This window comes from Mangrovimonas futianensis, assembly GCF_021245805.1.
In the GTDB taxonomy this organism is placed as follows: Bacteria; Bacteroidota; Bacteroidia; order Flavobacteriales; family Flavobacteriaceae; genus Mangrovimonas; species Mangrovimonas futianensis.
This window is the reverse complement of sequence record NZ_JAJJNF010000008.1, coordinates 1-220,304: the sequence shown is the minus strand read 5'-3', so window position 1 is coordinate 220,304 and position 220,304 is coordinate 1. Positions and strand designations below refer to the sequence as shown.

Here is a 220,304-nt window from a genome sequence, read left to right as displayed (position 1 = left end):
CCACCAAAACTCCAACTGTAACCTACATAACCGGAAGGACCGTCCAAGGTGATGTCCTCGCCCTCACAGTCTGACGCATCACCAACAGATGGCTCTGGGTTGTCGTAGACCGTAACCGTTGCAGTATCACTTCCAGAACAACCATTATTATCAGTCACCGTTAATGTATAAACACCAGCATCTGCCGAAGTCGCTCCAGTTATCGTTAAATCTTCGGAAGTTCCTACCTCTGATCCACCAAAACTCCAACTGTAACCTACATAACCGGAAGGACCGTCCAAGGTGATGTCCTCGCCCTCACAGTCTGACGCATCACCAACAGATGGCTCTGGGTTGTCGTTCACTGTAATATTGAATTCCGTAGTTCCGACGCATATATTACCGTCACCTTTGTCAGATTCACTACGCACATATATAATATCATCAGCAGATAAATAACTTGCTGGTGTACCAATAGCGCTTTCGTCATTTTGTGCATCCGCCAATGATAAATGGTAACTTAGAGTTCCACCACCGTTATCAGTAATGGCTGATGTAAGGTCGAAGGTCGCTTTGCCTTCTTCCTCCTCACAAAGTTCTAAGTTGTTTGCTTCGGGGAATGGATTTATATATATAGTAAGATCGAACTCTGTTGTGCCATAGCAAACATTACCGTTACCATTGTCAACCTCGCTACGAACATAGATTGTTTTATTTTGAAAAACAGAAAAGAATACAGTAGGATTGCCTATCGGGAGTGCACCGCTATCTGCTGTTGCTTGAGTGTTGTGGAAACTAATTGTTCCCCCACCGTCGTTTGTAATGGCTGTACTAAGGTCGAAGGTTGCCTGTATAACGCCCTGATCGCATAAGGCTAGATCGACGGCTGTTGGTACTGGGTTGTCGTAAATTATAATATTAGCTGAACAGGAAGTTATTGTTCCTCCACTTCCATTTACCAAGGAGTTAGTCAAGGTATAGGTTCCTGCTGCTAAACCTGCTATAGTTGAAGCAAATCCATCAAACGCTGTATTGATACCTTCGCCTGTTAAAGTCCAAGATAATGCATTTCCACAATCATTATTTGTAAAACCATTCAACCAAGTTTCAATAGCACCATTATCACTATCATCTCCACTTCCTTCACAAAAAGTTAAATCTGTTTGAGGACATTCTACTTCAGGTACACAGAAATCAATACTATCACAATCCTTAGTTTTAAAATTAATGTCTCCACCATTTTCAACACTTGATTGGTTATAAAATAAAGCTATGTAATAAACATTGACTACTCCAGCTTGCACAACAGCATCTTCATTTATCCATGTTTTCCATTGGTTTTGATTACTACAGGCACCTTCAACATAATCTAAAGAAGCAATAAGGCTATTACAGTCTCCAACCGGATTCGTAACATCTTGAGGGGCTGATGAACCCGCATAAAATACGGTCCATGCCTCCATTTGTCCTACACCTTGTAATTTGACGGAGTTAATAAACTCAGGAGTGGCAAACTTTATCCACTGCACATAATCATATGGCTGACCATCATCTGGATCAATATAACAACTTGATTCATTAGCTGGAATTTGATTTGAGAACAATGATAAATACCCAGAATTAGGAAAATTTGCAATTGGAGTTGTGGTTGTAACTCCACAACCATCTGTATCGGCAGCTTGTGTACAAGCTATAATTCCATTAGTAGTAGAACTACTGTTGGAGCAGTAAAGTTTAGCCTCACATGGGCTCGGTCCATTTCCAGCAGGATCTGCTTGACATTGAGGCTCCGAACACTGAGCATACAACTGATTACCTGAAAATAAAAAAGCTCCAAAAAATAAGAAACAATAAAAAACTCTTTGAATGAGAGTCTTTTTAAATAATAGCCACGAAGGCCGGGTAGAATTTTTCATGATTACTTTTGTTGATTAATAGCACATTGTTTATAACAAAAGTCATAATGAAAATGAATAGTTTGGGACTAATAAGTAATTGTCCTAACAAAAGTCATAATGAAAACAGGTAGTTTGGGATTAATATATTAGGTCTTAGGAAACCAGTTTTATAGCTATTAATCTTTATCGAGATAACTAAAAAAATTCAGAATATCTGTCTTATCTTAGGGATTGTAAGAGTTTAAAAAAGTAAAATTTCCATATTCTACCAATTATAAACTCCTAACATTTATTAACAAAGGATTACGAATTTAACATTTTTTTTTAAAAATCAAAACAAAAAAGCCAAAATACCTATTAAAGTATTTTGGCTTTTATAATTTTTATCAATTCTCAGTGATTATTTCACTTCTTCAAAGTCTATCTTTCGACTTCGCTCAAGACAGGCTACTTGACTTCTTCAAAGTCTACGTCTTCTACATCACTACCTTGGTTGCTCTCCCCTCCTTGGTTTCCTTCCGGTTGGGCATCTGCAGTTCCATTGGCTTGAGCATCTTGTTGCGCTTTGTACATTTCTTCACTGGCTACTTTCCAAGCTTCATTGATTTTCTCTAAAGCTGGATCTATTTGAGCCAAGTCTTTAGATTCATATGCAGTTTTCAATTCAGCTAAAGCATCTTCAATTGGTTGTTTTTTATCAGCAGATAATTTATCACCAAATTCTTTAAGTTGCTTTTCTGTTTGGAAAATCATAGCATCGGCACTGTTCAATTTTTCAGCAGTTTCCTTAGCCTTAGCATCTGCATCTGCATTTGCTTCTGCTTCTTGCTTCATTCTTTGGATTTCATCTTCGGTTAATCCTGAAGACGCTTCAATACGAATATCTTGAGACTTACCAGATGCTTTATCTGTAGCAGAGACATGAATAATACCGTTGGCATCAATATCAAAGGTCACTTCAATTTGAGGCATTCCTCTTGGTGCTGGTGGAATACCATCCAAATGGAAACGTCCGATGGTCTTATTGTCTGCCGCCATAGGTCTTTCACCTTGCAACACGTGAATTTCTACTGATGGCTGATTATCTGCAGCCGTTGAGAAAACTTGTGATTTCTTAGTAGGAATGGTTGTGTTTGACTCTATCAATCTGGTCATCACATTACCCATAGTTTCAATACCTAATGATAATGGAGTAACATCTAATAATAGTACATCCTTAACATCTCCAGTTAAGACACCTCCTTGAATTCCTGCTCCCACAGCAACTACCTCATCTGGGTTAACCCCTTTACTTGGTTTTTTTCCGAAGAAGTTTTCAACTGCTTCTTGAACAGCAGGGATACGTGTAGAACCACCTACTAAGATGATTTCATCAATATCATTTTTGCTTAAACCAGCAGCTTTCATTGCTTTCTCACATGGTGTGATGGTTCTCTTCACCAAATCATCAATCAATTGCTCAAACTTAGCACGAGTTAAAGTTCTTACCAAGTGTTTAGGTCCACTAGCCGTCGCTGTGATATAAGGCAAGTTGATTTCAGTTTGAGATGAAGAAGACAATTCAATCTTAGCCTTTTCAGCAGCTTCTTTAAGACGTTGTAAAGCCATAGCGTCTTTACGTAAGTCCATATCCTCTTCAGATTTAAACTCATCTGCTAGCCAGTTGATAATTTTCTCATCAACGTCATCACCTCCCAAGTGGGTATCACCATCAGTTGCTAATACTTCAAATACACCGTCTCCTAATTCTAGGATAGACACGTCATGAGTACCACCACCAAAGTCAAATACTACAATTTTTTGATCAGATCCTTTTTTATCTAAACCATATGCTAAAGCAGCTGCAGTAGGTTCATTGATAATTCTTCTAACTTTTAATCCTGCAATCTCACCAGCTTCTTTTGTAGCTTGACGTTGTGAGTCATTAAAGTAAGCTGGAACAGTAATAACTGCTTCACTTACATCTTGTCCTAAATAATCTTCAGCCGTTTTCTTCATTTTTTGAAGAATCATAGCTGACAACTCTTGAGGTGTATACAAACGACCATCAATATCTACTCTAGGTGTATCGTTGTCACCTTTTACTACTTTATATGGTACGCGTTCTGCCTCTCTTTGAGATTCAGAATATTTGTTACCCATAAAACGCTTAATGGAGTAAACCGTTTTATGTGGATTGGTTACTGCCTGACGTTTTGCTGGATCACCAACTTTAATCTCGCCTCCTTCAACAAAAGCGATTACAGATGGTGTGGTACGCTTACCTTCTGCGTTAGGGATTACCACTGGTTCATTACCTTCCATTACTGAAACGCATGAGTTGGTGGTTCCTAAGTCGATTCCAATAATTTTACTCATAATTCCTTTTTATACGTTTATAAATTGTGTTGAATAATCTTTTTTAATTCGTGTTGGATAAGTCAATGATTATGCCATGACAAAAAATATGACACGATGTCATATCTTAAAAAAATAGCTCCTAGTCAAGACTATCAAAACAATTTGTAACTTTAAACAAACTTTAAATACCTTTATCATGAAAAAATTAACATCACTACTTTTATTATGTGTAGCCGCCTTCCTCATGTCTTGTGAAGGGGATCCCGGTCCTGTCGGACCACAAGGACCTCCTGGACCAGAAGGTGGACTTTTTGTTGCCAGTGCTTTTGAAATAGCTATTGACTTTACTGCAAATAATGGATATGAATATATCGAACCCTACGGTTTTGATGTATATCCTTCTGACGTAACGTTGGTTTATATCCTTTGGGAAGTGACACAGGGCTTTGAAGTTTGGAGGCTAACCCCTCAAACTACTGAATTTGAAGATGGGACCACCTTAACTTACAACTATGATTTTACAGATGTAGATGTAAGGTTTTTTCTCGATGGCACAACCGACTTTAGCACCTTAAGTTCGGCATGGACACAAAATCAAATTTTTAGAGTGGTCGTGGTTCCAGCTGATAATGTGGATGCTTTGGATGTAAACAATTTGGACGAAGTCTTAAATGTTGCCAAAATAGATAAAATCATCAAAAAATAACATTCAAATACCCTTAAAAACCCTTTTATCTTACCAACCAAAATGTATCTTTGCAGCCCAATGATAACGTTTTCGTAAATGGAATGCATTTCGGTATTTGATATGCTTAAAATAGGTGTGGGACCTTCAAGTTCCCACACTTTAGGCCCTTGGAGAGCTGCAGAAAGATGGATCAAGGAGCTCAAGGAAAAAAACAGATTTTCAAAAGTTGAAAAAATATCCGTAGATCTATATGGCTCCCTCTCTCTCACGGGCAAGGGACATGCTACTGATTATGCCGTCATGTTAGGCCTAAGTGGTGCGGACCCAGAACGGATTCCCACTGAACTTATTCAAGGTATTGTTGATCAAATAAAAAAAACCAATACCCTAAAATTCAATAACGAAATTGATATTGCCTTTAACTGCAATACGGATATTGTATTCAATAAAAAGTTTCTACCCTTCCATGCTAACGGCCTTACCTTTAGTGCAAAAATAAACGGACGTAATTACAAATCTACCTACTACTCAATTGGTGGTGGTTTTGTAGTGCAGGAAGAACGAAAAACGGCCAAAGCCAATAAAATCATTTTTTATTGTACTTATCCATACCCCGTTGAAAAAGGAACCGATCTCCTAAGGTTTTGTAAGGAATTAAACCTCCCTATATCGCAAGTGGTTCTTGAAAACGAAAAGTCTATCAAAAAGGAGGAGTGTATCAACTCTGAACTAGAACGCATTTGGAATACCATGCTAGAATGCATGTATATTGGTTGCCATACCGAAGGGGAACTTCCCGGTGGTCTCCAAGTAAGGCGTAGAGCCTTTGACATGCATGAAAAGTTGAAAGGTGATTTGCCATATAATTCACCGCAAGAATGGTTGCAGGTTATCCGAAAAACAGAGGTCAAGTTTAGACAAATCCTTAAGTGGGTTAGTTGTTTCGCTCTAGCTGTTAATGAGGTTAATGCCTCATTAGGACGTGTAGTTACGGCCCCAACCAACGGAAGTGCCGGAGTAATCCCAGCAGTTTTGATGTACTACCTAGTGATTGAAAATCATGATGCGGACTTTGAACAAATTAAAAAATTCTTGTTGGTTGCCGGAGAAATTGGGAGCATCTTTAAAAAAGGAGCTACCATATCAGCCGCTATGGGTGGATGTCAGGCAGAAATAGGTGTTTCCTCTGCCATGGCAGCAGGTGCATTATGCGAATTGTTGGGTGGAACCCCTGATCAAGTATTGATGGCTGCAGAAATTGCCATGGAACATCATCTAGGACTAACTTGTGACCCTATTGGTGGCTTGGTACAAGTACCTTGTATAGAACGAAATTCTATGGGTGCCATTAAAGCAATTAATGCTGCTGAACTCGCATTGGAAAGTGACCCTACTAAAGCCAAAGTGCCTTTAGACAAAGTTGTTAATACCATGTGGGAGACTGCCAAAGACATGAATACTAAATACAAAGAAACAAGTGAAGGTGGATTGGCAGTAGGTGTCCATTTGACGGATTGCTAAACATAATGTAATAAGATTCCTTGTTTTCTTATCCAAAAAATTTTCTCTTTCGAGCCACGAACAAAATTGAGAAACAAATCAATCCAATTACCAAGTAGCCTGAGGCTATCCCAAGCTGAATTGAAGGTTGAAGGATAGCCACAAGTGCATAACTTATAGCCGATGTAATAATAAAAGTCACTCCCCCTACTAAACCACTGGCAATACCTGCAGCATTTGGAAAACGACTTAAGGAATAAGTAAAATAATTATTAAACAGAAAACCCGCTGCCAAATGTACCAAAAAAGCAAATGCCACCAAGGTAGCTAAATTGGACAACCAATAAGAACTCACCAACATCCCAACAATCACAAACAACTGCATACTATTGGCAAAACTTAACTTTGGCATAAATGGTTTCTCTATTAAAAATCTACCCGCAAAACCACCACACATCCAAGCCAATCCCATTACCAGTGAGGCATAACCCGTAACTATCGGCGAATAGCCTAATGAGTGCTCAATAATAAAAGGACCTGTAAGACTGTAAAAAATCACAATCCCATAACTTAAACCACACATCAGGATTGCTGTAGAAAAATCTGGTGTCCTAAGCATGCTTTTAAATTCAGATACCAGGAAGTTGGGTTTAAATGGTCTAAACTCTTTAAGCGTTTCCCCAGAAAAAAACACTTCTAGGACAAAAAGCACTACACAAAAAATGGCCAAGGCTGTAAAGTTAGCTTGCCAACCAAAATGTTCTTGTAAATATCCGCCTAAAAATGGGGCGATAATAGGTCCCAAAGACCATACAATTGTCATGATACTTAAATAATGTCTGCGTTCTTTGCCCTCATAAACATCAACAAAAAATGCTCTTTTAGCTACCACTACGGCTCCTGATAAAATTCCATGACAGACTCTCATAGCATATATCACATAGATATTTTCTGTTTTGGCGGTAATATAAAATGTGATGGCAAACAACAATAAAGACCAAGTAGAGAGGCGATATCTTCCAAAAGCATCAATTAAGGCCCCAGCAAAAAACTGCGTCACACCATAACTTACTAAAAAAATACTAATAGTTAATTGAATGCTGGATTCAGGTAGATTTAAAGACTCCGCCATACTAGGCATGGAAGGAATATAAATATCAGTAGCTAGACCAGAAATGGGCACTATAGCAAAGGCCAAAATAGTAGCAATCAACTGGTGACCTGCTTTTAGGGATTTATTCAGCATTGGTTTTAGGAAAAATAAGCGGTAAAATTAAAGCATCTTTCCTTAATGTAGTAGTTATTAACAATTAATTAATCCCGTCAATCAATACAATGTCATGAATAGAATAAAAAAGGATATCCTCATTCAAACAAAATATTCCCAAATTTTTTAATCCCTACACCCTTGCTTCCTTCTTGTATCTATTAAATAAATGATTTTCCAATCACCGTCCTCCTGAAATAGTTGAAACGAATTAACTCCACAATGACTAAACTGTCCGTTGAACCAAAATTCATAAGGTGTCCAGGCATGAGCCATGTTGCCATCTACTTGAATTTTATAATCCAGCAATCGTTCATCCCATTTTTGGTCAGCAGGACGATTACCTATGGCTAGGGTTAATTCCTTAAGCTCTTCTGTTAAAAGTTTGTCCTTACCTTGGCGATCTTTGACAGCCGTCTGTAGAACTATTTTATCGCTCAAAACAGACTTCATCAAAATGGTGTCCCCTTTATGGAAACCTTCAAAAAATGTGTCAATTGTTTTTTTTACCTCTATCTCAGGATTACTAGTTTGCCCAACTGCAACTGAAACAACTAAAAATGCTATGTAACGTAAAAATCGAATCATATAAAAAAGTATTGAGAAAACTAAAATAGTAGAATGTGACTTTCATTCTTATGAAATATAGAAAAGTTTAACACAGAACCCATGCTATTTTATTAATTTTACAACCCTTAAAATACATATCTATGTCTGTCGCAAAAAAAGAATACAAGCGCGTTACCGTTAAATCTATTCAAGAGATGAAAGAACGTGGAGAAAAAATCTCCATGTTAACGGCCTATGATTACACCATGGCCAAAATAGTGGATTCTGCAGGAACAGACGTAATCTTGGTGGGTGACTCTGCTAGTAATGTCATGGCCGGTCACGAGACCACCTTACCTATTACCCTCGACCAAATGATCTATCATGCCTCATCAGTCATACGTGGTGTTGACAGAGCCTTGGTCGTTGTTGACCTCCCTTTTGGGTCCTATCAAAGTGATCCTAAGGAAGCTTTGAGATCGGCTATTAGAATTATGAAAGAAAGCGGCGGACATGCAGTAAAACTGGAAGGTGGTAAAGAAATAAAGGAATCCATAAAACGTATTTTAAACGCTGGAATTCCTGTCATGGGCCATTTGGGTTTAACACCTCAATCCATTTATAAATTTGGAACCTATACCGTAAGGGCTAAAGAAGAGGAAGAAGCTCACCAATTAATTACAAACGCTAAAGCACTTGAAAAAATGGGATGCTTTGCGATTGTTCTTGAAAAAATCCCAGCCAAATTAGCCAAACAAGTAGCTGAAGAGTTAACTATTCCCGTTATAGGTATTGGAGCTGGCAATGGTGTTGACGGACAAGTATTGGTGGTACATGATATGTTAGGAATGACCCATGAATTCAATCCAAGATTTTTAAGAAGATACCTTCACTTATATGATGAAATGACCTCTGCCATCACACAATATGTAGATGATGTTAAAGCTCTGGATTTTCCAAATGAAAATGAGATGTACTAGATTAGACAAGTTAGATTTATAGAAAAACAGATCATTAGATAGCTTAGAGATTTAGACATGCACAGATTTAAGGAACTGGAAATTTGGAAAAGAAGTAGAATCTTTTGTTCAAATGTTTATGATTTAACTTCCAAATTTCCACAATCTGAAACCTTTGGCTTGACAAATCAATTACGAAGAGCATCGGTATCTTTGCCTTCAAATATAGCTGAAGGTTCATCTAGAACTTCCAATAAAGAGTTTTCTAGATTTTTGGAAATAACCCTAGGGTCTGCCTATGAAATAGAAACCCAACTTTTAATTGCGTTTGATTTAAATTTCATCGAAGAAACTGAAATGGATGATTTACTAAAGGAACTTCAGGAAATCATCAAAATGGTTTCAAAATTCAAAACCGCTCTAAAACAAGCATAGATATCTAAAAGGTCTAATAATTCAACATGTCTAACAAATCTAACAGATCTAACAAAGACAACCTTCAAATACTTTTTGAAGACAACCATATCATTGTTGTCAACAAACGGGCAGGTGATATCGTGCAAGGGGATAAAACTGGTGACAAGCCCTTAAGTGAGGTAGTAAAAAGCTACATCAAGGAAACATACAACAAACCTGGAAATGTCTATCTGGGTGTCGTACATCGCTTAGATCGTCCAACTACAGGCATAGTGCTTTTTTCAAAAACCAGTAAGGCCCTACCCAGATTAAACAAACTGTTTGCCGAAAAGGAGGCCAAGAAAACTTATTGGGCCTTGGTGAAACAAGCACCACAAAAAAGTTCTGACAGATTAGTTCATTGGTTAAAAAAGAATCCGAAGAATAATAAATCAACAGCTTTTACAAAAGAAATTCAAGACGGCAAGAAAGCCATTTTGAATTATAGAACTTTAAAGACTCTTGATCACTACACGCTTTTAGAAGTTGATTTGAAAACGGGACGCCACCATCAAATTCGGTCACAATTGGCAAGCATTGGTTGCCCTATCAAGGGAGATTTGAAATATGGTTTTGACAGAAGCAATCCGGATGCGAGCATTCACCTTCATGCCCGAAAACTTGAATTTGAGCACCCTGTTAAAAAAGATTGGGTAGTTATTGAAGCTCCCCTTCCTAATGATCCACTTTGGCAGGCTTGCCAGGGCAATTAACCGAATAAATCAAATTTAATTGACTGCCTTGACCGGGTTGAGATTTTAAATCAAATTTGGCTTGAATCAATTCTGCCCTACTTTTCATATTCAAAAGTCCAGAACCCTTCTCGATAGTAGACATATCAAACCCTTTACCATTATCACGTGCCTGAATAACCAAATTATCATGTGAATAATCAAGATGAACATGAAGTTCCTTGGCTTCAGAGTACTTGACTGAATTGGAGAAAAACTCCTGTAATATCCTGAATAAAATGACCTCATGCTTTTTGTCTTCAAGCGGTTTAACCTCTCCAGTCACATCAAATTCAACCAAATCAAACTTCATTTTCCTCAATCTTTTTACTTCATTTCTAATAGACTTCTCTAATCCCATATTCAACAAAGCTTCATTGTTCAAGGACTTTGATAACGCCCTTACCTCTTCCAAACTCTGCTTTATGATCTCTGAAGTTGCCTTAACGGTTGGTTTGATTTTTTCGTCAACCTTGGCGTTGAGCATATTCATTTGCATGTTGGCGTAAGCTAAAAGCTGTCCAACATTATCATGCAGTTCCCAACCAATATTTTTAAGAGTTTGTTCTTGAATTTCGGTTTGGGCTTGCTGCATTTCCTTATCAAAAGCTTGCTGCTGTTTAATTTTATCAATCAACAATTGATTTTTACGCCTTTGGAACACTATGAAGAATAGAATAAAGAGGCTTGTCAATAAAACCACTACTCCAATCATATAACCAATTAAATAGCGTTGGGCAGGTGTAGTCACTGGTCTTTGTTCGGCTTGCAGTAAATTAGTGCAAAACCAAAAGTAGAATACATAAAAAAATTTGCTGATAAATAGATTTGCCATTTTAAAATAATAAAGTTCCAATCGGCGGTTGTGAAATACGCATTATAAAAATTAAGGGGTGAAATAATTAACCACCAAATTAAAACAACGGTACTAATATAGAAATTAATTGATTTATGAAAATATAAGATACTCTCAGATTTCAACATTTCTACGAAATACATTATTGCACATAAGATAATAATAAATGAAGCCAAAAGAACCATTGGGGTGTACAAAGGCCTCGTGAATAAGTGCTTGATGTTGAAAACATAGTAAATTAAGAAAAAGTCAACTAAAATTAATGTCAAACTCCAAATGATCCTCTTAAATCGTTCTGTTTTCAAAATCTTCCTGAAATAAAACGAATAAAATAAAGCACTCCCCAACTTCCAAAAAATATTAAATAACCAATAATTAGTTTCAATTAAAGTTCCATGTAATTTCTCCCTAACCTGACTCAAAAAGGCATATTTAACTAAATATGAAGGATAACTACCTATCAATTCTAAAGCGGCCACGGCTATTAAAAAATAGATAAAATACTTAACATCACTATCTTTAAACTTTTTAAAATTAAAGATGGCAATTAAAGCAGCTATAATCTCAACTGATCTTGTTAGAAATGCATAATTTTCTTTGAAGAATTCTTCCAAAATTTTTAAAGGTAAAGCTCTGTAATTATCAATTATCCTTAATTCGTGGTTTACAAAAAATCAAGGCAAATGTAAACGACAGGTACACCATCACGTTTATTATTAAATAGATTGGCAATTGTAAGGTAATACAATCTGTATCATCAGTATGAAAGTACTCATTAAAGAAATTTACCTGGGTACTAATTAACCACCAAATTAAAATGACGGAAATAATATATAAATTTAAAGATCCACAAAGTAAAGAACCCTACAAAAATGACCCGACCAGAAGACATAAATTCCAAAATCACATGAGAAAATTGAGTAAACTGCCAACTATTATCTCTAATAAAGCTATGTCTATCAAAAAAGAAAACGACCATTTGGTGTTATCCTTTTTTATATTCTTTTAAGTTAAAATACCAGTGAATGCAGCTAAATTTCCACACCACTGGTAAAAAAAAACTGTAATACCCCTCCAAGAATTCCTTCAACCTGTTATGCATTGGGAGAAATATTTTCTTTGAGTTGACTTTGCGGCTTACATCTAATCAAAGCAATAATAAAGGTTAAATACAATAAAACATTACAAAACAATATCAAAAACTTTCTAAAATCCACAAAAGCCCGATCTGTTGTATTGTAATATATTTGATAAAAAGTAATTGGTGTTCTAATAAGAAAAAACACAAAAAATGCAGCCGCCACATAAAAATGAAAGGATTTATAAAAAGCCATGATTTTTTCACTCATTAAAATTTCCGAAAAGTAAAGCAAAACGCATAACATGATTTGAATCATACCTCCAACTACAATTACTATATCAGTATCATTACTGTAATAAACTTGATAATTGAATAGTAAGCTTAAAACACTTATCAAAAAAAATAGAATTCCTCCATATTTAATAATACTCTTAAACCTATTGTTCTCCAACACCTTAAAAAAGTAAAAGGTTAAAAAAAGTGCACTTCCAATGTGCCAAAAAACAGTATACCAAAGTAAATTCTCTTCAAAGATGGTGTCATTGGTTAATGGAGGTATCCATTGCAGCCAAGAAATTTCCTCCGAATATCTAGGATAATAACCTAAAAGTTCAATAAATACGATATAAATTAAAAAATAAATAAAATATTTAACTAAGGAATTTTTAAACTTTGGATAAGATAGAACCGCCGTTAAACCGGCCATAACAATTATACCTTCATTAAAGAAATAAAAGTTATTTAGAAAAAATTTACCCATTCTTCGTTTTATTGTGGATAATTTGCATTTGGTGGATCACCAGGATCACCTCCATTGAGTCCGTCAGCTCCCGGAATATCACTATTACTGCCATTTGAACTTTCTGTTGGTACCATAAAAACGGTTGATAATCCACGATCTGATTCTGCCCCTAGATAAACCCTTACTCCATTCATACTACCATGTGCACTTTTAGCGTCATCTATAAACCCTTGTAAATCATCTAAATCGAACCATACCGATCTATTATCTGGAGTTGTTGTAATTTGATTTGAAATTAGCGTATGCCTAGAATCATAAGCCGAATCAAGCGCCCTCGCTTGAGTTGGAGAAATCTTTCCGTTGTACATAATAAATTGATTTTATAAAATTAATTAATAGTTTACTTGTTTGGTTTATCCCAACCAACCATCCCTATCCAAGCTTCGGTATTGAATGGCTTCTGAAATATGTGATCCTTGAATATCATCTGCGCCTTCCAGATCTGCAATTGTTCGGGCGACCTTTAAAATCCTGTCATAGGCTCGTGCCGACAGATTGAGTCGCTCCATGGCTGTTTTAAGTAGTTTCTTAGAGGAGTCATCTAATATACAATATTTTCTAATTTGTTTGGTCCCCATTTGGGCATTATAATGAATATGATCAAAAGCCTCAAAGCGGCTCGTCTGAATTTCCCTAGCCTCAGTAACCCGTTTTCTGATATCTACCGAAGATTCTCCCTTTCTGTCATCAGATAATTTATCAAAAGGCACTGGAGTCACTTCTATATGGATATCGATTCGGTCTAACAACGGCCCTGATATTTTACTCAAATACCTTTGCATTTCAGCAGGAGATGACGTTACCGGAGCATCAGGATCATTAAAATAACCTCCCGGACTGGGATTCATACTCGCTACCAACATAAATGAAGATGGATAAGTCACTGTAAATTTAGCTCTTGAAATAGTAACCTCCCTATCCTCCAACGGCTGCCTCATAACTTCCAAAACGGTACGTTTAAACTCTGGTAATTCATCCAAAAACAGAACACCATTATGTGCCAAGGAAATCTCACCCGGTTGGGGATAAGTCCCTCCTCCTACCAAAGCTACGTCTGAAATCGTGTGATGCGGACTTCTAAAGGGCCTTTGAGCCATTAACCCTGTATGTTCCTTGACCCGTCCAACAACTGAATGAATTTTTGTAGTTTCCAAAGCTTCATGCAGGGTCATAGGTGGTAAAATACTAGGCAAACGTTTAGCCAACATGGTTTTACCCGCCCCAGGTGGACCAATTAAAATAATATTATGTCCTCCAGCAGCAGCTATTTCCATACAACGCTTGATACTTTCTTGTCCTTTGACATCGGCAAAATCATGTTCCGGAAAGTCTAAGTTTTTGTAAAATTCTTCTCTAGTGTTAATAATAGTTTGCTCAAGAGACTCCCCTTTATCAAAGTGATTTATGACCTGCTTAATATTTTCAACACCATAAACATTTAAATTATTGACTATAGCAGCTTCCTTGGCATTTTGAATAGGAAGAATAAAATTTTTAAACCCTTCTTCCCTTGCCTTTACAGCTATAGGCAAAGCTCCTTTTATGGGTTGCAAGGAACCATCTAAGGACAATTCCCCCATAATTAAATATTCCTCGAGATTTTCAGTTTCAATTTGATTGGATGCCGCTAGAATTCCAATGGCCAAAGTAACATCATAGGCACTCCCCTCCTTTCTTAAGTCGGCCGGGGACATATTAACAATTATTTTCTTTCCTGGAATTTTATACCCATTGTTTTGTAGTGCCGCTGCGATTCTAAAATTGCTTTCCTTAATCGCATTATCTGGTAAACCAACCAAGTGATAGCCAATGCCACTATCAACGTTCACCTCAACGGTTATCGTAGTAGCTTCGACACCAAAAACTGCACTTCCAAAAACTTTTTTAAGCATCCTTTCAAGTTGGTTTGTTTAAATGTAAGAAAAATATGCTGATTATAAATTCAATTAATTTCACTAATATTACCTCAAATCAATTTTACACCAAATGAATACCACCAAACGATTAGGTTTTATCTTAGGTCCTATATTGTTTACTGTCACTAAATTATATTTTCACCCAACCGGATTAAATGACGAAGCCAATGGTGTTTTAGCTACAACGTTATGGATTGCCGTTTGGTGGATAACCGAAGCTATACCTATAGCAGCCACAGCATTGCTTCCCATCATTTTATTTCCGCTTAATGGAAGTTTAGACATTGGAACCACGACAGCTTCTTATGGTCATAAATATGTATTCCTTTACATGGGAGGCTTTATCATTGCTATTGCTATTGAAAAATGGAATCTGCACAAACGAATTGCCTTAAATATTATAAACATCATTGGGTCCAACATCCGAAAGATTATTTTGGGTTTTATGGTGGCCACCGCTTTTTTATCCATGTGGATTTCAAATACGGCAACTTCTGTAATGATGTTACCCATTGGAATGGCCATCATCCATCAGTTAAAAGATAATCCCCAAACATTAAAAAATGAAAATGATCTTTTTGGCAAAGCTCTGATGCTAGCTATAGCTTATAGTGCATCCATCGGTGGTTTAGCAACTTTAATTGGTACGCCACCCAACCTTGTTTTGGCGGGTATTGTAAAAAGTACCTATGACTACGAAATCACTTTTTTACAATGGTTTTTGTTTGGCTTCCCCATATCTGTTCTACTCATATTTATTTGTTGGAAATATCTCACCAAAGTAGCTTTCCGCTTTGAACAAAAAGAATTTCCTGGCGGAAAACAAGAAATTAAAAGGCTTTTGAGTGAATTAGGAACCGTATCACTTGAGGAAAAATGGGTAACATTTGTATTTGGCGCTACCGCTTTCTGTTGGATTACCCGCTCTTTTTTATTGCAAAATTGGTTCCCCAATCTAGATGACACCATCATTGCTATTTTCTTTGCAATTATCCTATTTATCCTGCCCACAAGTAAACCGGGCTATCGGTTAATGACATGGGAAGATACCAAAAAACTACCCTGGGGCATCATCATTCTATTTGGTGGTGGGATGGCTCTAGCCAAAGGTTTTGAAAGTAGTGGATTAGCATTATGGATTGGAAACCAAATGACGTCTTTAGTGGGTGTCACAACCATCATTTTAATCCTATTACTCATAGCTGCCGTGAATTTCTTAACGGAAATCACATCCAATTTAGCTACCACTGCCATGTTACTACCTGTTTTGGCTCCCATGGCTCTCACTGTAGATATACATCCTTTTGTTCTCATGGTAGCTGCGGCCGTGGCAGCCTCATGTGCTTTTATGCTACCTGTGGCAACACCTCCAAACGCAGTGGTATTTGGTTCTGGGTATTTAAGAATTCCGGATATGGTAAACAAAGGATTGATTATGAATCTTCTTTCCATAATCATTCTGACTCTTTTTGTTTATTTTTTACTTCCTGTTCTGTGGGATATTGATATTGTTGGTTTCCCAGATAACTTCAAAAAATAATCAATCGGAATACACCGAAGTAAACTGAAAGGCATTACCATCAAAAAGTCCTTTATCACTGAGTTTTAAGGATGGTATGACTAATAACCCCATAAAGGATAAGGTCATAAAAGGAGCTGAAAGTTGGCTACCCAATTCCTTAGCTTTTTTATCTAATTGTTGGTAGGTTTTCCCAACTGCTTCTGCATCTTGATCGCTCATGATTCCGGCCACTGGCAAAGGCATTACCCAACTATCCTCTTCCAAAACAACACAAATACCACCTTTGTTTTCAATGACCGTATTGACAGCTCGACATAAAGAAGTATCATCGGCTCCTACCGCTATGATATTATGAGAATCATGACCTACGGAACTAGCTATCGCTCCTTTTTTTAATCCGAAGTTTTTAATAAATCCCAAGGCTGGATTGTCATTTTGATAGCGATTAACAACGGCCATTTTCAAGACATCATTTGAAATATCGGAAATAACGTTATCATACTTAACTAAGGGTTCCTTGATAAGCTCTCGCGTTACCAATTCGCCATCCAAAGCCTCAATGACCCTTATTTTATCAGAATTATGAGGAACAATAAAATCGGACACCAACTTTTTACTTGCTTTAAACTGGTTTGGTTTATCAAAATTAACTGGGCTAATAAAAGATTGGCCATTTTCACTCACCAACTGTCCGTTGATAAAAGTTTGCAAAACTTTAAATTCCTTGAGATCTTCTACGACTATAAAATCTGCCGAATCACCCAACTCCAATAATCCAACATCCAAATCATAATGGTTTACAGGATTCACACAAGCCATTTGAAGCACTTTAAACACATTCACTCCTTTCTTTACAGCTCTAGCACAAAGTTGATTGATATGCCCTAACAACAAATCGTCAGGGTGCTTGTCATCACTACAGAACATCATGTTCTCAAAATGGTTTCCAACCAATCCTATCAAAGCCTCAAAATTCTTGGCTGCGCTTCCTTCTCTAATCAAAATCTTCATACCTTTTTGAAGTTTCTCCAAAGCCTCCTCTTGAGTAAAACACTCATGATCTGTTGAAATTCCTTCTGAAATATATTTTGAAACTTGGTCGCCTCTTAACCCCGGTGCATGACCATCTACTGGTTTATTATAAACCTTGGCCCAATGAATTTTTTTAAGTACTTCCTCATCATCAAAAATCACCCCCGGGTAGTTCATCATTTCGGCCAAATATTTGATATCAGGATTTGAAAGCAATTCCTTTATGCCTTGGGAATCAATGTTGGCTCCCGAAGATTCAAAAGTAGTAGCAGGGACACAAGACGGAGCACCAAAATTGAATTTGAAAGGTGTCTGTTTTCCGTTTTCAATCATAAAATGAACACCTTCCATTCCTAAAACATTGGCAATTTCATGAGGATCTGAAACAGTGGAAACCGTACCGTGGTTTACTGCAACTCTAGCGAATTCACTCGGAACCAACATAGAACTTTCAATATGGATATGGGCATCCACAAACCCAGGAAGAATATAGGTCTCAATATCATGATCCTTTTCTTCTACAGCTTCTATTTTTCCTTGCTCAACGGTAATTTCACCTTTAAAGATTTTTCGGTTTAAGATATCTACAATATTTCCTCGTACAGTCATCCCATGATTTTTAGTAAAGCTAACATTTTTCCATAAAAAAAAGCGACCCAGTCTAAGGATCGCTTTTTGTTTATGACTATTCGTTCTATTTATCTCCTTTAAAGGCTTTGACACCATCCACTAACCAATTATAATACTCCAAAGGATCTGGCGTGTATCCTACTGGCAAACTGATGTCATTACCTTCGGTATCCTGTAACACATATAATGGTTGGGCATTGGTGTTATATTTTGTTTGTTGATATTCCAACCATTTTTGCCCAAAAGTTCTAATGGTGTTTCCTGAAAATTCTGACTCGTATTGCTCATCTTTTGGCAACTTGGTTCTATCATCTACATAAAGCGAAATTAGAACCACTTCGTTATTTAAAACGCCGAAAACACGATCTTCTACCCAAACCTGTTCTTCCATTTTTCTACAGTTTACGCAAGTAATTCCAGTAAAATCAAGCATTACAGGCTTATTAACCGATTTGGCATAAGCCAATCCCGTTTCATAGTCATGAAATGCAATTAAATCTTGAGGTCCTAGATGAGCACCTTCTGGCAATTCTTTCATAGCTGATTTTGAATCCAGTTGAGTCGTTTGCTTCTTAGTGTAACCTACACCATATGGCGATTCACTATTGGTAGTTAATGGTGGTGGGAATCCACTAATTAATTTCAAAGGAGCTCCCCACAATCCAGGAACCATGTAAAGCGTAAATGCCAATGCTATGATTGCTAAACTTAATCTACCCACAGAAATATGCTCCATTGGTGAGTCATGTGGCAATTTGATTTTTCCTAATAAATACAATCCCAAACAACCAAAAATAGCAATCCAAATAGCCAAGAAAACCTCTCTTTCCAAGAAATGCCATTCCAACACCAAATCTATCATAGAAAGGAACTTAAAGGCAAAAGCCAGTTCTAAAAAGCCTAAAACTACTTTAACGGTATTAAGCCAGCCTCCTGATTTTGGCAACGAATTTAACCAACTTGGGAAAAAAGCAAAAAGAGCAAATGGTAAAGCTACAGCAGATGAAAATCCTAACATACTCATTACTGGGGCAATTCCACCTTTTGTCGCGGCATCCAATAATGCTGTTCCGGCAATAGGAAATGTACATGAAAATGAAACAACCGCTAATGCCAAGGCCATAAAGAAAATTCCCATAATACCTCCTCTGCTTGCTCCTTGATCTACCTTGTTTACCCAGGAGTTTGGTAACATAATTTCAAACGCTCCCAAGAATGAAAAAGCGAATAAAACCAAAACTATAAACATTATAGAATTGAACAGCACTCCTGTAGAGAACTCATACATGGCATTACTACCGAATAATGCCGAAACGGCAGTTCCCAAAAGGGTGTATATGACAATAATAAAAAATCCATACAACAAGGCGTTTCTAATTCCTTGACCTCTTGTTTTACTTTGCTTTGTAAAAAAGCTAACGGTCATTGGGATCATTGGGAACACACAAGGTGTTAACAATACCAAGAATCCGAGAAAAAATGAAGTAAAAAATATTGATAGCAGGCCATCGCTTTCTTCTGAACTGTCTGTTTCTGCTTGCTTGACAACCAAACCTTCTTCTTGTGGCTCTTCAAAAGTCACCTCAGATTCAGAGACTTTTTTAGCTTTGGTTAAATCAAAGGTCATATTATAAAACTTGTAAATACACCTAGCATCATCACAAGCTTGATAGGAAATTTCAGAATTGATGGTTTCCAAATCCTTATTAGTCAATTCTATTTTTTGTGTAAATGTGGCTTGGGAATCAAAAAAAGTCATATCCATTTCAAATACTTTATCATATTTGGTAATGGACTTACTTTCTGAGGCTTTTCCAACCAATTTAAAATTGTTTGCCATTTGGATGGAGTCATATACAAACTCTGTTGGTAATGCTCCTCCCTCTGGTAAATTTTGAGAATAGAGATGCCAGTGATCATCTATATCCGCTTGGTAAACCAATTCGTATTCTGTTTCTGAAATTTTATGGACTTCACCACTCCATTTGACGGGGTCCAAAACTTGTGAATTAACTTGTAGGGCTGTTATAAAAAATAAACAAGCAGTTATGAATGACTTCATTAGCAAAGCTTTATTTTAAGTATTTGTTTTGTTGTTTTAGTTACTTTAAACCTATTGTCTGCTCTTAAATTGATGACCCAAACCACATCAGGTCCTGAACAGAGTAAATAGATATTTTCCTTAGTTCGCAAAGATAGCTTTTCATCTTTTAAAAGCTTGCTTATTTTCTTTTTTCCTTGCATACCAAAAGGGTAAAAATAGTCGCCTTTTTTCCATGGTCTTACTGTCAAAGGAAAATTTAACAAATCTTTATCAACATAGATAGTATCTTTGGTTGCATCACTTATTTCACCTACTAGACCCATAGAAATTATACCTAGATCTGTTATGATTTCAGTACCAAGTTGGGATGCTTCTATACCCATGGTTTTTCCTTCACTTTTGGAAATTTCTGATAGTATTAAGCGCTCCCTATCCCTTAGCAAAACATAATCTTTTGAAAAAATTTGTTTTCCTGTTTGGGCATCCAAAAGCGCCACCATATCATTCCAATTTGAAAAGCCATATTCCTTGAAAACTTGATATAAATAGGCCTTAGGGTTTGATAAGGATTTTAACTTCTCTATGTTGAATTGAATATGATTTGGTGAAATTTCATCTGCCACATGTTCCAAAATATCATCAATCTGGTCCTCAATAATTAACTGGCTTTCCTTTAAATGTTCTTGGGTCTTATTGAAATTCTGAAGGAACTCCGGATTAATTTCCTTAAGTAAAGGAACCACATGATGTCTTAATTGATTGCGCACATATTTATCTGAAGCATTGCTACTGTCTTCTCTCCAAGCAATATGTTCTTCTTGGGCATAAGTCTCTAAATCTGCTCTAGAAAAATTCAAAAGCGGTCTTACCACCTTGCCATTCACACTTGGTATTCCAGTTAATCCATCAAGTCCCGTTCCACGAGAAAGATTAATCAAAAAAGTTTCTAGATTGTCATCAGCATGATGAGCAGTCAGGATATAATCAAAATTGAAAGTATTAGCTAATTCCTCAAACCAATGATATCGAAGCTCTCTAGCAGCCAATTGGGTGGATAGTTTTTGTTCTGAGGCATATTCTGACGTATTAAAACTTTCCAGAAACACCTCCACATCCAAAGTTTCAGCCAATTCCAGCACAAAAGTTTCATCTGCGTCACTTTCGGCACCACGTAAATTGAAATTACAATGCGCCAAACTAATGTTTAATCCTAATTTATAGCTTAGGTGAGTTAAAACCACACTATCTAATCCACCTGAAATGGCGATTAATAGTTTAGCATCCTTTAAGAAAGGAAAATTATCATTGATATGTTCTTGAAACTTTGGGAACAAACTCGCTAACATTTTTCAAATATACAGCATGAAAAGTAAGAATTATGTAATATCGGTTACATTTAACCTTCCAGAACCTCCCTCATGGCCTTGGCTTTTACCAAACATTCCTCATACTCTTTGTGGGGATCACTTTTAGCCGTGATGGCACCTCCCACAGAATAGGATACATATTGGCGACTTTCATTATACAGAATACTGCGAATGACCACATTAAAATCAAAATCTCCATTCGGTTTAAAATAACCTACAGCACCCGAGTAAAGACCTCTTTTCGTTTCTTCATATGTTTCAATAATTTTCATAGCCGAAACTTTAGGAGCCCCTGTCATACTCCCCATGGGGAATGCTGATTGAATCAAATCTACAGAGTTGAGGCTTTCTGGGACTTCAGAAGTAATGGTAGAAATCATTTGATGCACCTGTGGAAATGTATAAACCTCACACAATTCCTCTACTTTCACACTCCCTTTTATAGCTGTTTTGGATAAGTCATTACGAACTAAATCCACAATCATAATGTTCTCACTCCGCTCTTTTTCATCTTTCTTCAATCCTTTTTTCAAAGCTTGATCTTCTTCTGAATCCTTTGACCTTTTGGCTGTACCTTTAATAGGTTGCGAAGTTAATTTACTCCCAGATCTTTTCAGGTAACGCTCTGGTGATGCTGACATCAGGTATTTATCTGAAATTTTTAAAAAGCTAGCAAATGGCGGCTTTGAAATGGCATCCAACTTAAAATATGTTTCTAACGGATTTATTAGGGTCTGTTCGGCATAAAACTCCTGACAGAAATTCATTTCATAAATATCGCCTCTATGAATGTGGTCTAAAATATGAGAAAGCTTATCAAAGTATTCATCCTTATGGATTCTCAACTTGATTCTTACAGGTTCGTCAACTGTATGGTTTGACAAAGTTTCAGAAGTTTGACTGATAGCCCTAAAATCACTTTCAACCTCACCTGCAAACACTTCAGCGTAAAGAAATTCAACTTGCTCTCCTTTGATTAAAATAATTTTCTTTGGTTGAAAAAAATACAAATCGGGAAACTCCAATTGGTCTAAATTATCAGATTTTAGATCCTCAATATCATTTTTTAAATCATAAGTCAAATAACCAAACATCCAATCCTGAATGTTTTCTTGATAAGCCTTTAATTTTTCAAAAGCATTCATACTGTCCGTCTTTAAAAAAGACATGGCATCGACTGCTAGGAGAGCATCATAGCTTGAATATTTCTCAATATAATTGTTTGAATCCAACCATGAAATTTCATTAAACCTCAAACTCCAGTTTAAAAGCTTTTTTTTGAAGCTTTCTAGCTCCTCTAATTGATATGTAACGTGACTTCTCAAGCAACCAATTTATGGTAACAAATTTCAAAATAAATAGGAGAGTCTACAAGTTTAAATTCTAAAAAGAAAAATCCCTTTCCAAAACTTGAAAAGGGATACAATAATCGCTTGTATATCAAAACCTTCCTAACAATAACTTTTTTAACCTAAGTTTTAGCTTTGATTCAATTGATTATTTTTCTTCCAATTATTTAATGACTAAAACGACATTTTAGATTGATTCGTATCTTAATTATCCGTGATACCTTAATTTTACAGTGTAATACCTTTTTACTAATGAAAAAGGTCATTTTGCAAATTACATAAGAAAAACATTTAAACACTGTAAATCAGTCATATTTCGATAAAATGAAGGTTTTAAAAAATAGTTTTATTCAAATTCAGGTCAATCCAGTTGGTGCTGAACTTAGTAGTATAAAAGGTCAAAAATCCCATACAGAATTGATGTGGAGTGGTGATTCCAATATTTGGAATGGGATCTCACCCATTCTTTTTCCCATTGTTGGGGGTTTAAAGAATGACTCCTTCACTCATGACGGTAAAAGCTACCAATTACCTCGTCATGGTTTTGCGAGAAGAAATGACCAATTTACTCTGGTGGAAGAATCAAATTCGAAACTGACATTTTCATTGACCAGTAACGAGGACACTAGAAAAAAATACCCTTTCGAATTTGATTTTTTCATCACATATGAACTAAAGGACAATGAAATAACCATTACCTATAAAACCGTCAATAAAGGGGATAGCAACATGTTTTTTTCCATTGGGGCCCATCCAGCATTTAAGTGTCCCGTTTTTGAAGGTGAAACCTATCAAGATTACGTCTTAGAATTTAACCATGAGGAATCTTCAAAGCGCCAATTGCTTAACTATGATGGTTTGTACAATTTGGAAACCGAACACGTCTTCACAACCCCTAATTCGATTGAGCTAACAAAAGACCTATTCAACAAAGACGCTCTGGTTTTTACAGATTTAAAATCGGATGTGATCACTCTAAAGAGCAAAATTAATGGTGACATTTTGAGTGTTAAATTTAGTGGATGGCCTTACATGGGAATTTGGGCCAAACCCAATGCGCCTTTTGTTTGTATTGAGCCATGGTTAGGGTTGGCAGACCACATTAACACCAATCAAAAGCTATCAGAAAAGCTAGGAATAATTACTTTAAAAGAAAAAGATAGTCATACGGCTTCGTATTCTATTATTATCAACAATAAATTTTAACCTAAAATCGTTTAAATGATACGTTTAGGCTAATGGATTAAATTTTTTAAAAATTCCTTATTATATTAGAAAGGTCATCTCTTGATTCTACTTTAAATGAACAGTTCTATTTTTCAAATATTACCTACATTGGAGCCTTTTGATTATTCCCAACATTTTGAGGGACAATTTAAAGACAAGGAATGGGTATTGATAAATGGGATTAATGACAAGAAAGTAACCTATATATTCAAGCCTAATAACGTATTGAAAATTGTTGATAGCGGAACTACTATCAAAACAACCTGGAGTTTTATTAATTCCAATTTTCTTTCCATTCAAAGTGAAGATGGCATTCAGCTCGTTAAGATTTATTATAAAGGGCAAGATATGATGGTCATGAACCAGAGAGGCTCTGATGACTATGTTATGTTTGTGAACCAAACAAACTATGATGAAGATTTGGAGACTGAAGAAGATTTAAGACGCTTTTTACACAAAAAATATGTGCAAAGGGCTTCTGAACTTATTAAAAAACATCAGTTTTACTACATTCAAAATTCCGAAGAATTTGGACCTTTTACCGTTGAAGAATTAAACATCAAAGTTCAAAAGGATGAGTTGAGTCACCACTGCTTTGTAAGGGATATCAATGAAGACGATTATAGTAGTAGATTACGGATTAGGGATTTACTGAGAGAAATATAAAAAAAGCGATCCTTTGGGATCGCTTTTTTTATTCTACATGACCTGCCTTCTGTAAACTTCTTAAAATTAAGATGCCTATTCTTGAGACTATAAAGACAAAACTTCCGAAAATAGCCGTCAAAAAAGACACTTTGAGTCCGCCAGCAATCATGGCAGAATTCAATTCTTGATTGAATCCTTCTATGGCGTCAAAAGCTTGAACCATCCCTATAATAGAACCCAAGAATCCTAATACCAGACCAAGTAAACTCACATCGCTCACAAGCCTCAAATATTTTTTAACTTTTAAGGGTTCGGTTTTGAGAGCTAAACCTCCTTTTATGATAAAAAAAGCTGCCAATAAAAGACATATTAAGATTAAAGACATAAAAAATGGACCTCCCTCCATAAAACGATCCACAAAAGGACCTGATAAAATAAGTAACATAGCTACACAGATTTTAATATTCATGTTTGTTTGATTTTGTTTAGCAAACTTAAAAGGTAAATCCCTTCAAAAAATAGAATTGCGACCGATGACCAATTTAAAGACGGTTTTAACCGAAATGTCAAATCCCTTCCTAATCTGGTTATTTGTCTACAAAAAAACTTTTGCCAATAAATTTACCTTAATATTGTTAATGAAATAGTGCATTAATGAATTTCCCCTTATTAAAACTCTTAGGTCGTTTCTTTATACACGGCATATTTTGGTGTGGTGTGCTTCTGTTTTACACCTACTTTTTTGGAGTGGGAACGGATGATTTTACTTATGTTCTTTCATTTTCGCTATTCTTAATGCCTATCACTATTGCCGCCACTTACGTAAGTATTTACAAGCTTATCCCGGACTTTTTGATAACTAAAAAATATGGCTTATTTGGTTTATACAGTATTTATACCTTAATCATTTCAGGCTATCTTATTGTACTCTCTGTTATGTTTGGCCTCACTTATTTGTCCAATTTCAACTATGAAAACATGGCCCCAATTAGCAAAAGTCTGCTTTTTGTGATGGTCGCCGTTTATTTGGTAGTGGTCGTAGTAAGTGCTTTCAAACTTCTGAAGTTAAATTTCAGACAGGTGCAACTTAACAGCAACCTTCAGCAAAAAATACTAGAAACCCAATTACAGATTAAAGAGCAGGAGTTGCACTATCTCAAAATGCAAATTCACCCTCATTTTTTATTTAATACGCTAAATACTATTTATGGCTTCGCTTTAAAACAATCTGATGCGACACCAGAAATGATTATCAAACTTTCAAATATCTTGGATTATATCTTATACCAGATCCAGAAACCTAGTGTTCCTATTAACGAAGAGCTATTGCATATACAAGATTATATAGATTTGGAGAAAATTCGATTTCACGATAGTTTATCGGTAAGCTTTGAAAAACAAATCCAAAATGAACATTTGAATATCCCCCCCATGCTCCTACTCCCCTTTGTTGAAAATAGTTTTAAGCATGGTAGCATTATTAATGGAATTTTAAGCATCAAAATAAACATAACAATCCAAGATAAAACCCTTAATTTTTATATCGAAAATAGCTCATTAAATAACAACCAGTCTAAATCTGGTATTGGCTTGGAGAACATTAAAAAACGTTTAAATTTATTATATCCCGATCAATTCGATTTGAATATCAAAAATGAAAACAACACCTTCACAGTCCATTTGGAAATCCATAATCTATAAAGATGGTAAAACCTCATAACATATCCTGCCTAATTGTAGATGATGAATCCATGGCCCGAGAAATCATTAGGAATCATTTATCTAAAATCGACAATATAACCGTAGTTGCCGAATGCAAAAATGCCATGGAGGCGTTCAATTACCTGAATAGCCAGCATATTGATTTGATTTTTCTTGACATTCAGATGCCAGAGATAAGTGGCATTTCCTTTGCCAAATCCATCAATCCAGAAACTAAAATCATTTTTACTACTGCTTTTAGAGATTATGCGGTAGAAGGTTTTGAATTAAAAGCCGTGGATTATCTCTTAAAGCCTATAACCTTTGAGCGTATACTAAAAGCAATCAACACTTATTTTGAGGTTTATTCTTCAATCCCTACCTCAAATAAAAAAGAACCTGAAACCAATCAATTTATGTTTGTACGATCTGATCGTAGAATGCTTAAAATTGATTTTGACGCCATTTATTTCATTGAAAGCTTTAGTGATTATCTTAAAATCCATTTAGAAAATGAGGTGGTGGTAACACGTGAGAACATTAGTACTATGGAAGGCAAATTACCTCAAAAGCAATTTATCAGGATTCACAGATCCTTTATTGTGGCTTTAAATAAAATGGATTCATATACCAATGATTATGTCATTATTCAAAACAAATCTTTAACCATAAGTCGGAGTTATAAAAAGGATGTTTTGGAGGTTTTAGTGCAATATTGATGCGTATTTATTATTGTACCGTAAGCAGTTTTTTTAATTCATCAGGTTGGCTTGGTCTTGGTGCATTTTTAGTAATAACATTACCAAGTTCATCGATTAATAAATATTGAGGAATACTATAACCTCCTTCATACATAGAATAATTATTAGCAAAATGAGATTTAAAAGACTTGTTTGCAAGAAAATGATAACCGTTTAAATCGTAAAACTTTATCATTTCAATCCATTTTTCTTTTTTATCCGCTTCATCAATTGAAATAAACAATTTTTGATAATTGTTTTCTTTTAGAATTTTTTCAATTTTCCTGTTAGATTTAAATTCTTGCTTACAAGGGCCGCACCATGTAGCCCATAAATCAATATAAATCTTTTGACCTTTAAACTTTGACAATAATTCGTCCAGGTTATTAATATTTTCGTTTTCAATAATTGATGCCATGGTTGGCAAATCTCTTTGAATCTTTTCGTGATAATATTTTATTTCATCTATTTCGGGCTCTAGATAACTTGTGTATTTACTATGTGGGTATGAGGTTTTAAAATTCTCAAAGAACTTTATTAGATACTCTTCATAGTTCTTTTGTTTTGTAGAAAAGATAAGATAGTAGGCTAATAATTTTTCTCTAAACTCACCATTTAAATTATTTACAATCAAACTTTCTTTATATCTCTTTATACCTCCATTCACACTTAAATTAATAAGGCTGTCCCTTGTAATCAAACCTTCTTTTTTTGTTCATATTGATTTTTTTCAATAATTACGAATTCAGCATATTCCTTCCAATTAGATGGTAGATTTTTCGTAGAAACAGGGTGCGTTTCAATAGTCTCATTTAACAATTTTTCTAAGCCAGCATTGATTAGATCTCCACTATATGATTTTGACAAAACAATATTGACTATTTTTTCAGCATAACGGTAATCAATTTCGTTTTTAAATAAATTATAAAACGCTTTATCAATAAGGTTTTGGGTTAATAAGGCATCAATTTGACTAATTTCATTTTTTTTATCAAAGTCTATTTTTTGTTTCACCGAAACAGCGGTAGAATCATTTTCATATTTAAATATATCATCTAAATTGTTATTATATGCCCCATGTAAAGTGTTTAATAAATCGTTACCTTTCGCATTATCCCCCTTAAAAACAATTGCTGAATCCAATGCTTTAATTTCATAAGAATGATTAGGCTCAATAATCATTTTCACCCTTTTATCACCTATAACCAATCTTATAACTTCTGGATTGTTTATATCAAGACTACATTTAAAACTACCCTTTTCAATAGTCCTTATAGTATCCCTTTTATTATCCCAAAGAATCATACCTTCTATGGGTCTTATGACCTCAATAAATTCCAAGTTGTTGTCTTCTGAAAATACCACTAATTCTGAAACATTAGTCTTTTCATTGGAGCAGGAACATATTAAAATTGACAAAAAACAAAGGGTAAGAAATCTATTCATTTCAATTGGGTTTTAATTTAAAGTAATTTAAATCTAACCCAATAAAATAAAAAAAGCACCCGTTTGGGTGCTTTTTTTCAAGATTCTGAATCAAGTTCAGAATGACAGTTAATTTTATTTAAACATGTAAAGCTCTATCGTCAGTAGCTGCTAAAGCTGCTTCTTTTATCGCTTCTGTAAATGTTGGGTGTGCATGACTCATTCTTGAAACATCTTCCGCAGAAGCTCTGTATTCCATAGCGACTACCGCTTCAGCAATCATATCAGCTGCACGCGCACCAATCATGTGTACCCCAAGGATTTCATCTGTAGATTTATCCGCAAGTATTTTTACAAAACCATCCAAATCCATACTGGCTCTAGATCTACCCAAAGCTCTCATGGGAAATTGTCCCACTTTAAAGGCAATGCCTTTATCTTTTAATTGCTCCTCAGTTTGACCTACAGCAGCCACTTCTGGCCAAGTATAAACCACACCTGGAATTAAATTATAATCGATATGTGGCTTTTGTCCAGCTATAGTTTCAGCTACAAAAACACCTTCTTCTTCGGCCTTATGGGCCAACATAGCGCCTTTAACCACATCACCAATCGCATAAATATTAGATGCACTTGTTTGAAGGTGATCATTCACTTCTATTTGACCTCTATCAGTGATTTTTACTCCAGCGGCTTCAGCATTCAAACCATCAGTAAAAGGACGTCTACCAACAGACACTAAGCAATAGTCTCCTCTTAATTCAACTTCTTCACCTTTTTTATTATCTGCCTTCACAACCACTTCATCTCCTACTCTTTCAACAGATTTGACTTTGTGAGATGTATTGATGGTGAATTTTTGTTTCTTCAACACTTTATTAAGCTCCTTAGATAACCCGCTATCCATAGTTGGGATAATGCGATCCATGTACTCTACGACAGTTACTTCAGCTCCCAAACGCTTGTAAACTTGACCTAATTCCAAACCAATAACACCACCACCAATTACAATAAGATGTTTTGGAACCTCTTTAAGCTTCAATGCTTCAGTTGATGTTATAACACGCTCTTTGTCAATGCTTATGAATGGTAAACTTGAAGGTTTACTTCCTGTAGCGATAATCGTGTTTTTAGCTTCAATTTCTTCTTCCTTCTCTCCTGAAATAACGATATGGGTTGCATCTTTAAAGCTTCCAATACCTTGATAAACATCTATATTATTCTTCTTCATCAAGAAATCAATACCGCCCGTAGTTTGATCTACCACCGATTGTTTTCTAGCAACCATTTTTTCAAGATTGACTTTGATTTCGCCTGGAATATCAATTCCGTGGTCTTCAAAATGCTTGACAGCATCTTCATAGTGATGGGACGAATCTAAAAGCGCTTTACTCGGGATACATCCTACATTTAAGCAGGTACCACCAAGTGTGGAATATTTTTCTATGATAGCAGTTTTCATTCCTAGTTGGGCACATCGTATTGCGGCCACATAACCACCAGGTCCAGAACCTATTACAGCTACATCGTATGAATTCATAAGAAAGGTTTTGATTAATTTGAAATAAAACGGTAACAAAAATACAATTTTGAATTCCAAATACCGAAATATGCTTTGCTAATTTTTTATACTTATTAGGTGGGAAATCCTAACATACCTCCCATGCCAACCATAAATAGCCAACTGCCATACAAGGCATGCTCAATCGAGACCAATAAAGTGGATTTGGTTCTTTGGTAAGTCAGCGCAAAAATGACTCCACCAATAAAAGTAAGGACATGAACCATGGTATTTCTAAAGAACAAATGAGCCAAAGAAAACAGAATGGCATTCATAAAAATCAGGAGGGCTTCACTTTTGAAAAAATCAGAATACCTTTTAAAGAAAAACGTTCGATATAAAAGCTCTTGAGGATATACCGAAAAAAGGATATAAACCAAAGTAAACAAAAACCAGTATAGTGGTTTTTCCATCATAAAAGTAAATAAACGCTCTCTATCCGTCAGAAACACAAAAATGATTGTAAATACGGCAAGGACAAAAAACTTAACAAGAGTACGCTTTATAAAAACACTCCAATGAATTTCCTTTTGAATAAAAAAAGTTACTCCTTCAAGTTTGATCATCACCCACAACACATATAAAAAACCTAAAACACCCAAACTCACTTTTATTGCAACCGGATAATCCATGGCAAAGCTTACTGGAAAAATCACAAACAGAATAAAAAACTCGATGAGCCTAAAGGTTTTTTCTTTCATAATCTAAATATTTACAGCCGTAGTATGCTTCACTTCATTGATAACAAACATACTATGCGTACTTCCAATATGATGAATCGAGGTCAACTTGTTCACAATAAATTCCCTAAATTCGGCCATATCTGCCACAACTACTTTTAACAGATAATCATAATCCCCACTCACATGAAAACACGCTACCACCTCTTTAAGCGTAGTCACATTTTTTTCAAAATCAACTACAAAATCGTGTGAATGCTGAGTAAGTTTGATGTGGCAAAAGGCAACAAAAGATTTATTAATTTTTTCTTTATTAACCAAGGCCACATACTTTTCGATGACCTCATTTTTTTCTAACTTTTTAATGCGTTCATAAACTGCCGTAACCGACAGGTTTAATTTCAAGGACAATTGTTTGTTTGTTAATTTACAATCTTCCTGAAGCAATTTCAATAATTCCCTATCAATTTTGTCAAATTCCATGTTTTGAAAATTTTTCTAATAAATCATTTGGTAGCTATGTACTTTAAATAAAATATCTGCAATACGCATTAAATTTAGTGTTATTTTCTAAATAATACCATATATATTGATTTTTAGTCTTTATTTTATGAATTTTGACTAATTAAAAACTATACACAATGGCATTTAAACCTGCAAACAACATACAAGATTTACAATATTTTGGAGAATTTGGCGGTGTAAACCCGTCTATCTCAGACTCCTCAACCTATACCTTTCTATCGGCCAAAACCATGTTTGATACCTTTGAAGGTAATGCTGATGGATGCTACCTATATTCCAGACACTCGTCACCTTCCAACCTATATTTAGGCGAAGCTTTATCTGCTATGGAGGGAACAGAAACTGCCAATGTTACGGCATCTGGTATGGGAGCTATTACCCCTGTAATCCTACAACTTTGTGGAGCTGGAGATCACGTTGTTTCCAGTAGAACTATTTACGGTGGAACTTATGCATTCTTGAAAAACTTCACACCAAAATTACAAATAGAGACCACTTTTGTAGACATCACTAAATTGGATGTGGTTGAAGCTGCCATCAAACCCAACACAAAAATCCTTTACTGCGAAAGCGTGAGCAACCCTTTACTTGAAGTTGCTGATATTAAAGGTCTTTCTGAATTGGCTAAAAAGCACGGATTAAAATTGGTTGTCGATAATACCTTCTCCCCACTTAGTATTTCACCTGCCAAGTTAGGAGCAGATATTGTTGTTCACAGTTTAACCAAATTCATTAATGGCGCTTCTGATACTGTGGGTGGTGTCGTTTGCGGGACCCAAGAGTTTATTGATAACTTAAGAAACGTTAATGATGGGGCATGCATGCTATTAGGTTCTACTATGGACAGCCTTAGAGCCGCTTCCATTTTAAAGAACCTAAGAACCCTTCATATCAGAATGCAACAACACAGCAAAAATGCTTTGTATCTGGCTCAAAAGTTTGAAGCAGATGGTCTAAAAACCGTTTATCCCGGGTTAAAGTCGCACCCGTCACATGAATTATTTAAATCCATGATGAACGAAACTTATGGTTTTGGAGGCATGATGACTGTCGACGTGGGATCCTTGGAAAAAGCAAATGAATTAATGGAATTAATGCAAACCAAAAATTTAGGGTATTTAGCCGTTAGTTTAGGATTCTACAAAACTCTATTCTCTGCCCCTGGGACATCAACTTCTTCTGAAATTCCAGAAGAAGAGCAAAAAGATATGGGATTGAGCGATGGTTTGATACGATTTTCAATAGGATTGGATGCCGATATCGAAAGAACTTATACGTTAATGAAGTCTTGCATGACCGATCTAAACATTTTATAAAACCAAACTAACTACAGCCAACTTAGAACACCCGATTTAAAATCGGGTGTTTTTTTTTGAATTTGCATAGCTTTTTTGAAAATCGTAACATTACAACTGAAAAATTCTAACATAACTAAATGGAAAGCCAAAACATCAAACCTAGACATCCAGAAGACGAACATATAGTTGAAAATAAGGAACTCAATATATGGGAAGCCTTAATTCCAGTATTTGCCTTGGTGGCCATGTTGTTTTACAATGTCTTTTTTGTTTTTGGTGATGATGCCCTTAGCGGAAGCAATCAGTTTATTCTTTTATTAGGAGCAGCAGTTGCCGCCATAGTAGGTTTTTTCAATAAAGTATCCTATGAGCAAATGCTCGAAGAAGTTGCCGAAAACATAAAATCGACATCAGGTGCTATACTCATTTTGTTAATGGTAGGAGCTTTAGCTGGAACCTGGCTTATTAGCGGCATTATTCCTTCCATGATTTATTATGGACTGCAAATATTAAATCCAACCATATTTTTGGCTGCCAGTGTTATTATTTGTGCCATTATATCCATAGCCACGGGAAGTAGTTGGACCACTTCTGCGACAGTTGGTATAGCCTTAATTGGTATTGGAAATACATTGGGTATCTCTGCAGGGATGACCGCTGGAGCCGTTTTATCTGGCGCTTATTTTGGAGATAAAATGTCTCCCTTAAGTGATACTACCAATTTAGCTCCTGCTATGGCCGGAGCAGGGTTGTTTGAGCACATAAAATATATGGCCCTGACCACGGTTCCAACAATTACCATCACTCTAATTGTTTTTATCATTATTGGTTTGAATTTGGACACTCACGGTACCGCCAATGTAACAGATAAACTGACTGCAATTGATGGGGCATTCAATATTTCTCCTTGGTTGTTTGTTGTCCCAGTTTTAGTCATATTTATGATTATCAAAAAAACACCCCCTCTAATCGCTCTACTGGTAGGAACTTTATTAGGTGGTATTACCGCTTTAATTGCACAACCTCAAATTGTAACCCATTTAGCGGGAGCAGAAAGCCTTACTTTTGAATCAGCATACAAAGGTGTTATGAATGCCATTACCGTTGGAGGATCTGTAGAAACTTCAAGTGCCGAATTAAATGATCTATTCAGCTCTAGCGGTATGGAAGGCATGCTGGGAACCATTTGGTTAATTATTTGTGCCATGGTTTTTGGAGGCGTCATGGATGCTATTGGAGCTTTAGCTAGAATCAGTAAAGCATTACTCAGCTTGGCTTCATCAACTTTCGGGTTGTTTGCCAGTACTGTGGCAAGCTGTTTAGCTTTGAATGCGACGGCTTCAGATCAATACTTAGCATTGGTCGTTCCTGGTAAAATGTTTAAAAAAGCCTATGATGACAAAGGTCTGGCCCCTGAAAACTTGAGTAGAACTTTGGAAGACTCTGGAACGGTAACCTCTGTCTTAGTTCCATGGAATACTTGCGGCGCCTACCAAAGTAGTGTACTAGGTGTAGATGTAGCTCATTATGCCTACTATGCCATTTTTAACTGGCTAAGCCCTATAATGACCTTGATATTTGCTGGTTTCCAAATTAAAATTAAACAAGCCACAGGCAAACTATAATAAATAATCAAGACTTTCACATATTAATTACAAATCACATAGTTATTAATGATGAAAATTAAACTATTAGCAATTTAAACACCTCTTTATTATTGCGATATCTGAAACCTATTTTGTAATAAGAATATATAATAAATTGTTATAGTGATTTCCCTCAATGATTGAGTATTTTTGCACTAGAAATTAATTGTAAAATCTTAAACATTATACATATGTCATTTGTAGGAAAAAAATTCCCAAATTTAAACGTTGACGCCATGAATGAAATGGGCGATACTTTCAAAGTCAATGTTCTTGAAGAAGCTATCAACAACAACAAAAAAGTAGTTTTGTTTTGGTATCCAAAGGACTTTACATTTGTTTGTCCAACAGAATTACACGCATTCCAAGCAGCTATAGGAGAATTTGAAAAGAGAAACACTATTGTAATTGGTGCTTCTTGTGACACTCCTGAAGTTCACTTTGCATGGTTAAACACTGCTAAAGATAATGGTGGTATCGAAGGTGTTACTTACCCAATCTTAGCAGATTCTAACAGAAACCTTGCTTCTACTTTAGGTATTTTGGATATCACTAACGAAACTTACAACGAAGAAACTGGAGTTGTAACAGTTGAAGGTGACAATGTAACTTATAGAGCTACTTACATCATTGATGAAGAAGGAGTTGTTCAACACGAGAGCATCAACAACATGCCACTAGGTAGAAATGTTGGTGAATACTTAAGATTAGTAGATGCTTTAACTCACGTTCAAGAAAAAGGTGAGGTTTGTCCAGCAAACTGGGAAGAAGGTAAAGATGCTATGAACGCCAACAGAGATGGTGTTGCTTCTTATTTAGCTTCACACTAATTAAACTTCATTTAATTTTAATAAATTGTTCCCCAAGTTCCTATATAAGGAACTTGGGGAGTTAAATCCCCTTAAATTATGGTACAGGAATTAGATCAAGATAATTTACAGGAAATCATTTCACAAAATGACACTGTAGTTGTACAGTATTCTGCCACTTGGTGTGGAAACTGTAGAATTATGAAGCCTAAGTTTAAAAAATTGGCTACAGAAAATGAAACCATGGCATTTGTAATTGCAGATGCAGAAAAATTTCCTGAGTCAAGAAAATTGGCTACTGTAGATAATTTACCTACGTTTGCTACGTTCAAAAATGGTACGTTTGTAGAACAAACGCAAACAAATAAATTTGAAGTATTGAAAGAATTGGTTGATCAAGTGAAATAATTATGAAATTACCTGTTATTAAACATTTAACCCAATTCATTGAAGAAAACGACGAAGATTACGTTGTTGAAACCATTGAAACACTTGAAGCTTTAACCGAGGTCCCATCACTAAAGGACGAGGAGCTTGATGTTATTGGAGAATTAATTTCCAATATGTATGGAGCAGTAGAGGTTAACAAAATGATCAAGAGTGGAACGCCTAAAAAAGAAGCTTTAAATGCGTTTATGAAACGTGTTATGGGTTCCATAGACAATTGATATATCCCTAGTTACTAATTAATAGTAATGCTTGAAGGCTCCTTGGATTATTCTTTGGAGCCTTTTTTATGAAATATTACACCAAAGCATTTACCCTTCCTTTTATTTATTGCTACTTTTAACTTCCTAAAACTATTTCATTAGGTATCGAAACCTTCAGAAGTACATTTTTATAAGAATGGATAAAAAGGAATCTCTTTTAATAAATAGATTAAAAAGTATTAAGTACGCTTTTAAGGGCGCTTGGATTCTGGTAACAACAGAATCCAGTATCCAAATTCAAGTGTTTATTGGCATTATCATGACCATCTTAGGTTTTGTATTTGACTTATCTGCAACAGAATGGATGATACAAACATTAACCATAGGCATCATCATTTCCATAGAAGGAATAAATACCGCCATAGAAGAAATCGCCAATTTTGTACATCCACAAATTCACCCTAAAATTGGACTCATAAAAGATTTAGCAGCAGGGGCTGTTTTTATTTTTGCTATTACAGCTATAATTGTTGGTTGTTTTATATATTTCCCTAAGATTTTTTAAATTTCTTAACTTTAGGAATAACCCGAGTAATTTGTATTTTTGCCCATATAAGCACCCATGAATGGCTAAGAAGAAAACCAAGTCTAAAACAACCACGAAACCAAAATTTAAAGCGCCTAGTTTCAAGTTATCTAGTCAGCAAAAATTGGTGTTTGGTAGCTTTTTAATCATTTTGGGCATTTTGCTTTTTGTTGCTTTTATATCCTATTTCTTTACCGGGAATGCTGATCAAAGTACGCTATCTGAATTTGCTTCTAGAGAGGTAAAAACAAAAAACTGGGCCAGTAAAACAGGGGCTTGGTTAAGTGAGTTTTTCATCAGAAAAGGATTTGGGGTTTCATCATTTATTTTCGCTGGTCTTATTTTTCTCTCCGGGGTTTATGTCGTTTTGGACTCCAATAAAGCCAAACTGAAAAAATATTGGTTCTGGGGCACCTATTTAGTGATATGGTTCTCTATTGCTCTCGGTTTTTTTACCAGTCATATAGATATTTTGGGTGGAACTATAGGATATGAAGTGAATACCTTTATACAGGACTATTTAGGAAAAGTTGGCACAATCCTCCTATTGGTTTTTGGCTTTATTATTTATTTAGCCATTAGGTTTAGGGTTACTGCCGAAACCATTGGAAACCTATTTACTTCTGCAAAAAAAGAAATAAAAGACGAATTCCCAGTTTCTGAAAATAATACAGACACCCCGATTATTGATAATGATTTAACTGCTGAAGCTGAAGATATTAAATCTGCTTTTGACTTATCTGTAGAAACAAGCAGGGAAGAAAAACAAACGGAAGACATTCCGGAGCCAGTTCTTAAGCAAGTTGAGCCCATCAAAGAAGAACCACAGTCTCATGAAAATGAAGTGACTATTGAAGTTGAGGAACATGAAGAGGAAGAAGCCGAGACGGACAATTTGGCAAATAAATTAGTTGAAGATTTTGGGCAATTTGACCCTACCCTTGAATTAAGCAAATATCAATTCCCTTCTCTGGATCTATTGAAGAAATATGAATCTGAAGGAATTACCATCAATCAAGAGGAATTAGAGGAAAACAAGAATCGTATCGTTGAGACTCTAAACAATTACAAAATTGGCATTTCAAGTATTAAGGCTACAATTGGACCAACTGTAACGCTTTATGAAATTGTTCCCGAAGCGGGAGTGCGAATTTCCAAAATCAAAAACTTGGAAGATGACATTGCCTTGTCTCTTTCAGCCTTAGGAATTCGAATTATTGCCCCAATACCTGGAAAAGGAACTATAGGTATTGAGGTTCCCAATAAAAACTCAACCATCGTTTCTATGCGATCGGTTATTGCATCCCAAAAATTCCAAAAATCGGAAATGCAACTTCCTATTGCTCTTGGGAAAACAATTAGCAACGAAACCTTCGTTGTGGATTTAGCAAAAATGCCACACATGTTAATGGCTGGTGCGACAGGTCAAGGAAAATCGGTAGGTTTAAATGCTGTTTTGACCTCTCTATTGTATAAAAAACATCCCGCAGAGGTCAAATTTGTTTTGGTTGACCCTAAAAAGGTAGAATTAACGCTTTTTAATAAAATTGAACGTCATTATCTAGCGAAACTACCTGACTCTGAAGATGCCATCATAACAGACAACACCAAGGTAATCAACACATTGAATTCCCTTTGTATTGAAATGGATAACCGTTATGAGTTACTAAAAAATGCCCTTTGTAGAAATATTGCTGAATACAACGCCAAATTTAAAGCCAGAAAACTAAACCCGAATGATGGTCATAGGTTCTTACCCTACATTGTTTTAGTGGTTGACGAATTTGCAGATTTAATTATGACAGCTGGCAAGGAGGTAGAAACCCCTATAGCCCGTTTGGCACAGTTAGCTAGAGCCATTGGTATTCACTTAATTATCGCTACTCAAAGACCTTCTGTAAATGTGATTACAGGTATCATTAAAGCCAATTTCCCTGCCAGAATAGCATTCAGGGTGACTTCAAAAATAGATTCCAGAACCATTTTAGATGGCTCGGGAGCAGACCAACTTATTGGTCGTGGAGATATGTTATATACCCAGGGTAATGATATGATTAGACTGCAATGTGCCTTTGTGGATACTCCGGAAGTGGAGCAAATCACAGAATTTATTGGGTCACAAAAAGCCTACCCTGATGCCTACCTTCTGCCAGAATATGTAGGGGAAGAAAGTGGCACAAGTATTGATATAGATTTGGGCGACCGCGACGACCTATTCCGTGAGGCTGCAGAAATCATTGTAACCGCCCAACAAGGATCAGCCTCCTTGTTACAACGTAAACTGAAATTGGGGTACAATCGCGCTGGTAGAATCATCGATCAGCTAGAAGCTGCAGGTATCGTTGGTGGATTTGAAGGAAGTAAAGCGAGACAAGTTTTAGTTCCTGATTTAATTGCTTTAGAGCAGTTTTTAAACGAAGAAAATAGTTAAAGAGAAACAATACAACATGAAACATTTAACCCTCATTTTAGCCCTTTTAATTGGTACTCTTGGATTTGCACAAGACAGTAAAGCCAAAGCGCTTCTTGATGAAGTATCCAAAAAGGCTAAAAGCTATGAGAACATCAGTTTGGATTTTAAATATGCCCTGGAAAACCTTTCAGAAAACATCAACCAAGAAACGCGAGGTGATGTAGTTTTACAAGGAAACAAATACCGATTAAACATCTTAGGAGCCACTAGAATTTATGATGGTAAGACTTTATACAGCATCAGCCCTGATGATGAAGAAGTTACCATTTCAAAGCAAGATGCCAATGACGAAAACAGCATCACTCCAAATAAAATGTTGACCTTTTATGAGGATGGCTATACCTATAAAATGGATATCGATCAAACCGTAAAGGGAAGAAAGATTCAATATGTAAAATTGACTCCAATTGATTCTAAATCTGAAATAAAATATGTGTTATTGGGAATTGATGCCCAAACCAAACACATTTACAATTTGATGGAAATTGGAAAGAATGGAACAAAAACCACCCTTACCGTTAATTCTTTCAAAACAAATCAACCCATTTCAAAAAGCTTATTTACTTTTGACGAGAGTAAATACAAAGATTACTACATCAACAGATTGGATTAGTTGACCCTTTGAAAATTCTTGACAGGTACATATTAACCACCTATTTAAAAACTTTTATCAGTGTGTTCGTTATACTCATGCTGATTTTTGTTCTACAAACCATTTGGCTATATATCAAGGAGCTGGCTGGTAAAGATTTGGATATTGTGGTTGTTGGAAAATTCTTAATTTATTTCTCACCACGATTGGTAACATTGGTATTACCATTAACCATTCTTTTGTCTTCAATCATGGTATTTGGAAGCTTTGCAGAGAATTATGAGTTTGCCGCCATGAAATCTACGGGTATATCCTTACAAAGAGCCATGGCTGGATTAAGTGCCTTTATTGTTCTTTTGGCTTTTTTAACCTTCATTTTTGCAAATACAGTCATTCCGTGGGGAGAGTATAATTCCTTAAACCTAAGGAAAAACATCGCCAAACTCAAACCGGCAATGGTTATTGCTGAAGGGCAATTTAACGATGTCATAGACTACAATATTAAGGTGGATAAAAAATCTGGCGATCGTGGTCAATTTTTAGATGGTGTCCTTATTCATAAAAAAAACAACAAAAATAGTAGAGGTAATCATACTACCATAGTGGCTAAAAATGGTGAATTAGTTGGAAGTGAAGAATCCAATGTTTTGAAATTAATTCTTCATGAAGGGTATTTTTATGATGATTCCCCGCCTAAAGATTACAAAGATCGCCAAAAAAGGCCCATGACTAAGAGTTCGTTTGAAACTTATACCATCAACATTGACCTTTCCGGCTTCAACAATCAGGATATGGATGAAAAAGAAGTATCCAATAAATACAGCATGTTGAGCATGAAGGATCTTAGTTATACCATTGATTCCTTAAAAACAGATATTGCTAAAGTTTATAGCGAATTTTCTGAGAACTTATATTCTCGAACCAATATACCTGTTATGAATTCGGGAATTAAGGCCAAAAAGGACACCATTTACACGGGAGACATATTGGATTTATTTGATACCCGTAAAAAAGTCCAATTGATAGATTTAGCTACAAATTCCATCAAAAGTACTAAGCAAATAGTCAAAGTAAAAAAGGAGGGCTTTAAGCAGAAAAAAATATGGATGTACAAACACGTCTTAGCTTACCATGATAAGGTCGCTTTGGGATTTGCTTGTGTTATTCTATTTTTTGTCGGGGCGCCGTTAGGAGCTCTAATTAGAAAAGGAGGATTGGGTTTACCTATGGTAGTTGCCATTCTATTATTTTTAACCTACCATTTTATAGGGATTTTTGCTAAGGAAAGTTCTGAAGGGGGGGCCATGAATCCTGCTTTGGCTCCTTGGGTGTCAACATTGATCATGTTTCCTTTAAGTATCTATCTTACCAGAAGAGCCACACAAGATAGAGGATTGTTTGAATTTGACCACCTAATTGAACCCATTAAAAAACTGCTTAAAATTAAGCCAAAAGAAGAAAAGGCAAGAAAGGAACTTCCTAATGAAGTGGCTGAAATCATGGCAAATAGAGAGCTTGCTCCAGAAAAAATAGATTCAAAAAATGTCATTCAGGTAACTAAATTACAAGAGGATTTTACTGTTTTTTCCAAGTTCAGTTTTATTTTTTATATCGCGGCTGCCATTTTGATTCCACTCTTCTTTATTCTGAAAAACAATAAATTTCCTGAGCTTGCTTTAGTAAGCTTGCAACTAGGGATAATCGCCTTGTTTATATGTCTTGTATACTATGTCGTATCGACCATAGTCAGTTTTAAGCTTTATAAACATGTGCCCAAATCTAGCTTTTCAAAAAATCCTATCAGTTTAATTTTAGGATACCTATTTTATCCTTTAAGTCACTTTCTTAGAAAGAATAAAATAAATCAAGACATTTCAGTTAGTTTAAAATAAGCCATATCTTTGCATCATGACAGAAGAATTGACCCTAGAACGTCCTATGATACAGTTAAATACCATCCAAGAAGCCATTGAAGATATTAGAAATGGCAAGGTAATTATTGTTGTTGATGATGCCGACCGAGAGAATGAAGGTGATTTTTTGGCAGCTGCTGAAATGGTAACCCCAGAAATGATCAATTTCATGGCTACTCATGGACGTGGATTAATCTGCGCCCCATTGACTGAAAAACGTTGTAAGGAACTGGAACTTCATATGATGGTCAATAATAATACCGACCCTATGGAAACGGCCTTTACCGTATCGGTAGATTTAAGAGGTAAAGGAGTAACCACCGGTATTTCTGCAAGTGATAGAGCTAAAACCGTAAAAGCTCTTATCGATCATGACACGAGACCATTTGAATTGGCCAGACCTGGACACATATTCCCATTGGTAGCTAAAGAAGGTGGTGTTTTAAGACGAACTGGCCATACCGAAGCCGCTATTGATTTTGCAAGATTGGCAGGTTTGAAACCTGGTGGTGTTATTGTTGAAATCATGAACGAAGATGGGACTATGGCTCGCTTACCACAATTGATGGAAGTGGCCAAAAAGTTTGATCTTAAAATTGTTTCTATTGAAGATTTGGTGGCTTATAGAATGCAACATGACTCTTTGATTGAAAAGAAAGAAGATTTTGATATTGTAACACGTTTTGGCTCTTTTAGGTTGCGAGCATATCAACAAACAACCAATAGCCAAGTACATATAGCACTTACTAAAGGAAGTTGGAAAGCTGATGAACCAGTCCTTACAAGAGTTAATTCAACTTTAGTAAACAATGACATTTTGGGAACCTTAACTAACAATGCTGATAAAAAATTGGACGACATGTTCAAGTTAGTCAGCGAAGTCGGAAAAGGTGCCATTATCTTTATAAATCAACAGAACCAATCTACTAATTTACTTAATAGGCTCTCTGAGTTAAAAGTTGCTCAAAATGCTAAGGACGTTATCAAGGCTCCTGGAATTAAAATGGATAATAAAGACTTTGGTATAGGTGCTCAAATTCTTCATGATCTAAACATCCACAAACTTCGTTTGGTCTCCAACAGTGAGCAGACCAAACGAGTGGGAATGATAGGATACGGTTTAGAAATTGTTGATTTTGTTAATTACTAATTATCAAATACCACAAACTCTTTTAAGAGCCCTTTTTGCTTTGATTTCGGCACCTCTGAAATAAAGGCATATTTACCCGGCTTTAAATCAACATAGAAGTAACCCTTACTCCCTGCTGGCATATCGTTGACACCTCCTAAGAAAGTACATCCTTCAGGAACTGGCGTGATTAATCCCTTGGGATCGGACCAATCCATCCACGCTTCAAGGGCTTCTATACTTGCTCCTTTATCTAGTCGAACAAGATTGATATCATGCCAAATGTAATTTTCATGAGGTTTTTGATCCTTTACAAAAACAGAAAAAATTTGTTTTCCCTTTTTTATTGGAGTTGGAAAGCTAATCCCTTCCTCACCAGAAAGGGTTATTTCTACGGTTGGTTCTGGTGGCGAATTACCACTATCTTCATCTGTGACTATAATCCCCTTTGCCATTCCCATTAATGTGTGAAATTTACCATTGGGCATTTTCACATAACACTCCATAATGTAATATCCTGGGTCCAATTTTACGGTTGTTATGGCTGTATGTTTTGGCGCTATGAGTCCAGTTCCACCAGAAAAAACAATGTCACCATACCATGCGGGCAGCTTACCAAAAGCGGCAAATCCTTCTTCTGGTTTCCCTTCATTAATTAAATCCATCCCTTCCCCAAAAACTGGTGCAATCTCTGTAATGGCATTTTCCTCAGTTTTTCCCTCCGGGTATTTATCCAAAAGGAAAAAATGGGTTTCGTTGGACTGATTTTGATATTTAAACGTATTCCATCCCGAGGGAATGGTATCAGCACAGATAAACTCCATACTTTTAGTGATGACATTTATTACGTTTTCTGGTTCTGGCACCGTTTCCTCTACGACCAAAACTTCAGTTTCTGTAACTGGGTTCTTTTTTTCGTTTTTACAATTAAAAAGAAATAAGATTCCCACCAAGGAAATCACGATTTTTGAATAGTTAGTTTTCAAACAAGTCATATGTAATTGGTTTTAAGATATTTAAGTTAATAAATTTTTATCAAAGCAAATCAATTAGGATTCATTTATTAATGAGTGCGCTATGAAATATAATGTCTTCTCAAGAAGATTCTTTCCAATTTTTGTCCATCCGTTTCAATACACTTTAAAAACTTTATACATGTTTCTCTCTACTGCCTTGGGAATCTCAGAAATCAGCACATAATTTCCCTTTTCCAATTTGGCCTTGAAATAACCTGTTTCACCGGCTTCTAAATCTTCAACACCTCCAAGGAAAGTTAGCCCTTTTGGAACAGGAGTTTTAAAAGCTTTGATATTAGAAGCATCAATCCAAGTACCCAGCGAATCCAGCAGTTTCATATCATCTAATTTTACGAGATTAATATCGTGCCCCAATAGCGTTTCATATAGTTTTTGATCCTCAAACCTTACTGCCATTTGGTACTCTCCCGCTTTTATGGAATCCATAAAAGTGATTCCTTTTTTACTTGAAAGGTGAATATCAAAATCTGATTGAGGTTCTTTATTTTCATTTGCTGTCTCAGATACTACAATTTCCTTTAACATTCCATAAAATGCATGTGGCATCCCGTTTGGCATTCTAACATAGCACTCCATCACATAGGTGCCTGGTTTCAAATAAACTGTAGTTTCGGCTGAACTTCTTGGTGCTATTAAACCAACGCCCCCACCCAATTTGACATCCTGCCACCAAGATGGAATTTTTTCAAATTCCTTCATTGCCTCCTCTATTTTGTTTTCGTTTAAATAGGTGAAAGCAGCCTTAAATGGAGGCACCAATTCATTTTTATAATTTTCAATGGTTATTCCCTCGGGCATTTTCTCGAAAATAAAGAAATGCGTTTCTCCAGATTTGTTATTGTATTTAAAAGTGGTCCACCCAGACTGGAGTTGCGTTGGAATCTCAAAGTCCATAATATTGGTAGTCACCTCAACGATATTTCTTTTGTTTTCAATTGAAACAACACTTGCAAGTTTCTGTTTGCTCTCCTTACTTTCATTTTTGCAACTTATCAAACTCACGAAAAGAATCGCAACATATAGATTGACGTATTTAAAATTTAAAACTGAACTCATGATATTTTTTAAGGCTTAAATGGTTATTTAATAGATTTTTCTCACAGTTGGATTATTACCAGTGGTAAACGAGGTGCTGTTGTTTTCAAGAAGCCACAAATGACCTTTATTATCAAAAGTTATGGCACTAGGGTATTCTAAACCTGAAGCTACTACCCTATCCAAATTACCATCTAAATCATATGCCTTTATAGATCCTCCAACAGTTAAATTGGGAATGTATAAGGATAACCAACTGGTTTGGTCAAACTCAACCACATAAAGAAGATTGTCTGGACCTATCTCGATGTCGATTATAGAGGTTAGACCACTAATTATAGCCTCACAATCTTCTGAATCTTCAGAACATACTACATGGTTGGCTCCTGGTTGTATTTTCCAAATTCTGGAACGACCAATGGGTAAACCATCTGTATCGGCTAGCGCGCCCGTTAATTCCCCAACAAATACAGAACCATCATTTGCTACAGCTACTGAAGTTGGCACTGGTTGCACATAGCAAGGAATGTCGCCCTCTGCTCCCGTCTGCCAACGAATTAAATAGTCACCATTTTCATCCAATGGAGGGGTCAAAATGGCTTTCCAATCAATTTCACCTGTTGATTTGGCCGATAAAACTGTATTTCCTGCGGCATCGGCGATAAGAAACTCATTTCCCGAAACAGCCGCCACCTTATAGGGATTATTTTGAGGACCCGCACTGTACCCGTCTATGGCTTCACATAATTGATCCTTCCATTGTGTTCCATAATTGGCATCTGGATCGTTCTCGTATTCAAACGCAGCAAGATCTGCCACCATGGTTCCACCAGAAGGTGTCACCTTATATAGTTCTCCATTTTGGGCCAGGTCTGACCCCCCTGTTGAAACATAGATATTCCCGCTTCCAATAGAAGCTATTCCCTGTATATCTGTGGCAGCATCAAGAGTAGTCATCGTTTGTACACTCCCATTTTTTATTAAGTCGACACGTTTGGACGCCCCATTATTGACTCCAACAAGAATGCCTCCATCCGGCGTGCTTGCAATATCAAACACAGATCCCTCAAATTCATATACCATTTGGTCATTAGTTTGCTTAAAGCTTTTGTTAGACATATTGTTATCATCTGACTGAATAAACTCTGAGGGTTCTTCACAACTTACTGCTAGCATGAGTAAAATTATGAGCATACCAATTAATGAATGACCTTTTTTGTTTCGTGTGAAAAATTGTGTTTTCATAAGTTATAGATTTTGATTAATAGCTTTTAATAGTATATATATTTAACCTCCTAATTTCCTTTGCAAATAGTCAAGAGATTTTAATTACAGAGGTAGTACATCTCTAAACTTGCATTCAGGATTTCGTAATTTTTATTGATTTAATAGCTTTTTTATTTTGCATGATATTAATAGTGTATTCACCAGTTTTTAAATGGTCGATATGAATAAAGATGTTCTTATCATCTTTTATTAATTTGTCTTTTTTAAACATGCTATTAAATAATTTCTCAGTAGGGAATTTTGAGAATATGGGTTGTCTACTTGTGTAAAGCTAGAATGATAAAAAAAGAAGAGGTATCACTCCTGTAACAAAGTATACCACTTATGTAACAAGCACTAAAAACTCTTTATTTGTCGATGTTTTGAAGGTATTCTTTTGGTGTAGAATGGTATACCTCCTTAAAGCATTTAATAAAATAGGAAGGTGTATTAAAACCTGTTTTATAGGCTATTTCTGAAACAGTATCATCTGATTTTTCTAATAATGATACAGCCATTTTTAAACGTTCGTTGCGAATAAATTCTGATGTAGAAAGCCCAAAAAGGGCCTTTAATTTTCTATGTAATTGCATACGGCTCATGCGCATTTCTTGACTCAAGGTTTCCACTGTAAAATCAGATTGGGTCAAATTTTCTTTAATCACCTCTTTAAGATTCGTAAAAAATTGCTCCTCTGTATTGGACACTTCCATTTCATAAAAATTCAACACATTGTTCTTTCCATAATATTCATGAAGCTTCTTGCGTGTCTCTAGAAGTTTTTCAACTCTTATTTTGAGCTTTTCACTATTGAATGGTTTAGTTAAATAGGCATCAGCGCCTGTTCGTAAGCCTTCTATTTCGTTATGATCCCCTGATTTGGCCGTCAGTAGAACGATAGGTATGTGACTGGTCTTAATGTCTTCCTTCAGGGTATTGCAAAGTTTGATGCCATCTATTTTTGGCATCATGACATCGCTTATAACGATATCAGGTACATGCTTTATCGCCTTATCTATCCCTTCTTCCCCATTGGAAGCCTCTATTATTTTATATTGATCCTTCAAAATGGATTTAACAAAAGTCCTTATATCGTCATCGTCTTCAACTATGAGTAATAAGGGTTTGACTGTTTTACCGTTCAATGAAGCCTTGGAATCCTTTCTAATTTCTGAGTTTTCATCAAGATCTGGAATGTTTAATGTAGGTTGTATTTCTGAATGATTATAATAACTTTTCTCAATTGGAAGACTAACCACAAACTGAATATCATCGTCATTCATGGAATGAGCGACGATAGTTCCATGTGACAAAACCGTAAGCTCTTTAACTAAGGACAAACCTATACCCACTCCCTCACTATGTGTATTGTTTTGATAATACCGCTGAAAAAGCTTGGGTAGTTCTTCATCCTTTAAACTATTGCCATTGTTGACAACTGTTACAGTTAAAAATCCATCATTTAAAGTAGCATCAAATTTAATATAACCTCCATCGGGTGTGTATTTTACAGCATTACCCAATAAATTAGATACTATTTTTTCAATAACATCCCTATCAAACCATGCTTCATTCACATCGTCTATTTGATACGTAAATTCCAGTTCTTTATCTTTCGCTTTAAACTCAAACCCAGTGACTATTTGCTTTAATAAAACAGATAAATTTCCTTGTACAACATTCAATTTTAAATTACCCGTTTCTAACTTTGATAAATCTAGTAATTGATTAACCAAATTCAGTAAGCGCTTAGAGCTTCTCTTAATTAGATTTAATTCTTGTTTATCAGTTTCTGAAATATTGGGTTTACACAATTGGTTATCTACTGGTCCTGATATGAGTGTTAATGGGGTACGAAACTCATGAGAAATGTTATTGTATAACTTGGTTTTATATTCATCTAGTTTTTTTAATCTATCTGTCTCTCGGGTTTCCAACTCCAATTTCATTTTCATCTGCCACCTCCAATTTAAATACTTGTAAACGGCATAAATGATAAGTAACCCCAGCAAAACATAAATAAATTTTGCCAAACTACTAAGATACCATGGGTTTAATATCGTAAAGGAATAAGTAGCAGGTATTGTGTTCCACAAACCATCATAATTACTGGAAATCACTTCAAACCTATAGTCATTTGGTGGCAAATTGACGTATCGGGCCAAATTATTATTGCCAGACTCCATCCATTCCTCATCATGATTAATCAATCGGTATTTAAAATTATTCCCTTTAGGTTTAGAAAAGTTTAAACTCTCAAATCTAATTGAAATGGTATTACTATCACTGGAAAAAGTATGGTTCTTTGAAAAATCAATTTCATTGTTAACAACTGTTATATCAGATATTATGGTTTTTGGAACGTTTGGGTTTTTGGTAATATTTTCTGGTTTAAACCAATTGACTCCTGCCAAACCTCCAAAATACATGACTCCTTGTTTGTCTTTATAATAAGCATTCGTATTGAATTCCAACGATTGTAAGCCATCATTAGTATTAAAGTTTTCAATTAAAAAATCATTACTTCCCTGATATCTAAACTTTACCATGCCCCTATTGGTACTCATCCAAAGATTATTGGACTCATCAAATAAAACACCATAAATACAATTATCTGGAAAACCTTGATCAACCGAAAACACCTCCTTCTCTCTAGATTGAATATTATACCTAATTAGGCCATTTCCATTGGTACCAACCCACAAAATATTTTCATTAGTTGGGTCAAAAGCAATGCTTTTTATTTTTTTTGATTCTTTAAGGATTTGTTCCGCTTCTCCAGACTTTATATCGACTTTAAAAACTCCATCTGTATAGGTTGAAATCCATAGGGTTTTGTTGGAATCTTCAATAATACACGACACAGAATTAATTGAATTTAAAGTGGAGTCATCATTTGTATAATGGTATTTTTCAATGATACCATACTTCCTATCAAATTTAATCAAGCCATAATCACATGCCAGCCACATTTGTCCGTTTGAATCCCTAAAAATCTTGTTGATGTAATTAATATCCAAAGGCGTCTTTGAGGATGCATTGAAAACTTCATAACCTCCTTGATCATTAATAATGGTTAGACCTCCTTTTTTTCCCAATACAGTTCCATGTCCCACCCATAAATCACCATTTTCATAATACATGGCGTTTATGGCTGATGTGAGCAATGGTGAGTTTCTATCTGTTAGGGTTTTGAATTCATCTCTAACTTTGTTGTAAATTGTTAAACCATTAGTGGTACCAAAAAACACATTCTGCTCATTATCTGTTGCAATAGAAAGTACAACCTCAACATTCACGTCCTCTGGCACTTGACTAGCTGTTAACACATTAAACTTAGAAAGGTATTCATCATAATATGCCAAACCCGAAACATTGGTTCCTAACCAAATAACACCATTGGAATCTTCATATAAAGTAAAAATCTCATTATCACTTAAAGCATATAAATTGCCTTTTTGAAACTTAAGTTTTTCAATTGTATTGGTACGAAGATCAAGGAGTAAAATACCTTGCTTAAGAGTACATATCCATAATCTTTGATATTTGTCTTCGTGAAGTGAAAGAATATAAAGATTTTCTGGAAGTTTGGGATTGATTGTATTTGCAGATTGAAAATCAAAATCAGATTTTGATTTGTAATACAGACCATCTCCCAAAGTTCCCAACCATACGACACCATCTTGAGATTTTTCTAATACATGATTTCTAGATGAGTTCTTATTATGGATAATCTCATATGTATTTGATTTTAAACTGTACCTATAAATATCATTGAACGTCGTCAAATATAAATGTTCCCCTTCTTCCAGAAAATGATGTACAAATAGATCCTTTTGGGGAGGGTTAAATAGGACCGTTGTATCCTTATTCTTAGCACCAATAGTTATTACCTGACCATTATACATGCTGAAATACATATTGGAATAAGAATCTTGAAAAATATTGACAACGGAATCATTAGGAAAAACTCTAAAAAAGGAATCTGTTTCCTTTTGATATTTCTCTAATTTACAGCCAGAAGATATAATCCATAAATTGTCCTGCCTGTCAACAAAAGTCCTTCCTAAAACCTTTCCTCTGCCCTTGGCCGTTGCATCAAACTGTTTATTGTAATGCTTAAAATTGTTGCCATCATACCTATCCAGTCCACTGCGAGTAGCAATCCAAAGATACCCCGTACTATCTTGTGCCATACTAATCACACTATTTTGTGACAAGCCATCTTCATTATTTAAATATCTGAATGTAACTTGCCTGAGATTGGTCAAATCAGGTTTTATTTCCTGAGCTTGTAATACACACAAACCAGAAAACACCCAACATATATAAACCGATATAAAGATGTAACTTCTAATAATTCAGCATTTTAGTAAAAATACTAAACTAATTAGAATCAGGAAATTATCTTAGGCAAGAAGCTCAGAAATAACCATAACCATTTTTTCTGCTCTATTTTTCACCTCTTCCTCTGTCCATGACAATTTGATCAAGCAAGAAATATTGCGTCCGATAAAGTGATCAGATTGGTCAAATTTGGCATCATGCAGATACTTCAGACCTTCCCGTACCTCTTGAGGAATCGGATAAAGTGTCTTCAATTCTTTAAGGTGTGCCCATTTCCTTATGTAATGCCAATTATTATCATAATAATGAAAACAGCCATCAACCCCATGGTCTTTAAATCCTTCCATGGTTTTTCTAGCTGCATCCAATGTGGGCATAAAGAAATTCAAAAAGGCATAGCTCTCTTCTCCCCCTTCAGGAACCGCTCTAAACTCAATCCCTTTCACTTGGCTTATAGCTTCACGAATAATCGTATAGTGTTTTTTCTGAGTCTCAATAAAACTGGGAAGTCTTTTCATTTGAGCTAGACCAACAGCAGCATTCAATTCGGAAATACGGAAATTATAACCCAAAAATGGATGTCCTTCGGCTCCTCTGTCCATTCCTATATGATCATGACCGTGGTCACTAAAATGGTCTGCGTTTTGGTAAAACTCCGAATTATTGGTAACCACAGCTCCGCCTTCACCACAGGTTACGGTTTTGACAAAATCAAAAGAAAAGCAACCTACATCACCAATAGTTCCCAGAGCTTTTCCCTGATAGGTGGCACCAATAGCCTGACATGCATCTTCTATGAGTTTTAAATGGTATTTAGCACATAACGCTTTTAAAGCCGATAAATCTGCCATACTTCCACACATATGAACCGGCATAATAGCCTTGGTTTTTGGGGAAATGGCTTTCTCAACCGCTAACGGATCAAGCGTTAGAGTATTGTCGATATCTACCAATTTAGGAATAGCTCCAAGCATCATGACAGCCTCAAAACTGGCTACAAATGTAAATGTGGGCATAATGACCTCATCACCTGCCCCTATACCCGCAACAGCCAATGCCATTGAAACAGCCGCGGTTCCGCTAGATACCACTTGAGCGTGCTTGACTTGCAATTGATTTTGAATTTCCTGCTCTAATTCTCTGGCCTTCCAACGCCCTTGACGCATTCCATCAAATCCGTAACGCATTAATACTCCAGTCTCTAAAACTTCGTGAACTTCCTTTCGTTCTATATCTCCAAACAATTCAAATCCAGGCATGGTTAATTTTTAAAAATAAGATTTCAAAACTACAATTTATAAGGCACAAAAAAGAGTGTAAAAAAGATTAATGCCGATGCTTTATCAACTGGTCTTTTTACCAAATAACTACAGAATCTTCAAGATTCTTTCTAACTTTTTTAAAGGAGGCAAACATATCATCATCTGCGCGGAAACCAATGGGCATAACCAATACCGATCTTAACCCTTTGGGAGTTAAACCTAATAATTCATCATACTTATGTGCTTCAAACCCCTCCATAGGGCAGGCATCAATACCTTCCATAGCACAAACGGTCATTAAATTTCCCATGGCTAGATATGCTTGATTAGTGGCCCAAACCTCTATTTGATTTTGGGACTTGTTTTCAAAATCGTCAATTAGGAAATTCTTAAAAGGTTTTAAAACCGTTTTTGGAGTATTTCGGATGTTATGAACCCTATCAAAATATTCAGTTACAAACTCTTTATCTATCGATGTCTGTATACAAAACACTAACACATGTGATGCTTGCTCCACTTGTTTTTGTCCCATAGTAGCAGCAACCAATTGTTTTTGTTTCTCTTTATTTTGAACAACCACTAATTTAATAGGTTGCAAACCATAAGAAGTCGCAGTCAAATTGAATGCTTGTAACAATGTGGATAGTTGTTCTTCCGTCAAAAACTTTTCACTATTAAAGGCCTTTGTGGCATAACGCCATTGTAATTGTTCTATTATTCCCAACTTCATTTAATTTAGGTTGCAAAGATAGCGATTTGAAAGCGGGAGCATTAAGGTTCTAAATAAATCTCATTTGATTTTCTATACTCTGAAGGGCGCTTACCCATAATTTTACTAAAAGTCGTGCTAAACGTTGGTAAACTATTGTATCCAACCATGTGAGCTATCTCTGAAATAGTATAATCTGGATTCATTAAATATTCTAAGGATTTAAAAACCCGCAGTTGCGTGTAGTACCTAATAAAGGACATACCCAAATCCTTTTTAAACAAACGATAAAGAGATTTATCTGTCATCCTAAATGAAGATGCCAATTCCGGCAAAAAGTGCTCTTTATTAATGTAATTTGTTAGGTATTCAATGATATTAATCAATCTCCCATCACTAGGTTGTGGCAATTCCAAAGGCAAAGATTGTGGAACCGTTTGGGCTAAAAGCACTTTCAGGGCATTAACTATGGCATATTGTTGCTCTTGGGATTTGATAATATCTCCCTTCCATTTTTTTGTAAACAGTAATAACTCCATTACCAAGTTATTGGCAGGATAGATTCCTTCCCTTTTATAAAAGGAACCTGTATTTGTTCCTATGGGAAAGTATAGGTTTCTCATTATTACCTCAGTAGAACTTGGATAAATAGAATGTTTAACACCAGCCGGAATCCACATGTAATGTCTTGCCGGCAAAAAGTAAGTACAACTATCAGTTTTTACATAGACAACGCCTCCTTCGGTATAAATAAATTGGCCTTTCTCATGTGTATGGGGCTCTATATAAGTTTCCCCCATCAAATTATGGTAACAATAAACACTCTGCGCGTTTTTATCTACTTCAGTTAAATAATACTTACTGGACATGCTAATAGTTCCTTCGATTGACTTCTTGCACTAAATTAATAAATTATTGTCCTTTTTAAATAAATAGACACTAAATATCTTATATAAATTGCCAACCTATTTTATCAAATACACAATTAAATCAAAGAAGATTGATTAAATAACCAATTTTTAATTTAAAAAATTACAAAACACACAAACATGACTAATAACAGAATAAAGTTCCCTTCTTATATGGAAAAAATACAATCTCCAGAACAAGCAGCAAATATTATCAAGCATAGGGATGTCTTGGGAGTTAGTGGTTTTACCAAAGCGGGTGATAGTAAATCGGTATTACCCAAAGTAGCTGAAAGAGCACGCCATGAAAACTTAAAAGTGACTGTGCTAAGCGGCGCTTCTTTAGGTTATGATACAGATGCCGACCTAGCCAAACATGGTGCCCTTTATAAAAGAATGCCCTTTCAAGCAGACCCCACCCTTAGAAACAGTATCAATAACCATGAAGTGCTTTATGTAGACCAACACTTAGGGCAAACAGCAGATATGCTACAAAGTTTGGACAACTTCAATATTGATGTCGCCATAATTGAAGCAGCTTCCATCACAGAAGAGGGCTATATAATTCCTACAACCTCTGTTGGAAACTCTCCCATTTTTGCAGAAAAGGCCTCAAAAATAATTATTGAAATCAACACAACCTTCCCTGTAAATATGGGGGGTATTCACGATATTAAATTGTTGGGCAAACAGCCTAACAGGGAAATTATACCAGTTACCCAATCAGATACTAGAATTGGTGATCCATTCATTCAAGTGGACCCAAGAAAAGTAGCTGCCATTGTTTTTACTGAAGTCCCAGACTGTCCTGCAGTGATTTCTGCACCAGATGAAAAAACGACAGCCATTTCCAACCACATTCTTCAATTTTTGGAACAAGAAGTAGATGCTGGTAGACTCTCGGAGACCTTACTTCCATTGCAGGCTGGAATTGGTAAAACGGCAAATGCCATTTTATCTGGTTTCGCACATAGTAGGTTTAAAAACTTAACCATGTATTCTGAGGTACTCCAAGACAGTACCTTTGAACTTATAGATTCTGGCAAATTACTTTTTGCCTCTGCATCTTCCATTACAGTTACAGAAAGTTGTTCAAAAAGAATTTTTGAACATTTTGATACCTACAAAGACAAATTACTTCTAAGACCGCAAAACATTAGTAATTCGGCTGAAGTTATTAGACGACTAGGTGTTATAGGAATCAACACGGCCATTGAATTTGATATTTATGGCAATGTTAATTCTACCCACATTACTGGTACCCACATGATGAATGGTATTGGTGGTTCTGGAGACTTCGCTCGAAACGGTTATCTAAGTATTTTTGCATGCCCATCTATTTCAAAAGAAGGACGCATTTCACATATTGTTCCTATGGTATCCCACACTGATCATACCGAGCATGATGTGGATATACTAGTGACCGAGCAAGGGTTAGCAGACATAAGAGGTTTAGCGCCTGTAGAAAGAGCTAAAGTAATCATTGAAAACTGTGTGCATCCCAGTTACAAAGGCCAGCTACTAGAATACTTTGAAGAAGCATACCAACAGGGTGGGCACACACCTCACATCCTTGATAAAGCCCTGAGTTGGCATAGTCAATTTAAAGCTCATGGTACCATGAAAACCTCAGAAATGGTTGCTCATTGAAAATCATAAAGAAACCAAAGCCTTGTGAATCATGTTTTTAAATTCTTAAACTTTAAAACAAGAACTTTTTTATTAAAAAATTATTTCCTTTTCAATAATAGTTGTTATATTTGCAACCGCTTAGGAGAAATGGCAGAGTGGTCGAATGCGGCAGTCTTGAAAACTGTTGAGGGTCACACCTCCGGGGGTTCGAATCCCTCTTTCTCCGCAAAAACCCTTGAAAGTTACTTAACTTCAAGGGTTTTCTTTTTTATTGTCTACAGCATTTAACTCTTTTTGTTTTTAATTTCGATGAATTAGAATTTGTCTCTTCCTATTCAATTAAAAAATCATTTCCATCTCTTTTTCTGCTAATTCTCCATTACTAATTCTATATTTAGTAACTTAGTAACTAACCAACTGCCGCAAATAGAAGAATAAAGGAAATCAACTAGCCTCACCTTGGTATCAAAAAACCAATAGATTTTCTATTCTAGCCCCAATTCCTTAACACCTCCCTTATCCTCTTTTAACCCGCTTGATAAAAATAATATTTTATGAAAACTGTACTCATCACAGGAACAAGCAAAGGTATCGGACTTGAAACCGCCTTAAAATTTGGGCGTGCCGGTTACCAAGTAATTGCTACAATGCGCCGCCCCGAAGCCGCTATAGAACTAAAACAGACCATTAAAAAAGAATCTTTAGACATTACAATTTGTGAGATGGATGTTGATTCTAATACTTCTGTTAAACAATGTATGGACAACATCAATCAAGACGGTGTTTTTATAGATGTGCTGGTCAACAATGCTGGAATTGAACGTCATGGTTCCATTGAAGAAATGTCTATAGATGATTTCCAAGCCATTATGAACACCAACTATTTAGGAGTCCTACGATGTACTAAGGCCTTGTTGCCACAAATGCGAAAAAACAAATCAGGTTGTATCATCAATATTGCCTCTGTTTCAGGGCACATTGCAAATAGTCCCTTGGGTGGGTATGCCGCAAGTAAACATGCACTTGAAGCCATTAGTGAAGCTTTGGCGCAGGAAGTAAAACCATTCAATGTTAAGGTAGTCATCGTGGAACCTGGGATTATCAAAACCCAAATGGCTATGGATATATCCACCGACCAAGAATCCATTTATCCGCATTCAAAACGACTTGCTGGTCTTTTTAAAGCTTCCTTAGAAACCCCTACACCACCCTCACTGGTAGCTGATAAGATATTTGAAGTTGCTGAGAGTAACGATTGGAAATTAAGACATCCCGTTGGTCCCGATGCCGAACCCTTTATTGCCTGGAGAAAAACAAAATCTGATGAAGAATGGGTGGATTGGAATGCCACAAACGACGACGAATGGTACCAAGCCGTTGAGCAGGAATTTGGGCTGAATGCTAGATAGACAATGGCATGAAACAAAAGCATGCTGAGTTCTTGTTAATATTGTTGTACTACCTTCATAGGATTCTAACACTACCCACCAAAGGCAAGGGCCAGAGCCATAAACAGGACCATCACTTTTAATCAAATTATGGCTATGATTAGTTATGGCCATAATTCCTTGATACCACAAATGTTTTAAAAGGCTTCCCCTTACCATTTCACTTCAATACCTCATACCTATTTTTAAAAAGGAATGGTTCTTGATACCTGTATTCTCATTATTTAAACCAAAACATTTACTATGAACAAATTTCTTTTCCTAATCTTCTGTTTAACCTTAGTGCATTATAATTCCTACAGTCAATCCCAACAAAACGACATCAAACTCACCGTTTCTGCTTTACCCCTATTTGGGTCTTCAGATGGTTTTGAATCAGGCATCAATGGAATGGTGCTTAAACCTTCTGTCGGGTATTTTATTTCAGATAAAACTTCTATTGACATCAATTTTTCCTACGCCACCTTAAACGATTTAACAATCGCTAGTGTTGATTCCTATTATAACTCCTTTGCTTTTATTCCAACTTTAAGAAACAACTTCATCAACAAAGAAAAATGGCGATTGTTTGCTGAATTAGGTTTTGGTTTGGGAACCATTAAATATGATGCAGATCAAAGTTCGTCACGTACCAATAAGCATCAAGATCTAAGTGGTGGTATTTCTATTTTAAATATAGGGATAGGAACAAACTACTTCCTGAATGATAAATTTGGATTCGAGTTTATCATACCCTACATAAGCACTAGAAACATCACATCAGAGAATACTAATAACCTTTATTCAGGCATTGGACCCACTATCGGATTTACCTATGTTTTGAACTAAGCTCAGTCAAACAAGTAATCATTTAAAACTTGATTAGAGGCAAACTTTTAGACCACATTAAAACAGCTCGAAAAGCTAATTTTACAGCGTTTTTCACTAAATTTAAGTTTTAAACCCTTACGTAATGAAAAACATAGTTGTTGCCATCGATTTTAAAGACAATGAACAGCTTGTGTTAGACAAGGCCTATAGCTTTTCTAAAGCTTTTAATTCAAAATTATGGCTTGTTCATATTGCAGCTCCAGATCCAGATTTTGTTGGATATGAAGTGGGCCCAGATTACATACGGGAAACCCGAGCCGAGGAACTAAGGGATGAACACAAGAAAATTCAAGAATATGCTGGGGAACTTGTAAATAAGGGAATCGAAGCGGAAGCCTTGTTGATTCAAGGTGAAACCGTTAAAACATTGCTTGAAAAAGCTGAAGATTTGAATTCCGAACTAATTATAGTAGGTCATCACGATCACAATATTTTCTACCAAGCATTCATAGGTAGTGTGTCTTCTGAAGTTTTAAATGAGTCCAAAATACCTATTTTGGTTATTCCTTATAAATAAAAAAATCGGCTGTTTATCAAACAGCCCATTTTGTTTATCTGAACTATTATAGTTTCATTAAGAGTTTACAACTTCTTTTAATACCTCAACCACGTAATCAACATCCTCTTTGGTATTGTATTTACTAAATGAAAAACGCAGTGAAGGTTTTAATAAATCCTCATCACTTAGAATGTGTTCCAAAACATGTGATCCCTTACTGCTACCACTTTGGCAAGCACTTCCTTTAGAACAAGCAATACCTTTTAAATCCATTTGAAACTGTAAGGTTACTGCCTTTTCAGGTGTCATGGGCAAACATACATTAATCAACGTATAAGTGCTCTTAACAGAATCACCACAATTGCCATTAAATTTAACCTCAGGAATTTCCGATTTAATCTCTTCCTTGAAATAATCCTTAATAGATTGTACATAAGCTCTTTCTTCCTCTAGATGGTCATAAGCCAGTTTAAAAGCAGTCTCCAATCCTTTGATATTATGAACTCCTTCAGTACCAGCTCTAAAACCACGTTCTTGAGATCCGCCAAAAATAAGCGGTTTCAAACCACTATTTTTACGAATAAACGCAAACCCTATACCTTTAGGACCATGGAATTTGTGGGCTGCAGCCGTCATAAAATCAATAGGCACATCTTGTACATCCCATTCAAAATGCCCTACAGACTGTACCGTATCACTATGAAACAAAGTATTGTTTTCTTTACAAAGCTCTGCCACTTTTTTGATATCCAAAATATTTCCAACCTCATTATTTACATGCATCAAACTCACAAGTTTTTTTGAATCATCTGCTTGTAATAAACGCTCTAAATCTTCCAAATCCGGACTACCGCAAGCTTGTAATTTAACCATCTTACCTTGAATTCCATATTCCTTTTCCAATTCCTCCACAGTATGAAGAACAGCATGGTGTTCAATGGGTGATGTAATAATTGTTTTTACACCAGCATCTCTAACAGCACATCGCAAAATCATATTATCAGCTTCTGTTCCTCCTGATGTGAAAATAATTTCTTGAGGTAACGCATTCAAATACTTGGCTATGGTTTTTCTTGCTGATTCGACAATTGTTTTTGACGACCTACCAAAAGCATGAGTTGAAGATGGATTTCCGTAATTTTTCTGCAGCACCTCCATCATATCATGGATCACTTCCTCCCTCACTTGTGTTGTTGCAGCACTATCAAAATATACAGATTTCATAAGTTTTTTGACATTTGTTTCTAAGGTTTGCAAAATTACCGCAAATAAAATTATTAACAAGGATGGCCTACGTATATTTGGTAAAACTTTTATTTTTGCTAACTAAACTTATGTTATGCAAAAATTTCTTGCTCTTTTTTCCTTGGCCTTCTTGGTGTTTGCTTGTGATGACGGTGATGTTTTAACCATAAATATTGATTTTGATGATGAGTTCTATGCTTGTGGGCAAACCGTATTTTATAAAACCAAGGAAGACCCTACCGAGTCCCTCTCGCTTTATGTAGATGATGCAGACGTTTTAAATGACATTTTTCAATTAGAATTTGTTGATGAAAATGAACTATTGGTTCAATTGGTTAATGAAAGTTTGACCGGATCTGGAACTTTTAATTACCGAACCTACAATCGTGATAATATCAATAATATATTTTGTAATGATGTGCCCCCAGCAGATCTGCAAATCAATCAAGATTATGTAAGTTCAAGTTCCTATATCTTAACGATAGCCTTGTTGCAAGATGACAACGATGGTGTTCCAGCAGAACTGGAAGATATAAATGGCAATGGAGATTTATATGATGATGACACGGATGGTGACGGTATTCCTAATTTTTTGGATGCTGATGATGATGGAGACAACATTTTGACCATTGTGGAATTAGATGATAATGATTTGGTGGATGCCAATGGAGATGGGGATAATGACGATGACGTTGATGGCGATCCATTGACCAATCCAGTGGATACCGACGGAGATGGTATTCCCAATTATTTAGATAACGACGACGATGGCGATTTTGTTTTAACCATTGATGAAGAAAACATCACACAGGATAACAATCCTTCCAACGATTTTACAAATCCTAATGTGGCCGATTATTTAAACTCGGATGTAGCTACTACTGTTCCCGCAACTGCTTACAGACCCCATAACATGTCTTTGAATTTTTCCATTCACCTGGAGGTCAACAACGTTACTTTTGAGTTTTTAGAACAGGATACTTTTGATTTTGGGGAATTGCAGAGTTCCAGTGATGTTCCTACATCCTATACTAGAACTGTAACCCCTCCTTTTCAATAGGTAGTTGGTATATTTTGATAGATGTAAACCTCGGTAGCCCCCAATCCATATTTTTGGTAGTTGGCGTCATAAAACTTAACATTATCGTACCTTCCAAAGAGGTATTCCAATTCTAATTTTAATACCCCTTCTCCAACTCCGTGTATAAAAACAACTTTGGGTATTCTATTTCGTATGGCAAATTCCAAGCGTTGTCTAGCCACGTCCAATTGCAAACTCAACATGTCATGATTAGACATCATGCCAGACTTATCTGTTATTTGATGAATATGCAAGTCCACCTCCATAGGTGGTTGAAATTTTTCCTTCCCTTTTCTGACTTGTTTAGGCTTACGCTTTCCTTCCTCCTTTTCATTCAAATCAAACTCTGGACTATCCATAAAATTGAGGTCTTCCGAAATTAAAACCAAATCAGAGACAGGAAAAACCATTTCAAAACCGTCTTCCGTTTTGATTGTAGCTTGACCACCTTTGATTGAGGTTACCACCCCAGTGAGGTCTTCGTCCATTAATGATACTATGCTGCCTCTTTTTATTGCCACGACTATTGATCCGTTGAATTGTTATCGTCTTCTCGATCCCTTTTACTTTGAATTCCTGTTGATATTCGGTACAACCCAACCATCAATAAAGCAATTCCTATGATCAAAACCACTTGATTTTGTTCCTCACCTGCTTTGGCGTAAATAGCTACACAAGCTCCCAAAAGGATTATAATATAGTTGACGTATTTTGGCATAACTTTCTTTAAAAGGAGTCCTATTATTTTATTAAATATACTTGGCAAAAATAATCCAACTCTTTTTAGCTGAAAAATATTTTTGAATCCATTGTTTAATTAAGTACTTTTCAAGTTGTTAAAAAACGGAACAAAGAATATAATCATGTCTTCTCTTGATAATTACATGCTGCCATGTCTAAATAAAACACTTTTGGGATTTGAATGTCCAGGATGTGGTATACAGCGCTCTGCCATAATGATTACCAAGGGAGATTTTAGTGGTGCCTTTTATATGTATCCTGCTATTTTTACACTCATTCTTTTGGTTCTCTTTTTTATATTTAACAAATACTACAAATTTAAAAATGATCATAAGGTCATGGGTGGCCTTGTCATTCTAAATGTGGTAATCATTATTACTAATTATATCATCAAATTAAGCCATTAAAACAATCTCTTTATGGAACAAGAAAAACTCAATCCAACTTTAGTTTATGTATTAGCCCTTTTGGCACTTCCCTGCTGCTGTATTTGGGGATCAGGATTTATTTTATCTGGAGCAGCCTTTTTTATTGCCAACAATAAGTTGAATAAAGTCAAGGCCAATCCTGAAGCCTTTGAACCAAGCAGTGTTAAAGCAATGCAAACGGCCAAAATAGTGGCTCTAGTTATATTAATCATCAATGTTTTAACTCTTATCTGGAGTATTTATAAAATAGCTACTGGTGGCGGAATAGAAGGCATGATGGAAGAATATCAAAGAGCCATGGAAGAATTCCAGAGCCAACAACAAAACCAATAAAAATTGGATTACATCTTATAAAAGCGACCTTCGGGTCGCTTTTTTTATGATAAATAATATCTTTGGTACAATATATGTTTAGCTTTACGTTACTATTCAAAACTACTGTATGCAGCGACTTTTAATTTTAGCCCTAATCCTATTTCATGTATCCCTTTTTTCCCAAAATACAGCCATTGGTACTTCAGAAAAATTGGTTTTTACGGCTTCTTACAATATGTCTGGGATTTTAACCGATTTGGCAGAGGTGAAAATGGAAACGAGTCCTGTCAAGACGTCAAAAACTACCTTACTTCGATTAAAATGTACTGCAACAACCTATTCCAAATGGGATAGTTTCTTTAAAATTCGCGATTTATATGAAAGCTATGTGAGTCCAAGATCATTAACGCCCTATCTATATAAACGAGATATTGATGAAGGCGGCTATTACAAATTTATGCAATACACCTTCAGCCATAAGACGCATACTGTAAAAAGTCTTAAAAAGAAAAGAAATGGTAAAGGAGAGATTTGGGAGGAAAAGAAAAATGTGTCTATAGGATCATCAACCAGAGATATCGTTTCAACCATTTATAACATTCGTAATATTGATTTTTCGCAATTTCAAAAAGGAACTTCCAAAACCTTCAAAGTCATTTTCGATAATAAAGAACATGTGGTTAACATTAAAAACTTGGGACAAGAACAATTGAGTACTGCTTTAGGAAGTAAAATGTGTCATAAATTATCTATTTCAATGAACAATGATGTTTTGAAAGGATCTAATGATAATTTGCTTTGGCTTACAGCAGATGCCAATAAAATTCCTGTATTTGCTAAATTTAAAATTGCTGTGGGTAACGGAGAATTAAAAATAAAATCCGCTTCAGGACTAAAAAATTAATTATGAAAAAAGCACTAACTATCTTAGCTATTATTAGCTCTATATTAGCGGTTATTTTATCTGTTTTACCGCTTTCAAATTTGGCATTTATACCCGCGATTGGGTCGCTTATTTTTGGATTAGCAGCTTTTTATTTTGCCAATAAAAACAACCAGCCCAAACATACTGTTCAATTAGCCTTTTTACTGACTATAATTGCTTTATCCATTGCTACTTACAAATCTATTTTCACAGAAACCGAGGTTGGAAATACAGAGGCGCTTGAGAAAAAGGAAGAAGAATCGGTTGAAGATTCCATGGAGATTTTAGAAGGCCTAGACACAGAAGAAATCGATGGTATTGAAGTCGAAGAATTAGACGGTATCGAAACAGATGAATTGGAAGATGTTGATACTAATGAACTCGATGACCTTGACATTGAAGATGAGGATTTATAATCATCATTTATAAAACATGAATAAATAAAAAAGAGAATCTTTCCGGGTTCCCTTTTTTTTTGCTTTATTTGAACTAATAAGCTATTATTCAATACCTATGAAAGCCTTTTTAATTGCTTCCATACTCACCCTTATTGGCTCTTGCGCCACTCAAAAATACTCTGACAAAATAGACATTTTAAAAAATGGTATTCATATTAAGGACAGTACGGCTATTTTAGAATTTTCACAAACAATAACTGCTCCCGAATTAAAAGTTCATTTAGAATTTTTAGCTAATAAAGAACTTTATGGCAGAGAGACGGGAGAAACAGGCCAAAAACAAGCATCAGAATTTTTAAAAAGCTATTACCAATCCTTGAATATTGCTTCACCAATGGAGGATTCCATCTATTTTCAAAGGATACCCAAGGATTATTTTCCTGAAAAATATAATGCTTCGGAAAACGTATTGGCCTTTATAAAAGGCACCGAAAAACCAGAAGAAGTCGTCATCGTTTCGGCTCACTACGACCACTTGGGCCTACAAGATGGAAAAATCTTTTATGGAGCAGATGACAACAGCTCGGGAACTTCTGCTATTTTAGAAATTGCAGAAGCTTTTCAACTAGCCAAGGAAAAAAATCAAGGACCCAAACGCAGTGTGTTATTTTTACATGTCACCGCAGAGGAAATAGGACTACAAGGATCTAAATATTATACCGAGCATCCTGCTTTTCCTTTAGATCAAACCATAGCTGATCTAAACATTGATATGATAGGACGCGTGGACCCCAGCCATGAAGATGATCCTAATTATTTATACTTAATTGGCTCCGATAGATTGAGCCGTGAACTACACTATATTTCAGAAAAAATAAATAATACCTTTTTCCATTTCAGTTTGGATTATAAGTATAATGATGAAAGTGATCCAAATCGTTATTATTACCGCTCAGACCACTACAATTTTGCCAAGAACAACATCCCTGTAATCTTCTATTTTAATGGAGAACACGAGGATTACCACCAACCTACTGACACACCTGATAAAATTAATTATGAATTGCTTGAAAAAAGAGCTCGTTTCATTTTTGCCACTACATGGCAATTGGCTAATATGGAAAATAGGCTGCTTATGAATGAGGACTTTTAATTTATCAAAAAGCTTGTTAATTTTTTAAAAAATACCTGTAAGCACTACCTGTATTGCTTACATTTGTTTTCTACACATTAAAATTCATTTCATGAGAAAACTAATACTCTCTATTTTAGTAGCACAGCTCTTTTGGGCTTGTGGTTCACAAAAAACAAATACCAGTAGCTCAGAACCTTCGGTACCGTTAGCAGATGAAACTACTTATGCTGCCACTATTACATCTCAAGAACTAAAGGATCATTTATACACCTATGCTTCAGATGAATTTGAAGGAAGGGAAACTGGTGCTCCAGGACAAAAGATGGCAGTTAATTACATTCGTGAGGAATACAAAAAACTGGGAATTAAGGGTGGAATGCCTGATGGCACCTATTTCCAAGAAGTTCCCTTGGAAGTTTTGGACACCCCAGAGGTCAACCTAACCATTAACGGTCAAGAGTTCAAAATTACAGATAACTTTATTTCTCTTTCAAGTGCCATGGACGGTTCTTTGAATGCCAATGAGGTGGTTTTTGCAGGATACGGAATTGAGGATTCCAATTACTCAGATTATTCACAATTAGACGTTAAAGACAAGGTTGTTTTAATCAAATCTGGAGAGCCTAAAACGGAAAACGGAACCTACATCATTTCAGGAGATTCAACGCCTTCAAAATGGTCAAATTTTAGACAGGAGTTTGCGTCTAAAAGAGATCTTGCCAAAGAAAAAGGGGCTAAATGTGTTTTCTATTACAACCCTCAGCTTTATGAAATGGCAAAAGGTCGCTTTGGGAGCAATCGCCGAAAAAGCATGAGCTTAAAGGGGAAATCTGGAGATATGTTTTATTTCATGGTCAATTCTGATTTGGCTCAGGCTATCCTTCCAGAAATTGATCAAGATGAAACTGCTAAAGTTATTCCAGCGAAATTATCTTTAGATTATAAAAATGTTTCAGAGGAATTTAGTTCTGAAAACGTATTGGCTTACATTCCTGGTTCTGAAAAACCAAACGAATTTATTGTCATATCTGCCCACTTGGACCATGAGGGGATTAAGGACGGAAAAGTTTACAATGGTGCAGATGATGATGGTTCTGGTACCGTGGCCGTTTTAGAAATTGCTGAAGCATTTCAAACTGCTGTAAAAAATGGACAAGGCCCTAAGCGATCCATTCTATTTTTAAATGTTACCGGTGAAGAAAAAGGACTTTTAGGCTCCCGTTATTATACAGATTTTGATCCTGTTTATCCATTGGCAAATACCGTTGCTAACCTGAACATCGATATGATTGGTCGTGTAGATCCCAAACACGATGAGACGGATGGTAATTATGTCTATTTAATTGGTAGTGATAAATTGAGTACAGAATTACATAACATTTCAGAAGAAGTGAACAAAAAATATTTAAATATTGCTTTTGACTACACTTTCAATGATGATAATGATCCGAATAGATTTTATTACAGAAGTGACCATTATAACTTTGCAAAAAACAACATTCCAGTCATTTTCTATTTTAACGGAACTCATGAGGATTACCACCAGCCTTCTGACACTCCAGATAAAATCAGATATGACTTATTGGAAAAAAGAACACGTTTAGTATTCTATACCGCTTGGGAAATAGCCAATAGACCAAATAGGATTGTTGTCGACAAAGCAGAATAGCAATCTTACATCACCAAACAAAAGAAGCCTTTCAGAAAACTGAAAGGCTTTTATTTTGGGTGGAAGATCGGTTGTAGACGCTACAGTCTGCATCAAGACATCAACTCTGTTGATTGTCTTGGCTCGAACCTTGGTACTTTGTAATAAAACTTTCTAATCGCAGTCTATTTAGATTTTTTAGCTTTCTTTCCAACAACATTGCTTCAGATCTGGTTGGTTTCTTAATGACCAGTATCAATTTCCAAGGAACACCCTTAGAGGTGAACTTTTCATAGCCCTGATTATGACGCCACAAACGCTCTTCCATATTTGAAGTATAACCTTAATAATAACTATCTAACTTTTCAGAATATAATATATAAACACTATACATGGTAGAAACTTGTATAAACAAAAGAAGCCTTTCAGAAAACTGAAAGGCTTTTATTTTGGGTGGAAGATCGGTCTCGAACCGACGACCTCCTGAACCACAATCAGGCGCTCTAACCAACTGAGCTACAACCACCATTTTAATTGGATTGCAAATGTATATTATTTCCTTTTTTCTGCAAAGACTTTTTTTAAAAAAATTTACTTTAAATCAAACAAACTATCTACCGCTGGATATCTTTCTACCGTAAAGCCTTCGCCGTATTCCACACCAATCAATCTACCTAAATCCCTCGCTCTGTATATGATACTATCTGTGAAGTTCTTGCTTGAGATAGGAGTTTCTGGTTCCTCACTATTTGGATCATAAAACTGAGTTTTATAGGCCAACACCGACTCCATTTTTTGATTGACAAATCCACTTACATCTACTACAATATCTGGCTCCAAATTTTTCCATTGAACGTAGTGATACACCTGCTTAGGCCTCCAGGGTTCTTGCCATTCTTCTGAGTCCTCTATTTTGGTATCTATTTTTCTTAAACCACTTAAAAAACACGCATCACTTACTAACTTACTTCCTTTACCATGATCAATATGTCTATCATCAACAGCATTGCATAAAACCACCTCCGGTTGAAACTTGCGTATCATTTTAATAAGCTCTAATTGATGCCATTTATCATTTACAAAAAATCCATCGGCAAACTCCATGTTGATTCGTAAGGGCACTCCTAAAACATTAGCAGCATCTTGGGCTTCAGAATCTCTGGTTTCGGCAGTTCCCCTAGTTCCCAATTCGCCCCTAGTCAAATCAATAATTCCTACTTTTTTCCCTTTGGAAATTTCTTTTGCAATAGTGGCACCGCACCCCAATTCTACATCATCGGGATGTGCTCCAATAGCAAGGATATCTAATTTCATCTGTTTTTTTTACTTAGAAGCTTCTATAGCTTGTTCTATGTCATTTATTAAATCCGTTTTGGACTCAATGCCTACAGAAAAACGAATTAAACGATCGGTAATGCCAATGGCATCTCTTTCTTCTTGTGAGATAAAAGAATGGGACGTTTCAGCAGGCAACAACATGGTGCTTTCAACACCTGCTAAACTTAAAGATGGTTTAATAATTTTAAGAGCATCAAAAAACCTAGCAACGTCTAAGCCATCTTTTAATTCAAAAGAAATCATGGCTCCATACCCCTTCATTTGACTTTTAGCCAACTCATGTTCTGGATGGCTTTTTAAGCCAGGGTAATAAACTTTCTCGATATTTTCATGAGTGTATAAAAACTTAGCCAATTTTTTGGCATTTCTAGTTTGGGCCTTTACCCTGAGACCTAAAGTTTTCATGCTCCTTTCAAGCATCCACACGGTAAAGTCACTCAGGCATCCACCAAAATTCATCGCTACTCTATGAATGTCTTTCATAATTGTTTCTGTGGAAACAACTGCCCCTGCCATAATATCACTATGACCACCTAAATATTTCGTAGCCGAATGAATTACAATGTCTATACCCAATTTTATGGGATTCTGCAGTACTGGACTAGCAAATGTGTTGTCTATGGAAGTTAAAATCCCCTTCTTTTTCCCCAATTCACCAATACCGCGTACATCCGTGATTGTCAATAAGGGATTGGAAGGTGTTTCAATATGGATTAATTTGGTATTAGGCCGGATGGCTTTTTCAAAATCTTCCACTTGATATCCATCGGTAAAAGTAAATTCAACACCATATCTGGATAAGTCATTTTTAATAAAATTTGCAGTTCCTCCATACAATGTATTTTGTACCACCAAATGATCACCAGACTTCAAAAATGTTAGAAATACAGCACTAATGGCTGCCATACCAGAACCAAAAATGAGTCCAGATTCAGCAAACTCCAAAGCTGCTATTTTCTTGGCCAGATGCTCCTGATTTGGAGTATTGAATGCTCTTGGATACCTTTTTATCTCCTCATTAGACTTATAGGAGGTAGCCATATATAAGGGAGATACTGCTCCTTTAAATTGTTCATCAGGCACTTCACCCGTATGTACGCATGTGGTATTGAATCCAAGATTATTCTCTGACATAGTATTTTATTGGTTTAGGTATTCCAAAACGTTGTGCTCAATTCGATTTGAAATATCACTGAGATCAGCTTTGACAAAGGATTCTCCAGTAATATTTTCATAAAGCTCAATGTAACGCTCGCTTACCGTTTCAATATACTCATCACTCATTTCGGGTACCACTTGTCCTTCCAAACCTTGAAATCCGTTAGAAATTAACCATTGGCGAACAAACTCCTTGGAAAGTTGTTTTTGAGACTCGCCGTTATCCTGTCTTTCTTGGTACCCATCGGCATAAAAATAACGCGAAGAATCTGGGGTGTGAATTTCGTCTATCAACACAATCTTACCCTCTTTGGTTTTTCCAAATTCATACTTGGTATCCACCAATATTAAACCTCTAGATGCCGCTATTTCAGAACCTCTTTGAAACAATTTTCTGGTATAGTCTTCCAAAACCACATAATCAGCTTCAGAAACAATACCTCTTTTTAAAATGTCCTCGCGAGAAATGTCCTCGTCATGGTCTCCTTTTTCTGCCTTGGTTGCAGGCGTAATAATCGGTTCTGGAAACTTGTCATTTTCCTTCATGCCTTCTGGCATAGGTACTCCACAAAGCAATCGCTTGCCTGCTTTATACTCCCTAGCAGCATGACCTGACAAATAACCTCTAATGACCATTTCAACCTTAAATGGTTCACATAAATCTCCAACGGCTACATTGGGATCTGGAGTTGCCACCAACCAATTGGGCACCAAATCTTCGGTAGCCTTCATCATTTTGGTCGCTATTTGATTTAAAATTTGACCTTTATACGGAATGCCCTTTGGCATCACCACATCAAAGGCGCTTAATCTATCTGTAGCAATCATGACTAATTGCTCATCATTAATGTTATAAACTTCCCTTACTTTTCCTTTGTAAACACTTTTCTGTCCAGGAAAGTTAAAATTGGTATCAGTAATTGTCTGACTCATTATTCTCTATTCTCAATATTTTTATAAGCGTCAATAATTTTCTTGACTAGTTTATGACGAATCACGTCCTTGTCATCCAAAAAGACCATACCCACACCTTCCACATTCTTAAGAATCAACAAGGCTTCTTTAAGTCCGGAAATGGTTCTTCTTGGTAAATCGATTTGTCCGGGATCTCCCGTAAGAAGAAACTTGGCGTTTTTACCCATACGGGTTAAAAACATTTTCATTTGATTGTGGGTGGTATTTTGACCTTCATCCAAAATCACAAAGGCATGATCCAATGTTCGTCCACGCATAAAAGCCAATGGTGCAATTTGAATGGTTCCATTCTCTATGTACATTTGAAGCTTTTCAGCTGGTATCATATCCCTAAGAGCATCATACAATGGTTGCATGTATGGATCTAACTTTTCCTTTAAATCTCCTGGTAAGAACCCTAAATTTTCACCTGCCTCTACAGCTGGACGGGTCAAAATGATTCTCTTTACTTGTTTGGCCTTTAAGGCTTGAACTGCCAATGCCACCCCAGTATAGGTCTTACCTGTACCGGCAGGACCAATAGCAAAAACCATATCATTCTTTTGAATGCTTTCAACCAAACGACGTTGATTTACCGTTTGAGCCCTTATAATTCTACCATTTACACCATGAACGATAACTTCACCACTTTGGGCACTCGTTTCATAATCATCCTTACTTTGACTTGTCAAGACACGTTCAATAACATTTTCATCCAGTTTGTTATACTTCACATAGTGCTCCATGAGCATGGTGAATCGTCTGTCAAATTCTTCCAAAAGATCTTCATCCCCATAGGCCTTAATTTTATTGCCTCTAGCGACGATTTTAAGTTTTGGATAGTATTTTTTAAGGAGTTCAATGTGAGCGTTCTGTGCTCCAAAAAATTCTTTTGGAGACATCTCTTCAAGTTCAATAATGATTTCGTTCAAAAGCTAAGAGATTAAATTAAATTTTTTCAGTCAAGATTTATTAGATTTGTCTCTAACAAAACTACACAATTTTAACGTGTATCAAGTTAAAAAAATATCAACAATCTTCTATGGCAATTATCACATTAACGACTGATTTTGGTGAGAAAGATCACTTTGCTGGTGCGATAAAAGGAGCTATTTACAGTGAATTGACAGATGTTAGAATTGTTGATATCTCACACTCGGTTTCTCCATTTAATATTCCCGAGGCGGCTTATATTATTCAAAATGCTTTTAGCAGTTTTCCTAAAGGAACCATTCATATCATTGGTATAGACTCTGAATTACACCCAGAAAACAAGCACATAGCATTAAAACTGGATGGTCATTATTTTATTTGTGCCAATAATGGGATTATGAGTATGATTTGTTCTGAAATTGCCCCAGAAAAAATTGTAGAAATCAACATCCATGATAAAATCACAACAAGTTTTCCTGTTTTGGATGTCTTTGTAAAAGTAGCCTGTCATATTGCACGTGGCGGCACTTTAGAAGTTATTGGAAAGGTCATTGACCATATCAAGCCCATTAAAAACATTCATCCCTATGTGAATGACGAGCAGACCCAAATTATTGGTAGTGTCATTTATGTGGATAATTATGGAAATGTCATAACAAACATTAAACGTAAATTCTTTGAAAACACTCAAAAAGGACGTGATTTTGAGGTTTTTGTGAGGTCCAATAAATTCAAAAAGATTTTCAACAATTATAGCGATATTGTCAATTTTAACATTCCTCCAGAAAAAAGAAATGATGAAGGAAAGGGAATGGCCGTTTTTAATTCCTCTGGTTTTTTGGAAATTGCTGTTTATAAAAGTAATTCGGCTACCTTTGGAAGTGCGTCTTCACTCATGGGATTGAACCTGATGGATACGGTAACGGTTAACTTTAGTAAAACTTAAGTATGTTTGTAAGAATAGTAAAAATGAGTTTTGACCCTTCAAAAACTGATGAGTTCCTAGCTAATTTTGAAAATGTAAAAGATAAGATTAGAGCTTTTGAAGGCTGTGAATTTTTAGAGTTATATAGAGATAAGAACCAACCCAATATCTTTTTTACATACAGTTATTGGGCTACGGATGACTGTCTTGAAACCTATCGAAACTCAGAATTATTCAAAAATGTTTGGGCCCAAACCAAACCGCTTTTTAATGATAAACCTCAAGCTTGGAGTGTGGATAAATTACACTCCTTAAATTAATTCAACATACCAATTATGTTTGCCCTTTTTAGAAAAGAAATCAATTCGTTTTTTGCATCTCCAATAGGTTACTTAGTCATTGCCGTTTTTTTATTACTCAATGGCCTGTTTCTTTGGTTGTTCAAAGGGGAGTTTAATGTTTTGGATAATGGTTTTGCCGACTTATCCTCGTTCTTTTTATTAGCTCCATGGATTCTTTTATTTTTGGTTCCTGCCGTGACCATGAGGTGTTTCTCTGATGAAAAGAAGCAAGGAACCCTAGAGTTGTTACTCACAAAACCCATTTCACATTTACAAATCGTTCTTGGAAAATATTTGGGATCATTTGTACTTATCATTTTGGCACTTATCCCCACACTGCTCTACATTTATACTGTTTATGAATTGGGTCTTCCAACGGGCAACTTAGATATGGGAAGTACCCTTGGCTCATACTTTGGATTGTTGTTTTTGGTAGCTGCCTATACAGCTATAGGAGTATTTTCTTCTACCCTTTCTGAAAATCAAATCGTGTCTTTTATCATTGCGGTATTTCTATGTTTTTTCTTTTACATAGGGTTTGAAGGGGTTGCAGAATTTAGCTCCAGTACGTTGATTGAAAAATTTGGTATGAGCTACCATTTTAAGAGTATGGGACGTGGTGTTTTAGATACCCGGGATATTGTCTATTTTCTATTTATTTCTCTTTTATTTATAGCCCTAACAACTCTAAAAATTAATAACCGTCGTATCGGTAAAAATGATTCTAAAGTTTTTATCGTTTTAGGATTGGGATTGGTCGTACTGGTTTTTACACAATCGGTTTACAAACGCTTTGACCTAACTGCTGATCAAAGATACACTTTGAATCCGGCGACGGTAAAAATGATTGAAGAAGTTAATTCACCAGTTGTCATCGACGTTTTTCTGGAAGGAGAAAGTTTTCCTTCTGAATTTAGAAGGTTACAGGATGAAACGAAGCAACTACTAGAAGAATTTGAATCTAAAAATGGGTTAATTACTTTTAATTTTATCAACCCCATCGAAGACGAAAAAAATCGTCAAAATAACATCCAACAATTGAATGCTCGGGGTATGACCCCAATGCAACTGTCAGTTGAAGAACAAGGCAAAAGCAGTTATGAAGTTGTTTTTCCGTGGGCGCTTGCTAGTTATAATGAAGAAACGGTGATTATCCCATTGATTAAGAATAAAATGGGCGCTACCCAACAAGACTTAGTCACCAATTCTGTACAACATTTAGAGTATGGCTTTGCAGATGGTCTTAACAAGCTGATTCATCCAAAAAGTAAAAAAATTGCTATCCTAAAAGGGAATGGACAATTAGGTGATGGTTATATTTTTGACTTTGTTAAAACCATTAAAGACTATTACTACATCGCCCCGTTTACTTTAGATAGCGTGAGCCGGAATCCGGAGAAAACTCTGCGTGATCTCAAAAATTATGATCTTATTATTTCGGCTAAACCCATTGAGCCTTTTACAGAGGAAGAGAAGTTTGTATTGGATCAATACACCATGAATGGGGGTAAAAGTCTTTGGATGTTTGATGCTGTGAATATGGAAATGGATAGCCTCTTCCAAACAGGAAAAGGATATGCAATTCAAAGGGACTTAAACATGACCGATTTCTTTTTTAAATATGGTGTGAGGGTGAATCCAGATTTGGTTAATGACCTCTACTCTGCTCCTATTTTATTGGCAACAGGTGAAGGCAGTGAAGCTCGTTTTCAACCTTTCCCTTGGTTCTATTCTCCTTTGGTTGATCCAGAAAACCATCATCCTATTGTGAAGAACATTAATCGGGTGAAATTTGATTTTGCGAGTCCTATAGACACTCTTAAGAACGACATTCACAAGACCATTCTTTTAAAAAGTTCTATATTATCCAAATTGGATGGTGTTCCTAGGGAAATTGATTTAAGTATGACCACCGAAGAACCGGACCCTAAAATGTACACCAAACCGAATCTAAATTTGGCTGTACTTTTAGAGGGTTCATTCACTTCCGTATACAACAATAGAATCAAGCCATTTGATTTAAAACATAGTCAAGACAAAGGTGTATCTTCAAAAATGATCATTGTTGGAGATGGTGATATCATTAAAAATGATTTGGGTAAAAATGGCCCTTTGGAATTAGGCTTTGATAGAAGCTCTGGCCAACTTTATGGCAACAAAGAATTCCTTTTGAATTGCGTGAATTATCTTCTAGATGACAGCGGACTTATAAACATTCGATCCAAAGATATCAAAATGGCCTTTTTGGACATGAATAAGGTAAGTGAAGAAAAAACAAAGTGGCAACTTATAAACATTGTGTGTCCGCTCGTTCTGTTAGGCATCTTTGGTATGGTGTTTAATTACCTTAGAAAGAAAAAGTACGCAGCCTAAATGTTAATAAGTTTGTTTCCGATATTAGGAGCAATCAAATATATTTGTAGATAGTAATTAAACGAACTTTAAGGATTCTGAATACATGAAATTTATAGTATCAAGCACCTATTTACTTAAGCAACTGCAAGTACTTGGTGGTGTTATCAATAATTCCAACACCTTACCTATTTTAGATAATTTTCTTTTTGAATTGAATGAAACAGAATTGACTATTTCTGCCAGTGATTTGGAGACCACCATGTCAGCCAAATTGGAAGTAGAAAGTGATAGTTCTGGTAGTATTGCAGTTGGAGCCAGAATGTTATTGGATACTTTAAAAACATTTCCAGAGCAGCCTTTGACCTTTGTTGTTGAAGATAACAATACGGTAGAAATCAGTTCCAATCATGGAAAATATACTTTGGCTTATGCCGATGGGAACGAGTTCCCGAATGCGGTTACCTTAGAGGATTCTCAATCCACATTAGTTTCTGCCGATATATTGGCTACTGCTATCAGTAAAACTATTTTTGCCGCTGGTAATGACGATTTGAGACCAGTAATGAGTGGTGTTTTCTTTCAATTTTCAACAGAAGGATTAACTTTTGTAGCAACTGATGCTCATAAACTGGTTAAATACTCTAGAGAAGATGTACAGGCGGGTCAAACGACCGAGTTCATTATGCCCAAGAAACCTTTAAACCTTTTGAAGGGAATACTGGCCACTAGTGATGAAAACGTCAATATTGAATATAACGATTCCAATGCTAAGTTTTCTTTTGACAATGTGGAATTGGTTTGTCGTTTGATTGATGGAAAATATCCTAATTATGAAGCGGTCATCCCTAAAGAAAACCCAAACAAATTAGTAATTGATAGAACTCAATTTTTAAACTCGGTTCGTCGTGTGAGTATCTTCTCAAACAAAACAACCCATCAAATTCGTTTAAAAATTGCTGGTGCCGAATTAAATATTTCTGCAGAAGATATCGATTACAGCAATAAAGCCGAAGAGCGCTTGACCTGTGATTACCAAGGAGACGACATGCAAATTGGTTTCAACTCTCGATTCCTTACTGAAATGTTGAATAACCTAAGCTCAGACGATGTACAGTTAGAAATGAGTTTGCCAAATCGCGCTGGAATTTTAACTCCAGTAGATGGACTTGATGAAGGGGAATATGTAACCATGTTGGTAATGCCAGTAATGTTGAATAGCTAGAAAACATTTGTTTTTTAATATAAAAAGCCCACTTAAATTAAGTGGGCTTTTCTTTTCCAAATAAATTTATATTTCCTAATTCTTAAGAAACTTTTTGGTCATAATACCTTCAGTGGTTTTAATTTGAATGAGATATAACCCTGTAAATAATTGAGATACATTAACTCCATTGCTAATATCACTATCCTGTTTTATTAACTGACCACTAAGATTATATATAGTAACACTTTCAATTCGTTCTGTAGAAGTAATAAACAGTGTGTTGTTTACTGGATTTGGGTATAGTTTCACTTCATTTGTATTTATAATATTATCCTCTAAACTTAATGTAGAATTGTATTCATAAGCTCCTAAATCAATCGTACCGTTGAAAATTCTATCATTCCCTGATAAATCTAGATTACCAAATAAAACTGCATCATAAAATGTGTTATCTCCTTGATCTACTAAGTAATTTGAAGCTGATGTTGGTTTGTAATCGCTATCTAGATTCAAATTGTCATTTACAGGATCTAAAGTCGTCACATTGGTGACATTAAATGTTCCATAAGTTCCTGCATTATTAGGTACAGTTGCAATGGAATTTGTTATAACAACATCAAAATTAGTTTCTGTCCCATTGGAAACATCTCTTGTTGCAGCTGTTCCATTAATCGTGTTTTGCCAAAAAATAGAATTATTTATATTAAGGTTTAAACTTGCATTTCCTGATGCCATAATTACATTACCATAAGTCGAATTATTGGTGTTGTTAAGAAACGTACTGTTGGTGATAACCACATCTAAAGTATTACCATTATTCCAGTCTGATCGCAAAACATCCAATGCTGCAATATTAGTATCGTTATTTGCAACCAAAACATTAGCCCATCTTGTAAAAATGTAACCATTAGTACTATCTGACTGCAAGTAAATTAAACCAAAATTAACCGAAGTATTATTAACGAACTTATTGTTTTCTAAAAATAAACCACCACTTAGTTTTCGCATTTTTAATAAATATCCGTTTGAATAATTATATCTGAATACCGAGTTCTTAATTTTTAAGTTGGTGATATCTGCACTATTAGGAATATAAATCACACCATTTTCATTGACACCTCCCGCAGCCGATACATCGTAAATATTCTCAAAAATAATTCCATCAAAAGTCACGTCATTAGCAGTGATTCTAAATAGTCTTTCGGCATTGTCTGTTTTGTTTGATGCAAAATCACCTTCTATATCATCACCATTTATATCGCCTGTAAAAATAGTTGCATTAGTAGTGTGTATTAAAGTCACCTCTCTATCTGCTAAAGTGGTTTCATTTCCTGCAAAACCTCCAATTATATTAATTTCATTGGTAGCTACAGAGATTGGGGTATTAACATCTGTGAGTGTATATTCTCCCTTGGCTACCCATATATCGTCATTAAGACTTGTTGCTGAAAGTGCATCTGAAATATTCGTGTAAGCATCACTCCATGAACTACCATCATTCGCTCCTGTTGCATTTGCATCAACGTAGTATACTGAAGGAATACAATTAACACTATAGCTTGCTTGACTATCTTTGGTCCATCCTACCACATACTGACCACTATTTCCTGGTGGCGTAAATCCGTTGTCAACCTGAATACATGTCAAATTTGGATTTGAATACGCTTTCATGTAGTTGAAATTGCTGTTGTTTCCGTTAGAAATTAACAATGTTTCTAATGAACTATTATTGTAGCAGAAAATTTCTGTGATACTTGTATTTAAACGAATATCTAAACTTGTTAAATTGTTTCCCCCTGCATGTAAGCGGTTTAATGATAAATTGTTACTAACATCAATTGTTTCTAAATTGTTATTTGGAACATCTAAACGTGTTAAATTGGTAAATGCTTCAATTCCGGTTAAGTCTGCAATACCAATACCATTCATAATTAACTCAGTGGTAGCTTGTGCCTCAGCCATTGTAATTTCAGAATCATTATTCACATTGATACTGCTATCATTTACTAAGAAACTTTTAAAATTGGTATCTGGAATATTTACAATTTGATTTAATGCTGCACAATCTTCACTGTAAAATGCAGAACTTCCTTTAGTCCAACCTGCGTTATAAAGACCCGCATCTGAAGGGGGTGTAAAACCAGCATCTATCTGAATACAAGATAAACTATTGCCATAGGCTTTCATCCAAACAAAATTGCCGTTATTTCCGTTAGCTAAATTTAATTCATACAAAACACCATTATTATGACATTGAATGTCTGTAATAAGTGTATTGGCACTAATATCTAGAGTTTCAATTTGATTACTACCACAGTGTAAACGTGTTAATGCAAGGTTATTGCTTACATCTAAAGACGTCAAATTATTACTGTAACAATCTAAACGCGTAATATTTAAAAAGGCTTCTATTCCCGTTAGATCTGAAATTGATAACCCGTTAATTAATAATTCACCTGTAAAAGCTTGTGCTTCAGCGACAGAAATTTCGCTATCGCCATTGGTGTTAATTGAAGTATCTGCTATGAGATATGCTTTAAAATTTGCATCTGGAATGTTTACATTTTGAGCGAAAATTGTAGACACACCCAAACATAAGTAGGTTGTAAATAAGAGTAAAGTTTTTTTCATTGTTGATTGCTTTTTATTGATTTCATGCAACAAAGCAACCAACTTAAACTTGATAAGTACTAAGCTTTTTTCTGAATAGTTCTAATTTCTTTCTGAACTAAAACTACATGAAAGTTTCCTTGACAACTTCTAAAAACTGATCGCGTTTTGACTTAGAAATTGGAATACGTTTTTGATTACTCATCAATAGATAGTCACCGTCATCTTTTACTAATTCTTCAACATATTTTAAGTTGATAAAATAGGAACGATGACACTTAAAAAACATAGCGTTTTTAGATAATTGCTCTACAAAATGTTTTAACGGCTTACAAATGGTTTTTTGTTTTCCTTCCACCAATTGCACATTGGTGTACATACCATCTGCTTCAAAATAAACAATGTCATTATGTGAAGTAAAAAGGATGCCTTTAGGAATTTCTAAAGCAATTTTATCCATTGATAGCTGCCTTAAAGAGTTACGCAACTTATTTAATTGACCGCTTAAATTATTAGCCTCTATGGCTTCTTTCGCTTTTGCAACAGCTTCTTTAAGCTCTGTAATATCTACTGGTTTGAGTAAATAATCTACTGCCGAAAGTTTAAAAGCTTCTATAGCGTATTGATTATATGCCGTAACAAAAATGATTTTAAAATCTATCTGATTAGGGAAATATTCTAATATATCTAAACCTGATTGGTTTGGCATTTCAATGTCTAAAAATACGATATCTGGATGCTCTGTTTTAATTAAATCCACACCCGATTTTAAATCTGACGCTTCATAGATCTCTTCTATACTTGGACAATGTTCTGTTATTAAGTTAGACAATAAATGTCTTGCGCGCTTTTCGTCGTCAATAATTATAGCCTTCATAATTTATTGTATTGGCATGGTGATTACCACTTTTGTACCAGTTGGTTGTTGAGTAGAATTATATAAATCTATAATTTCTATATTAATATTTCGTTTTAATTTGTTTTTGTAAAGCCTTACACGTTCTTCATTTGCTTTGGTAGCAAAGGGCTTGTGTGGTTTATCACTTCGTTTTAAGGCTTCAGATTGCTGTCTTCCAATTCCGTTATCTTCTACAGTAATTACAAGCGTGTTTTCATTGGTTGCTTTAGCTTCAACCCTTAATAATCGTTCACCAGATTTGTGTAGAAGTCCATGTTTCAATGCGTTTTCCACATAAGGTTGAATAAATAACGACGGAACTTTTATGTGATTAGTATTTAAATTTTCATCTACATTTAAACTATACTTTAGCTCGTCTTCAAATCTAACTTTCTCTAATTCTAAATACAGTTTTAAGGCATTTAGTTCTTCTTCTAAAGTAATTTCGTTTTGTTGACTATAATCCAAATACATTCTGATCAATCTGCTGAACTTTACTAAATATGAACTTGCCAACTCCTTTTCATTGGAAATAATATAATCTTGAATGGAATTTAAAGCGTTGAAAATAAAATGCGGATTCATTTGAGATCGCAGATTTTCTAATCTCAAATTGGTTATTTTTTTGTCGATTAATATTTTATCTATTTCGGTAATTCGTTGTGCTTCTTTTTGTCTAAGTCGCCATCTAAAATATAACCAAATCAACCCTACTACAACCAATAAAACAAGTGCATAAAACCAGTATGTTTCCCAAAAAGGTTTGTTGATAATAAAGGTGATTGGACTTGCAAACTGTATGTTTTTACTACCAATATTTTGACCTTGTAGCTCAAAAGTATATTTACCGCTAGACAGACTATTAAATACTACAAAATGTGTGTTAATAGGAACATCTCGCCATGTGGTATCAATAGGTTTTATGCGGTATTTGTAACCAACGTGCTTATTAGATTGAAAGCCATTAGAGTTAAAATCAAACCTTAAATTATTAAAATTATATGGTAAATTATAATTGGTTTTGACTACGGTATCTTTATCATTAATTTTTACAGATTCCATCCACACTTTAGAGGTATTAAAGTCTTTAAAAAGTGTTTCATCCTTCGGCATTAAATAAAATGAATTGGGGAAAGTTGCGACCAAATAATCTTCAAGAATGATGAATTTATCAACCGATAATGTTAAGCCATCTTGCGTATTTAAACTCTTAATTTGATAGGTTTTAGGTTGAAATCTATAAAAACCTTCATCTGTTGAAATCCATAGAAATTCACCATCAGATTTTAGTGTATTTATCTGAACTTGTTTTGGTAAAATATTTTGTTTTGAAATCAATTGATTGTCCTTAAAACACAACAAACCATTGTGTTGTGTAGCAAGCCAAACTTCATTATTAATTTTTGCAATTGAATTAACTAAAACGCTTTCATTTTCTAATTTAATTTCCTTAGAATTAAAATTATTAACATCAAATTCATAAAGACCATCAATGAAAGAAACAAGTAGTTTATCCTTTAAAACTTCAGAGGTTTTCACCCGACTTTCTCTTATAATTCGTGTGGAATCTGTAGTATAAGACTTATTGTAAATTACAGCTTCTTTATAACTGCCGTAAAAGAGGTTTTCTTCATTGATTTTAGAAAATGTTTTAGCTACAGAGTATTTGTTTTTTTGGTCTTTTAAAGTGAATGTATTTAAGTCTACACTATAAGATTCAGAGGCATTAATACTAACAATCACTTGGTTTTGTGATGCATCAAAAAACAAATTACCAATAATCTTAGAGCCTGGTAATTTTAGGGTTTTAAACACTTCTTTATCATCATAAAAAAGCAATTTACCACTATTGGTCCCTAGTAAAAATTGATTATTATTTAATGCACAAGCCGCCGTAATTTTGTCTTTTTTATGGGCTAAGTTTAGACATCTTATATTTAAGTTAGAAGAGACAAAAACACCATTATCTAAGGTAGTAAACCAATAGTTTTTATTGAAATCTACTAATACATCAGTTACAGATTCGTTACTAAATAATTGTTCTTTAAAAATTAATTGATGGTCCTTAAGTTTAAATATAAAAACACCTGAAGTTGTTAAAAACCAATAGTCCTTATCTAATGATATAACATTATAAATGGTTACACCTTCAAGGTTTTTTGGTGTTTTAAGTTTTGTGACTTTCTCAGATTGGGTTGAATAAAAATAGAATTGATTTTTACCTTGTTCTTTATAATTTAAAAGAGCTGATCCTTCAAAGGCATAAACCTTGGGCGACTGCATTCTGTACTTAGAAGTCAGTTCTATTAGTAGTTTTAGTTTATCATCCTTAATTTGATACCAGTTTTGTTTTTCATTTGAGGGTCTTCTATCAGAGTTCATTTTTATAACATACGACAAATCCTCACAGGAGCTCTCACTAACAGTCATGCCGTCAAAAAGCGTGACTACTTTTTTATCTTTTAAATTGATATCATAAATTCCATCTACTGTAAACAATCGAATAGACGTATCCATAATTTCAAAAGGTGATAATTGTCCTTTTACCAGCTCATTTGCATCATAGAAAAGGTTTAGAGAGTCATTTTCAACATAAAATATTTGACCATAGAGGTTGATACACCAAAGCCTCCCTTGGATATCTAATTTTAATTGAAATAATGAATTTACCTTTTGATTGGGGTTTGTAAATTTTTGATAAGCTTTCCCATTATATCTATACAACCCTTTATCTGCTGCGAGCCAGATATAATTATCGTCATCCTCTAAAATATCATAAAACTCTACATCTGGAAGCGCAGAGATGTTTGACATTTTTTGGATTAATGGATCTTGTGCTGAAACACTTAAAACCCAAAGAAAACATAGTATAATATTATATCTTAAACGAAACATTTTAGATGGGCAAACTTAATACTATGTTTCAAAAAAACATTTTGTTTTCTTCTGTAATCCCTTTTTTTCTTTCTGAAAATTGAAAAAGCCCACACTCAGGTGGGCTTTCTTATGAAGTAGTAATTTTAATTTAAAAATTTAATCGTTAATGGATAATTAATTACCTCATTATTGTTGGCCCTAATTGCATTTATAATAGGAAAAGCAATGGAAATCAAGCCTATGATAATAAGCCCTAAAACCCCCAGTCCCAACAATAAAATTAACGGTATACATATAAGCGAATAAATGATAATACTCAATTGAAAATTGATTATTTCCTTGCCCTGTTTATCCATGGCAAATACCTTATCCTTTTGTGTTCCCCATAAAATTAAGGGTACTAGGAGTCCACCAAAGCCTGTCAGGCATGTCAGTAACTGACTTAGATGGGTAACGACTAATAATTGTTTATCTTCTCTCATGATGTTTTTTTTGATTGATTCAATTATAGGTCGTCAAGCTCCTTCAAATGTTACATTTTTAATGTCAAAAATCAAATTATAGACTTTATTTACTCTTATAAACAAGATTGTTGTTCAGAATTCAAAATACTCTCATAAATCTCAGGAGTTAAATAACTTGGAACATAATCTTCCCCTAAATTGGTAATACCAAATACAAAACTTCTCAAATGGTTTTCTGAGCCGCATTGAAGGCTTTCAAAAACGGCAACAATATCTGGGCGTTCCATTTCATCTAAATAATTCTGCAGATCCACAATATCCAAATCCTCAATACCTGCTCCAACATTTAATGCTGAAAGAACATTTTGAGAACCTTGTTCAATCAAGGTATTGTAAAGAAATTGTAGCTCTTGATTATTAAAAGAGCCTACAGGTAAAATCTCATAGGATACATCATATTTATCCAAAAGTGATTTAACAGCATCCATATGTGTTTGTTCACTTTGCTTGATATTCAAAAATTGATTAGTACCCCACAAATTACCCAGGTAGATATAAACATCTCGTGCCAGCTTCTCTTCTTCCAACATAAAAAGAAGTGCTTCCTCTTCAGAATCGGTTAGATTCGCATTGATCAATTGGGGTGTTGCAGTTTCATTGTCGTCATCACTACAAGATGAAAAACCAAACCCCACAGTAAACATAATTGCAACCATTACAATCCATGTTTTTCCAAACAAAGTTTTCATAGTACTTAATATTTATCATAAGGTCGCAAAAAGAAACCAAGGACACAGTATCCCAAGTTACACATGCCGAATTATTCAAGCAATTCATGCTGCTTTAACAAACCGTTGTAACGGGGGTCCTTCTTGATAGAGTCAAAATAATACAAAGAGTGATGATCAAAGAAATTACTTTTGTTTCTTGCCGAGTCCAAATAATAAAAAACACTGTCCTTCACATCCATTCCTGCAAAAACTACTGCTATACGGTGATTGGTCATGCGACCAAACGGAAGCTGTCTAATACTATCTATTACTCGATAAGCTCCTGCTGTGTCCCCAATCTTACCATAACTATAACCTAAGAAACGTAGGTAATTTTGGTCTTTTGCAACCAATTCCCGAAGTGGTTTAATAGCTTTTTTATAATCAGGTTTAGACATATATAATCTCATATACAATCGGTTTATTATAAACGGATCGCTCTCATCATATGTTTCAGAAATATGTTCGATCATTTTTTCAGCCTCCTCAAACAAACCATTGGTCACCAGAGCATTAAAATAGCTTGAAGCCGTTGCAAATGACAGAGGGTCTAAACTATAGGCAATTTTGGTTTGTTCCAATTGTCTTTCAAATTGTTCGGTATAGTAAAAATAAGTGGCATACTGATGTCTAGCTGTAATGTCGTTGGGGGAAAGAAAAATAGCTTTTTCAAATGCCTTTTCTGCTTCTGGATAGTTCTTTTCATGATTAAATAGTAAACCTTTAACCGTATAAATCCGTGCAATTCTATCATTTATTTTTTCTGCCTTCTCCAAAAATTCCTTGGCCTTTTTAGAAGTTTCCTCCGGATCGGCATTGGCATAATAAGACATCAGGAACGTAGAATTGGCTATCTCTGCAAAGGCCTCAGCATAATTGGGATCAAGTGTCAAGGCTTGGTTGTAGTAATCAATACTTTTTTCAATGCTCTCTTTTGTCCGCTTATCTGCCTCCTGCTTTCCTTTTAAGAACAACTGGTAAGCTTCAATGTTTTTGGTAGGAATGATTTTCATTTCAGCCTGTTGTTCGTCGGTGAGACTTAACTGTAATGCTTCGACTATTTCTTCGGAAAGCTGGGATTGAATCAAGAAAATATCTGTCAAAGTTTTGTCATAATCTTCGGCCCAAATAAATTCATCATTCTTGGCATCAATTAATTGGGCTGTTACTCTTATTTGATTTCCTTGCATTCTTATGCTTCCTTCCAAAATAAAAGTCACCCCCAATTCCTCAGCTATTTCGGGAATTGTTTTTTTAGAATCCTTGTACTTCATAACCGAAGTCTTGGAAATTACATGTAGATCATGCAACCTTGAAAGGTTGGTCAGGATATCCTCCGTGATACCATCCCGAAACAAATCTGAGTTTTCCTCCAAACTTAAATTACTGAATGGCAATACGGCTATTGATAACTTATTGGAAGGTTCCTTGGTGGCAAAAAAATAGGCTGCAAATGCCAAAACCAATAAAACCAACAAAACAGAAAGTACCTTTATTTTTCTAGAACTTTTTGAATGGGATATATCTCCTTTGGCTAGTTTCATTTTACTTCGAACCTCCTCAACCGTTGGCACTTTAATAAATTCATTGGAAATAGCAAAAATCGGTGTGGTCCCATCCACATTTTTGAGTTCAAAAGCATCTAAAAAAACCGTTTGTATATGACGGTGGTTTCTAACTTGGTCATGAACCTTATCTGATATTAAAATACTCCCAGGAATGGCCCCCGATTCAATTCTTGAAGCCACATTAACCGCATCGCCTATAATATCATCATTTGATAAAACAATATCCCCAACATGGATTCCAATCCTCACAGGGATGTCCAAATCCAAATAAACTTTTTGAAGTTCAATGGCACAATCAATAGCCTCAACGGTGCTTTTGAAAATACTCAGGGTTCCATCCCCAAAATATTGCACAACGGTTCCATGATATGCCTCCGTGGTACTTTCAAATGCTTTTCTATGTTTTATTCGGAGTTCAATGCCTTCTTCTTCATCTCTATTCATCAAAGAGGTATACCCTTCAATATCGGTAAACATAATAGCCGCCAATTGTCTACTTGAAGACATGAAATTTAGAGTTAAGTTAGTTCTTACTAAGGTAATGAAAATACTTAATGAATTGAATTCCTATTTATTATATAAATGCAGTTGAAAATTATTAATATCTTTAATTATCTATTAGTACAGCAAATGGCTACCAAAATACCTTCAATTTCATTTCTTTCCTCGGTTTCTTTTTTTTCAAAAGTCTCAGAGAATTCTTTAAAGCATTTGGATAGCGTTCTTATCGAAAAGGAGTTCTCTCGAAGGGATATCATTTTCAAAAAGGGAGAGCCCGGAGATGTCATGTATATAATAAGGAAAGGAGAAATTAAAATCCATGATGAGCATCATATATTTCATATAGCACTACCAGGGGATTGTTTGGGTGAATATGCACTGATTGATCAAAAAGAAAGATCGGCCACAGCAACATGCACAGAAGATTCCATCTTGTTATTACTTAAACAAGAGGATTTTTTACACTTGATTCAAACAGATTTGGGATTTTCTAAAGGTGTTTTATCTGTTATGATTGAAAGACATCGGCACTTGGACCAAATGCAAATGGAATTGGCCAAATCCAAACATGATCTAGAGATTTCCAATGCCAAGTTTCAAGGACTTATCAATGGAGCCATGGATGCCATAATCATGATTTCAGAGGATTTCAAAATTCAAATGACCAATCCGTCTGCAAACATCATGATTGAAAATATGGATGCTATTCACAGAAATTTGTTATTCTTTCTAGATGAACCGAGTGCTCAATTTTTAGAAGATGAAATTAACGATGCCAATAATGAGAAAAATAGATTTAAGAAATTTCTCCCCCAACCCATCACTGTTATTGGCTCTAACGAAACTGTGTCAATACATGAGGTGACCTTGAGCAAGATTGAAGATGAAAAGGGACTTTTATACCTCATTATTTTTAGAAATATAGAAGATAAAATTAAGACGGAACATACTATAAAACTTTTAACCAAGAAGACGGAATATCTAGAAGCCGAGTTACAGGAAAAGTCAAACAATCATGGTATTACCGCGAAACATGAAACCATGCTCCAAGTTTTAAGGCAGATAGACCAAGTGGCTACAACAGATGCTACGGTTTTAATTACCGGGGAAACAGGGACTGGAAAAGAGTTGGTAGCCAAAGCCATTCACCAAGCAAGTTTCAGATTTGACAAACCTTTCATTAGGATAAATTGTGGAGCCATACCTTCTAATCTCATAGAAAGTGAACTGTTCGGACATGTTAAAGGGGCCTTTACAGGCGCTTCGACAGACAGAAAGGGTCGGTTTGAACTTGCTCATACTGGCACTTTATTCTTGGACGAAATTGGCGAACTACCACTTGATTTACAGCCCAAACTACTAAGGGTTATTCAAGAAGGTGAATTTGAGCCTTTGGGAAGTTCTAAAACGAATAAAGTGGATGTGCGGATTCTTGCTGCAACCCATAGGGATTTGAGGAAACGGGCTGAGAAAGGCACTTTTAGAGAAGATCTTTTCTATCGTTTAAATGTATTTCCCATTCACATACCCCCTCTTAAAGAAAGAGGCAATGATGTTTGTGACATAGCCAATGACATGGTCGCAAATTTTTGCAAAAAACTAAACAAGCCATTAATACAATTTTCAGAATCCGATATTAATCTTCTTATCTCTTATCAATGGCCGGGAAATGTTCGAGAATTACAAAACTTAATGGAACGAGCCGTTATAATCTCTCAAGAAGGACAAGTTAATCTAAGCTCTATTATTCCTTCAATAGGCCCAAATGAAATCAAATCTGAGGCAATCCCAGACAATCCCATTTGGACAGCTTCTCAATTAACCGACTTTGAAAAGGAGAATATTGTCAAAGCTCTCGAAAAAACCAATTGGAGAATTTCTGGAAAGAATGGTGCAGCAGCACTTCTTCAATTACCACCTACCACCCTCTCCTCAAAAATCAAGGCCTTAAAGATTACAAAACCCTGATTTTAACGATTTTTCGTAATCAACAGTAACGAAATTTCGTTAATTCACGAGATTTCGTAAGTCTTCCTGAATACATAATCTCGTTTACTTAACTGACTTACAAGTATTTATGTTTTTTGGCACGCCAAATGCATTAATGTGGTTGTCAATGTTTAACAATTAAAATTTAAAAAAATGATTACTACAGAAAACATTAAAAACGGAGTCAACGTGGATCAATTAGTTGAAACAGTAGGAGCTGTTCAAATGAATCCAGAATTAGCAAAATTCAAATTTAGAGCTAAAAACAATTGGATTGATGGTGGGCACTGTGTGTCTAGTATCAAGAGCTTTTATGGTGTTGGTGCAGAAGACCAATCTAGAAAAGAAACCTTTACGATGGAATGTAGCCACCCAGAAGTCCTTTTAGGACATAATGAAGCGGCCACACCACCAGAAGTTGTACTTCACGCTTTAGGATCTTGTTTAACTGGAGCTATGGTTTACCACGCAGCGGCCAACGGAATTGAAATAGAAGCTGCTGAGGCATCTTTGGAAGGAGATTTAGATTTGCAAGGTTTCTTAGGATTGGATCCTCAAATGAGAAAAGGATTCAATGGAATTACCTTTAAACTTAAAGTAAAATCTGATGCTACTCCAGAACAGTTGGAAGAATTGGCAAAATTCTCACCTGTTTATGACATGATTACCAATCCAACACCAGTTTCAATCGAAATTGTAAAGTAAACTGTTTTTAAGCCCATTCTGTTTTTGAATGGGCTTAAAATTTTTGAATCATGAAACCTTCTCATTACATCGTATCAACAGGAAATAAGGAAGTTGCTAAGGTAGCTTATAAGACCAATGAAATATTCCCTATTTATCCCATTACACCAGCTTCTGAAATCTCAGAGTCAGTTGAAGAATGGGCTTCTTTGGGTCACAAAAATATGTTTGGTCAAATACCCGAAGTCATTGAAATGCAAAGTGAAAGTGGTGTTGCAGGAACCCTTCACGGCGCCCTTCAAACCGGATCTTTGGCCACTACCTTTACAGCATCACAGGGTTTACTTTTAATGATGCCAAACATGTATAAAATGGCAGGTGAACTTCTTCCCCATGTCATTCATTGTCCCACACGTAGTATAGCAACCCATGCTTTATCTGTTTTTGGAGATCATAGTGATGTGATGGCCATTAGACAAACTGGGTATGCCATGTTGTGTGCTAACTCGGTACAGGAAGTTCATGATTTTTCTTTCATAGCGCAGGTGGCCACTCACAAAACCCAAATTCCTTTTATCCATTTTTATGATGGTTTTAGGACGTCCCATGAAATCAACACTTTGGAGCCTATTTCAGATGAAGTGATAAGTCAGCTTTACCAACCAAACGAATTGACTAACAATCTTTTTGAGCGTAGATTAACACCTTTCAACCCTAAAATAAAAGGTACATCCCAAGGACCAGACACCTTTTTTCAAGGTAGAGAAGCCATAAACCCAGTTTATGAATCCTGTGCTTCACAAGTTCAAAATATTATGGATGAATTTGCAAAATACACCAATCGATCCTATAAAATCTTTGAATACTGCGGACATCCTGAAGCAGAACATATCATTGTTTGTATGGGTTCTGGGGCCGAAACAATAGAAGAAACCATAAATCATTTAAATCTTAGAGACGAAAAATTGGGATTGATAAAAGTTAGATTATATCGTCCCTTCTATAAAAAAGCCTTTTTGAATGCCTTACCTAAATCGGTTAAAAATATAGCCGTTTTAGATCGAACCAAAGAACCAGGTGCTACCAAGGAACCCCTTTTCTTAGATGTATCACAAACTTTATTGGATGCATTTCAAACTCAAAACATACAACATCTTCCTAGAATTATGGGGGGACGTTACGGTTTGTCTTCAAAAGAATTCACTCCCAATATGGTACACATCATTTTTGAAAACCTCAAATCAGAAACTCCAAAAACTGATTTCACGGTGGGAATCAATGATGATTTAACTCACAAAAGTCTCAAAATATCAGAGAGTTTCCACTTAAATTATAATTACAATGTTGAGATACAACTGGTAAAAAAACCTAACGAAACTAATTCATTTAATCTTGAACATTTCTGTCAAAAACTTCAGTCAAATTCAGAAAAGTTTGTTCAAGGATATACTGAAATAAGCTATAAAAAATCTGACTATTTGGAAATCTCACATTTAAGAATTTCGGAACACCCAATAAAGGCTCCTTATCTGATACAGCAACCAAAATATTTCTATTTGGATTCCTTAGATATCCTCAATCATCAATCATTTTTATCCAAATTGAAAGCAAACACCATCCTTTTCATAAATCAACTTGAAACTGAGGTATGCTTAAACCAAACATGTCTTGATACCTTAAAAAACAAAAGGATTACACTTTATCATATTCCTCAAAAGCACTTACTAGAATTGATACTTGAAATCATGGAAAACCACAATCATATCAAAATACTGGAAACTTCTGATTATTTGAAACCAATCAAGTTAGAAGATTTGCAATTAAACCATCAACCGACTGACACTGGTTCGCAATTACATGAGTTTATTCAATCTATTTTAAATGGAGAAGGAAATGAATTGCCGGTGAGCCAATTCCCAAATGACGGTACATACAATACCAATACTTCAGAGCTGAATCAACGTTTTTTCAGAGCAGAAATTCCAGAGTGGGATTCGAATGCTTGTACGCAATGCGGTTTATGTAGTTTGGCTTGTCCGCAATCTGCCATTAGATTGAAATCTCTTGGTACTTCAGACATCGAAAATATGCCTTCCAGTCTGACCTACAAGCCATTTAATGATAAGGATTGGCAAAGTGATACATACTTTTCCGTAGCTATCAATCCTGACCAATGTACAAGCTGTAATCACTGTGTTGATTTTTGCGAAACCAAAGCTTTAAAAATGGTCAAAAATACACCCGATAAAAAAGAGCTTTGGGATTCCCTTTTAAAAGTTCCAGAAATGGATCGTACATCAATAAACCCACACAAATTAGAACAACAACAATTTTTAGAACCTTTATATAAATATCCCTACGGACCGGAAGGTTGTGGTCAAGCACCTTACCTAAAAGTACTTTCACAACTTTTTGGAGATCGCATGCTTGTGGCCAATGCCACAGGAGCCAGTTCTATTATAGGTGGTGCGCTTCCTACTACCCCTTGGTCAACCAATGATGAAGGTCATGGTCCTGCTTGGTCCAATTCTTTGTTTGAAGATAATGCCGAATTGGGCTTAGGCTTTGCCCTTTCTAATAAATTTCAAAATTCCAAAGTGAAAAGGGAGCTTATTTCATTTTCAAATCACATTCCAAATCATCTCATTGAACAAGTCTTGAACAACTCTCAAAAAACAACTTTAGACTTCCAAAAAATGAATATGGATATAAGCCAAATCAAGGAAATTCTGGTGAAAATGAATTCAGATAAAGCTTTAAAACTAAGTTCAAAATTAGAGCAACTAATTAAAAAAAGTGTTTGGTGTATTGGAGGTGATGGATGGGCATACGATATTGGTTTTAGTGGTATTGATCATGTCTTGGCGTCGCAAGAAAACATCAACATATTAGTTTTGGATAATGAGGTTTATGACAACACTGGAGGGCAAGCCTCTAAGGCTACCCCATTTGGCGCCTCAGCAAAATTTCAACATCAAGCGAAACCCAGAATAAAGAAAGACTTGGGACAAATAGCCATGACTTATAAACATGCCTATGTAGGATCCATAGCCTTAATGGCAAATCCTGAGCAAGCACTAAAGACCTTAATTGAAGCGGAACAATACGAGGGTCCATCAATTATATTGACTTATTGCCCTTCTGCTTCTCACGGTATCGACATGAAACACCCTAAAAAACATATACAAGCCGTAGTGAATTCAGGACATTGGCCTTTATATCGCTACAATCCTGAATTAATATCTGCAGGTGTAAATCCGTTTCAATTAGATACAGAAACACCCACACTTAAAATTCAAGAGTTTATACCAATGGAAAAGAGATTCCAAAAACTAATGGATTCCAGTCAATCTGAAACCTTATTTGAAAACATGCAAAAACAATATGACAAAAAGTATCGTGAATTGAAAAAGCTAGAATCTATTTTTTAAGCGTGGAAGGACAAACCTCATCGGTAACAGGAATACCTGCCTCCTTCATGGCATCAAAACCACCAGCAATTTCAACCAAATTGTGAATGCCTCGGCTTTTTAAAATGGAGGCTGCAATAACCGATCGGTATCCTCCTGCGCAATGCATGTAAAAGGTTTCTTCCTGTGGAAATTCCGCCAGATGATCGTTTAAATAATCAAGTGGAGTCAGAAAAGCTTGTTTTAAATGTGAAGACAGATACTCTCCTTCTTTACGAACATCAAAAACTGGAATATCACCTGTTGAAAGTCTATCCTTAAACTCTTCAGCAGAAATAGAAATGATGGAATCGATTTGTTTTCCAGATTTCTTCCAGGAATCAAAACCACCTTCCAAGTAACCAATTGTTTGATCAAAACCAACACGTGATAATCGTGTAATCGCCTCTTCTACCCTTCCTTCTGGAGCGATCAAAAGAATGGACTGCTGCACATCTGCAATCAAAGCTCCAACCCAAGGTGCAAAACCACCATCAATTCCTATAAATATAGATTGTGGGATATGCCCCTTAACAAATTCATCTTGATGGCGAACGTCAAGAACTATTGCTCCTGTTTCATTAGCAGCTAATTCAAATTCTTCGGGGGAAAGCCCTCTTGTTCCTCTTTCTATGATATCTTCAATATCTTCATAACCTTCCTTGTTCAATTTAACATTTAAAGGAAAGTATTGAGGCGGAGGAGTCAACCCATCTGTCACCTCCTTTATGAATTCCTCTTTAGTCATATCTGCGCGAAGAGCATAATTCATTTTCTTCTGATTACCTAAAGTATCAACCGTGATTTTCATCATATTCTTACCACAAGCTGAACCTGCTCCATGAGCTGGATATACGGTAACCTCATCATGTAAAGGCATGATTTTTTCCCTAAGGCTGTCAAAAAGTAAACCTGCCAAATCCTCCTGAGTCATATTGGCGGCTTTTTGCGCTAAATCTGGTCTACCAACATCTCCTAAAAACAAGGTGTCCCCACTAAAAATAGCATAATCCTCACCATTTTCATCCTTTAGTAAATAGGTGGTACTTTCCATAGTATGTCCTGGTGTATGCATCACCGTGATGGAAACTTTTCCCAATTGAAACGTCTGACCATCTTCGGCTATTATTGCTTCAAAGGATGGATTTGCTAAAGGTCCATAAACGATAGGAGCTCCTGTTCTTTTTGACAAAGTAAGATGTCCACTTACAAAATCAGCATGAAAATGGGTTTCAAAAATATACTTGATGGTTGCATTCGCCTCATCAGCGCGATCCAAATAATTTTGAATCTCTCTTAGTGGATCTATTATAGCCACCTCTCCTTCACTTTCAATATAATAGGCTCCTTGGGACAAACATCCTGTATAAATTTGCTCAATTTTCATTCGATGGGTTTTATTCAGATTGGCCTCAAAAATAATAATGTTTTTAAAACTATTTGGATGGAATTTAATTTTATCAATTTCCACCTACTTCAAAGCCATTCAAACACATGATTTTCAAGAACCTATATTTCCTTTAACATGTCGTTAAGCAAAATTTTTAAAAATTATCGCTATATTTATAGCATGATAGCTCAAGACAAAACAGAAAACGAAATTTTTTTAAAAGAATCAGTAACGTATCTAGAGAAATTAGGTTACAACAACATTAAGGCCGATGTGGAAGGCTATGAAACCCCAAAATCTTACCTTAAAAAGGGATCAGATGTTGTCATTACACCAGACATTGTAGCAGAAAAAGCGGGAAGAAAGCACTATTTTGAGATTAGCTTAAAATCAGAAAAGCCTAAATTACTTAAATCTAAATGGCGCTTCTTGGATGTTTTAACCCGCATGAAAGACCACAGATTCAGGATTATTACCCGCAGAGGTCACTACAAATTTACTCAAGACATGTTAGCCGATTTAAATTTAGAGAAAGACCCTATTAAACTTTAAATCGCAATTACTTTTTTAATAATTTATTTTGTTCTTGCATCAAATCGGTCAATTTGGTGAGGAGTTCTATATCCTTTGGTGTCGCTACCGTTTTATCCTTAACATCATGCGATTTTTCCCTAAGACGGTTCAAAAATTTGACAACAAGAAAGATGGTAAATCCTATAACTAAAAAATCTAAGATAGCTTCACCAAAAGCGCCATAACCTATTGCCACTTCCTCAGAAAGAACTTCACCCGTTTGACTAAGAATAGCTTCTTTTAGAATGATCTTTTTGTTTTGAAAATTTACGCCATCTGTTAATAAACTTAGTGGCGGCAGCATAATCTGTTTGACAATAACATCCACCACTTTATTGAACGAAGCTCCAATAATGACCCCAATGGCCATATCCATCATGTTTCCTTTTATCGCAAATTCCTTAAACTCTTTTAATAGCTTCATACCTTATTCATTTTCTGTGCAAAGTAATCTTAAAAGCTAAAATTTCAATCTTCCATTTGAAATTTTTAAACATTTGTATTTATATTAGTCCATACTAATTGAACTATGAAATTTCATCCTTTTAAAATCCTACTTTTTTCTGTTATTGTATTGCTAGCTCTTTACGGCTTGACACACTTCAGTCATCGTATAACCTATGATAATGGAATATATGAGGAAGGCTTTTTCATTAATGGTGTCGGATTAAAGTACCCCACTTCTGAAACATTTTTTTCAAAAAAGGGTATTGAGGAAGAAAAAGAAAAATCGATTGATGAGCTAATTCAAAATATCGAAGACGTCATACCAGATACCATTGAAGAAGACGATATTTCATCAGATCAAAAGCTGGATTCAACCCAAATACCAAAACCAAAGGTTGTTAAAATCCTTAATTTAAAGAAGATTGACACCAGTAAAATAATCAGGATTGATTATCCTAAGAACAAAATGGCATTCATCTCAGAAATGGATGCTTTTTTAAATGGCGAAAACTGTCGCATCATTCATTATGGTGATTCCCAGCTTGAAGGTGATAGGATTTCTGCCTATTTGAGGCATCGAATCCAAAAAATTTATGGTGGTACTGGACCTGGTTTTATTCCAATCGTTCAAGCTTATGAGAATATCAGCAATGATGTTTCCCATTCTAACAATTGGTTAAGGTATGCGTATTTTGACCCAACCACCAAACGTTTTGATCATAAGAAATATGGTGTCTTTAATTCCATTTCCAGATTTACTGAAGGTCTCTACGGCGTTACAGATAGTTTGGATTTAGACAGTATTCCTTTCAGTAAAGCCAGCATCCAAATATTCCCTCCTACCAAGTCTTACGCCAGTAACATGCAATACACCAAGATAGGTCTACATTATGGAAATTCTTTAACACCTACCAGTATTAAGGTGTATCAAGACAACAACCTAATCACCCAAGATTCCCTTATAAATGATGGTAAATACCATAATTTTCAACTTTTGTTTCAAGGTACGCCGCAAAACTTGCGTTATGAGTTTGAAGGTAAAATAAGCCCCGATTTTTATGGACTTACATTAGACGGACAACAAGGAGTTGCATTAGATAACGTTGCCATGAGAGGTGGCTCAGGTTTGGTTTTCGCTACTTTGGATGCCACCAATTTTAAAGCGATGTCTCAAAATTTAGACCCTAAATTATTTATATTTCAATATGGAGGTAATTCCATTCCTTACATCAAAGATTCACTGGAAGTAAGAGATTATGCCCGCTACATTAAAAACCATATTAAATGGGTAAGTCGTCGATGTCCAGAATCCAAAATTCTTTTTATAGGGCCTTCAGACATGAGTACGTCTATAAATGGTCATATGCAAACCTATCCGCTTTTGCCTTATTTAAATAATGTTCTAAGGGAAGAGATGAATAAAAATGGTATCGCCTTTTGGAGCATGTACGATGCCATGGGTGGGGAAAACTCAATGCCTTACTGGGTAGAACAAAAATTGGCTGCTACCGATTATACCCATTTTGCTCCTTCTGGAACCAAAATTATTTCTGAGCATTTGTTTTTGGCTCTTTACCTAGACCTAAATCAAGTAGAATGACCTCCAAATTGCCCCTATTTATCCTTCTTTTTTATACTGCCTGTTTTTCACAGAGCTATGTGCTTGATAGTATTCCGGAAGACGTAAGAAGGCTTATTGACTTTGAAGCCAATAAACTGGAGAATGTGGAAAATGCCCCCACTTTTCAAAAGTTTTTTAAGAAGCTGGACAACATCTACGAAGGCAAACAAGAAAAGCTTCATATTTTTCACATAGGTGGGTCCCACATACAAGCGGACTTTTATTCGAATAAATTAAGAACCTATTTCCATAACATGAATGATTCATCTATGGGACAAAGAGGTTTTGTATTTCCTTATCATTTAGCTCATACTAATAATCCTTTGAGTTATAGGATTTCAGCTAATAGGGATTTATGGACAGGTTATCGCTGTTCTGTGACCAAGGACAGCATTACTTGGGGCATGTCTGGAATAACCGCGGCCTTTAGAGAGAGTATGGATACTATCTATATTAAAGCCAACCATAAAAATGAAACCAAAAAACCCTACCAATTTGATGCTTTAAAGATTTTTTACAACACTTGGAAGGATGACTATAGATTGCGTTTTTTAGATTCTACTTTAGTATTAAAGTATACTATTGACCAAAAGCATTTTTATAAAAAATACTATTTTAATCGCAAAGTAGATTCCATAGCTGTTGAGATTCAAGTCAAGGACTCGACACAATTAGATCCCGAATTTTTATTGATGGGATTGGAATTGGAAAATCCACACTTAAAAGGAATTGAATATACTACCTTAGGTGTTAATGGAGCTAGTTTCCCATGGTTGAATAGAAGTATTTATTTGGAGCGTCAACTTTCCATGTATCACCCCGATTTATTCATTATTTCGATTGGCACCAATGATGCTTACAAAAAAGTTGAAGATTTTGATCCTGAGAAATTCAGATTTTACTATAAATCATTCATACAAATGATTCAACGAATTAATCCCGATTGTGCTATTTTATTGACCGTACCGAATGATGACTATTACCGCAGAAGGTATCCTAATAAAAATACTGCCATACAACAAGAAATTATAGGAGAACTAGCTCAAGAATATAATATGGCCGTTTGGGATTTGTACAAAATAATGGGAGGCCTCGGGTCATCCCATAAATGGTATAAAAAACACCTAATGATTAGAGATAGAATCCACTTCACACAACTGGGATACAGCATTAAAGGGGATTTGTTAATGGAGGCCCTAGTTAAAGCATGGGCACAAAGTACCCGAAGAGACGAAAACCAACTACTTAACCACTTCAAACATTTGAATGAATAGACTTTACGACATTTTCACCTTTTCAGAAGAGTTCCCTCTTATATTTACCCAAGCCAATTTCTGGATCTTTTTTGTGGTGGTTTATTTTTTCTTTGCCATCATCTATAAGAAGGTTCCACTAAGAAATGTTTATCTCTTTTTGGCTTCTTTATTCTTTTACTACAAAACAAGCGGGTTATTTGTTGGAATATTGATATTCAGTACGCTTTTAGACTTTTTTATTGGCCGGACCATATATCGCAGCTCCAATAAAAATAAGCGTTTAGCACTTGTCACAACTAGTGTCTCCATTAATTTATTAGTCCTCTGTTATTTTAAATATGCCTATTTCTTTACAGATTCCTTTAATTCTCTCTTTCACACCCAGTATGAAGTCTTTAATTGGTTGGGTCAATGGGGAAATGAGGTAATGAATCGACCATATTTTACGATTGACAAAATCATCTTACCAGTAGGAATTTCATTTTATACGTTCCAAACCATAAGTTACAGTGTAGATATCTATAGAAATAAAGTCAAACCTCTTAAGTCTATATTAGATTTTGGCTTTTATGTGAGTTTCTTTCCTCAGTTAGTTGCTGGTCCTATAGTGAGAGCCGAAAGTTTTGTGCCACAAATTTCAAAACCTACTGAAATTACCAAATCAGATTTTGACGCAGGAACCTACCTGATTATTAAAGGTTTAATAAAGAAAATGTTATTTGCTGATTTTATTGCAATGCATTTTCTAGATCCCGTTTTTGACGCCCCTCAAATGTACAGTGGGTTTACCAACATCATGGCTATGATTGGTTATTCACTTCAAATTTACGGGGACTTTTCGGGCTATACAGATATAGCAATTGGTTTGGCGATGCTACTAGGTTTCAAACTTCCCGTAAACTTCAACTCGCCTTATAAAGCTAACAGTGCAGGAGATTTTTGGAAACGTTGGCACATATCCCTTTCCACCTGGTTACGCGATTATCTATACGTCCCTTTGGGAGGAAATCGAAATGGAACTGCTGCATCCTATATCATTCTTGGAGTTATTATAATAGGAACGCTTTTGGCCTTTAGAGACCAATTTATCATCGTTAGTGTTATACTGGGTGTATGCTTAATGGGCTATTTATTGCTCATGCTGAGTACTTCGGCTAGAAATCACATCAATACAAATATCAATTTAATGCTTACCATGTTGATAGGTGGCTTGTGGCATGGTGCCTCATGGAAATTTGTTATTTGGGGAGGCTTGAATGGTCTTGGAATTGTTGTTTACAAATATTGGAAACGTGTAAGCCCTTATGAAAAAAGCACCCATTGGTTAGTTCATGCTTGGAGAATTTTAAACACCTTTGTTTTTATCACCTTTACCAGAATTTACTTCCGAGGGGAAAACATGGAAAAAATCTCCAAGTTTTACCATCAAGTATCCTCAAACATGGATTGGCAAAATGCCCTTAATGTCATTGCCCATTACCAAGCGGTCTTCTGGGTCATGCTCATAGGGTATATCACCCATTGGCTTCCACAACGTGTTAAAGATGGTGTTGGGAATCTATATTCCAACAGCCCTATTTACATGAAAGGTGTGATAGCAGTAATAACAGGAGTTATCTGTTATCAAGCATTTTCAACTGATTTCCAACCCTTTATTTATTTCCAGTTTTAGAAGGTTTTCTATAAAACTTGGCATATTTTCTAAAAGCAAAAAAGGCCAATATAGCTATAAGTCCTAAAGCAATGCCTATGGTGTTGTAACTGTCTATTTTTTGACCAGATTGATAAGAATGAAGTCCAGACAAATAGAAATTTACTCCCAAATAGGTAAATATGATACTAGGAAACGCTAAGATGGAAGCCAAATTAAATGCAAATCTGCCTCTTAAACCTGGAACCAATCTCATATGGATTACAAAGGCATAAACCATAATGCTAATAAGGGCCCAAGTCTCTTTAGGGTCCCAACCCCAATAACGTCCCCAACTTTCATTGGCCCACATTCCGCCCAGGAAGTTTCCGATGGTTAACATAACCAATCCAACGGTTAAGGCCATTTCATTAATAATGGTTAATTCTTGAATATTGATTCCCATTTTTTTCTTGTTATCCTTATTGGTAAAAGCCATTAAGAACAACGTGACAATTCCAAGAATAGCTCCCAAGGTAAACGGACCATAACTCGCTACAATAACAGCTACATGTATCATTAACCAATAACTATCAAGCACTGGTTGTAAATTGGCTATTGCCGGATCCATCCAATTCCAATGGGCAATCATCAATAACATGGAGGTAACAAAAGCTGCAGCAGCAATGGTTAAATCACTTTTTCGACCTAAAATAAGTCCGAAAAGCATCACAGCCCAAGATACATAGATCATCGATTCATAAGCATCACTCCAAGGCGCATGCCCTGAAACATACCAACGCACAATTAATCCTGCCAGATGAAGGCCAAATAAAACCAATACAATTCCCTTAAGAATAGAAACTGAAAGTGTTATTCCTCTACTTTTTTCCTTAAATATTTGTACAATAAGCACTATAAATAACAGCGAAGAAGCATACATGTACCAGCTAAATAGCTTTTTGAAAATATCATATTTGTTATATAATATTTCTGCTTTTATCTTTTTATCCGATAGCATCACCTCACCTCCATATCGCTGTTGAGTTCGCTTAAAAGACTCCAACAACTCATCTGCCTTTGAAAAATCACCAGTTTGTTTGGCATTGTTCAAAGTGAATAAATAGGCATTAAATCCGCTATTTATGAAATTACCATATAAAGAATCTTCAATTTTCTTGTTGTAGCCATCTCGTCTATACTCAGATGAAGAAATCCATTTGTTATTTTCATCATTTGGAACAGGAAAAATTCTAAGAGATCCGCCCTCGATGGTATTATAAAATAGGTTAACGTGTTGATCTATCTCCTTTAATTCGTTTTGTATCGCATTTGGTATACCCGCAGAATAAGCATCTTCAAGGTACGGACCTAATTTGTAATCACCTCTTTCAGTAAAGAAATCAACCAATGCCGCATACTTTTGCGTTTTTTCAATTCCAATGATACTTCTAATGGAATCGTCCTTTTTTGGTTTTAGATGAATAATTGGCACATTCCACCACAACAAAGGACTTTCCTGAATAGAAAGAAATACTTGGTTGGCATCAAAATCCTTATAAGTGTCATACTTACTTAATTTACGCAACATTTCTGATGCATATGTGTTCACAGGCATCATTCTTCCTCCTAAATCCTGAATAACTAAATGACCAAACTTATCAGCGTGTTCCTTTGGTGTAATATGTTGTTTTAATATCGAATCAAGTTGCTCTCTATCTGGTTTGGTGTGAGAATGATCATCATCTTGGGTATGTTGTGAAAAGACAGAACAGGATATAAAAATCAAAAGAGCAGCCAATAATTTTGCCTTTTTCTCCTTAGTCTTTTTAAGCATTCTTCCCAAATCACCAAATCGTGTTCCCTTTGAGAATAAAGTAGCCATAAGTCCCAAATACAATAAAAAGTAACCAATATAAGTTACCCATGTACCCATTTGATCGTGATTTACTGAGAGTTTGGTTCCCTTTTCATCAGGATCAAAACCAGATTGGAAAAAACGATACCCCCGATGATCCAAAATATGGTTCATGTAAATTCTGTAATTAAAATCCCCTTCTTCTTCATCGAGAATAGTCACATCACTTTCGAAAGCAGAATAGCTTTTTTCAGTTCCAGGGTATTTGTCTGCAATAAAATCATTCAACTTAATACTAAAAGGCAATTCTCTAATTTTTGAACCATACTTAACAGCAATATCCAAACCGCCCACTTCTACTTGTTCAAAGGTACCGCTGTGCCCTTGCCCTCCAAGCAATCTCACAAATTTTGTGTCATTATTGGAAGTCACTTTCATAACCACGCCATCTTCATCCCCTTTAAGCAAAGTTGATTTTTTTACGATATCAAAAGTTCCTTTGATTACTGGCTTAGGAAACACCATTTGCATTGTTCCAATAACATACCTAGACCTTAATTTTAATGGCTGTAGGCTATCTTTAACCAATTGACCTGTTTCTCCAGTAGCCATAGTCATATACTCTCCTTCAAAAGGGGATTGAATTTGTAAATTCCCTTGGTCATAAGTAATATTAACAGCACCATCCACATGCTTGTTCAAGGAAAACAACACATTATGAATGCTTTGAACTTCGCCTTCCTTTAGAAAATGATTATGAGGACTTCCACCTCCAGACTCCACCACTTTTAAATAGGATTCACCTTCATCATTTGGAACCACATCCAACTCAGCACCTCCAATAAATTTGGTCATTTCAAGTGTGACAGGTTGCCCATTATAATCTGTAGTAAGATGAAATTCGTTATCCATTCTAGGAGAAAAATCCACAACTTCCTCTTCCACACGCCTTTGTGGTTGTCCATTTATTTCAAAATCCCCATCAATGTAGGCAGTAATATAGGTTTCCCGAGAAAAAAAGGTATTTTCTGTATCTCCCTCTCGAATAGGCATCATCCCTTCAAAGCCAAAATACCTCGTAATACCAGCACCAACTAGAATAAAAATAAAGGCTAAATGCAGTAACAAAGAGGCCCACTTTTCCTTTTTGTGCAATTGGTATCTAAAAATATTTCCCAAAAAATTGATTACAAAAAGCGCCATAATGGCTTCAAACCATTTGGCGTTATAAATCAGATTTCTAGTTAATGGAGTTGGTGAAGTATCTTGACCTGCATCCAAGAAAGTTCCAGTCGCCATGGCAGCGGCAAAAACGATAAATAAAATGGCAGTAAGTCTTGTTGAAAATAAGATTTTGGCAAGTTTATTTTGCATTGTGAGAGGCTTTTTTTAGCTCGTGCAAAGGTAAGTGTTTTTGTTAACTTACAGACCCGTAACCTGCTTTATAGGTGTTAAAATTATTTCAAGAGTTATTATTTCTTTCAGCATAAATGTTCAAAAACAAAAAGGTTGACATTTTACGAGCCTTACTTTTGGCATTTTCAGCATAATCACCTTGAAATAATTCATCTACGGTATTAACCCATTCATTCAACCACAATCCAAAATGTTCTTGAGTTATGCTATGATTAAAATGCCTATCGACCTCAACATGAACCTTCAATGGGTTTCCTAAAAATTTTGATTTTAAAAATAAATTGGCTTCCCAAAATTGGGTTAGTCTTTCAAAATGAGCTTCCCAATCGGTGATTATGTTATTGAAAAAAGGCCCTAAAACCTCATGTTTTCTTATTTTACCATAAAACTGAACCACCAAATTATGAATGTCTTCCCTATTTTTAATATCTGTTTTCTCCATGGTAAAACAAAGATAGGGCTTAGGTTTTTAAATCATGAGACAATGCGTATTTTAGCGTTATGATTTCAGTGAGCATTATAGGAGCTGGAAATGTAGCTTCTCATTTATATCAAGCCTTTAAAATGGCACCGGGCGTTACTGTTAAACAATGGTTTAATAGGGATTTTAGTAAGATAAGTAGTTTCATGAATGAAATAAATACCATTAATGACCTTAATTTACTAGAGGATGCAGATGTCTATGTTATTGCAGTGAGTGATGATGCAGTTTCCAATATTTCAAATGAATTGCCGTTTGAAAATCGATTGGTAGTACATACTTCCGGTAGTGTGGGCATTCATGATTTAAGTTCAAAAAATAGACGAGGTGTCTTTTATCCATTACAATCTTTTAGTAAGGATGCCGAACTATCTTTTGAAAATGTTCCTATTTGTATAGAAGTACTTGATAAGAAGGACATAGACATTTTAAAACAATTGGCAGAAAGTATTGGCTGTAAATGGTATCGCATCAATTCGGAACAACGACAAACACTGCACTTGTCGGCTGTATTTGTTAATAATTTCACGAATCAGCTTTACCGTATTGCACATGAAATAAGTGATTCTAAAAGTATTGATTTTGATATTTTAAAACCGCTTATCATGGAAACGGCTCAAAAAGTCCAACACATGTCTCCATACATGGCTCAAACAGGACCAGCTAAAAGAAACGATAAAAAAACCATAAGAAGACATTTAAAGCTTCTTGAAAAGGAGGAACACAAAAAGATATATGAACTCCTTACCCACTCTATAAAAAAGACCCATGGAAGATAAAAGTTATAAAGAATACTTAGAACATATTACAACCTTCATTTTTGATGTTGATGGCGTACTAACAGATGGAACTATTATAGTCACCACCGATGGGCAAATGCTAAGAAACATGAATATAAAAGATGGATATGCCATAAAAACTGCCATCCAATCAGGATTTAGAGTATGTATAATATCTGGAGGCACCAATGAGGGAGTTCGAGAAAGACTACGTGGTCTGGGAGTTACAGATATTTATTTAGGAGCCCATAACAAAATCGAACAACTGGATGAATATTTAAATACCTACCAAATCAAATCTGAAAATGTACTTTACATGGGAGATGACATTCCAGATTACCCCGTCATGAAATTGGTTGGCTTACCATGTTGCCCGCAAGATGCTGCACCAGAAATAAAGGAAATATCAAAATATGTGTCCCATAAAAATGGTGGCAAAGGTGCCGTAAGGGATGTCATTGAACAAGTATTGAAGGTTCAGGAAAAATGGCAAGGTCATTTTGATGCCAAATACGATTAATACGATATAAGATTTGTCAAAAACGCAGCGGCGACATAAAACAGGGTTTGGATACATTGGATTTGGAAATGACATGAACGTTTTCAATCGGAAAGCCCAAGGTTCTTTTTCAGATTACAAGGAAAGGTTGCACGCTGTAAGCCAACAAAAACATGAGTTAGATTTTGATCATCATGCTTTAACAAAAGAAGAACGACAAGTCATCAAAAACAAAATCAAAAAGCAAATCGCCTATCAAAACAATAAAGCATTAGCTATTGTTCTTGTTATAATTATTACTATTGTGGTGGTGTTCAAAGATTTTCTATGGACCCATTTTAAAGAAACATTTTTCATATAACTTTTACTGAATGAGTATTTTAAAATTGATTCGATGGAAAAATCTGTTGTTGATCGCCTTAACCCAGGTATTGATTAAATATGCCATGTTAGAACCTTTTGCGTCAACCACAACACTTTCTAATTTTGAATTTTTCCTATTGGTTCTATCCAGTGTATGTCTTGCGGCAGCTGGAAATATTATCAATGATATCCATGATATTGAAATTGACCGAATCAATAAGCCCGAAAAAGTAATCGTGGGTAAAGCTATTTCAGAAAAAACCGCATACAACCTATTTTTTGCCTTAAACATTATAGGTGTGTGTATTGGTTTCTATTTAGCCATGGCCATTAATAAAGGACCATTTTTCTCTATTTTCGCAATCATTTCCATTCTATTGTACATTTATTCTTCATTTCTAAAACAAATGCTATTAGTTGGAAATTTGGTTGTATCGGTCTTGGTTGCATTTACCATTCTCCTTGTTGGACTGTTCGAATTATTACCAGCTATTACCAAGATGAACCAGTCCACGCAATTTACCTTTTTCAAAATTTTATTTGACTATTCCGTTTTTGCTTTCATGATCAATTTTCTACGTGAAATTGTTAAAGATATAGAAGATGTAGATGGAGACTATAAGGAAGGGATTCAATCGCTCCCCATTGTCTTGGGAAGGGAGCGTGCTGCTAAAATCGCATTTCTTTTATCGTTTATTCCTCTTGCAGCCATAGTCTACTATACGGTCACTTATTTATACCACCAACAATTAGCCGCAGGTTACTTTTTGATGTTTTTAATAGCACCGATGATTTACATATCCATCAAACTATTTAATGCTGAAACCAAAAAACAATTTCATCATATTAGCATGGTATTGAAATTAGTCATGCTGTTTGGTATTTTGTCTTTGTTGCTTTATAAATTTATTTTACCTCATTAATGCTTCATTCTAAATTAAAAAATCACCATTTGATTCTTGCCTCTGGTTCTCCCAGAAGACAACAGTTTTTCAAGGAATTAGGATTAGATTTTGAAATTAGGCTAAAACCTGTTAAGGAAGATTATCCTTCACGTCTATCCCATTTTGAAATTAGTGATTATTTGGCTCAGTTAAAAGCCCTTCCATATAAAGATGAGTTGCAGGAAAAAGACATTCTGGTAACTAGCGACACCATTGTTTGGCATCATGGAGAAGCCCTTGGAAAACCTCAAAACCAAGAAGACGCTTTCAAGATGATTCAATCTTTAAGCAATCAAACCCATGAGGTAATAACCTCTGTATGCTTTACAACCAAATCTATTCAAAAAACGGTCAATGCAACCACAAAAGTAACTTTCAAAGAATTGTCTGAAGCAGAAATAAATTATTACATTGAAACATGTAAACCTTTTGATAAGGCAGGTGCTTATGGGATTCAAGAATGGATTGGCCAAATAGGAATTGTTAGCATTGAAGGTTCCTATTTCAATGTGGTTGGCCTACCCACCCATTTGGTGTATCAAACATTAAATAGTTTGGTGTAACCGTCACTTCCTTTGATTTTGTCAATATCTTTGTACTACCTTAACATTTATTAAATGATTTTTGAAGATATAAAAACAGAGCTATTAAGACTTCTAATTTTAGTCATAACATTACTCATTTTGAGGAAAATATCCGTGCTTTCAGTTGCAAAACTAGGGCGAAAAACTGGTATTAATGAAGCTAGAATTCATTTAATAATCAGGTACATCACTGTTAACTTCATTCTTATAGGAATTCTTGTTGCTGCTTTTATTTTTGGAACAGAATTTAAGGACTTAGCTCTTATCTTTTCTTCCGTTTTTGCAGTAATTGGAATTGCACTCTTTGCAATTTGGTCCATACTAAGCAACATCACCTCTGGAATCATCATGTTTTTCTCGTTTCCTTACAAAGTGGGAGATAAAATTCAAATACATGATAAAGATTTCCCCATAGAGGCCATCATTGAAGATATCAGGGCGTTTCAATTACATCTGCGTCTTGATAATGGCGACCTTGTCACCTATCCCAATAATTTAATTCTTCAAAAACCCGTTACCCTATTAAAAAAAGATGCAATAGATGATGGCCATGATGCTTTATAATTTTTGTTTATTTTTATAAAACATATGGCCAAGAAAAAAAACAGAACTTCACGCTATAAAAAACATATTGGACAAGCACCAGGAACCATAGTCTACACAGGTGATAAGTCCAAAGAAAAATTATTCATTGATGTTTTTGACTACAATCCCGAGTTTGCTGTAGAAAAAGAGCTTCTAAACGTAGAGGAAGCTTATGAATTTAAAGCAACTGATTCCATCACATGGATAAACTTCAATGGTTTAAATCATGTGGATCAAATTGAAAAACTTGGGTCCCATTATGAGCTACATCCTTTAATTTTAGAGGACATTGTTCATATAAACCAAAGACCTAAGATAGATGAATATGAAAACTACATCTTTATTTCCCTAAAAATGCTTCACTATGATAAGGATGAAAATATTATCATTGAACAGGTCAGTTTTGTTTTAGGAGATAATTATGTGCTTTCCTTCCAGGAAGCTGAAGGTGATGTATTTGATAACGTTAGGGAACGCATTAGGCATGGAAAAGGTAGAATCCGCGGTATGCAATCAGATTACCTCCTTTATGCGCTTATAGATGCCATTGTTGATCACTACTATGTGGTAGCTGAAACCTTAGGTAACAAGATTGAAGATCTTGAAGGCACTTTATTTGAAGGCGATGCAGATGAATCCATGAGCCGCACAGTCTTGGATTTAAAGAAGGAACTTTTAAAGGTGAGACGGGCCATCTTTCCTTTGAGGGAGATTATCAATCGCATCGAAAAAACAGATCATAAATTAATCCACAAAAGAATCATGCAATTCTACAGGGATATTTATGACCACATCATTCAATTATCTGATACCGTTGATATTTACCGTGAAATGATCTGGAGTTTAATGGATATGTATATGACTACCATCAGCAATAAGATGAATGAAGTCATGAAAGTCCTAACCATTATCGCTACCATTTTTATACCGCTAACCTTTATTGCGGGCATTTACGGAATGAACTTTGACCACATGCCAGAACTTCATTACAAATATTCCTATTATGGTGTTTGGGCCGTTATGATTGCCATATTTATAGGCATGTTACTCTATTTCAAACGTAAGAAATGGCTTTAAGTTAAAGAAACTTTAAATCCCTGCCGTTACTTGGTATTCTTTTTATCTTTAGCCCTCCCTAACTAAAAAAACATGACAAGAAAACAACTCGTCTCATCCTTTTTGGCATTATTTATCTGTGGATTGACATTTGCTCAAAAACCTTCGAAGCCCAATGCATCAGAAATTTATAATTCTATTAAAAAACTAAATTTTTTAGGATCTGTATTATATGTCGCAGCACATCCTGATGATGAAAATACCAGATTAATCTCTTATTTTGCTAATGAAGTGCATGCGCGAACTGCCTATCTTTCCCTAACTCGAGGGGATGGAGGACAAAACTTGATTGGACCAGAAATAAGAGAACTATTGGGTGTCATTAGAACCCAAGAATTACTTACGGCCAGAGAAATTGATGGAGGTGAACAGTTCTTTTCAAGAGCCAATGACTTTGGTTACTCCAAACACCCTGATGAAACGTTGGCCATTTGGAATAAAAAGGATGTTTTAAATGATGTGGTTTTAGCCATTAGACAGTTTAAACCAGACATCATTTTCAATAGATTTGACCATCGTTCGCCCGGAAGCACCCACGGTCATCATACAAGTTCTGCCATGTTGAGCGTAGAAGCTTTTGATCTTACCAATAATCAAAGTCAATTTCCAGACCAGTTGGAAACGACTTCGGTTTGGCAACCAAAGCGCCTCTTTTTCAACACTTCTTGGTGGTTTTATGGCAGTGAGGAGAAATTTGAAAAAGCTGATAAGTCAGGAATGATGGGATTTGATATTGGCACCTACTATCCTACTCTCGGTTTAAGCAATTCTGAGATAGCTTCTTTAAGCAGAAGCCAACATAAATCTCAAGGTTTTGGAAATACTGGGACCCGCGGAAGTCAAATGGAATATGTAGAACTTATTAAAGGTGACATGCCTAAAAATGGTGATATCTTCGAGGGCATCAACACGACTTGGGGTCGGGTAAGAGGAGGCGAAGCCATAGGTGGTATTTTAGAAGAAGTGGAAAGAAATTTTGATTTCACTAATCCGTCAGCTTCTATCCCACAATTAATAGAAGCTTACAAGCTTATCCAAAAGTTGGAAGACGCTCATTGGAAAACACTTAAAACTGCAGAGATCAAAGATATCATAGCTGCTTGTTCTGGTCTTTATCTGGAGGCTGTTTCCAGCGACCAACATGCAACAGCAGGGGAAACAGTTCAACTCAATATTGAAATTATCAATAGAAGTAATGAACCCATAAAATTGGTCAGCTATGAAACTAACAATCATAAAGTCTCAAAAAATGTTTCTTTACAGAACAACCAAAAACTAGAGTATAAAGAATCTTTGGCAATTGGCACAAATCAACAACCTACTACTCCTTATTGGCTCACTAAAAAAGGGAGTTTAGGAATGTATAATGTGGAAAATCCTGATTTAATTGGGAAGCCAGAGACTCCAAGGGAATTCAACGTATCCTTTAATTTAGAAATCGAAAACACGCCCATCTCATTTCAAAAAGCTGTCGTGTATAAAATGAATGATCCTGTAAAAGGAGAAGTTTATAAGCCTTTTGAAATTGTACCCGAAGCAGCAGCAAAAATTGATGAAAAGGTGCTTATCTTTAATACAGACCAGGAGATGGAAATACCGGTTACAGTAACTTCTGGGAAGAATAATTTGGAAGCTTCTGTTACTATAGCCCATCCAAAGGACTGGAATATTTATCCAGAAAGCCAAAACGTTCACATTGACTACAAAGGGGAATCCAAAACCATTTTCTTTAAAGTTATCCCACCCAAAAATGAAAGTGAGGGATTAATGACCCCTATCGTTAAAGTAGGAGATCACACCTATACTAAGGAAATGATTGAAATCGATTATGAACACATTCCCTATCAAACGGTGCTTTTACCCAGTGAAACTAAAGTCGTAAGGTTGAACATTCAAAAAATGGGACAAAATATAGGATACATTGAAGGTGCCGGGGATGTAGTTCCTGAAAGCTTAAGACAAATTGGGTACGAAGTCATTACCATTAGTCCAGAAGATATTACAGAAGAAACATTAAGCCGATTTGATGCCATCGTTGTTGGTGTAAGAGCCTACAATACCATTGAAAACCTGAAATATAAACAAGATATATTATTTGATTTTGTTTCAAACGGAGGTAATATGATTGTACAATACAATACCAGCCATCGTTTGGTTACCGATAACCTAGCACCGTTCTCAATTCACTTATCGAGAGATCGAGTTACCGATGAAAATGCTAAAGTATCTTTTATTGATAAGGAACATGCGCTTTTAAATTACCCTAATAAAATTTCGGAAAAAGATTTTGAGGGCTGGACGCAAGAACGCGGTCTTTATTTTCCAGATTCTTGGGATAAAGAATTTACACCAATCCTTGAAATGCATGATAAAGGAGAATCTAAAAAGAAAGGAAGCTTATTAGTTGCCAAATATGGTCAAGGTTATTATATCTACACCGGGCTGAGCTTTTTCCGTGAATTTCCGGCTGGTGTTTCTGGAGCCTATAGATTGTTTGCCAACATGCTATCAATAGGAAAAACGAACATACAAAAGCAAACCTCATTAAATGATTAATATGGAACCGGAAAAATCGCATAATCGATGGAATAGCCTTTACACCATAGTTTTGGTTGCTAACGCCGTTTATATTCTCCTGTTTTATATCATCATGAAAACGTTCTAAATGCAAACAATTGATTGGATTATACTCATTGGAACGTTATTGACAATAGTCATATACGGCAGCTTAAAAACCAAGGGGAGTAAAAATGTTCAAGATTATGTGAGAGGTGGTAATAGCTCACAATGGTGGACCATCGGTCTGTCTGTTATGGCTACACAAGCTAGTGCCATTACATTTTTATCCACTCCCGGACAAGCCTTTCACGATGGAATGGGCTTCGTTCAATTCTATTTTGGCCTTCCCATTGCTATGGTTATCATATGCATGGTATTCATCCCTATTTATCACAAATTAAAGGTTTATACGGCCTATGAATATTTGGAAAGCCGTTTTGATGTTAAAACTAGAAGCCTTACAGCCATTTTATTTTTAATACAACGTGGATTGGCAGCTGGAATTACAATCTATGCTCCAGCGATCATACTCTCTGCTGTATTAGGCTGGAATCTTACCTACCTAAATATCATTATTGGTATTTTAGTCATTGTATACACTGTAACAGGCGGAACCAAGGCCGTTAGCGTGACCCAAAAACAACAAATGGCTATTATTTTTATAGGCATGTTTATTGCCTTTTTTGTCATTTTAAGTTATTTACCTGAAAATATTTCCTTTTCAAATGCATTGGAAATTGCAGGGGCAAGTGATAAAATGAACATATTGGATTTCTCCTTTGATTTTGAAAACCGATACACAGTTTGGAGTGGTCTTATTGGCGGTACATTTTTAGCTCTCTCCTATTTTGGAACAGATCAAAGCCAGGTGCAACGATACTTATCTGGTAAATCCATGCGAGAGATGCAATTAGGATTAATATTTAATGGTCTTTTAAAGGTGCCAATGCAATTTTTTATATTGTTAGTAGGTGTCATGGTATTTGTTTTTTATCAGTTCCGTCCTTCTCCTATCAACTTTAATCCTGCAGCCAATAGCACCATAGAAAACTCAAAATATTCCGAGGAATATAAGGCTTTAGAATTAGATCAAGCTAAAATATTCGACGAAAGGGAACAAGCCATACAAGAATATGTAGTCACCAAGAGCCCAACTCTTATTCAAAAAATCCATGACTCAAATGCTGCCGATGAAGCCAATCGAAATGCAGCTAAAGACCTTATTGAAAAAGCTGCTGCTGACCGCTTAGTAAACATTGAAACCAATGATAAAGATTATGTTTTTATTCATTTTATCCTAAACAATTTACCTAAGGGTCTCATTGGATTGTTATTGGCTGTAATATTATCTGCAGCTATGTCCAGTACCGCGAGTGAAATAAATGCCTTAGCCTCCACCACTGCCTTAGATATCTATAAGCGTAGTTATGCACCCGACCGAGATGAAGGTCACTATGTCCAAGCAACCAAATGGTTGACTTTAGGCTGGGGAATTATGGCCATTATTGTTGCTTGTATTGCTAATCTAGCAGAAAACTTGATTCAATTGGTTAATATTATAGGTTCCATTTTTTACGGAAATGTGCTAGGGATCTTTTTATTGGCTTTCTTTTTTAAAATGGTAAAAGCCAAAGCAGTGTTTATTGGAGCTATAATCACCCAAATCATTGTTATTCTTGTTTGGTGGTTAGATTGGATGCCGTACCTTTGGTTAAATCTATTTGGATGTATGGTGGTCATTCTTCTGGCCTTAATTTTACAAACAACTCAAAAAAATGACATCAAATAAAACAATCAATTGGGGAATTATCGGTTTAGGTAAAATTGCTCATAAATTTGCCACTGATTTGCTTACGCTCCCCAATACGAAGTTGTTGGGAGTAGCATCCCGTTCACATGACAAAGCGGTTGATTTTGGAAAGAAATTTGGTGCTCAAAAGACATATGGAAGCTATGAGGACCTAGTTAAAGATCCTGAAATCGATGCGGTATACATAGCGACACCTCATGTGTTTCATAAAGAAAATTCGATACTTTGCCTTCAACATGGAAAAGCTGTTCTATGTGAAAAGCCATTTGCAATGAATTTAGAGGAAGTAACCGAAATGATTCATATTGCGAAGGATCACAACACCCTTTTAATGGAGGCGCTGTGGACATATTTTCTTCCACATTTTCAATTTGTAATTCAGCAAATTGAAAACAAGACTTTTGGAGAAGTATTGGAATTGGAGGCCGATTTTGGCTTTAAAGCTAATTATGATGTAACCTCTAGGCTCATTAAAAAAGATTTGGGAGGTGGTAGTTTATTGGATATCGGTATCTACCCTATATTTGCAGCCTTATCCACCCTAGGTTTTCCTAAAGACATAGGAGCAGAAGCAACCTATTTTGAAAATGGTGTGGATTCCAGCTGTACCATGACCTTTAGTTATCAACATGGTACAAAAGCCATTTTAAAAAGTACTTTGCTAGAAGATACTCCAACTACAGCAACCTTTCATTGTGAAACAGGAATAATAAAATTAAATTCTAGATTTCATGAACCGTGTACCGTGACAATGTCTCCAATAAATGGTGAGGAGAAAACCTTGGATTTTGGCTACAATACCATTGGCTACTCTTTTGAAGCACAACATATAAATGAACTAATACGAGGTGGATTAAAGGAAAGCCCTATCATGAATTTTGAATTCAGTAAAAGATTAATAACATTACTAGACCAAGTAAGAGATAGGATTGCTTTAAAATATTGAGAGCCTGCGAGGTCGCAGGCTCCGAACGTTTTTTGATTGATTAAAGAAACTCCCCTTTACTATTTACTTTAATAATTTTAGTCTCATCCCCTTTTTGAATTTCAACTTTATAGAAAGTTGTATTGGGTTGATTTTCCATATATTGTGAATGATACTTCACTTTGGTTAAAATCCATCCAGGATAAACATAAAAAACTGTTTGTCTTACCCGCAGTGGAATTTTTACATCCTTAAAAACTTCTTCAGTTTTTATAATTTTTCCATTTACATCATAAGTCACTAAAATATACCCCTTCTCGGACTGAAATTTTACCTCTGAAGTTTGACTTAATACATCAAAGTTTTCATTTTTTCTATAATCGTAATTGGAAACATACTTTCGTAAATTTTGTATGTGTTTGGACATATTGATCTCTTTAGTTTTTTTCAAATAAGTGGCATGTAAGACACTTGTTCGTGAAGATCTTTTTATTTCAGGAAGTTCATAATTAGACACATTCACTTCTGTCAATAAAGGTTCGTTTTGAGCCATAATTAAATGACTTGATAAAAAGATGGCAAATAAGGTAATTGATAAGGTTTTCATGACTTTTGGATTTAATGATTAATAGTTATCCAAAGGTCATCAAAGATATGTTGCACCACATATCTTAGAAGTTGCAATGCTTTAAACCATTTAGAAAGTGTTGAAATTTTATTTGAAACACTTTAAACTATGTTTCAGGGATTAAAAAATAATAGAAAATTAGGTTTTTAAGGGCTCATAATCACCCAAACCTAGCTTTTCTAAAATATGAAGAAATCTAGGCTCTTTTCTTAATTTTGAGAAACAGGCGTGATATTTTGTTTTAAACATATCAGCATTTTGCTCCTCTAATGCCGTTTCTAACCAATCCAATGCTTTTTCATTCTCCCCCATAGACGCAAATTTCTCAGCCACCCAATAGGCATTTAGTTGAAATGATTCAGAATCTGAGTTATTAATATCTGAATCATTAATCCATTGGAACACCCCATTAACACCATTATTTTCAAAGGCCTGTCTCATAGGAGGAATGTTGGATTTAAATTCAGGATAAAGACTCCAACCTTCTTCCAACATTTTTATGGCATCTTCCTCTTTCCCCATGGCTGCATAGATTTTAAACTTAACCCAATAAGACCAAAGATCTCGCGGTGCAACAAGTTCAGCCATAGTTGCATCCTCCAGGGCATTATCAAAATCTTCCAATTGTAAATATAATTCGGAACTTAAAACGTTAGCATAAAATGAATTTGGATAAATTCTTTTAGCTCTATCGAGTAAATCTCTAGCTCTATCAAAATCTCCCAAGGTGTAAAAAACATATTGCGCATACATACAATAAGTCTCATAATTGTTAGGATTAAGCTCTAAGGATTTCTCAAACTCCTCCTCTACTTTTTCCCAATCCCAACCATAATTCAAATAATACCATCCCAAGACCCTGTGAGGCTCAGATAAATCTGGATCAATTTCAACCGCTTTCATAGCATACTGCTTTCCCTTAACCAATTCATCATAGGAAGGTGTGGGCCAACTTTTCCATAAATAAATTTCAGCTAAACCCGAATAGCCTAAAGCAAAATCTGGATCCAACTGTATGCTTTTATTTAAGTATGTTTCTATCAATTCAAAACCTCCTTCGGAAAAATCACACCAGTAAAATCGCGCCTTATTATAGTAATTAAAAGCCTCTAAATTATCAGTTGGAATTTTTTCGAAGCGTTCCATATTAAGTGGTGAAATCAAAAGATGAAGTTCCGTAGCAATCAGACGAGATATTTCACTTTCCAAAATAAACACATCAGCATATTCCCTATCAAAATCCTGAGACCACATTTGCACGTCTTGCCTTGTATCAGTTAAATGGACTCTTATTTTCACACGATTATCAATTCTTTGTACACTTCCACCTACCAAATAATCAACATCCAACTTTTCTACCAGTTCTTTATTTGACAGCTTTTGATCTAAAAGTTGGGCCACAGATTGCTGTGACCTTACTACGAGTTCATCAATTTTGGAAAGGTTATCTAAGATGTCTTGCCGCATCCCTTCTGCAAAAAATTCATTTTCTTCCAGATTACTTAAGCTTTTAAAAGGTAACACAGCGATTGTTTTCTTGGAATAGTCCAATACATTTTGGTTAGGAACAACTTCTTTACTAGGAACCTTTTTCCCTTGGTTTATAAGTTTAACACCCGAAAAACCTAGGACGACAACCAAAATTCCTGTTAGTACTAAAGCGTAAACTTTTTTCTTTGGAGATGACCTATGAGTAGTAGGCTTAACTAAGTTATTATAATCAAGTTCTTCGGTCGTTTTATATTTAGTTTCCCCCGGTGTAAATCCGAAATAATCCTTGAAGGAGGTATTAAAATAAGTAGGACTATTGAAGCCAACCCGATAAGCAATTTCTGAAGAGGTAACCTCATCATTCTGAAGCATTATTAAGGCTTTTCTCAATCTAAATTCCCTTATAAATTGACTGGTTGATTGACCACTAATATTTTGAAGTTTCCTATGAAGTTGTGACCTACTAAACCCTATTTCTTTAGCAAGCTCATTTACTCCAAACTTCTCGTTCTCTAAGTTTTTTTCAAGAATTTCTTCTAAACACTTTAGTAATTGGTGTCCCAAATGTTGCTTACCAGACATTTTAAAAAGTTTAAATTAAAACGCTTCGATTTAGGACTCAGGGAGTGAAATATGCTATCTAATTTAAGCATTTTTATCCATTTAATAAAACTTTTAAGATGGTCTTATGATAGCATTATCCCCTTGTAAATTAAGAATAGTTGGCTCCATGGTGATAAATATTTTTTACAAAAAGAATATTTTATTTTACTTTATGTAAAGTTTTCTTTACTTTTGAATTATTCAATCAAAAATCGAACAGTTATGAAAACTTCCTATCTATTCCCAAACCAATTTAAGATATTGGGTTGGCCCCTGTTTATTACAGGTCTTATTCTGGGCATTATCATTGATGTCAACAATCTTGAAAATGACTTTTTTACCATCAAGGTACTCTCTATTTACCAAAATGGTTCGTTTCTTTCTTCTGAGTCTGGTTTTTTTAAGCTTATCGAGAATGATATTTTAGATGAATTAGCAGCATTAGCAATCATTATTGGAGGTCTTATCCTTTGCTTTTCAAAAGAAAAAATTGAAGATGAGTTTATTGCCAAACTGAGAAAAGACTCTTTAGTTTGGGCCTTCTTGGTTAATTACATTGTCTTAATCCTAGCCATAATTTTTGTATATGATCTGACCTTTTTTAGCGTCCTTATTTTCAATATGTTTACCCCTATTATTATTTATGTCTTTAGATTCCATTTCTTAAGATTAAAGAGCATGAGTCATGACGAATAATTTAAAAGTAGAAAGAGCGATACACGATATGACCCAGGCTGATCTGGCAAAGGCCATAGGGGTAAGCAGACAATCCATCAATGCTATGGAGAAAAACAAATACGTGCCATCCACAGTGCTAGCCTTGAAAATTGCCAAACTATTCAAAAAACCAGTGGAAGCCATATTCATTCTGGAGGAAACAGACTAAAAAAAAGCGCAACTTTTAAAAGTTGCGCTTTCTTATTTTCCTAATATGTAATTATTACATGGCCCCCCACTCTTTTAAGGAATCCATGTTCATTTTAACATAATCATCATTACCAGCTTCCTTTGCAGCCTGCATAGATTTTTTAGCTAGACCAATAGCACCATCCTTATCTCCTGCTTTTGCATAAATCAGAGATTGTTGTCTGTATTGCCAGAATTGAGGTTTTTCATTCATAGACATAGCCTTATCGATCCATTCCTTCGCTTGTTCGATATCTTTATTTTCAGAATAATAATAAGCCGCTGCTGCATAGTAATCGTTGGCCTTTGGCGATCCACTCAAAGCATCATTGATAGAAGCCATAACTTTTTTATCAGTTGGTACTGTAAATGGCACAGCCACATAAGTTTTTTCCCAAATAAACTCTAAGGTAGCTTCAGAACTTTTAATATTATTGATATCCATGGTAAAAGTCTCCACATTGAATGGTATTGGATGTACTTGAGCCTTAGCTATAGCAACCACTTTACTTTCATCCCATTTTTCAGGATTTCCCCAATTATTGGTATCTGAATACAAATAAATTTCCCACAAACTTTCTCCTGGCTTTGTAAAGATGGCATAAGAACCAGCTTTTACTTCATAACCAGCTACTTCTACATCATCACTAAAGGTAATGATTGAGTTTTTGTTGGCTCCTGTTCTCCAAATTTTTCCGTAAGGAACTAAATCCCCAAATACCGTTCTTCCTTTAACTCCTGGACGTGAATATTCCAAAGTAACTTGAGTTAATCCCACGGGCTGCTCCAATTTAGCCGTTGGACTAGGTTGAGGGGTTGAAACTTGTGCATTCAAACTTATGGCTAGCATAAGTCCTACTGCTGATAGTAATATTTTTTTCATTTCTAATTAGTTAAAATTATTGTTAACAAATATAAAATTACAAAAAATACGACTCACTATTTTGTTAAGAAAAAGGTAATTCTTTTGGGGTCTACTGGATTTTTAAAGAAATTAAAGAAACTAAAATCATAGAATAAGCTTTAAAATAGCATTTTGAGTTAAATTTTGTTTAACTTATTTTAATAACAATTAAACATTTTGTAATTTTACTAAAAACATTGGAATGGCAAAAAAAAAGAAAATAACCATGATGCATTTAATAGATGCCTATATGGATTATGTACTTGAATTTGGAAAAGAACCCACTTCGGTACATAAATTTGGGAAAGAGCACAACATTGATGAATCTGAATTTTATCAACACTTTAGTTCTTTTGAAGCTCTGGAAAAAGAGATTTTTAACCAGTTTGCGATACAAACACTCGCAACATTAGCCTCTAGTAAGGAGTATGATACGTACGATGCTCGAACCAAATTACTTAGCTTTTACTTTACTTTTTTCGAAAATTTAACAGCAAATAGAAGCTATGTAACCTATGCCCTCAATAAACACAAAAACAATCTTAAAAATTTAAAGTGCCTATCAGCTTTAAGAGAAACCTTTATTGATTACATAGAGTCCCTAGAAATTGAAACCCTAGATTTTAAAGAAGAAAGAATTGAAAAAGCAAAGAAACACTTTATCGGTGAATCGGCATGGGTACAATTACTTTTAACGATGAAATTCTGGATGGAAGACACTTCCAAAGCATTTGAAAAAACAGATATTTTTATAGAAAAATCTGTGAATACCAGCTTTGATATTCTAGATACCACGCCACTAAAAAGCATTGTAGACCTCGGGAAATTTCTTTTTAAAGAAAAAATGCCCATGAAATAAGCACCATATGAAAACCATAGATCATATCCCTACCAGTAAAATACAACGAGCCGGAAAGCTTGTTTCTACGGGCGCGAAAGTAGGTGTTAACTATCTCAAATACTATGGAGATAAAATCACCAAGACCGAAGAAGAGGCCAGAGAGAATTTAGATAAAAATAATGCCGAGGACATCTATGATAGTTTAAAGCAATTAAAAGGAAGTGCTTTAAAAGTAGCCCAAATGCTTAGTATGGAGAAGAACATCTTACCAAGAGCTTATGTGGAGCAATTTTCATTGGCTCAGTTTTCAGTTCCTCCACTCTCCGCTCCTTTGGTAAACAAAACGTTTAAGTCCTATTTTGGAAAATCGCCAGAAGATTTATTTGACTCCTTCAATCCCAATTCTGTCAATGCAGCCAGTATTGGCCAAGTGCATGAAGCCGAAAAAGACGGGAAAAAATTAGCTGTGAAAATTCAATACCCTGGAGTCGCAGAAAGCATATCTTCTGACTTGGCTATGGTTAAACCCATAGCGATTAAAATGTTTAACATCAAAGGGAAAGACTCTGACAAGTATTTTAAGGAAGTAGAAAATAAGCTCCTTGAAGAAACCAATTACGAATTGGAATTACGCCAAAGTAGAGAAATGGCCGAGGCTTGCATGCATATTCCACATTTAAAATTCCCCAATTATTACGAAGAATTGTCATCCAATCGCATCATAACGATGGATTACATGAATGGTGAGCATCTCTCAGATTTTGTAAAACACAATCAAAATCAAGAATTGTCAAACCAATTGGGGCAAGCCCTTTGGGATTTTTACATGTATCAAATTCATGTTTTAAAAAAGGTACATGCCGATCCGCATCCAGGAAACTTTTTGGTTTCAAATGAAGGAGATTTAGTGGTTTTAGATTTTGGATGTATTAAAACCATTCCTGAAGACTTTTATGTTCCTTATTTTGAATTGGCTGAACCACACAATTTAAACAATCCTGAGTTTTTTAAGGATAAACTTTATGAATTGGAGATTTTAAAACCTGAAGACGGACCAAAAGAAATAGAATTTTTCAGTCAAATGTTTTATGAAATGCTCAGTCTGTTTACCCAACCCATTCAAGAGGAAACCTTTGATTTTTCAAATGCCGATTTCTTTAATCAAATAGCAGCCTTAGGTGAGAAATATGCCAAAAACACCCAGATAAGAAAAATGAATGGAAATAGAGGTTCAGAGCATTTTATTTATATAAACCGAACCTTTTTTGGCCTTTACAACCTGATGTTTGATTTAAAATCCCAGAATGTAAAAATCAAGACGTTTTTTAAATGAAAGTACTGGTCACGGGGGCAACCGGGTATATAGGTAAGCGACTCATTCCTATTTTGATTAATGAGGGGCACCATGTGGTTTGCGCTGTTCGTGACCGTTTGCGAGCAGATGAAACTTTGGATGAAGAATACGTCAGTTTTGTAGAAGTTGATTTCCTAAAAAAAGAGACCTTACAAAACATTCCTGAAGACATTGATGCTGCCTACTATCTGATTCATTCCATGTCAAATTCTTCCAAAGATTTTGAAAAAATGGAAATGACTTGTGCCGAAAATTTTAAATCACGAGTAGAAAAAACCCAGTGCCAGCAAGTTATTTATTTAAGTGGAATTACCAATGAGGAAAAACTTTCAAAACATCTAAGATCGAGAAAGCAAGTTGAAGACATTCTCAAATCAGGCACTTTTGCTACTACTATTTTCAAAGCAGGAATTATCGTTGGTTCTGGTAGTTCTTCCTTTGAAATCATAAGAGATTTAGTAGAAAAACTTCCCGTGATGATTGCTCCCAAGTGGCTTCACACTAAAACACAACCGCTGGCAGTAAGAGATGTTATGTCGTATCTGTCAAAAGCTTTGGGCAATGAAAAACTTTACAATCATTCTTATGATATTTTCGGTCCAGAAATTCTGACTTATAAAAACATGTTGCTACAGTTTGCCGAGGTAAGGGAATTGAATCGTCATATTTGGACCGTTCCAGTCATGACTCCAAAGCTTTCCTCCTACTGGCTTTATTTTGTAACCTCTACTTCATACAAATTAGCGACTTCTTTGGTCGATAGCATGAGTGTTCAAATAATTGGCAAACCCAGTCAAATAAATGAACTTCTTGATATTCATCCCATTTCCTATAAAGAAGCTGTGTCATTGGCTTTTGAGAAAATAGAACAAAACACCATTGTTTCAAGTTGGAAAGATTCCATGGTAAGCAGCGGACGATTGAAAAAAAATCTTTATAAATATATTAATGTCCCTAAATATGGCTGCTTTAAAGATTATAAAGAGGCACATGTCTCCAATACCGACAAAACCATCGATAAAATTTGGGCCATTGGCGGAAACCAAGGTTGGTATTATGGTAATTTTTTATGGAAGATTAGAGGGTATCTAGACAAATTAGTTGGCGGCATAGGTTTACGACGTGGCAGAACGAATCCTTACAACTTGCATGCAGGAGATGCTCTGGATTTTTGGCGCGTCATTTATGCAGACAGAACCAAACAAAAGCTTCTACTTTATGCAGAAATGAAACTTCCTGGTGAAGCCTGGTTGGAATTTAAAATTGAAGAAAACATATTAAAACAAACTGCAACCTTTAGGCCTAGAGGCATAGCCGGACGGCTATATTGGTATGCGGTACTTCCCTTTCATGGTTTTATTTTTAACGGTATGATAAGAAGGCTTGTAGCAACATGAAAAAACAACACCTTCCAGAAAAAATATGCCCTATTTGCAATCGCCCATTCACTTGGAGAAAAAAATGGGAACACCACTGGAACGATGTAATCTATTGTAGTGAAAAATGCAGAAGAAACAAAAATCGAAATACGGCCTAGTTTGGTTTACCAATAATTTAAGAATTCATGATAACGCTTCTTTAAAGCAAGCTTGTGAAAATCACCAAAACGTTATTGCCGTTTATTGCTTTGACCCCAGACACTACAGAGACACGGCATTCGGATTTCAAAAAACTGGCAAGTTTCGAGCAAAATTTCTTTTAGAAACTGTTACAGATTTAAAGAAAAACCTAGCAACTTTGGGTATTACACTTTTGGTTTATCATAAAAAACCAGAAACGATTATTCCTGATTTGATCAAAGAATTTTCGATATCAGACATGTATTATCAAAATGAATGGACTTCAGAAGAGCAAGCAGTTATAAATGAATTAAAAAGAAACATACCCCATTCAGTCATATTCCATACCTTCTACAGTCAGTTCCTATTTCATCCCGAAGACCTGCCATTTGAGGTTGAATCCGTCCCGCGAGTTTTTACAGATTTTAGAAAACGGATAGAAAAAACGGCATCTATTCGCCCCCTGATAGAAACCAAAAACGAGAGCTGTACAATTATTAAAAAGGACACGCCAATACCCACCCTATGGGAATTGGGTTTTGAAGATTTTGAACAACATTCGCTTACTGCCTTTCCATTTCAAGGTGGAGAGACTTCGGCATTAAACAGACTTGAGCAATATTTATTTCAAAACGAAACAATAAAAACCTATAAAAAAACGAGAAATTGTCTATTGGGAGCTGATTATAGTTCGAAATTTTCGCCGTGGTTAGCAAATGGTTCTATAAGCCCAAAAATGATCTATTGGAATGTGAAAAAGTTTGAAAAGTTACATACCAAAAATGATTCCACCTATTGGTTAATTTTCGAACTCATCTGGAGAGACTTTTTCAAATATGTCTCCTTAAAATATGGTAATTCTATATTTCGCATCCATGGAATTCTTCAACAAGGCTATGTTTGGAAACAAGATTGGGATTTAATCAATGAGTGGATTCATGCTAAGACTCCAGAAGCTTTTGTAAATGCCAACATGTTAGAATTAAAACAAACTGGCTGGATGAGTAATCGTGGAAGGCAAAATGTAGCGTCTTACTTTGCCAAAACCTTGAATTTAGATTGGCGTATTGGGGCATCTTACTTTGAATCCTTGTTACTTGATTATGACGTCCACAGCAATTATGGCAACTGGATGTACCTATCAGGTGTAGGCAACGATCCAAGAAACCGCGAATTCAATGTCAAGCTTCAAGCCGAACGATACGACCCTCAGGAAACCTACCAAAATCTCTGGTTAGAACGAACTCCAATATAAATGAAAACTCTCAAACTACTTTTAGGAGATCAACTCAATATCAAACACTCCTGGTTTAAAGAAGTTGACCAAGAGGTGACTTATTGCCTATTTGAAATGAGGCAAGAAACAGACTATGTGGTCCATCATATTCAAAAAGTGATTGGCTTTTTTGCGGCCATGAGACAGTTTTGTGAAGCGCTCCAATCTCAAGGTCATCATGTGATTTATTATAAAATAAATGACAAGTATAACCATCAAAAGCTGGATGAAAACTTAGGAGCACTTATCCAAAAGCATGGTTTTGATAAATTTGAATACCAGCTTCCTGATGAACACCGCTTAGATAAGCAATTACAATCTATTTGTAAATCCCTCGCCATTCCTTCTGAAAGCGTTTCTAGCGAACATTTCTATACAGATAGAAATGAACTTCAAGAATTCTTTAAAGGAAAAAAGCAATATCTCATGGAAACATTTTATAGATACATGAGAAAGAAACACAAGATTCTTATTGTAGGAGACAATCAACCCGAAGGCGGTAAATGGAATTATGACAAATCCAACCGAAAATCATGGAATGGCAATCCAATAGTACCTCATTGCAAATATTTTAAAAATGATGTGGATGTCGTCCTTAAAGACATTGAAAAGGCCAAAATAAAAACCATAGGTGCCTTTTCTACCCAAACATTTTTATATCCCATTACAAGAAATCAAGCCTTAAATCAGCTAAAATATTTTTGTGAAGAGCTCCTTCAATATTTTGGAGACTATCAAGATGCCATGAATACTGAAGAAGTAAATTTATTCCACAGCAGACTATCCTTTGCACTGAATTTAAAATTGATTTCTCCCAAAAATGTCATTGATACCGTTTTGAATTACTACCGAAAGCATGGAAAAAACATAGATATATCCCAAATAGAAGGCTTCATCAGACAGATTTTAGGATGGCGAGAGTATATGCGCGGAATGTATTGGGCCATGATGCCAAAATTTAAGAACGAAAATCACTTAAATAACACCAACAAGCTAGCATCCTTCTTTTGGGATGGTGACACCAAAATGAACTGTCTTAAAAACACCATTCAGAATTCATTAGATCACGCCTATGCCCACCACATTCAACGCTTGATGATTACTGGAAACTATGCTTTACTTACCCAAACTCATCCTGATGAAGTAGATGCTTGGTACCTAGGAATATATGCAGATGCCATAGAATGGGTGCAACTACCCAATACGAGGGGCATGAGTCAATTTGCAGAAGGAGGAAACATTGCAACGAAACCTTATGTGTCTTCGGGATCTTACATACAAAAAATGAGTAATTATTGCACAGGTTGCCATTATGATTACAAGAAAAAAACAGAAGAAAATGCTTGCCCCTTTAATAGTCTTTACTGGAATTTTTTAGATGACAAAAGAAAGCAATTACAGGATAACCAAAGAATGAAAATGATGTATAGCATCTTGGACAAAATGGATAAGAAACAAGTCGAAACCATTAAAAAAAGAGCCTCAGACATCATCAAAAATCAAGCGGATTACTAAATGTCTTGTTAATTTTGTTTAATCTTTTATTTTTTTAGTTAAACAATTTGTATCTTTGGTTATAAACTTGATTTAATTGATCCTAAACACCACATATTTTGAGAAAGAACACAAGTCTCTAATTGAAGATATTGTGGGCAAATCATTTTCATTATGGCAATCAATCAAAATGAGAGGCATTGGTTCAAAAAGAATGATTATTCAAAAGGTCAGTCCTAATATGCAACAATATTCAAACAAGGTTTCTGATATCAATTATGCTAATATCGAGCTAAGACCACATGGTATTGTTATCTATATCAACAAAGGATTAAAAAATTTCACTTGGGTCATCCCCTACTATCAGTTGCACATTTATAAAACTAAATTTATGAGTATTCATGCTCAAGGAAAATTTATTCAGTTCAGCAACAATAAAACCTTTAAAGAAAATAAAGGGTTTCTAAAAAAAATGATGGCTGCCAAAATAGCCTATGACAAACAACATAACTTTATAAACTTGGTATGAGCACAAAAACACAGTTAAAGAAAAATGGTCATAATCTAAATGGATTTAATTCGGAAGATATTGGGAATGATCATTTGTTCACTTCTTTAGATACCCCAATGAAACCTAACGCTTTCAAACTTTCAGACCAAGAGAAGAAAGAAAAAATAAGCATTCTTTTTGAAGAAATCATGGATGTATTGGGACTTGATCTTAATGATGATTCTTTGAAAGGCACTCCCGAAAGAGTAGCAAAAATGTATGTTGACGAGATTTTTTGTGGTTTAAATCCTAAGAACAAGCCTTCCGTTGCCCTTTTTGAAAACAAATATCAATACAACCAAATGCTGGTTGAGAAAAACATTAGTTTTTACTCCAATTGCGAACACCATTTTGTTCCCATTATTGGTAAGGCTCATGTGGCATATATTTCCTCTGGTAAAGTAATTGGGTTATCCAAATTAAACCGTATAGTTCAGTACTATGCCAAACGACCACAAGTTCAAGAACGACTCACCATTCAAATTGCCAATGAGCTCAAAGCGGTTTTAGAAACCGAAGATGTGGCTGTGATTATTGATGCGAAACATTTATGTGTTTCTTCTAGAGGCGTGAAAGATGACACCTCATCTACGGTTACAACTTTTTTCGGTGGTCAGTTTAATTCACCTCAAAAAATATCTGAATTACAAAATTATATCCAGCAATAATTGTCAAATTATCAATAACGTTTTAAAACTTAGTTAAACCCTTTCAATCCTTTTGCATATTAATTATCTTAAGACAAAAGATAAATCTATGACTTTTATAAAACGTTACATTGCTCCGGTTCTTATTCTGTTGGCAGCTTTCTTTCTTCCAAAATTAGTGCTTCCATACGTTAATGATTTGGAAAAAGCCAAATTGGTTATTGAAAAAGTAAGCTCCATCATGATCATTCTAGCGATCACTTGGGCTATCATAGTAACGATTAAAGTTGCAAAAAAGAAGTACTTAACAAAGTATGATATTTCCAGTGAAAACAACCTAAGAGCCCGAAAGTTATATACGCAATTTAATGTTCTCGAAAGAGTTATCATTTTCATCATTCTTATCATAGCTATTGGTTTGAGTTTAATGTTATTTGATAGCGTGAGGAAATTTGGAGTTAGCGTTTTTGCCTCGGCAGGTATTGCAGGAATAATTGTGGGTTTTGCGGCTCAAAAAGCTATTGCCACTATATTGGCGGGAATGCAAATTGCCATTTCCCAGCCTATTCGTTTGGATGATGTTTTGGTTGTGGAAGGTGAATGGGGTTGGGTTGAAGAAATCACACTTACGTTTGTCGTTGTAAGAATTTGGGATAAACGGAGATTGGTTTTACCCACCACCTATTTTATTGAAAAACCCTTTCAAAATTGGACACGTACCACCTCAGAAATTCTTGGCACCGTCTTTATATACACCGATTATAATGTAGATTTTGATGCTTTGAGAGAGGAACTCACAAGACTTTTGGAATCCACAGAATTATGGGACAAACAGGTGAATGTTCTTCAGGTAACCGATTCAAAAGAGCGTACTGTAGAAATCAGGGCTTTAATGAGTGCCAGAAATTCACCTCAAGCATGGGATCTACGAGTTTATGTAAGAGAAGGATTGATTAAATTCATTCAAAAAAATTATCCCGAAAGCTTACCAAAAACAAGAGTTTCTGTTATGAATGAATTTGATGAAAAAACTCAAATAAAAGAATAAATTAATCTTAAAAAGATGGTTAAACAATGAATTTAGGATTAAATTTATAAGAAGTAAAAATCTAAAACAGTATTAAACAACGAATGAAATATCTCACTTTAATTATCGCATTTACTATGTTTTTTAATTGTAAAACAAAAGCTCAAAATGAGCCAAAAGAGTCCATTTATGATATCGCAATAAATAGCCTTTCTGGAGACCCTATCGATTTGGGTCAATTTAAAGGCAAGAAATTACTATTTGTAAATACGGCATCCGAATGTGGTTTTACACCACAGTATGCTGAACTTGAAGAGCTGCATAAAAAATACCAAGACAAATTGGTCATCATTGGTCTGCCTTGTAATCAATTTGGAGGTCAAGAACCTGGAAGCGCTTCAGAAATTCAAAGCTTTTGCCAAAAAAATTATGGAGTGGATTTTTTAATGACAGAAAAAATTGATGTTAAAGGCGAAAATCAGCATCCTTTATACAAATGGCTCACAGACAAAGATATAAATGGTGTAAAAAGCTCCTCTGTCAAATGGAACTTTCAAAAATATATGGTTGATGAGAATGGCCATTTTGTAGATGTTTGGTACTCCATTACCAAGCCAATGAGCAGTAAAATAACCAAATATGTAGAATGAAAATTTTAAAACTCATCTTATTATTTCTCTTGATCAACTTTGCTAGTCTTGCTTTAGGTAGTTGGTTAATGGATAATGGTCCGCAATCCTTGTGGTACATGGATCTCAACAAAGCGCCTTGGACCCCCGCTGGTTGGGTTTTCGGTTTTGCTTGGACCTTAATAATGATTTGTTTTTCAATCTATCTGGCATTTTTATTCAAAGATCATGACTCTTGGCCTTTGCGAGGAATTTTTATCTTCCAGGTCATTTTCAATGTCAGTTGGAACTATGTATTTTTTAACCAACATTTGATCTTTTGGGGACTGGTAGTTATTTCCATTCTATTTTTAATTATCACTTATCTCTTTTTCAAATTCAGAATTGAAAACATGAGAAAAGCCCGTTTTCTATTAATGCCCTATTTATTATGGCTCATTGTAGCCATTTCTTTAAACGCCTATATCTTTTTGGAAAATTAAAAATGGCCTTATACCAATTACATAAATTTCAGAAATTACCTATTTCTATAGAAGAAGCTTGGGATTTTTTATCCAATCCAAGGAATTTAAAAGTGATTACACCCGATTATATGGGGTTTCATATTCTTTCTGGTGCGGATAAAGACATGTATCCAGGACAGATCATTCAATACATTGTAACGCCCGTTATGGGCATAAAAACCAAATGGGTTACAGAAATCACCCATGTGAAAGATTACGAATATTTTGTTGATGAACAACGGTTTGGCCCTTATGCACTATGGCATCACAAACATTTCATAAAACCCATTCCTGGTGGAGTTGAAATGGAAGACTTGATTGATTATAAAATTCCTTTTGGCATCTTTGGTCAATGGACCCATCCCATTATGGTACGTCCCAAATTGGAAGAAATTTTTGAATATCGAAAAAACAAACTTGTCGAACTTTTTGGAGCATACAAAAAACCATGAAAGAACCCATCAACTTATTTTGGTTTAGAAGAGATTTAAGGCTTGATGACAATTTGGGATTCTATCATGCCTTAAAAAGTGAGCTTCCTGTCTTACCCATTTTCATCTTTGACACGCAGATTCTTGAAGGTTTGCCTAAGGATGATGCGCGAGTTACCTTCATTTTTGAAACGCTTCAGAAACTTAGAAAGGAATTGCAAAAGGAACATGACAGTTCCATTGCCATCTTCCAAGGTACGCCAGAGGACGTTTTTGAAGACCTTAGTGCAACATATGAAATAAGTGCCGTTTTCACCAATCATGATTATGAGCCTTATGCCAAAGAACGGGATGATGCCATCAAAAACTTACTTTCTCAAAAGGACATCCAGTTTAAAACATTTAAAGACCAAGTCATTTTTGAAAAAGACGAAGTGGTAAAGGATAATGGCAATCCCTATGTGGTTTATACCCCTTATATGAAGACGTGGAAGGCCAAATTTAAAACCACTGATTTAAATATTTATTACACCAATTCCTATTTGGATAATCTGATAAAAAATACACGGTTGCCTAATTTGGATTTAAAAGATTTGGGATTTGAAAAATCTTCACAAACTATTGAAGATTATGATGTCACCCCTACTCTAATTCATGACTATAAAGACACCAGAAATTTTCCTGCTGTTGATGGTACATCTAGGTTGGGTCCCCACTTACGTTTTGGAACGGTAAGTATTCGGAAAATGGTTAAAAAAGCTATTGCAGACAAAAACGAAACCTTTTGGCAGGAACTAATCTGGAGGGAATTTTTCATGCAGATTTTATGGCACTTTCCACATACGGTTCATGAAAGTTTTAAGTCAAAATATGACCGAATCCAATGGCGGAATAACGAAGAGGAATTTAAAGCTTGGTGCGCCGGAAAAACGGGATATCCTTTAGTGGATGCCGGGATGCGCCAACTGAATGAAACAGGATACATGCACAACCGGGTGCGCATGGTGGTTGGCAGCTTTTTGTGCAAACATCTTTTAATAGACTGGCGTTGGGGCGAAGCCTATTTTGCAGAAAAACTGCATGATTATGAGATGGCAAGCAATGTGGGCAACTGGCAATGGGTGGCTGGTTCTGGTGTGGATGCTGCTCCTTATTTTAGGATTTTTAATCCTACCACACAAATTGAAAAATTTGACAAAGACCACAAGTATATCAAAAAATGGGTCCCTGAATACCAAGAACTAAGCTACCGCCAGATTGTACACCACAAAGAAGCTAGAGAGCGGTGTTTAAAAACCTATAAAGCGGCTTTGGATTAGTTTCTTTAGGAAAACTCACTTAATTCAAATCCACCAAATCGATAAAATAACCAACTCCTTCTTTAAACATTTAAACAAAAAACAGTACACAATACAATATAACCATGTATAAAATCTCCCCTAAAAGATTGTTTTTATGGCTTGCTCCAATCCTGCTATTTATTAATTGTACCGACAAATATGCGGAGTACAGAAAAGAGCCAGAATATATTTCAAAGCCAACTGCCTTAAATGAAGCTTACTTTAAAGCGTATGACGAAACCTTAAATTTATGGCAGGTCTCTTTTGAGGAATTGTATATCTCAACCACTTATGGTACTGCACATGTTATTGTAAGCGGACCTAAAAATGCAGAACCTGTAGTGTTACTGCATGGAATGAATGCAAGTTCCACTATGTGGTATCCAAATATAGAGACTCTTAGTAAAAACCATAGGGTGTTTGCTATTGATTTTATTTTGGAACCCGGAAAATCAAACTTAGAAAGGGATATTGAAAGCGTAGAAAATGTCACCGATTGGTATGAGGAAGTAATAGCTACTTTAGAATTGGACAGTTATCATTTAATCGGTGCTTCTCGAGGTGGCTGGTTGGCTGTTACCATCGCCTTAAACAAAAACAACAACGTTAAAAGTTTAATATTATTAAGTCCGGCGCAAACATTTACATGGATTAGACCCAGTATGGATTTATTTAAAAATTTGGTCTCCTTATTTTCTTCCGAAGAAAAGCAAATCGAACAAACTATAGAAAGCATGTCTACCAAGGTAGATCAAATAAGTGACATCTATTTAAAGCAGTACAAATTAGGTTTAGAAAAAGAATCTGAAAACAAGTTTATAACGAGTATGCAACCTTTTTCAAATGACGAATTAAAATCATTACAAATGCCCGTATTAGTGTTAATAGGAGACGACGATGTGATTAACGGAGAGAGAACCGTTGAAATCGCCCAAATGCTACCAAAAGGAACAGGTGAAATAATTCAAAATGCCGGACATTTTTTATCTATAGATCAGGCAGAAATTGTGAATAAAAAAATGCTAGAATTTTTAAAGAATTAAGGTGATAACAAAACCGTCTATGGCATATTGCTGTTAATATATAACAACAATCGTATAGATTGACATCTTAAATCCACGACATTAGCCAACCTAATACAAACAGGCTTAGAAAAAAGGGATATATTTATTCCAAAATGAAAAGATGGTCATAATATGACGTATCCCAAAATTAAAATTATTCTTACGAGGTCTCATTTCTTCCTTTTGGGAATTGGAATAATAAATTGGATTTCAAAAAACATATTTGAATTTAGCCTAAATTACAAGTTAGCCTATATTATTACCCTTTTAATATTTACAAGCGGACTTACTCTATTTTTGTGGAATCTAAAACCTTTCAAAAGAATTGGAATTTATTATGGTTATTATTTCATTACACCACTTTTGACTTTATTTTTTTGGTTATTTGGTGGAATATTTTTAGCCCTAATTAGTGCGGTAATTCTTTATCCTATTTACCCGAACCAAATTGTAACTATATCCAAAAACTTTACTGTATATCAAAAATTTCAAGGGTTTATGGGACCGTGCTGTCCTTATGAAATTACTGAAAAACATTTATGGCTAATTGAAGAGAAGTTAAGCGATATAGATTTTCATGATGACATACATATTCATTCTATCAGTTACCCCAAAATTAACGATGATGAATTAATAATTGTATACGACAAATATGATTTCCAAGTAGATAATACTATAACCATTGATACGATTATAACACGGAAAAGAAAATAAATCTTTGGTCAAATATATAAACCTATAGCGTGGATCTAAAATCATAGATTTAACCTCACGACCCTTAGATTGAAATAAAAAAAGGTGCTCAAAATTTGAGCACCTTTTATTTTATTATAAAATCAATATAATCTTATTTGTGTTTCTTCGGATTAAAAACGGGTAGCAGTTGGGTTGATACTTCTCCAAAACCTATTCTAACACCATTTTTTTCACAATGTCCTCTCATGATCACCGTATCGTTATCATTGATAAACTTACGTTCTGAGCCATCTTCCATGGTAATCGGTTTGGTTCCTCTCCAGGTTAATTCCAACATCGATCCATAAGAATCTTCGGTTGGTCCAGAAATGGTTCCACTTCCCATTAAATCTCCTGAATTCACCGGGCAACCGTTCACGGTATGATGTGCCAATTGCTGTACCATGGTCCAATACATATACTTGAAATTGGAACGGCTTACAATGGTTTCTTTTGCCTTTTTAGGTTTGATAGCTACTTCCAATTGAATGTCATAGCTTTTCTTTCCTTTGTACTGCAAATAAGGTAACTGAGGTGCAATGGGCTTAGGTCCTTCCACTCTAAAGGGTTCTAAAGCATCCAAAGTAACAATCCATGGTGACATGGATGATGCAAAGTTTTTAGCCAAGAATGGTCCTAATGGTACGTATTCCCATTTTTGAATATCTCTGGCCGACCAGTCATTAAACAAGACCAAACCAAAAATATATTCTTCAGCTTCCTCAATAGGAATAGGTTCTCCTATATCATTTGCCGCCGTAGTTACAAAGGCCATTTCCAATTCAAAATCAACTAATTTGGAAGGTCCGAAAACTGGCGTTTCACTACCTTCTGGCATCGTTTGGCCTTGTGGTCTGTGCACCGGAATTCCCGATGGGATGATAGACGAACTTCTACCATGGTATCCCACTGGAATGTGCAACCAGTTTGGCATTAAAGCATTGTCTGCTCCTCTAAACATGGTCCCAACGTTGGTAGCATGCTCTTTACTTGAATAAAAATCGGTGTAATCACCTACTTGCACAGGCAATTGCATTTCAATTTCATCCAAACGGAACAACACAATCTCTTTGTGTTTTTTATTATTCTTTAAAGAATCATTTTCATCATCAAAAATCTCAGCAATTCGATTTCTAACAGCTCTCCATGTTTTTCTTCCATCCGCAATAAAATCGTTCAAACTATCTTGAAGAAAAATATCATCCGTTAATGGGATTCCATCAAAATACCCCAATTGGTGTAAAGCCCCTAAATCTATAGCGGTATCACCTATTCGGGTTCCAATAGTTATAATGTCATCACGCGTTAAAAACACCCCAAAAGGAATGTTTTGGATGGGGAAATCTGAATTCTTATCAACATGCAACCAAGATTTTCTATTAGGATTGTTGGCTGATAAAGGCATATTAAATTTATTTTTTGTTAGTTAAATGTTCGTAAACCTACATAAAATAATTGATTTTGTAGACAAATTCAATTAAAAGTAGAAACCAAGGAAAATTGTTAATTTCTCGGTTAAAAATTGAGTGAGTAAATATATGTTTTTTGGTGTATTAAACTAATGGATTTAGTATTTTTGGGGGATTTTTAACAAAAGACAAAAAATGCAACGAGACGAACAAATCTTTGAGCTTATAGAAGCTGAACACGAAAGACAATTACATGGTATAGAATTGATTGCATCAGAAAACTTTGTAAGCCCACAAGTGATGGAGGCTGCAGGTTCTGTGTTGACAAACAAATATGCCGAGGGATATCCTGGAAAACGTTACTATGGAGGCTGTGAAGTGGTAGATGAAGTTGAGCAAATCGCCATAGATCGTGCCAAAGCTTTATTTAATGCCGAATATGTAAACGTACAACCACACTCTGGAAGTCAAGCCAATACAGCAGTTTTTGCTGCTTGTTTGAAGCCAGGTGATACCATATTGGGATTTGATCTTTCTCATGGTGGACACTTGACCCACGGGTCTCCCGTAAACTTTTCGGGTAAACTATATAATCCGGTTTTCTATGGTGTAGATAAAGAAACTGGTATTATTGATTATGCCCATGTTGAAAAGGCAGCCAAAGAGCACCAACCTAAATTGATTATAGCTGGAGCCTCTGCCTATTCTAGAGATATGGACTTTAAGAAGTTTAGAGAAATCGCTGATAGCGTGGGCGCTATTTTAATGGCTGATATTTCACATCCTGCGGGATTGATTGCTAAAGGAATTTTGAGCGATCCGCTTCCACATTGTCACATCGTTACAACTACTACGCATAAAACCTTGAGAGGTCCTCGTGGTGGTATGATTATGATGGGGAAAGATTTTGACAACCCATTTGGATTGACCTTGAAAAATGGCAGTTTAAGAAAAATGTCTTCGCTTTTGGATTCAGCCGTATTCCCAGGAAATCAAGGTGGACCATTAGAACACATTATTGCTGCTAAAGCTATTGCCTTTGGTGAAGCTTTAACTGATGAGTTTTTAACTTATACCTTACAGGTAAAAAAGAATGCCGAAGCCATGGCAGCCGCTTTTGTTAAAAGAGGTTATAACATCATCTCTAATGGAACCGATAACCACATGATGTTAATCGATTTGAGAAACAAGGATATTTCAGGAAAAGATGCTGAAGAGGCTTTGGTTAAGGCAGATATTACCGTAAACAAAAACATGGTACCATTTGATGACAAATCCCCTTTCGTCACTTCTGGAATTCGTGTGGGAACACCAGCCGTTACAAGTAGAGGTTTAAAAGAAGGAGATATGGAAACCATCGTTGGTTTAATTGATGACGTTATCACAAACTATCAAGACGAAGCCAAGTTGGAAGAAATCGCTTCTAAAGTCAATGACATGATGAGCGACTTACCATTGTTTGCTTCCTAATTTTAAAGAAATCATTCTATTCATAAAAAAAGCCTGCTAGTACTAGCAGGCTTTTTTATTTATTCTTCTTAATAGGAATTTTAATCTGAAAATCAATACTAATTAAATGTTCATATTGAAACTTGGTTTCAGGATAAACTTGAAGAAATGTTGGTTTGTAAATAACTCCTGCGCTAAGTATTCTATTGAAATTTAAATAGCAATTGCCTATTAGTCCAACAGCATGAATGATGGACTTTTCTCCATTCCAAGGATCTGGATCATCTTCATCAAATTCTTCAAATTTCCATCGATTTATACTATAATTTAAACCATAACCTACATTCAATCTATGTAGAATTTTGTTATCCGTAAGTGACAAATAATATGTATTCAATTTTTCATCTGAAAATAATAATCTTCCTGAGGAGAAAGCCAGACTCATATTAAAATATTTATCTTCTCTATAATAATAATCAAACCCCGTACGAAAACCAAACACCCCCGTTTGCACTCTAACACCATGTTGTTCTGTATCCATATTAAACCCATTTATGGAAGGGATAGATATCACTAAATTCATATCACCTGGTGTCCTAAGAAATTCTCTTTTAAAATAATTAGCAATTTTCACTCCCTTTTCTCTTATAGGCGGGAATATTGTATAAGTGGTATCTTGTGAACTTAAGAAAATTTCTTTCCCATAGTAAAATCGTTTTTGGTTCGTAAAATCTATTCCATATGTTACTGGAATGAAATGAAAACCCAAAAGATTAGCAAACAGAAATGTACTGTTAGGTGATGTTTTAACCAGGTAATCTTTTTGAATTGAATCTGAAGTAAGCCATATCAAATTCAAATCCTCTTTAGACCTTTCAACAACTACATTTGCCGGTAGAGGATAAATTGAATCATATATTTTCACTTTTGAGCCTGACACATCTGAACTTACAGACAACTCATAAGTTTTCTTCTTTAAGATTGTAGCACAAGAAGTTATGATTAAACACAACAAAGTGGATAAAATGATCTTTTTCATAGCTATCAACTAAGATAGCAAATTTGTATTTGAAATATCAAAAACTAGTATGCTGATAAGCGCCCGCATCAGGAGCAACCGTTCTATTGACATTTAAAATATCGTTGGGCACCTCATTGGCAAAATCAGAATCTCCAAGATTGATTGCACCGGAATTGTCCCCAATAATCATATCATTGTTATACGGATCCTTAAAAACCGGATCGTCATTATATTGATTGCCTATATAATGATTGGTATCACCAAAATCATAGTTGGGTCCATCAAAAGCGTTGGTTGGGTCATCAAATCGAATCAAACAATGATTGAATCTAAAGTTAAAAACCACGGCACTATCAACGACTTCATCTAAAATAATCTCGGGATTATCATTGCCATAAATGATACAGTTATTAAAACTGGCCTCCGTTAGATCTGCTAAATATAACGTGCCATTGCCATCCTCTTGAAAATTATTAAGTAGTACCGATGGGAATTGTCTAAAACTATTATTCCAATAATTGGCAATCGTACTATGCGTAAAACGATATTTACCACCCAAGGTTCCTGCAAAAGAGGACAGTCCTGAATAATTAATGACAACGTTCTCCCCGGTAATGGATGTATTTCTACCTAAAATCCCATAATTACTGGAGTTATAAATTTGGGTATTGGTCAGCTTTAATTTCTCATTGACTTCATTGGGATTTCCATCACTTAAAATAGCCACTGAACCATTTTTGATGGTGGCATGATGAATTTCATTATTCACACTCCCTTCAAATAACCATATGGTTCCCCACTGCCCCGGAACATCAGAAAAAAGGGGTTCCAAACGATCTCCTTCAAATATGACTTCGTTTTCCATTAGTTCGGCATCCTCACTAAAATCTCCTTGTACTCGCAGCGATGCACCTTCAGCCACTAAAATTCCCGAATCGGCATGAAAATGGATTCTGGCACCAGCCTCAACCAGTAAAGTTTCGTTATTAGGTACCGCTGCATAGCCATAAATAACATAGGGCTTTTCATTGGTAAATACCAATTCCTCTGGAAGCAAATATCTTCCTTGTATATCGGTTTCCACGGTTTCGCCACCAATATTTAAGGATAAGGTTTCTATGACTCCCGTGGTATTATCCCGATCTGGATAGATAAAAACCGCATCTTTTACAAGCGTGACCAAATCTACCTTTTGAGACGTGATTCCTGTATTGAATTCAATCACATCAGTGTATAAAAATTCGTTATTGGAATTGGGTAAATTATTAATATCTATGGTCGTTTCAATAAAAATAAACATGGAATCTTTAGCTAGCATTTCCACGTTTTCAAACTCCCTTCCTGCAATTCCATCTACATTTAATCGATACTCGGAATCCTGCCCCAATCCTAACCGAATGGACGGGATGGTAATGGCATTATCTGAGCGATTATAAACTTTTAAGTTATAAGTGCTTGACCCAATATTGGTAAAAACGGTATCCAGATAAACAGTGTCTTTTGAAAACTCCAATCGATCTGTGTAATTATCAAATTCCAAGTCTTTTCTACATGAACTGGCCAAAAGAACAAGGACCAGAGCACTAAATGTATAAAGGAATGATTTCATTAATTAGTAGTTAAGTCTTCAAAAATATAACTTTTAAAAACAAGATTTAGTATAACAAGCGGTTAATCAAACAATTCAATAATCTCTTTTGGTATTCTATTTGGCTTTAAGGTATCTGCATTCATAAAACACCATTTGGTTTCAGATTTAGCCAACAACATCTGGGTTTCTACATTATAAAATTCCACGATGCGAAAGGAATAAATACCTTCAGTTTTTCTCACATAAGTTCGCATAATAATTTTATCGTGAAGTTTAGCTTCCTTCTTATACTCGATATGGTGTGAAAGCATGACCCAAAAAAAGTGATCATTGATATCTTTGGTTGTTTCTTTTTGCCAATGTTCTTTGGCCATGTCTTGAACCCATTGCACATAACGAATGTTGTTGACATGTTGAAGTTCGTCTAAATCTTCCTCAGAAACTGTAATTATTTTCTCAAGACTGTTCAATGATAGTTTTATTTTTCTACGATTTCAACCTCAAATAATTTGTCCCATCTTTTTCCAGTCACAAATAAGGTTTTGGTTTCTGGATTATAAGCAATTCCATTAAGTACATCCAGTTTTGGGTGTTGGGTCACTTTATTATGTAAAGGTGTAAAGTCTATAACGCCTTCAACAGCGCCATTTACTGGATTGATAATAGCTACCCCATTTTTCTGCCAGCGATTTGAGTAAATCTTGCCTTCTACCCATTCCAGCTCATTAAGCTCAACCACTTTACCTTTGCTATGATATGCCTGAACATAACTTTCTTCCATAAGCGTTTCTGGATTTAGGGTCCAGATTTTTTCAGTCCCATCACTTTTATAAAGCACTTGACCATCATTGCATATCCCCCATCCTTCTTTACTTTCATTGTATTTGAAGGAACTTAATTTTTCAAAGGAATTGGCATCATAAACAAAACCGGTTCCGCGCTTCCAAGTCAATTGGTAAACCTTATCATTCATGACCGTTAGACCTTCTGCGAAATATTCTTTAGGTAAATCATAATTCTTAATGACCTCTCCTGTTATATAATCTAATTTACGCAATTTAGATTCCCCATACTGGCCGGTACTTTCATATAATTCACCCTTATAAAATTCCAATCCTTGGGTATATGATGTGATGTCATGTGGATATTCATTAACAATATTAAAGGTATAAACTTTAGGTGCCATATCATTCATGACCGTAATAGTCTGCTGTATGGTTTCTGGCTCACCGTCCAAGTTGACTTGTGCTACCAATTGGTGTTCTCCCAATCTGATATTACTTAAATCAACAGATGAAGACACGGGTTTTCCATCAAAAGAAAAAGTCACCTCTCCCAAATCATAGTTTTTAGGATTGTTCAAACTAAAATCCATAGTATTTCCAATAGTAAATACATGATTTTCCGAATTTGTTTTGACCGAAAGACTCTTCTTTTTCTCGGTAGAACTACTGCCACAAGAAATAGCTAGGGCACTTAAAAATATGATAGTAAGACTTTTAAACATCTCTATGTTCTAATAAATATTCAGGGCAAGTTATTTATTAAAATTCAGTTTAAAAAATTATTGTGAAACAATTAAAATGTGGTATCTTTGCACCCGGCAAGTCCTACACAACCAGCTCCTGCTTAATCCTCCAGGACGGGAACGTAGCAAAGGTACGCGGTCGTAGCGGTGTGATGTAGGTAGCTTGCCTTTTTTTGTACCCCAAAGTGAAGGTTACACTACTCCAAACACTATCAATTTCTCAATTATTTACTTACTTTTGGATGCAAAATCAACCTAAAATTTATGTCTAAAGTTGTTTTAATAACGGGCGGTTCATCTGGAATTGGAAAATCAATTGGAGAATTCTTAATGGACAAAGGCTTTACAGTTTATGGTACCAGCCGAAATCCAGAAAAATATCCAAATAGTAAATTACCTTTAGTTGCCTTGGATGTGGCTCGTGTAGACTCTATTGACTCGGCTGTCAAGCAAGTGATAGATTCGTCTGGTCGATTGGACATCCTAATTAATAATGCCGGAGCGGGTATCACGGGACCCATAGAAGAAATTCCCGAGCAGGAAATCAAAAGGAATTTTGAAACCAATTTCTTTGGTCCTATCAACGTTATAAAAGCAGTGCTTCCCCAAATGAGACAGCAAGAATCGGGTTTGATTATTAATATCACATCTATTGCAGGATACATGGGCCTTCCCTATCGAGGTGTCTACAGTGCTAGTAAAGGCGCATTGGAACTGATTACGGAAGCCTTTAGAATGGAGCTAAAACCTTTCAACATAGAAATGACCAATGTGGCCCCTGGGGATTTCGCAACCAATATAGCTGCTGGAAGATATCACGCACCAGTTTTAGAAGATTCTCCATATAAAATGGCTTATGGCAATACCTTGAAACTTATGGACGACCATGTAGATTCAGGAAGTGACCCCAAACAAATGGCCGAAGCAATCTATAAAATTATTAATACGGATAAACCAAAAGTGCATTATAAGGTGGGAGAATTCATGCAAAAGTTCTCCATTTTTCTAAAACATATTCTACCAGACAAACTATATGAAAAACTCCTTATGAATCATTATAAATTGTAATTTTGCAGCGCAATATTTCAAAACAAAATAAAAAGTGTTATTTTTACACTTATAAACACAAGCACTATGAAATTTTTTATTGACACAGCTAATTTAGATCAGATTAAAGAAGCACAAGATTTAGGAGTTTTGGATGGCGTTACAACCAACCCATCTTTAATGGCAAAAGAAGGTATTACCGGCCATGATAATATTATGAAGCACTACGTAGACATCTGTAATATTGTAGATGGTGATGTGAGTGCCGAAGTGATTTCTACCGATTTTGAAGGTATGGTTCGTGAAGGTGAGGCTTTGGCCGAATTGCATGACCAAATTGTTATTAAGCTTCCTATGATCAAGGATGGAGTTAAGGCATGTAAGTACTTTTCTGATAAAGGTATTAAAACCAATGTGACCTTAGTATTTTCTCCAGGGCAAGCCTTATTGGCTGCCAAGGCTGGTGCAACCTATGTTTCTCCATTTATTGGACGTTTAGATGACATCTCTACGGATGGTCTAAACTTAATTTCTGAAATCCGTCACATATTTGACAATTATGGATATGAAACCAATATTTTAGCGGCTTCTGTGCGTCATACCATGCACGTTATCGACTGTGCTAAAATTGGTGCTGATGTTATGACTGGACCATTAAGTTCTATTACTGGTTTACTTAACCACCCATTAACAGACATTGGTTTAGAAAAATTCTTAGCTGATTACAATAAAGGAAACAAATAAATTTAGTTTCCGCATTCTATAAATAAAAAAGCCTCAGAAATTCTGAGGCTTTTTTTTATAAAGAATTTTTCTTTTTCTATTGATTCAACATGCCCAACAGTTGCTCTTCAAAATCATAAGAGAACATATTGGTATGCGGATTTATAATTTTTCCATCTTTATCGATAATCATGACCTTATTCATAGGGTAAATCGCCAATCTTTTTTGAGCCTGGGCTACATTCTTAAATAAGTACTCATTATCAGTGTTGGTTTTATATTTTTTCAACACCTGTTCCCAAGTGTTCACATCATGAAAAGACGTATTGATGGCCAAAAAGTTGACCTCTGGGTATTTCACCTTCAATTCCTTTGCCTTTTTATGACAATCTTGAAAATAATTCATGTAAGCATTAGACCAAAAATATAGCACCTTGGGCTGCCCATTTCCTCCCACATTCTTAAGGTCCACTTCCTCCCCTTTGGTATTATAAACCGCAATATTTGGCAGGTAGTTACCAGGCTTCAATTCTTTTAAAGAATTAATGACATTAGAAACATAGTGTTTATGATCTTCATTAGAACTTTTTGCTAAAAAGGACTGCAGCAATTCATCATAATCTCCCACATTCTTATTGTTACTTATAAATTCCATGGTGGCTCGTAGCAATAAAGGATCCTTAATACTAGGCTCTTGAATCAAACTATCTATTAAATTTAATCGTGTGGTACTATACCCGGCACATTTTCTGTTAAAGACGCTATCCTGTGAGTGCTTGAAATGTTTAGCCAAGGCCATATTTTCAAAATGTCTTTTTAGAAAATAGTAATATGGAAAGTAGCCCTCTACTAAGGTGTAATTATAATTGACATCCTTTCTGAAATCATAAAAATCCTTAGGTAACGACTCTATGATCTTCTTTTCACTTTTAGAATAATTGGCAAAAGGATAAACTTCTTTACTTAAATAATAAGCATAATTAATATTCACCTTTGCAATTTCGTCAAACAATTCGGAGGGTGTGTTTGAATCATCAAACTGTTTCAGCTTTTTAATTTTATCCTTCCTCATGGAATCCACCTTCTCTTCAAAGTCTCTAGGTGGTAATTGACTGAATCCTAACAAGGCTCGCTCTTCGTTTTCCCCATCAAGGAACATCTCAATTAAAAAGTTATTCTTCTTGGCGCCCTTTCCTGTATAAACCAAAGATTCATCAAATTCCAATGTATTTAATCTAAACATGATGCTATCACCAGGTTCAATTAAAACCATCTGAAGCTCATTGGCATCACCTGCAACAAGTTCAAACGTGTATAAACCAGGCTGCAAGTCATTTATTTTATAGATAAATCTATTGTTTTTATCCAGTCTTAAGGTATCTATCCCTTTCCCAGATTTAGAAAGAATAACCCGATCATTTTTGGGATTAATGATTTCCCCTCCAAAGTAGGCAGTATCTGTTGTCGTGGAAATATCTTTTTCACACGCAACAAAAGTCATTAAGGACATCAATATCGCTAAATGACATAGATTTCCTGATGAAAAAATGTTTATCCCTCTTCTTTTCATGGTATCAACAAAAGTAAATGTTGCCACCTAACGATGTTGTTAAGGCGTTGTTAAATATTATTATGACTACATTTCTTTTATGTTGGCCCTTCTTTTTCTACTTTTGCAAAAATTTTAAGTAAGCGCATATGTTATCAGTTTCTAATTTATCTGTCCAATTTGGCAAACGTGTTCTTTTTGATGAAGTTAACACCACCTTTAATGAAGGCAATTGCTACGGAATTATCGGTGCCAATGGTGCAGGTAAATCTACATTCCTTAAAATATTATCTGGTAAAATGGATCCAACCTCTGGTCATGTTCATTTGGAACCAGGAAAAAGAATGTCCGTTTTAGAACAGAACCATAATCTTTATGATGAACATTCTGTTTTAGAAACTGTTTTGATGGGAAACAAACCCTTATTTAAGATTAAAACGGAGATTGATGCCCTTTATGCTGACTATACAGATGAAAATGCTGAAAAAATTGGGGAGCTACAGGTGCAGTTTGAAGAAATGAATGGATGGAACGCAGAAAGTGATGCAGCCGCTTTATTGTCCAATTTGGGTATTTCTGCTGATATGCATTACACCTTAATGAAAGATTTGGATGGAAAGCAAAAGGTAAGAGTGCTTTTAGCTCAAGCCTTGTTTGGAAATCCCGATGTGCTTATTATGGATGAGCCTACAAATGATTTGGATTACGAAACCATTAGTTGGTTGGAAAATTTCCTTGCCAATTATGACAACTGTGTCATAGTGGTTTCTCACGACCGTCACTTTTTGGATGCCGTATGTACACATATTTCAGATATTGATTTTGGTAAAATCAACCATTTTTCTGGAAACTACACTTTCTGGTATGAATCTTCGCAATTAGCAGCAAAACAAAGAGCACAACAAAATAAAAAGGCAGAAGAAAAGAAAAAGGAGCTGGAAGAATTTATTAGAAGATTTTCTGCTAACGTGGCTAAATCAAAGCAAGCTACATCCAGAAAGAAAATGATAGAAAAGTTGAACGTCTCTGAAATCAAACCTTCCAGTAGACGCTATCCTGCCATCATTTTTGAAAGAGAAAGAGAAGCTGGGGATCAAATTTTAAATGTTGAAAATCTATCTGCCTCCTTAGATGGTGAATTGTTGTTTCAAAATGTAGATATTAACCTCGCCAAAGGCGATAAGGTAGTTGTATATTCTAAAGACTCTAGAGCAACAACTGCTTTTTACCAAATTCTAAATGGCAAGCAAGAAGCAGATTCTGGAAACTTTGCTTGGGGTGTTACCACCAACCAATCCTATTTACCGCTAGACAACAGTGAATATTTTGAAAATAATTACTCGCTTGTAGATTGGTTACGTCAATGGGCCAAAACGGAAGAAGAAAGAGAAGAAGTTTTTATTAGAGGCTTTTTAGGTAAAATGCTTTTCAGTGGTGATGAAGCTTTGAAAAAATCAAATGTACTTTCTGGAGGTGAAAAAGTAAGATGTATGTTGAGCAGAATGATGATGATAAGAGCCAATGTGTTGATGCTAGATGAACCTACAAACCATTTGGATTTGGAAAGTATCACGGCTTTTAATAACTCACTTAAGAATTTCAAGGGAACCGTATTATTAACTACCCACGACCACGAATTTGCACAAACAGTTGGTAATCGCGTAATCGAATTAACTCCAAATGGTGTTATTGATCGATATATGACGTTTGACGAATATATGGAGGATAAAAAAATTAAGGAACTCCGTCAAAAAATGTATGCTATCGAAGCATAATTATTAAAAAAGCCTCTTAAAAAGAGGCTTTTTTATTCTTGCAACTCGGTGGTCACACTTTCCACTATTGGAATAGCGGCCTCAAGTTCATCTTCACTTACAAATAATTCCTGATACCCAGGTACTGAAGATCCAAAGCCAGCCAATCTACCTGACTCGGTTTCATCTTTAACGATAGGGGTTATTCCTATTGCCGTAAGCTTATCCACAATTAATTGTGCTATAATAAAGCTTCCTGTATAGATTTTACTGTAGGATGAATCCATAACTTTTTTATTTAAACATTATACCTAAATATACGAAATATCCTTTATAAGTGCATGGTTATCGGAATTCTTAATTTGAAAATTTAACTGATTGAAATTCAATTTTTTTATTTTTTTCCTTCTCTTAACCTAAACATCAAACTAAAAGACTATATTTATACTTTAATAATTTTTTTAATAATATAATGAGTAAAGGTACAGTAAAGTTCTTCAATGAATCTAAAGGATTTGGATTCATCGTAGAAGACGAAACTAACAACGAACATTTTGTTCACGTTTCCGGATTAATCGACAAAATTAGCCAAGGTGATGAAGTAGAGTACGATTTAAGGGAAGGTAGAAAGGGTATGAATGCAGTAAACGTTAAGGTCATCTAGATATTTTAGCTTATTGAATTCGAAAAAATAAAGCCTGCATTTGCAGGCTTTTTTCTTATCTCAATTCAGCTCCCAACTGCTTTTCAAAGTTGGTTTGAAGCTTACTCATAATCTTATCAATTTGCTTATCTGTCAAGGTCTTTTTCTCATCCTGTAATGTAAAACTTACAGCATAACTCTTTTTCCCTTTAGGTAAATTACTTCCTTGATAAACATCAAATAAATCAACATCTTTCAAAAGAACCTTCTCCGTTTGCGAAGCTATTTTATCAATATCCTCAAAGGTTACATGCTCATCAATTAATAAAGCAAAATCCCTTCTCACCTCAGGATATTTTGGAATTTCAGTATAGGCAACCTTGTTATGTTTGGCCATATCAAGAACATGGTCCCAATTAAAATCTGCAAAAAGAACATGTTGGTCGATTCCAAACTTCTTCAAAATAGATTTTTTAACCAGTCCAAACTCCACTAAAGTTGTTTTCCCTATTGACAAACTGATACCTTCACTAAAAACATCATTTTTAAAAGGTGACACTTTAAATCTATTTAATCCCAAGCGAGACAAAATAGCTGTAACAGTTCCCTTCAAAAAGAAAAAGTCACTCGGTTTTGCGGCTGCGTTCCAACGCTCCTGAAGCTTATCTCCAGAAACTAAAACCGATAATTTTTTGAATTCTTCTCTCTTTCCACCAAAATCAAAATACGTTTTACCGAATTCAAACAATTTTAAATTATCACGTCTTCTATTGATATTATGACTGACAGCTTCCAGACCTGAAAACAGTAAACTTTGTCTCATAACACCCAGGTCATTGCTCAAAGGATTCAACATTTTCACCTGTTGCTCTTCTTTTAATTGTTCGCTTAACTCAGAATATTCTGGAGTTGTCAAAGAGTTTGATAAAATTTCATAAAAACCTTGAGACACTAATTGGTTCCCTACTACATTTTGCAACTTATAATCCTCAAAGCGACTGGAATTTGAAATAGAAGCGTTTAATTTTTCTGTGGTTTCTATATTGTTATATCCGTAAACTCTTAAAATCTCTTCAATAACATCAACTTCCCTTTGCACATCATTGCGGTATGCAGGAATAGTCAATCCCAAACCAGCCTCAGTGACATTGTTAATTTTAATGTCCAAGGATGTCAAAATTTGCTTAATTGTATCTTTTGGTATTTCCTGTCCGATTAATTTGTTGACATGGTCAAAGGTTAATCTAACTTGAAAATCGTCTATTTTTTTAGGATAAAAATCCATGATGTCACTAGATATTTTCCCGCCCGTCAACTCAACAATCAACAAGGCAGCTCTCTTTAAGGCATATTCAGTAATATTTGGATCTATTCCTCTTTCAAATCTGAATGACGCATCGGTATTTAATCCATGGCGTTTGGCTGTTTTTCTGACACTCACCGGATTGAAATAAGCACTTTCCAAGAAAATACTTGTTGTTCCTTCTGTCACTCCGGAATCTTCACCTCCAAAAACCCCTGCAATACACATTGGCTTTTCAGCATTACATATCATTAAGTCATCTTCATGAAGTTCACGTTCTATGCCATCCAAAGTTTTAAACTTGGTTCCTGTGGGCAACGTTTTAACCACTACTTTGTTCCCTGTAATTTTAGTGGCATCAAAAGCGTGAAGTGGCTGACCTAATTCATGGAGCACATAATTGGTGATATCTACAACATTATTTTTAGGAGTTAATCCTATAGCCTTCAACCTGTTTTGTAACCAGGCCGGAGATTCTTGAACCTTTATTCCTGAAATCGTTACACCACAATATCTAGGAGCCAGTTTTTTGCTTTCAATCTCAATATCCACCTTCAAAGTTCTGTTGTCTACATGAAAAGCACTTACTGACGGCGTAATTAATTCAGAATGAATATCATTTTGTAAAAAACCTGCCTTTAAATCTCGTGCCACTCCATAATGACTCATGGCATCAGCTCTGTTTGGAGTTAAACCAATTTCAAAAACATGGTCGTTTTCTACATCAAATATCTCAGAAGCCAAGGTTCCAGGTTTTAAGTCCTCGTTCAAAACCATAATACCGTCGTGAGAGGTTCCTAATCCAAGTTCATCTTCAGCACATATCATTCCATGACTAGCCTCTCCCCTAATCTTTCCTTTCTTAATTTCCCAAGATTCACCTTCGGCAGTATATAACGTTGTTCCAATGGTAGCAACCGGAACTTTTTGTCCTGCTGCTACATTTGGTGCTCCACAAACAATCTGTAAAGGCTCTCCTTCTCCTATATTGACTGTGGTGACCTTTAATCGGTCGGCATTTGGATGCTGAACACAGGTTAAGACTTCTCCAACCACAATTCCTTCCAAACCTCCTTTTACAGATTGAAAAGCTTCTATCCCTTCAACCTCGAGACCTAAATCTGTAAGTAATTCACCTGTTTTTTCAGGTGTCCAATTTATCTTAATGAATTGTTTTAACCAGTTGTATGAAATCTTCATAAGTATGTTCTAATATAGGGTGGCAAAGATAAAATATTGTGTAGAGGTATCAAATATTGTCGTGAAATTTGTAGATAATTTCACGTTATAAATCCTATTTAATTAAATTAACTAAATAACTATTTAAGAGACCTGTTTCTCAATGATTTGTTTTAATGGTAAATCATTGATAGCACCATGAGATTCATGCTTTTGAACCTTACCATTCTTTAAAATTATTAATTGAGGGGATTCATGAATGACGTCAAATTTATTTGCTATCGAATTTGAAACCTCTCTAAAAGAGATTAAATCTAAATAATGAACTCCGGCATCTTGCGGATCTACCTCATAATTTCTTTCAAATTGTGTTTTGACCATTCGAGAAATTCCACATCTAGTTGAATGCTTAAAGATCAATTGTGGCTTTACATGACTTTGCTCTGTAATGCTTTCCAATTGCTCTTCGGTTTTTAATTCCTGCCAGTGAAATTCCTTCTCAGGTTGAGAGTTAGGCGATGTTTTAAAGATTTTATTAAATAAGGACATAAAAATTTTCTTTTCTAAGTCGTAAAAGTTTTTTCTTCTTACAGCGCGAAAATAATGATTTAAAATAACAACCTTAAATCCTACTGAGATTATACATTCCCTTTTTTTATCGATGATTTGTATTCAAAAAAAAACCTCCATTAAAGGAGGTTTCTATTATTTTGCAGATGCTATCCATTGGTTCATCCGCTCTTCCAAAAGAGCTAAAGGAACACACCCGGTTTCCAAGATCTGATCATGAAAATCCTTAATATCAAATTTATCACCCAATTCCTGCTCTGCCTTCTTTCTCATTTCAATAATTTTAAGTTGCCCTATTTTATAGGATAAAGCTTGTCCCGGATTGGCCATGTAGCGTTCTATTTCACTTTCTATACTTGCTGCATCTTCTGCCTCATTTTCTAAGGAGTATTTAATGGCCTCTTCTCTTGTCCAACCCTTAGCATGAATACCTGTATCAACCACCAAACGAATTGCTCTATGAATTTCACTACTCAACATCCCAAAATATTGATACGGGTCTTTATAAAGTCCCAACTCGGTTCCTAAGGATTCTGAATATAAAGCCCATCCTTCTCCATAAGCACTATACCACAAGGTTTTTCTAAACATTGGCAAATCCTCATTTTCTTGTTGCAATGAGCATTGAAAATGATGACCAGGAATAGCTTCATGCAAAAACAAATCTTCTTTATCAAATACATTATATTCCTCTACATTAGGAATGGGGGTATAAAAAATACCTGGTCGAGTACCATCTAAAGAGCCCGGACTGTAATTTGCCGCAGCCGACTTTTCCCTGAAAGGTTCTGTGCGCCTTACTTCAAAAGCAGTCTTCGGTTGCTTTCCAAACATTTTATCCAATTGTGGTTGCATGACTTTATGAATACTATCATAAAAAGCCAATACCTGTGAACGTTCTGTAAAAGGCATCAACTCTTTATTATTCCTGATGTAATCAAAAAATGAATTGAGGTCACCCTCAAAGCCCACTTGTTTTTTTACGGCTTCCATTTCACCTCTAATGCGAGCCACTTCACTTAATCCTAGGTTGTGGATTTCATCTGCCGACATGTTAGTGGTTGTATATTTTTTAATTTGATGGGGATAATAGCTATCTCCAAGAGGTGTGGCAGCCATACCACTACTTTCCCTTCCTAAAGGCAAATAGTCTTCTTTTAAATAGGTCGCCATATCAGCATAAGCTGGAATGATTTTATTCTCCACCATTTTTGAATAAGATTCGGTCAATCTTGATTTTTCTTCATCAGAAAAGGAATCTGGAAACAGTTTAATAGGAGAATAGAATAAATGGTCTTCTACCGGGCCATGAGCCAAGGATTCAAATTGCGGAATTACCTTGACTATTAAAGTTTTAGGAAGCACATAACCTTTTCGGGAACCTTCTTTCATATTCTTCTTTGCTGAAGCCAACCAAACCAAATAACCATCCACCCTTTTCAACCAATTATCATAATCTTCTACTGTTTTAAAAGGTTGTGCCGTTGTGCCACTGGCTAACTGATTGAAGTCCAAATTAGCAGACCACATTTGATCTATGGGCATTAAATCTTTCCTAAACTGAAATCCATCCAAGTTCATGTCACATTCCCAAAGCAATACCTTTTTACTCATCAACTCCGTATCAGTCAATAAAGAATCATCTATCGCTAAAACCGCCTTTTTATATTTTGTGAAATATTCTTTGCTTTTAGCCCTATAGGATTCCGACAAAAAATCGGGGAACTGATCATTAAATCTATCATCCCCAGCACTTGTAGCAATTAAAGGGTTTAATGAATAGCCTTCTTCACTGTAATCTGATAGTAACTGTGATAATTCTTCACCTGCATTTGGAGTCGGTTCTTTAACTTCCTCTTGGCAAGAGCATGCGAAAAAAACGACAACAGCAAAAAACAAAACTTTTCTCATATCTATGTAATTGGTTAATATTCAAATATAAAGAAACCAATCCAATGAAATCATTTTAATACCCAATATTGCCAATTAACACTTATATTGAATAAAAATTGAAGTAAAATCCAAAAAAGCACAACTGACTAAAAGTCACGCGATTTCTCGATTTAAAAGACATTTTGTCTGCCTCTTTTAATTGGTAAGATTGTTGACCTAGGTAATTCGCAAAGTAAGATATCATTATGAATTTCAACAATTATACAATCAAATCACAAGAAGCCGTTCAGCAAGCGCAACAGCTAGCACAAGGCTTTGGACATCAACAAATTGAGAACGAACATTTATTTAAAGCCATTCTTGAAGTTGATGAAAATGTTTTGCCATTTATTCTTAAAAAATTAAATGTCAATACATCGATATTAGAACAGGCTTTAGACAAACAGTTGGAAAGTTTTTCTAAGGTATCTGGTGGAGATATTATGCTTTCAAGAGAAGCTTCAAAAACTTTAAACGAAGCATCCATCATTGCAAAAAAAATGAACGATGATTTCGTTTCTATAGAGCACCTCATTTTGGCTGTTTTTAAATCCAATAGTAAAATTGGACAAATGCTGAAAGACCAAGGAGTCACAGAAAAAGACTTAAAAGCTGCCATTGAGGAACTGAGAAAAGGAGATCGAGTCACTTCCCAAAGTCAGGAAGACACCTACAATTCCCTTAATAAATATGCCAAAAACCTAAATCAATTGGCCAAAGACGGCAAATTAGATCCGGTTATAGGTAGGGATGAGGAAATAAGACGTATTCTGCAAATTCTATCCAGAAGAACTAAGAACAATCCTATTCTGGTGGGTGAACCAGGAACCGGTAAAACAGCCATAGCAGAAGGATTGGCTCACAGGATAGTGGATGGTGACGTCCCTGAAAATTTAAAGGATAAGCAAATTTATGCTTTAGATATGGGAGCTCTAATTGCCGGTGCTAAATACAAAGGTGAATTTGAAGAACGTTTAAAAGCTGTTATTAAGGAAGTAACATCCAGCGAAGGTGACATTGTATTGTTTATAGACGAGATACATACACTTGTAGGAGCTGGCGGTGGTCAAGGAGCTATGGATGCTGCCAACATTTTGAAACCTGCCTTAGCAAGAGGTGAGTTACGATCTATAGGTGCAACAACGCTAGACGAATATCAAAAGTATTTTGAGAAGGATAAGGCCTTAGAAAGACGTTTTCAAAAGGTCATGGTAGATGAACCTGATACTGAAAGTGCTATATCCATTTTACGTGGAATTAAAGAGAAATATGAGGCACACCATAAGGTTCGCATTAAAGACGAGGCCATTATTGGTGCCGTGGAATTGTCAGAAAGATATATTACCAATCGATTTTTACCTGATAAAGCCATTGACTTAATGGATGAGGCTGCTTCCAAATTGCGTATGGAAATCAATTCAAAACCTGAAGAATTGGATGTTTTGGATAGAAAAATCATGCAATTGGAAATTGAAATAGAAGCCATTAAACGTGAAAAGGATGAAGCCAAATTAAAATCTTTAAGTTCTGATTTAGCCAATCTAAAAGAAGAACGCAATGAAATTTATGCTAAATGGAAGAGCGAAAAAGAATTGGTTGAGAATATTCAAGCCATCAAATTGGAAATTGAAAATTTTAAATTAGATGCAGAAAGAGCTGAACGAGAAGGTGATTATGGGAAAGTAGCCGAAATAAGATATGGTAAGATCAAAGAAGCTCAAGAAAAACTAGATGGTCTTCAAAAAGAACTTTTAGAAAATCAAGCTAATAATTCCCTTATCAAAGAAGAAGTTACTTATGATGATATTGCAGAAGTTGTAGCCAAATGGACAGGCATTCCTGTGACCAAAATGCTTCAAAGTGAAAGAGAGAAACTTTTAAAACTAGAAGATGAGTTACACAAACGTGTGGTTGGTCAAGAAGAAGCTATACAAGCAGTAAGTGATGCCGTAAGAAGATCTCGTGCAGGCTTACAAAATCCGCAAAAACCAATTGGTACATTTCTATTTTTAGGAACAACCGGTGTAGGTAAAACTGAGTTGGCTAAAGCCCTTGCCGAATACTTATTTGACGATGAAAATGCTATGACTAGGATTGATATGAGTGAATATCAAGAACGTCACGCAGTGAGTAGATTGGTTGGAGCACCTCCAGGTTACGTAGGTTATGACGAAGGAGGACAATTAACCGAAGCTGTAAGACGTAAGCCCTACTCCGTTGTATTGTTGGATGAAATTGAAAAAGCACATCCCGATACCTTCAACATCCTATTACAAGTATTGGATGAAGGAAGACTTACAGATAATAAAGGTCGAATTGCAGATTTCAAAAACACGATTATCATTATGACTTCAAATATGGGAAGCCATATTATCCAAGAAAAGTTTGAAGCTACTAAGGATATTGAAGCAGCCATGGAAATTGCAAAAATTGGGGTTTTAGGTTTATTGAAAAAATCAGTTAGACCCGAGTTTTTAAATAGGATTGATGACACCATCATGTTTACACCATTAACGCAAGAGAATATCCATGATATTGTTGAACTTCAATTAAAAGGTTTAACCAAAATGATCTCTAAACAAGGTATCACTTTTGATGCAACAAAAGAGGCCGTTGACTACTTAGCTCAAAAAGGCTATAATCCAGAGTATGGTGCCAGACCTGTGAAAAGAGTCATTCAAAAAGAAGTTTTGAATGAATTGAGTAAAGAAATCTTATCTGGTAGAATAAGTACAGATAGTATTATTTTACTAGATGCTTTTGACGACAAATTGGTTTTCAGAAATCAAGGAGATTTAATTACTGAGGAATATTAAAGTTAAGTTAAAAATCCTATCAGAATAATATACTTAAAAGAAATGCGTTAATTTTATCATATAGTTGGTTAGTTAGTTGAAAAAGCAACGTGAGTCGTACTTCACTTTTAGACGATCGTTGCTTTTTTATTTTCCTATAATTCAAAGTCAAAAATCTATTTTTTTTGTTTTCAGTCAATTAAATTTTAGAGTCCTAAAATTTCTTAATTTTTTCTACCGTTCATCTAAAAAATTTCACAAAACAAACCGTTTATCGTATTTTTACGACATCTTAACCTACATTCATGAAAATTAATAGCTATATTGAAGAGGCGCAATTATCCCTTACAGCGTCCAAGGAAGACATTAAAAAATTGTGTGAAGAAGCAAAAAAACATCGTTATCATGCAGTTTGTGTAAACAGTTCCAATGTCCCTTTATCCAAGTATTATCTAATCACAAGTAACGTCAAAACAGTAGCTACCGTTGGCTTCCCCTTAGGAGCTATGAGCACTGAAGCCAAGGTATATGAAGCTGTCAAGGCCGTTGAAGATGGAGCCCATGAAATTGACATGGTTATGAATGTTGGCTTAATGCGTAGTAAAAATTTTGTTTCTGTTTTTAAAGATATTCGCGATGTCAAGTTGGCAATAGGACATATTCCATTAACAGTCATACTTGAAATTAGTGAGCTTTCTAAAAATGAAATTATAAGAGCTTGTCAGATTTGTATAGATGCCAAAGCAGAAGGCATTAAGACATCTACAGGATTTTCTAAAAGCGGCGCTACCCTTACTGCCGTAAAAATGATCAAAAAAACTGTTAGAAATAAAATAAAAATCAAAGCCTCGGGAGGTATAGATGATTACGATATGGCGGTAAAATATATTGATACAGGAGTCGTTCGTATTGCAACAACAAATGGAAATCAAATTATCACGGGACAACCATCCTATGCCTTGACAAGTTAATACTTTGAAAATAATTCGCTATAAATGAAATGCTCCATGTAAAACATGGAGCATTTTTCTTATGACCATTTGAAATTTTAATACAACAATTAATCATAATACTTAAATTACTATTCAAATGAAGTCATAAGGGTTGACTTTAAAACTATATTTTTGACTACCGCTTAGAACCAATAATCAAAACAAAAGTAAATGGCATAATCAAGTAATAGACTGATAATTATCATGTGACAATTCCAATTAATTCCTTACCATTACCCATAAAAGCTATGATTTTTAACATTTTACAATAAAAATAATTACATTTATTGGTATGGAATTAAACAAATACATTGATCACACCTTACTTAAACCCCAAGCCTCTGCTGAGGATGTAATGCAACTATGCGAAGAGGCAAAATCCTATGACTTTTTCTCTGTTTGTGTTAATAGTTGCTACGTTTCCCTTGCTAAAAATTATTTATCCGGTTCCAATGTGCAAATATGTTCAGTGATTGGTTTCCCATTAGGAGCAATGAGTACCGAAGCTAAAGTCTTTGAGGCTCAACAAGCCCTTCTCGATGGGGCCGATGAAATTGATATGGTCATTAATATTGGATGGTTAAAGGGAAAAGAATTTGATAAAGTTTGGCAAGATATAGAAGCTGTAAAAAATATAATGCCCAACAATACCCTTAAAGTCATTTTAGAAACTTGCTATCTTGAAGAAATTGAAATAATAAAAGGCAGCGAATTATCAATATTGAGTGGCGCCGATTTTATTAAAACTTCAACTGGTTTTGGCACAGGTGGCGCAACAATTCACGATGTGAAATTAATGAAATCGGTTGCTGGAGAAAAAATAAAGATTAAAGCTTCAGGTGGTATCAAAGACACTAAGACAGCACAAGAGTATATCGACTTAGGTGTATCCAGGATTGGTACCTCCTCTGGTATCGCTATTGTAACAGGAAATACTTCTACATCTAATAATTACTAAGAACTTATGAGTATACATATTGAAGCCAAAAAGGGAGAGATTGCTGAAACCATTTTACTCCCAGGAGATCCACTGAGAGCTAAGTGGATTGCCGAAACCTTTTTAAAAGATATCTTCTGCTTTAATAAAGTTAGAAATATGTTTGGCTATACGGGCACATACAACGGGAAACGTGTCTCAGTCATGGGTACAGGAATGGGTGTTCCCAGTATTTCCATTTATTCTCATGAATTAATAGCCTATTACGGAGTAAAGAATTTAATTCGTGTAGGCAGCGCTGGATCCTATCAAAAAAATGTTAGGCTCAGAGATATTGTTATTGCTATGGCAGCCTCATCAAATTCGGGCGTTAACGAACTTCGATTTGGAGGTGCCGATTATGCCCCAACAGCTAGTTTTGAATTATTTGAAAAGGCTATTCATGTGGCTAGAGAAAAACAAATTCCTATTAAGGCAGGGAATGTTTTTACCAGTGACGAATTTTATGCTGATGATTTTGAAAGTTATAAAAAGTGGTCCAAATTTGGTGTGTTGTGTGTGGAAATGGAAACCGCTGGTTTATATACCGTTGCAGCCAAACACAATGTGAACGCCCTAACCATTTTAACCATCTCTGATTCCTTGGTAACTGGAGAACGTACTACTTCCAAAGAAAGGGAGTCTACTTTTGAAGAAATGATTCAAATCGCTTTGGAGCTAGCTTAACATCCAATAAAAAATAAAATTCATAAGATAGCTTGCAGTTTCATTTTTCTACAATCATTAAAAAACAGTAATTTTGTGGGATATGCAGAAGCAAGTCAATATCAAAAATAAAAAAGCCAAATTTCAATATGAAATTTTGGATAAATATACCGCCGGTATCGTTCTTACTGGTACCGAAATAAAATCCATTAGACAAAGTAAGGCATCAATTGCTGAGAGTTTTTGCGAATTCAATGATCGCGGAGAATTATTTGTCATCAATATGACTATAGAAGAATATGCCTTTGGGAACTACTACAACCACAAACCCAAGGCAGAAAGAAAACTACTTTTAAATAAAAGGGAATTAAAAAAACTCGAAAAAGACATTAACACTAAAGGATTAACCATTATCCCATTAAGACTCTTTATTAATGATAGAGGACTTGCTAAAATTGAAATTGCCTTAGCCAGAGGTAAGAAACTGTTTGATAAACGGGAGACTATCAAGGATCGCGATATGAAAAGAAATTTAGACAGAATTAATAAAAGTTTCTAACCTACCGGAATATTACTTTAATCCAAATTGTTCATGAAAAGATTTTTTAAAGTTTACATCATTGCTCTTTCAATCCTTTTATCTTCTTGTAGTTCTCTATTAAACCCTACTATCCCGGTAACCAATGACATTCAGTTTACGGTTAATTTATTAGACAGGAGTAACGATACCTTTAAAGTAACCGTTACACCTCCTAGTTTGGGAGAGGAAAATGATGTATTCAATTTTGCAGCTACAGCTCCAAACACCTACCAAATAATGGACATAGGGAAATATGTAACCTCTTTTAGGGCATTTGATAAACATGGAAATGAGATTGCTACCAAACATATTTCTACCAACCAATTTAAAATTTCAAAACCACATAAAGTCATTCGAATTGAATATGAAATTTCAGAGACTTGGGATAGTCCAGTAGACCAAAACCCAATTCATTTGAGATTTGGAACTTCTATTGAAAATGATCATGCTTTAATCAATGGACAGGCTGTTTTTGGTTACTTCAAAGGAAAGAAGAAAACGCCTATTAAACTTCAATTACAACACCCAGCAGAATGGCAAGTTGCCACTTCTCTAAAAAAATCAAGCTCAGGAAAATATCTGGCAAAAAACTATAGCCACGTGGTAGACTCTCCAATTTTACTCGGATATCTCACTAGAGAATCCATGACAGTTCAGGGGTCTGTAATTGATATTTTTTCATATTCAAAAACAGGTGTCGTTACAGCTTCACAAATCATGGAATCTATGAAGAAAATGTTTGAAACTGCTGGTAATTATATAGAAGGTATTCCTGTTGACCAATACACATTCCTATTCATGTTTGAAGATAAAACAGATGGTTCTTGGGCTCACAACCGCAGCTCGGGTTACGTTTATAGAGAAACACCATGGAAAAATTTAGAGAAGGAAATCCTAGACCTAGCAGCACATGAATTTTTTCATATAGTGACCCCATTAAATCTTCATAGTGAGATTGTTTCTAAATTCCAATATGACACCCCGCTTCCATCAAAGCATTTATGGCTTTATGAGGGTGTTACTGAATGGGCTTCAAAAATGATGATGTTTAGAGGAGGTGAAACAACTGCCGATGAATATTTGTCTGAATTGGAAAAAAAGGTTTACATCAGTAAAAATCTTTATAACAATCATTATAGCCTTTTGGATCTGGCACTAACTTCCTATACAGCTGATGGACAAAAACAATTTGGAAACATCAATATGAAAGGAGCTTTAGCTGCCAGCCTTTTGGACATCAGACTTATTGAACTCTCTAAAGGCAATACAGGTTTAATGGATGTGATTATCAAACTGAGTAGAAAATATGGTCCCAACAAATCCTTTAATGAGGATTCTTTCTTTGCTGATTTTACAGAGGAAACCTATCCAGAAATCAACGATTTTTTTGATAAATATATCATCCATGCAGAACCTTTACCACTTCAAGAATACTATTTTAAAATAGGAATTCTGTATGATGAAGACACTAATAAATTTACCGTTTTAAAAGAGCCTTCTGAAGAGCAACTTAAATTAAGAAATAAATGGTTTGAACCATTAAGAAAAAGAGGTATCAGTCTCTTTTTACCACAAACCAGCTTTATCAATTATGTAGGAACCATGGATTCTACTATAGAGTCTCTTTATGAAGTAATTTCTGGAGAAAGAGGTCAAGAAAGAAATTGGGAGTTTTTTAAATATCTGTTTAAACCAGATGCCAAATTAATTCCGACGGCGAGAGCACAAGACAGTACTTATAAAGTGAAATATATTTCTCCCAATGATTATGTGAAGTCAGCTGAAACTTGGATGATGGACAATGGTTTCTTTGAGAAAGAAATTAACAGAGTGGTTAACACCTATGGAAACATCGCACAAGTTTTCAGTACTTATGAGACCTTTAGAACTCAAACAGATGTTATTCCTTTTATGCGAGGTGTTAATAGCATTCAATTGCTTTTTGATGGCAAACGTTGGTGGATTGTCAATATTTACTGGACCCAAGAAACCCCAGAAAACCCTATTCCACCTGAATATTTACCCAAAGTAGATTAATAACTGTGTTAAACAGGGTAAATAGGAAGGAGATTTAGTTTTTATCTTCTAATAAAGGTACAAACCGGAAATCACCAAATTCATGTTTTTCAAAGTCCTTGGGGCCTTTTCTAATAAATAAAGTCATGGTTTGAACGTTGTCTCCCACAGGAATCACAAGACGCCCACCAATTTCCAATTGCGCCAAAAGCGCTTTGGGAACAAATGGTGCCCCCGCAGTCACAATGATGCCTTTGAAAGGTGCTTCTTCCTTCAAACCAATGTAACCATCCCCAAAAATGAGTTTTTTAGCTCTATAACCCAACTTGGGAAGAAACTTTGAAGTTTTCTTAAACAACTCATTTTGTCTTTCAATACTAAAGACGCGACACCCCAATTCACACAATATGGCAGTTTGGTAACCACTCCCTGTTCCTATTTCCAAAATCTTATCGCCTGGTTTCACTTCTAACAACTCGGTCTGAAAAGCTACTGTATAGGGTTGAGATATCGTTTGGTCTGCCGCAATTGGAAATGCTTTATCCTGATAAGCATGATCCAAAAATCCTGAATCCATAAACAAATGCCTTGGCACCTTTCCTATGGCTTTTAGGACCTTTTCATCCTTGATGCCCTTAGCTCTTACAACCTCAACCAGTTGCTGTCTTAATCCTTGATGTCTATAAGTATCTTTCAAAATGAAGTAGCAGATTTCTGGATAAAATTAATCAAACATTTGAAAGGTCAAAACCAAATTCAACAGATTTTACAGGTAATTCCTTTAGGGATATTTTAATAGTTCAAAACATTCAAAATAATATCTAAAATCTTATTTTTGTTAAAAACAAGATAATATGTTAAAAGCTGGAGTACTTGGTGCAGGCCATCTTGGCAAAATCCATCTCAGACTTCTCAAACAATCAACCAAATACGAATTGGTTGGCTTTTACGACGCAGACGAACACAATGCCAAAAAAGTAGAAGAAGAATTCGGTTATAAATACTTTAATTCTATAGATGATTTAATTGACGCGGTTGATATGGTGGATATTGTAACACCCACCCTTTCTCATTATGAATGCGCAAAAAAAGCAATCTCTAAAGGCAGGCATATTTTTATTGAAAAACCCATCACCAATACGGTTGAAGAAGCAGAGCATATTAGAACGTTATTGGCAGAAAATAACTTAAGGGGGCAAGTAGGCCATGTTGAAAGGTTCAATCCAGCATTTACTGCGGTAAAGGACAAGATTGTTAACCCCATGTTTATTGAAACCCATAGATTGGCAGAATTCAATCCTAGAGGAACTGATGTGCCTGTTGTGTTAGACTTGATGATCCATGATATTGATGTCATTTTGAGTGTGGTTAAATCAAAAGTGAAATCTGTTTCTGCTAGTGGTGTTTCAGTTATCAGTGAAACGCCTGATATTGCCAATGCTCGAATCGAATTTGAAAATGGTTGTGTAGCTAACCTGACAGCCAGTAGAATTTCGCTTAAAAACATGCGTAAAACACGCTTCTTCCAGCGTGATGCGTATATCTCGGTAGATTTTCTGGAAAAGAAATGTGAAGTGGTGAAAATGAAAGATGCCCCTACAGACCCAGGAGATTTTGATATGATCCTTCAAAATGCAGAAGGTATTAAAAAGCAAATCTATTTTGATAATCCAGACATTCCTAAAAACAATGCTATTTTGGATGAATTAGAAACTTTTGCTCATGCCATTAACACAAACACCACGCCTGTTGTCACACTTCAGGATGGTACCGAAGCCTTAAGATTAGCCACAAAAATAATTGAGCAATTTTAGGGACTAAATTCAAACACAAACTAATCACAAACTAATTAAGAACAATCCCGCTTTGGCGGGAGCACAAAATTATTATTATGAAAAACGTAGCAGTTATAGGTGCCGGAACCATGGGAAATGGTATCGCACATACTTTTGCTCAAGCTGGATTTAAAGTACAACTTATTGATATAAGTGAAGCATCTTTAAAGCGAGGTTTGGATACCATTACAAAAAATTTGGACCGAATGGTTTCAAAAGAGACTATTACTGAAGCTGATAAAAAGAATACTTTAGATAACATTACCACTTTTACTGATATAACAGAAGGAGTTGAATATGCTAGTTTAGTGGTAGAAGCAGCCACTGAAAATATTGACCTTAAATTAAAAATTTTCAAACAGTTAAGTGATGACTGTTCAGAGGACACAATTTTGGCAACCAATACCTCCTCTATTTCTATCACCCAAATCGCTTCTGTGACTGCTAGACCAGATCAAGTTATCGGAATGCACTTTATGAATCCGGTTCCTATCATGAAACTTGTTGAAATAATTAGGGGTTATAATACAAGTGATGAAGTAACAAATACCATCATGGAAATGTCAAAACAATTGGGTAAAATTCCAGTTGAAGTAAACGATTATCCAGGATTTGTAGCCAATAGAATCTTGATGCCAATGATAAACGAATCTATTGAAACACTTTATAATGGAGTCGCTGGAGTTTCAGAGATTGATACTGTAATGAAATTAGGAATGGCTCACCCCATGGGACCGTTACAATTGGCAGATTTCATTGGGTTGGATGTATGTCTATCTATTTTGGAAGTGATGTATGATGGATTTAAAAACCCTAAATATGCTCCTTGTCCATTGCTAGTTAACATGGTAAGAGCTGGAAAGTTAGGGGTAAAATCTGGAGAAGGTTTTTATGATTATTCCGAAAGTAGAAAAGCTGAAAAGGTGTCTAAACAATTTATCTAAAAAAGCGCATTTTTAAATGGCCCATATTATTCCTTTTAAAGCTGTTAGACCCACCAGAGATAAGGTGAGTCTTGTAGCTTCTAGGTCCTACCAAAGCTACACCAAAGAGCAGGTAGAATCTAGGTTAAGGGATAATCCGTTTTCGTTTTTACATATTATAAATCCTGGGTATCGCTTTGCAAAAGATGTTGTTGGAAAAGCTCGATATGCGCTTGTAAAGAATAGATACCTAGAATTTAAAGAAGATGGCATCTTTATAGAAGATGAAAAACCAACCTATTATGTGTATCGCATTGTAAACAGGGATGGAGATGTATTCAATGGAATAATTGCGGCCGCAAGTGCCGTAGATTATGAAAAGGATGCTATAAAAAAGCATGAGGATACCTTGGCGTACAAGGAAATTATTTTCAAGGAATATCTTAAAGCTGTGGGGTTTAATGCCGAACCTGTACTTTTAACATATCCTGACAATGCATCCATAGCTCAAATAATAGCCAAAGTTCAAAAAAACCGCCCAGAATACGCGTTTACAACAACTTACCGAGACACTCATTACATGTGGTTGGTTGAGGATGATCAATCAATTCAAAAAATACAAGCGGAATTTGAAAAAATGCCATTGATATATATAGCAGATGGGCACCACCGTTCTGCTTCTTCTTTTCTGCTTTATGAAGATTTAAGAAGTGAAAATCCAAATCATAACTCCCTGGAACCCTATAACTATTTTATGAGTTATTTAATTCCTGAATCTGATTTGAAAATTTATGAATTCAATAGATTGGTTAAAGATCTTAATGGGTTGAGTAAAGAGGAATTTCTTATTAAATTGGATGCCTGGTATCGCATCGAAAATCGAGGCAAAAAAGCTTACAAGCCATCCAAACAACATCATTTCAGCATGTATTTGGATGGTGAATTTTATTCTTTATATTTAAGAAAATCGTTATATAAATTTGAAACCGCTCTGGATACCCTAGATGCTCAATTGCTTTACAAGACCATTTTAAACCCCATTTTAGGAATTTCAGATTTAAGGCATAATGACCGCATCGAATACACCAATGGAAAAAATGACATTGTGGATGTAAAAAGTTGTGTTGACAGCGGGGATTACAAAGTAGGCTTTGGCATGGTTCCTGCGACTGTTGAGCAAATGAAACAAATTGCAGATGAAGGTTTAACCATGCCCCCGAAAAGTACTTATGTTTTACCAAAATTACGCAGTGGTGTTACCATTTATGAGTTTTAAAAATTACCTATGAGTATAAAAGAAAATCTTGAAAGTATTTTAAACCAAATTCCTAAGGAAGTTACTCTGGTTGCCGTTTCCAAAACCAAACCCAATGAGGATATCATGGAAGCCTATCAAGCTGGACAACGAATTTTTGGTGAAAATAAAATTCAAGAAATGGCAGAGAAATATGAAAGCCTACCTAAAGATATCCAATGGCACATGATAGGACATGTACAAACAAATAAGGTCAAATACATGGCTCCTTTTGTTAGTTTGATTCATGGGGTAGATAGATTAAAACTTCTGAAGGAAATTAACAAACAAGCCTCTGCAAATAATCGAACTATCCATTGTTTACTACAAATAAAAATCGCAGAAGAAGATTCTAAGTTTGGTATGTCCATTCAAGATGCAAAGAATCTACTTCAATCTAAAGATTTAGAACCTTTGAATCATATTCATATAACGGGTGTCATGGGAATGGCCACGTTTACAGAGGATCAGAATCAAATAAAAAATGAATTTGACCGTTTAAAATCAGCTTTTGATTCTTTAAAAACTATTGAGAACGAGCGTTGTGACCTAAAAACCATTTCTATGGGAATGAGTGGCGATTATGAATTGGCTATTCAAAGTGGAAGCAATATGATTCGAGTAGGAAGCAGCATTTTTGGAGAACGAAACTATCATTAAAAGAAAAAGAGCTTACTTATATACGCTATACTTGACATAGAGACAACAGGAGGGAAATACAATGAAGAAGGTATTACCGAAATAGCCATATACAAATTTGATGGTCATAAGGTGGTAGACCAATTTATTTCATTGGTCAATCCAGAGAGAGAGATACAACCCTTTGTAGTGAATTTGACTGGTATCAATAGTAACATGTTGCGAAACGCTCCCAAGTTTTACGAAGTTGCCAAACGTATTGTGGAGATTACTGAAGATTGCATTATTGTCGCCCATAACGCCAAATTTGATTATCGCATTCTAAGAACGGAATTCCACCGTTTAGGCTTTGGATATAAGCGAAAAACACTCTGTACCGTTGAACTTTCAAAGCAACTCATTCCGGGTCAAGATTCTTATAGTCTAGGAAAATTAGCCCGATCATTAGGGATTCCTGTTAGTGACAGGCACAGAGCTAGTGGCGACGCCATGGCTACTGTTAAACTGTTTAAGATGCTCCTAAATAAAGATTTGGATAAATACATTGTAAAGGATGCCATCCGAATGGAGCCTAAATATCAAATGGAACCCAATTTAAAACGAATTATTGATGAATTGCCTACAGTAACCGGGGTTTATTACATTCATAATGAGTATGGCGATGTTATTTATATTGGCAAGAGCAAAAATATTAAAAGCCGAATTAGTCAGCATTTTTCAAACACCAATCCCAAATCAAAAAAAATACAACTCCAAACAGCTGCCGTAACCTATGAGCAAACGGGCAGTGAATTAGTGGCGCTTCTTAAAGAAAGTGAAGAAATTAAGAAGTTAAGACCTTTATTCAACCGAGCACTCAGAAGAAATATATTCACACATGCTCTTTATAGTTATACAGATGAAAACGGATACATCAATTTAAAGATTGATAAGGCCGATGGAAGAAAGCAAGCCATAACGACATTTAGTAACAGGCAAAGTGCTAAACAATTTCTATTTAATGTTGTTGAAGAATATGGACTTTGTCAAAAATTGGTAGGTTTATACCCAACCAAATCCAATTGTTTTAATTATACCATTAAACAATGTCAAGGAGCGTGTATTTCAGAAGAACCAACTGAAGTATACAATAAAAGAGTTAAAAAATTAATAGATAAAAACTCCTATTCTGGAAAAAATATGGCCATTATAGACCGAGGGAGAGATATTGAAGAAAAAAGTGTCATATTAATTAAAGACGGTGTTTTTGCTGGCCTGGGCTATGTTGATTTAAATTATCAAATAGTCAACGCCCATATCCTTGAATCTATAATTACTCCTATGGAGAATAATCGAGATTCTCAACATATTATTCAAAGCTATTTAAGACGAAAGAAAAAATTAAAAATCATCTATTACTAACTAAACAATGAAAAAACACCTAATTCTAACCACACTATTCTTAACCTCATTTATTTTAAAAGCCCAATCGGGATTTAATTCTGAAGACTTAACCGTAACCAGACAAGATCTTTCCACAAATTACTTTGCTAAAGACTCAACGGCAAATGCTGTTGTTTTATATGAATATGGAAACAGTTACATCGACAAAGACAATTATAAGCTTTACACAGAAATAAAGAAAAAAATAAAAATTCTGAACAAAAAAGGCTTTGAACAAGCAACCATTACAGAATTAGAATACCACTCAAACAAAGGAAATGAAGTTGTAAAAGATATTACGGGAACAACCTACAATTTGGATGGGGGGCGTGTAACTAAAACAAAATTAGAAAAAGAATCTATATTTGAAGAGGAGTATGATGACAACTACACCTTGGTAAAATTTACTTTTCCAAATATCAAAGAGGGCTCTGTAATTACCTATTCTTACACCATAATCTCTCCCTTTTTATTCAAGTATAAAGGCTGGGATTTTCAAGATGAAATTCCTAAACTCTACAGCGAGTACAATACAAGCATACCAGGAAACTGGGAGTATAGTATCAAATTAGTTGGTTATCAAAATTTGTACGACAAATGGGAAACGATACGAAATAATTGTCTTTCAGGCCCCAACGGTTCTTATGCAAATTGCAGCGAATCACAGTACATAATGAAAGACATTCCTGCTTTCATACCCGAAGATTATATGACTAACAAATACAATTATCTTTCAAGAATTGAGTATGAACTAAAAACTTTTAGAGGGTTTGATGGTCGTGTAAAACATTACACCAAAACCTGGGATGACGTCGATAAAGAGTTAAGAACTGATGAAAGTTTTGGTAGGCAATTGAGAAAATCTTCAGTGTCTAAAGAATTAATTCCTACAGAAATTTCTGAGGAGCCAAATCTTTTAAAAAGAGCAGAATCCATTTATCATTTTATTCAAGAAAACTATACTTGGAATGGAGAATTTCATTTGATGAAGGATGTTGCAGTTAAAGATTTAGTAAAAAAAGGAACTGGAAATTCAGGAGAAATAAACATCCTCTTGCATAATGTTTTAGAACAGAATGGTATTGATGTCAAACCAATAATTCTCTCTACAAGAGCAAATGGCTTTCCCACTAAAATATTCCCTGTTTTAACTGATTTTAATTATATCATTGTTCAAGCATCTATCGATGGCAACACCTATTATTTAGACGCCACAGATAAATACATGCCATTTGGTGAACTCCCCTACCGTTGCCTTAATGATGAAGGACGTTTGCTAGATTTTAAAGAAGGTAGCTCTTGGGTTTCAATTGAGCCAAAAAGTTCTTCAAATATCATTTATCACGTAAAACTAAAAGCTGACAATGGAAAAATAACAGGAACTGTGAATACGGCAGCAAGGGGTTACCACTCCTTGCCAAGAAAGAAATCCTATTACGGAAATCCTACGGCTTATGAAACAAAATTATTGGATCAAAATGAAAATATTGAAATCTCTAATTTCGAAATGAAAAGTGAAAATCAATATTCCAATGATTTAATTGAAAAATTTGATGTAGAGGTCCAATTAAATGAAGTTGCTGACAGATTATACTTTGACCCATTCCTATTTAAATTCTTCAGCAAAAATCCATTTAAATTGCAAGAACGAACCTATCCTATTGATTTTGGTTATAAAGATTCTTTTATGTATTCCATGGAAATAGATTTAGGAGAAGATTACTCCCTTATTGATTTACCTGAAAGTAAAAATTACAGCCTACCTGAAAATTCGGGAAGGGTAATTTTTACCTCAACAAACAACAATAATGTGGTAACACTTTTATTAAAAATTGACTTTCTGAAAGCAAAATATGAACCTGGGTACTATCCTTATTTAAAGGAATTCATGAACTTAGTCACTAATTTTCAAACAAAATCTTTAATCTCCCTTAAAAGGACTTAAACTTCTTTTTTTGTTACATTTATAATATGAACAATCCCAAAAAGAAATCTGATTGGCGAGAAAAGCTTCATGAAATCATTTATGAGGCAGATACCCCTGAAGGGAAACTGTTTGATATTATTCTATTAATTGCCATTCTAGCAAGTATTTTATTGGTGATGCTTGAAAGCATAAAAAGCTTTGATGCCAAGTATCACCAAGCTTTAAATATCTCTGAATGGATTATTACGATCCTATTCACTATCGAGTATATTTTCAGGATAATTACCGTTAAAAAACCTATTAAGTACATAACTAGTTTTTATGGAATTATAGATTTATTATCAACTCTTCCTAAATACATCTCGATCATTTTTGCGGGAACACATGCATTGGTAGCCTTAAGAGCCTTAAGATTATTAAGAATATTTAGAGTTCTGAAATTAGCACGCTTTTTGGGAGCATCCAACCAGTTAACCATGGCTATTAAAGCAAGTAGAGCCAAAATATCAGTCTTTTTGTATGCCGTACTTATTTTATCCATCATTTTTGGAACGATTATGTACTTGGTAGAAGGCGAAGAAAACGGTTTTACAAACATCCCTAAAAGTGTTTATTGGTGCATTGTAACATTAACAACAGTAGGTTTTGGAGATATTGCTCCTACGACCCCTTTGGGTCAATTTATTGCTGCAGTCATTATGATTTTAGGATATGGTATCATTGCTGTACCTACGGGAATAGTATCGGCAGAATATGCTAAAAGTCAATCAGATAGTCATAAGAAGGATTCTAATTTAGAAAGTAAAAAGCATACTAAAATTGATATCAATTCGCAGTCATGCCCAAATTGCTCTGTTGAAGGTCATAAAGACCAAGCTAAGTATTGTTACAAATGCGGTTATTTAATTAATGATGCATAACGGAAAATTCCTAATTTCTATTGTTGGCCCTACGGCTATTGGAAAGACTTCCCTTAGCATTAAATTGGCACAGTATTATAACACAGAAATCATTTCTGCTGACTCTAGACAATTTTTTAAGGAAATGAGGATTGGGACTGCAGCTCCTACCAAGGAAGAGCTCAAAGCTGCAAAGCACCACTTCATCCATCACATATCCATTGAAGATGAGTACAATGTGGGAAGCTTTGAACGAGATGCCCTATCAAAACTTGAAAACTTATTTGATAAATACAACATAGTCATTATGGTTGGTGGTTCTGGTCTATATGTAGATGCTGTTACCAAAGGTTTAGATAATTTTCCGGATATTGATCCGAAAATTCGAGAGGATTTAAATAAACAATTAGCAACATCTGGTTTAGAATCCCTTCAAAAGCAACTTCAAAAACTTGACCCAAAATCTTACCAAAATATAGCCATTGACAATCCGCATAGAGTCATAAGAGCCTTAGAGATTTGTTTAGGAACCAACAAACCATACTCATCATTTTTAAATAAAAAAGAGTCCAAAAGACCATTTAAAACCATTCACGTTGGACTAACTGCAGATCGAAACATCATCTATGACCGAATCAACCAACGGGTAGACCTTATGATGAGCTTAGGGCTTTTGGAGGAAGTAAAATCTCTAGAATCTAAAAAGCATTTAAATGCCTTAAATACCGTTGGCTACAAAGAACTATTCATTTTTTTAGAAGGAGCTTGGACTAAAGAATTCGCCATTTCTGAAATCAAAAAAAATTCAAGACGATTTGCAAAACGACAACTAACTTGGTTTAAGAAAAATGAATCCACTATTTGGTTTGACTACGAAACACCTCTTCATGAAATTGTTAATACCATTGACAACAAATTAAACAATCATGAAATCAGTTAATCTACTTATATTTCTTTTTATATTTTCGGTTAATGGGTTTACCCAGAACCAATCTGAACTGGAAAATATCAACAAACAAATTTGGATTCCGTTTACCAAAGCATTTGAAACAAAAGATTTAAATCTCTTTAAAAGCATCCACAGTAAAGAATTAATACGAGTTAATGCTGATGGCAAGCGAATTATGAAATTTGAAGACTATTTGTCCGGATATCAAAGGAGATGGTCACAATCTAGCAGAAACCAAACCATTTCATTCCGGTTTTTTGAACGAATCAATAATGCCAAAACCGGATCTGAAATAGGAATATACAAGCTTACATTAAATCCAAACACGAGTGAAGAAGCCTCCTATTATGGAAAATTTCATGTGATTTTAATTCAAGAAAATGGTCTATGGAAAATTCTTGTGGATTATGACTCGTCCAAAGGGCAGACCATTGGAGAAAGTGATTTTCTTTCAGGTTTGAATATGAATGATATCAATAAATATTAATAAAAAAAGTCCAGCTAATAGCTGGACTTTTTTTATTGTATAGGTCTAGGATTTTAAGCACTTTGGTTTACAACCAACCTAAATCCTTCTCCATGTATGTTAAGTATTTCAACATTTTCATCTAGTTTCAAATATTTTCTCAACTTAGCGATATAGACATCCATACTTCTAGAAGTAAAATAATTATCGTCACGCCATATTTTTGTCAAGGCCAATTCCCTAGGCATTAAATCATTTTCATGAAGAGCAAGCAATCTCAATAATTCATTTTCTTTGGGAGATAATTTAATTTGCTCCCCGCCATCATAGGTTAAGAACCTTAATTTTGAGTTCAAATGGAACTTTCCTATTTGGAATTCAAATTGTTTGCTATCTGCAACCGTTTCTGTTGCTTTACGTTGCATAATAGCCTTTATTTTCATTAACAGGACCTCGCTATCAAAAGGCTTGTTAAGATAGTCATCTGCTCCCACCTTATATCCTTTTAAGACATCTTCTTTCATGGCCTTAGCAGTTAGGAATATAATTGGTACATCCGAATTTTTATCCCTAATCTCCTTTGCCAATGTGAAACCATCTTTATAAGGCATCATGACATCCAAGATACATAAATCAAAGTCGTCTTTCTTGAATTTTTCAAAGCCCTCCATTCCATTTTTGGCATGGGTAACTTGATAATCATTCATCATTAAATAATCCTTAAGAATAGTTCCAAAATTAGGATCATCTTCTACTAATAAAATCTTCTTTTGTTGTGCGTCACTCATAGCTTTATGATATTAATGGAAGCCTAATAATGAAGGTACTTCCTTTGTCTTTTTCACTTTCTACAGAAATATGACCTTGATGGTCATCTACGATTCTTTTTACATAGGCCAAACCTAAACCATGACCTTTCACGTCATGCCTATCACCAGTATGTTCCCTATAAAACTTTTCAAACACTCTTTTTTGAGCTGCTTTACTCATACCACTTCCTTGATCTTTAATTCTCAATAAAATATTTGTTCCAACATTCTCTGTCGAAACATCAATTTTAGGAGGTTGACCCTCTGGTGTATATTTTACGGCATTATCCAAAATATTTACAATTACATTGGTAAAATGGCTTTCATTAGCTAAAACTGAATTTTGTTCAGCATCTAAATGTAATTGGATAAAACCCTGCCTATCTTCAACAAGTAGTTCTACATGTGTAATGGCATCTTCAATTAGCTCATGTAAATCAACCCTTTCCTTACTTATATTAAGTTCATTACGCTCTAACCTTGAAATCCTCAACACGTTTTCAACCTGGGCATGCATGCGTTTATTTTCATCTTTAATCATATTTAAATAACGCATCACCTTATCTGTATCTTCAATTACCTTTGGATTTCTTATCGCATCCAAAGCCAAGTTAATAGTAGCGATAGGTGTTTTGAATTCATGCGTCATATTATTGATGAAATCTGTTTTGATTTCAGAAATTTTACGCTGCTTGAATAATTGCATTAAGGCACTCGTATAGGCAATAATGATAATCGAAGTAAAGATGATGGATAACAATGTCATTTTTATAATTGACGATTGTAAAAACAAATTCCTACTAGGAAAATTCACCAACAATTTATAATGATTAAAATCATTTTCGTTTTCAAAAATGGTCACCCCAAAGGTTGTGGCCTTATCCAACTCAAAATTGTCACTTTGAACCTTTGTTGCTAAATCATTACTATAAATAGCAAACTGAAATCCTAAATTGATGTTATCTTCTTTCAGTTTTTTGGTTAAAAGATTTTCTATTTCTTCTTCAGATACTCTTTTGTAGATAGGTGTCCTAAAAGCTAAATCTCTATATGATTCATCATAAAAGACTTCTTTAGCCCTAGTTAACTCACCTGCCCTAAGCAAACTTCCCCTAAAACTTCCATCGGTTCGAGGTTCTAACAAACTGGATTGAACCACTTTGTTGGTACTTCTATTACTTAAAACCCGTTTTATGGTAATACTGTCTAAACCTATGTCAAAGATCGATGAAGATAACTTGTAGTTCTCTTCTAAAATACTATTTCTATAAATGATGGGCTCACTATTATTATCGCCTTCCAATTTCAAAAATAATTCCTGATATCCAGTAGTATCAACCACAAATCCTTCCGATTCCAGTTGTTGAAGCTTGTTAATATGCTCCTTATACTCCCTGTTTTCAATGGCCCTCGAAGTATAACTTAAAGCTTTTTTTACATTAAAAGTAAACTGCTTTTCCTCGTTGACTATGGAATTATTAATGTAATAGGCCTGCACAAAGATAATTCCCACAAGGGATAAGCTCATTAGCAGGATTAGTACGATGAATATCTTCTTGCTCATCGTTCAAATTTAACATTTTAACATTTAGGCAACTGTCCCTTTAACCTTACATTAACAAAAATGTTAAAATGCAAGGTTCATCCTACTTTTTGAAGAATTTTCAGATGAATTTCGCGAACTTGTTTTTGGGTTTCTTCCAGATTTAAATTGTGGATTACGAAATTCGATTTCGCTATTTTTTCTTTTTCTCCAAGTTGATTGGCCATAATAGACTCAACCTTCTCTTTTGAGGAGTCATCTCGCTCTAGCACTCTTTCAATTCTAATTTCTTTTGGTGCTGTCACGGTAACTATTAAATCACATTGATCAGCTCCACCACTTTCAAATAAAATAGCTGATTCCTTCAAAACATAAGGAGTGTTTTGCTTTTTTACCCAACGATCAAAATGTTGACCAACACGCGGATGAACGATGGCATTCATTTGTTTCAACTTTTCCTTATCATTAAAAATAGCATGGGAAATCAAAGGTTTATTTAACTGACCCTGAACATACACCTTATCTCCAAATAAGGCTATCAACTTCCTCTTTATAAATTTGGATGTCACCATTAGTTTTTTAGCCTCATCATCGGCTATATAAACGGGTATATCAAACTCCTGAAACATCTTAGCAACGGTAGTTTTCCCAGATCCAATACCACCTGTCAATCCTACAATCATCATTTTAAAATAATAAATTCAATAGGTTGTTTCGACATTTTCACATGTCTTGCATGGTCTGACTTTTGCACAATTTCTGGAACCAAGTAATTGGTACCTTCCACTACCTTGTCAAAATCACAAACAACCTTAAAATCTCCAGCCTTAATGGAATTAAAGTTAGACAAACTAGAGGAATATGTAACTGATATTTTTCTAGGGAAATATTTCAAATTAATATCCTGTGGCACATTAATGACATTTACAGGCAATTTTATTTGTCCTTCTGTAAATTTCTCCACACGTCCCTCTATTAAAACTTTGCTATGAGAAAAAACCAAATTTTCCTCTTTATTGTCAGGTAATTTTAATGTCACCTCTTGATGAATATCAGCTTGAATATTGTTGATCACTAAAGAATCTGTTTTAATGGATTTAATTTTTGAAACCAACATTTCGGGGCCGATTATTTTGATACTATCGGGCTCAATACTGATATCTTTCAACAAATCGTAACCAGGTTGAAAATTTAAATGAACTTCTGATTGTATTGGCACTTTCTTTACAGCATTAACATCAAATCGAAACTTTAAAGTATCTGGCGTCATGCTAATAATCTCTACATCCTTAGCAAATTGATCATTAATAGCTGAAAAACCTTTACTCTGAATCCAATAATAAGTACTGTCTTTAATAAATAGATTGCGTTTAAAGTCGATGTCAATTTGCGGGTTCTTGTAATAGTACTTCAACAAGTTAAATCCGCTAGTTCTTACTGATAAATTTAATACTTGATTATTATTGTTTAATATGACATGGTTCTCAGGAACATTTAAACGGTTTACTTGAAATCTAATGGTTTTGGTATAAACGCTAGAGAGTTTCAGAAACACCAAAACAATAAATGAAAAAAGTAAAAACAATAAAAACACATTTATTTTTTTACTCTTAAAAGATGATAATATTTTAGATTTTAAGTAGGCAACCATTAATGTTTAAAAAATAATTTAGGGAAACTTTTCTCCGGATTTCTTTTCAAGAAACCAATTTTAATTGTGGATTCCAAAAAACCGAAACCATATCCCACAAACTGAACAAGAATTGCGGGGACACTCAATATGGCTACAGTAAAGCTTTTGTTATTCCACAAACTTATCGCAAAACCTATTCCAAGATAAGCCATATAACAAAAGAACAGCCAATAGATTTTAAAAATCACTAAAATTAATGAGACCATAAAACCCAAAACAAAAAGACTAGGAAACCAATAGGTGATTTTTTTGGAAGTGGGGTGCCAATGGTTCAAAATGGGCCGCACCAAACCAAATTTTCTCACTTGTTGGTAGAATTTTTTCCATGAGATTCGTCTTTTGTGATACACAAATGCTGAAGGTATTAATCTTGTTTCATAACCTAAATTCCATAGTCTGAGCGTTAAATCAGGATCTTCACCTGGATGAATGGTTCCAAAGCCACCACAGGCTTGAAAAGCCTCTTTAGATAATCCCATGTTAAAACTTCTGGGTTGAAACTTATCAACCGATTCATTTCCACCTCTAATGCCCCCCGTAGTCAAAAAAGACGTCATGGAAAAATTAATTGCCTTTTGCAAATTGGAAAAAGTATCATGAGCTGCATCAGGCCCTCCAAAACAATGAACAAAACTATCGGCCAAACTTCTCTCTACTTCAACCAAGTAATGTTTGGGTATGATACAATCTGAATCAAGAATGAGAAAATAATTCCCCTTGGCACGTTTCATTCCATAATTTCTTGAATCGCCGGGGCCTGTATTCTCTTTATAATAGTAAGAAATATTTAGCTTTTCAGCGTATTCATTCACAACCTCTTTAGAGGAAATTGTTGACCCATCCTCTACTACTACGACCTCAAAGGGAGCATTTGCATGCAGTTGACAGAGGCTCATTAACAACTCTTCAAGTTCTTGGGGCCGGTTATAAATGGGTATTATAAATGAAAATCGCAATTCCATAAAACAAATGTAGTTAAAGCACATAAAAAAAGCCACCCAAAATTAGGGTGGCTTTTGCATAGTTGGTTAGTTAAGTAGACGCATCTATTCTTAAATGAATCTAATCGTTTTAGTGGAACCAATTATAAAAATTAAAAGAGAGAAATAAAGCAACTCTCTCTATTCTATTTATTCTCATTCCTTATTCCTTCAATGGTTTGAAGAAATCCAGAGTTCCATTTTATAAGTTGATTGTAGCTTTAAGCGCAAGCTCTCTTACTTTTCATTTCCTCTTCCCCTGCTCGATTAATGCAAAATTTGAATGCCCAATTGGGCATTCAAATTGGCAACAAATGAAAAAATCAATGCTTAATTGATAATCTCATCAAGTTATTAATCAATAGTATTTATGCGAAAAAATACTTTCAAATCAACAAAATTTAACTGAATTAACCAAATAAATTACAGAATGCAATCAAAAGGAATTTAAAATTGACAAATAAAACAGGTATTAAACTAGGTGTATTATAAATATAAAACACTGCAAACAAATCTCTTATAACTGGCTTCTAGCAAATTATAAGGTTTTATACTTTTTATAAAAAAAAGCCACCTTTTTGAAGGTGGCTTTAATTATAATCTTAAATTTTTAAACTAAATCATCTACTTTTTAACAATTCTAATAGTTTCTGTCAAACCGTTGATGGATACTTTAACAAAATAGGTTCCTGATTTTAATTGATTCATATCTAAAACCGGATTGGTATTGTTAGGCAAATTAGTTATTACTATTTGACCCAAAGTATTATATACCTCAACCTTTTCAACAACTTGTTTTGCTTTAATATTTAAAGTTTCAGAAACCGGATTAGGGTAAAATTCAAATAAATTGTCCATGGTCACATCTTGCACTGAAAGCGATTCTGTTTCAATACTCAAATCATAAGTGGTGCTCTGAGGAGATGCCCAGGTAGAAACAATAATATAATACGTTGAACCTGCAAACAACTCAACCTCTACAATTCTATCATCACTATTTGAGCTTCCTTCGAATCCTATACAAGTAGGATCAGTATTTGGACACCCGTCTAAAACATGAAGTCCAGACCATGTTGATCCTAAATTGCTTAAAGTAATGGTGTAAACATCATCTGTATCTGGCGTGAAGGAATACACTACATCATCTCCACTCATGTAATAAGAACTACAGCTACTTGAACCATTTTCATAATCATCAAAGTAATTTGCAGTATCATCGCTGGTTAAATATGGTAATTCACCTATTTCTATAGCTGTTTCACAAATTTGACCTGGTATTGGACAGGAATAAGCAATCGTTCCAACCTCAAAATCACAGCTAGAATCTTCATGAACCCCAGATACAGTAACTTCTGAACCATTAACATATGGTCCAAAGGTATATGTGCCAGCAGCTGTAACATCCAAAGTAGTAGTACCGTCATTTAATTGAATCATATCACCTACTTCTGACACTTCTACATCTATATAAAATTGATCGTTATCACAATCTGAATCTACTGTAGCTTCAGCCACACCTTGCACACAATTGTACTCAATAATACTGAAACCATACTCAGTACTTTGAGGAGAAGCCCAAGTAGAAATCACAAAATAATAACTAGTTCCAGCAGTAACCTCCATCTCAAAAGAAAGGTCACCAGTACCCCAACCATTAGAAACCGAAGCAATACAGTTCGTTCCTATATCTTCACAAGAAGTATAAACAAATAACCCTGCATAATTGTCGGATAAATCATAGAGACTAATCAACAAGTTACTATCTGCAACAGCATCATACTGATAAAACACATCATCCCCATTTAAATAGCTACTGCTATTACAATTTCCTGGAGATCCAGAATAGTCATCAAAATAATTAGCTGTATCATCATTTGTATCATATGGCAACGCAGTAATAGGGATTGCTGTTTCACAAATTGCACCACAAGTATTTGTAAATGTCCCTACTTCAAAGTCACAAACGTCATCTGAATGTACTGCAGAAATGGTTGCTTCGGAAGCATCATCATATGGTCCAAAGCTAAACACACCTGTCTCAGTTACTGATAAGGTAGTTGTTCCATCTGTTAATTCAATTATATCCCCAACTTCTGTTACCTCTACATCAACAAAAAACTGACTGTTATCACAATCTTCTATTAAAGATCCTTCAGCAACTCCTGGTGTACAGGTAGATTCCATTATATTGATATCAACATCAACAGAATGCCCATAAGAACCACTATAACAAGGTCCTTCAGTTTGGTTACCATTCCAATCCATAATAATTCGCATTCTATGCTCTCCCAAAACAGCGTCTGCAGGAATAGTAAATGACAAATCTAAAAAGCTGTTTGACATAGGTGTATCATCTGGAGTAAATACCAATTCACCATCATCATCAAAATCTGAATCATCATTGTAATCGATCCAAACAAATGCACCGTAACTATAAGTACCTGTGCTGATTGTTAACTCTAAAACGGTATTGACACTTGTATAAACATCAACTGGGGCACCAGTTAAATCTTCATAAAATGCACCGTCTGCTTCATAGGTGATAGGAAAATCTGTGTCTCCCAATAAAACGTTGGTAATTCCCTGTCCGTCTACACTGGTTGGAACAGAAGTACAATAACATAAATTTTCGGAAGTCGTATAAGTTTCCTCGGCACAATCAACAGCTGCACCTGCTGTATTATAAGGTAATATGGTCCAATAATATGTTATTCCTGCATCTTGAAAATCACCAGGAACTGAATACATCGTTACATCACCTAAATCTTCATTATCATAGATATCAGTTCCTCCGGGCGTTGTTCCAAGGGTTAAATAATATCCATCTGCTATATCCAAGGCATCCCAAGTCAATGAGGTAGAACCAATGTTTCCACACTCTGGATCTGGTGTAGCAACTAAATTAGCAGTACAGGTAGGCATAGCTACCGTTGTAAATGAATATTCAGAACACTCAGTTGCATCACCATTGTCATTATATGGAACAATAGAGACATAATACATCGTTGCAGGATCTAAGGTTCCCAAAGAATAACTAGTCACATTGCCAACATCTCCAGAAAATACTTCTGAGCCACTTGAGGTTGTACCTACAGTCAAACTGTAACCAAGCGGTGCACCAGTAGCTACATCCCAGGAAATATCTCCTGTAGTTGGAGCATTGACTGCTCCATCAGCTGGAAAAGCAAGACCTGCATCACAATTAGGAGGCAATACAATTTCCTGACTGGCAAAAAAGTTATCCACATAAAAATAATAATCACCTGTTGCCCAGACATTATATATTCTCAGTTTAACATCTGATCCTTCTGGTAAAGAGGCCGCCGGAATAACACCACCCATATTGGCACATTCATTACTTACAATGTGATTATCATCATTAATGGTAAATACTGTTGTCCAATTGGCACCATCATCCAAAGAATACTGAAATTCAGCTGTTCCCCAACCAGCAGAGGTAGCTACTGTTTGATCTGAATAATTTACAATTTTGTAATCAAAGGAAAAGCCTAAATCTGTCTCATTGGAAGCCCCGAAATAATTAGGGCTCGTTAAATCTGCAGTAGTTGACCAAGAATAAAGATTTCTCCTTTGAGAATTTCCGGAACATGCTTGTGTAGAAGTATTGGTGTAAGAGGTTGACCAACCCGAAGGTGTACCAGAATCGAAATTCTCGTTTACAAAAACCTGAGCATTCATCTGCCAAGTCATTGTACAAAAAATAAAAGCAAAAAGCCAAAATGTAATTTTTTTCATACGCTTATTAATTAAAGTTTTATAGGAGTAATTAGAAACGAAAAGTAATACATTAAAACAATTAACAAAAATTTAATTATAATTTAATATTTCAATTTCAGTTTTAAATTATTAATAATTTATCCTAATGATTACATTGATTAGTAGGAAATGCATAAAATTGTGAATTTATCGGATAAATTTAACCTGATTGAACATTTGCTGTAATTTGAGGACGAGAATATATGTTATCAGATAGGGTCAAAAATAGAAATGCTTCTATTTTATTATAGCGCATAATGTAAGAATAAATCTTAATTTTTAACGTTAAATTTTAAAATTTTTAATTCAATAACTTAGAATAATAATAAAACCCAAAAAAGGTTGCCCATGGGCAACCTTTTTATATATTGATTAAACTCTATTAAAATCAGAGTTTTTACTTCTTCACTATTCTAATTGTTTCAGAACTATTTCCAATAGTTACCTTCACAAAATATGATCCAGCTGCAAGGGCACTCATATCAATGGTACCTTCCAAGTTATTTGGTGTTTCATTGGCAACCATTTGCCCTAACATGTTGTACACCTCAACCAATTCAATGGATTGTTGTGCCTTAATGGTTAAACTATTTTCAACCGGGTTAGGGAAATAAGAAAACAATTCTTGGGTATCAAAATCTTGAGTTGATAGGGTTTCATTATATGCAGAAATTGAAAAAGGTTCTGTTTCATTTCCTCCATACTCCCAAACTCTTACGTAAATCGTTTCACCAGGTGTCAGGTCATTCAATTCAAGAAGCGAATAGTTTCCAGTAGCGGCACCGTCATCATCACAATCAATCGATGTCAGTGAACCACAAGACCCAGAAAATGCTTCAATTACAGAATCAAATCCGGTCGTTCCATTTGAATCTGTAGCTGTTTCAATATTGACACTTCCATTCGCTGGTACAACAACTGCGTACCATACACCAGGACCATTCAACCCACAATCATTTGGCTCTGCATCTTCAGTTGCTCCAAGAACTGTCCCATCCACTGGATAGGCTTCAACTGAAGGTCCTACCGTAAGCATTTCTGCCCCTTCACAATCATCATTTGCAGGAGGGCAATAAAATTCCCAAGTACCTACTTCAAAATCACAGGCAGCATCTGAGTGTTCTGCGGTAATAGTCACTTCTGTACCATTAGGGTAAGGACCAAAAATATATAATTGCTGTGAGGTACTGACTGTTTCAGATTGACCTGCACCATCAGTAAGGGTTACTAAGTCACCAAAATCATCAACCGTTGCAATTCCAATTTCTACAAAAAATTCATCTGAATCACAGTTAGGAACCACCCCTGCTATGACATCTGCAGGGACACAAGACACACAAGATATATCATACGCCCAAGATGTTTCCGTGCCTTCACCACATGATCCTGTACCATCAGATTCAAATTCCATATAAATACTTCCTGAATTAGCCTGGAAACTTAGTCCCGTCAAATCATCACCATCTATATCACTATTAAATAAAACAATCCCCGAATTATCAGAACCATCATAAATTACCAAATCATCGAAAGTATCTCCCCACCAAGAATCATATTCTAATGTCCCTTGGGAAAATTCAATTAACAAAGGACTAACACCATCACTTGAAGTGTAACTAAAAACCACACTTTCATTATTTTCATAGCAATAAGTTTCACTTAAGGTAGTTCCACAGATAATTTCCTCTGGGCATTGAAAATAAAACTCATCCACCTCAAAATCGCAATAATCATCTGTATGAAGCGCTTCGATGTTTACGGTAGTGCCACTAGCATAAGGTCCGAAAGTATAAGTTCCTTCACCAGTTACTTCAATTGTAGTGGTTCCATCGGTTAAATCAGTAATATCCTCTTGATTCGTCACTTCAACATCAATAGAGAATTGTGTGTTATCGCAATCAGATACAATTGTTCCAGTGGCCTCACCTTCCAAACAAGGCAATGTTCCAACACATATATCAAAAACAGAAGTCTGGCCTCCAGTCGCTGTCCAAGTAAAAACTTGAACGTAATAGGTATTTCCAGGGGTAAGTCCATCCAATTCAGAAGAATCACCATCATTGCATTCCAAAGGTTCCCCTAAAGAACCACAACCAGAAGAACCGTCATAAATAGCATGGTACATATCAACTGTTGATCCCGAAATATTAATTAAAGATACCATATGAACTTCATCAGTCGCCACAAAGCTATACCAAACATCATCGTCTGGTGTGCCACCACAATTATCAACTCCAGAATCTGTTGCTCCTAATATTGTCCCGTTAGTAACAACTGCACAATCATAGTCGGGATTGACTGTTAAAGAAACAGCATCAGAACATTCATCATTTGCTGGTGGCGTTGGAAGTGTCGTAAACGAATATGGGCCTACCCAATCACTAGTTCCGTTACCCTCACAATCGGCTTGCACATAGTACTCATATTCCGTATATACACTTAAACCTGTTTTGGTAAACCCGATAGCCACACCGGAATCGGTTGGGTTTTCTGTTGGAGTTACTCCAGCTTCTACCACTTCTACATTGTAAATTGAAGCAGTTCCTTCCTCAGTCCAAGATAATATTGCTGATGAAGTGGTTATTTCTGAAGCTGTTAAACCAGAAGGCATCAAACAACTTGGTGCTTCTGGTACAATAATTTGAAATGAAGCTTCCAATTCTTCTGGTGTTCCCTCACAACTAGTTGATGAATCTGTATCCTCACCATCATCTGGAGATTCCCCTCCATTATTTCCTATAACATCACCATAAGCGGTAACGGTGATAAGAGTTCCATCCCAGCCATCATCATACTGATCATAGCAATTAACAAAATAGGTTCCTGGATCGATCTCAATATCAACATTAATTAGGCCAGCTCCATCACATTGAGTACCATTTCCTTGACCCCAAATTTGAGTACCACCTCCATTTATTTCAGTGGTTATACTTACCCACTTTTCACCCGTCCAGCTCCCACCAGATGTTGTAATATTAATGGTGCTTTGGGCGTGTATTGACCCCATAAAGGCCAATAAAACAATAAAACATAAAAACGTAATTTTTCGCATAATAAGTTTTTAATAGATTAATAAATAGTTAAGCTTTCAAATTAAGCATAACACTTTGAACAATAGTGAACAATCCTATCAAATCGATAAAACCCATAATTTAAACGACGAATTACCCTACAAAAAAAGGCGCCCATTGGACACCTTTAATTTATTGAAACTAAATATTTTACTTTATTCTTCTGGAGCAAAAGCCTCCATAACTTCCTGGCTCACTCCCATGTTACTAAAGCCTCCATCATGGAATAAGTTTTGTAAAGTCACCATCTTAGTTAAATCACTAAATAAAGAAACCGTATAATTAGCACAATCCAATGCACTTGCGTTTCCTAAAGGCGACATCTTATCAGCATAATTGATAAACCCATCAAAGCCCTTGACACCTTGTCCGGCTGTGGTTGGTGTAGGTGATTGTGAAATGGTATTGACTCTTACTTTTTTCTCTTTACCAAAGAAATACCCAAAACTTCTAGCGATACTTTCTAAATACGCCTTGTTATCTGCCATGTCATTATAATCTGGAAACACTCTCTGTGCCGCCATATAGGTGAGGGCTACAATACTTCCCCACTCATTCATGGCATCAGCCTTGTATAAAGATTGCATGACTTTGTGAAAGGACATCGCAGAAACGTCTGTTCCTTTTTGAGTCCATTCATAATTTTGATCTGTATAGTGTCTCCCCTTTCTCACGTTAATGGACATCCCAATTGAATGAAGTACAAAGTCTATTTTTCCGCCTAAAATTTCCATGGATTTTTCAACCAAATTGTCAAGGTCTTCCACAGATGTGGCATCGGCTGGAATAATTTCAGAGCCTGTTTTTTCTGCCAAGTCTTTTATTTGCCCCATTCTCATGGCAATTGGCGCATTGGTAAGCACGAAAGTCCCTCCTTCTTCATGAACTCTTTCTGCCGTTTTCCATGCAATAGAGTTTTCATCTAAAGCTCCAAAAATGATTCCTTTTTTACCTTTTAATAAATTGTACGACATATTCTTATTATTACGATGGTTTTAAAATTCAAAGATAGTATTAATTCAATAATTGTTTGGCATGAGCAATGGCTGAATTTGAAATTTCAACCCCTCCCAGCATTTGGGCAATCTCAATAATTCGTTCGTCATGGTTTAATTTAACCAGGTTGGTTTCTGTAACATCCTCCTTATCTTCCTTGTACACTTTAAAATGACTATGCCCTTTTGCTGCGATTTGAGGTAAGTGGGTAATTGCAAAAACCTGCATGTTTTTACTCATATCCAACATAATTTGTCCCATTTTATGCGAAATCTCGCCTGATACACCCGTATCTATCTCATCAAACATGATGGTAGGTAATTGAACGTAATTAGATAAAATGGCCTTCACAGCCAACATAATTCGTGATAACTCTCCTCCTGACGCCGCTTTTTTAAGCTCATTAAAGTTCCCTCCTTTGTTAGCCACAAACAAAAAGGCTATTTGGTCTTTTCCGTTTTGGAGAAATTGGTTGACAAGCTGTAATTCTATTTTAAATTGCGCATTGGGCATTCCCAACTGAGACAAAATATCTTTCAATTGCTGTATCAAGGAAGGTATTACTTTTTGTCTGTTTTCATGAATTTCTTTAGCTGCTTGATTAAGAGCCTTTTCTTTGAGAAGGATCTTGTTTTCCAATTCAGAAATTTCTTCGTCTAAATTTTCGGTCTTAGAAACCTTCTCTCCCAACTCTTGTTTGATTGTAAGCAGTTCTGGTATCGAATCTACTAGGTGTTTTGTAAACAAATTATTAATGACCTGTAGCCTGCCATTGACAAATTCTAATCTGTTAGGATCTGTTTCCACCCCATCCTTCAAATTTTCTACTTCCGAGAAAACGTCATCCAATTCAATTAATGCGCTATTGATACGTCCGTACAAGTCTTGGTATTTAGAACCAAATCCTGACAAACCTTGAAATTGGTTTTTAAGTTCGGTTAAAGATTTTAAAACCCCGATTTCTTCTTCACTCAATAAGCTTACCGAATGCGCTAGTTTTTCCTGAATTTCCTCAACATTGTTCAGCATTTCATATTCTTCCTCCAAAGCTTCCAAATCTTCACTGTCTAGTTTGGCTTCCTCCAACTCATTCAATAAAAAAGCATGGTAATCATACTCTTTTATAGCCTCTGCTTTTTGCTTAAGCAACCTGTCTAAATTACTTTGAAGCGATCGAAACTCTCTAAGCAAGTCTTTATAAGTACTTACTCTAGATCCATTAGCTGCTAAAGCATCAATAATCTGAAATTGAAAATCATCCTCGGTTATTTGAACCGTTTCATGTTGCGAATGAATATCAATTAATCGTTTGCTTAACGCCTGTAAACTGGATAAATTTACAGGTGAGTCGTTGACAAATGCTCTAGATTTACCAGAAGGCAAAATTTCCCTTCTGATAATAGTTTGAGGCTCATAGTCTAGGTCTTCTTCCTTGAATAAATCTGCCAAATCATAATGTTTCACATCAAAAACAGCCTCAATAATGCATTTCTTTTCAGAATCCTTAAGTGAAGATAAATCTGCACGCTTTCCTAAAATAAGGGACAAACCTCCTAATAGGATGGATTTACCGGCTCCGGTTTCACCGGTTATGATGGTAAGTCCTTGATTGAATTGAACCTGTAAGTGGTCAATTAACGCATAATTTTTTATGGCTAGGGATGTTAGCATATTCTCGAAATATAGAGAAGTTAGGAAATTCTAAATTACGACTAAAATTTAATAGAACGCCATTTACCGGCATGGATAGGCGCAATTTTGTTAAGCACACTAGTTAACTTAGTGATTTCAACGCTGGGTCCATCAGAAAAAACCTGTTCTATCTCATCGGCTTTAGCATCAAAAAAGGTTCGCATTAAGTAAGAATTAGGTCTTCTATTATTCATAGGCTCTAATTCTATAATGGCATCTGCCACATTTTTCTTGGCAGCTTTTACATCTTCATACATCTGGTCCATGCCCTCACGATGATAATCATATAATACTTGGCGATACTCTTTATAAGTTTGGGATTGAATGGTCTCGATTAAAGCAAATCGTGTTTGCAACCCATCTTCCAATTTCCATCCAGAAAACCCTTCTTGCTGTGAGTAATTCACAATGGTTCTAGCTTGTTGAAAATAAGCCTCGCCGCCTTGTAAGACAAATGTATCGGCATCTACACCTAAAATCATATAAACATGAAATGCTATAACAGATATCAAATTGGACTGAAATTGATTGGGGTTAAACACCATGTTTTGGAATTCCTGATATCTAAACGAAAAGTTCTTATCATTAACGTTATAAACAGGTGTGCTGTAAGTAGAACCAAAAACTGGTCTTGTAGATTGAACCTGAATACTACCATTGTACAAGTCGCCACTTTTATTGGTAATGGTGATAACCATACTACAATTGATGCGCTCTTGTGGTTTAAACACCTTGTTAGTCCAAGTGGTATTATTCACAAATTCCGTTAGTTGCTTTTCAAGCGTCGTAAAAACTTGGAAATTTTCATTTCCAGTTTGTTGCGCATTAATAACTAAATTACAGTTCAATTCTTGGGAAAACGACTGAATTCCAACAAACAATAAAAAATATAAAAGAATTTTATTCATTTAAATGCATCACAATTTCATTAAAAATATCATTTGCTACCTCAGCTTTAGACTTCAATTCAAAAGCCTTAAAGTTTTCCTGAGCGTCAATTAAGGTGATTTTATTAGTTGGTGTTTTAAATCCTGCACCTTGATCGTTTAACGAATTTAAGACAATTAAATTTAAATTTTTTCTTTTCAGTTTCTCCTTTGCATTTTCTATTTCATTATTGGTCTCTAATGCAAATCCAACTAAGAATTGTTGTTTCTTTATTTTCCCTAAAGAAGCCAAGATATCCTTGTTCTTCACCAACTCTATATGTAACGTTTCTTGCTCCTTTTTTATTTTTTTATCTGCCACCACTTTTGGTCGGTAGTCTGAAACAGCAGCAGAACAAATAGCAATATCACATGTTTCATAAAATTCATGCACCTTGTGATACATCTCCTCCGCACTTACTATCCGATGTACAGCAATCCTATTATTATTGGTAGAAAGATAAGTGGGACCCGTAACCAGAATAACTTCTGCTCCCAGAGAAGCAGCGCATTCAGCCAATTCAAATCCCATTTTTCCACTGGAGTGGTTCCCTATGAATCTTACTGGATCTATAGCCTCATAGGTAGGTCCTGCTGTTATAAGAACCTTTTTATTTTTTAGAGGTAGTTTACTTATTATATCTTGTTCAATGAACGAAATAATGTCCTCCGGATCCGCCATTCTTCCTTCTCCTACCAAGCCACTTGCCAGCTCTCCAGTATCTGCAGGAATCATAATATTCCCAAAAGCTTTTAACGTTCTAAAGGATTTGTCTGTAGAGGGATGTTTGTACATATCCAAATCCATTGCAGGAGCGAAATATACGGGGCACTTTGCAGAAAGATATACAGCCAATAACAAATTGTCGCAAACCCCATTAGCCATTTTTGATAAGGTATTGGCGGTGGCAGGAGCGACAACCATAAAATCGGCCCAAAGACCATAATCAACATGGTTGTTCCAAATCGCATTTTCATCTTCCTCATTATAGAAAGAAGAATGAACTGGATTTTTAGATAAAGTTGAAAGTGTTAAAGGGGTAACAAAATCTTTGGCATTGGGTGTAATAATCACTTTTACCTCGGCTCCTACCTTGATAAAAAGCCTTACCAAAGACGCAGTTTTATAAGCGGCAATACCGGCACTTACGCCAAGAAGTATTTTTTTGCCGCTTAATACTGACATAGGTAATATTATACTTTAGAGTCGTCCTCTGTGTTTCTAAAATAGATCTTATCATCTAACCATTCTTGAATGGCTAATGCATAAGGTTTAGGCAATTTCTCATAGAACTTTGATACTTCAATTTGCTCTTTGTTTTCGAAGATTTCTTCTAAACTGTCATTGTAAGTAGCAAATTCTTCCAGCTTTTCTATCAATTCCTTTTTAATTTCAGAATTAATCTGCTCTGCTCTTCTTGAAATAATAGAAATCGATTCATAGATGTTATCTGTTTGTTCATCTATTTGATTTCTATCATAAGTTACCGTAGAAACTGGCGCTTTGATTTTCTTTAAATCCATCTTCATTAATTTAACTTTTTGTAGTATACTTTTGTAGCTCGGTTTGTAATTCCTCTTTCATTTGGTCTGCAGATTCCAAAAGCTCAGATTCGCCATATGACTTTTTAAAAGAGTTGTAAAAATTAATCGCTTCCTCGATACGCTCTTGCTTTTTATACTCAATACTATTGATTGCTAAATGATAAGCAGAATCAAATCTGTAGTACAAAGCTTCTTCTCTAAAGCTTGATCCAGGGAAATCTAAAATAAAATTTTCAAATGCCTTAATAGGAGCATCATAATCTCTTGTATATCCAGCTATTTGATTGTATTGCTTTGCTATTTCAAAGGCTTTTTTCTCTAATTTATAATCCAACTCCTGCACCAATTTGTTGGCTTCTGGCAAATATTCAGAATCAGGATGGGTATTGATAAATAATTGCAGCTTGTCTAAGGCTTCTTTAGTTTCAGTTTGATCTTTAGAATAAACTGGAGAAAGCATGTACAAACTTTTAGCACTTAGAAATTGAACTTCTTCCGTTTTCTCACTTCTAGGATAAGACGAAGAAAACCTATCTAAATGATAACTAGCCAAGTAATAATCCTCCATATTGTAATAAGCCATGGAGTTTAAGTAAGTTAGCTTTTCTGCTTGAGGCTTACCACGGTAACTTGGCACGATTTGTTCAAATAATTTATTGGCCTTAGAATACTTACCACGATTATACAATTCTTCACCCAACTGATATTTGAATGCAACATCTTCTGATTTTAGAGCTTTTTGGTATGGGCTACAAGAGCTTAGAATTGTGAACGTTATAAGTATGTAAAAAAGTTTCTTCATCATTTTAAAACAGGAGGCAAAATTAGGTTTTTAATATGGATTTAAAAAATATTTTTCCAAGGCTAAAATAACCGATGATTACCTCCCCTCTTAAGGTTTAAGTATATTTTAACTTTTTAGAAGTTTTTGATGTATTCGTTAATTTTTGATTTAAGACTATCAGTAGCTTCCACCAATGGCAATCTAACAGTTGGCAAACACAAACCTAAACCAGACAAAACGGCCTTGATTCCAGCAGGGTTATTTTCAGAAAAAATATAACCTGTAACATCCATTAATTTAAAATGAATTTGGTAAGCGTCTTTGGCAGCTCCTTCCAAACCTAAACGAATCATTTTTGAAAACTCCTTTGGAAATGCTTGTCCAATTACCGAAATAACTCCAGATCCTCCAGCCAATACTACTCCTAGAGCCAAATCATCATCTCCAGATATGATCATAAAATCCTCTGGTTTGTTTTTAATTAATTGAAGATATTGTCCAACATTATTCCCAGCCTCTTTAACGGCCACAATGTTTTTAAAATCTTTTGCCAACCTTAAGGTTGTTTCAGGAAGCATGTTTGAAGCTGTTCTTCCCGGTACATTATACAAAATAATATCTATTGGACAAGCTTCAGATATGGCTTTGAAGTGTTGGTAAATTCCTTCTTGAGTTGGTTTACTATAATAAGGTGAAACAGATAAAATAGCATCAATTCCAGATAAATCTGTTTGCTTTATTTCTTCAATCACCTTTAATGTGTTGTTCCCTCCTATACCTAATACAAGAGGTACTCTACCTTCATTTACTTTTACTATGGTTCCAATTATTTTTTCCTTTTCATCAGATGTAATAGTCACACTCTCACCAGTGGTTCCGCTAATTACCAAATAATCTGTACCGTTCTCTATATTATAGTCAACTATTTTTTCTAGCGCCGTATAATCTACAGTTAGGTCTTCGTTGAAAGGCGTTACTAATGCAACTCCAGTTCCTTCAAATTTATTATTCATTACTTAATTTATTTAAAACCTTTAGGTATTTATATAATTCACTTTTAAATATTTCCACATCCTTAGTGTTAGTTTTGATGATCAAATCATTGAGTCTAGGGTCAGACTCAAAAACTCCCACTTTTAATTTGGCTTTGGAAAAAGCCGTCATATACTTTAATTCTAAAACATCTTGTGTATAATAGCTTATCAAAAGGTCAAATTCCTTTTTGAGAAACAGATCCATTTCTGGATTGACAATCTGCCCTTTCCAATCAAAATCCTTGGGGTTGAAACAATCATTCCAAGAAAATGTCTTTTCACTTGATTCTTGGGTAAAAGCTACCACCTTTATATTGTTTGGCCTAACATTAATGGTTTCACCAATAGATTTCAACAATTCAAACCCTATCGTTTCATCAGCATTGAGAATGATTCCTAAGCTTTCCACCTTCTTATTATCAAACCCGTCTCGGGGCTGATTTAAAAAAGTATTTAACTGTTTTTTAATAGATTTTTCTTTAAATCCCTTTAAAATCATTCTAACTTTACGATTTTTGCTGCAAAGGTAATAAAAGTCCTTTCAATTGATTATTAAATTATACAAGTTTAGTTATGAAACTAAAGCTTTTCTCTCTCCTTTTGGCTATCACCGTTTTAGCTTCTTGCAAACAGGAAAAACAACAATTGGTCAAAATTGAAGGTGTATTAATTCCCATTTCAGATTCCCTTGAAGCTAATCCTGAAATTGAAGATTATATCAAACCTTACAGGGAACATTTAAATAAGGAATTGGATAGTGTTCTAAGTTACTCTAAGGAAACCTACACTAAAAAAGATGGTGATTTAAATACAGCCATAGGCAATCTATTTGCCGATGCCATATTAGAACAAACAAACCCCATCTTTAATAAAAGAACTGGAAAAAATATTGATTTGGTCATGTTCAATCATGGGGGGATAAGGTCCCATATTTCCAAGGGAAATATTACTACAAGAACCGCATACGAAATCATGCCTTTTGAAAACAAGGTTGTAGTCATATCCCTTAAGGGAAGTCAGGTGAACAAACTGGTTGAGTACTTGGTCTCGAGACATCGAGCGCATCCTATTTCTGGGCTAAAATTGGTATTAGACAAAGAAGGTGGTTTAAAGAAGGCATCCATTCATGGGGAGCCTATTGAAGATGCCAAAACCTATTATGTGGCAACAAATGACTACCTCTACAATGGAGGTGATGGCATGGATTTCTTTAAGCCAAATGATACGGTATATTCTATGGACTATAAAATAAGAAATGTTTTACTAGATTATTTCATTAAAACGGACACCATTGCTCCAGTTGTTGATGATCGATTTATTCAATTGGAAAAATAAGGATAGGATATGAAAAGAAGAGATTTTTTAAATAGAGCTACGGCTGCAACAGCTTTTATTTCCCTTGGAAGTTTGGGTTTACAATCTTTTAGTCTAGGTCAAAAAACGACTAAAATCACCATATTACACACCAATGATGTTCATAGCCATATTGATCCCTTTGGGCCAGAAGACGGACAAAATCCTAATAAAGGAGGCGTAGCCCGAAGAGCCAGTCTGATAGATACCATTAGAAAGGAAAATCCCAATACTTTACTTCTGGATGCCGGTGATATCTTTCAGGGAACTCCCTATTTTAACTATTATGGTGGCGAATTGGAATTTAAGCTTATGAGCAAAATGAAATATGATGCAGCCACTATAGGGAATCATGATTTTGACAACGGTATTGATGGACTATATGCTCAACTCCCTCATGCGAGCTTTCAATTCTTATCTGCCAATTACAATTTCAAAAACACGATTATGGATACCCATGTCAAACCTTATCAAGTTTTTGTAAAAGAAGGTATTAAAATAGGTGTCTTTGGGTTAGGAATCAAGCTGGAAGGATTGGTAGACAAGGCCATGTACAAAGAAACCGAATATTTAGACCCTATAGAAACTGCTCAAGAAATGAGCCGTGTTTTAAAGGAAAATGAAAAATGCGACCTTGTTATTTGCTTATCTCACTTAGGATATCATTACAACCATGATTTCATTCCTAGTGATCTTACGGTTGCCAAAAAAACCAAAAATATAGATTTAATTATTGGCGGACACACTCATACCTTCCTGCCTAAACCAACGGTTGTTAAAAACATAGAAGACCAAAACATGTTGGTAAACCAAGTGGGTTGTTACGGTATTAATTTGGGTAAAATAGATTTCTATTTTGATTCAGACAAAAATAAAATTGCCGAAGGTAAATCAATAGTGGTCTAAATAGGACTTTTCCAGAAAAGGGTCTCGGGTTTGTGATGATGTAGTTTGCAACCTAGCCTCCACAATATCTTTCTTCAATTTCCGATTGAAACCAATCATATAGTTAAACAGAAAGAACAGGCCAAATACATGTAAAACCCTATCAAGCATAACAAAACTCCAACTATATATATAATAGTTACTCACATAATACAATATATCTGCAAATCCAAAGCAAATGGCCGCCATTAAAAATATGATGGATGGTTTTGAATCTGAGTTCAAGTAAACCACGAAAGAGGTAAATGCCAACAATAAAAGAGCTAAACTTTTAGCCACAAAAAAACCAAGTTCTACTTGATCTGGAATTTGAATCCTTAAAATTCCAAATAGCTCATAGAGAAAATAGCTGTTGATTGAAACCACTAATACAAAATAAAGACCTATCACTTTGTCTATGGTTATTTTTTTAATCTTAGTTGAGATTAAGATTAACAAACTCAGATAACTAATGAAGTAAAATAAGTTAGATAATTTATGAAGGTTCCCATCGGAAATAAAAATGGATGAAAAGTCTCCTAAAAAAGAGGTAAGTAAAAATGCGACAAAGGCAGTACCTATATGTTTGTTCTTGATAAGATAATACATCAAAAACACCGGAACAAATAAGGGTTTAGTAATTTTTAAAAGAATTTCATTTTCGCTTATTGTAGCTACAACATTCGCAACGATAAGCACAAATAGAACACATACAAAGATTCTATTATAACTAATCTTTAGCCATTCATTCATAGTAGGTTAGTATAAGTGGGCGCTACAAATATATGTTATTTCATCCTATTAAAAATACACTTTACCGAATAAAATGTTAATTTTTTAATTATAAAGTAAGAAAAAGACTATTTACTTGATTTAATAGCAATAAAAAGAACGTTTATTGCTGTCTTTAATTAAGATTTGACTGCAAAAATACTTCGATCCTCATCAGGAGTTAAGGAATATTTGTAGTAAAAAAGAAATGCCATAGTGAACAAAATAGTCGAAGCAATATTTAATACATTTTTTTCAGAAATGTAATAATATGCGATTATAATTACCTCAGAGAATACAATGGATAGGGAACCAAAAAATAACAAAAGTGCCTTTTTGTTATCCTTGTATAAATAGCCAATTAGTGAAAATGTCAGTAGTAATAATACCACTAAATTGAGGCCGAACTCCAATACCAATTTATACAAATTAGATTTTGGAGCATCAACTAAACTGCTCATAGGGAAAGCAATATTTATAAGTGTATAAATAATATAGACGTTTAAAAGAGATAAAACTATAAGATGAGCCTTGTAGGTTCGAAAGACTTCTTTAAGGTTAATACCTCTATAAATATCATACAATAGCAAACTATAAGCGGCAAAATATAGAAGATTCCCAACATAATAATACACATCATAAATCACATCAGAAGCTATCAAAAACTCAAAGGCCCCTGTCAATTCTGAAATAGTGTAAAGGACTAAAAACCTGGTGAAATATTTCGATTTTTTTACTGGGTGAGATAAATAAGCAAAAGTTATAACAGGTACTATAAAAGACTTAATAGAAAGCGCCCAAAACTCCTGCTGATTTATTTCTAAAAAAATAAATAGCAGTAACAAAATGAATATCAAACCTCCTAAAATATTTGATCTGTTCATAAAGCTCTTTGGTTAGCAAAAACAAATATATACAAAAAATGTAATTAATCGATAAAAAAAGATATTTTGTCGATTATTAATGTTTTTTATCGAACTTTTTGTAAGAATTCATTTTCATTCAATATAGTAACACCTAATTTTTCTGCTTTCTCTCTTTTACTTGGTCCCATTTTATCACCGGCAACCACATAATTTGTTTTGGACGAAATAGAGGAGGACACTTTCCCCCCATTGTCTTCTATCAGCTTTTTTAATTCTGTCCTACTTACTTGTTCAAAGACACCGGAAACTACAAAAATTTGACCTTCCAATAAATTGGTTTGATTCGCTAAAGACTCAGAGGACATTTCCAATTGAACTCCAAAACCTTTTAATCTTTCAATGATATGGTTATTTTCTTCGGAATCAAAAAACTCTATAACACTTTCGGCAATTTTTACTCCAATCTCATCAACATTTACCAAATCATCCTGAGAGGCGTTTGATAAATTATCTACACTTTTGTAATGCTTTGCCAATTTCTTTGCGACCGTTTCACCAACATATCTTATACCTAAAGCATATAGGACTCTTTCAAAGGGTATTTGTTTAGAAGCTTCAATACCTTTAACTAGATTTTCGGCACTTTTTTGTGCCATCCGTTCTAATGGAATGACTTGCTCTACAGTAAGTTCATATAAATCTGAATAATTCTCTATTAAACCAGCATTTACAAGTAAGGCAACGGTTTCTCCTCCCAATCCTTCAATATCCATGGCCTTTCTTGAAATGAAATGCTGAATTCGTCCAATGATTTGAGGTTTACAACCATTATAGTTTGGACAATAGTGTTGCGCTTCTCCTTCCTTTCTCACCAATTCTGTACCACACTCTGGACAATGAGTAATGTATAGTGTTAATTCAGAATTTTCTGGACGCTTATCAAAATCTACAGCAATAATCTTCGGTATGATTTCACCTCCTTTTTCAACAAATACCTCATCTCCTACTCGTACGTCCAATTTTGCAATTTGATCAGCATTGTGCAACGAGGCTCTTTTTACAGTCGTTCCAGCCAACTCAACAGGTTCCAAATTGGCCACCGGAGTTATAGCTCCTGTTCTTCCAACCTGATAAGAAATACTATTTAATCTTGTAGAAACTTGTTCTGCTTTAAATTTGTATGCCATGGCCCACCTTGGCGCTTTGGCAGTATATCCCAGTTCCTCTTGTTGATAGAAATTGTTAACCTTAATTACAACACCATCAATTTCATAAGGTAGCTCAAATCGGTGCTCAGCCCAATAATTAATATAGTCCAGCACCTCGTCAGTTGACTTTGCCAATTTAGCTTCTTTGGGAACCTTAAAACCCCATTGTCTCGCTTTTTCAAGGCTGTCAAATTGATTATCTACCCCAAGTTGATCTCCTTTTAAACTATATAACAAACATTCCAAGGGTCGTTTGGCAACCTCAGCGCTATCCTGCAATTTTAAACTGCCTGATGCGGTATTTCTGGGATTTCTGTAAGGTTCCTCTCCTAATTCAACTCGCTCCTCATTCATTTTCCGAAACCCTTCTATAGGCAAAATAATTTCACCACGAATTTCAAACTTATCTGGATAATCTCCTCGCAACTGTAAAGGAACAGATTTGATGGTTTTTACATTGGCCGTTACATCATCACCTTGGAATCCATCTCCTCGTGTTACAGCTCTTACCAATCTACCATTTTCATACGTCATATTCATAGAAGCGCCATCATATTTAAGCTCGCATGTATATTCAATTTGACCATCAACCAGCTTCATGATTCGCTTTTCCCAGTCCTCTAAATCTTCTTTGGAATAGGAATTATCCAAAGAATACATGCGGCTTTCATGAGCAACCGTTTGAAAATTTTTGGTCACCTCACCACCAACCCTTTGTGAAGGTGAATTGGCATCATAAAACTCAGGATATTGCGCTTCCAAATCTTGTAACTCCTTCAATTTCATATCGAAATCAAAATCACTGATTGTGGGTTGATCTAGCACATAATAGTTATAATTATGCTGACGTAACTCCTCTCTTAATTGGTCGATTTTCTTTTTTATTTCCATTCTTATTTTAATCCCTTTATCATTCTTTGATTCCCAAACATATCTTGTTTCAATTCTATTTCACGAAATTGAAATTGAGTCATTAAACTCTCCATTTCCTCTCCAAGGTATTGATTAATTTCAAAATAAAGAGAGCCACCTTCTTTTAAGTTTTCAACAGCAAATTGGGCAATCTTTCTATAAAACACCAACGGGTCATCATCCTCAACAAATAAGGCCAGATGAGGTTCAAACTCCAACACATTGTTCTTTATTTCGTGCTTTTCCAAATTCCTAACATATGGTGGATTGGAAACAATGACATCAAACTCTCTTATCAATCTACCATCTTGTAACAAGGATTCATAATTGAGAATGTCGCCTCTTAAAAAATGGACTTTGGCAGAATTATTCTGTGCATTTTTTTTAGCAACCTCTAAAGCTTCTTGTGAAATATCCAGAGCAAAGACTTCGGCATTTGTAAAATTTTTAGCCAAAGAAACCGGAATGCAGCCTGACCCTGTTCCTATATCCAATATTTTTAATGGATCCTTCCTGTTTTTTAAATCCTCTTGAATCCAATTAACCAATTCCTCTGTTTCAGGTCGCGGAATTAAAGTAAATTTATTAACATGAAAAGTCAATCCGTAAAATTCAGTCTCACCCAATATATATTGTATGGGCTCTTCCAATTTCAACCTTTCTAAAACATCCTCAAATTTCTGATTCTCCTCAATTGAAACTTCAAGCTCTGGATTTAAGGCTAGATCAATTCTTCTTTTATTTAAATAGTGGTCAAGCACCAAAAAAAAGAAGCTTTCTACTTCCTCTGAACCAAATATAGCATCCAATTCTTGATGGAATTTTTGTTGGATTTCCTTTAAAATCATAACTCCTTAATCATCCAAATGCCACATGAATAATGCCCTGTTCCACCTAATGGTCCCTCCAAATGTTTAAATCCATACAATTCATAAATATGAATAGCCGCCTTGAGCTGAGAAGCCGATTCCAAATAACATTTCTCAAAACCAAAAGCCTTAGCCTGATCCAAACATTTCTGAAATAATTTCTTTCCCAATCCCTTTCCTCTTGCTTCTGGTAAAAAGTACATTTTTTGAAGTTCGCAAATAGACAAATCAAAATTCTTCAATTGTTTGATTCCTGCACCACCCAGAACCTTATCTCCATCCACCAACACAAAATACACCTCTCTCTCACCTTGGTAAGACTCATACATTTGAGTGGTTTCTACATCTTCATAAGCTGTTCCAGTTAATGGTATGTCAAACTCTGGAAATGCTGCTCTTATAACTTGTTCCATTTGAGCATTATCCTGAGGTTCTATTTCCCTAATAAGAATGTTGTTGTCACTCACTTTAAAATAGTATTTTTACCTTCACAAATTGGGGATGAAGATACACGAAAAATACATAAATAGGTGCATTGAAATAGCCAAAAATGGTTTAGGCACCACACGGCCAAACCCTATGGTGGGATGCGTCATTGTAAGGAACGACCAAGTAATAGGTAAAGGATTTACAAGTCCTTTTGGAGGTCCCCATGCCGAAGTGAATGCTATCAATTCAGTAAAAGATGAATCCTTACTTAAAGAATCTACATTATATGTCACTTTAGAGCCCTGTAGTCATTTTGGAAAAACGCCACCGTGTAGTGATTTGATTATTGATAAAGGAATTCCCCAAGTGGTCATTGGCACCATTGACACACATAGTAAAGTTGCTGGAAAGGGCATTGAAAAATTGATGCGTGCTGGCTGTGATGTGGTTGTTGGTGTTTTGGAAAAAGAATGTCAAGAACACCACAAACGCTTTTTTACTTTTCATAACAAGCAAAGACCTTATATTATATTAAAATGGGCGCAAAGTGCCGATGGATTCCTATCTCCAAGCGAAAAGGATGAAAAAAAACCTGTTTGGATTACCAACTCATACTCCAGACAATTAGTGCACAAATGGCGAACTGAGGAACATGCCATTCTAGTAGGTTACAATACTGTTATTGAAGATAACCCGAGTTTAACAGCCAGAGATTGGAAGGGATTAAATCCCATAAGGGTTGTTTTGGACAAGTTTAACAGCCTTGAAAAGTCATTTGATATCTTTAATAATGAAGCCAACACAATTATAGTGTCTGACAAAGACATTGACTTTAATAAAAAACCTATTGAGCAATTAGCTCAACTATTATTCCAAAAAGAAATTCAATCTATCATCATAGAAGGAGGCAGTAAGACCTTACAAATGTTTTTAGATGAAGGTCTTTGGGATGAAGCTAGAATATTCATCGGTCAAAATTCTTTTGTAAATGGTACATTGGCACCTCAATTTACTGGAAGTTTAATTTCGGAACACAAGATTTTGGGAGATACTTTAAAGATTTTCAACAATGATTAAAACATTGATTTTTGATTTCGGAGACGTTTTCATTAACCTTAATAAAAAAGCAACGAATGATGGGCTAGCTAAATTGGGAGTGACCAATTTAACTCAAGAAATGACAGATCTCAATATTCGCTATGAAATAGGTCAAGCCACTACAGCTCAATTACTGTCATCCTATCAATCGTGGTTCCCAAATATTAGCCAAGATACCTTACAAGAAATATGGAACTCCATCCTCCTTGACTTCCCAAAATATAGATTGGACTTCCTTAAAGAACTCAAAACTAAAGGAGATTACCAATTAATATTATTAAGTAACACTAATGATATGCACATTAATTGGATAGAAAACAATGTTAGCTTCTACCCAGAATTTAAAGAGCAGTTTGATCAATTTTACCTGTCCCATGAAATCCAATTAAGAAAACCTAATGAAGATATATATGAGTTCGTTTTGGAGCAAAATAATTTAACGCCAGAAACATGCTTTTTTGTTGATGACACCGAGGAAAACACCCAAAGTGCATCAAAAGTTGGAATTCATTCTTGGAACATCCTTCCTGGAAAAGAAGATGTTATTGACTTATTCCACATTAATCAACATTTGTTTTAATGTATCTACTGTTAAGCATTCTTTGTTCGACCCTAATATTTATTGTTTTTAAAACAATAGATCGGTTACAAATAAGCACCCTTCATACCATCGTCATTAACTATGTGACCGCTTGTGGACTAGGTATGATTTTGAACACTCAGCCCATAACTATTAAAAATACTATTCAGTCTGATTGGTTTTTAGGCGCTCTATTCTTAGGCTTCCTATTTATTTCTATATTTTTTGTCATGGCGAGAACTGCCCAAACCCACGGTGTTTCTGTGGCATCAGTAGCCTCAAAAATGAGCGTTATCATTCCCGTTATTTTTGGTATTATCGTTTATAACGAAGGTACGGGCAAACAAAAAATTTCAGGAATCATCCTCGCTCTTTTTGCAGTTTATTGGACATCGGTGAAAAAGAACACCAACTTAAAATCTAAAAGGAGCTTAAACCTTCCTTTCATATTGTTTCTAGGATCGGGTATCATAGATACTTCCATTAAATATTTAGAAACCTATTATGTTCCAGAAAACGGAATCCCAATGTTTTCGGCTACCATTTTCTTTATTGCTGGAAGCCTTGGCTTTATTTACTTGTTGATAAAAAATCAATGGCGCTTTACATTGAGAAACTTATTTAGCGGACTTATTCTAGGTGTTATTAATTATGGCTCTATTTATTTTCTCTTAAAGGCACTAAATCATGAGACCTTTGAAAGCTCTACCCTATTTACCATTAATAATGTAGGAGTTGTCATGCTTTCAACCTTATCAGCACTCCTATTATTCAAAGAAGATCTCTCAAAAAAAAATTGGATTGGTATTTCACTTGCCATAATTTCTATCTTATTGGTAACTTTGGCCTAAATGAAAGATACCTACAATACCATTTTAAAACCCACCGAAGAAGTTCTTTTTAAAGACAAGAATAGTAAGTTTTTTGGTTATGCATTTCCTGTTTCTTCTGAAGAAGAAATAAAAACATTATTGGAACAAGTTAAAAAGGACCATCATGCCGCTAGACATTGGTGCTATGCTTACCAACTAGGAACCGAGGAACCCAATATCCAATTTAGAGCCAATGATGATGGAGAACCAAATAATTCTGCAGGAATGCCTATTTATGGTCAAATTCAATCATTTGAGGTAACGAACATCCTTATAATTGTCGTCAGGTATTTTGGAGGGGTCAAATTGGGGGTTGGCGGATTAATTAACGCCTATAAAACCACAGCTCAAATGGCATTGGAGGTTGCCGATATTGTAACAAGAACTATTAATAAATTGTTTTTGATTCATTGTGACTATAAAAACATTAATACAGTCATGAGAATTATCAAAGAGAAAAACCTAGATGTAACCAATCAAAAAATGGAGTTGGATTGCGAAATAACAATTTCAGTCAGACTAAAAGATGTTCCAGCAATTTTTGAACAGTTTGATCATTTATTTGAAATAGACATTAAAGAACTAGACTAAGATTTAAATGCTACTTTCATTTTTTCAAGGATATGATCTGGACATTTCATAGGTCGTCTTGATTGTTTATCCAAAAATGCCAAAACCGTATTTGAAGTGACCAAAAGTTCCTCCTTTTCATTATAAATTTCATAATCAAATTCAATCTTAACGGAAGGAAGTTTTTTAAGATAAGTCTTTACTTTAATAACCTCATCGTAATAAGCTGATTTCTTAAAGTTTAGATTCATTGAAATGACCGGCAACATCACATTTTGATCTTCCATTTCCTTATAAGAAAGCCCTAGTTTCCGAAGCCATTCAGTTCGCCCCATTTCCATGTAAAGGTCAAAATTTCCGTGATGTACCACTCCCATTTGGTCGGTTTCACCATATCTCACTCTAATTTGTATTTCATCGATTATCATAGGACGAATTAAATATTTTTTTGTAGTTTAGGAAAGGTTTTAAACATGAGAAAAAAAATCTAAAAATTCAACCCCTACAGGTTTTTTTTTTTAGAATTTTGTTCACATATTTGTCGAGCTATAAGTCAGCTGGGAAAACCTTTCTCAATCAACAATATCTGTAACTAACTAAGAAAAAATTTTAGTAATAAGAATGAATGTAACTGCGCAATCGGTATGGAATAACTGTCTGGAATTTATTAAGGATAACATACAACCGCAAGCATATAAAACATGGTTTGAACCGATTAAAGCAGTTAAGTTAACGGACAACTCGTTAAGTATTCAGGTTCCTAGTAAATTCTTCTACGAGTGGTTGGAAGAACACTATGTTAAGTTATTAAAAGTTGCCCTTACAAAAGAACTTGGTGACAAAGCCAAATTGGTTTATATAATCAAAATGGAAAACACCTATGGCAACAAACAACCTTTTACAGAAAAGATTCCAAGTTCACATAGAACTGCTTTAAAATCACAAGATGTTGATATTCCTCTTAACAATAAAAATCCGGAGTTAAAAAATCCATTTGTAATTCCTGGCATTCGAAATGTTAAGATTGAATCCCAACTGAATCCAAACTATAATTTTGAGAATTTCTTGGAGGGTGATTCCAATAGATTGGCAAGAAGTGCTGGTATGGCTGTAGCAGCTAAACCAGGAGGAACATCTTTCAATCCGTTATTGGTATTTGGAGGTGTTGGTTTGGGCAAAACCCACTTAGCACATGCTATTGGTGTGGAAATCAAGGACAAATACCCTGAAAAAACGGTATTATATATTTCTGCCGAAAAATTCACCCAACAATATATTGAAGCGGTAAAGAAGAACAATAGAAATGACTTTATCCATTTTTACCAAATCATTGATGTACTGATTATTGACGATGTACAATTTCTATCTGGTAAATCTGGAACTCAAGATGTTTTCTTCCATATTTTCAATCACCTGCATCAAAACGGAAAACAAGTTATTTTAACTAGTGACAAAGCTCCTGTTGACATGCAAGATATTGAACAAAGGTTATTGTCCCGATTCAAATGGGGTTTATCAGCAGAACTGCAAAGCCCAGATTTTGAAACGCGTATCTCCATTTTAAAAAATAAGCTTTATAGGGATGGTGTGGAAATGCCAGAAGACATTATAGAGTACGTTGCAAAACATATCAAGTCTAATATTAGAGAATTAGAAGGTGCCATTATTTCATTAATTGCACAATCCTCCTTCAACAGAAAAGAGGTGACTTTGGATTTGGCAAAGCAAGTTGTTGAAAAATTTGTTAAGAACACCAAGCGTGAAGTTTCTATTGACTACATCCAAAAAGTAGTTTCAGACTATTTCCAAATGGATATAGACACCCTGCAATCCAAAACAAGAAAGAGACATATTGTTCAAGCCAGACAACTAGCTATGTTCTTTGCCAAGAAATTCACAAAAGCTTCACTTGCAAGTATTGGGTCCCAAATAGGAAAACGCGATCATGCTACGGTTCTTCATGCTTGTAAAACTGTTGATAATTTAACCTCAACCGACAAGCAATTCAGAAAATACGTAGAGGATTTAACAAAAAAATTATCCGTATAATTTCTCAAAATTTTGGCTACAGAACCCAATAAAATTTTAATGGTTTGTTTAGGGAATATTTGCAGGTCTCCATTGGCTGAAGGTATTTTGAGATCCAAATTGCCTTACGAAGATTTTGTTGTAGACTCGGCTGGAACTAGTGGCTACCATATAGGTGACCCACCTGATAGAAGATCTGTGGAAGTCGCTAGAAAATACGGTTTGAATATCTCCCATCTTAGTGGACGTCAATTTTCAACTCGTGATTTTGATGAATTTGATTTTATCTACGTCATGGACCAATCCAATTTTGAAAACGTCAATAAACTAGCCAGAAGCAAAGAAGATTTAGAAAAAGTTAAAATGATTTTGAATGAAATTTATCCCAATCAAAATCATGATGTTCCAGATCCCTATTATGGCGGTGCGCAAGGATTTGAAAATGTTTATAAAATGCTTGACGAAGCATGTTCTATTATTGCCAATAAACTAACCTAGTCAGATAACTTTTACCTTATTTCTTATTTTTTGTAATTTGTAGACTAACAATCAAATTGTTAGCTATGAAATCACATCTACCTTCAATTCTTTTACTCTTTTCATTGCAATTCTTATTTCCCCAAGAAATTGAATTGGAATTGGTGTCCAATGGATTTGACGATCCAGTTGCTATCAGAAATGCTTTTGACGATAGACTATTTGTTGTTGAACAAGGCGGAACCATTCAAATCATACAGGAAAATGGAATTGTTAACACCACGCCCTTTTTAGATATATCCTCCCAGATTTCTGGTGGCGGTGAAAGAGGACTTCTAGGTTTGGCCTTTCACCCTAATTACACAGCAAACGGATATTTCTTTGTTAATTACACAAACTCCTCAGGGGACACCGTCATTTCCAGATTTACAACCAATGAGACCAATCCTGACCTAGCTGATTTGGATTCAGAAAATATTATTTTAACCTTAGATCAACCCTTCACCAATCATAATGGTGGCGATTTGGCATTTGGTCCAGATGGGTACTTATACATCCCTACTGGAGACGTTGGCTCTGGAGGAGATCCAGGTGATAGAGCGCAAGATCTTAACGAGTTCTTAGGAAAGGTTTTAAGATTAGATATTGACAACGGCAATCCCTACAGCCTTCCTGCAGACAATCCATTTGTTGGGAATCCCAATGCACTGGACGAAATCTGGGCTATTGGCCTCAGAAACCCTTGGCGTTTTTCTTTTGACTTGGAAAATGGAGATTTATGGATTGCTGATGTGGGTCAAAATGAAATTGAGGAAATAAATAACGTGTCTTCTGTAACGCCCGAAATCAACTATGGATGGCGATGCTATGAAGGAACTTCAGAATATAATACTACGGGAGAATGCCCTAATAATTCAGAAGACCTTACTTTCCCCTTAGCAGAGTACACCCATACTGATAGCGGTTTGTTTAAATGTTCAATAACGGGAGGTTACATACATCGTGGCAGCGAACAAACCGGCTTAAATGGTTGGTACTTTTTTGCAGATTATTGCAGTGGGGAAATTGGAATTTTAATAGAGGAAGATGGCGTTTGGAATATGACCTTCACAGAACCCTTTTCAGGAAATGGATGGAGCAGTTTTGGAGAAGACTTCAATGGTGAACTCTATATTGCTGGAAAACAATCAGGTGCTATTTATAAAATTATTGATGCGAGTCTTTCAGTTGATGAAAATCAACTCAAAAATCTAAAGTTTTTTCCAAATCCCGTTCAAAATAAATTGAATATAGTATTCGAAAACCAAACAAACTATATATCAGAGGTAAGGGTTTTTAATCTTTTTGGAAAGCCTATTGTAAAAACACAGGTTTCAAACACTACTTTTGTTGAAATTTCCACAGAAGAATTGCCGTCTGGTTTTTATCTTGCAGAGGTCATTTTAAACGACGAATCTAAAATCAGCAAAAAGCTAATAAAAAAATAATGAGTCTACCAACTGGAAAACTTTATCTCATTCCTACCACCATGGGTGAATCAAATCCCATGGATGTTTTGCCTATAACTGTAAAAAATGCCATCGACGCCATTGATATCTACATTGTAGAAAACGAAAAAACGGCGCGAAGATTTATTAAAAGCATATGCCCAGACAAAAAACAAGCAACACTTAAGCTTTTTCCTCTCAACAAACATACCGATCCAACCGATCTACCTGCCTATCTTGATGATATCAAAAAAGGAAAAAACATCGGACTCATTTCTGAAGCAGGATGTCCTGGTGTGGCAGATCCGGGCGCTGAAATAGTGGGGCTGGCGCATCAACAAAACATACAAGTAGTACCTTTAGTTGGTCCTTCTTCCATTCTTATGGCTATTATGGCTTCTGGAATGAACGGACAAAGCTTTGCTTTTAATGGCTACCTACCTATTGACAAATCTGAAAGAAAAAAAGAAATAAAGCGGTTGGAGCAACTATCAGAAAGGCACAACCAAACACAAGCTTTTATAGAAACGCCTTATAGAAACAATAAAATGCTAGAGGATTTGTGTCAAACCTTACATGATAGCACACTTTTATGTGTGGCATGCGATATTACCTTGCCTACCGAATTTATTAAGACACAACCGATAAGTCAATGGAAAAAAAATAGCGCAGACCTTCATAAAAGACCTGCACTATTTGTTATACATAAAAACTAAATTCTACTAAATAGTTCTTTTCACTTTGGCCTTCTTATTGGGAATGATTTCTGAAGTGTCATAACCTGAAAACCTTTTCATATAGTAGCTTATTGAAGTTCCGAAAGCATCTGCAAAATTATTTGAACCATAACTTCTCAGATATTTCTTAACGTTTCCGGGACCAGCTAGGTGAGCTGCGGCCAAAATACCAGATTCTGTAACCGTAACACCATTTACCACCATACCATTAAACCTTTTAATATCCTTTCTTAAAATCCATTTATTTCGTTCTGCATTGGCTATAAATGCCTTTTCCTGCAGTTCTGGGTTTTTAAGAAATTCATTTGGATTATAAATACCTATTAATTTGAGTGTTCCTTCACCGAATTGGTATTTTCCTAAGTAACCGTAAGAGTTCACAATAAAATAATTACCGCGAGACTCTTTAAAACCAACGGCTTCCTTGAATCCAACAAACGTTTTCCCTAAAGTTGGCGTATAGGTAACGTGGGGCTCGATAGTTGGCAAGACTAAACTTCCAACGGGCTGGGATTCTATAGCTCTCGAAGATACCATTGCAATATCTTGGGAAGAATCCTTAATCGGCTTTATCGTTCTGATTTTTGAGAACGAAACTAACAATAGTAAACATATTGTAAGCGACGGGGCAATGTAACTTCCAATATTTCTCATAACGTTTCAATTTTTTTGGCAATTTTAATGACTTAAAACCACCTGAAAATTTCAGCGTGCAAAGGTATGATTATTTTTTATTTTATGAAAATTAATCGATTAACTGTTTTTAAAAATAGATTCCGTGGAGTTTTATGCCGTTTTCTCCGTTGAACTCCATAGCTGGAAATGGCACTTTTACAGTGTTAAATACACTAAATAAAGACCTCAAAATATGAGACTTAGTGTCTATTTTGGTTAGGTCCAAATCAAGACTTAAATAGACCTGACGGTACCTATTTTGATCTGGAAATTGCCCATTTAACGTTTCATTTTTACCGGTCAACATGCCCTCAGCACCATACCCAATAGCCAAATTTAACCACTTTGGAATTCTAGTATCGTCAAAAAAGGAATGCAAATTGAAACTTAACCAATAAGTTTGACCGTTGTAATCTTTTAAAAACTCCTCCATAAATCCATCTCCCAATTTGTCTGGTCGCATTGGTGCAAACTCTGTTCTATGGAAAGAATATTTCAAACTGATACGCTGCTCCCCCCATAAAAGTTCTTGCCCAACATAAATACCTGTACCTATGGCATTTGATGCCATATCGCTCCATGAGAAGCCCCATTCTTTTGAAAAACCATCAAATACCTCTACCGTAGTTAAAAACACTAAACCCAAAGTGGCACCGTAAATTAATTGGTCCTTCTTGCGCACACCACTCCATTCTAAAAGCTCTGCTCCCATCCTACCCATCTGGTAAGAAGTGTAAGTATGCCCCATTTTATCCATTTGCAACCATTCATCAAGATCATTAATGGTATGGAATTTTGATTGCGGATAATCTTTGTACCATAATTGGTGCAACCCAACCAAACTGATTGCTCCTATAGAGGCTTCCGAAATTATGACGGCATTCCTCCTAGGAATGTTTAGTGTATCACTAGGTTTTAGAAATCTATTCACACGGTTTTGTCCATAGGAACAAATGCTTAGGAAGAAAAGCAGTCCATATGTAAAACCCTTCATCAAAAATTATTTGTTTATCCCTTGAGATGACAAATATTTTTGATACTCCCTGGCATTGACATTGTGTTGCGTCAAGGTTTTCGCAAATTTATGAAAACCTATTTTTTGAGCATCCGCAGCAAAATATAAATAGCTATGCTTTTCTGGATTTAATACCGCATTGATAGCAGAAATATCTGGCATCGCTATAGGCCCTGGTGGCAACCCAGCATTCATATAGGTATTATATGGAGAGTTAATTTCTTTATGTTTGTTAAGAACTCTTTTAATAACGGTTCCTTCATATTCTGGAAGTTGGTAGGCAGCAAATTTTAATGTTGGATCCGCCTGCAGAGGCATTCCTATCTTCAATCTATTTAAATAAACACCAGCTATTCTTGGCTGCTCTGAAGCTTGTTTGGATTCTTCATGAACAATGGAGGCCAAAGTCATCACTTCATTTAGGTCTAACCCTACTGCCAAAGCCTTGTTCTTTCTATCGTTGTTCCAAAACCGTTGGTATTCTTTTAGCATCCTATCTCTAAACTCTACGGCACTTGTATTCCAAAAGAATTCATAGCTATTGGGAATATACATGGCTAGAGCTGTTTCCTTACTAAACCCTTTTTGATTCAGGAAATTACTATCGGACATAGCCTGAAAAAGTTCTAAGCTATCTGCTTCAATTTGATTCGATATTCTTCCGGCTAGTTTACCCAAAGACTCTTGGTTATTAAATGAAACTGTAATAGGCTGATTGTTACTTCTTATGGAATTTATAATATCATTATTATTCATTCCCTTAGAAATCTTGTACTTACCTGCTTTAATATTTGTATTATACCTTTTTTGAGAAGCCAGAGCATCAAACTTATCAATATCCTTTAAAAGTGGTTTTAATTCTTCTCTAACATCTTGATAATTGGCCCCGGTAGAAATATAAATAAAAGCCTCTTTATTGTTAAAGGCTGTATTTGATTTAAGCATTACACCATAAATATAACTTGCAAAAATAGCAGCAACGATCAATCCAATTATGGCTATAGCCCAAAGAATCTTTTTAAAATACATGAGTTAAAGTATGTGTTGTAATAAATATTCATTTTTAAATGCCCCCTGAACAAGATTCCAGTCTTTTTTAAGACCTACTATTTCAAATCCTTGGTTTTGAAATAGCTTCAAACTAGGTTTATTATTTTCAGCAATGTTACAATATAATTGATGCAGTCCTAAGTGTTTTTTACAATATTTCACAATAAGTTGTAATGCCTCTTTACCAAAACCTTTATAACGCTGCTCTTGGCTGTTTATCAATATCCCCACGCCTGCTCGTTTGTTTTGAACATCGAAATCAAATAAATCTATAAGCCCAACAGTTTCACTAGAATGTAGACAAATCACAAGTCTTAATTGTTTGACTTCATATATATCTTTATGTGCATTTTCTAAATACTGCTTTATAAGATATCTGGAATAGGGTGTTTGCGTTAAACTTACCTCCCAAACTGTCTCATCATTTTCAATTTCATAAATGAATTCTAAGTCTTCAGGCTCAAGAGCCCTAAGGTAAACTTGATCTCCTTTCAAAGTTAGCATAGGAATTCTCCTTTAAAAACTTGTTCTGCTGGTCCAATTAACCAAACATTTTCATAAATATCTCCCTTTTTGTCAAAAGACACTCTTAGCTTACCCCCTTCTACATTCAAATGAATTAGAGTGTTTTGGGCTAGTCCCAAAGAATGCATTGCAATGGCCACCGCTGTTACACCTGTACCACAAGATAGAGTCTCATCCTCAACCCCCCGCTCATAGGTTCTTACTTTAAAAGTGTTATCATCAATTTGAGATACAAAATTGACATTAGTTCCCTTTTGTCCATAAGGTTGCCCATATCTTATTTTTGCTCCTTCCGATTTTATATTGAAATTTTCCAGATTATCTTGGATTTGCACATGATGCGGAGATCCTGTATTGAGAAACATATAGTCCTTGTGATTTTCAATATCTTTCACATCCAACATTTGGAGATGAACCAAACCATTTTCTATAGTGGCATGATGTAAACCATCTACCGCTTCAAAAGTAGCCTTACTTTTAATGACACCTAAAAAATTGGCAAATGCCACCAAACACCTACCCCCATTTCCACACATGGAACTTTCATTACCATCGGAATTGTAATAGACCATTCTAAAATCATACGTTTCATGATTCTCCAAAAGGATTAACCCATCTGCCCCAATACCAAATCGTCTATCACATAAATGAGCCACCAATTTGGTGTTGGTTTTGTCAAAATCTTGTTGCCGATTGTCAATCATGACAAAGTCGTTCCCAGTTCCTTGATATTTGTAAAATGTCATTTTCATAAGAAATGCAAATATAGAAATATTAGCTGGCTTTTATAGCTGTTAAACACCCGTTAAAGGGCACGTTAAAAATCGTTAAAAGAATTTAGCAAATTTCAATAAAGAGGTAATTTTAAACGTTAATAAATTAATTATAAACCAAAAACCTTTTTCCCCATGAAAAAAATAATATCGTTAGTACTAGTATCGGTTTTAGGTGGAGCCATTACCTTGGCCAGTTACAAATTATTTATCGAAAAGGAGCAACCTGCTTTTTCAAAGACACAAGACTCCTCAAATTATGCCATCCCCGTAAGCCATTCGAATGCAAATTATTTTCCTGAAAATGCCATTGATTTTACAAATGCCGCTGAAAATACGGTTCATTCTGTAGTTCACGTCATGAACACTTCTTTTGGCACTTCTGATAGAATCACTTTTCAAGATTTAATCTTTGGTCGTTCTGCCCAAAGACCTCAAGTAGGTTCAGGTTCCGGTGTCATTATTTCACCAGACGGTTATATCATTACTAATAATCACGTGATTGATGGAGCAAACAAACTTACAGTTACTCTTAATGATAATAAAACTTATGATGCCGAATTGATTGGAACTGATAGTCGCACTGATATTGCTCTTATTAAAATCAATCCTGAAGAAGATTTACCATACTCTACATTTGGAGATAGTGATCAAGCTAAAATTGGAGAATGGGTATTAGCCGTTGGGAACCCATTCAATTTAACTTCTACTGTCACTGCTGGAATTATAAGTGCCAAATCCAGAGATTTGTCTGGCGGAAAATTTAATCAATCCTTTATTCAAACCGATGCCGCAGTAAATCCAGGTAATTCAGGTGGCGCTTTGGTAAATTCCAGAGGTGAATTGATTGGAATTAACACAGCTATATCTTCCCAGACTGGTTCATATATAGGATATTCCTTTGCAGTTCCAAGTAATATCGCAAGAAAAGTAGTTGAGGATATTATTGAATTCGGAAACGTACAAAATGGTGTCCTTGGTGTTACTGGAGGTGCGCTAAATAATGCTATTTCTGAAAAATTAAGCATCAATGAAACCCAAGGATTCTATGTAGATAGTGTTGAAGAAGGTTCTGGTGCAGATAAAGCAGGCATACGATCTGGAGACATTATTAAGAAAATTGACAACATAGATATCACTAAATTTTCTGACTTAAGTGGTTATTTGAATACCAAAAGACCAGGAGATGATGTGCAAGTAACGATCTTGAGGGATGATAATTTAAAAACGATTCAGGCTACCTTAGTAAGAAATCAATCTTTTACGATTCCACAGTTCGGGGTACTGAAAAACGCCAATGCAAGCGAGTTAAAAAAATATGGTGTTTCAAATGGTGTGAAAATTGCTCAATTAGGAGAAGCCTATGCTAAATACCTTAGAGCAAATAATGTCAATGAAGGAAACATCATAATAAGTATCAATAATGAAAAAGTAAAAGATGTAGACGATGTTCAAGAAATCATAAAAAATAGATCTCCCTATGAGCCGTTGAGAATTGAATTGATCAATTCAAATGGTGAGTTGGAAAAATACAACTTTAGGTAGTTCAAATACCATCTAAATTTAAGAAAAGCCTTTAGGAAAACTAGAGGCTTTTTTTATTTAAAAATAGTTTTACGAAAACGTTTGAAATATATACTTTTGCACCAAATTTAAACACAACACAATTTAAACTAAAGACAATGAGTTTTAAAGAAGCTTATGAAAATGAATTGGCTTTTCAAGCAGACAGACGAAAAGCAACTGTTGAATTTATTAATATCATTAGCGATTTATGGTATGACAAATCAATAGAACTAGTGCTTTTCAGAAATCAACTGATTGATCGTAATGTGAGTCAAATTTTAAACCTTCATGAATATGCTGGTGAATTTGTTCAAAAACCGATCTCAATTTTTGATTCAGTTGAAATTGCTCAAGCTATTCAAACCCTTGACCTACCTCCTGCCAAATTGGATATTGGAAAATTGACCTACGAATACCATCTTGAGGAAAATAGCTATAGTAATGCTCTAAACTTTGTTGCAAACAAATTAAAGGATGCTTCAAAAGAAAATGGTATTAAACCAAAAGATGTCATTCTTTACGGTTTTGGAAGAATTGGAAGATTGGTAGCAAGAGAATTAATGGCTAGAACTGGGAAAGGTTCACAATTAAGACTACGCGCTATTGTCACTCGAGGAGAGATTACAGAAACTATTTTAGAAAAAAGAGCTTCTTTATTAAAGAATGATTCGGTTCATGGTGATTTTGAAGGTACAGTCATTACAGATTTGGAAAATAAGTCATTAATTATCAACGGAACTACCGTAAACATCATTTCTGCAAATAACCCAGAAGATATTGATTATACCGAATATGGCATTCATGATGCTTTGGTAATAGATAACACAGGAGCTTTTAGAGACCATGAAGCTTTATCTAGACACCTTCAAGCTAAAGGTGTTGAAAAGGTTTTATTGACTGCTCCAGGAAAAGGGATTCCTAATATTGTTCACGGGGTTAATCACTTGGAAAATGACCCTGACAAGGTTGACATCTTTTCTGCTGCTTCCTGTACAACCAACGCCATTACTCCAATCTTAAAAGCATTGGATGAAACCTTTGGTATTAAATCAGGGCATTTAGAAACAATTCATGCATATACAAATGACCAAAACCTAGTGGACAATTTTCACAAAAAGTATCGAAGAGGTCGTGCAGCTGGTTTAAATATGGTTATAACTGAAACAGGTGCTGGAAAAGCAGTAGCCAAGGCTTTGCCTTCCCTAGAAGGGAAATTAACTTCCAACGCCATTAGAGTGCCTGTTCCCAATGGATCTCTTGCCATTTTAAATTTGGATTTAAATCAGTCAACATCACAAGAAGGCATCAATACAACTTTAAAAAAGTATGCTTTGGAAGGAAGTTTGGTTGAACAAATCAAATATGAAATGAACGATGAATTAGTTTCAAGTGATATTGTTGGAAGCTCTGCACCATCCATCTATGATAGTAAAGCCACTATTGTTAGAGAAGATGGTAAAAATGCTGTCCTATATATTTGGTATGATAATGAATATGGCTATAGCCATCAAGTTATTAGACTTGCCAAATACATTGCCAAAGTAAGACGTTATACTTATTATTAGTATCAAACGTCCAAAATAATATTTCGTCCGTATATTAAAAAAGCCTCACAACAGTGAGGCTTTTTATTGAACTTAAACTGAAAATAAACATAATTTCTTACTTTCGTAAAATCCAACAATCAAAATAAATTGACCTAATGAAGTTTGTAAAGCTGTTTTTAATTTTATTGACCCTTACCCCATTAAGCTTACTAGCCCAGAATAATGATGATGAAGATGATAAACTTTCTTTATATGAAGGTTCTATAGATAACCAATTTGAATATCTCATTAGAAAATCAAACAATTATAAAGACTATAAAGTGGTTAAAAAGGTATGGCTATATGAATTAAAAGCTCATACCTTGGACTCTTTAAAAGCTGTTCATAAGGAATTGGCCGATACTCGAGCCGTGGTTCAAAATCAAACCGAAGAAATAGACGGATTAAAAGCCAATTTGGCAAACACCCAGACCACTTTAGGTAAAACCGAAGAAGAAAAAAACAATATGGCTTTATTTGGACTTCAAATGAGTAAGTCAAGTTACAATGTTTTAATGTGGTCAATTATTGGCGGCTTATTAGCCCTTTTACTTTTCTTTATTTATCAATTCAAAAACAGTAATGCGGTAACCAAAAGTGCTAAAAAGTCTTTAGCTGATATTGAAGAAGAGTTTGAAGAGCATAGAAGAACAGCTTTGGAGCGTGAGCAAAAAGTAAGACGTCAGTTGCAGGATGAAATTAACAAACAAAAGAGCGGCAACTAAAAGAATTCATAATTTTCATTTAAAAATCTGTAATTTCAATTACAGATTTTTTTTATTTGCATCCTATAGAAATGAGATATTATGAGGATTGATATCATTACCGTGCTCCCAGAACTTTTAAAAAGTCCGTTTGAGGCATCCATTATGAAAAGAGCTATTGAGGCTGAGTTAGTTGAAGTTCATTTTCATAATTTAAGAGATTATACTACAGACAATTATAAAACTGTGGATGACTATCAATTTGGTGGAGGTGCAGGTATGGTCATGATGGTTGAGCCCATTGACAAATGTATATCCCAATTAAAGTCTGAGAGACATTATGACGATATTATTTATATGACTCCAGATGGGACCACATTAAATCAAAAAATAGCCAATCAAATTTCACTACAGGAAAACATCATCATCCTCTGCGGTCATTATAAGGGTGTTGATCAAAGAGTTCGTGATCATTTTATAACCAAAGAAATTTCAATAGGTGATTATGTCCTCTCTGGAGGGGAATTGGGCGCCGCAGTTTTATGTGATGCTGTCATTAGACTTATTCCAGGTGTTTTGGGTAATGAAACTTCAGCTTTAACAGACTCCTTTCAGGATAATTTATTGGCGCCTCCTATTTATACTAGGCCCAGATCATATAACGGCTGGGACGTACCAGAAATTCTTTTTAGCGGAAATTTTCCTAAAATTGAAAAATGGAGAGAGGATCAGGCATATGAAAGAACAAAGCAAAGAAGGCCAGATCTTTTGGATGAATAATTTTTATTCCAATTAATTGTAAATTAGATATTATTACCTATTTTTGCATCCAATTTCGGATTAACCTCTGGCGAAAACCGTGCATGTTGCTTCGATTCAACCATTTAATTTTAAAGACATGGAATCTTTAGTAAAATTTGTACAAGACGAATTTATCCAAAAAAAGGACTTTCCAGATTTTAGCGCTGGAGACACAATCACTGTTTATTATGAAATTAGAGAAGGTGATAAAGTTCGTACACAGTTCTTTAGAGGAGTTGTAATCCAAAGAAGAGGAACAGGTGCTTCTGAAACCTTTACAATCAGAAAAATGTCTGGAACTGTAGGTGTAGAAAGAATTATACCTATCAACATGCCAGCTTTACAAAAAATTGAGGTAAACAAAAGAGGTAAAGTACGTAGAGCACGTATTTACTACTTTAGAGGTCTTACTGGTAAAAAAGCAAGAATCAAAGAAAGCCTTAAACGTTAATAAACGTTTCATAACTTTTAAAAGCCCTGTATATACAGGGCTTTTTTTATTAACAAATGTTAATAAGTGAAGTTTATAACAATTTAACATCTAATTGGTTAAAAATTTTGTATATTTAATGTCCTATCATACTTTAGTAAAACAATTGAGCAGCAACCTAGTTGCTTTTAGATCGAACTAAAAAAGTTTAATTGTATTTAAAGTAACGTTCTTTAAAAATAGATTTGTTTTTCGAGGTTCTGAGGAAAGCGTGTAGGCGTGGAACTAAAGGAATCATGATATTGAAGAGAAGTTTAGGATGCATGAGCAGTTTAAATGGAAATCAATTGAAAGTTTTGGAAATTAACTGAATCGAAAGAAACGGTTAAAAGAAAAAGCAATTTTGTTTAAAAACATAACTTACGAAAGTGGAGTATGTCAATTAAGCAAAATCAAGGAGAACAATCATCGAAACATTGTCAATAGGTCAATACATTTTGAAAATTGAAAATGTTTCATTTTGAAATAGTAAAACTTGAACCGAAACGATGTAAATTGTAACTTTAGTAGTCATACTAAATAGGTCACGCAGAGCTATTTCGAAGAAAGCCATGTCAAAGTAGTTTTACAACTATAGTGATATGGCTTTTGTTTTTAATGATATTTTGAATTCTGTTGTTATGGATTTAAATCTGTAAATGTTTGTGTCACTATATTTTCTTTGTCAATTACGGTTAACATCAATTTATAACTATTCGGGTCTTTTGGAACTTTTAAATAAACCTCACTTCCCTCTCCTACTTTCTCAATAGAAATACATTCTTTTTCCCCTTTGTATTTTAATAAATTCCATTCATATCTATATTTTCCCTGATTACCCCCCATTTCCCATCCTATTCTATCACCATAAAACATGGCATAACACACTACAACGTTTCCTGGGTAGAAAGTTTTATTTTGTTTTAATATTTTAATGTTCGGAGCATCATATTTAAACTTGGGATCTCCAAAGCTTTCAATGAAATCAAAATACTTATTTTTCAATCTTCCTTTCCTATCAATTAAACCATCAAACGTTAACTTATTTATTGCAAATTGATCTTGCCATGATACATAATAAAATGACTTTCCATTTGCTAATTCTTTCCAATTAGTTGAGATTTCATCACCTAAATAATCTACGGTAACTGGAACCCCAAGATTATTTATATAATCCCAAGCCCCTTCTTGCAACTGACCACTCTTTAGCTGTATATTAATCCCGATATCTGGTTTAAAAACATCTGAATAAAACTCCAATTTATTTAAAAGGTTTCCCTCTCCTTCTATTCCAATGAAAATATTTTCATCTGAAATTTGCCGTATTCCAGAAATCACGGTTTTCAACCAATTTAAATAGCCATTTCTATATAGAGTAAGGTCTGGTTCTTTAATATTATTAGGAAGTTTGGAGTAAAAATCATTTTCAAAACTCCATGATATTATATGATTATATTTTTGATACTCCCTTACCCTTTTCAGGATATTTGTTTTTAACTCATCAGTTTCTTTATTAACCTCTAAAAAGTTAGTGTTTAATGGAATAAAAAAACTGTAGTTAACGTTAAGTTCGTTCTCTTTACTAATTTCAAGTAAATTGTAGTCATAGGTAGTATTTTCAATGAATTTAACTGTATTTATTCCTGCAGTTTTCATTCTTTGAAAATCCTTTTTCAAATTAATTCTATTTAAAACATGGTAGTCACTTTTCCAGTTTTGGCCCTTATTTATGTTAACACCATAAATATTTGTCTCCCGAATCTTCTTTCCTGCAAAAGTATTATCCTGAATATTGAAATTTTCATCAACTTTTCTATTTTCTAAAAGTGAATAATGTGAATATAATTTATTATTCCTTTTAAACTTACCAAAATTTAATTCAACACCATCCTTAAATGTCCAATCATATACAAGTTCTTCATTTTGGATTCCCACAGGAATATTATCATCCACCCTACTGTTAAAAAATACAACGGCCTGAATTTCTGGGTATTTATTCTGCAAGTCTGAAATTCCATTTTCAATCCAATTAGCCTGACTTTCTTTATCATTTCCAACACTACCAAATTCGGTAATGATTACCGGCTTATCTGAGACACCATCTAAATTATCTCTAAAAAAAGTATACAATTCATCAAAGGAATACCAATCTTTAGAATCTTTATTTGATTCATAATTAAGAATGTCCAAACCAATCCAATCAACAAAATCATTTCCTGGATAAAAAGTCTTCACATTCTCACTCTTCCAAGGATTCCATACCCATATGACATTATGAGCTTTTACTTCATTAAAAATACTATGAACCCTTACCCAAGCCTCTTTAAATTGAAATGATTGCGCTTCATCTTCAACAAACCAAGGATAAAATGGATTATCAAACTCATGAGCAAATCTTAAAAAAATTGGCTTTTTTAATTCCTTAAGCTTCTTCGCAAATTGAGTTATATAGACATCAAATACCCCTTCATTAATCAATTGATAAACATTTCTATTTTCTTGTCTTTCTATTTGAAAACTATTTAGCCACGGCTCCCATGTGATAAGAGGTAAAGACTTATTAATAAAAATTGAATCTAGATAGGTTGAAGGAAATGTTGTTTCTATATTTTTATCCCAAGGAAGGTAAACAGAAATAATATCTGGATGAAATTCGTGATTTGCGGCAAACTGATTAGCTCTTTTTAAACTTGTGAAACCATTGTCGGATTCAGGATAATAGCAACCTAGATAAGTTAATTTTGGAGCTTCAAACATTTCTTCAACCACTACTCCATTTAGTTTAAGTTTTTCGTTTTGAACTTGAAAGTAAACACTGAGTCCAAATATGATTAATACAATAATAATCCCTGCACTTTGCCAGAAATTAAAAAATTGATTTTTGAAAAATGATTTTTTAATTTCTATCTCACTAGTTTCAATAGAAATGGGATTGGTCTTTTCAAAAGCGAATACTAATGTGTAAAACATATCACTTGCATTCCATAATGCAAAACCAGACATGAAAAGCGAAAATGGTGTAAAATCACGTTGCAAACCATAAATAATTGCTGCAACACTTAGAATTCCCATAAATAAATTAGGCGCTATCAAGGCCAAAGGCGTTTTATCTTCACCTGTTTTGGGGGTTGGAATATAGGGGATCTTTTTCCTAATCAAACTATAAAAGACTCCTAATATGAATATAGACCAGGTTGTATGAAAAAGCAATCCACCGGTGATATGCATCCCCCTTTCAGATTTTTTAATAATCCATTTTTGAACAAATAACCTTATCCCTAGAATAGAGGCAAAAATAGGAAGTGTAATGAGCCAAAAATTATAAATATTTCCTCGCCATGGAGTGGTACTAAAAAATAAAGAGAGAATAGGAATCAATAAAACAAAAAAGTAGACGATCCCCGCAAGATAATGCAAGGGAATAATTCCAAAATGCAACTTCTGCCTTAAAGTGAAATTTGAAAATAATTTAGGAAAAACACTGATTAATAACTCAAAGGTTCCTCTAGACCATTTTAATTGTTGCTTGAAATACGAACTTAAAGTTGATGGTACTAATCCTTTGGTAAGCATTTTAGGAACGTATACCGATTTCCAACCCTTGGCATACAATTGCATCGCTGTGTGCATATCCTCAGAAAGGCCTGGAGAATGCCCTCCTATGGAATCCAATGCCTCCCTTCTAAAAACACAATTGGCTCCAATAGCATTTACTGTACCATAAGAATTCATGGACATCATAACTGGACCATAGAACTGATAGGTTTGTTCTGCCGCACCCAAGGCTACTTTGGATTCATTCTGGTTGTAGTACCCCTGAACAGACTGCACAAATCCTATCTTTTTATCTTCAAAATAGGGTAACAACTCAGTTAAAAAATTGGTTTCTGGCACATGGTCAGGATCCATTATAACACAAATATCACCAGTAGCTATTTTAAGGGCATTATTAATATTACCTGCCTTTGCATTTTCCTTACTTGTTCTAGTTACATGTATTATAGCATTTTCTTTACAGAAATTTTTCAGGTATGCATTATCATCTTCATCGCACAAATAAGTTTCATGCGGATAATCCATATTTTTTATTGCCAAAAGAGTTTGGGTAACCATATCTATGGGCTCACCATCACAAAATGTAGTAAATACATCTACCTTATAGGAGGTCCTATGTTTTGGTTTATTAGGAATTGAAATACCCCAATAATGATACCACGTGTATAACAATCGAAACGTATCAAAAAAGATAACAAAAGTTAAAAGAAGAAACAACGGTCTGTTTTCAACTAAATCTGGTTTAAAAAACCAATAGAAAAAATTAATGAGACTGAGGACTCCTATCAGAATCATCACTCTTAAAATACGTAGGCTATTTTGATTTTTATTCTTTTTTGTCATTAGGATTCAGGACGTAAAACGCAATATTTGCTGTCGAATAATTTTGTTGGTTGTCATATACCCTTAAAACCATTCGATATGCACCTTCTTCTTCAGGGGTATTAAAGTTAATTTCTTCACCCTTGCCTTTTAATTTAAACTCTGAGTTCAATAACTTCCACCCCTCATATATACTTGAGCTTTCTTTGTATAAATTCCAATCATAAGTTATAGAATCTGAACTAATAGTTTGTACTAAAGTTTCAATTTCTAATTTCTCATTTGGAGAAAAAATACGATTGTCTTGAGAGTCTAAATTTTTAAAACGAAAATATACAATCTCTAAAGGATAAATGAGATCTGTTTCTTCCCAGCTAGACTTTAAAGCATAATAAACAGGTGACTTATTACCTTCGTCATCAAATATATTGAACCAATCCGGAGTACCTTCAAATTTTTGTCCCCAAAAGAATGCCGTAGATCCTAGAATGGAGGTATTAGGTTTTATATTATTTTGATAAGAACTGAAATATCCCTTGGCCTTCTCACTTCCTTTTTTTTCTTGGATAGAAAACCAATATTCATTCTTTGCTTCCCATGGCCCTTGATCACCCCATTCACTAATAAAAAAAGGTTTCATGTTAACAAAAGGAGACATTTTGTTTAATATACTTTCCAAATCATCTAAATTTCCAAAAACATTAAATCCTACCAAATCCAATTTACTAAAATTCAAGGATAATCCTAAAATATCCTTTTCCCCAATCCCCGTATAACTTGTGCTTACAGGATGATTAGGGTCTTCCTCATGAATAAGGTCAATTAATTCATTATAGGTATTAATATAGGTTTTATTGGAGAGTGAAAAAGGCAAGTTTATCTCATTTCCTAAATTCCAAAACAACAAAGAAGGGTGATTTTTATGCTCTCTTACATACGAACGTACATAGTCTTTAATTGCTAATACCTTTTTTGGTTCGGAATAATAATTAGAATAAAATCTAAACTCAGGCAAAGGAATATCTAATATTACAGACACTTTATACTTTTTTGCCAAATCCAATTCAATCCTTGAATTTATGGTATCGTAAAGTCTAATTGTATTTCCTCCCGCCTGAGCGAGTTCCTTTATATGTCCCTTCCCAGAAGCACCCTTTATGTAAAAGGGTTTACCATTTTTTAAAAGTTCATAACCTTCATTAGTTTCCACTACCCTAACCGTAGCATTTTCACTCATTTTGTGTCCACGGTCCGATTTCAGAAAAAGTAAAGTTCCTATGACTATGACAAGCAAAAGAAGGCAAACGATGATGAATCCTTTCCTACGCATTAATAATTTTAATATCCCTATTCAATATTAATGAAAACCAACACTCCAATTGAAAAATTCCGTTGAAACCAATGTAAAATCAGATTAAAGAATAATATTTGCACGTATGAATTCACTTCCATTTTTTTCAGATCTTTTATTCGAGGACGAATCCTATTTAGAAAAAGGTTTAGCAAAGGGTGAATACGACCATTGCGTTTTTAAAAATTGTGATTTCCAAGATGTCTATTTATCAAATATTTCTTTCCTCGAATGCACTTTTATTGATTGCCAAATGAGTAATTGTAAAGTAGGAAATGCAACTTTTAATGAGGTTACTTTTGATAATTGTAAACTTTTAGGAATTCATTTCTTTGAATGCAATCCTTTTCTCATTTCCCTCATTTTTAAGGATTGTAATTTGGAGTTGGCCTCCTTCCAAAATATGGATATTCCAAAATCTTCTTTCGAAAATTGCAATTTAAACGCTGTAGATTTCTCTTATACAAATCTGACCGCCAGCTCTATAAACAACTGCAACCTAATCAATACAAAATTTCAAAATTCAATTTTGGAAAAAGTAGACTTTCGACAATCCTATAATTTCCAAATAGACCCTGAAAATAATAGTTTGAAAAAGGCTATTTTCTCTCGTGATCATTTGGAAGGATTATTGTCTAAATATGGCATTATCATTGAATAATTGCTCCAATTCAGTCTAAGAAAAATAATAGTATTTACTATATTTGTTCGATTTATAAAAAAAGAATTACACAAAGCATAAAATTACAACCAAACATGTCTAAATCTTCAACAATATTTTACACCAAAACAGATGAAGCTCCGGCTTTAGCAACCCAATCTTTTTTACCTATAGTCAAAGCATTTACAAAATCTTCAAATATCAATATCGAAACAAAAGATATTTCTTTGGCAGGGAGAATATTAGCAACCTTTCCAGAATTTCTGAATGAAGATCAAAAGATCGAGGATGCTTTAGGTGTGTTAGGAGATTTAGTGAAATTACCCGAAACAAATATTATAAAACTTCCAAATATTAGCGCATCAGTTCCGCAACTTTTTGCAGCTATCAAAGAACTTCAATCCAAAGGATTCAATATTCCAAATTATCCTGAAGACCCACAAAATGAAGATGAAAAAAGTATCAAATCAAGATACGACAAAATTAAAGGTAGTGCGGTCAACCCAGTATTAAGGGAAGGAAATTCAGATAGAAGAGCACCAAAAGCTGTTAAAAATTATGCGAAGAAAAACCCACATTCCATGGGACCTTGGACATCAGATTCTCAATCGCATGTCGCCACAATGGAACAAGGCGATTTTGCACACAATGAGAAGTCTGTGACTGTTGAAAATGCCACTAAAATCAAGATTGTTCATACAGATGAAAAAGGAGAAGAAACTATTTTAAAGGATAGCTTCCCTTTACTTGATGGAGAGATCATAGACGGAACCGTCATGAATAAAAAAGCATTAATCCAATTTCTGGAAGCAGAGATTGCCGATGCTAAAAAAACAGGAGTATTGTTTTCATTACACATGAAAGCTACCATGATGAAGGTTTCGGATCCAATTATTTTTGGACATGCCGTAAAGGTTTTCTTTAAGGATGTATTTGCTAAGCATGGTGCCTTATTAAAAGAAATTGGTGTTGAGGAAAACAACGGATTTGGGAATTTGGTTTCCAAATTAGAAGAATTGCCACAAGAAAAGCGTTCTGAAATTGAAGCTGATATTGATGCTGCTTTTGCAAATGGACCAGCACTTGCCATGGTAAATTCAGATAAAGGTATTACAAACTTACATGTACCAAGTGATGTCATTATTGATGCTTCTATGCCTGCTATGATAAGAAATTCAGGGCAAATGTGGAATGCAGATGGCAAATCTCAAGACACCAAAGCCGTTATTCCTGATAGTAGTTATGCAGGGGTTTACACTGCCACAATTGATTTCTGTAAAAAGAATGGCGCTTTTGATCCAACAACCATGGGTACCGTGCCAAACGTAGGATTAATGGCTCAGAAAGCAGAAGAATATGGTTCTCACGATAAAACATTTGAAATTGAGACCAATGGCAAAGTAACGGTTGTAAATGAAGAAGGCATTGTTTTAATGGAGCACACAGTAGAAGTTGGAGATATCTGGAGAATGTGTCAAACTAAAGATTTACCTATTCAAGATTGGGTGAAATTAGCCGTAACTAGAGCTAGAGCATCTCAAACGCCTGCTGTATTTTGGTTAAATGAAGATAGAGCACATGATGCAGAATTGATTAAAAAAGTTAATAAATATTTACCAGAGCATGATACTACTGGATTAGACATAAGAATCTTGGCTCCGATACCTGCTACGAATTTCACATTAGAAAGATTAAAAAATGGCGAGGATACCATTTCAGTAACTGGTAATGTATTAAGAGATTACTTGACAGACCTATTCCCTATCTTAGAAGTTGGAACTAGTGCTAAGATGCTTTCAATCGTTCCATTAATGAATGGAGGTGGTTTATTTGAAACTGGTGCCGGAGGTTCTGCTCCTAAACACGTTGAACAATTATTGGAGGAAAACCATTTAAGATGGGATTCATTAGGTGAATTCTTAGCTTTGGCTGTATCCTTAGAGCACCTAAGTGATACCTTTAAAAACGAAAAAGCTCAAATCCTAGCAGACACCTTAGATAGTGCCACTGAAAAACTATTGGAAAATGGTAAAAGCCCGTCACGTAAAGCAGGTGAATTAGACAACCGTGGAAGTCATTTCTATTTGTCTATGTATTGGGCACAAGCATTAGCTGATCAAAATAAAGATATAGCTTTAAAAGAACAATTTGCACCAATAGCCAAAGATTTAAGTGATAATGAGGAAGCAATTGTTAAGGAATTAAACAGTGTACAAGGAAAAGCTGCCAATATTGGTGGATACTACGAGCCAATTCAGGATCTTTCTGAAAATGTCATGAGGCCGAGTAAAACCTTCAATGAAATCATAAATCAAATTTAACGAATAACAAAAAAGCTCCCAATTCGGGGGCTTTTTTTTAGAATCAAATTAAAACCTCCTAACTTAAATACTTTATTATTTCATTATTTTTGGATATGTCTTTTACCAAAACAACAGAACAAGATTCCACTTACAACCATCTTGAAAAGATGAGTGTGTCAGAATTATTGACTAATATTAATAAAGAAGATCAAACAGTTCCTTTGGCTGTTGAAAAAGCCATTCCATTTATTGAAAGCCTGGTAGATCAAATTGTATTAAAACTAAAAGATGGAGGAAGGTTATTTTACATAGGAGCAGGTACCAGTGGTAGACTGGGAATTGTGGATGCCTCAGAATGCCCGCCTACCTTTGGAGTTTCGCATGACTTAGTCATCGGACTCATTGCAGGTGGAGATTCCGCCATCAGAAAGGCCGTGGAGTTTGCAGAAGATTCTGAAGACCAAGCCTGGGAGGACCTAATGGATTATAACATTTCAGATAAGGATGTTGTTGTTGGAATTGCAGCCTCTGGAACGACACCTTATGTCATTGCCGGATTAAAAAAGTGTAATGAAATGAATATCATAACAGGTTGCATCACCTGCAATCATAACAGTCCACTCTCACAAACTGCCAAATACCCTATAGAAGTTATCGTTGGTCCTGAATTTGTTACAGGAAGCTCCAGAATGAAAGCTGGAACTGCTCAAAAATTGGTATTAAATATGATTACAACTGCTACCATGATTCAATTAGGCCATGTCAAAGGGAATAAAATGGTAGACATGCAGTTGAGTAATAACAAGCTTGTGGATAGGGGAATCAGAATGATTATGCAAGAAATAAAGGTTACTGAAGAAGAAGCTGTTAAACTACTTGAGACATATAAAAACGTAAGACAAGCTATTCAAAATTACAAGCATGGAAACGAAACACACTAACAAAAAAGTATTGGTAGAAGGCCTAAAAAAAATGGGGATTTCCCTATTGTGTATGTTTTTGGGACCTAGTTTAATTCATACTGCTTTTAGTAACCAAGAAAAGCCATTGTATATTCCTATTTTAATATTGGGAATATTGGTTGCTGGTTGTGCTGTTTTCTTCGCTTTTAGAGGATTAAAAACAATCTTGGACAGTATGTTCAAAAATTAATCGAATTCAAACCTACAAGGGATTTGCGTTAAACGTATCACCTTGATTGATGTCTCCAGTCTCAAAGCCTTTTTTAAACCATCTAATGCGCTGCTCTGAAGTACCATGTGTGAAAGAGTCTGGCACGACCCTACCTGATGATTGTTTTTGCAAACGATCGTCGCCTATGGCATAGGCCGCATTTAAAGCTTCCTGTAAATCTCCAGTTTCCATCATTTGTGTCATTTGTTGGGAATGATGCGCCCAAACCCCTGCAAGAAAATCGGCTTGTAATTCCAATCTAACGGAATATTTATTGAATTCTGTTTGACTCATTTGCCCGCGTAATCTTTGAACCTTATCAGAAATACCCAATAGATTTTGAACATGATGTCCTACCTCATGGGCAATGACATAAGCTTGGGCAAAATCCCCAGGAGCATTCAATTTTCTTTCCATGTCATCAAAAAAGCTAAGATCTAAGTAAAGCTTGTCATCTCCAGGACAATAAAAAGGTCCTGTAGCACTTGAAGCATACCCACAAGCAGATGAAACTGAACCGGTAAATAGGACTAAAGTGGGTTCCTCATAATTACTGATCAATTGATTCCAAACATCTTCAGTGCTTGCTAAGATGGTTGCACTAAAATCTGCCAACTCTTCTTCCTTTTGAGTGCCCTGGTAAGGAGCTGATGTTTCGGAAGTCACAGGCGAACCAGTAAACAGTTGACCGATGAAATTTAATGGATTATATCCCAATAACATAGATCCCACTAAAAGGACACCAGCAATTATAAGTCCAGTTTTTGTGAACAAAAACCTAACCAAAGAAATTAGAAACATGGGGGTAAGTCCACCCAAACCTGATCCTCCGCTACTTTGTCCCCTACGGTCTTCTACATTTGAACTTTGTCTTCTACCTTTCCATTTCATATTATTGATTGATAAGATTTTAAACTTTATTACAATTTAAATATAATTTTGATTGCCCTAAACAAAAATCTCATTTTTTATAAACTGAAAATAAATTAGTTATAACGAAGGCGTGGTGGGATTATAACCAAAACGTAAGTCAGAAATAGACACATTCAATCCATGCAGAATATAATTAATGATGGCATAATGGTGGATGGCATGACTATTTGCTTGCGCTAATAAGGATGCATGGGTATATGATATTTCAGTCTTTCCCAGACCTAAATCATCAACCACAGTCACTTCATCTAATAAAATATTAGGATAATTTCCAAGGCCCCTCTGAATATTTTCAAGATATTCCAAAGCAATTAAACATGATGTTTCCACTTCTTTGTCTCTTTTTCGGTATGTTAAGTCCACGTGATTGCTCTTAACTCCGTCTATAATACAATGGTAAAAATCGAAAATGTGTCTTAAGTGACTACCTATGCTAGAATAATATGGACCAATAGATGCATTTATTAAAATTTGATCATCTAAATTCTCAATTAGAATACGTGATTTTGAAAGAGTTTGAAGAGTTGCAGAAATAATAGGATTCATGTCCAACAAATTACCCAAATTTACCGAAACAAAAAAACGATTTTTCTGCTTACCAAAGGTTTTGGAAAGATTAAACCAATCAGTGACTAATTACTTAGTATAAATATTCAGTCGATTTGTTAAAGCGAAAAAGTCAACAATTTCGGCCCTTTATTTTTTAAAAAATCGAACGATTAATTAGCTCCTTAAATAATTGTGCCTGTAACAAAAGTTAAGTTATATTTCCCAGATTGTTAAAAACAAAAAAAGCACCTGTCAAATGACAAGTGCTTTCAAAAAAGGCGGCGACCTACTCTCCCACAATGCAGTACCATCGGCGCTAACGGGCTTAACTACTCTGTTCGGAATGGTAAG

The 220,304-nt window shown here is 35.1% G+C and carries 195 protein-coding genes, 2 tRNA genes, 1 rRNA gene, 1 other RNA gene and 1 pseudogene; 111 read left to right on the top strand and 89 right to left on the bottom strand.

The window, feature by feature from the left end:
• Both LOK78_RS14220 and dnaK read right to left on the bottom strand, forming a co-directional pair.
• Window positions 1-1,895: FIDD domain-containing protein (locus tag LOK78_RS14220; RefSeq protein ID WP_232635346.1), on the bottom strand; the 1,895-nt coding region annotated here is incomplete at its 3' end.
• A 429-nt stretch (window positions 1,896-2,324) separates the two neighbouring features.
• Entirely contained in the window at window positions 2,325-4,235 is a 1,911-nt protein-coding gene (dnaK, locus tag LOK78_RS14215; protein WP_232395602.1) for a molecular chaperone DnaK, read from the bottom strand.
• Window positions 4,236-4,413: 178 nt separating this feature from the next.
• Here dnaK and LOK78_RS14210 point away from each other — a divergent pair, with 178 nt between their 5' ends.
• Together LOK78_RS14210 and LOK78_RS14205 are read left to right on the top strand one after the other, a co-directional pair.
• Window positions 4,414-4,923 (top strand): hypothetical protein, encoded by a 510-nt coding sequence (locus tag LOK78_RS14210; RefSeq protein ID WP_232635345.1) that lies wholly within the window; start codon window positions 4,414-4,416, stop codon window positions 4,921-4,923.
• 78 nt (window positions 4,924-5,001) lie between these two features.
• Window positions 5,002-6,426, top strand: a complete 1,425-nt coding sequence (locus LOK78_RS14205; RefSeq protein WP_232635344.1) for an L-serine ammonia-lyase — start codon at window positions 5,002-5,004, stop codon at window positions 6,424-6,426.
• 28 nt (window positions 6,427-6,454) lie between these two features.
• Here LOK78_RS14205 and LOK78_RS14200 read toward each other — a convergent pair whose 3' ends face one another.
• Both LOK78_RS14200 and LOK78_RS14195 read right to left on the bottom strand, forming a co-directional pair.
• On the bottom strand, window positions 6,455-7,651 hold the full coding sequence (locus tag LOK78_RS14200) for an MFS transporter (protein WP_232395599.1): 1,197 nt from the start codon (window positions 7,649-7,651) through the stop codon (window positions 6,455-6,457).
• A 147-nt stretch (window positions 7,652-7,798) separates the two neighbouring features.
• A complete protein-coding gene (locus LOK78_RS14195) occupies window positions 7,799-8,260 on the bottom strand; it encodes a nuclear transport factor 2 family protein (protein ID WP_232635343.1) in 462 nt (153 codons plus the stop codon).
• Between the two features lie 122 nt (window positions 8,261-8,382).
• On the opposite strand from LOK78_RS14195, the gene panB reads away from it, so the two are divergent.
• From panB to LOK78_RS14180, 3 genes are read left to right on the top strand one after another with little or no spacing between them, the layout of a single operon-like run.
• Window positions 8,383-9,201, top strand: a complete 819-nt coding sequence (gene panB, locus LOK78_RS14190) for a 3-methyl-2-oxobutanoate hydroxymethyltransferase (protein ID WP_053972027.1) — start codon at window positions 8,383-8,385, stop codon at window positions 9,199-9,201.
• Between the two features lie 57 nt (window positions 9,202-9,258).
• Entirely contained in the window at window positions 9,259-9,615 is a 357-nt protein-coding gene (locus tag LOK78_RS14185) for a four helix bundle protein (protein WP_232635342.1), read from the top strand.
• Window positions 9,616-9,641: 26 nt separating this feature from the next.
• A complete protein-coding gene (locus LOK78_RS14180) occupies window positions 9,642-10,349 on the top strand; it encodes an RluA family pseudouridine synthase (protein WP_232635341.1) in 708 nt (235 codons plus the stop codon).
• On the opposite strand, the gene LOK78_RS14175 is transcribed toward LOK78_RS14180, so the two are convergent.
• Window positions 10,312-11,202, bottom strand: coding sequence for a sensor histidine kinase (locus tag LOK78_RS14175; protein WP_232635340.1), 891 nt, complete (start codon window positions 11,200-11,202; stop codon window positions 10,312-10,314). The two genes, LOK78_RS14180 and LOK78_RS14175, sit on opposite strands and share 38 nt — an antisense overlap.
• An 838-nt stretch (window positions 11,203-12,040) precedes the next feature.
• Between LOK78_RS14175 and LOK78_RS14170 the strand changes: the two genes are divergently transcribed.
• Window positions 12,041-12,232, top strand: coding sequence for a hypothetical protein (locus tag LOK78_RS14170; protein ID WP_232635339.1), 192 nt, complete (start codon window positions 12,041-12,043; stop codon window positions 12,230-12,232).
• 85 nt (window positions 12,233-12,317) lie between these two features.
• Here the strand turns inward: LOK78_RS14170 and LOK78_RS14165 are convergent, their stop codons facing one another.
• From LOK78_RS14165 to LOK78_RS14155, 3 genes are read right to left on the bottom strand one after another with little or no spacing between them, the layout of a single operon-like run.
• Window positions 12,318-13,064, bottom strand: coding sequence for a hypothetical protein (locus tag LOK78_RS14165; RefSeq protein ID WP_232635338.1), 747 nt, complete (start codon window positions 13,062-13,064; stop codon window positions 12,318-12,320).
• An 8-nt stretch (window positions 13,065-13,072) separates the two neighbouring features.
• On the bottom strand, window positions 13,073-13,414 hold the full coding sequence (locus tag LOK78_RS14160; RefSeq protein ID WP_232635337.1) for a hypothetical protein: 342 nt from the start codon (window positions 13,412-13,414) through the stop codon (window positions 13,073-13,075).
• A gap of 45 nt (window positions 13,415-13,459) precedes the next feature.
• Complete coding sequence (locus LOK78_RS14155; RefSeq protein ID WP_232635336.1) at window positions 13,460-14,998, bottom strand: YifB family Mg chelatase-like AAA ATPase; 1,539 nt, start codon at window positions 14,996-14,998, stop codon at window positions 13,460-13,462.
• Window positions 14,999-15,092: 94 nt separating this feature from the next.
• Between LOK78_RS14155 and LOK78_RS14150 the strand changes: the two genes are divergently transcribed.
• Window positions 15,093-16,562, top strand: a complete 1,470-nt coding sequence (locus LOK78_RS14150) for an SLC13 family permease (protein ID WP_232635335.1) — start codon at window positions 15,093-15,095, stop codon at window positions 16,560-16,562.
• Here LOK78_RS14150 and ade read toward each other — a convergent pair whose 3' ends face one another.
• The 4 genes from ade to pabB all read right to left on the bottom strand — a co-directional run bounded on the left by ade (window position 16,563) and on the right by pabB (window position 22,942).
• Complete coding sequence (gene ade, locus LOK78_RS14145; protein ID WP_232635334.1) at window positions 16,563-18,185, bottom strand: adenine deaminase; 1,623 nt, start codon at window positions 18,183-18,185, stop codon at window positions 16,563-16,565.
• Between the two features lie 85 nt (window positions 18,186-18,270).
• Window positions 18,271-20,268, bottom strand: coding sequence for a protein-disulfide reductase DsbD family protein (locus tag LOK78_RS14140; RefSeq protein WP_232635333.1), 1,998 nt, complete (start codon window positions 20,266-20,268; stop codon window positions 18,271-18,273).
• Complete coding sequence (tilS, locus tag LOK78_RS14135) at window positions 20,268-21,596, bottom strand: tRNA lysidine(34) synthetase TilS (RefSeq protein ID WP_232635332.1); 1,329 nt, start codon at window positions 21,594-21,596, stop codon at window positions 20,268-20,270. The genes LOK78_RS14140 and tilS overlap by 1 nt, the downstream gene beginning before the upstream one ends.
• Window positions 21,597-21,646: 50 nt before the next feature.
• Window positions 21,647-22,942, bottom strand: a complete 1,296-nt coding sequence (pabB, locus tag LOK78_RS14130; protein ID WP_232635331.1) for an aminodeoxychorismate synthase component I — start codon at window positions 22,940-22,942, stop codon at window positions 21,647-21,649.
• A 348-nt stretch (window positions 22,943-23,290) separates the two neighbouring features.
• Here pabB and LOK78_RS14125 point away from each other — a divergent pair, with 348 nt between their 5' ends.
• Together LOK78_RS14125 and LOK78_RS14120 are read left to right on the top strand one after the other, a co-directional pair.
• Window positions 23,291-24,172: an aldose 1-epimerase family protein gene (locus tag LOK78_RS14125; RefSeq protein ID WP_232635330.1), complete on the top strand. Its 882-nt coding sequence runs from the start codon at window positions 23,291-23,293 to the stop codon at window positions 24,170-24,172.
• Between the two features lie 96 nt (window positions 24,173-24,268).
• Window positions 24,269-24,859, top strand: coding sequence for a hypothetical protein (locus LOK78_RS14120; protein WP_232395582.1), 591 nt, complete (start codon window positions 24,269-24,271; stop codon window positions 24,857-24,859).
• A 28-nt stretch (window positions 24,860-24,887) separates the two neighbouring features.
• On the opposite strand, the gene LOK78_RS14115 is transcribed toward LOK78_RS14120, so the two are convergent.
• Complete coding sequence (locus tag LOK78_RS14115; protein WP_232635329.1) at window positions 24,888-25,310, bottom strand: MotA/TolQ/ExbB proton channel family protein; 423 nt, start codon at window positions 25,308-25,310, stop codon at window positions 24,888-24,890.
• A gap of 185 nt (window positions 25,311-25,495) precedes the next feature.
• On the opposite strand from LOK78_RS14115, the gene LOK78_RS14110 reads away from it, so the two are divergent.
• Together LOK78_RS14110 and LOK78_RS14105 are read left to right on the top strand one after the other, a co-directional pair.
• Window positions 25,496-26,542: a sensor histidine kinase gene (locus LOK78_RS14110; protein ID WP_232635328.1), complete on the top strand. Its 1,047-nt coding sequence runs from the start codon at window positions 25,496-25,498 to the stop codon at window positions 26,540-26,542.
• A 2-nt stretch (window positions 26,543-26,544) separates the two neighbouring features.
• Window positions 26,545-27,261 (top strand): LytR/AlgR family response regulator transcription factor, encoded by a 717-nt coding sequence (locus tag LOK78_RS14105; protein ID WP_232635327.1) that lies wholly within the window; start codon window positions 26,545-26,547, stop codon window positions 27,259-27,261.
• A gap of 10 nt (window positions 27,262-27,271) precedes the next feature.
• On the opposite strand, the gene LOK78_RS14100 is transcribed toward LOK78_RS14105, so the two are convergent.
• The 5 genes from LOK78_RS14100 to LOK78_RS14080 form a co-directional block, all read right to left on the bottom strand.
• Window positions 27,272-27,982 carry a TlpA family protein disulfide reductase gene (locus tag LOK78_RS14100; RefSeq protein WP_232635326.1) on the bottom strand — a complete coding sequence of 237 codons (711 nt, stop codon included), beginning with the start codon at window positions 27,980-27,982 and terminating at the stop codon, window positions 27,272-27,274.
• A complete protein-coding gene (locus tag LOK78_RS14095; RefSeq protein WP_232635325.1) occupies window positions 27,979-28,728 on the bottom strand; it encodes a hypothetical protein in 750 nt (249 codons plus the stop codon). The genes LOK78_RS14100 and LOK78_RS14095 overlap by 4 nt, the downstream gene beginning before the upstream one ends.
• Before the next feature lie 118 nt (window positions 28,729-28,846).
• Window positions 28,847-30,247 (bottom strand): dihydrolipoyl dehydrogenase, encoded by a 1,401-nt coding sequence (lpdA, locus tag LOK78_RS14090; protein WP_232635324.1) that lies wholly within the window; start codon window positions 30,245-30,247, stop codon window positions 28,847-28,849.
• A gap of 95 nt (window positions 30,248-30,342) precedes the next feature.
• The gene (locus LOK78_RS14085) at window positions 30,343-30,969 is read right to left on the bottom strand and encodes a CPBP family intramembrane glutamic endopeptidase (RefSeq protein ID WP_232635323.1); all 627 of its coding nucleotides are present in this window, start codon (window positions 30,967-30,969) and stop codon (window positions 30,343-30,345) included.
• 3 nt (window positions 30,970-30,972) lie between these two features.
• On the bottom strand, window positions 30,973-31,431 hold the full coding sequence (locus LOK78_RS14080; RefSeq protein WP_232635322.1) for an Lrp/AsnC family transcriptional regulator: 459 nt from the start codon (window positions 31,429-31,431) through the stop codon (window positions 30,973-30,975).
• A gap of 158 nt (window positions 31,432-31,589) precedes the next feature.
• Between LOK78_RS14080 and LOK78_RS14075 the strand changes: the two genes are divergently transcribed.
• The 10 genes from LOK78_RS14075 to ribB all read left to right on the top strand — a co-directional run bounded on the left by LOK78_RS14075 (window position 31,590) and on the right by ribB (window position 42,590).
• Window positions 31,590-32,789 (top strand): aminotransferase class I/II-fold pyridoxal phosphate-dependent enzyme, encoded by a 1,200-nt coding sequence (locus LOK78_RS14075; protein ID WP_232395573.1) that lies wholly within the window; start codon window positions 31,590-31,592, stop codon window positions 32,787-32,789.
• 119 nt (window positions 32,790-32,908) lie between these two features.
• Window positions 32,909-34,396: a Na+/H+ antiporter NhaC gene (gene nhaC / locus LOK78_RS14070; protein ID WP_053972007.1), complete on the top strand. Its 1,488-nt coding sequence runs from the start codon at window positions 32,909-32,911 to the stop codon at window positions 34,394-34,396.
• 212 nt (window positions 34,397-34,608) lie between these two features.
• Window positions 34,609-35,247, top strand: coding sequence for a peroxiredoxin (locus LOK78_RS14065; protein ID WP_053972006.1), 639 nt, complete (start codon window positions 34,609-34,611; stop codon window positions 35,245-35,247).
• Between the two features lie 78 nt (window positions 35,248-35,325).
• Window positions 35,326-35,634 (top strand): thioredoxin family protein, encoded by a 309-nt coding sequence (locus LOK78_RS14060; RefSeq protein ID WP_166958767.1) that lies wholly within the window; start codon window positions 35,326-35,328, stop codon window positions 35,632-35,634.
• A 2-nt stretch (window positions 35,635-35,636) separates the two neighbouring features.
• Window positions 35,637-35,894, top strand: a complete 258-nt coding sequence (locus LOK78_RS14055; RefSeq protein ID WP_053972004.1) for a DUF6952 family protein — start codon at window positions 35,637-35,639, stop codon at window positions 35,892-35,894.
• A 178-nt stretch (window positions 35,895-36,072) separates the two neighbouring features.
• The gene (locus LOK78_RS14050; RefSeq protein ID WP_166958769.1) at window positions 36,073-36,441 is read left to right on the top strand and encodes a diacylglycerol kinase; all 369 of its coding nucleotides are present in this window, start codon (window positions 36,073-36,075) and stop codon (window positions 36,439-36,441) included.
• Window positions 36,442-36,502: 61 nt separating this feature from the next.
• On the top strand, window positions 36,503-38,893 hold the full coding sequence (locus tag LOK78_RS14045) for a DNA translocase FtsK (protein WP_232635321.1): 2,391 nt from the start codon (window positions 36,503-36,505) through the stop codon (window positions 38,891-38,893).
• Between the two features lie 16 nt (window positions 38,894-38,909).
• A complete protein-coding gene (gene lolA1, locus LOK78_RS14040; RefSeq protein WP_053972001.1) occupies window positions 38,910-39,548 on the top strand; it encodes an outer membrane lipoprotein periplasmic chaperone LolA1 in 639 nt (212 codons plus the stop codon).
• Between the two features lie 8 nt (window positions 39,549-39,556).
• Window positions 39,557-41,419: an LptF/LptG family permease gene (locus LOK78_RS14035; RefSeq protein ID WP_255673748.1), complete on the top strand. Its 1,863-nt coding sequence runs from the start codon at window positions 39,557-39,559 to the stop codon at window positions 41,417-41,419.
• 16 nt (window positions 41,420-41,435) lie between these two features.
• The gene (gene ribB / locus LOK78_RS14030) at window positions 41,436-42,590 is read left to right on the top strand and encodes a 3,4-dihydroxy-2-butanone-4-phosphate synthase (RefSeq protein ID WP_232635319.1); all 1,155 of its coding nucleotides are present in this window, start codon (window positions 41,436-41,438) and stop codon (window positions 42,588-42,590) included.
• Here the strand turns inward: ribB and LOK78_RS14025 are convergent.
• From LOK78_RS14025 to LOK78_RS13995, 7 genes are all read right to left on the bottom strand, one after another.
• Complete coding sequence (locus LOK78_RS14025) at window positions 42,587-43,564, bottom strand: hypothetical protein (RefSeq protein WP_232635318.1); 978 nt, start codon at window positions 43,562-43,564, stop codon at window positions 42,587-42,589. The two genes, ribB and LOK78_RS14025, sit on opposite strands and share 4 nt — an antisense overlap.
• Before the next feature lie 135 nt (window positions 43,565-43,699).
• A complete protein-coding gene (locus LOK78_RS14020) occupies window positions 43,700-44,662 on the bottom strand; it encodes a hypothetical protein (protein ID WP_232635317.1) in 963 nt (320 codons plus the stop codon).
• Between the two features lie 27 nt (window positions 44,663-44,689).
• On the bottom strand, window positions 44,690-45,886 hold the full coding sequence (locus LOK78_RS14015; protein ID WP_232635316.1) for a ScyD/ScyE family protein: 1,197 nt from the start codon (window positions 45,884-45,886) through the stop codon (window positions 44,690-44,692).
• A 389-nt stretch (window positions 45,887-46,275) separates the two neighbouring features.
• Window positions 46,276-50,103, bottom strand: a complete 3,828-nt coding sequence (locus tag LOK78_RS14010) for a two-component regulator propeller domain-containing protein (protein WP_232635315.1) — start codon at window positions 50,101-50,103, stop codon at window positions 46,276-46,278.
• A gap of 213 nt (window positions 50,104-50,316) precedes the next feature.
• Window positions 50,317-51,513: a DegT/DnrJ/EryC1/StrS family aminotransferase gene (locus LOK78_RS14005; protein WP_232635314.1), complete on the bottom strand. Its 1,197-nt coding sequence runs from the start codon at window positions 51,511-51,513 to the stop codon at window positions 50,317-50,319.
• A gap of 97 nt (window positions 51,514-51,610) precedes the next feature.
• Window positions 51,611-52,240 (bottom strand): NAD(P)H-dependent oxidoreductase, encoded by a 630-nt coding sequence (locus LOK78_RS14000; RefSeq protein WP_232635351.1) that lies wholly within the window; start codon window positions 52,238-52,240, stop codon window positions 51,611-51,613.
• A gap of 47 nt (window positions 52,241-52,287) precedes the next feature.
• Window positions 52,288-53,094 (bottom strand): AraC family transcriptional regulator, encoded by an 807-nt coding sequence (locus tag LOK78_RS13995; RefSeq protein ID WP_232635313.1) that lies wholly within the window; start codon window positions 53,092-53,094, stop codon window positions 52,288-52,290.
• Window positions 53,095-53,274: 180 nt separating this feature from the next.
• Between LOK78_RS13995 and scpC the strand changes: the two genes are divergently transcribed.
• From scpC to LOK78_RS13970, 5 genes are all read left to right on the top strand, one after another.
• Window positions 53,275-54,783 carry a succinyl-CoA:acetate CoA-transferase ScpC gene (gene scpC, locus LOK78_RS13990; protein ID WP_232635312.1) on the top strand — a complete coding sequence of 503 codons (1,509 nt, stop codon included), beginning with the start codon at window positions 53,275-53,277 and terminating at the stop codon, window positions 54,781-54,783.
• Window positions 54,784-54,906: 123 nt separating this feature from the next.
• Window positions 54,907-54,991: transfer RNA gene (locus LOK78_RS13985), tRNA-Ser, on the top strand.
• Window positions 54,992-55,319: 328 nt separating this feature from the next.
• Window positions 55,320-56,174 (top strand): SDR family oxidoreductase, encoded by an 855-nt coding sequence (locus LOK78_RS13980; RefSeq protein WP_232635311.1) that lies wholly within the window; start codon window positions 55,320-55,322, stop codon window positions 56,172-56,174.
• A gap of 282 nt (window positions 56,175-56,456) precedes the next feature.
• Window positions 56,457-57,041, top strand: a complete 585-nt coding sequence (locus LOK78_RS13975; RefSeq protein ID WP_232635310.1) for a hypothetical protein — start codon at window positions 56,457-56,459, stop codon at window positions 57,039-57,041.
• 124 nt (window positions 57,042-57,165) lie between these two features.
• Entirely contained in the window at window positions 57,166-57,600 is a 435-nt protein-coding gene (locus LOK78_RS13970; protein WP_232635309.1) for a universal stress protein, read from the top strand.
• 57 nt (window positions 57,601-57,657) lie between these two features.
• Here the strand turns inward: LOK78_RS13970 and LOK78_RS13965 are convergent, their stop codons facing one another.
• Window positions 57,658-58,806: a cysteine desulfurase family protein gene (locus LOK78_RS13965; protein ID WP_232635308.1), complete on the bottom strand. Its 1,149-nt coding sequence runs from the start codon at window positions 58,804-58,806 to the stop codon at window positions 57,658-57,660.
• 115 nt (window positions 58,807-58,921) lie between these two features.
• Here LOK78_RS13965 and LOK78_RS13960 point away from each other — a divergent pair, with 115 nt between their 5' ends.
• Window positions 58,922-59,887: a hypothetical protein gene (locus tag LOK78_RS13960; RefSeq protein WP_166958795.1), complete on the top strand. Its 966-nt coding sequence runs from the start codon at window positions 58,922-58,924 to the stop codon at window positions 59,885-59,887.
• Here LOK78_RS13960 and LOK78_RS13955 read toward each other — a convergent pair.
• Together LOK78_RS13955 and LOK78_RS13950 are read right to left on the bottom strand one after the other, a co-directional pair.
• Window positions 59,881-60,429, bottom strand: a complete 549-nt coding sequence (locus tag LOK78_RS13955) for a DUF8465 domain-containing protein (protein WP_232635307.1) — start codon at window positions 60,427-60,429, stop codon at window positions 59,881-59,883. The two genes, LOK78_RS13960 and LOK78_RS13955, sit on opposite strands and share 7 nt — an antisense overlap.
• A 2-nt stretch (window positions 60,430-60,431) precedes the next feature.
• Entirely contained in the window at window positions 60,432-60,626 is a 195-nt protein-coding gene (locus LOK78_RS13950) for a hypothetical protein (RefSeq protein WP_166958798.1), read from the bottom strand.
• A 145-nt stretch (window positions 60,627-60,771) separates the two neighbouring features.
• Between LOK78_RS13950 and LOK78_RS13945 the strand changes: the two genes are divergently transcribed.
• From LOK78_RS13945 to LOK78_RS13920, 6 genes are all read left to right on the top strand, one after another.
• Entirely contained in the window at window positions 60,772-61,056 is a 285-nt protein-coding gene (locus LOK78_RS13945; protein WP_053971986.1) for a DUF2752 domain-containing protein, read from the top strand.
• A 12-nt stretch (window positions 61,057-61,068) separates the two neighbouring features.
• Window positions 61,069-61,410 (top strand): CCC motif membrane protein, encoded by a 342-nt coding sequence (locus LOK78_RS13940; RefSeq protein ID WP_053971985.1) that lies wholly within the window; start codon window positions 61,069-61,071, stop codon window positions 61,408-61,410.
• A 109-nt stretch (window positions 61,411-61,519) separates the two neighbouring features.
• Window positions 61,520-62,296, top strand: coding sequence for a DUF3108 domain-containing protein (locus tag LOK78_RS13935; RefSeq protein ID WP_232635306.1), 777 nt, complete (start codon window positions 61,520-61,522; stop codon window positions 62,294-62,296).
• 2 nt (window positions 62,297-62,298) lie between these two features.
• Complete coding sequence (locus LOK78_RS13930) at window positions 62,299-62,733, top strand: FUSC family protein (protein ID WP_197276727.1); 435 nt, start codon at window positions 62,299-62,301, stop codon at window positions 62,731-62,733.
• A 97-nt stretch (window positions 62,734-62,830) separates the two neighbouring features.
• Complete coding sequence (locus tag LOK78_RS13925) at window positions 62,831-63,868, top strand: M28 family metallopeptidase (RefSeq protein ID WP_232635305.1); 1,038 nt, start codon at window positions 62,831-62,833, stop codon at window positions 63,866-63,868.
• 91 nt (window positions 63,869-63,959) lie between these two features.
• Entirely contained in the window at window positions 63,960-65,519 is a 1,560-nt protein-coding gene (locus LOK78_RS13920; protein WP_232635304.1) for a M28 family peptidase, read from the top strand.
• A 100-nt stretch (window positions 65,520-65,619) separates the two neighbouring features.
• Here LOK78_RS13920 and LOK78_RS16815 read toward each other — a convergent pair.
• The 6 genes and pseudogenes from LOK78_RS16815 to LOK78_RS13895 form a co-directional block, all read right to left on the bottom strand.
• Window positions 65,620-65,829: pseudogene (locus LOK78_RS16815) on the bottom strand (GIY-YIG nuclease family protein); the annotation flags it as partial.
• A 120-nt stretch (window positions 65,830-65,949) separates the two neighbouring features.
• Window positions 65,950-66,025, bottom strand: a tRNA-His gene (locus LOK78_RS13915).
• Between the two features lie 64 nt (window positions 66,026-66,089).
• The gene (bshB1, locus tag LOK78_RS13910) at window positions 66,090-66,812 is read right to left on the bottom strand and encodes a bacillithiol biosynthesis deacetylase BshB1 (protein WP_232635303.1); all 723 of its coding nucleotides are present in this window, start codon (window positions 66,810-66,812) and stop codon (window positions 66,090-66,092) included.
• A 9-nt stretch (window positions 66,813-66,821) separates the two neighbouring features.
• The gene (locus tag LOK78_RS13905; protein ID WP_232635302.1) at window positions 66,822-67,970 is read right to left on the bottom strand and encodes a trans-sulfuration enzyme family protein; all 1,149 of its coding nucleotides are present in this window, start codon (window positions 67,968-67,970) and stop codon (window positions 66,822-66,824) included.
• 6 nt (window positions 67,971-67,976) lie between these two features.
• Window positions 67,977-68,927 carry a phosphoribosylaminoimidazolesuccinocarboxamide synthase gene (locus tag LOK78_RS13900; RefSeq protein WP_232395548.1) on the bottom strand — a complete coding sequence of 317 codons (951 nt, stop codon included), beginning with the start codon at window positions 68,925-68,927 and terminating at the stop codon, window positions 67,977-67,979.
• Complete coding sequence (locus LOK78_RS13895; RefSeq protein WP_053971978.1) at window positions 68,927-69,880, bottom strand: PhoH family protein; 954 nt, start codon at window positions 69,878-69,880, stop codon at window positions 68,927-68,929. Before LOK78_RS13895 ends, LOK78_RS13900 begins: the two co-directional genes overlap by 1 nt.
• 110 nt (window positions 69,881-69,990) lie before the next feature.
• On the opposite strand from LOK78_RS13895, the gene LOK78_RS13890 reads away from it, so the two are divergent.
• The 4 genes from LOK78_RS13890 (at window position 69,991) to dnaN (ending at window position 74,724) form a co-directional block, all read left to right on the top strand.
• A complete protein-coding gene (locus LOK78_RS13890; protein WP_166958811.1) occupies window positions 69,991-70,827 on the top strand; it encodes an SAM hydrolase/SAM-dependent halogenase family protein in 837 nt (278 codons plus the stop codon).
• A gap of 2 nt (window positions 70,828-70,829) precedes the next feature.
• Entirely contained in the window at window positions 70,830-71,126 is a 297-nt protein-coding gene (locus LOK78_RS13885) for a putative quinol monooxygenase (RefSeq protein ID WP_232395547.1), read from the top strand.
• Between the two features lie 15 nt (window positions 71,127-71,141).
• Complete coding sequence (gene gldG, locus LOK78_RS13880; protein ID WP_232635301.1) at window positions 71,142-73,520, top strand: gliding motility-associated ABC transporter substrate-binding protein GldG; 2,379 nt, start codon at window positions 71,142-71,144, stop codon at window positions 73,518-73,520.
• An 85-nt stretch (window positions 73,521-73,605) separates the two neighbouring features.
• Window positions 73,606-74,724 carry a DNA polymerase III subunit beta gene (gene dnaN / locus LOK78_RS13875; RefSeq protein WP_053971974.1) on the top strand — a complete coding sequence of 373 codons (1,119 nt, stop codon included), beginning with the start codon at window positions 73,606-73,608 and terminating at the stop codon, window positions 74,722-74,724.
• 75 nt (window positions 74,725-74,799) lie between these two features.
• On the opposite strand, the gene LOK78_RS13870 is transcribed toward dnaN, so the two are convergent.
• The 6 genes from LOK78_RS13870 to LOK78_RS13845 all read right to left on the bottom strand — a co-directional run bounded on the left by LOK78_RS13870 (window position 74,800) and on the right by LOK78_RS13845 (window position 84,400).
• Window positions 74,800-77,337: a T9SS type A sorting domain-containing protein gene (locus LOK78_RS13870; protein WP_232635300.1), complete on the bottom strand. Its 2,538-nt coding sequence runs from the start codon at window positions 77,335-77,337 to the stop codon at window positions 74,800-74,802.
• Between the two features lie 103 nt (window positions 77,338-77,440).
• Complete coding sequence (locus LOK78_RS13865) at window positions 77,441-78,193, bottom strand: LytR/AlgR family response regulator transcription factor (RefSeq protein WP_232635299.1); 753 nt, start codon at window positions 78,191-78,193, stop codon at window positions 77,441-77,443.
• Window positions 78,194-78,196: 3 nt separating this feature from the next.
• Window positions 78,197-81,028, bottom strand: a complete 2,832-nt coding sequence (locus LOK78_RS13860) for a sensor histidine kinase (RefSeq protein WP_232635298.1) — start codon at window positions 81,026-81,028, stop codon at window positions 78,197-78,199.
• Between the two features lie 206 nt (window positions 81,029-81,234).
• Entirely contained in the window at window positions 81,235-81,573 is a 339-nt protein-coding gene (locus tag LOK78_RS13855) for a DUF4870 domain-containing protein (RefSeq protein WP_232395542.1), read from the bottom strand.
• A 95-nt stretch (window positions 81,574-81,668) separates the two neighbouring features.
• Window positions 81,669-82,304, bottom strand: coding sequence for a DUF2202 domain-containing protein (locus LOK78_RS13850; protein WP_232635297.1), 636 nt, complete (start codon window positions 82,302-82,304; stop codon window positions 81,669-81,671).
• A gap of 71 nt (window positions 82,305-82,375) precedes the next feature.
• On the bottom strand, window positions 82,376-84,400 hold the full coding sequence (locus LOK78_RS13845; protein WP_232635296.1) for an adenylate/guanylate cyclase domain-containing protein: 2,025 nt from the start codon (window positions 84,398-84,400) through the stop codon (window positions 82,376-82,378).
• A 123-nt stretch (window positions 84,401-84,523) separates the two neighbouring features.
• Here LOK78_RS13845 and LOK78_RS13840 point away from each other — a divergent pair, with 123 nt between their 5' ends.
• The 3 genes from LOK78_RS13840 (at window position 84,524) to LOK78_RS13830 (ending at window position 90,498) form a co-directional block, all read left to right on the top strand.
• Window positions 84,524-86,362 (top strand): sigma 54-interacting transcriptional regulator, encoded by a 1,839-nt coding sequence (locus LOK78_RS13840; protein WP_232635295.1) that lies wholly within the window; start codon window positions 84,524-84,526, stop codon window positions 86,360-86,362.
• Window positions 86,363-86,536: 174 nt separating this feature from the next.
• Window positions 86,537-87,088, top strand: a complete 552-nt coding sequence (locus tag LOK78_RS13835) for an OsmC family protein (RefSeq protein WP_232635294.1) — start codon at window positions 86,537-86,539, stop codon at window positions 87,086-87,088.
• 50 nt (window positions 87,089-87,138) lie between these two features.
• A complete protein-coding gene (locus LOK78_RS13830) occupies window positions 87,139-90,498 on the top strand; it encodes a thiamine pyrophosphate-dependent enzyme (protein ID WP_232635293.1) in 3,360 nt (1,119 codons plus the stop codon).
• Here the strand turns inward: LOK78_RS13830 and LOK78_RS13825 are convergent.
• Entirely contained in the window at window positions 90,488-91,903 is a 1,416-nt protein-coding gene (locus LOK78_RS13825) for an MBL fold metallo-hydrolase (protein WP_232635292.1), read from the bottom strand. The genes LOK78_RS13830 and LOK78_RS13825 overlap by 11 nt on opposite strands.
• Window positions 91,904-92,086: 183 nt before the next feature.
• On the opposite strand from LOK78_RS13825, the gene LOK78_RS13820 reads away from it, so the two are divergent.
• Window positions 92,087-92,458, top strand: coding sequence for a hypothetical protein (locus tag LOK78_RS13820; RefSeq protein ID WP_053972139.1), 372 nt, complete (start codon window positions 92,087-92,089; stop codon window positions 92,456-92,458).
• Between the two features lie 7 nt (window positions 92,459-92,465).
• Here the strand turns inward: LOK78_RS13820 and mscL are convergent, their stop codons facing one another.
• On the bottom strand, window positions 92,466-92,903 hold the full coding sequence (mscL, locus tag LOK78_RS13815; RefSeq protein ID WP_232635291.1) for a large conductance mechanosensitive channel protein MscL: 438 nt from the start codon (window positions 92,901-92,903) through the stop codon (window positions 92,466-92,468).
• A gap of 105 nt (window positions 92,904-93,008) precedes the next feature.
• Between mscL and LOK78_RS13810 the strand changes: the two genes are divergently transcribed.
• Genes LOK78_RS13810 through LOK78_RS13800 form a run of 3 tightly spaced genes read left to right on the top strand, consistent with a single transcriptional unit; the run spans window position 93,009 to window position 97,475 of the window.
• The gene (locus LOK78_RS13810) at window positions 93,009-94,526 is read left to right on the top strand and encodes an SGNH/GDSL hydrolase family protein (RefSeq protein ID WP_232635290.1); all 1,518 of its coding nucleotides are present in this window, start codon (window positions 93,009-93,011) and stop codon (window positions 94,524-94,526) included.
• On the top strand, window positions 94,523-95,821 hold the full coding sequence (locus LOK78_RS13805) for a GDSL-type esterase/lipase family protein (protein ID WP_232635289.1): 1,299 nt from the start codon (window positions 94,523-94,525) through the stop codon (window positions 95,819-95,821). Before LOK78_RS13810 ends, LOK78_RS13805 begins: the two co-directional genes overlap by 4 nt.
• Window positions 95,814-97,475 carry an MBOAT family O-acyltransferase gene (locus LOK78_RS13800; RefSeq protein WP_232635288.1) on the top strand — a complete coding sequence of 554 codons (1,662 nt, stop codon included), beginning with the start codon at window positions 95,814-95,816 and terminating at the stop codon, window positions 97,473-97,475. Before LOK78_RS13805 ends, LOK78_RS13800 begins: the two co-directional genes overlap by 8 nt.
• Here the strand turns inward: LOK78_RS13800 and ccsB are convergent.
• Together ccsB and LOK78_RS13790 are read right to left on the bottom strand one after the other, a co-directional pair.
• On the bottom strand, window positions 97,456-100,665 hold the full coding sequence (gene ccsB / locus LOK78_RS13795; protein WP_232635287.1) for a c-type cytochrome biogenesis protein CcsB: 3,210 nt from the start codon (window positions 100,663-100,665) through the stop codon (window positions 97,456-97,458). The genes LOK78_RS13800 and ccsB overlap by 20 nt on opposite strands.
• An 88-nt stretch (window positions 100,666-100,753) precedes the next feature.
• Window positions 100,754-101,149, bottom strand: coding sequence for a group III truncated hemoglobin (locus tag LOK78_RS13790; RefSeq protein WP_232635286.1), 396 nt, complete (start codon window positions 101,147-101,149; stop codon window positions 100,754-100,756).
• 59 nt (window positions 101,150-101,208) lie between these two features.
• Here LOK78_RS13790 and LOK78_RS13785 point away from each other — a divergent pair, with 59 nt between their 5' ends.
• The 10 genes from LOK78_RS13785 (at window position 101,209) to LOK78_RS13740 (ending at window position 111,373) form a co-directional block, all read left to right on the top strand.
• On the top strand, window positions 101,209-101,967 hold the full coding sequence (locus LOK78_RS13785; protein ID WP_232635285.1) for a Rossmann-like and DUF2520 domain-containing protein: 759 nt from the start codon (window positions 101,209-101,211) through the stop codon (window positions 101,965-101,967).
• A complete protein-coding gene (locus tag LOK78_RS13780) occupies window positions 101,957-102,487 on the top strand; it encodes a KdsC family phosphatase (protein WP_053971960.1) in 531 nt (176 codons plus the stop codon). Before LOK78_RS13785 ends, LOK78_RS13780 begins: the two co-directional genes overlap by 11 nt.
• Window positions 102,488-102,500: 13 nt before the next feature.
• Window positions 102,501-102,827, top strand: coding sequence for a hypothetical protein (locus LOK78_RS13775; RefSeq protein WP_053971959.1), 327 nt, complete (start codon window positions 102,501-102,503; stop codon window positions 102,825-102,827).
• A gap of 10 nt (window positions 102,828-102,837) precedes the next feature.
• Entirely contained in the window at window positions 102,838-103,752 is a 915-nt protein-coding gene (locus LOK78_RS13770; protein ID WP_232635284.1) for a geranylgeranylglycerol-phosphate geranylgeranyltransferase, read from the top strand.
• The gene (locus tag LOK78_RS13765) at window positions 103,752-104,336 is read left to right on the top strand and encodes a Maf-like protein (protein ID WP_232635283.1); all 585 of its coding nucleotides are present in this window, start codon (window positions 103,752-103,754) and stop codon (window positions 104,334-104,336) included. Before LOK78_RS13770 ends, LOK78_RS13765 begins: the two co-directional genes overlap by 1 nt.
• 54 nt (window positions 104,337-104,390) lie before the next feature.
• Entirely contained in the window at window positions 104,391-104,921 is a 531-nt protein-coding gene (locus LOK78_RS13760; RefSeq protein WP_053971956.1) for a mechanosensitive ion channel domain-containing protein, read from the top strand.
• Between the two features lie 24 nt (window positions 104,922-104,945).
• Complete coding sequence (corA, locus tag LOK78_RS13755) at window positions 104,946-106,019, top strand: magnesium/cobalt transporter CorA (RefSeq protein WP_166958849.1); 1,074 nt, start codon at window positions 104,946-104,948, stop codon at window positions 106,017-106,019.
• A 72-nt stretch (window positions 106,020-106,091) separates the two neighbouring features.
• On the top strand, window positions 106,092-108,614 hold the full coding sequence (locus tag LOK78_RS13750) for a PIG-L family deacetylase (protein ID WP_232635282.1): 2,523 nt from the start codon (window positions 106,092-106,094) through the stop codon (window positions 108,612-108,614).
• A gap of 109 nt (window positions 108,615-108,723) precedes the next feature.
• Entirely contained in the window at window positions 108,724-110,406 is a 1,683-nt protein-coding gene (locus LOK78_RS13745; protein ID WP_232635281.1) for a sodium:solute symporter family protein, read from the top strand.
• Complete coding sequence (locus tag LOK78_RS13740) at window positions 110,393-111,373, top strand: Gfo/Idh/MocA family protein (protein WP_232635280.1); 981 nt, start codon at window positions 110,393-110,395, stop codon at window positions 111,371-111,373. Before LOK78_RS13745 ends, LOK78_RS13740 begins: the two co-directional genes overlap by 14 nt.
• Window positions 111,374-111,413: 40 nt before the next feature.
• Here the strand turns inward: LOK78_RS13740 and LOK78_RS13735 are convergent, their stop codons facing one another.
• A complete protein-coding gene (locus LOK78_RS13735; protein WP_232635279.1) occupies window positions 111,414-111,959 on the bottom strand; it encodes a hypothetical protein in 546 nt (181 codons plus the stop codon).
• Window positions 111,960-112,118: 159 nt separating this feature from the next.
• Entirely contained in the window at window positions 112,119-114,053 is a 1,935-nt protein-coding gene (locus LOK78_RS13730; RefSeq protein WP_232635278.1) for a helix-turn-helix domain-containing protein, read from the bottom strand.
• A 243-nt stretch (window positions 114,054-114,296) separates the two neighbouring features.
• Between LOK78_RS13730 and LOK78_RS13725 the strand changes: the two genes are divergently transcribed.
• Together LOK78_RS13725 and LOK78_RS13720 are read left to right on the top strand one after the other, a co-directional pair.
• Window positions 114,297-114,770 carry a hypothetical protein gene (locus LOK78_RS13725; protein ID WP_232635277.1) on the top strand — a complete coding sequence of 158 codons (474 nt, stop codon included), beginning with the start codon at window positions 114,297-114,299 and terminating at the stop codon, window positions 114,768-114,770.
• Complete coding sequence (locus LOK78_RS13720; protein ID WP_053971948.1) at window positions 114,760-114,960, top strand: helix-turn-helix transcriptional regulator; 201 nt, start codon at window positions 114,760-114,762, stop codon at window positions 114,958-114,960. The genes LOK78_RS13725 and LOK78_RS13720 overlap by 11 nt, the downstream gene beginning before the upstream one ends.
• Window positions 114,961-115,014: 54 nt before the next feature.
• On the opposite strand, the gene LOK78_RS13715 is transcribed toward LOK78_RS13720, so the two are convergent.
• Window positions 115,015-115,863 carry a DUF2911 domain-containing protein gene (locus LOK78_RS13715; protein ID WP_232635276.1) on the bottom strand — a complete coding sequence of 283 codons (849 nt, stop codon included), beginning with the start codon at window positions 115,861-115,863 and terminating at the stop codon, window positions 115,015-115,017.
• A gap of 223 nt (window positions 115,864-116,086) precedes the next feature.
• Between LOK78_RS13715 and LOK78_RS13710 the strand changes: the two genes are divergently transcribed.
• From LOK78_RS13710 to LOK78_RS13640, 15 genes are all read left to right on the top strand, one after another.
• Window positions 116,087-116,743: a TetR/AcrR family transcriptional regulator gene (locus LOK78_RS13710; RefSeq protein ID WP_232635275.1), complete on the top strand. Its 657-nt coding sequence runs from the start codon at window positions 116,087-116,089 to the stop codon at window positions 116,741-116,743.
• 7 nt (window positions 116,744-116,750) lie between these two features.
• The gene (locus tag LOK78_RS13705; protein ID WP_232635274.1) at window positions 116,751-118,058 is read left to right on the top strand and encodes an ABC1 kinase family protein; all 1,308 of its coding nucleotides are present in this window, start codon (window positions 116,751-116,753) and stop codon (window positions 118,056-118,058) included.
• Complete coding sequence (locus LOK78_RS13700) at window positions 118,055-119,476, top strand: SDR family oxidoreductase (RefSeq protein WP_232635273.1); 1,422 nt, start codon at window positions 118,055-118,057, stop codon at window positions 119,474-119,476. Before LOK78_RS13705 ends, LOK78_RS13700 begins: the two co-directional genes overlap by 4 nt.
• Window positions 119,473-119,616 (top strand): DUF2256 domain-containing protein, encoded by a 144-nt coding sequence (locus tag LOK78_RS13695; RefSeq protein ID WP_082316576.1) that lies wholly within the window; start codon window positions 119,473-119,475, stop codon window positions 119,614-119,616. Before LOK78_RS13700 ends, LOK78_RS13695 begins: the two co-directional genes overlap by 4 nt.
• Window positions 119,583-120,893 carry a DASH family cryptochrome gene (locus tag LOK78_RS13690; RefSeq protein WP_232635272.1) on the top strand — a complete coding sequence of 437 codons (1,311 nt, stop codon included), beginning with the start codon at window positions 119,583-119,585 and terminating at the stop codon, window positions 120,891-120,893. Before LOK78_RS13695 ends, LOK78_RS13690 begins: the two co-directional genes overlap by 34 nt.
• Window positions 120,894-122,429 carry a cryptochrome/photolyase family protein gene (locus LOK78_RS13685; protein ID WP_232635271.1) on the top strand — a complete coding sequence of 512 codons (1,536 nt, stop codon included), beginning with the start codon at window positions 120,894-120,896 and terminating at the stop codon, window positions 122,427-122,429.
• Between the two features lie 193 nt (window positions 122,430-122,622).
• Window positions 122,623-122,937 carry a hypothetical protein gene (locus LOK78_RS13680; RefSeq protein ID WP_336246337.1) on the top strand — a complete coding sequence of 105 codons (315 nt, stop codon included), beginning with the start codon at window positions 122,623-122,625 and terminating at the stop codon, window positions 122,935-122,937.
• Window positions 122,934-123,626, top strand: a complete 693-nt coding sequence (gene folE, locus LOK78_RS13675; protein ID WP_232635270.1) for a GTP cyclohydrolase I FolE — start codon at window positions 122,934-122,936, stop codon at window positions 123,624-123,626. The genes LOK78_RS13680 and folE overlap by 4 nt, the downstream gene beginning before the upstream one ends.
• A gap of 88 nt (window positions 123,627-123,714) precedes the next feature.
• Window positions 123,715-124,653: a mechanosensitive ion channel family protein gene (locus tag LOK78_RS13670; RefSeq protein ID WP_232395516.1), complete on the top strand. Its 939-nt coding sequence runs from the start codon at window positions 123,715-123,717 to the stop codon at window positions 124,651-124,653.
• Between the two features lie 116 nt (window positions 124,654-124,769).
• Window positions 124,770-125,282, top strand: coding sequence for a glutathione peroxidase (locus LOK78_RS13665; protein WP_232635350.1), 513 nt, complete (start codon window positions 124,770-124,772; stop codon window positions 125,280-125,282).
• Window positions 125,279-125,743 carry a TspO/MBR family protein gene (locus LOK78_RS13660; RefSeq protein ID WP_166958886.1) on the top strand — a complete coding sequence of 155 codons (465 nt, stop codon included), beginning with the start codon at window positions 125,279-125,281 and terminating at the stop codon, window positions 125,741-125,743. The genes LOK78_RS13665 and LOK78_RS13660 overlap by 4 nt, the downstream gene beginning before the upstream one ends.
• Window positions 125,744-125,745: 2 nt before the next feature.
• The gene (locus LOK78_RS13655) at window positions 125,746-126,216 is read left to right on the top strand and encodes an SRPBCC family protein (RefSeq protein ID WP_232395515.1); all 471 of its coding nucleotides are present in this window, start codon (window positions 125,746-125,748) and stop codon (window positions 126,214-126,216) included.
• Window positions 126,213-127,514, top strand: coding sequence for a cryptochrome/photolyase family protein (locus LOK78_RS13650; protein WP_232635269.1), 1,302 nt, complete (start codon window positions 126,213-126,215; stop codon window positions 127,512-127,514). The genes LOK78_RS13655 and LOK78_RS13650 overlap by 4 nt, the downstream gene beginning before the upstream one ends.
• A 104-nt stretch (window positions 127,515-127,618) precedes the next feature.
• A complete protein-coding gene (locus LOK78_RS13645; RefSeq protein WP_232635268.1) occupies window positions 127,619-128,578 on the top strand; it encodes an alpha/beta fold hydrolase in 960 nt (319 codons plus the stop codon).
• 204 nt (window positions 128,579-128,782) lie between these two features.
• Complete coding sequence (locus tag LOK78_RS13640) at window positions 128,783-129,313, top strand: hypothetical protein (RefSeq protein ID WP_232635267.1); 531 nt, start codon at window positions 128,783-128,785, stop codon at window positions 129,311-129,313.
• Between the two features lie 133 nt (window positions 129,314-129,446).
• On the opposite strand, the gene fahA is transcribed toward LOK78_RS13640, so the two are convergent.
• Window positions 129,447-130,739, bottom strand: a complete 1,293-nt coding sequence (fahA, locus tag LOK78_RS13635; RefSeq protein WP_053971932.1) for a fumarylacetoacetase — start codon at window positions 130,737-130,739, stop codon at window positions 129,447-129,449.
• Window positions 130,740-130,938: 199 nt separating this feature from the next.
• Here fahA and glyA point away from each other — a divergent pair, with 199 nt between their 5' ends.
• Window positions 130,939-132,213, top strand: a complete 1,275-nt coding sequence (gene glyA, locus LOK78_RS13630; RefSeq protein WP_053971931.1) for a serine hydroxymethyltransferase — start codon at window positions 130,939-130,941, stop codon at window positions 132,211-132,213.
• 55 nt (window positions 132,214-132,268) lie between these two features.
• On the opposite strand, the gene LOK78_RS13625 is transcribed toward glyA, so the two are convergent.
• From LOK78_RS13625 to LOK78_RS13610, 4 genes are all read right to left on the bottom strand, one after another.
• Complete coding sequence (locus LOK78_RS13625) at window positions 132,269-133,231, bottom strand: hypothetical protein (protein WP_232635266.1); 963 nt, start codon at window positions 133,229-133,231, stop codon at window positions 132,269-132,271.
• 37 nt (window positions 133,232-133,268) lie between these two features.
• A complete protein-coding gene (locus LOK78_RS13620; RefSeq protein WP_232635265.1) occupies window positions 133,269-134,822 on the bottom strand; it encodes a hypothetical protein in 1,554 nt (517 codons plus the stop codon).
• Between the two features lie 62 nt (window positions 134,823-134,884).
• On the bottom strand, window positions 134,885-135,274 hold the full coding sequence (locus LOK78_RS13615; protein WP_232635264.1) for an acyl-CoA thioesterase: 390 nt from the start codon (window positions 135,272-135,274) through the stop codon (window positions 134,885-134,887).
• Window positions 135,275-135,282: 8 nt separating this feature from the next.
• On the bottom strand, window positions 135,283-136,311 hold the full coding sequence (locus LOK78_RS13610; protein WP_237692851.1) for a glutaminyl-peptide cyclotransferase: 1,029 nt from the start codon (window positions 136,309-136,311) through the stop codon (window positions 135,283-135,285).
• Window positions 136,312-136,405: 94 nt separating this feature from the next.
• On the opposite strand from LOK78_RS13610, the gene ffs reads away from it, so the two are divergent.
• From ffs to fsa, 3 genes are all read left to right on the top strand, one after another.
• Window positions 136,406-136,504: signal recognition particle sRNA small type (gene ffs / locus LOK78_RS13605), an RNA gene on the top strand.
• 92 nt (window positions 136,505-136,596) lie between these two features.
• Complete coding sequence (locus tag LOK78_RS13600) at window positions 136,597-137,400, top strand: SDR family oxidoreductase (protein ID WP_232635263.1); 804 nt, start codon at window positions 136,597-136,599, stop codon at window positions 137,398-137,400.
• A gap of 66 nt (window positions 137,401-137,466) precedes the next feature.
• Window positions 137,467-138,123: a fructose-6-phosphate aldolase gene (fsa, locus tag LOK78_RS13595; RefSeq protein ID WP_053971925.1), complete on the top strand. Its 657-nt coding sequence runs from the start codon at window positions 137,467-137,469 to the stop codon at window positions 138,121-138,123.
• A 76-nt stretch (window positions 138,124-138,199) separates the two neighbouring features.
• On the opposite strand, the gene LOK78_RS13590 is transcribed toward fsa, so the two are convergent.
• Complete coding sequence (locus tag LOK78_RS13590; RefSeq protein ID WP_232635262.1) at window positions 138,200-139,699, bottom strand: TlpA family protein disulfide reductase; 1,500 nt, start codon at window positions 139,697-139,699, stop codon at window positions 138,200-138,202.
• Window positions 139,700-139,800: 101 nt separating this feature from the next.
• On the opposite strand from LOK78_RS13590, the gene LOK78_RS13585 reads away from it, so the two are divergent.
• On the top strand, window positions 139,801-141,426 hold the full coding sequence (locus LOK78_RS13585; RefSeq protein WP_166958906.1) for an ABC-F family ATP-binding cassette domain-containing protein: 1,626 nt from the start codon (window positions 139,801-139,803) through the stop codon (window positions 141,424-141,426).
• Window positions 141,427-141,458: 32 nt separating this feature from the next.
• Here the strand turns inward: LOK78_RS13585 and LOK78_RS13580 are convergent, their stop codons facing one another.
• A complete protein-coding gene (locus tag LOK78_RS13580; protein WP_053971923.1) occupies window positions 141,459-141,692 on the bottom strand; it encodes a DUF2007 domain-containing protein in 234 nt (77 codons plus the stop codon).
• A gap of 185 nt (window positions 141,693-141,877) precedes the next feature.
• Here LOK78_RS13580 and LOK78_RS13575 point away from each other — a divergent pair, with 185 nt between their 5' ends.
• Window positions 141,878-142,069, top strand: coding sequence for a cold-shock protein (locus LOK78_RS13575; RefSeq protein WP_053971922.1), 192 nt, complete (start codon window positions 141,878-141,880; stop codon window positions 142,067-142,069).
• Between the two features lie 55 nt (window positions 142,070-142,124).
• On the opposite strand, the gene pheT is transcribed toward LOK78_RS13575, so the two are convergent.
• The 3 genes from pheT to LOK78_RS13560 all read right to left on the bottom strand — a co-directional run bounded on the left by pheT (window position 142,125) and on the right by LOK78_RS13560 (window position 147,011).
• Window positions 142,125-144,551 (bottom strand): phenylalanine--tRNA ligase subunit beta, encoded by a 2,427-nt coding sequence (gene pheT / locus LOK78_RS13570; protein ID WP_232635261.1) that lies wholly within the window; start codon window positions 144,549-144,551, stop codon window positions 142,125-142,127.
• A 123-nt stretch (window positions 144,552-144,674) separates the two neighbouring features.
• Window positions 144,675-145,079 carry a bacillithiol system redox-active protein YtxJ gene (ytxJ, locus tag LOK78_RS13565; protein WP_232635260.1) on the bottom strand — a complete coding sequence of 135 codons (405 nt, stop codon included), beginning with the start codon at window positions 145,077-145,079 and terminating at the stop codon, window positions 144,675-144,677.
• A 156-nt stretch (window positions 145,080-145,235) separates the two neighbouring features.
• Window positions 145,236-147,011 (bottom strand): DUF885 domain-containing protein, encoded by a 1,776-nt coding sequence (locus tag LOK78_RS13560; protein ID WP_232635259.1) that lies wholly within the window; start codon window positions 147,009-147,011, stop codon window positions 145,236-145,238.
• 227 nt (window positions 147,012-147,238) lie between these two features.
• Between LOK78_RS13560 and clpB the strand changes: the two genes are divergently transcribed.
• The 6 genes from clpB to LOK78_RS13530 all read left to right on the top strand — a co-directional run bounded on the left by clpB (window position 147,239) and on the right by LOK78_RS13530 (window position 155,078).
• Window positions 147,239-149,848: an ATP-dependent chaperone ClpB gene (gene clpB / locus LOK78_RS13555; RefSeq protein ID WP_232635258.1), complete on the top strand. Its 2,610-nt coding sequence runs from the start codon at window positions 147,239-147,241 to the stop codon at window positions 149,846-149,848.
• Between the two features lie 284 nt (window positions 149,849-150,132).
• A complete protein-coding gene (gene deoC, locus LOK78_RS13550) occupies window positions 150,133-150,798 on the top strand; it encodes a deoxyribose-phosphate aldolase (protein ID WP_053971917.1) in 666 nt (221 codons plus the stop codon).
• A 313-nt stretch (window positions 150,799-151,111) separates the two neighbouring features.
• Complete coding sequence (deoC, locus tag LOK78_RS13545; RefSeq protein ID WP_166958923.1) at window positions 151,112-151,777, top strand: deoxyribose-phosphate aldolase; 666 nt, start codon at window positions 151,112-151,114, stop codon at window positions 151,775-151,777.
• A 6-nt stretch (window positions 151,778-151,783) separates the two neighbouring features.
• Window positions 151,784-152,482, top strand: coding sequence for a purine-nucleoside phosphorylase (deoD, locus tag LOK78_RS13540; protein ID WP_053971915.1), 699 nt, complete (start codon window positions 151,784-151,786; stop codon window positions 152,480-152,482).
• Window positions 152,483-152,564: 82 nt separating this feature from the next.
• Window positions 152,565-153,020, top strand: coding sequence for an SsrA-binding protein SmpB (gene smpB, locus LOK78_RS13535; protein ID WP_166958925.1), 456 nt, complete (start codon window positions 152,565-152,567; stop codon window positions 153,018-153,020).
• Window positions 153,021-153,053: 33 nt separating this feature from the next.
• Window positions 153,054-155,078: a M61 family metallopeptidase gene (locus LOK78_RS13530; RefSeq protein ID WP_232635257.1), complete on the top strand. Its 2,025-nt coding sequence runs from the start codon at window positions 153,054-153,056 to the stop codon at window positions 155,076-155,078.
• Between the two features lie 34 nt (window positions 155,079-155,112).
• Here LOK78_RS13530 and LOK78_RS13525 read toward each other — a convergent pair whose 3' ends face one another.
• Window positions 155,113-155,754: a protein-L-isoaspartate(D-aspartate) O-methyltransferase gene (locus LOK78_RS13525; protein ID WP_166958929.1), complete on the bottom strand. Its 642-nt coding sequence runs from the start codon at window positions 155,752-155,754 to the stop codon at window positions 155,113-155,115.
• Between the two features lie 157 nt (window positions 155,755-155,911).
• On the opposite strand from LOK78_RS13525, the gene LOK78_RS13520 reads away from it, so the two are divergent.
• The 9 genes from LOK78_RS13520 to LOK78_RS13480 all read left to right on the top strand — a co-directional run bounded on the left by LOK78_RS13520 (window position 155,912) and on the right by LOK78_RS13480 (window position 165,432).
• On the top strand, window positions 155,912-156,871 hold the full coding sequence (locus LOK78_RS13520) for a Gfo/Idh/MocA family protein (RefSeq protein ID WP_232395498.1): 960 nt from the start codon (window positions 155,912-155,914) through the stop codon (window positions 156,869-156,871).
• Window positions 156,872-156,948: 77 nt separating this feature from the next.
• Entirely contained in the window at window positions 156,949-157,836 is an 888-nt protein-coding gene (locus LOK78_RS13515; RefSeq protein ID WP_232635256.1) for a 3-hydroxybutyryl-CoA dehydrogenase, read from the top strand.
• 16 nt (window positions 157,837-157,852) lie between these two features.
• Complete coding sequence (locus LOK78_RS13510; RefSeq protein ID WP_232635255.1) at window positions 157,853-159,091, top strand: DUF1015 domain-containing protein; 1,239 nt, start codon at window positions 157,853-157,855, stop codon at window positions 159,089-159,091.
• A gap of 9 nt (window positions 159,092-159,100) precedes the next feature.
• Window positions 159,101-159,769: a YggS family pyridoxal phosphate-dependent enzyme gene (locus LOK78_RS13505; RefSeq protein ID WP_232635254.1), complete on the top strand. Its 669-nt coding sequence runs from the start codon at window positions 159,101-159,103 to the stop codon at window positions 159,767-159,769.
• Between the two features lie 18 nt (window positions 159,770-159,787).
• A complete protein-coding gene (locus tag LOK78_RS13500) occupies window positions 159,788-161,149 on the top strand; it encodes a 3'-5' exonuclease family protein (RefSeq protein ID WP_232635348.1) in 1,362 nt (453 codons plus the stop codon).
• A 7-nt stretch (window positions 161,150-161,156) separates the two neighbouring features.
• On the top strand, window positions 161,157-163,115 hold the full coding sequence (locus tag LOK78_RS13495) for a DUF3858 domain-containing protein (protein WP_232635253.1): 1,959 nt from the start codon (window positions 161,157-161,159) through the stop codon (window positions 163,113-163,115).
• Window positions 163,116-163,141: 26 nt separating this feature from the next.
• Complete coding sequence (locus LOK78_RS13490) at window positions 163,142-164,017, top strand: ion transporter (RefSeq protein ID WP_232635252.1); 876 nt, start codon at window positions 163,142-163,144, stop codon at window positions 164,015-164,017.
• Window positions 164,007-164,936 carry a tRNA (adenosine(37)-N6)-dimethylallyltransferase MiaA gene (miaA, locus tag LOK78_RS13485; protein ID WP_232635251.1) on the top strand — a complete coding sequence of 310 codons (930 nt, stop codon included), beginning with the start codon at window positions 164,007-164,009 and terminating at the stop codon, window positions 164,934-164,936. The genes LOK78_RS13490 and miaA overlap by 11 nt, the downstream gene beginning before the upstream one ends.
• Window positions 164,923-165,432, top strand: coding sequence for a DUF4440 domain-containing protein (locus tag LOK78_RS13480; protein ID WP_232635250.1), 510 nt, complete (start codon window positions 164,923-164,925; stop codon window positions 165,430-165,432). Before miaA ends, LOK78_RS13480 begins: the two co-directional genes overlap by 14 nt.
• 53 nt (window positions 165,433-165,485) lie before the next feature.
• Here the strand turns inward: LOK78_RS13480 and LOK78_RS13475 are convergent, their stop codons facing one another.
• The 15 genes from LOK78_RS13475 to LOK78_RS13405 form a co-directional block, all read right to left on the bottom strand.
• Window positions 165,486-166,199 carry a response regulator transcription factor gene (locus LOK78_RS13475; RefSeq protein ID WP_053971903.1) on the bottom strand — a complete coding sequence of 238 codons (714 nt, stop codon included), beginning with the start codon at window positions 166,197-166,199 and terminating at the stop codon, window positions 165,486-165,488.
• 4 nt (window positions 166,200-166,203) lie between these two features.
• Window positions 166,204-167,784 (bottom strand): sensor histidine kinase, encoded by a 1,581-nt coding sequence (locus LOK78_RS13470; RefSeq protein ID WP_053971902.1) that lies wholly within the window; start codon window positions 167,782-167,784, stop codon window positions 166,204-166,206.
• 77 nt (window positions 167,785-167,861) lie between these two features.
• Window positions 167,862-168,449 (bottom strand): dephospho-CoA kinase, encoded by a 588-nt coding sequence (gene coaE, locus LOK78_RS13465; protein ID WP_232635249.1) that lies wholly within the window; start codon window positions 168,447-168,449, stop codon window positions 167,862-167,864.
• Window positions 168,446-169,348, bottom strand: coding sequence for a CdaR family protein (locus LOK78_RS13460; RefSeq protein WP_232635248.1), 903 nt, complete (start codon window positions 169,346-169,348; stop codon window positions 168,446-168,448). Before LOK78_RS13460 ends, coaE begins: the two co-directional genes overlap by 4 nt.
• A 65-nt stretch (window positions 169,349-169,413) precedes the next feature.
• Window positions 169,414-170,418, bottom strand: a complete 1,005-nt coding sequence (locus LOK78_RS13455) for a glycosyltransferase family 2 protein (protein WP_232635247.1) — start codon at window positions 170,416-170,418, stop codon at window positions 169,414-169,416.
• 642 nt (window positions 170,419-171,060) lie between these two features.
• Entirely contained in the window at window positions 171,061-174,192 is a 3,132-nt protein-coding gene (locus LOK78_RS13450; RefSeq protein ID WP_232635246.1) for a T9SS type A sorting domain-containing protein, read from the bottom strand.
• Window positions 174,193-174,610: 418 nt separating this feature from the next.
• Window positions 174,611-177,265 carry a T9SS type A sorting domain-containing protein gene (locus LOK78_RS13445; RefSeq protein ID WP_232635245.1) on the bottom strand — a complete coding sequence of 885 codons (2,655 nt, stop codon included), beginning with the start codon at window positions 177,263-177,265 and terminating at the stop codon, window positions 174,611-174,613.
• A gap of 174 nt (window positions 177,266-177,439) precedes the next feature.
• Window positions 177,440-178,258 (bottom strand): enoyl-ACP reductase FabI, encoded by an 819-nt coding sequence (locus LOK78_RS13440; RefSeq protein WP_232395485.1) that lies wholly within the window; start codon window positions 178,256-178,258, stop codon window positions 177,440-177,442.
• A 40-nt stretch (window positions 178,259-178,298) separates the two neighbouring features.
• Complete coding sequence (recN, locus tag LOK78_RS13435; RefSeq protein ID WP_232635244.1) at window positions 178,299-179,951, bottom strand: DNA repair protein RecN; 1,653 nt, start codon at window positions 179,949-179,951, stop codon at window positions 178,299-178,301.
• A gap of 41 nt (window positions 179,952-179,992) precedes the next feature.
• Entirely contained in the window at window positions 179,993-180,880 is an 888-nt protein-coding gene (porD, locus tag LOK78_RS13430; RefSeq protein ID WP_232635243.1) for a type IX secretion system protein PorD, read from the bottom strand.
• The gene (coaBC, locus tag LOK78_RS13425; protein ID WP_232635242.1) at window positions 180,873-182,084 is read right to left on the bottom strand and encodes a bifunctional phosphopantothenoylcysteine decarboxylase/phosphopantothenate--cysteine ligase CoaBC; all 1,212 of its coding nucleotides are present in this window, start codon (window positions 182,082-182,084) and stop codon (window positions 180,873-180,875) included. The genes porD and coaBC overlap by 8 nt, the downstream gene beginning before the upstream one ends.
• A gap of 8 nt (window positions 182,085-182,092) precedes the next feature.
• Complete coding sequence (locus LOK78_RS13420) at window positions 182,093-182,422, bottom strand: DNA-directed RNA polymerase subunit omega (protein ID WP_053971894.1); 330 nt, start codon at window positions 182,420-182,422, stop codon at window positions 182,093-182,095.
• A gap of 10 nt (window positions 182,423-182,432) precedes the next feature.
• On the bottom strand, window positions 182,433-183,245 hold the full coding sequence (locus LOK78_RS13415; protein ID WP_053971893.1) for an outer membrane protein assembly factor BamD: 813 nt from the start codon (window positions 183,243-183,245) through the stop codon (window positions 182,433-182,435).
• A gap of 116 nt (window positions 183,246-183,361) precedes the next feature.
• On the bottom strand, window positions 183,362-184,240 hold the full coding sequence (dapA, locus tag LOK78_RS13410) for a 4-hydroxy-tetrahydrodipicolinate synthase (protein WP_232635241.1): 879 nt from the start codon (window positions 184,238-184,240) through the stop codon (window positions 183,362-183,364).
• Entirely contained in the window at window positions 184,233-184,760 is a 528-nt protein-coding gene (locus tag LOK78_RS13405; protein ID WP_232395480.1) for a DUF6913 domain-containing protein, read from the bottom strand. The genes dapA and LOK78_RS13405 overlap by 8 nt, the downstream gene beginning before the upstream one ends.
• 74 nt (window positions 184,761-184,834) lie before the next feature.
• Between LOK78_RS13405 and LOK78_RS13400 the strand changes: the two genes are divergently transcribed.
• Window positions 184,835-185,596: a 5'-nucleotidase C-terminal domain-containing protein gene (locus LOK78_RS13400; RefSeq protein ID WP_232635240.1), complete on the top strand. Its 762-nt coding sequence runs from the start codon at window positions 184,835-184,837 to the stop codon at window positions 185,594-185,596.
• Between the two features lie 9 nt (window positions 185,597-185,605).
• Window positions 185,606-186,520, top strand: coding sequence for a bifunctional metallophosphatase/5'-nucleotidase (locus LOK78_RS13395; protein ID WP_232635239.1), 915 nt, complete (start codon window positions 185,606-185,608; stop codon window positions 186,518-186,520).
• Here LOK78_RS13395 and LOK78_RS13390 read toward each other — a convergent pair.
• The 5 genes from LOK78_RS13390 to LOK78_RS13370 all read right to left on the bottom strand — a co-directional run bounded on the left by LOK78_RS13390 (window position 186,506) and on the right by LOK78_RS13370 (window position 191,631).
• A complete protein-coding gene (locus LOK78_RS13390; protein ID WP_232635238.1) occupies window positions 186,506-187,291 on the bottom strand; it encodes a hypothetical protein in 786 nt (261 codons plus the stop codon). The two genes, LOK78_RS13395 and LOK78_RS13390, sit on opposite strands and share 15 nt — an antisense overlap.
• 158 nt (window positions 187,292-187,449) lie before the next feature.
• Window positions 187,450-188,193 (bottom strand): hypothetical protein, encoded by a 744-nt coding sequence (locus LOK78_RS13385; RefSeq protein ID WP_232635237.1) that lies wholly within the window; start codon window positions 188,191-188,193, stop codon window positions 187,450-187,452.
• A gap of 86 nt (window positions 188,194-188,279) precedes the next feature.
• Complete coding sequence (gene ligA / locus LOK78_RS13380) at window positions 188,280-190,274, bottom strand: NAD-dependent DNA ligase LigA (RefSeq protein WP_232635236.1); 1,995 nt, start codon at window positions 190,272-190,274, stop codon at window positions 188,280-188,282.
• A 2-nt stretch (window positions 190,275-190,276) separates the two neighbouring features.
• The gene (gene prmC / locus LOK78_RS13375) at window positions 190,277-191,143 is read right to left on the bottom strand and encodes a peptide chain release factor N(5)-glutamine methyltransferase (RefSeq protein WP_232635235.1); all 867 of its coding nucleotides are present in this window, start codon (window positions 191,141-191,143) and stop codon (window positions 190,277-190,279) included.
• Window positions 191,140-191,631 (bottom strand): GNAT family N-acetyltransferase, encoded by a 492-nt coding sequence (locus LOK78_RS13370; protein ID WP_232635234.1) that lies wholly within the window; start codon window positions 191,629-191,631, stop codon window positions 191,140-191,142. The genes prmC and LOK78_RS13370 overlap by 4 nt, the downstream gene beginning before the upstream one ends.
• Before the next feature lie 34 nt (window positions 191,632-191,665).
• Between LOK78_RS13370 and ribD the strand changes: the two genes are divergently transcribed.
• From ribD to LOK78_RS13350, 4 genes are read left to right on the top strand one after another with little or no spacing between them, the layout of a single operon-like run.
• Window positions 191,666-192,670, top strand: coding sequence for a bifunctional diaminohydroxyphosphoribosylaminopyrimidine deaminase/5-amino-6-(5-phosphoribosylamino)uracil reductase RibD (gene ribD, locus LOK78_RS13365; protein ID WP_232635233.1), 1,005 nt, complete (start codon window positions 191,666-191,668; stop codon window positions 192,668-192,670).
• Window positions 192,663-193,271: an HAD family hydrolase gene (locus LOK78_RS13360; protein WP_232395471.1), complete on the top strand. Its 609-nt coding sequence runs from the start codon at window positions 192,663-192,665 to the stop codon at window positions 193,269-193,271. Before ribD ends, LOK78_RS13360 begins: the two co-directional genes overlap by 8 nt.
• A complete protein-coding gene (locus LOK78_RS13355) occupies window positions 193,271-194,122 on the top strand; it encodes an EamA family transporter (protein WP_232635232.1) in 852 nt (283 codons plus the stop codon). Before LOK78_RS13360 ends, LOK78_RS13355 begins: the two co-directional genes overlap by 1 nt.
• Window positions 194,123-194,734, top strand: a complete 612-nt coding sequence (locus LOK78_RS13350) for an IMPACT family protein (RefSeq protein WP_232635231.1) — start codon at window positions 194,123-194,125, stop codon at window positions 194,732-194,734. It begins immediately after the preceding gene.
• Here LOK78_RS13350 and LOK78_RS13345 read toward each other — a convergent pair.
• Entirely contained in the window at window positions 194,731-195,141 is a 411-nt protein-coding gene (locus LOK78_RS13345) for an acyl-CoA thioesterase (protein ID WP_232635230.1), read from the bottom strand. The two genes, LOK78_RS13350 and LOK78_RS13345, sit on opposite strands and share 4 nt — an antisense overlap.
• A gap of 193 nt (window positions 195,142-195,334) precedes the next feature.
• On the opposite strand from LOK78_RS13345, the gene dnaA reads away from it, so the two are divergent.
• The 4 genes from dnaA (at window position 195,335) to LOK78_RS13325 (ending at window position 199,421) form a co-directional block, all read left to right on the top strand.
• On the top strand, window positions 195,335-196,762 hold the full coding sequence (gene dnaA, locus LOK78_RS13340) for a chromosomal replication initiator protein DnaA (protein WP_053971878.1): 1,428 nt from the start codon (window positions 195,335-195,337) through the stop codon (window positions 196,760-196,762).
• Window positions 196,763-196,801: 39 nt separating this feature from the next.
• Window positions 196,802-197,239: a low molecular weight protein-tyrosine-phosphatase gene (locus LOK78_RS13335; protein WP_166959091.1), complete on the top strand. Its 438-nt coding sequence runs from the start codon at window positions 196,802-196,804 to the stop codon at window positions 197,237-197,239.
• 65 nt (window positions 197,240-197,304) lie between these two features.
• Entirely contained in the window at window positions 197,305-198,705 is a 1,401-nt protein-coding gene (locus LOK78_RS13330; protein WP_232635229.1) for a PQQ-dependent sugar dehydrogenase, read from the top strand.
• Window positions 198,705-199,421, top strand: coding sequence for an SAM-dependent methyltransferase (locus tag LOK78_RS13325; RefSeq protein WP_166958993.1), 717 nt, complete (start codon window positions 198,705-198,707; stop codon window positions 199,419-199,421). Before LOK78_RS13330 ends, LOK78_RS13325 begins: the two co-directional genes overlap by 1 nt.
• A gap of 6 nt (window positions 199,422-199,427) precedes the next feature.
• On the opposite strand, the gene LOK78_RS13320 is transcribed toward LOK78_RS13325, so the two are convergent.
• The 5 genes from LOK78_RS13320 to dapF form a co-directional block, all read right to left on the bottom strand.
• Window positions 199,428-200,096, bottom strand: a complete 669-nt coding sequence (locus tag LOK78_RS13320; RefSeq protein WP_232405907.1) for a lysozyme family protein — start codon at window positions 200,094-200,096, stop codon at window positions 199,428-199,430.
• Between the two features lie 109 nt (window positions 200,097-200,205).
• The gene (locus LOK78_RS13315; protein WP_232635228.1) at window positions 200,206-201,111 is read right to left on the bottom strand and encodes a DUF2279 domain-containing protein; all 906 of its coding nucleotides are present in this window, start codon (window positions 201,109-201,111) and stop codon (window positions 200,206-200,208) included.
• Window positions 201,112-201,117: 6 nt separating this feature from the next.
• Window positions 201,118-202,161: an endolytic transglycosylase MltG gene (gene mltG, locus LOK78_RS13310; RefSeq protein WP_232635227.1), complete on the bottom strand. Its 1,044-nt coding sequence runs from the start codon at window positions 202,159-202,161 to the stop codon at window positions 201,118-201,120.
• Window positions 202,162-202,164: 3 nt separating this feature from the next.
• Window positions 202,165-202,686: a GNAT family N-acetyltransferase gene (locus tag LOK78_RS13305; protein ID WP_232635226.1), complete on the bottom strand. Its 522-nt coding sequence runs from the start codon at window positions 202,684-202,686 to the stop codon at window positions 202,165-202,167.
• Window positions 202,680-203,459 (bottom strand): diaminopimelate epimerase, encoded by a 780-nt coding sequence (gene dapF, locus LOK78_RS13300; protein WP_166959003.1) that lies wholly within the window; start codon window positions 203,457-203,459, stop codon window positions 202,680-202,682. Before dapF ends, LOK78_RS13305 begins: the two co-directional genes overlap by 7 nt.
• A gap of 156 nt (window positions 203,460-203,615) precedes the next feature.
• Here dapF and LOK78_RS13295 point away from each other — a divergent pair, with 156 nt between their 5' ends.
• From LOK78_RS13295 to rplS, 5 genes are all read left to right on the top strand, one after another.
• On the top strand, window positions 203,616-205,025 hold the full coding sequence (locus LOK78_RS13295) for a trypsin-like peptidase domain-containing protein (RefSeq protein WP_232635225.1): 1,410 nt from the start codon (window positions 203,616-203,618) through the stop codon (window positions 205,023-205,025).
• Window positions 205,026-205,162: 137 nt separating this feature from the next.
• Complete coding sequence (locus LOK78_RS13290) at window positions 205,163-206,611, top strand: glyceraldehyde-3-phosphate dehydrogenase (RefSeq protein WP_232395461.1); 1,449 nt, start codon at window positions 205,163-205,165, stop codon at window positions 206,609-206,611.
• A 137-nt stretch (window positions 206,612-206,748) separates the two neighbouring features.
• A complete protein-coding gene (locus LOK78_RS13285; protein ID WP_053971867.1) occupies window positions 206,749-207,357 on the top strand; it encodes a hypothetical protein in 609 nt (202 codons plus the stop codon).
• Window positions 207,358-207,438: 81 nt separating this feature from the next.
• The gene (trmD, locus tag LOK78_RS13280; RefSeq protein WP_053971866.1) at window positions 207,439-208,116 is read left to right on the top strand and encodes a tRNA (guanosine(37)-N1)-methyltransferase TrmD; all 678 of its coding nucleotides are present in this window, start codon (window positions 207,439-207,441) and stop codon (window positions 208,114-208,116) included.
• A gap of 118 nt (window positions 208,117-208,234) precedes the next feature.
• Window positions 208,235-208,588 carry a 50S ribosomal protein L19 gene (rplS, locus tag LOK78_RS13275; protein ID WP_053972134.1) on the top strand — a complete coding sequence of 118 codons (354 nt, stop codon included), beginning with the start codon at window positions 208,235-208,237 and terminating at the stop codon, window positions 208,586-208,588.
• A gap of 657 nt (window positions 208,589-209,245) precedes the next feature.
• On the opposite strand, the gene LOK78_RS13270 is transcribed toward rplS, so the two are convergent.
• Together LOK78_RS13270 and LOK78_RS13265 are read right to left on the bottom strand one after the other, a co-directional pair.
• Complete coding sequence (locus LOK78_RS13270) at window positions 209,246-213,004, bottom strand: glycosyltransferase (RefSeq protein WP_232635224.1); 3,759 nt, start codon at window positions 213,002-213,004, stop codon at window positions 209,246-209,248.
• Entirely contained in the window at window positions 212,988-214,313 is a 1,326-nt protein-coding gene (locus LOK78_RS13265; protein ID WP_232635223.1) for a glycoside hydrolase family 2 TIM barrel-domain containing protein, read from the bottom strand. The genes LOK78_RS13270 and LOK78_RS13265 overlap by 17 nt, the downstream gene beginning before the upstream one ends.
• A gap of 106 nt (window positions 214,314-214,419) precedes the next feature.
• Here LOK78_RS13265 and LOK78_RS13260 point away from each other — a divergent pair, with 106 nt between their 5' ends.
• The 4 genes from LOK78_RS13260 to LOK78_RS13245 all read left to right on the top strand — a co-directional run bounded on the left by LOK78_RS13260 (window position 214,420) and on the right by LOK78_RS13245 (window position 218,450).
• Window positions 214,420-214,995, top strand: a complete 576-nt coding sequence (locus LOK78_RS13260; RefSeq protein ID WP_232635222.1) for a pentapeptide repeat-containing protein — start codon at window positions 214,420-214,422, stop codon at window positions 214,993-214,995.
• A gap of 95 nt (window positions 214,996-215,090) precedes the next feature.
• A complete protein-coding gene (locus tag LOK78_RS13255) occupies window positions 215,091-217,316 on the top strand; it encodes an NADP-dependent isocitrate dehydrogenase (protein ID WP_232635221.1) in 2,226 nt (741 codons plus the stop codon).
• A gap of 95 nt (window positions 217,317-217,411) precedes the next feature.
• A complete protein-coding gene (gene murQ, locus LOK78_RS13250; RefSeq protein WP_166959017.1) occupies window positions 217,412-218,239 on the top strand; it encodes an N-acetylmuramic acid 6-phosphate etherase in 828 nt (275 codons plus the stop codon).
• Window positions 218,220-218,450: a DUF6095 family protein gene (locus LOK78_RS13245; RefSeq protein WP_232635220.1), complete on the top strand. Its 231-nt coding sequence runs from the start codon at window positions 218,220-218,222 to the stop codon at window positions 218,448-218,450. Before murQ ends, LOK78_RS13245 begins: the two co-directional genes overlap by 20 nt.
• Before the next feature lie 12 nt (window positions 218,451-218,462).
• On the opposite strand, the gene ypfJ is transcribed toward LOK78_RS13245, so the two are convergent.
• The 3 genes from ypfJ to rrf all read right to left on the bottom strand — a co-directional run.
• Window positions 218,463-219,362 (bottom strand): KPN_02809 family neutral zinc metallopeptidase, encoded by a 900-nt coding sequence (gene ypfJ, locus LOK78_RS13240; protein WP_232635219.1) that lies wholly within the window; start codon window positions 219,360-219,362, stop codon window positions 218,463-218,465.
• Between the two features lie 99 nt (window positions 219,363-219,461).
• Window positions 219,462-219,950, bottom strand: a complete 489-nt coding sequence (locus tag LOK78_RS13235; RefSeq protein WP_232635347.1) for a DinB family protein — start codon at window positions 219,948-219,950, stop codon at window positions 219,462-219,464.
• 276 nt (window positions 219,951-220,226) lie between these two features.
• Window positions 220,227-220,304 (bottom strand): 5S ribosomal RNA (rrf, locus tag LOK78_RS16865); the annotation flags it as partial.

Bases quoted from the DNA above. Each gene is read 5' to 3' on its own strand.
- LOK78_RS13890 (WP_166958811.1), top strand. From the start codon at position 69,991: ATGGCAATTATCACATTAACGACTGATTTTGGTGAGAAAGATCACTTT.
- ribB (WP_232635319.1), top strand. From the start codon at position 41,436: ATGACAGAAGAATTGACCCTAGAACGTCCTATGATACAGTTAAATACC.
- lpdA (WP_232635324.1), bottom strand. From the start codon at position 30,247: ATGAATTCATACGATGTAGCTGTAATAGGTTCTGGACCTGGTGGTTAT.
- LOK78_RS13790 (WP_232635286.1), bottom strand. From the start codon at position 101,149: ATGGAGAAAACAGATATTAAAAATAGGGAAGACATTCATAATTTGGTG.
- LOK78_RS14165 (WP_232635338.1), bottom strand. From the start codon at position 13,064: ATGGGTAAATTTTTTCTAAATAACTTTTATTTCTTTAATGAAGGTATA.
- LOK78_RS13245 (WP_232635220.1), top strand. From the start codon at position 218,220: ATGGAAACGAAACACACTAACAAAAAAGTATTGGTAGAAGGCCTAAAA.
- LOK78_RS13265 (WP_232635223.1), bottom strand. From the start codon at position 214,313: ATGCGTAGGAAAGGATTCATCATCGTTTGCCTTCTTTTGCTTGTCATA.
- LOK78_RS13510 (WP_232635255.1), top strand. From the start codon at position 157,853: ATGGCCCATATTATTCCTTTTAAAGCTGTTAGACCCACCAGAGATAAG.
- LOK78_RS13970 (WP_232635309.1), top strand. From the start codon at position 57,166: ATGAAAAACATAGTTGTTGCCATCGATTTTAAAGACAATGAACAGCTT.
- LOK78_RS14210 (WP_232635345.1), top strand. From the start codon at position 4,414: ATGAAAAAATTAACATCACTACTTTTATTATGTGTAGCCGCCTTCCTC.
- LOK78_RS13820 (WP_053972139.1), top strand. From the start codon at position 92,087: ATGATAGCTCAAGACAAAACAGAAAACGAAATTTTTTTAAAAGAATCA.
- LOK78_RS13440 (WP_232395485.1), bottom strand. From the start codon at position 178,258: ATGTCGTACAATTTATTAAAAGGTAAAAAAGGAATCATTTTTGGAGCT.
- dnaN (WP_053971974.1), top strand. From the start codon at position 73,606: ATGAAATTTATAGTATCAAGCACCTATTTACTTAAGCAACTGCAAGTA.
- LOK78_RS13600 (WP_232635263.1), top strand. From the start codon at position 136,597: ATGTCTAAAGTTGTTTTAATAACGGGCGGTTCATCTGGAATTGGAAAA.
- LOK78_RS13995 (WP_232635313.1), bottom strand. From the start codon at position 53,094: ATGTCCAGTAAGTATTATTTAACTGAAGTAGATAAAAACGCGCAGAGT.
- fsa (WP_053971925.1), top strand. From the start codon at position 137,467: ATGAAATTTTTTATTGACACAGCTAATTTAGATCAGATTAAAGAAGCA.
- LOK78_RS13745 (WP_232635281.1), top strand. From the start codon at position 108,724: ATGCAAACAATTGATTGGATTATACTCATTGGAACGTTATTGACAATA.
- LOK78_RS13720 (WP_053971948.1), top strand. From the start codon at position 114,760: ATGACGAATAATTTAAAAGTAGAAAGAGCGATACACGATATGACCCAG.
- tilS (WP_232635332.1), bottom strand. From the start codon at position 21,596: ATGTTAGCGAGTTTGTTCCCAAAGTTTCAAGAACATATCAATGATAAT.
- LOK78_RS13475 (WP_053971903.1), bottom strand. From the start codon at position 166,199: ATGAGTGACGCACAACAAAAGAAGATTTTATTAGTAGAAGATGATCCT.
- LOK78_RS14050 (WP_166958769.1), top strand. From the start codon at position 36,073: ATGGATAAAAAGGAATCTCTTTTAATAAATAGATTAAAAAGTATTAAG.
- LOK78_RS13575 (WP_053971922.1), top strand. From the start codon at position 141,878: ATGAGTAAAGGTACAGTAAAGTTCTTCAATGAATCTAAAGGATTTGGA.
- LOK78_RS13760 (WP_053971956.1), top strand. From the start codon at position 104,391: ATGATTTTTGAAGATATAAAAACAGAGCTATTAAGACTTCTAATTTTA.
- LOK78_RS13350 (WP_232635231.1), top strand. From the start codon at position 194,123: ATGAAAGATACCTACAATACCATTTTAAAACCCACCGAAGAAGTTCTT.
- bshB1 (WP_232635303.1), bottom strand. From the start codon at position 66,812: ATGAAATTAGATATCCTTGCTATTGGAGCACATCCCGATGATGTAGAA.
- LOK78_RS13650 (WP_232635269.1), top strand. From the start codon at position 126,213: ATGAAAGAACCCATCAACTTATTTTGGTTTAGAAGAGATTTAAGGCTT.
- LOK78_RS13455 (WP_232635247.1), bottom strand. From the start codon at position 170,418: ATGGAATTGCGATTTTCATTTATAATACCCATTTATAACCGGCCCCAA.
- LOK78_RS13765 (WP_232635283.1), top strand. From the start codon at position 103,752: ATGCTTCATTCTAAATTAAAAAATCACCATTTGATTCTTGCCTCTGGT.
- LOK78_RS13320 (WP_232405907.1), bottom strand. From the start codon at position 200,096: ATGAGAAATATTGGAAGTTACATTGCCCCGTCGCTTACAATATGTTTA.
- LOK78_RS13405 (WP_232395480.1), bottom strand. From the start codon at position 184,760: ATGATTTTAAAGGGATTTAAAGAAAAATCTATTAAAAAACAGTTAAAT.
- LOK78_RS13395 (WP_232635239.1), top strand. From the start codon at position 185,606: ATGAAAAGAAGAGATTTTTTAAATAGAGCTACGGCTGCAACAGCTTTT.
- LOK78_RS14185 (WP_232635342.1), top strand. From the start codon at position 9,259: ATGCACAGATTTAAGGAACTGGAAATTTGGAAAAGAAGTAGAATCTTT.
- LOK78_RS13905 (WP_232635302.1), bottom strand. From the start codon at position 67,970: ATGTCAGAGAATAATCTTGGATTCAATACCACATGCGTACATACGGGT.
- LOK78_RS13530 (WP_232635257.1), top strand. From the start codon at position 153,054: ATGAAAAGATTTTTTAAAGTTTACATCATTGCTCTTTCAATCCTTTTA.
- LOK78_RS14025 (WP_232635318.1), bottom strand. From the start codon at position 43,564: ATGACTTGTTTGAAAACTAACTATTCAAAAATCGTGATTTCCTTGGTG.
- LOK78_RS13580 (WP_053971923.1), bottom strand. From the start codon at position 141,692: ATGGATTCATCCTACAGTAAAATCTATACAGGAAGCTTTATTATAGCA.
- ligA (WP_232635236.1), bottom strand. From the start codon at position 190,274: ATGGAAATAAAAAAGAAAATCGACCAATTAAGAGAGGAGTTACGTCAG.
- LOK78_RS14085 (WP_232635323.1), bottom strand. From the start codon at position 30,969: ATGAAAGAAAAAACCTTTAGGCTCATCGAGTTTTTTATTCTGTTTGTG.
- LOK78_RS13585 (WP_166958906.1), top strand. From the start codon at position 139,801: ATGTTATCAGTTTCTAATTTATCTGTCCAATTTGGCAAACGTGTTCTT.
- LOK78_RS14175 (WP_232635340.1), bottom strand. From the start codon at position 11,202: ATGGCAAATCTATTTATCAGCAAATTTTTTTATGTATTCTACTTTTGG.
- LOK78_RS14195 (WP_232635343.1), bottom strand. From the start codon at position 8,260: ATGATTCGATTTTTACGTTACATAGCATTTTTAGTTGTTTCAGTTGCA.
- LOK78_RS13810 (WP_232635290.1), top strand. From the start codon at position 93,009: ATGAAATTTCATCCTTTTAAAATCCTACTTTTTTCTGTTATTGTATTG.
- ypfJ (WP_232635219.1), bottom strand. From the start codon at position 219,362: ATGAAATGGAAAGGTAGAAGACAAAGTTCAAATGTAGAAGACCGTAGG.
- LOK78_RS14115 (WP_232635329.1), bottom strand. From the start codon at position 25,310: ATGAATATTAAAATCTGTGTAGCTATGTTACTTATTTTATCAGGTCCT.
- LOK78_RS14180 (WP_232635341.1), top strand. From the start codon at position 9,642: ATGTCTAACAAATCTAACAGATCTAACAAAGACAACCTTCAAATACTT.
- LOK78_RS13490 (WP_232635252.1), top strand. From the start codon at position 163,142: ATGAACAATCCCAAAAAGAAATCTGATTGGCGAGAAAAGCTTCATGAA.
- LOK78_RS14170 (WP_232635339.1), top strand. From the start codon at position 12,041: ATGACGGAAATAATATATAAATTTAAAGATCCACAAAGTAAAGAACCC.
- LOK78_RS13710 (WP_232635275.1), top strand. From the start codon at position 116,087: ATGGCAAAAAAAAAGAAAATAACCATGATGCATTTAATAGATGCCTAT.
- mscL (WP_232635291.1), bottom strand. From the start codon at position 92,903: ATGAAGCTATTAAAAGAGTTTAAGGAATTTGCGATAAAAGGAAACATG.
- LOK78_RS13325 (WP_166958993.1), top strand. From the start codon at position 198,705: ATGAGTCTACCAACTGGAAAACTTTATCTCATTCCTACCACCATGGGT.
- LOK78_RS13420 (WP_053971894.1), bottom strand. From the start codon at position 182,422: ATGGATTTAAAGAAAATCAAAGCGCCAGTTTCTACGGTAACTTATGAT.
- ribD (WP_232635233.1), top strand. From the start codon at position 191,666: ATGAAGATACACGAAAAATACATAAATAGGTGCATTGAAATAGCCAAA.
- LOK78_RS13295 (WP_232635225.1), top strand. From the start codon at position 203,616: ATGAAAAAAATAATATCGTTAGTACTAGTATCGGTTTTAGGTGGAGCC.
- LOK78_RS13470 (WP_053971902.1), bottom strand. From the start codon at position 167,784: ATGAGCAAGAAGATATTCATCGTACTAATCCTGCTAATGAGCTTATCC.
- corA (WP_166958849.1), top strand. From the start codon at position 104,946: ATGGCCAAGAAAAAAAACAGAACTTCACGCTATAAAAAACATATTGGA.
- LOK78_RS13975 (WP_232635310.1), top strand. From the start codon at position 56,457: ATGAACAAATTTCTTTTCCTAATCTTCTGTTTAACCTTAGTGCATTAT.
- LOK78_RS13715 (WP_232635276.1), bottom strand. From the start codon at position 115,863: ATGAAAAAAATATTACTATCAGCAGTAGGACTTATGCTAGCCATAAGT.
- LOK78_RS13655 (WP_232395515.1), top strand. From the start codon at position 125,746: ATGGCCTTATACCAATTACATAAATTTCAGAAATTACCTATTTCTATA.
- LOK78_RS13685 (WP_232635271.1), top strand. From the start codon at position 120,894: ATGAAAACTCTCAAACTACTTTTAGGAGATCAACTCAATATCAAACAC.
- LOK78_RS14150 (WP_232635335.1), top strand. From the start codon at position 15,093: ATGAATACCACCAAACGATTAGGTTTTATCTTAGGTCCTATATTGTTT.
- lolA1 (WP_053972001.1), top strand. From the start codon at position 38,910: ATGAAACATTTAACCCTCATTTTAGCCCTTTTAATTGGTACTCTTGGA.
- glyA (WP_053971931.1), top strand. From the start codon at position 130,939: ATGCAACGAGACGAACAAATCTTTGAGCTTATAGAAGCTGAACACGAA.
- LOK78_RS13345 (WP_232635230.1), bottom strand. From the start codon at position 195,141: ATGATAATCGATGAAATACAAATTAGAGTGAGATATGGTGAAACCGAC.
- LOK78_RS13660 (WP_166958886.1), top strand. From the start codon at position 125,279: ATGAAAATTTTAAAACTCATCTTATTATTTCTCTTGATCAACTTTGCT.
- LOK78_RS14120 (WP_232395582.1), top strand. From the start codon at position 24,269: ATGAACAGTTCTATTTTTCAAATATTACCTACATTGGAGCCTTTTGAT.
- LOK78_RS14095 (WP_232635325.1), bottom strand. From the start codon at position 28,728: ATGAATAGATTTCTTACCCTTTGTTTTTTGTCAATTTTAATATGTTCC.
- LOK78_RS13945 (WP_053971986.1), top strand. From the start codon at position 60,772: ATGTCTTCTCTTGATAATTACATGCTGCCATGTCTAAATAAAACACTT.
- LOK78_RS13290 (WP_232395461.1), top strand. From the start codon at position 205,163: ATGAGTTTTAAAGAAGCTTATGAAAATGAATTGGCTTTTCAAGCAGAC.
- LOK78_RS13900 (WP_232395548.1), bottom strand. From the start codon at position 68,927: ATGAGTCAGACAATTACTGATACCAATTTTAACTTTCCTGGACAGAAA.
- LOK78_RS13670 (WP_232395516.1), top strand. From the start codon at position 123,715: ATGACTTTTATAAAACGTTACATTGCTCCGGTTCTTATTCTGTTGGCA.
- LOK78_RS13400 (WP_232635240.1), top strand. From the start codon at position 184,835: ATGAAACTAAAGCTTTTCTCTCTCCTTTTGGCTATCACCGTTTTAGCT.
- scpC (WP_232635312.1), top strand. From the start codon at position 53,275: ATGACTAATAACAGAATAAAGTTCCCTTCTTATATGGAAAAAATACAA.
- LOK78_RS13845 (WP_232635296.1), bottom strand. From the start codon at position 84,400: ATGTCTTCAAGTAGACAATTGGCGGCTATTATGTTTACCGATATTGAA.
- rplS (WP_053972134.1), top strand. From the start codon at position 208,235: ATGGAATCTTTAGTAAAATTTGTACAAGACGAATTTATCCAAAAAAAG.
- LOK78_RS13855 (WP_232395542.1), bottom strand. From the start codon at position 81,573: ATGAGAGAAGATAAACAATTATTAGTCGTTACCCATCTAAGTCAGTTA.
- miaA (WP_232635251.1), top strand. From the start codon at position 164,007: ATGATGCATAACGGAAAATTCCTAATTTCTATTGTTGGCCCTACGGCT.
- LOK78_RS13830 (WP_232635293.1), top strand. From the start codon at position 87,139: ATGAAACCTTCTCATTACATCGTATCAACAGGAAATAAGGAAGTTGCT.
- dnaA (WP_053971878.1), top strand. From the start codon at position 195,335: ATGAATGTAACTGCGCAATCGGTATGGAATAACTGTCTGGAATTTATT.
- LOK78_RS14060 (WP_166958767.1), top strand. From the start codon at position 35,326: ATGGTACAGGAATTAGATCAAGATAATTTACAGGAAATCATTTCACAA.
- LOK78_RS13515 (WP_232635256.1), top strand. From the start codon at position 156,949: ATGAAAAACGTAGCAGTTATAGGTGCCGGAACCATGGGAAATGGTATC.
- LOK78_RS13805 (WP_232635289.1), top strand. From the start codon at position 94,523: ATGACCTCCAAATTGCCCCTATTTATCCTTCTTTTTTATACTGCCTGT.
- gldG (WP_232635301.1), top strand. From the start codon at position 71,142: ATGTTTGCCCTTTTTAGAAAAGAAATCAATTCGTTTTTTGCATCTCCA.
- LOK78_RS13450 (WP_232635246.1), bottom strand. From the start codon at position 174,192: ATGAAAAAAATTACATTTTGGCTTTTTGCTTTTATTTTTTGTACAATG.
- deoD (WP_053971915.1), top strand. From the start codon at position 151,784: ATGAGTATACATATTGAAGCCAAAAAGGGAGAGATTGCTGAAACCATT.
- LOK78_RS13725 (WP_232635277.1), top strand. From the start codon at position 114,297: ATGAAAACTTCCTATCTATTCCCAAACCAATTTAAGATATTGGGTTGG.
- LOK78_RS14015 (WP_232635316.1), bottom strand. From the start codon at position 45,886: ATGAAAACACAATTTTTCACACGAAACAAAAAAGGTCATTCATTAATT.
- LOK78_RS14080 (WP_232635322.1), bottom strand. From the start codon at position 31,431: ATGGAATTTGACAAAATTGATAGGGAATTATTGAAATTGCTTCAGGAA.
- coaBC (WP_232635242.1), bottom strand. From the start codon at position 182,084: ATGTCAGTATTAAGCGGCAAAAAAATACTTCTTGGCGTAAGTGCCGGT.
- LOK78_RS14010 (WP_232635315.1), bottom strand. From the start codon at position 50,103: ATGGCACAAGATAGTACGGGGTATCTTTGGATTGCTACTCGCAGTGGA.
- LOK78_RS13870 (WP_232635300.1), bottom strand. From the start codon at position 77,337: ATGAAAAAAACTTTACTCTTATTTACAACCTACTTATGTTTGGGTGTG.
- LOK78_RS13680 (WP_336246337.1), top strand. From the start codon at position 122,623: ATGATTATTCAAAAGGTCAGTCCTAATATGCAACAATATTCAAACAAG.
- LOK78_RS13740 (WP_232635280.1), top strand. From the start codon at position 110,393: ATGACATCAAATAAAACAATCAATTGGGGAATTATCGGTTTAGGTAAA.
- LOK78_RS14075 (WP_232395573.1), top strand. From the start codon at position 31,590: ATGGCATTTAAACCTGCAAACAACATACAAGATTTACAATATTTTGGA.
- LOK78_RS13495 (WP_232635253.1), top strand. From the start codon at position 161,157: ATGAAAAAACACCTAATTCTAACCACACTATTCTTAACCTCATTTATT.
- LOK78_RS13785 (WP_232635285.1), top strand. From the start codon at position 101,209: ATGATTTCAGTGAGCATTATAGGAGCTGGAAATGTAGCTTCTCATTTA.
- LOK78_RS14155 (WP_232635336.1), bottom strand. From the start codon at position 14,998: ATGCTTAAAAAAGTTTTTGGAAGTGCAGTTTTTGGTGTCGAAGCTACT.
- smpB (WP_166958925.1), top strand. From the start codon at position 152,565: ATGCAGAAGCAAGTCAATATCAAAAATAAAAAAGCCAAATTTCAATAT.
- LOK78_RS14200 (WP_232395599.1), bottom strand. From the start codon at position 7,651: ATGCTGAATAAATCCCTAAAAGCAGGTCACCAGTTGATTGCTACTATT.
- LOK78_RS13285 (WP_053971867.1), top strand. From the start codon at position 206,749: ATGAAGTTTGTAAAGCTGTTTTTAATTTTATTGACCCTTACCCCATTA.
- LOK78_RS14055 (WP_053972004.1), top strand. From the start codon at position 35,637: ATGAAATTACCTGTTATTAAACATTTAACCCAATTCATTGAAGAAAAC.
- deoC (WP_053971917.1), top strand. From the start codon at position 150,133: ATGAAAATTAATAGCTATATTGAAGAGGCGCAATTATCCCTTACAGCG.
- LOK78_RS14205 (WP_232635344.1), top strand. From the start codon at position 5,002: ATGGAATGCATTTCGGTATTTGATATGCTTAAAATAGGTGTGGGACCT.
- nhaC (WP_053972007.1), top strand. From the start codon at position 32,909: ATGGAAAGCCAAAACATCAAACCTAGACATCCAGAAGACGAACATATA.
- coaE (WP_232635249.1), bottom strand. From the start codon at position 168,449: ATGATGATTGTAGGATTGACAGGTGGTATTGGATCTGGGAAAACTACC.
- LOK78_RS14005 (WP_232635314.1), bottom strand. From the start codon at position 51,513: ATGCCTGGATTTGAATTGTTTGGAGATATAGAACGAAAGGAAGTTCAC.
- LOK78_RS13625 (WP_232635266.1), bottom strand. From the start codon at position 133,231: ATGAAAAAGATCATTTTATCCACTTTGTTGTGTTTAATCATAACTTCT.
- LOK78_RS13620 (WP_232635265.1), bottom strand. From the start codon at position 134,822: ATGAAATCATTCCTTTATACATTTAGTGCTCTGGTCCTTGTTCTTTTG.
- LOK78_RS13505 (WP_232635254.1), top strand. From the start codon at position 159,101: ATGAGTATAAAAGAAAATCTTGAAAGTATTTTAAACCAAATTCCTAAG.
- LOK78_RS14160 (WP_232635337.1), bottom strand. From the start codon at position 13,414: ATGTACAACGGAAAGATTTCTCCAACTCAAGCGAGGGCGCTTGATTCG.
- LOK78_RS13700 (WP_232635273.1), top strand. From the start codon at position 118,055: ATGAAAGTACTGGTCACGGGGGCAACCGGGTATATAGGTAAGCGACTC.
- LOK78_RS13690 (WP_232635272.1), top strand. From the start codon at position 119,583: ATGCAGAAGAAACAAAAATCGAAATACGGCCTAGTTTGGTTTACCAAT.
- LOK78_RS13315 (WP_232635228.1), bottom strand. From the start codon at position 201,111: ATGAAGGGTTTTACATATGGACTGCTTTTCTTCCTAAGCATTTGTTCC.
- dapF (WP_166959003.1), bottom strand. From the start codon at position 203,459: ATGAAAATGACATTTTACAAATATCAAGGAACTGGGAACGACTTTGTC.
- LOK78_RS13885 (WP_232395547.1), top strand. From the start codon at position 70,830: ATGTTTGTAAGAATAGTAAAAATGAGTTTTGACCCTTCAAAAACTGAT.
- LOK78_RS13560 (WP_232635259.1), bottom strand. From the start codon at position 147,011: ATGAGAAAAGTTTTGTTTTTTGCTGTTGTCGTTTTTTTCGCATGCTCT.
- LOK78_RS13305 (WP_232635226.1), bottom strand. From the start codon at position 202,686: ATGCTAACTTTGAAAGGAGATCAAGTTTACCTTAGGGCTCTTGAGCCT.
- LOK78_RS14065 (WP_053972006.1), top strand. From the start codon at position 34,609: ATGTCATTTGTAGGAAAAAAATTCCCAAATTTAAACGTTGACGCCATG.
- LOK78_RS13235 (WP_232635347.1), bottom strand. From the start codon at position 219,950: ATGAATCCTATTATTTCTGCAACTCTTCAAACTCTTTCAAAATCACGT.
- LOK78_RS13730 (WP_232635278.1), bottom strand. From the start codon at position 114,053: ATGTCTGGTAAGCAACATTTGGGACACCAATTACTAAAGTGTTTAGAA.
- LOK78_RS13940 (WP_053971985.1), top strand. From the start codon at position 61,069: ATGGAACAAGAAAAACTCAATCCAACTTTAGTTTATGTATTAGCCCTT.
- folE (WP_232635270.1), top strand. From the start codon at position 122,934: ATGAGCACAAAAACACAGTTAAAGAAAAATGGTCATAATCTAAATGGA.
- LOK78_RS13520 (WP_232395498.1), top strand. From the start codon at position 155,912: ATGTTAAAAGCTGGAGTACTTGGTGCAGGCCATCTTGGCAAAATCCAT.
- LOK78_RS14110 (WP_232635328.1), top strand. From the start codon at position 25,496: ATGAATTTCCCCTTATTAAAACTCTTAGGTCGTTTCTTTATACACGGC.
- LOK78_RS13925 (WP_232635305.1), top strand. From the start codon at position 62,831: ATGAAAGCCTTTTTAATTGCTTCCATACTCACCCTTATTGGCTCTTGC.
- LOK78_RS13960 (WP_166958795.1), top strand. From the start codon at position 58,922: ATGCAAAAATTTCTTGCTCTTTTTTCCTTGGCCTTCTTGGTGTTTGCT.
- LOK78_RS13980 (WP_232635311.1), top strand. From the start codon at position 55,320: ATGAAAACTGTACTCATCACAGGAACAAGCAAAGGTATCGGACTTGAA.
- LOK78_RS13930 (WP_197276727.1), top strand. From the start codon at position 62,299: ATGAAAAAAGCACTAACTATCTTAGCTATTATTAGCTCTATATTAGCG.
- deoC (WP_166958923.1), top strand. From the start codon at position 151,112: ATGGAATTAAACAAATACATTGATCACACCTTACTTAAACCCCAAGCC.
- LOK78_RS13480 (WP_232635250.1), top strand. From the start codon at position 164,923: ATGAAATCAGTTAATCTACTTATATTTCTTTTTATATTTTCGGTTAAT.
- LOK78_RS13780 (WP_053971960.1), top strand. From the start codon at position 101,957: ATGGAAGATAAAAGTTATAAAGAATACTTAGAACATATTACAACCTTC.
- LOK78_RS13390 (WP_232635238.1), bottom strand. From the start codon at position 187,291: ATGAATGAATGGCTAAAGATTAGTTATAATAGAATCTTTGTATGTGTT.
- clpB (WP_232635258.1), top strand. From the start codon at position 147,239: ATGAATTTCAACAATTATACAATCAAATCACAAGAAGCCGTTCAGCAA.
- LOK78_RS13335 (WP_166959091.1), top strand. From the start codon at position 196,802: ATGGTTTGTTTAGGGAATATTTGCAGGTCTCCATTGGCTGAAGGTATT.
- LOK78_RS13330 (WP_232635229.1), top strand. From the start codon at position 197,305: ATGAAATCACATCTACCTTCAATTCTTTTACTCTTTTCATTGCAATTC.
- LOK78_RS13665 (WP_232635350.1), top strand. From the start codon at position 124,770: ATGTTTTTTAATTGTAAAACAAAAGCTCAAAATGAGCCAAAAGAGTCC.
- LOK78_RS13445 (WP_232635245.1), bottom strand. From the start codon at position 177,265: ATGCGAAAAATTACGTTTTTATGTTTTATTGTTTTATTGGCCTTTATG.
- LOK78_RS13270 (WP_232635224.1), bottom strand. From the start codon at position 213,004: ATGACAAAAAAGAATAAAAATCAAAATAGCCTACGTATTTTAAGAGTG.
- fahA (WP_053971932.1), bottom strand. From the start codon at position 130,739: ATGCCTTTATCAGCCAACAATCCTAATAGAAAATCTTGGTTGCATGTT.
- LOK78_RS13825 (WP_232635292.1), bottom strand. From the start codon at position 91,903: ATGAAAATTGAGCAAATTTATACAGGATGTTTGTCCCAAGGAGCCTAT.
- trmD (WP_053971866.1), top strand. From the start codon at position 207,439: ATGAGGATTGATATCATTACCGTGCTCCCAGAACTTTTAAAAAGTCCG.
- LOK78_RS14020 (WP_232635317.1), bottom strand. From the start codon at position 44,662: ATGAGTTCAGTTTTAAATTTTAAATACGTCAATCTATATGTTGCGATT.
- LOK78_RS14105 (WP_232635327.1), top strand. From the start codon at position 26,545: ATGGTAAAACCTCATAACATATCCTGCCTAATTGTAGATGATGAATCC.
- dapA (WP_232635241.1), bottom strand. From the start codon at position 184,240: ATGAATAATAAATTTGAAGGAACTGGAGTTGCATTAGTAACGCCTTTC.
- LOK78_RS13860 (WP_232635298.1), bottom strand. From the start codon at position 81,028: ATGTCAAACATCTCTGCGCTTCCAGATGTAGAGTTTTATGATATTTTA.
- LOK78_RS13865 (WP_232635299.1), bottom strand. From the start codon at position 78,193: ATGAAGGCTATAATTATTGACGACGAAAAGCGCGCAAGACATTTATTG.
- LOK78_RS13385 (WP_232635237.1), bottom strand. From the start codon at position 188,193: ATGAACAGATCAAATATTTTAGGAGGTTTGATATTCATTTTGTTACTG.
- mltG (WP_232635227.1), bottom strand. From the start codon at position 202,161: ATGTATTTTAAAAAGATTCTTTGGGCTATAGCCATAATTGGATTGATC.
- LOK78_RS13920 (WP_232635304.1), top strand. From the start codon at position 63,960: ATGAGAAAACTAATACTCTCTATTTTAGTAGCACAGCTCTTTTGGGCT.
- ade (WP_232635334.1), bottom strand. From the start codon at position 18,185: ATGACTGTACGAGGAAATATTGTAGATATCTTAAACCGAAAAATCTTT.
- LOK78_RS13705 (WP_232635274.1), top strand. From the start codon at position 116,751: ATGAAAACCATAGATCATATCCCTACCAGTAAAATACAACGAGCCGGA.
- LOK78_RS13610 (WP_237692851.1), bottom strand. From the start codon at position 136,311: ATGTTTAAAAGTCTTACTATCATATTTTTAAGTGCCCTAGCTATTTCT.
- LOK78_RS13360 (WP_232395471.1), top strand. From the start codon at position 192,663: ATGATTAAAACATTGATTTTTGATTTCGGAGACGTTTTCATTAACCTT.
- LOK78_RS13835 (WP_232635294.1), top strand. From the start codon at position 86,537: ATGATTACTACAGAAAACATTAAAAACGGAGTCAACGTGGATCAATTA.
- panB (WP_053972027.1), top strand. From the start codon at position 8,383: ATGTCTGTCGCAAAAAAAGAATACAAGCGCGTTACCGTTAAATCTATT.
- murQ (WP_166959017.1), top strand. From the start codon at position 217,412: ATGTCTTTTACCAAAACAACAGAACAAGATTCCACTTACAACCATCTT.
- LOK78_RS13950 (WP_166958798.1), bottom strand. From the start codon at position 60,626: ATGCCAAAATACGTCAACTATATTATAATCCTTTTGGGAGCTTGTGTA.
- recN (WP_232635244.1), bottom strand. From the start codon at position 179,951: ATGCTAACATCCCTAGCCATAAAAAATTATGCGTTAATTGACCACTTA.
- LOK78_RS14125 (WP_232635330.1), top strand. From the start codon at position 23,291: ATGAAGGTTTTAAAAAATAGTTTTATTCAAATTCAGGTCAATCCAGTT.
- LOK78_RS13770 (WP_232635284.1), top strand. From the start codon at position 102,838: ATGAGTATTTTAAAATTGATTCGATGGAAAAATCTGTTGTTGATCGCC.
- prmC (WP_232635235.1), bottom strand. From the start codon at position 191,143: ATGATTTTAAAGGAAATCCAACAAAAATTCCATCAAGAATTGGATGCT.
- LOK78_RS13735 (WP_232635279.1), bottom strand. From the start codon at position 111,959: ATGAAAACCTTATCAATTACCTTATTTGCCATCTTTTTATCAAGTCAT.
- LOK78_RS13750 (WP_232635282.1), top strand. From the start codon at position 106,092: ATGACAAGAAAACAACTCGTCTCATCCTTTTTGGCATTATTTATCTGT.
- dnaK (WP_232395602.1), bottom strand. From the start codon at position 4,235: ATGAGTAAAATTATTGGAATCGACTTAGGAACCACCAACTCATGCGTT.
- LOK78_RS13840 (WP_232635295.1), top strand. From the start codon at position 84,524: ATGGCTACCAAAATACCTTCAATTTCATTTCTTTCCTCGGTTTCTTTT.
- LOK78_RS14045 (WP_232635321.1), top strand. From the start codon at position 36,503: ATGGCTAAGAAGAAAACCAAGTCTAAAACAACCACGAAACCAAAATTT.
- LOK78_RS13255 (WP_232635221.1), top strand. From the start codon at position 215,091: ATGTCTAAATCTTCAACAATATTTTACACCAAAACAGATGAAGCTCCG.
- LOK78_RS13355 (WP_232635232.1), top strand. From the start codon at position 193,271: ATGTATCTACTGTTAAGCATTCTTTGTTCGACCCTAATATTTATTGTT.
- LOK78_RS13260 (WP_232635222.1), top strand. From the start codon at position 214,420: ATGAATTCACTTCCATTTTTTTCAGATCTTTTATTCGAGGACGAATCC.
- LOK78_RS13800 (WP_232635288.1), top strand. From the start codon at position 95,814: ATGAATAGACTTTACGACATTTTCACCTTTTCAGAAGAGTTCCCTCTT.
- LOK78_RS13935 (WP_232635306.1), top strand. From the start codon at position 61,520: ATGCAGCGACTTTTAATTTTAGCCCTAATCCTATTTCATGTATCCCTT.
- ccsB (WP_232635287.1), bottom strand. From the start codon at position 100,665: ATGCAAAATAAACTTGCCAAAATCTTATTTTCAACAAGACTTACTGCC.
- porD (WP_232635243.1), bottom strand. From the start codon at position 180,880: ATGAATAAAATTCTTTTATATTTTTTATTGTTTGTTGGAATTCAGTCG.
- ytxJ (WP_232635260.1), bottom strand. From the start codon at position 145,079: ATGTCCTTATTTAATAAAATCTTTAAAACATCGCCTAACTCTCAACCT.
- pheT (WP_232635261.1), bottom strand. From the start codon at position 144,551: ATGAAGATTTCATACAACTGGTTAAAACAATTCATTAAGATAAATTGG.
- LOK78_RS13695 (WP_082316576.1), top strand. From the start codon at position 119,473: ATGAAAAAACAACACCTTCCAGAAAAAATATGCCCTATTTGCAATCGC.
- LOK78_RS13415 (WP_053971893.1), bottom strand. From the start codon at position 183,245: ATGAAGAAACTTTTTTACATACTTATAACGTTCACAATTCTAAGCTCT.
- LOK78_RS13645 (WP_232635268.1), top strand. From the start codon at position 127,619: ATGTATAAAATCTCCCCTAAAAGATTGTTTTTATGGCTTGCTCCAATC.
- LOK78_RS14140 (WP_232635333.1), bottom strand. From the start codon at position 20,268: ATGAAGTCATTCATAACTGCTTGTTTATTTTTTATAACAGCCCTACAA.
- LOK78_RS13965 (WP_232635308.1), bottom strand. From the start codon at position 58,806: ATGAAATCTGTATATTTTGATAGTGCTGCAACAACACAAGTGAGGGAG.
- LOK78_RS13850 (WP_232635297.1), bottom strand. From the start codon at position 82,304: ATGAAAACTTTGTTTGGAAAAACATGGATTGTAATGGTTGCAATTATG.